The sequence below is a fragment of the Serratia sp. Tan611 genome (assembly GCF_905188235.1).
GTDB classification, from domain to species: domain Bacteria; phylum Pseudomonadota; class Gammaproteobacteria; order Enterobacterales; family Enterobacteriaceae; genus Serratia_B; species Serratia_B rhizosphaerae.
This window is the reverse complement of sequence record NZ_LR994655.1, coordinates 2,064,536-2,295,221: the sequence shown is the minus strand read 5'-3', so window position 1 is coordinate 2,295,221 and position 230,686 is coordinate 2,064,536. Positions and strand designations below refer to the sequence as shown.

209 protein-coding genes, 3 tRNA genes, 1 other RNA gene, 1 CRISPR repeat array and 1 other annotated feature (2 of these 215 cut by a window edge) are annotated in these 230,686 nt (G+C 58.7%); of the genes, 102 read left to right on the top strand and 111 right to left on the bottom strand.

What is annotated here, in order from left to right; translation table 11 throughout:
* The 3 genes from TAN611_RS10820 to rnt form a co-directional block, all read left to right on the top strand.
* On the top strand, window positions 1-88 hold the end of the coding sequence (locus TAN611_RS10820) for an alkene reductase (protein ID WP_203067689.1). Its footprint begins 1,016 nt before the window's first position; 88 of the gene's 1,104 nt are visible here — the last part of the coding sequence; the start codon falls outside the window, past its left edge; the stop codon is at window positions 86-88.
* A gap of 196 nt (window positions 89-284) precedes the next feature.
* Window positions 285-692, top strand: a complete 408-nt coding sequence (gene gloA, locus TAN611_RS10815; protein ID WP_105230993.1) for a lactoylglutathione lyase — start codon at window positions 285-287, stop codon at window positions 690-692.
* Between the two features lie 78 nt (window positions 693-770).
* Window positions 771-1,460 (top strand): ribonuclease T, encoded by a 690-nt coding sequence (rnt, locus tag TAN611_RS10810; protein WP_111737171.1) that lies wholly within the window; start codon window positions 771-773, stop codon window positions 1,458-1,460.
* 64 nt (window positions 1,461-1,524) lie between these two features.
* On the opposite strand, the gene TAN611_RS10805 is transcribed toward rnt, so the two are convergent.
* Entirely contained in the window at window positions 1,525-1,869 is a 345-nt protein-coding gene (locus tag TAN611_RS10805; protein ID WP_105230991.1) for a Grx4 family monothiol glutaredoxin, read from the bottom strand.
* 409 nt (window positions 1,870-2,278) lie between these two features.
* On the opposite strand from TAN611_RS10805, the gene TAN611_RS10800 reads away from it, so the two are divergent.
* Both TAN611_RS10800 and sodB read left to right on the top strand, forming a co-directional pair.
* Window positions 2,279-3,103, top strand: a complete 825-nt coding sequence (locus TAN611_RS10800; RefSeq protein ID WP_105230990.1) for a C40 family peptidase — start codon at window positions 2,279-2,281, stop codon at window positions 3,101-3,103.
* 280 nt (window positions 3,104-3,383) lie between these two features.
* A complete protein-coding gene (sodB, locus tag TAN611_RS10795; protein ID WP_105230989.1) occupies window positions 3,384-3,962 on the top strand; it encodes a superoxide dismutase [Fe] in 579 nt (192 codons plus the stop codon).
* 67 nt (window positions 3,963-4,029) lie between these two features.
* On the opposite strand, the gene TAN611_RS10790 is transcribed toward sodB, so the two are convergent.
* Complete coding sequence (locus TAN611_RS10790) at window positions 4,030-4,119, bottom strand: YnhF family membrane protein (RefSeq protein WP_105230988.1); 90 nt, start codon at window positions 4,117-4,119, stop codon at window positions 4,030-4,032.
* Between the two features lie 386 nt (window positions 4,120-4,505).
* Here TAN611_RS10790 and purR point away from each other — a divergent pair, with 386 nt between their 5' ends.
* Window positions 4,506-5,531, top strand: coding sequence for an HTH-type transcriptional repressor PurR (gene purR, locus TAN611_RS10785; protein WP_105230987.1), 1,026 nt, complete (start codon window positions 4,506-4,508; stop codon window positions 5,529-5,531).
* Between the two features lie 19 nt (window positions 5,532-5,550).
* On the opposite strand, the gene punR is transcribed toward purR, so the two are convergent.
* A complete protein-coding gene (gene punR / locus TAN611_RS10780) occupies window positions 5,551-6,483 on the bottom strand; it encodes a DNA-binding transcriptional activator PunR (protein WP_105230986.1) in 933 nt (310 codons plus the stop codon).
* 121 nt (window positions 6,484-6,604) lie between these two features.
* On the opposite strand from punR, the gene punC reads away from it, so the two are divergent.
* On the top strand, window positions 6,605-7,810 hold the full coding sequence (punC, locus tag TAN611_RS10775) for a purine nucleoside transporter PunC (protein ID WP_105230985.1): 1,206 nt from the start codon (window positions 6,605-6,607) through the stop codon (window positions 7,808-7,810).
* A gap of 339 nt (window positions 7,811-8,149) precedes the next feature.
* The gene (cfa, locus tag TAN611_RS10770; RefSeq protein WP_105230984.1) at window positions 8,150-9,301 is read left to right on the top strand and encodes a cyclopropane fatty acyl phospholipid synthase; all 1,152 of its coding nucleotides are present in this window, start codon (window positions 8,150-8,152) and stop codon (window positions 9,299-9,301) included.
* A gap of 65 nt (window positions 9,302-9,366) precedes the next feature.
* Here cfa and TAN611_RS10765 read toward each other — a convergent pair whose 3' ends face one another.
* Both TAN611_RS10765 and TAN611_RS10760 read right to left on the bottom strand, forming a co-directional pair.
* Window positions 9,367-9,663 (bottom strand): I78 family peptidase inhibitor, encoded by a 297-nt coding sequence (locus tag TAN611_RS10765; RefSeq protein ID WP_172606282.1) that lies wholly within the window; start codon window positions 9,661-9,663, stop codon window positions 9,367-9,369.
* A gap of 41 nt (window positions 9,664-9,704) precedes the next feature.
* Window positions 9,705-10,355, bottom strand: a complete 651-nt coding sequence (locus TAN611_RS10760; RefSeq protein ID WP_105230982.1) for a riboflavin synthase subunit alpha — start codon at window positions 10,353-10,355, stop codon at window positions 9,705-9,707.
* Window positions 10,356-10,626: 271 nt separating this feature from the next.
* Between TAN611_RS10760 and TAN611_RS10755 the strand changes: the two genes are divergently transcribed.
* The 4 genes from TAN611_RS10755 to TAN611_RS10740 all read left to right on the top strand — a co-directional run bounded on the left by TAN611_RS10755 (window position 10,627) and on the right by TAN611_RS10740 (window position 12,458).
* Entirely contained in the window at window positions 10,627-12,000 is a 1,374-nt protein-coding gene (locus TAN611_RS10755; protein ID WP_105230981.1) for an MATE family efflux transporter, read from the top strand.
* Window positions 12,001-12,187: 187 nt separating this feature from the next.
* Window positions 12,188-12,264, top strand: a tRNA-Val gene (locus TAN611_RS10750).
* Window positions 12,265-12,284: 20 nt separating this feature from the next.
* Window positions 12,285-12,361, top strand: a tRNA-Val gene (locus tag TAN611_RS10745).
* Between the two features lie 20 nt (window positions 12,362-12,381).
* A tRNA-Val gene (locus TAN611_RS10740) sits at window positions 12,382-12,458 on the top strand.
* Window positions 12,459-12,596: 138 nt separating this feature from the next.
* Here TAN611_RS10740 and TAN611_RS10735 read toward each other — a convergent pair.
* Window positions 12,597-13,814: an MFS transporter gene (locus TAN611_RS10735; RefSeq protein ID WP_203067688.1), complete on the bottom strand. Its 1,218-nt coding sequence runs from the start codon at window positions 13,812-13,814 to the stop codon at window positions 12,597-12,599.
* 178 nt (window positions 13,815-13,992) lie between these two features.
* Between TAN611_RS10735 and TAN611_RS10730 the strand changes: the two genes are divergently transcribed.
* Both TAN611_RS10730 and TAN611_RS10725 read left to right on the top strand, forming a co-directional pair.
* Window positions 13,993-14,874 carry a LysR family transcriptional regulator gene (locus TAN611_RS10730; protein WP_105230980.1) on the top strand — a complete coding sequence of 294 codons (882 nt, stop codon included), beginning with the start codon at window positions 13,993-13,995 and terminating at the stop codon, window positions 14,872-14,874.
* 110 nt (window positions 14,875-14,984) lie between these two features.
* Complete coding sequence (locus TAN611_RS10725; protein ID WP_105233313.1) at window positions 14,985-15,284, top strand: cupin; 300 nt, start codon at window positions 14,985-14,987, stop codon at window positions 15,282-15,284.
* Window positions 15,285-15,307: 23 nt separating this feature from the next.
* Here TAN611_RS10725 and TAN611_RS10720 read toward each other — a convergent pair whose 3' ends face one another.
* Window positions 15,308-15,580, bottom strand: a complete 273-nt coding sequence (locus TAN611_RS10720) for a hypothetical protein (protein ID WP_160031228.1) — start codon at window positions 15,578-15,580, stop codon at window positions 15,308-15,310.
* Window positions 15,581-15,692: 112 nt separating this feature from the next.
* Between TAN611_RS10720 and pykF the strand changes: the two genes are divergently transcribed.
* Window positions 15,693-17,105: a pyruvate kinase PykF gene (gene pykF, locus TAN611_RS10715; RefSeq protein ID WP_105230979.1), complete on the top strand. Its 1,413-nt coding sequence runs from the start codon at window positions 15,693-15,695 to the stop codon at window positions 17,103-17,105.
* A 307-nt stretch (window positions 17,106-17,412) separates the two neighbouring features.
* Complete coding sequence (locus TAN611_RS10710) at window positions 17,413-17,649, top strand: major outer membrane lipoprotein (RefSeq protein ID WP_015672157.1); 237 nt, start codon at window positions 17,413-17,415, stop codon at window positions 17,647-17,649.
* Window positions 17,650-17,801: 152 nt separating this feature from the next.
* Here the strand turns inward: TAN611_RS10710 and TAN611_RS10705 are convergent, their stop codons facing one another.
* The 7 genes from TAN611_RS10705 to sufA all read right to left on the bottom strand — a co-directional run bounded on the left by TAN611_RS10705 (window position 17,802) and on the right by sufA (window position 24,714).
* The gene (locus tag TAN611_RS10705) at window positions 17,802-18,818 is read right to left on the bottom strand and encodes a L,D-transpeptidase family protein (RefSeq protein WP_105230978.1); all 1,017 of its coding nucleotides are present in this window, start codon (window positions 18,816-18,818) and stop codon (window positions 17,802-17,804) included.
* A 285-nt stretch (window positions 18,819-19,103) separates the two neighbouring features.
* Window positions 19,104-19,517 (bottom strand): cysteine desulfuration protein SufE, encoded by a 414-nt coding sequence (gene sufE / locus TAN611_RS10700; protein WP_105230977.1) that lies wholly within the window; start codon window positions 19,515-19,517, stop codon window positions 19,104-19,106.
* Window positions 19,518-19,550: 33 nt separating this feature from the next.
* Window positions 19,551-20,768, bottom strand: a complete 1,218-nt coding sequence (sufS, locus tag TAN611_RS10695) for a cysteine desulfurase SufS (protein ID WP_105230976.1) — start codon at window positions 20,766-20,768, stop codon at window positions 19,551-19,553.
* Window positions 20,765-22,039, bottom strand: a complete 1,275-nt coding sequence (gene sufD, locus TAN611_RS10690; protein ID WP_203067687.1) for a Fe-S cluster assembly protein SufD — start codon at window positions 22,037-22,039, stop codon at window positions 20,765-20,767. The genes sufS and sufD overlap by 4 nt, the downstream gene beginning before the upstream one ends.
* Window positions 22,014-22,760 carry a Fe-S cluster assembly ATPase SufC gene (sufC, locus tag TAN611_RS10685; protein ID WP_203067686.1) on the bottom strand — a complete coding sequence of 249 codons (747 nt, stop codon included), beginning with the start codon at window positions 22,758-22,760 and terminating at the stop codon, window positions 22,014-22,016. Before sufC ends, sufD begins: the two co-directional genes overlap by 26 nt.
* Window positions 22,761-22,822: 62 nt before the next feature.
* Window positions 22,823-24,328, bottom strand: a complete 1,506-nt coding sequence (gene sufB / locus TAN611_RS10680) for a Fe-S cluster assembly protein SufB (protein ID WP_105233311.1) — start codon at window positions 24,326-24,328, stop codon at window positions 22,823-22,825.
* Window positions 24,329-24,342: 14 nt separating this feature from the next.
* Window positions 24,343-24,714: a Fe-S cluster assembly scaffold SufA gene (gene sufA, locus TAN611_RS10675; RefSeq protein ID WP_187043166.1), complete on the bottom strand. Its 372-nt coding sequence runs from the start codon at window positions 24,712-24,714 to the stop codon at window positions 24,343-24,345.
* Window positions 24,715-25,291: 577 nt separating this feature from the next.
* Here sufA and TAN611_RS10670 point away from each other — a divergent pair.
* Complete coding sequence (locus TAN611_RS10670) at window positions 25,292-25,696, top strand: hypothetical protein (protein WP_105230973.1); 405 nt, start codon at window positions 25,292-25,294, stop codon at window positions 25,694-25,696.
* Window positions 25,697-25,739: 43 nt separating this feature from the next.
* On the opposite strand, the gene menI is transcribed toward TAN611_RS10670, so the two are convergent.
* Both menI and TAN611_RS10660 read right to left on the bottom strand, forming a co-directional pair.
* Window positions 25,740-26,156, bottom strand: a complete 417-nt coding sequence (gene menI, locus TAN611_RS10665; protein WP_105230972.1) for a 1,4-dihydroxy-2-naphthoyl-CoA hydrolase — start codon at window positions 26,154-26,156, stop codon at window positions 25,740-25,742.
* Window positions 26,153-29,209, bottom strand: a complete 3,057-nt coding sequence (locus tag TAN611_RS10660) for an FAD-binding and (Fe-S)-binding domain-containing protein (protein WP_203067685.1) — start codon at window positions 29,207-29,209, stop codon at window positions 26,153-26,155. The genes menI and TAN611_RS10660 overlap by 4 nt, the downstream gene beginning before the upstream one ends.
* A 514-nt stretch (window positions 29,210-29,723) precedes the next feature.
* Between TAN611_RS10660 and ydiK the strand changes: the two genes are divergently transcribed.
* Both ydiK and rprA read left to right on the top strand, forming a co-directional pair.
* Window positions 29,724-30,824: an AI-2E family transporter YdiK gene (ydiK, locus tag TAN611_RS10655; protein WP_105230969.1), complete on the top strand. Its 1,101-nt coding sequence runs from the start codon at window positions 29,724-29,726 to the stop codon at window positions 30,822-30,824.
* 254 nt (window positions 30,825-31,078) lie between these two features.
* Window positions 31,079-31,188: antisense sRNA RprA (rprA, locus tag TAN611_RS10650), an RNA gene on the top strand.
* Window positions 31,189-31,297: 109 nt separating this feature from the next.
* Here rprA and ppsA read toward each other — a convergent pair.
* Entirely contained in the window at window positions 31,298-33,676 is a 2,379-nt protein-coding gene (gene ppsA / locus TAN611_RS10645; RefSeq protein WP_105230968.1) for a phosphoenolpyruvate synthase, read from the bottom strand.
* 628 nt (window positions 33,677-34,304) lie between these two features.
* Here ppsA and TAN611_RS10640 point away from each other — a divergent pair.
* The 3 genes from TAN611_RS10640 to TAN611_RS10630 all read left to right on the top strand — a co-directional run bounded on the left by TAN611_RS10640 (window position 34,305) and on the right by TAN611_RS10630 (window position 36,899).
* Window positions 34,305-35,126: a pyruvate, water dikinase regulatory protein gene (locus TAN611_RS10640; RefSeq protein WP_105233309.1), complete on the top strand. Its 822-nt coding sequence runs from the start codon at window positions 34,305-34,307 to the stop codon at window positions 35,124-35,126.
* Between the two features lie 177 nt (window positions 35,127-35,303).
* Window positions 35,304-36,350: a 3-deoxy-7-phosphoheptulonate synthase gene (locus TAN611_RS10635; protein WP_111737174.1), complete on the top strand. Its 1,047-nt coding sequence runs from the start codon at window positions 35,304-35,306 to the stop codon at window positions 36,348-36,350.
* A gap of 156 nt (window positions 36,351-36,506) precedes the next feature.
* Window positions 36,507-36,899, top strand: a complete 393-nt coding sequence (locus TAN611_RS10630) for a helix-turn-helix domain-containing protein (RefSeq protein ID WP_105230966.1) — start codon at window positions 36,507-36,509, stop codon at window positions 36,897-36,899.
* Window positions 36,900-37,052: 153 nt separating this feature from the next.
* On the opposite strand, the gene TAN611_RS10625 is transcribed toward TAN611_RS10630, so the two are convergent.
* On the bottom strand, window positions 37,053-38,045 hold the full coding sequence (locus TAN611_RS10625; protein WP_203067684.1) for a zinc-dependent alcohol dehydrogenase family protein: 993 nt from the start codon (window positions 38,043-38,045) through the stop codon (window positions 37,053-37,055).
* 121 nt (window positions 38,046-38,166) lie between these two features.
* Window positions 38,167-39,096 (bottom strand): LysR family transcriptional regulator, encoded by a 930-nt coding sequence (locus tag TAN611_RS10620; protein WP_203067683.1) that lies wholly within the window; start codon window positions 39,094-39,096, stop codon window positions 38,167-38,169.
* A 403-nt stretch (window positions 39,097-39,499) separates the two neighbouring features.
* On the opposite strand from TAN611_RS10620, the gene TAN611_RS10615 reads away from it, so the two are divergent.
* Window positions 39,500-41,764 carry an AAA family ATPase gene (locus TAN611_RS10615; RefSeq protein WP_203067682.1) on the top strand — a complete coding sequence of 755 codons (2,265 nt, stop codon included), beginning with the start codon at window positions 39,500-39,502 and terminating at the stop codon, window positions 41,762-41,764.
* Between the two features lie 591 nt (window positions 41,765-42,355).
* Here TAN611_RS10615 and TAN611_RS10610 read toward each other — a convergent pair.
* Both TAN611_RS10610 and fhuE read right to left on the bottom strand, forming a co-directional pair.
* Window positions 42,356-43,444, bottom strand: coding sequence for a YncE family protein (locus TAN611_RS10610; protein ID WP_111737176.1), 1,089 nt, complete (start codon window positions 43,442-43,444; stop codon window positions 42,356-42,358).
* Window positions 43,445-43,471: 27 nt separating this feature from the next.
* Window positions 43,472-45,664 carry a ferric-rhodotorulic acid/ferric-coprogen receptor FhuE gene (gene fhuE, locus TAN611_RS10605; RefSeq protein ID WP_105230932.1) on the bottom strand — a complete coding sequence of 731 codons (2,193 nt, stop codon included), beginning with the start codon at window positions 45,662-45,664 and terminating at the stop codon, window positions 43,472-43,474.
* Window positions 45,665-45,991: 327 nt separating this feature from the next.
* On the opposite strand from fhuE, the gene fepB reads away from it, so the two are divergent.
* Window positions 45,992-46,972 carry a Fe2+-enterobactin ABC transporter substrate-binding protein gene (gene fepB, locus TAN611_RS10600; RefSeq protein ID WP_160031242.1) on the top strand — a complete coding sequence of 327 codons (981 nt, stop codon included), beginning with the start codon at window positions 45,992-45,994 and terminating at the stop codon, window positions 46,970-46,972.
* Between the two features lie 15 nt (window positions 46,973-46,987).
* On the opposite strand, the gene entS is transcribed toward fepB, so the two are convergent.
* From entS to fes, 4 genes are all read right to left on the bottom strand, one after another.
* Entirely contained in the window at window positions 46,988-48,274 is a 1,287-nt protein-coding gene (gene entS / locus TAN611_RS10595) for an enterobactin transporter EntS (RefSeq protein ID WP_203067681.1), read from the bottom strand.
* 65 nt (window positions 48,275-48,339) lie between these two features.
* Window positions 48,340-56,868, bottom strand: coding sequence for an amino acid adenylation domain-containing protein (locus tag TAN611_RS10590; protein WP_203067680.1), 8,529 nt, complete (start codon window positions 56,866-56,868; stop codon window positions 48,340-48,342).
* A 51-nt stretch (window positions 56,869-56,919) separates the two neighbouring features.
* Window positions 56,920-57,147, bottom strand: coding sequence for an MbtH family protein (locus TAN611_RS10585; RefSeq protein ID WP_105230928.1), 228 nt, complete (start codon window positions 57,145-57,147; stop codon window positions 56,920-56,922).
* 12 nt (window positions 57,148-57,159) lie between these two features.
* Window positions 57,160-58,503 carry an enterochelin esterase gene (gene fes, locus TAN611_RS10580; protein WP_203067679.1) on the bottom strand — a complete coding sequence of 448 codons (1,344 nt, stop codon included), beginning with the start codon at window positions 58,501-58,503 and terminating at the stop codon, window positions 57,160-57,162.
* Between the two features lie 214 nt (window positions 58,504-58,717).
* Between fes and TAN611_RS10575 the strand changes: the two genes are divergently transcribed.
* Window positions 58,718-60,898, top strand: coding sequence for a TonB-dependent siderophore receptor (locus TAN611_RS10575; protein WP_203067678.1), 2,181 nt, complete (start codon window positions 58,718-58,720; stop codon window positions 60,896-60,898).
* Between the two features lie 859 nt (window positions 60,899-61,757).
* On the opposite strand, the gene TAN611_RS10570 is transcribed toward TAN611_RS10575, so the two are convergent.
* Window positions 61,758-62,321, bottom strand: a complete 564-nt coding sequence (locus tag TAN611_RS10570; protein ID WP_187043179.1) for a DUF1440 domain-containing protein — start codon at window positions 62,319-62,321, stop codon at window positions 61,758-61,760.
* A 533-nt stretch (window positions 62,322-62,854) separates the two neighbouring features.
* On the opposite strand from TAN611_RS10570, the gene katG reads away from it, so the two are divergent.
* The 10 genes from katG to TAN611_RS10520 all read left to right on the top strand — a co-directional run bounded on the left by katG (window position 62,855) and on the right by TAN611_RS10520 (window position 73,299).
* Window positions 62,855-65,035: a catalase/peroxidase HPI gene (gene katG, locus TAN611_RS10565; protein ID WP_203067677.1), complete on the top strand. Its 2,181-nt coding sequence runs from the start codon at window positions 62,855-62,857 to the stop codon at window positions 65,033-65,035.
* A gap of 111 nt (window positions 65,036-65,146) precedes the next feature.
* Window positions 65,147-65,746, top strand: a complete 600-nt coding sequence (locus TAN611_RS10560) for a hypothetical protein (RefSeq protein WP_203067676.1) — start codon at window positions 65,147-65,149, stop codon at window positions 65,744-65,746.
* Window positions 65,747-65,893: 147 nt separating this feature from the next.
* Window positions 65,894-66,517, top strand: coding sequence for an isochorismate family cysteine hydrolase YcaC (ycaC, locus tag TAN611_RS10555; RefSeq protein WP_105230886.1), 624 nt, complete (start codon window positions 65,894-65,896; stop codon window positions 66,515-66,517).
* A 108-nt stretch (window positions 66,518-66,625) separates the two neighbouring features.
* On the top strand, window positions 66,626-67,111 hold the full coding sequence (locus TAN611_RS10550; RefSeq protein WP_111737189.1) for a glutathione peroxidase: 486 nt from the start codon (window positions 66,626-66,628) through the stop codon (window positions 67,109-67,111).
* Window positions 67,112-67,300: 189 nt separating this feature from the next.
* Complete coding sequence (hemP, locus tag TAN611_RS10545; protein ID WP_160031255.1) at window positions 67,301-67,483, top strand: hemin uptake protein HemP; 183 nt, start codon at window positions 67,301-67,303, stop codon at window positions 67,481-67,483.
* 95 nt (window positions 67,484-67,578) lie between these two features.
* The gene (locus tag TAN611_RS10540; RefSeq protein ID WP_111737191.1) at window positions 67,579-69,642 is read left to right on the top strand and encodes a TonB-dependent hemoglobin/transferrin/lactoferrin family receptor; all 2,064 of its coding nucleotides are present in this window, start codon (window positions 67,579-67,581) and stop codon (window positions 69,640-69,642) included.
* Between the two features lie 16 nt (window positions 69,643-69,658).
* Window positions 69,659-70,693, top strand: a complete 1,035-nt coding sequence (locus TAN611_RS10535; protein WP_203067675.1) for a hemin-degrading factor — start codon at window positions 69,659-69,661, stop codon at window positions 70,691-70,693.
* A complete protein-coding gene (locus tag TAN611_RS10530; RefSeq protein WP_203067674.1) occupies window positions 70,690-71,517 on the top strand; it encodes a hemin ABC transporter substrate-binding protein in 828 nt (275 codons plus the stop codon). Before TAN611_RS10535 ends, TAN611_RS10530 begins: the two co-directional genes overlap by 4 nt.
* Window positions 71,517-72,521, top strand: coding sequence for an iron ABC transporter permease (locus TAN611_RS10525; RefSeq protein ID WP_238404532.1), 1,005 nt, complete (start codon window positions 71,517-71,519; stop codon window positions 72,519-72,521). Before TAN611_RS10530 ends, TAN611_RS10525 begins: the two co-directional genes overlap by 1 nt.
* Window positions 72,514-73,299 carry a heme ABC transporter ATP-binding protein gene (locus TAN611_RS10520; RefSeq protein WP_203067673.1) on the top strand — a complete coding sequence of 262 codons (786 nt, stop codon included), beginning with the start codon at window positions 72,514-72,516 and terminating at the stop codon, window positions 73,297-73,299. Before TAN611_RS10525 ends, TAN611_RS10520 begins: the two co-directional genes overlap by 8 nt.
* A gap of 7 nt (window positions 73,300-73,306) precedes the next feature.
* Here TAN611_RS10520 and TAN611_RS10515 read toward each other — a convergent pair whose 3' ends face one another.
* The 15 genes from TAN611_RS10515 to TAN611_RS10445 all read right to left on the bottom strand — a co-directional run bounded on the left by TAN611_RS10515 (window position 73,307) and on the right by TAN611_RS10445 (window position 88,718).
* Window positions 73,307-74,749, bottom strand: coding sequence for a protein adenylyltransferase SelO (locus tag TAN611_RS10515; protein WP_203067672.1), 1,443 nt, complete (start codon window positions 74,747-74,749; stop codon window positions 73,307-73,309).
* 243 nt (window positions 74,750-74,992) lie between these two features.
* Window positions 74,993-75,745, bottom strand: coding sequence for an EAL domain-containing protein (locus TAN611_RS10510; RefSeq protein WP_203067671.1), 753 nt, complete (start codon window positions 75,743-75,745; stop codon window positions 74,993-74,995).
* A gap of 494 nt (window positions 75,746-76,239) precedes the next feature.
* The gene (locus TAN611_RS10505) at window positions 76,240-77,253 is read right to left on the bottom strand and encodes a lipoate--protein ligase A (RefSeq protein WP_203067670.1); all 1,014 of its coding nucleotides are present in this window, start codon (window positions 77,251-77,253) and stop codon (window positions 76,240-76,242) included.
* A 76-nt stretch (window positions 77,254-77,329) separates the two neighbouring features.
* Window positions 77,330-77,788, bottom strand: a complete 459-nt coding sequence (locus TAN611_RS10500) for an NlpC/P60 family protein (RefSeq protein WP_105230875.1) — start codon at window positions 77,786-77,788, stop codon at window positions 77,330-77,332.
* A gap of 136 nt (window positions 77,789-77,924) precedes the next feature.
* Entirely contained in the window at window positions 77,925-78,311 is a 387-nt protein-coding gene (gene arnF / locus TAN611_RS10495; RefSeq protein ID WP_111737197.1) for a 4-amino-4-deoxy-L-arabinose-phosphoundecaprenol flippase subunit ArnF, read from the bottom strand.
* Complete coding sequence (arnE, locus tag TAN611_RS10490; protein ID WP_160031262.1) at window positions 78,308-78,652, bottom strand: 4-amino-4-deoxy-L-arabinose-phosphoundecaprenol flippase subunit ArnE; 345 nt, start codon at window positions 78,650-78,652, stop codon at window positions 78,308-78,310. The genes arnF and arnE overlap by 4 nt, the downstream gene beginning before the upstream one ends.
* The gene (arnT, locus tag TAN611_RS10485) at window positions 78,649-80,313 is read right to left on the bottom strand and encodes a lipid IV(A) 4-amino-4-deoxy-L-arabinosyltransferase (protein ID WP_203067669.1); all 1,665 of its coding nucleotides are present in this window, start codon (window positions 80,311-80,313) and stop codon (window positions 78,649-78,651) included. The genes arnE and arnT overlap by 4 nt, the downstream gene beginning before the upstream one ends.
* On the bottom strand, window positions 80,310-81,215 hold the full coding sequence (gene arnD / locus TAN611_RS10480) for a 4-deoxy-4-formamido-L-arabinose-phosphoundecaprenol deformylase (RefSeq protein ID WP_203067668.1): 906 nt from the start codon (window positions 81,213-81,215) through the stop codon (window positions 80,310-80,312). Before arnD ends, arnT begins: the two co-directional genes overlap by 4 nt.
* Window positions 81,212-83,194 carry a bifunctional UDP-4-amino-4-deoxy-L-arabinose formyltransferase/UDP-glucuronic acid oxidase ArnA gene (arnA, locus tag TAN611_RS10475; RefSeq protein WP_203067776.1) on the bottom strand — a complete coding sequence of 661 codons (1,983 nt, stop codon included), beginning with the start codon at window positions 83,192-83,194 and terminating at the stop codon, window positions 81,212-81,214. The genes arnD and arnA overlap by 4 nt, the downstream gene beginning before the upstream one ends.
* A complete protein-coding gene (gene arnC / locus TAN611_RS10470; protein WP_105230870.1) occupies window positions 83,194-84,174 on the bottom strand; it encodes an undecaprenyl-phosphate 4-deoxy-4-formamido-L-arabinose transferase in 981 nt (326 codons plus the stop codon). Before arnC ends, arnA begins: the two co-directional genes overlap by 1 nt.
* Window positions 84,161-85,315 carry a UDP-4-amino-4-deoxy-L-arabinose aminotransferase gene (gene arnB, locus TAN611_RS10465; RefSeq protein ID WP_105230869.1) on the bottom strand — a complete coding sequence of 385 codons (1,155 nt, stop codon included), beginning with the start codon at window positions 85,313-85,315 and terminating at the stop codon, window positions 84,161-84,163. Before arnB ends, arnC begins: the two co-directional genes overlap by 14 nt.
* A 401-nt stretch (window positions 85,316-85,716) precedes the next feature.
* Window positions 85,717-86,472, bottom strand: coding sequence for a vitamin B12 ABC transporter ATP-binding protein BtuD (btuD, locus tag TAN611_RS10460; protein ID WP_203067667.1), 756 nt, complete (start codon window positions 86,470-86,472; stop codon window positions 85,717-85,719).
* Window positions 86,473-86,486: 14 nt separating this feature from the next.
* Window positions 86,487-87,038 (bottom strand): glutathione peroxidase, encoded by a 552-nt coding sequence (locus TAN611_RS10455; protein WP_111737200.1) that lies wholly within the window; start codon window positions 87,036-87,038, stop codon window positions 86,487-86,489.
* A 76-nt stretch (window positions 87,039-87,114) separates the two neighbouring features.
* Window positions 87,115-88,116, bottom strand: a complete 1,002-nt coding sequence (btuC, locus tag TAN611_RS10450; RefSeq protein WP_105230867.1) for a vitamin B12 ABC transporter permease BtuC — start codon at window positions 88,114-88,116, stop codon at window positions 87,115-87,117.
* Between the two features lie 179 nt (window positions 88,117-88,295).
* Window positions 88,296-88,718, bottom strand: a complete 423-nt coding sequence (locus TAN611_RS10445; RefSeq protein ID WP_187043238.1) for a DUF2502 domain-containing protein — start codon at window positions 88,716-88,718, stop codon at window positions 88,296-88,298.
* Window positions 88,719-88,949: 231 nt separating this feature from the next.
* Here TAN611_RS10445 and TAN611_RS10440 point away from each other — a divergent pair, with 231 nt between their 5' ends.
* Complete coding sequence (locus TAN611_RS10440) at window positions 88,950-89,090, top strand: hypothetical protein (RefSeq protein ID WP_201282895.1); 141 nt, start codon at window positions 88,950-88,952, stop codon at window positions 89,088-89,090.
* A gap of 585 nt (window positions 89,091-89,675) precedes the next feature.
* Here TAN611_RS10440 and ihfA read toward each other — a convergent pair.
* From ihfA to TAN611_RS10350, 18 genes are all read right to left on the bottom strand, one after another.
* The gene (gene ihfA / locus TAN611_RS10435) at window positions 89,676-89,972 is read right to left on the bottom strand and encodes an integration host factor subunit alpha (RefSeq protein WP_054307187.1); all 297 of its coding nucleotides are present in this window, start codon (window positions 89,970-89,972) and stop codon (window positions 89,676-89,678) included.
* Window positions 89,973-89,976: 4 nt separating this feature from the next.
* Window positions 89,977-92,364 carry a phenylalanine--tRNA ligase subunit beta gene (gene pheT, locus TAN611_RS10430; protein WP_111737205.1) on the bottom strand — a complete coding sequence of 796 codons (2,388 nt, stop codon included), beginning with the start codon at window positions 92,362-92,364 and terminating at the stop codon, window positions 89,977-89,979.
* A 14-nt stretch (window positions 92,365-92,378) separates the two neighbouring features.
* Window positions 92,379-93,362 (bottom strand): phenylalanine--tRNA ligase subunit alpha, encoded by a 984-nt coding sequence (gene pheS, locus TAN611_RS10425; RefSeq protein ID WP_105230860.1) that lies wholly within the window; start codon window positions 93,360-93,362, stop codon window positions 92,379-92,381.
* Window positions 93,363-93,502: 140 nt separating this feature from the next.
* Window positions 93,503-93,626, bottom strand: a sequence feature (Phe leader region).
* On the bottom strand, window positions 93,577-93,621 hold the full coding sequence (pheM, locus tag TAN611_RS10420; RefSeq protein WP_121626058.1) for a pheST operon leader peptide PheM: 45 nt from the start codon (window positions 93,619-93,621) through the stop codon (window positions 93,577-93,579). It overlaps the preceding feature by 45 nt.
* 114 nt (window positions 93,627-93,740) lie before the next feature.
* Entirely contained in the window at window positions 93,741-94,097 is a 357-nt protein-coding gene (rplT, locus tag TAN611_RS10415; protein WP_004931417.1) for a 50S ribosomal protein L20, read from the bottom strand.
* Window positions 94,098-94,140: 43 nt separating this feature from the next.
* Window positions 94,141-94,338: a 50S ribosomal protein L35 gene (gene rpmI, locus TAN611_RS10410; RefSeq protein ID WP_004931418.1), complete on the bottom strand. Its 198-nt coding sequence runs from the start codon at window positions 94,336-94,338 to the stop codon at window positions 94,141-94,143.
* A 98-nt stretch (window positions 94,339-94,436) separates the two neighbouring features.
* On the bottom strand, window positions 94,437-94,988 hold the full coding sequence (gene infC, locus TAN611_RS10405; protein ID WP_015672100.1) for a translation initiation factor IF-3: 552 nt from the start codon (window positions 94,986-94,988) through the stop codon (window positions 94,437-94,439).
* Between the two features lie 3 nt (window positions 94,989-94,991).
* The gene (thrS, locus tag TAN611_RS10400) at window positions 94,992-96,920 is read right to left on the bottom strand and encodes a threonine--tRNA ligase (protein ID WP_105230858.1); all 1,929 of its coding nucleotides are present in this window, start codon (window positions 96,918-96,920) and stop codon (window positions 94,992-94,994) included.
* Window positions 96,921-97,194: 274 nt separating this feature from the next.
* Window positions 97,195-98,763: a right-handed parallel beta-helix repeat-containing protein gene (locus TAN611_RS10395; RefSeq protein ID WP_197951990.1), complete on the bottom strand. Its 1,569-nt coding sequence runs from the start codon at window positions 98,761-98,763 to the stop codon at window positions 97,195-97,197.
* Between the two features lie 157 nt (window positions 98,764-98,920).
* Entirely contained in the window at window positions 98,921-99,097 is a 177-nt protein-coding gene (locus TAN611_RS10390) for a hypothetical protein (protein WP_158684799.1), read from the bottom strand.
* Window positions 99,098-99,183: 86 nt separating this feature from the next.
* Window positions 99,184-100,317, bottom strand: a complete 1,134-nt coding sequence (locus tag TAN611_RS10385; protein ID WP_105230856.1) for an ABC transporter substrate-binding protein — start codon at window positions 100,315-100,317, stop codon at window positions 99,184-99,186.
* A gap of 151 nt (window positions 100,318-100,468) precedes the next feature.
* Entirely contained in the window at window positions 100,469-101,752 is a 1,284-nt protein-coding gene (locus tag TAN611_RS10380) for an HAAAP family serine/threonine permease (protein ID WP_105230855.1), read from the bottom strand.
* 439 nt (window positions 101,753-102,191) lie between these two features.
* Window positions 102,192-103,052, bottom strand: a complete 861-nt coding sequence (locus TAN611_RS10375; RefSeq protein ID WP_203067666.1) for a hypothetical protein — start codon at window positions 103,050-103,052, stop codon at window positions 102,192-102,194.
* A gap of 39 nt (window positions 103,053-103,091) precedes the next feature.
* Window positions 103,092-103,574, bottom strand: coding sequence for a type VI secretion system tube protein Hcp (locus tag TAN611_RS10370; RefSeq protein ID WP_105230853.1), 483 nt, complete (start codon window positions 103,572-103,574; stop codon window positions 103,092-103,094).
* A gap of 197 nt (window positions 103,575-103,771) precedes the next feature.
* A complete protein-coding gene (locus TAN611_RS10365) occupies window positions 103,772-105,109 on the bottom strand; it encodes a cytochrome c (protein WP_111738070.1) in 1,338 nt (445 codons plus the stop codon).
* Window positions 105,110-105,121: 12 nt separating this feature from the next.
* Window positions 105,122-106,906, bottom strand: coding sequence for a GMC family oxidoreductase (locus TAN611_RS10360; RefSeq protein WP_105230852.1), 1,785 nt, complete (start codon window positions 106,904-106,906; stop codon window positions 105,122-105,124).
* A 2-nt stretch (window positions 106,907-106,908) separates the two neighbouring features.
* On the bottom strand, window positions 106,909-107,634 hold the full coding sequence (locus tag TAN611_RS10355; protein ID WP_105230851.1) for a gluconate 2-dehydrogenase subunit 3 family protein: 726 nt from the start codon (window positions 107,632-107,634) through the stop codon (window positions 106,909-106,911).
* Window positions 107,635-107,943: 309 nt separating this feature from the next.
* Complete coding sequence (locus TAN611_RS10350) at window positions 107,944-108,612, bottom strand: transglycosylase SLT domain-containing protein (RefSeq protein WP_105230850.1); 669 nt, start codon at window positions 108,610-108,612, stop codon at window positions 107,944-107,946.
* 109 nt (window positions 108,613-108,721) lie between these two features.
* Here TAN611_RS10350 and ghoS point away from each other — a divergent pair, with 109 nt between their 5' ends.
* From ghoS to TAN611_RS10320, 6 genes are all read left to right on the top strand, one after another.
* Window positions 108,722-109,021: a type V toxin-antitoxin system endoribonuclease antitoxin GhoS gene (ghoS, locus tag TAN611_RS10345; RefSeq protein WP_105230849.1), complete on the top strand. Its 300-nt coding sequence runs from the start codon at window positions 108,722-108,724 to the stop codon at window positions 109,019-109,021.
* A 111-nt stretch (window positions 109,022-109,132) separates the two neighbouring features.
* A complete protein-coding gene (locus TAN611_RS10340; RefSeq protein ID WP_105230848.1) occupies window positions 109,133-110,071 on the top strand; it encodes a metal ABC transporter substrate-binding protein in 939 nt (312 codons plus the stop codon).
* A complete protein-coding gene (locus TAN611_RS10335; protein ID WP_105230847.1) occupies window positions 110,068-110,967 on the top strand; it encodes a manganese/iron ABC transporter ATP-binding protein in 900 nt (299 codons plus the stop codon). Before TAN611_RS10340 ends, TAN611_RS10335 begins: the two co-directional genes overlap by 4 nt.
* Window positions 110,967-111,836: an iron/manganese ABC transporter permease subunit YfeC gene (gene yfeC, locus TAN611_RS10330; protein ID WP_105230846.1), complete on the top strand. Its 870-nt coding sequence runs from the start codon at window positions 110,967-110,969 to the stop codon at window positions 111,834-111,836. The genes TAN611_RS10335 and yfeC overlap by 1 nt, the downstream gene beginning before the upstream one ends.
* Complete coding sequence (locus TAN611_RS10325) at window positions 111,836-112,705, top strand: metal ABC transporter permease (RefSeq protein WP_203067665.1); 870 nt, start codon at window positions 111,836-111,838, stop codon at window positions 112,703-112,705. The genes yfeC and TAN611_RS10325 overlap by 1 nt, the downstream gene beginning before the upstream one ends.
* 99 nt (window positions 112,706-112,804) lie before the next feature.
* A complete protein-coding gene (locus TAN611_RS10320; RefSeq protein WP_105230844.1) occupies window positions 112,805-113,695 on the top strand; it encodes a DMT family transporter in 891 nt (296 codons plus the stop codon).
* 10 nt (window positions 113,696-113,705) lie between these two features.
* On the opposite strand, the gene TAN611_RS10315 is transcribed toward TAN611_RS10320, so the two are convergent.
* Window positions 113,706-115,193: a PLP-dependent aminotransferase family protein gene (locus tag TAN611_RS10315; RefSeq protein ID WP_105233290.1), complete on the bottom strand. Its 1,488-nt coding sequence runs from the start codon at window positions 115,191-115,193 to the stop codon at window positions 113,706-113,708.
* A gap of 239 nt (window positions 115,194-115,432) precedes the next feature.
* On the opposite strand from TAN611_RS10315, the gene TAN611_RS10310 reads away from it, so the two are divergent.
* On the top strand, window positions 115,433-116,302 hold the full coding sequence (locus TAN611_RS10310; protein WP_203067664.1) for a fructosamine kinase family protein: 870 nt from the start codon (window positions 115,433-115,435) through the stop codon (window positions 116,300-116,302).
* A gap of 55 nt (window positions 116,303-116,357) precedes the next feature.
* Here TAN611_RS10310 and TAN611_RS10305 read toward each other — a convergent pair whose 3' ends face one another.
* A complete protein-coding gene (locus TAN611_RS10305) occupies window positions 116,358-116,918 on the bottom strand; it encodes a YniB family protein (RefSeq protein WP_111737210.1) in 561 nt (186 codons plus the stop codon).
* A gap of 226 nt (window positions 116,919-117,144) precedes the next feature.
* Between TAN611_RS10305 and hxpB the strand changes: the two genes are divergently transcribed.
* From hxpB to TAN611_RS10280, 5 genes are all read left to right on the top strand, one after another.
* Window positions 117,145-117,810, top strand: a complete 666-nt coding sequence (gene hxpB, locus TAN611_RS10300; RefSeq protein WP_203067663.1) for a hexitol phosphatase HxpB — start codon at window positions 117,145-117,147, stop codon at window positions 117,808-117,810.
* Between the two features lie 249 nt (window positions 117,811-118,059).
* On the top strand, window positions 118,060-118,896 hold the full coding sequence (kduI, locus tag TAN611_RS10295; protein ID WP_203067662.1) for a 5-dehydro-4-deoxy-D-glucuronate isomerase: 837 nt from the start codon (window positions 118,060-118,062) through the stop codon (window positions 118,894-118,896).
* An 81-nt stretch (window positions 118,897-118,977) separates the two neighbouring features.
* Window positions 118,978-119,739: a 2-dehydro-3-deoxy-D-gluconate 5-dehydrogenase KduD gene (gene kduD, locus TAN611_RS10290; RefSeq protein WP_105233288.1), complete on the top strand. Its 762-nt coding sequence runs from the start codon at window positions 118,978-118,980 to the stop codon at window positions 119,737-119,739.
* A gap of 203 nt (window positions 119,740-119,942) precedes the next feature.
* The gene (locus TAN611_RS10285; RefSeq protein WP_187043247.1) at window positions 119,943-120,491 is read left to right on the top strand and encodes a metal-dependent hydrolase; all 549 of its coding nucleotides are present in this window, start codon (window positions 119,943-119,945) and stop codon (window positions 120,489-120,491) included.
* 180 nt (window positions 120,492-120,671) lie between these two features.
* A complete protein-coding gene (locus tag TAN611_RS10280; protein ID WP_105230838.1) occupies window positions 120,672-122,063 on the top strand; it encodes an L-cystine transporter in 1,392 nt (463 codons plus the stop codon).
* 57 nt (window positions 122,064-122,120) lie between these two features.
* Here TAN611_RS10280 and phnX read toward each other — a convergent pair whose 3' ends face one another.
* Both phnX and phnW read right to left on the bottom strand, forming a co-directional pair.
* The gene (phnX, locus tag TAN611_RS10275; RefSeq protein ID WP_203067661.1) at window positions 122,121-122,930 is read right to left on the bottom strand and encodes a phosphonoacetaldehyde hydrolase; all 810 of its coding nucleotides are present in this window, start codon (window positions 122,928-122,930) and stop codon (window positions 122,121-122,123) included.
* Window positions 122,931-122,939: 9 nt separating this feature from the next.
* Window positions 122,940-124,043, bottom strand: a complete 1,104-nt coding sequence (gene phnW / locus TAN611_RS10270) for a 2-aminoethylphosphonate--pyruvate transaminase (RefSeq protein ID WP_203067660.1) — start codon at window positions 124,041-124,043, stop codon at window positions 122,940-122,942.
* A 145-nt stretch (window positions 124,044-124,188) separates the two neighbouring features.
* On the opposite strand from phnW, the gene phnR reads away from it, so the two are divergent.
* Window positions 124,189-124,908 carry a phosphonate utilization transcriptional regulator PhnR gene (phnR, locus tag TAN611_RS10265; RefSeq protein WP_111737214.1) on the top strand — a complete coding sequence of 240 codons (720 nt, stop codon included), beginning with the start codon at window positions 124,189-124,191 and terminating at the stop codon, window positions 124,906-124,908.
* A gap of 46 nt (window positions 124,909-124,954) precedes the next feature.
* Here the strand turns inward: phnR and TAN611_RS10260 are convergent, their stop codons facing one another.
* The 3 genes from TAN611_RS10260 to kdgR all read right to left on the bottom strand — a co-directional run bounded on the left by TAN611_RS10260 (window position 124,955) and on the right by kdgR (window position 126,722).
* Window positions 124,955-125,287: a DUF1493 family protein gene (locus TAN611_RS10260; RefSeq protein ID WP_105230834.1), complete on the bottom strand. Its 333-nt coding sequence runs from the start codon at window positions 125,285-125,287 to the stop codon at window positions 124,955-124,957.
* The gene (locus TAN611_RS10255) at window positions 125,281-125,739 is read right to left on the bottom strand and encodes an STM2901 family protein (protein ID WP_160031288.1); all 459 of its coding nucleotides are present in this window, start codon (window positions 125,737-125,739) and stop codon (window positions 125,281-125,283) included. Before TAN611_RS10255 ends, TAN611_RS10260 begins: the two co-directional genes overlap by 7 nt.
* Window positions 125,740-125,930: 191 nt before the next feature.
* Window positions 125,931-126,722: a DNA-binding transcriptional regulator KdgR gene (kdgR, locus tag TAN611_RS10250; RefSeq protein WP_160031289.1), complete on the bottom strand. Its 792-nt coding sequence runs from the start codon at window positions 126,720-126,722 to the stop codon at window positions 125,931-125,933.
* Window positions 126,723-126,924: 202 nt separating this feature from the next.
* On the opposite strand from kdgR, the gene TAN611_RS10245 reads away from it, so the two are divergent.
* Window positions 126,925-128,298 (top strand): MFS transporter, encoded by a 1,374-nt coding sequence (locus tag TAN611_RS10245; RefSeq protein ID WP_160031290.1) that lies wholly within the window; start codon window positions 126,925-126,927, stop codon window positions 128,296-128,298.
* 59 nt (window positions 128,299-128,357) lie between these two features.
* Here the strand turns inward: TAN611_RS10245 and htpX are convergent, their stop codons facing one another.
* Entirely contained in the window at window positions 128,358-129,236 is an 879-nt protein-coding gene (htpX, locus tag TAN611_RS10240) for a protease HtpX (RefSeq protein WP_105230831.1), read from the bottom strand.
* 353 nt (window positions 129,237-129,589) lie between these two features.
* Here htpX and TAN611_RS10235 point away from each other — a divergent pair, with 353 nt between their 5' ends.
* Complete coding sequence (locus TAN611_RS10235) at window positions 129,590-129,832, top strand: hypothetical protein (RefSeq protein WP_105230830.1); 243 nt, start codon at window positions 129,590-129,592, stop codon at window positions 129,830-129,832.
* A 194-nt stretch (window positions 129,833-130,026) separates the two neighbouring features.
* Here the strand turns inward: TAN611_RS10235 and TAN611_RS10230 are convergent, their stop codons facing one another.
* The 4 genes from TAN611_RS10230 to TAN611_RS10215 all read right to left on the bottom strand — a co-directional run bounded on the left by TAN611_RS10230 (window position 130,027) and on the right by TAN611_RS10215 (window position 133,992).
* Window positions 130,027-130,449 (bottom strand): lysozyme inhibitor LprI family protein, encoded by a 423-nt coding sequence (locus TAN611_RS10230; protein ID WP_105230829.1) that lies wholly within the window; start codon window positions 130,447-130,449, stop codon window positions 130,027-130,029.
* A gap of 191 nt (window positions 130,450-130,640) precedes the next feature.
* Window positions 130,641-132,689, bottom strand: coding sequence for a carboxy terminal-processing peptidase (gene prc / locus TAN611_RS10225; protein WP_105230828.1), 2,049 nt, complete (start codon window positions 132,687-132,689; stop codon window positions 130,641-130,643).
* Between the two features lie 19 nt (window positions 132,690-132,708).
* Complete coding sequence (gene proQ / locus TAN611_RS10220; RefSeq protein WP_105230827.1) at window positions 132,709-133,398, bottom strand: RNA chaperone ProQ; 690 nt, start codon at window positions 133,396-133,398, stop codon at window positions 132,709-132,711.
* Between the two features lie 96 nt (window positions 133,399-133,494).
* Complete coding sequence (locus tag TAN611_RS10215; protein WP_105230826.1) at window positions 133,495-133,992, bottom strand: GAF domain-containing protein; 498 nt, start codon at window positions 133,990-133,992, stop codon at window positions 133,495-133,497.
* A gap of 240 nt (window positions 133,993-134,232) precedes the next feature.
* Between TAN611_RS10215 and yebS the strand changes: the two genes are divergently transcribed.
* From yebS to TAN611_RS10195, 4 genes are all read left to right on the top strand, one after another.
* A complete protein-coding gene (yebS, locus tag TAN611_RS10210; RefSeq protein ID WP_111737217.1) occupies window positions 134,233-135,480 on the top strand; it encodes a membrane integrity lipid transport subunit YebS in 1,248 nt (415 codons plus the stop codon).
* Window positions 135,449-138,082 carry a PqiB family protein gene (locus tag TAN611_RS10205; RefSeq protein WP_111737218.1) on the top strand — a complete coding sequence of 878 codons (2,634 nt, stop codon included), beginning with the start codon at window positions 135,449-135,451 and terminating at the stop codon, window positions 138,080-138,082. The genes yebS and TAN611_RS10205 overlap by 32 nt, the downstream gene beginning before the upstream one ends.
* Before the next feature lie 91 nt (window positions 138,083-138,173).
* Complete coding sequence (rsmF, locus tag TAN611_RS10200) at window positions 138,174-139,613, top strand: 16S rRNA (cytosine(1407)-C(5))-methyltransferase RsmF (RefSeq protein WP_203067659.1); 1,440 nt, start codon at window positions 138,174-138,176, stop codon at window positions 139,611-139,613.
* Window positions 139,614-139,772: 159 nt separating this feature from the next.
* Window positions 139,773-140,021: a DUF1480 family protein gene (locus TAN611_RS10195; RefSeq protein WP_105230822.1), complete on the top strand. Its 249-nt coding sequence runs from the start codon at window positions 139,773-139,775 to the stop codon at window positions 140,019-140,021.
* A gap of 52 nt (window positions 140,022-140,073) precedes the next feature.
* Here TAN611_RS10195 and TAN611_RS10190 read toward each other — a convergent pair whose 3' ends face one another.
* Both TAN611_RS10190 and TAN611_RS10185 read right to left on the bottom strand, forming a co-directional pair.
* The gene (locus TAN611_RS10190) at window positions 140,074-140,676 is read right to left on the bottom strand and encodes a hypothetical protein (protein ID WP_203067658.1); all 603 of its coding nucleotides are present in this window, start codon (window positions 140,674-140,676) and stop codon (window positions 140,074-140,076) included.
* 4 nt (window positions 140,677-140,680) lie between these two features.
* Window positions 140,681-141,073 (bottom strand): ASCH domain-containing protein, encoded by a 393-nt coding sequence (locus TAN611_RS10185; RefSeq protein WP_197951966.1) that lies wholly within the window; start codon window positions 141,071-141,073, stop codon window positions 140,681-140,683.
* A gap of 336 nt (window positions 141,074-141,409) precedes the next feature.
* Between TAN611_RS10185 and yniD the strand changes: the two genes are divergently transcribed.
* On the top strand, window positions 141,410-141,502 hold the full coding sequence (gene yniD / locus TAN611_RS23500) for a small membrane protein YniD (protein WP_370447004.1): 93 nt from the start codon (window positions 141,410-141,412) through the stop codon (window positions 141,500-141,502).
* Between the two features lie 28 nt (window positions 141,503-141,530).
* Here yniD and TAN611_RS10180 read toward each other — a convergent pair whose 3' ends face one another.
* Window positions 141,531-141,695 (bottom strand): hypothetical protein, encoded by a 165-nt coding sequence (locus TAN611_RS10180; protein WP_203067807.1) that lies wholly within the window; start codon window positions 141,693-141,695, stop codon window positions 141,531-141,533.
* Window positions 141,696-141,860: 165 nt separating this feature from the next.
* On the opposite strand from TAN611_RS10180, the gene TAN611_RS10175 reads away from it, so the two are divergent.
* Window positions 141,861-142,070, top strand: coding sequence for a hypothetical protein (locus tag TAN611_RS10175; protein ID WP_105230819.1), 210 nt, complete (start codon window positions 141,861-141,863; stop codon window positions 142,068-142,070).
* Between the two features lie 148 nt (window positions 142,071-142,218).
* Here TAN611_RS10175 and TAN611_RS10170 read toward each other — a convergent pair whose 3' ends face one another.
* The gene (locus tag TAN611_RS10170; RefSeq protein WP_203067657.1) at window positions 142,219-143,565 is read right to left on the bottom strand and encodes a 2-hydroxycarboxylate transporter family protein; all 1,347 of its coding nucleotides are present in this window, start codon (window positions 143,563-143,565) and stop codon (window positions 142,219-142,221) included.
* Between the two features lie 493 nt (window positions 143,566-144,058).
* On the opposite strand from TAN611_RS10170, the gene pckA reads away from it, so the two are divergent.
* The 5 genes from pckA to aroQ all read left to right on the top strand — a co-directional run bounded on the left by pckA (window position 144,059) and on the right by aroQ (window position 149,908).
* Window positions 144,059-145,678, top strand: a complete 1,620-nt coding sequence (gene pckA, locus TAN611_RS10165; RefSeq protein WP_203067656.1) for a phosphoenolpyruvate carboxykinase (ATP) — start codon at window positions 144,059-144,061, stop codon at window positions 145,676-145,678.
* A gap of 291 nt (window positions 145,679-145,969) precedes the next feature.
* Window positions 145,970-147,349, top strand: a complete 1,380-nt coding sequence (locus TAN611_RS10160; RefSeq protein ID WP_187043254.1) for an aromatic acid/H+ symport family MFS transporter — start codon at window positions 145,970-145,972, stop codon at window positions 147,347-147,349.
* Between the two features lie 24 nt (window positions 147,350-147,373).
* The gene (locus TAN611_RS10155; protein WP_111737224.1) at window positions 147,374-148,636 is read left to right on the top strand and encodes a gallate dioxygenase; all 1,263 of its coding nucleotides are present in this window, start codon (window positions 147,374-147,376) and stop codon (window positions 148,634-148,636) included.
* Complete coding sequence (locus TAN611_RS10150) at window positions 148,633-149,466, top strand: amidohydrolase (RefSeq protein WP_111737225.1); 834 nt, start codon at window positions 148,633-148,635, stop codon at window positions 149,464-149,466. The genes TAN611_RS10155 and TAN611_RS10150 overlap by 4 nt, the downstream gene beginning before the upstream one ends.
* Window positions 149,467-149,476: 10 nt before the next feature.
* Entirely contained in the window at window positions 149,477-149,908 is a 432-nt protein-coding gene (gene aroQ, locus TAN611_RS10145; RefSeq protein WP_203067655.1) for a type II 3-dehydroquinate dehydratase, read from the top strand.
* Here aroQ and TAN611_RS10140 read toward each other — a convergent pair.
* Window positions 149,905-151,128: a LysR substrate-binding domain-containing protein gene (locus tag TAN611_RS10140; protein ID WP_111737227.1), complete on the bottom strand. Its 1,224-nt coding sequence runs from the start codon at window positions 151,126-151,128 to the stop codon at window positions 149,905-149,907. The genes aroQ and TAN611_RS10140 overlap by 4 nt on opposite strands.
* Before the next feature lie 128 nt (window positions 151,129-151,256).
* On the opposite strand from TAN611_RS10140, the gene galB reads away from it, so the two are divergent.
* The 8 genes from galB (at window position 151,257) to TAN611_RS10100 (ending at window position 158,765) form a co-directional block, all read left to right on the top strand.
* Window positions 151,257-151,997 (top strand): 4-oxalmesaconate hydratase, encoded by a 741-nt coding sequence (gene galB / locus TAN611_RS10135; RefSeq protein WP_111737228.1) that lies wholly within the window; start codon window positions 151,257-151,259, stop codon window positions 151,995-151,997.
* Window positions 151,994-152,707 carry a 4-carboxy-4-hydroxy-2-oxoadipate aldolase/oxaloacetate decarboxylase gene (locus tag TAN611_RS10130; protein WP_105230810.1) on the top strand — a complete coding sequence of 238 codons (714 nt, stop codon included), beginning with the start codon at window positions 151,994-151,996 and terminating at the stop codon, window positions 152,705-152,707. The genes galB and TAN611_RS10130 overlap by 4 nt, the downstream gene beginning before the upstream one ends.
* Window position 152,708: 1 nt before the next feature.
* Window positions 152,709-153,788 (top strand): 4-oxalomesaconate tautomerase, encoded by a 1,080-nt coding sequence (locus TAN611_RS10125; RefSeq protein ID WP_203067654.1) that lies wholly within the window; start codon window positions 152,709-152,711, stop codon window positions 153,786-153,788.
* A gap of 16 nt (window positions 153,789-153,804) precedes the next feature.
* Window positions 153,805-154,692 (top strand): DUF1932 domain-containing protein, encoded by an 888-nt coding sequence (locus tag TAN611_RS10120; protein WP_105230808.1) that lies wholly within the window; start codon window positions 153,805-153,807, stop codon window positions 154,690-154,692.
* A gap of 228 nt (window positions 154,693-154,920) precedes the next feature.
* A complete protein-coding gene (locus TAN611_RS10115) occupies window positions 154,921-155,325 on the top strand; it encodes a heme-binding protein (RefSeq protein ID WP_234008652.1) in 405 nt (134 codons plus the stop codon).
* A gap of 23 nt (window positions 155,326-155,348) precedes the next feature.
* Entirely contained in the window at window positions 155,349-155,870 is a 522-nt protein-coding gene (locus TAN611_RS10110; RefSeq protein ID WP_203067653.1) for a sugar dehydrogenase complex small subunit, read from the top strand.
* Window positions 155,863-157,479: a GMC family oxidoreductase gene (locus tag TAN611_RS10105; RefSeq protein ID WP_105230805.1), complete on the top strand. Its 1,617-nt coding sequence runs from the start codon at window positions 155,863-155,865 to the stop codon at window positions 157,477-157,479. The genes TAN611_RS10110 and TAN611_RS10105 overlap by 8 nt, the downstream gene beginning before the upstream one ends.
* On the top strand, window positions 157,476-158,765 hold the full coding sequence (locus TAN611_RS10100; protein ID WP_105230804.1) for a c-type cytochrome: 1,290 nt from the start codon (window positions 157,476-157,478) through the stop codon (window positions 158,763-158,765). The genes TAN611_RS10105 and TAN611_RS10100 overlap by 4 nt, the downstream gene beginning before the upstream one ends.
* 72 nt (window positions 158,766-158,837) lie before the next feature.
* Here TAN611_RS10100 and TAN611_RS10095 read toward each other — a convergent pair whose 3' ends face one another.
* Window positions 158,838-159,962, bottom strand: a complete 1,125-nt coding sequence (locus TAN611_RS10095; RefSeq protein ID WP_160026849.1) for a calcium-binding protein — start codon at window positions 159,960-159,962, stop codon at window positions 158,838-158,840.
* A 342-nt stretch (window positions 159,963-160,304) separates the two neighbouring features.
* Here TAN611_RS10095 and TAN611_RS10090 point away from each other — a divergent pair, with 342 nt between their 5' ends.
* The 3 genes from TAN611_RS10090 to TAN611_RS10080 all read left to right on the top strand — a co-directional run bounded on the left by TAN611_RS10090 (window position 160,305) and on the right by TAN611_RS10080 (window position 164,457).
* Complete coding sequence (locus TAN611_RS10090) at window positions 160,305-161,615, top strand: MFS transporter (protein ID WP_203067652.1); 1,311 nt, start codon at window positions 160,305-160,307, stop codon at window positions 161,613-161,615.
* A 152-nt stretch (window positions 161,616-161,767) separates the two neighbouring features.
* Window positions 161,768-163,018 (top strand): MFS transporter, encoded by a 1,251-nt coding sequence (locus tag TAN611_RS10085; RefSeq protein WP_187043260.1) that lies wholly within the window; start codon window positions 161,768-161,770, stop codon window positions 163,016-163,018.
* Entirely contained in the window at window positions 163,015-164,457 is a 1,443-nt protein-coding gene (locus tag TAN611_RS10080; RefSeq protein WP_203067651.1) for a glycoside hydrolase family 32 protein, read from the top strand. Before TAN611_RS10085 ends, TAN611_RS10080 begins: the two co-directional genes overlap by 4 nt.
* Before the next feature lie 36 nt (window positions 164,458-164,493).
* Here the strand turns inward: TAN611_RS10080 and TAN611_RS10075 are convergent, their stop codons facing one another.
* The 3 genes from TAN611_RS10075 to TAN611_RS10065 all read right to left on the bottom strand — a co-directional run bounded on the left by TAN611_RS10075 (window position 164,494) and on the right by TAN611_RS10065 (window position 167,505).
* Window positions 164,494-165,495, bottom strand: coding sequence for a LacI family DNA-binding transcriptional regulator (locus tag TAN611_RS10075; protein WP_111737234.1), 1,002 nt, complete (start codon window positions 165,493-165,495; stop codon window positions 164,494-164,496).
* A 79-nt stretch (window positions 165,496-165,574) separates the two neighbouring features.
* Entirely contained in the window at window positions 165,575-166,135 is a 561-nt protein-coding gene (locus TAN611_RS10070) for a HutD family protein (protein WP_203067650.1), read from the bottom strand.
* A complete protein-coding gene (locus tag TAN611_RS10065) occupies window positions 166,135-167,505 on the bottom strand; it encodes a formimidoylglutamate deiminase (RefSeq protein ID WP_111737236.1) in 1,371 nt (456 codons plus the stop codon). Before TAN611_RS10065 ends, TAN611_RS10070 begins: the two co-directional genes overlap by 1 nt.
* A gap of 174 nt (window positions 167,506-167,679) precedes the next feature.
* On the opposite strand from TAN611_RS10065, the gene hutC reads away from it, so the two are divergent.
* The 4 genes from hutC to TAN611_RS10045 all read left to right on the top strand — a co-directional run bounded on the left by hutC (window position 167,680) and on the right by TAN611_RS10045 (window position 172,540).
* The gene (gene hutC / locus TAN611_RS10060; protein ID WP_111737237.1) at window positions 167,680-168,429 is read left to right on the top strand and encodes a histidine utilization repressor; all 750 of its coding nucleotides are present in this window, start codon (window positions 167,680-167,682) and stop codon (window positions 168,427-168,429) included.
* 269 nt (window positions 168,430-168,698) lie between these two features.
* Window positions 168,699-169,919 carry an imidazolonepropionase gene (gene hutI / locus TAN611_RS10055; protein ID WP_203067649.1) on the top strand — a complete coding sequence of 407 codons (1,221 nt, stop codon included), beginning with the start codon at window positions 168,699-168,701 and terminating at the stop codon, window positions 169,917-169,919.
* Window positions 169,916-170,719 carry an N-formylglutamate deformylase gene (gene hutG / locus TAN611_RS10050; RefSeq protein ID WP_203067648.1) on the top strand — a complete coding sequence of 268 codons (804 nt, stop codon included), beginning with the start codon at window positions 169,916-169,918 and terminating at the stop codon, window positions 170,717-170,719. The genes hutI and hutG overlap by 4 nt, the downstream gene beginning before the upstream one ends.
* Window positions 170,720-171,001: 282 nt before the next feature.
* Window positions 171,002-172,540: a serine hydrolase gene (locus TAN611_RS10045; protein ID WP_203067647.1), complete on the top strand. Its 1,539-nt coding sequence runs from the start codon at window positions 171,002-171,004 to the stop codon at window positions 172,538-172,540.
* Window positions 172,541-172,543: 3 nt separating this feature from the next.
* Here the strand turns inward: TAN611_RS10045 and TAN611_RS10040 are convergent, their stop codons facing one another.
* A complete protein-coding gene (locus tag TAN611_RS10040; protein ID WP_203067646.1) occupies window positions 172,544-173,071 on the bottom strand; it encodes a chorismate mutase in 528 nt (175 codons plus the stop codon).
* A 121-nt stretch (window positions 173,072-173,192) separates the two neighbouring features.
* A complete protein-coding gene (locus TAN611_RS10035) occupies window positions 173,193-173,723 on the bottom strand; it encodes an anti-virulence regulator CigR family protein (RefSeq protein ID WP_203067645.1) in 531 nt (176 codons plus the stop codon).
* Between the two features lie 495 nt (window positions 173,724-174,218).
* Between TAN611_RS10035 and TAN611_RS10030 the strand changes: the two genes are divergently transcribed.
* Complete coding sequence (locus tag TAN611_RS10030; RefSeq protein ID WP_172606286.1) at window positions 174,219-174,395, top strand: hypothetical protein; 177 nt, start codon at window positions 174,219-174,221, stop codon at window positions 174,393-174,395.
* Window positions 174,396-174,445: 50 nt separating this feature from the next.
* Here the strand turns inward: TAN611_RS10030 and TAN611_RS10025 are convergent, their stop codons facing one another.
* The 4 genes from TAN611_RS10025 to TAN611_RS10010 form a co-directional block, all read right to left on the bottom strand.
* Window positions 174,446-175,321, bottom strand: coding sequence for a nucleoside-specific channel-forming protein Tsx (locus TAN611_RS10025; RefSeq protein WP_160026869.1), 876 nt, complete (start codon window positions 175,319-175,321; stop codon window positions 174,446-174,448).
* 407 nt (window positions 175,322-175,728) lie between these two features.
* On the bottom strand, window positions 175,729-176,001 hold the full coding sequence (locus TAN611_RS10020) for a hypothetical protein (RefSeq protein ID WP_105230790.1): 273 nt from the start codon (window positions 175,999-176,001) through the stop codon (window positions 175,729-175,731).
* A 122-nt stretch (window positions 176,002-176,123) separates the two neighbouring features.
* Complete coding sequence (locus TAN611_RS10015; protein ID WP_105230789.1) at window positions 176,124-177,494, bottom strand: APC family permease; 1,371 nt, start codon at window positions 177,492-177,494, stop codon at window positions 176,124-176,126.
* A 126-nt stretch (window positions 177,495-177,620) separates the two neighbouring features.
* Window positions 177,621-179,039 carry a glutamine synthetase family protein gene (locus TAN611_RS10010; RefSeq protein WP_203067644.1) on the bottom strand — a complete coding sequence of 473 codons (1,419 nt, stop codon included), beginning with the start codon at window positions 179,037-179,039 and terminating at the stop codon, window positions 177,621-177,623.
* A 218-nt stretch (window positions 179,040-179,257) separates the two neighbouring features.
* On the opposite strand from TAN611_RS10010, the gene puuD reads away from it, so the two are divergent.
* From puuD to TAN611_RS09990, 4 genes are read left to right on the top strand one after another with little or no spacing between them, the layout of a single operon-like run.
* Window positions 179,258-180,019 carry a gamma-glutamyl-gamma-aminobutyrate hydrolase gene (puuD, locus tag TAN611_RS10005; RefSeq protein WP_105230787.1) on the top strand — a complete coding sequence of 254 codons (762 nt, stop codon included), beginning with the start codon at window positions 179,258-179,260 and terminating at the stop codon, window positions 180,017-180,019.
* Window positions 180,016-180,573, top strand: a complete 558-nt coding sequence (gene puuR, locus TAN611_RS10000) for an HTH-type transcriptional regulator PuuR (protein WP_105230786.1) — start codon at window positions 180,016-180,018, stop codon at window positions 180,571-180,573. The genes puuD and puuR overlap by 4 nt, the downstream gene beginning before the upstream one ends.
* Before the next feature lie 15 nt (window positions 180,574-180,588).
* Window positions 180,589-182,079 (top strand): aldehyde dehydrogenase PuuC, encoded by a 1,491-nt coding sequence (gene puuC / locus TAN611_RS09995; RefSeq protein ID WP_203067643.1) that lies wholly within the window; start codon window positions 180,589-180,591, stop codon window positions 182,077-182,079.
* 11 nt (window positions 182,080-182,090) lie between these two features.
* A complete protein-coding gene (locus tag TAN611_RS09990) occupies window positions 182,091-183,371 on the top strand; it encodes an FAD-binding oxidoreductase (protein WP_105230784.1) in 1,281 nt (426 codons plus the stop codon).
* Between the two features lie 37 nt (window positions 183,372-183,408).
* Here the strand turns inward: TAN611_RS09990 and TAN611_RS09985 are convergent, their stop codons facing one another.
* Window positions 183,409-184,164, bottom strand: a complete 756-nt coding sequence (locus TAN611_RS09985) for an SDR family NAD(P)-dependent oxidoreductase (protein ID WP_105230783.1) — start codon at window positions 184,162-184,164, stop codon at window positions 183,409-183,411.
* Window positions 184,165-184,442: 278 nt separating this feature from the next.
* The gene (locus TAN611_RS09980; RefSeq protein ID WP_105230782.1) at window positions 184,443-184,868 is read right to left on the bottom strand and encodes a universal stress protein; all 426 of its coding nucleotides are present in this window, start codon (window positions 184,866-184,868) and stop codon (window positions 184,443-184,445) included.
* Between the two features lie 326 nt (window positions 184,869-185,194).
* Between TAN611_RS09980 and TAN611_RS09975 the strand changes: the two genes are divergently transcribed.
* From TAN611_RS09975 to TAN611_RS09955, 5 genes are all read left to right on the top strand, one after another.
* Window positions 185,195-185,809: a winged helix-turn-helix domain-containing protein gene (locus TAN611_RS09975; protein WP_197951932.1), complete on the top strand. Its 615-nt coding sequence runs from the start codon at window positions 185,195-185,197 to the stop codon at window positions 185,807-185,809.
* 406 nt (window positions 185,810-186,215) lie between these two features.
* On the top strand, window positions 186,216-186,464 hold the full coding sequence (locus TAN611_RS09970) for a CsbD family protein (protein ID WP_105230780.1): 249 nt from the start codon (window positions 186,216-186,218) through the stop codon (window positions 186,462-186,464).
* A 498-nt stretch (window positions 186,465-186,962) separates the two neighbouring features.
* Entirely contained in the window at window positions 186,963-187,541 is a 579-nt protein-coding gene (locus TAN611_RS09965) for a 2OG-Fe dioxygenase family protein (protein WP_232251658.1), read from the top strand.
* The gene (locus TAN611_RS09960; protein ID WP_203067642.1) at window positions 187,538-188,803 is read left to right on the top strand and encodes a cysteine desulfurase-like protein; all 1,266 of its coding nucleotides are present in this window, start codon (window positions 187,538-187,540) and stop codon (window positions 188,801-188,803) included. The genes TAN611_RS09965 and TAN611_RS09960 overlap by 4 nt, the downstream gene beginning before the upstream one ends.
* 414 nt (window positions 188,804-189,217) lie before the next feature.
* Window positions 189,218-190,327: a CRISPR direct-repeat array (repeat unit 28 nt; unit sequence TTTCTAAGCTGCCTGTACGGCAGTGAAC).
* Window positions 190,328-190,679: 352 nt separating this feature from the next.
* Window positions 190,680-190,970, top strand: a complete 291-nt coding sequence (locus tag TAN611_RS09955) for a Bor family protein (RefSeq protein ID WP_105230775.1) — start codon at window positions 190,680-190,682, stop codon at window positions 190,968-190,970.
* 70 nt (window positions 190,971-191,040) lie between these two features.
* On the opposite strand, the gene TAN611_RS09950 is transcribed toward TAN611_RS09955, so the two are convergent.
* The 7 genes from TAN611_RS09950 to TAN611_RS09920 all read right to left on the bottom strand — a co-directional run bounded on the left by TAN611_RS09950 (window position 191,041) and on the right by TAN611_RS09920 (window position 197,189).
* Window positions 191,041-191,763 carry a phosphatase PAP2 family protein gene (locus TAN611_RS09950; RefSeq protein WP_187043271.1) on the bottom strand — a complete coding sequence of 241 codons (723 nt, stop codon included), beginning with the start codon at window positions 191,761-191,763 and terminating at the stop codon, window positions 191,041-191,043.
* Between the two features lie 442 nt (window positions 191,764-192,205).
* Window positions 192,206-192,532 carry a hypothetical protein gene (locus tag TAN611_RS09945; protein WP_203067641.1) on the bottom strand — a complete coding sequence of 109 codons (327 nt, stop codon included), beginning with the start codon at window positions 192,530-192,532 and terminating at the stop codon, window positions 192,206-192,208.
* Window positions 192,533-192,985: 453 nt separating this feature from the next.
* A complete protein-coding gene (umuC, locus tag TAN611_RS09940; protein WP_203067640.1) occupies window positions 192,986-194,254 on the bottom strand; it encodes a translesion error-prone DNA polymerase V subunit UmuC in 1,269 nt (422 codons plus the stop codon).
* On the bottom strand, window positions 194,254-194,676 hold the full coding sequence (umuD, locus tag TAN611_RS09935; RefSeq protein WP_203067639.1) for a translesion error-prone DNA polymerase V autoproteolytic subunit: 423 nt from the start codon (window positions 194,674-194,676) through the stop codon (window positions 194,254-194,256). The genes umuC and umuD overlap by 1 nt, the downstream gene beginning before the upstream one ends.
* A gap of 149 nt (window positions 194,677-194,825) precedes the next feature.
* Window positions 194,826-195,937 (bottom strand): IS3 family transposase gene (locus tag TAN611_RS09930; protein WP_370576252.1). Its coding sequence is split into 2 segments (ribosomal slippage): window positions 194,826-195,676 and window positions 195,676-195,937, totalling 1,113 coding nucleotides; the frame shifts between segments, so codons are not numbered across the junction.
* A 218-nt stretch (window positions 195,938-196,155) separates the two neighbouring features.
* Window positions 196,156-196,941 carry a hypothetical protein gene (locus tag TAN611_RS09925; protein WP_203067637.1) on the bottom strand — a complete coding sequence of 262 codons (786 nt, stop codon included), beginning with the start codon at window positions 196,939-196,941 and terminating at the stop codon, window positions 196,156-196,158.
* A 53-nt stretch (window positions 196,942-196,994) separates the two neighbouring features.
* A complete protein-coding gene (locus tag TAN611_RS09920) occupies window positions 196,995-197,189 on the bottom strand; it encodes a VRR-NUC domain-containing protein (RefSeq protein WP_370576251.1) in 195 nt (64 codons plus the stop codon).
* A gap of 300 nt (window positions 197,190-197,489) precedes the next feature.
* Here TAN611_RS09920 and TAN611_RS09915 point away from each other — a divergent pair, with 300 nt between their 5' ends.
* Window positions 197,490-198,449 carry a tyrosine-type recombinase/integrase gene (locus TAN611_RS09915; RefSeq protein ID WP_238404531.1) on the top strand — a complete coding sequence of 320 codons (960 nt, stop codon included), beginning with the start codon at window positions 197,490-197,492 and terminating at the stop codon, window positions 198,447-198,449.
* 100 nt (window positions 198,450-198,549) lie between these two features.
* On the opposite strand, the gene icd is transcribed toward TAN611_RS09915, so the two are convergent.
* Window positions 198,550-199,803, bottom strand: a complete 1,254-nt coding sequence (icd, locus tag TAN611_RS09910) for an NADP-dependent isocitrate dehydrogenase (protein WP_105233282.1) — start codon at window positions 199,801-199,803, stop codon at window positions 198,550-198,552.
* A 132-nt stretch (window positions 199,804-199,935) separates the two neighbouring features.
* On the opposite strand from icd, the gene rluE reads away from it, so the two are divergent.
* The 9 genes from rluE to TAN611_RS09865 all read left to right on the top strand — a co-directional run bounded on the left by rluE (window position 199,936) and on the right by TAN611_RS09865 (window position 208,375).
* Window positions 199,936-200,562 carry a 23S rRNA pseudouridine(2457) synthase RluE gene (gene rluE, locus TAN611_RS09905; RefSeq protein WP_105233284.1) on the top strand — a complete coding sequence of 209 codons (627 nt, stop codon included), beginning with the start codon at window positions 199,936-199,938 and terminating at the stop codon, window positions 200,560-200,562.
* 19 nt (window positions 200,563-200,581) lie between these two features.
* Complete coding sequence (locus TAN611_RS09900; RefSeq protein ID WP_111737250.1) at window positions 200,582-200,917, top strand: lysozyme inhibitor LprI family protein; 336 nt, start codon at window positions 200,582-200,584, stop codon at window positions 200,915-200,917.
* Between the two features lie 9 nt (window positions 200,918-200,926).
* Window positions 200,927-201,373, top strand: a complete 447-nt coding sequence (locus tag TAN611_RS09895; protein WP_203067636.1) for an NUDIX hydrolase — start codon at window positions 200,927-200,929, stop codon at window positions 201,371-201,373.
* Window positions 201,374-201,469: 96 nt separating this feature from the next.
* Window positions 201,470-202,582, top strand: a complete 1,113-nt coding sequence (mnmA, locus tag TAN611_RS09890) for a tRNA 2-thiouridine(34) synthase MnmA (RefSeq protein ID WP_203067635.1) — start codon at window positions 201,470-201,472, stop codon at window positions 202,580-202,582.
* 179 nt (window positions 202,583-202,761) lie between these two features.
* Complete coding sequence (hflD, locus tag TAN611_RS09885; protein ID WP_105230768.1) at window positions 202,762-203,388, top strand: high frequency lysogenization protein HflD; 627 nt, start codon at window positions 202,762-202,764, stop codon at window positions 203,386-203,388.
* Window positions 203,389-203,409: 21 nt separating this feature from the next.
* Complete coding sequence (purB, locus tag TAN611_RS09880) at window positions 203,410-204,780, top strand: adenylosuccinate lyase (RefSeq protein WP_105230767.1); 1,371 nt, start codon at window positions 203,410-203,412, stop codon at window positions 204,778-204,780.
* 233 nt (window positions 204,781-205,013) lie between these two features.
* On the top strand, window positions 205,014-205,685 hold the full coding sequence (gene phoP / locus TAN611_RS09875; RefSeq protein WP_015671991.1) for a two-component system response regulator PhoP: 672 nt from the start codon (window positions 205,014-205,016) through the stop codon (window positions 205,683-205,685).
* A 5-nt stretch (window positions 205,686-205,690) separates the two neighbouring features.
* On the top strand, window positions 205,691-207,145 hold the full coding sequence (gene phoQ, locus TAN611_RS09870; RefSeq protein WP_105230766.1) for a two-component system sensor histidine kinase PhoQ: 1,455 nt from the start codon (window positions 205,691-205,693) through the stop codon (window positions 207,143-207,145).
* Between the two features lie 108 nt (window positions 207,146-207,253).
* Window positions 207,254-208,375: a cupin domain-containing protein gene (locus tag TAN611_RS09865; protein WP_203067634.1), complete on the top strand. Its 1,122-nt coding sequence runs from the start codon at window positions 207,254-207,256 to the stop codon at window positions 208,373-208,375.
* Between the two features lie 59 nt (window positions 208,376-208,434).
* Here TAN611_RS09865 and TAN611_RS09860 read toward each other — a convergent pair whose 3' ends face one another.
* The 3 genes from TAN611_RS09860 to pepT all read right to left on the bottom strand — a co-directional run bounded on the left by TAN611_RS09860 (window position 208,435) and on the right by pepT (window position 211,626).
* On the bottom strand, window positions 208,435-209,181 hold the full coding sequence (locus TAN611_RS09860) for a trans-aconitate 2-methyltransferase (protein ID WP_197951909.1): 747 nt from the start codon (window positions 209,179-209,181) through the stop codon (window positions 208,435-208,437).
* Between the two features lie 44 nt (window positions 209,182-209,225).
* Complete coding sequence (locus tag TAN611_RS09855; protein ID WP_203067633.1) at window positions 209,226-210,320, bottom strand: malate/lactate/ureidoglycolate dehydrogenase; 1,095 nt, start codon at window positions 210,318-210,320, stop codon at window positions 209,226-209,228.
* A gap of 73 nt (window positions 210,321-210,393) precedes the next feature.
* On the bottom strand, window positions 210,394-211,626 hold the full coding sequence (gene pepT / locus TAN611_RS09850) for a peptidase T (RefSeq protein ID WP_105233278.1): 1,233 nt from the start codon (window positions 211,624-211,626) through the stop codon (window positions 210,394-210,396).
* A 353-nt stretch (window positions 211,627-211,979) separates the two neighbouring features.
* Between pepT and potA the strand changes: the two genes are divergently transcribed.
* The 4 genes from potA to potD all read left to right on the top strand — a co-directional run bounded on the left by potA (window position 211,980) and on the right by potD (window position 215,966).
* The gene (gene potA, locus TAN611_RS09845; protein WP_203067632.1) at window positions 211,980-213,095 is read left to right on the top strand and encodes a spermidine/putrescine ABC transporter ATP-binding protein PotA; all 1,116 of its coding nucleotides are present in this window, start codon (window positions 211,980-211,982) and stop codon (window positions 213,093-213,095) included.
* On the top strand, window positions 213,079-213,939 hold the full coding sequence (gene potB, locus TAN611_RS09840) for a spermidine/putrescine ABC transporter permease PotB (protein WP_105230761.1): 861 nt from the start codon (window positions 213,079-213,081) through the stop codon (window positions 213,937-213,939). The genes potA and potB overlap by 17 nt, the downstream gene beginning before the upstream one ends.
* Entirely contained in the window at window positions 213,936-214,712 is a 777-nt protein-coding gene (potC, locus tag TAN611_RS09835) for a spermidine/putrescine ABC transporter permease PotC (protein WP_105230760.1), read from the top strand. The genes potB and potC overlap by 4 nt, the downstream gene beginning before the upstream one ends.
* Window positions 214,713-214,919: 207 nt before the next feature.
* A complete protein-coding gene (gene potD, locus TAN611_RS09830; protein ID WP_105230759.1) occupies window positions 214,920-215,966 on the top strand; it encodes a spermidine/putrescine ABC transporter substrate-binding protein PotD in 1,047 nt (348 codons plus the stop codon).
* A gap of 83 nt (window positions 215,967-216,049) precedes the next feature.
* Here the strand turns inward: potD and cobB are convergent, their stop codons facing one another.
* From cobB to lolC, 5 genes are read right to left on the bottom strand one after another with little or no spacing between them, the layout of a single operon-like run.
* Complete coding sequence (gene cobB, locus TAN611_RS09825; RefSeq protein WP_105230758.1) at window positions 216,050-216,886, bottom strand: Sir2 family NAD+-dependent deacetylase; 837 nt, start codon at window positions 216,884-216,886, stop codon at window positions 216,050-216,052.
* A gap of 13 nt (window positions 216,887-216,899) precedes the next feature.
* Window positions 216,900-217,814 carry an N-acetylglucosamine kinase gene (gene nagK / locus TAN611_RS09820; protein WP_203067631.1) on the bottom strand — a complete coding sequence of 305 codons (915 nt, stop codon included), beginning with the start codon at window positions 217,812-217,814 and terminating at the stop codon, window positions 216,900-216,902.
* A 56-nt stretch (window positions 217,815-217,870) separates the two neighbouring features.
* Window positions 217,871-219,118 (bottom strand): lipoprotein-releasing ABC transporter permease subunit LolE, encoded by a 1,248-nt coding sequence (gene lolE, locus TAN611_RS09815; protein ID WP_111737259.1) that lies wholly within the window; start codon window positions 219,116-219,118, stop codon window positions 217,871-217,873.
* Window positions 219,118-219,822 carry a lipoprotein-releasing ABC transporter ATP-binding protein LolD gene (lolD, locus tag TAN611_RS09810; protein ID WP_105230755.1) on the bottom strand — a complete coding sequence of 235 codons (705 nt, stop codon included), beginning with the start codon at window positions 219,820-219,822 and terminating at the stop codon, window positions 219,118-219,120. Before lolD ends, lolE begins: the two co-directional genes overlap by 1 nt.
* Window positions 219,815-221,017 (bottom strand): lipoprotein-releasing ABC transporter permease subunit LolC, encoded by a 1,203-nt coding sequence (gene lolC, locus TAN611_RS09805; RefSeq protein WP_105230754.1) that lies wholly within the window; start codon window positions 221,015-221,017, stop codon window positions 219,815-219,817. The genes lolD and lolC overlap by 8 nt, the downstream gene beginning before the upstream one ends.
* Window positions 221,018-221,256: 239 nt before the next feature.
* Here lolC and mfd point away from each other — a divergent pair, with 239 nt between their 5' ends.
* A complete protein-coding gene (gene mfd, locus TAN611_RS09800; RefSeq protein ID WP_111737260.1) occupies window positions 221,257-224,733 on the top strand; it encodes a transcription-repair coupling factor in 3,477 nt (1,158 codons plus the stop codon).
* Window positions 224,734-224,828: 95 nt separating this feature from the next.
* Here the strand turns inward: mfd and TAN611_RS09795 are convergent, their stop codons facing one another.
* The 7 genes from TAN611_RS09795 to TAN611_RS09765 all read right to left on the bottom strand — a co-directional run.
* Complete coding sequence (locus TAN611_RS09795; protein WP_172606288.1) at window positions 224,829-225,380, bottom strand: glycine zipper 2TM domain-containing protein; 552 nt, start codon at window positions 225,378-225,380, stop codon at window positions 224,829-224,831.
* A gap of 362 nt (window positions 225,381-225,742) precedes the next feature.
* A complete protein-coding gene (locus tag TAN611_RS09790; protein WP_105230751.1) occupies window positions 225,743-227,047 on the bottom strand; it encodes an NAD(P)/FAD-dependent oxidoreductase in 1,305 nt (434 codons plus the stop codon).
* A gap of 332 nt (window positions 227,048-227,379) precedes the next feature.
* Window positions 227,380-227,922: an alpha/beta hydrolase YcfP gene (gene ycfP / locus TAN611_RS09785; protein ID WP_105230750.1), complete on the bottom strand. Its 543-nt coding sequence runs from the start codon at window positions 227,920-227,922 to the stop codon at window positions 227,380-227,382.
* Window positions 227,923-227,987: 65 nt separating this feature from the next.
* On the bottom strand, window positions 227,988-229,013 hold the full coding sequence (gene nagZ, locus TAN611_RS09780; protein WP_203067630.1) for a beta-N-acetylhexosaminidase: 1,026 nt from the start codon (window positions 229,011-229,013) through the stop codon (window positions 227,988-227,990).
* Window positions 229,014-229,062: 49 nt separating this feature from the next.
* A complete protein-coding gene (gene thiK, locus TAN611_RS09775) occupies window positions 229,063-229,917 on the bottom strand; it encodes a thiamine kinase (RefSeq protein WP_203067629.1) in 855 nt (284 codons plus the stop codon).
* A complete protein-coding gene (lpoB, locus tag TAN611_RS09770; RefSeq protein ID WP_105230747.1) occupies window positions 229,898-230,491 on the bottom strand; it encodes a penicillin-binding protein activator LpoB in 594 nt (197 codons plus the stop codon). The genes thiK and lpoB overlap by 20 nt, the downstream gene beginning before the upstream one ends.
* 24 nt (window positions 230,492-230,515) lie before the next feature.
* Window positions 230,516-230,686: the final stretch of a YcfL family protein gene (locus TAN611_RS09765; protein ID WP_105230746.1), read on the bottom strand. It continues 219 nt past the right edge of the window; the window shows 171 of its 390 coding nt (coding positions 220-390); its start codon lies beyond the right edge, outside the window; it ends in the stop codon at window positions 230,516-230,518.

The following is a 230,686-nucleotide window of genomic DNA, read 5'->3' as shown; positions in this document are numbered from 1 at the left end:
AGGCGCAGAGCTCAACGAACCGCAGCCGGAAAGCTTCTACGGCGGCGGCGCTCAGGGCTATACCGACTACCCGTTCCTGGCGAAGTAACCCCCGCGTTTACGCTACGGGCCGGCCCTGCGCCGGCCTTTGGTGTTTTATTGGCCGGCGCGGTTTTTGTTACACCGTCACCTAAAGACATCCGCCGCCGCGCCATTTGAATTCCCTTCTGCGACAACGCTATACTGAACGACGTTTCAATAACTCAGCCGTTAACGACGGCAAACACCTGCAATTAGAGGAAATTATGCGCCTACTCCATACCATGCTCCGCGTCGGTGACCTGCAACGCTCTATCGACTTCTACACCAAGGTATTAGGCATGCGCTTGCTGCGTACCAGTGAAAACCCGGAATATAAATACTCGCTGGCATTCGTTGGCTATACCGAAGAGAGCGAAGGTGCAGTCATTGAACTGACCTATAACTGGGGCGTTGACAGCTACGAGATGGGCAGCGCCTTCGGCCATCTGGCGCTGGGCGTCGACGACGTCGCCGCCACCTGCGACGCCATCCGTCAGGCCGGCGGCAACGTCACCCGCGAAGCCGGCCCGGTCAAAGGCGGCACCACGGTGATCGCGTTTGTGGAAGATCCAGACGGCTATAAAATCGAGCTGATCGAGAATAAACACGCCGGCCACGGCCTCGGCAACTAAGTTTCCGTCGGGCGCGTTCTGCGCCCGTTTTATTATCCGCATGATAACCGCCTGCACGCCGCGGCAAAATTTGCCATAATGCGCGCTGCATTCGATGAAGATAAGAAACTGATGGCCGATAAAAGTGATCTTAACGCCCTGAGTGGTCGTTTTCGTGGGTTTTATCCCGTAGTAATAGATGTAGAAACCGCCGGCTTTAACGCCCAGAGCGACGCGCTGCTGGAAATTGCCGCCGTTACGCTGAAAATGGATGAGGACGGCTGGCTGCAGCAGGATGAAACGCTGCATTTCCACGTTGAGCCTTTTGAAGGCGCAAATCTGCAGCCGGAAGCCCTGGCATTTAACGGTATCGACCCGCACAATCCGCTGCGCGGCGCGGTGAGTGAATATGACGCGCTGCACGCCATTTTCAAGGCGGTGCGCAAAGGCCTGAAAGAGCAAGGCTGCAACCGGGCGATTATCGTGGCGCACAACGCCAACTTCGACCACAGTTTCCTGATGGCGGCCGCAGAACGCGCCGGCCTGAAGCGTAATCCTTTCCACCCGTTCGCCACCTTTGACACCGCCGCGCTCAGCGGTCTGGTGCTGGGGCAAACCGTGCTGGCCAAAGCCTGCATCGCCGCCGGCATGACCTTCGACAGCAGCCAGGCGCACTCCGCGCTGTACGATACCGAGCAGACCGCCCTGCTGTTCTGCGAGCTGGTTAACCGCTGGAAACGGCTCGGCGGATGGCCGCTGGCGATCGACGCCGCCGGCGACGACGAGTAATACAAAAAATGGGCGCAGCGGTATACACCGACTGCGCCCATTATCCTTCCGCTGAAAACCGTCGTTACGACTGCTGGTCTTCCTGCTTGTACTTTTCCGCCGTCTCTTTGATCAGCGACTGCAGTTCGCCGCGCTGATACATTTCGATGATGATATCGCAACCGCCGACCAGTTCGCCGTCAACCCACAGCTGTGGGAACGTCGGCCAGTTGGCGTATTTCGGCAGCTCGGCGCGAATGTCCGGGTTCTGCAGAATATCCACGTAGGCAAAACGCTCGCCACAGGCGGACAGCGCCTGTACGGCCTGCGCGGAGAAGCCGCAGTTCGGCAGCTTCGGTGAGCCTTTCATGTACAGCAGAATCGGGTTTTCTGCGATTTGTTGCTGAATTCTTTCAATCGTCGTCATCATTGCTTCCTCAAGCCATCGGATGGCTACAACATGCGTTACACCGGGCTATTGTAGCGGCTGCGGCCGTTGCAAAAAAACGCCATCTTTTGCAAGGACATTCCGCCCGCCGAACCAGCGGCGCCGGCAACGCCCTTACGCGCTAAACATGCTCTCAGAATAACATTTTTAATCTGACCATTTCACTAATATATTTTCAGCAGCGCCCTGCTGCGAAATATTAACCTGCGCGGTCAAAGCGGCGTTTTTTTCTCCGCCCGGCGATTAAATTTCAGCCAGGTGAAATCTTATTAACGTTTTCTCACAATATGGATTACGCTTTATTAAGTTCCGCGCTGTTTTATATCGCGGATTTGGGGAATACTGTGTTTAATTCAATCTCTGACTCGGGACCAAGGTTGGTAACGTCGACATGCGTCTAATAGTTACGCTTTTTGTGCTGCTGTTTACCCAGCTGTTCTTCAATCTGGCGCACGCTGCGCCACAATCGCGCGTTGCCGCTGAGCCGCGTAAAAGCCACGTCAGCGATGCGCGCCCGGACGAGCGTCGAAAAAAGAAAACGCTGAAGAGCAGTAAAAAAGCCCGCACCGCCACGGCGCCAAAAACCACCAAGGTAAAAGCGCATAAAAGCACGACGATTAAAACCGCCAAAAAAACGACCCGCATTAAATCTACGCGTAAAGTGACGCACCTGGCGAAAAATAAAGTCACCCCGCCGAAGAAAGGTTATAAAAAAGGCTACGGTCGTCACCGCACCCACGGCCTGGCAACCAGCAAACTGCTGAGCGACGATAAACCGCTCAAGCTCAGCGCGGCGCATAAAAAGCGCTATCAGCGGGCGAAGCAAACCGCAATGACCAAGCTGATGAATCAAATGGGCAAGCCCTATCGCTGGGGTGGCGCCTCGCCGCGTACCGGCTTTGACTGCAGCGGTTTAATTTATTACGCCTATAAAGACGTGATGAAAATTAAAATGCCGCGTACGGCGAATGAGATGTATCACCTGCGTGATGCCGCGCCGATTAAGAAAAGCGAATTGCAAAAAGGCGACCTGGTATTCTTCCGCATTAATAACCGCGGCGTGGCCGACCACGTTGGCGTTTACCTCGGCGACGGCAAGTTTATTCAGTCGCCGCGTACCGGCAAAGATATCCGCATCAGTCAGCTGGACAATAACTACTGGCAAAACCATTACATCGGCGCCCGCCGCGTGATGACGCCGAAAACCGTTCGCTAATCCCCGCATGGCTGAGCTTGCCTCAGCCATTCCCCCGTTCCCGCCATTGCCGACGCTTTAAGCAGTTGAACGCTCCGCACGTTTTAAACCTTCCCTTCCCTTTGAAAGTGGTTAGAATTAATAACCTTAAAAAAAACATAACAACTCGATGCCCGAATATGCCCTAAATATGCTGTATGACGGGTATAAATAGCGCGGCTTCGTCTGGGGGACCACCCGAACGATCGCATCCCACAGACGGCCATGGGCATTTTAGCGCTGTATCAATAAGGAGAAAGCAATGTCGTTTGAATTACCTGCATTACCGTACGCAAAAGACGCTCTCGAACCGCACATTTCCGCTGAAACGCTGGAATACCACTACGGCAAGCACCACAACACCTACGTGGTGAACCTGAACAACCTGGTGAAAGGCAGCGAGTTCGAAGGTAAAACCCTGGAAGAGATCGTGAAAACCTCTACCGGCGGCGTATTCAACAACGCGGCGCAGGTGTGGAACCACACCTTCTACTGGCACTGCCTGTCACCTCAGGGCGGCGGCGAACCAACCGGCGCGGTGGCGGACGCCATCAATCAGGCTTTCGGGTCTTTCGCCGCGTTTAAAGAAGCGTTCACCAAATCCGCTGTCGGCAACTTCGGCGCAGGCTGGACCTGGCTGGTGAAAAAAGCAGACGGCTCACTGGCGATCGTCAACACCTCCAACGCAGCTACCCCGCTGACCGGTGAAGACAAACCGCTGCTGACCGTGGACGTGTGGGAACACGCTTACTACATTGATTACCGCAATGCGCGTCCTAACTACCTGGAAAACTTCTGGGCGTTGGTAAACTGGGCGTTCGTGGCGGAAAATCTGGCATAAGCGCCGGTTCACCCGCAAACAGAAAAGGCGCAGTAATTACTGCGCCTTTTTATATTTCGCAGAACAATCAGTTCAGCGCGGCGGTAAAGCTAAAGGCGATAATCATCACCAACGCACATACGGTGGTGAACAATGACAATTTCAACTCGGTTTCCATCAGAAACTCCCTTATCTGTTTCGCGACGCCAGCATAAAGCCCCCAGCGTTAATGGGTCAAATGATTTTCCCACAGTTCACGGCCATTCCCAATTGATTTTGCGCAACGCCCGATCGTGTTGCGGCAAAAAAGAGGCCAATATAAAAATATTGCCCGCTTTCCTGGCGGATAATACCGATTTCCTCTTCCACTTTTGCGCAATATACGCCAAAATTCGCAGTTCACTGCTGCGTACCGGCCAATAAGCCCCTCCAAACCAAGCAAGCGGCTTACGACTTCCAAACTAAAAACTACGTTTTCGAGATTTTGGAGAAGGATCTGCGCAGGCAAACGATTAACAACATGCTTACATACTGCAAACATGTGAGTTCAGGAGTCATCTTTACATGGCAACGATTAAAGATGTGGCCAAACGCGCGGGCGTTTCCACCACCACCGTTTCGCACGTCATCAATAAGACCCGTTTCGTCGCCGAAGAGACTAAAGCGGCGGTCTGGGCCGCCATTAAAGAGCTGCACTATTCACCCAGCGCGGTTGCGCGCAGCCTGAAGGTCAACCACACCAAATCCATTGGCCTGCTGGCGACTTCCAGCGAAGCCCCCTATTTTGCCGAAGTGATTGAGGCAGTGGAAAACAGCTGCTACAGCAAAGGCTACACCCTGATTCTGTGCAACTCGCACAACAATCTGGACAAGCAGCGCGCCTATCTGGCGATGCTGGCGCAAAAGCGCGTCGATGGCCTGCTGGTGATGTGTTCCGAATACCCCGATCAGTTGCTCGGCATGCTGGAAGACCACCGTAATATTCCGATGGTGGTGATGGACTGGGGCGTGGCGCGCAGCGACTTTACCGACACCATTATCGATAACGCCTTCGAAGGCGGCTATCTGGCGGGTCGCTATCTGATCGAGCGCGGCCACCGTGAGATCGGCGCCATTCCCGGCCAGCTGTCACGCAACACCGGCGGCGGCCGCCATCAGGGTTTCCTGAAGGCTCTGCAGGAGGCCAATGTCGAGTTGCGCAACGAGTGGATCGTCCAGGGCGACTTCGAGCCGGAGTCCGGCTATAAGGCAATGCACCAGATCCTGTCGCAAAAACATCGCCCGACGGCGGTGTTCTGCGGCGGCGATATTATGGCGATGGGCGCCATTTGCGCCGCGGACGAGCTGGGCCTGCGCGTACCGCAGGATATTTCAGTGATCGGCTATGATAACGTGCGCAACGCGCGCTACTTCACCCCGGCCCTGACCACGGTGCACCAGCCGAAAGAGCGCCTGGGCGAAATGGCCTTCACCATGCTGCTGGACCGTATTATCAGCAAACGCGAGGAGTCGCAGGTGATCGAAGTCCATCCTAAACTGATCGAACGGCGCTCCGTGGCCGACGGTCCCTTTATCGATTACCGCCGCTAATTGCGACTGGCCGGTGCGCTTACTCCCGCACCGGCCCCGCTTCCTCTGCTTCGCTCAGCCACTCCTGATTCAACGTTTCGCTGTCCCCCAGATAATCCAGCAGCCAGGCGATGGCCGGCGACTGATTAGGTTGCTGCCAGGTCAGACAGCAGGCGCTGGGCGGAAACGGCTCGTGCAGCTGCAGCACCGCCAGCTCGCCGCGCGCCACCAGCGGCAACACCCGGTGCGCCGGCGCCATGCCGACGCATAAACCGCCACGCAGGCAATCCACCGCCGATACCCAGTCCGGCACCACCAGGCGGCGCTGGTTGTCCAGCGACCAGGTAACACGCTTGGGCAGATTGCGCGATGTGTCCTCCAGCAACAGCGCCGGATAGGGACGCAGCTGTTCATCACTGAGCGCGCCGTTCAGCCCGGCCAGCGGATGATCGGCGCTGACCACGCACAGCCAGTTCATAAAGCCCATATCGCGAAAGGCGAACCCGCCACCGGCGGGCACCGCGCGCGTGGCGCCGATGGCCATTTCGGCGCGGCCATCCACCAGCGCATCCCATACGCCGTTGAACACTTCCGGCTGCAGCAGCAGCTCAACGTCCGGAAAGTGGCGATAAAAATCCAGTACCAGCTGCCGACAGCGCTGCGGCTTGACGATCAGATCGACGGCGATCTTCACCTGCCCGCGCCAGCCGTTGGCGACCTGCTGGCACTGACGTCGCGTGTCGAGCATTTTTTTGATGACAGCGCGCGACTCCTGGACAAACAGCGCCCCCGCCGGCGTCAGCGTGACGTCGCGATGACGCCGCTCAAACAGCGGCACCGCCAGCCACTGCTCCAACTGACGCACGGTATAGCTGACCGCGGAAGGAACGCGGTGCAGCTCCTGCGCCGCCGCGCTGAAGCTGCCGGTACGCGCTACCGCATCGACCACATCCAGTGAATATTCAGACCACATACGTTTGCCTGCAAAAATTTTCAAACCAGTATGCAAATATTACCGTTTCACAACCAGAGATCCAGCCGGATACACTGCGCGGCGTGAAAACCTGCATCACAAATAACGATTGAGAACCACTATGCGAAACTTTGGATTTATGTTTTATCTGGCCGGCCTGAGTATGCTCGGCTTTCTGGCCACGGATATGTACCTGCCGGCCTTCGGCATGATGCAAAAAGATCTGCAAATCTCACCCGGCGCCATTAGCGCCAGCCTGAGCATCTTCCTGGCCGGCTTTGCCTTTGCGCAACTGCTGTGGGGACCGCTGTCCGATCGACTGGGACGCAAGCCGGTGCTGCTGATCGGTCTGGCGCTGTTTGGATTGGGCTGCCTTGGCATGATGTGGGCGGACAACGCGCAGCAGCTGTGGACGCTGCGCTTTATACAGGCGGTCGGCGTCTGTGCCGCCGCCGTGACCTGGCAGGCCATCGTGATCGACCGCTACCCGGGCAGCCGCGCCAACCAGGTGTTCGCCACCATTATGCCGCTGGTCGCCCTCTCGCCGGCGCTGGCGCCGCTGGTCGGCGCCTGGTTGCTGAACCACCTGAACTGGCGCGCCATTTTCGCCGTGCTGCTGGCCATTACGCTGTTGCTGCTGTTGCCGACGCTGCTGCTGCGCGACAAACCGCGTCCGCGAGCCGATGAAGGCGCTGCGCCTGGCATCGGTTTCCTGCAGTTGCTGAAATCGCCGCTGTACAGCGGCAACGTGCTGGTGTACGCCGCCTGCTCAGCCGGTTTCTTCGCCTGGCTGACCGGCTCGCCGTTTATTCTGGGCAATATGGGCTACAGCCCGAACGATATCGGCCTGAGCTATGTGCCGCAGACGCTGGCGTTTCTGCTCGGGGGGTTCGGCTGCCGCGCCGCATTGAACCGTACGAACGGCAATACGCTGCTGCCGTGGTTGCTCCTCATGTATGCCGTCAGCATGGTGGCGCTGTATCTGGTCGCCACCCTGACCACGCCGACGCTGACCACACTACTGATCCCATTCTGCCTGATGGCGCTGGTTAACGGCGCTACCTACCCGATCGTGGTGGCAAATGCGCTGACGCCGTTCCCGGAAAGCACCGGCAAAGCGGCGGCGCTGCAAAATACCCTGCAACTGGGCCTGTGTTTTGTCGCCAGTATGCTGGTCTCCGCCTATATTGCCCAGCCGCTGCTGGCGACGGTGACGGTGATGGTCGCCACGGTGGCGCTGGCCGCCGCCGGCTATCTGCTGCAGCGCGGCGACAGCGCACGGCAAAAGAACGCCGAACGCCGTCAGCATGCTAACTCTGCGTCATAATTACCAGCAATAATATTCACTTAAATGACATGTCTGCCGGATGCGATTTGCGGTTGAGGAAGCGCCCCGGCAGGCCTATACTCAAAAAAGCGCTAAAATAAGATAGTAAAATCTTGTAGTAATCCGTGGCGTTTCGTGGTCGCCAATGGCGTCACTTTTTTATTTTATTGATGAGTTTACCCTGCCAGCCGGTACGGGCTTCTCTTTGAATTTTCCTCTGTTCATGTCGGATATCGGACGCCGCGGTGCAATCCTCCGCAGGTATACGTATGTGCCTACCGAAATTGGCTAAGCTTTTTTTGGTGGCCATAAGTCAGAAGAAAGGTGATGGAGAAACTAATGAGTTCATCGTGTTTAGAAGATCTGAGCATCCAGGACAACCAATGGTATCGTATCGCCCATGAAATGCTCAGCATGGCCGATATAGAAATAAACGGCACCCGACCTTTCGATATTCAGGTAAAGAACCCCGAATTTTTTAAACGCGTGCTGCAGGAAGGCTCTCTCGGGCTGGGTGAAAGTTATATGGACGGCTGGTGGGAGTGCGAGCGGCTGGACTGTTTTTTTCATCGCGTGCTGGCCGCCGGCCTGGAAAGAAAACTCCCCCACCATTTTAAAGATACGCTGCGCATTGCCGCCGCGCGTTTAACCAATCTGCAGTCGAAGAAGCGCGCGTGGATCGTGGGGAAAGAACATTACGATCTCGGTAATGACTTATTTACCCTGATGCTGGATCCCTATATGCAATATTCCTGCGGCTACTGGAAAAGCGCCGAGACGCTGGAACAGGCGCAGGAAAATAAATTGCGTATGATCTGCGACAAGCTGCAATTACAGCCGGGCATGCGCCTGCTGGATATCGGTTGCGGCTGGGGCGGACTGTCAGCGTTTGCGGCAAAAAATTACGGCGTCTCGGTGGTGGGCGTGACCATCTCCGCAGAACAGCAGAAGCTGGCGCAAGCGCGCTGCGCCGGGCTGGACGTCGATATTCAACTGCAGGATTACCGCGATCTGCATCAGCAGTTTGACCGCATCGTCTCGGTCGGCATGTTTGAACACGTCGGGCCGAAAAACTACCGCACCTATTTCGACGTGGTGGAGCGCAATTTAAAACCCGACGGTTTATTCCTGCTGCACACCATCGGTTCAAACAGAACCGATATGAATGTCGATCCGTGGATTAATAAATATATCTTCCCGAACGGCTGCCTGCCCTCGGTGGCGCATATTGCCCAGACCAGCGAAGGCCATTTCGTGATGGAAGACTGGCATAATTTCGGCGCCGACTACGATCGCACCCTGATGGCCTGGTATGAACGCTTTAAACAGGCGTGGCCGCAGCTGGCCGAGCGCTATTCCGAGCGTTTCGAGCGGATGTTCAGCTACTACCTCAACGCCTGCGCCGGCGCCTTCCGTTCGCGCGATATTCAGCTGTGGCAGGTGCTGTTCAGCCCGAAAGGCGTTGAAGGCGGCATACGCGTACCGCGTTGAGTTTCATGCGTTCGCAATAAAAAACCCCGGCATTCAGTCCCGGGGTTTTTATTATCTGGCCACGATCAGCCGCAGTAAACGCGTGTGATTTTATCGTCCCGATCGCCGAGGAAGTTCAGGCGGGTCAGGTTGAAGTCCATGGTGACCGCAGAATTATAAGGAATGGTGCGCACCTGACGGGCGTCGATCTGCACGCCATCCAGTGAAGAGAGCGGCTTGCCCACGTAGTTTTGATACTGCGACGCGCCGCAGGTGTCATCCGCATCGACCGACGACGCTGAGGCGCCGTTCTCTGACGTACTGCTACAGGCAGCCAGCGTCATCAGCGCCGCCAACATCAATGTTTTCCGATAAAACTTCACGTTTAGCTCCTCTTTTTTGCCTTCAAACAGATCGTGCCCGTTCAGGGTTTCGGCGTCGGATCCGCAATCTGCGCCGTCGCCGCTTCACGGCTGGCCAATACGCGCTCGACGGTATCCACTACCGCCTGCGTTTGCGGATCGATTTCAATATTGACCTTGTCGCCCAGACGTTTTTTACCCAGCGTCGTGCGCTCCAGCGTTTCCGGGATCAGATGCACGCAGAAACGGTTGTTCACCACTTCGCCGATGGTCAGGCTGATGCCGTCAATACCGACAAACCCCTTATGCAGCACATACTTCATCAGATCGGCATTCGGCATACGCAGCCAGACCTGACGGTTGTTTTCCGAGGTGAATATCTTGGCGATTTCCGCAGTGCAGATAATATGGCCGGACATCAGATGGCCGCCGATTTCATCGTTAAATTTCGCCGCCCTTTCCACATTGACCTTGTCGCCGACCGTCAGACTGCCCAGGTTGGTCAGCCGCAGGGTCTCTTTAATCAGATCAAAACTGACGCGGTTGCCCTCCACCGCCGTAACGGTCAGGCAGCAGCCGTTATGCGCCACCGAAGCGCCCAGTTCCAGACCGGGCAGCAGCTCATCGGGCATTTCAATCACGTGGGTACGGAAATTGGGTTTTTCTTCTACTGCAACCAGCGGCGCAATGCCTTGTACGATACCGGTAAACATGGGTGCCTCTTTCTGAAAATAGATATACAGCGCTGGTAGGCAGTGTGCCCCAGATGGCGGAGAAAACCAAATCCGCAGCGGTAAAAATTCGTTGTCTGCGCACGAAATAAACCCGTTTTCCCATCGCCGAAGGCTATCCTGCATTAAACAACGCCAGTGGCTTAAATAAGTCCGAACGGTTACACTACGCTGGTTATCATTCCGCGATTAAATTGCTGTCCATTCGTGACAGCCGTTCTTTCATTGCTTAATACTCAAAAAGGTGTAATGCGTGCAGAAGTACCTTATTGAAGCGCGTAGTTTATTAGCCCTCGCTATTCCGGTCATTATCGCGCAAATCGCCCAGACGGCGATGGGCGTGGTGGATACCATTATGGCGGGTGCATACAGCGCCACGGACATGGCTGCAGTTGCAGTCGGCACATCCATCTGGCTACCGGCTATCCTGTTCGGCCACGGCCTGCTATTGGCGTTAACGCCGGTTATCGCCCAGCTTAACGGCTCCGGCCGCCGCGACCGCATCGCGCATCAAATCAGTCAGGGCTTCTGGCTGGCGAGCGGTGTTTCGTTGCTGATTATCGCCGTGCTGTATAACAGCAAATATATGATCGACATGATGCACAATGTCGATCCGCAACTGGCGGAAAAAGCCGTCGGCTACCTGCACGCCATTATGTGGGGCGCGCCGGGCTATTTATTCTTCCAGGTAATGCGTAACCAGTGTGAAGGATTATCCAAAACCAAACCGGGGATGGTGATCGGCTTTATTGGTCTGCTGGTGAATATTCCCATTAACTATATTTTCATTTACGGCAAATTCGGCATGCCGGAACTGGGTGGCGTCGGTTGCGGCGTTGCTACCGGCAGCGTCTATTGGGTGATGTTCCTGCTGATGCGCTGGTACGTGCGCCGCGCGCCGTCGCAGCGCGACATCAAACCAGAGCGCGCCTGGCCGCCGGTCGACTGGGCCACGCAGCGACGTCTGGTCGGCATCGGCCTGCCGGTCGCCCTGGCGCTGTTCTTTGAAGTGACGCTGTTCGCCGTGGTGGCGCTGCTGGTGTCGCCGCTCGGCATCGTCGCCGTCGCCGGCCACCAGATAGCCCTGAACTTCAGCTCACTGATGTTCGTGCTGCCGCTGTCGCTCGGCGTCGGTTCCACCATCCGCGTCGGCCACCGGCTGGGGGAAAGCAACGTCGACGGCGCGCGCGTCGCAGCCTACAGCGCCATTGGCGTCGGTATTGCCATGGCCTGCGGCACCGCGCTGTTTACCGCCCTGCTGCGCGAGCCGATCGCGCTGCTGTATAACGACACGCCGGCGGTGGTCGCCATGGCTTCGCACCTGATGCTGCTGGCCGCTGTCTACCAGATTTCAGACTCCATTCAGGTGATCGGCAGCGGCGTACTGCGCGGTTACAAAGATACGCGTTCGATCTTCTTCATCACCTTTATCGCTTACTGGGTGCTGGGGCTGCCGAGCGGCTATCTGCTGGCGCTGACCGACTACATCGTGCCGGCAATGGGGCCGAGCGGCTTCTGGATCGGCTTTATTATCGGCCTGACCTTCGCCGCCATCATGATGGTGCTGCGCATGCGCTGGCTGCAGCGTCAGCCCGCCGCGCTGATTTTGCAGCGTTCCACCCGCTGATTTTTCCGCCGGCTCCCCGCGGGCCGGCGACTTCCCACGCTGAATTTGCGGAAAAAACCGCCTCACTGCGCATAAGCGCAGCAGTCGCGCGAAATAGCGGATAAAATTACGTTTTTCCCCTTGCCAGCAGGCAGGTTGCTCGTTAATATTCGTCCCCGCTGTCAGCCATGACAGACAGGAAAATGATGCGTCCGTAGCTCAGTTGGTTAGAGCACCACCTTGACATGGTGGGGGTCGGTGGTTCGAGTCCACTCGGACGCACCAAATTCCTACAGCAGTTCAGTGCGTCCGTAGCTCAGTTGGTTAGAGCACCACCTTGACATGGTGGGGGTCGGTGGTTCGAGTCCACTCGGACGCACCAAATTACTGCAGCAGCTCAGTGCGTCCGTAGCTCAGTTGGTTAGAGCACCACCTTGACATGGTGGGGGTCGGTGGTTCGAGTCCACTCGGACGCACCATTTCATCGCAATCCGTAATATCCTTCCCTGCATAAATAGCTTTTAAATAGCCACTCTCTTTTGGTCGTATGGTGCCAGTTCGGATATACCACACGCCGCCCTCTCGGTTTATCCCTCCTAAACACCGTCACACTCCCATTAATGTTCCACCGCCGCCATATTGATCCTGACGCTGTTGATCATGGCAAACCAGGCAAACAGCGCCGACCCCAGCAGCAGCAACAGACCAAACGCCAAAGGGCTCCACCAGCCGAGCGCGTCAAACAACACGCCGCCCACACCTGCGCCCAGAGTAATCGCCCCCTGGATCACCGCCACCATCAGGCCGCCGCCCGTCTCGGCATCATCGGGCAACGCTTTGCTCAGCCACAGCCCCCAGGCCACCGGCGCCGGCGTCGCCACCAGTCCCCAGAGCGCCAACAGCGGCCCGACAAACATAAAAGATGCACCGGTTTCAATCAGCAGGCCTGCAATCAGCGCCATGGCTAACGGGATCGCCACCAGCCAGGCGAACAGACGGCGCTGCAGCAGATGACCAATCATCCAGGTGCCCAGCAGGCCGAAGGCCCCCAACGCCAGCAGCGTCAGAGAAAGCTGATTGACGGAAATCTGCGTCACCTCTTCCAAAAATGGCCGCAAATAGGTAAAGACCGCAAACTGCCCCATAAAGAACAGCATAATACCGGTCATTCCCAGCGCCACCTGCGGGTAACGCAACAGGCGAAACGGATTGGCCGAACCCTGCTGCCGCGACGCAGCGGGCAAATGCGGGATCGCTCGCCACTGCCAGACAAAGGCAACGATCGCCAGCGGCACGACGATAAAAAACGCCCCGCGCCAGCCGATATACTGCCCTAAAAAACTGCCCAGCGGCGCGGCGATGGTCGCCGCCAGCGCATTGCCGCCGTTAATCAGCGCCAGCCCCCTGGCTACCGCATGCACGGGTACCAGACGCATCACGGTCGCCGTGGACATTGACCAGAAGCCGCCGATGGCAACCCCCAGCAGAGCGCGGCCGGTCATAAACATCACGCCATTGGCGGCGAAGGTCACGATCAGTCCGGAAAAAGTCAGCAGCAAGGTGAAGCCGATCAGCACTTTTTTCCGATCGAAGCGGCCGGTCAGCGGAGTATTCAGCAGGCTGGTCAGTACCGCAAACAGGCCGGATACGGAGATGGCCTGCCCCGCCTGGCCCTGACTGATGACGAGATCCCGCGCAATCGGCGTCAGCAGACTGACCGGCATAAATTCGGAGGCGATAAGCACCACCACGCCCAGCGCCATAGAAAATACGGCGCCCCAGGCGGGATGCGGGCTGGCGATACGCGATGTTGAAACGGTATGAACTGACGGCATGCATTATTCCTGTTTTCTAACGATAGGCAGATCCTAATACGCCGGCAGTGTTATGATTAGAGGGCGTAATCTGTATGTACTTGTGAAAAAATCTCATCAATTTGCAGCGGCAACGGGTTTCCGCCGGCAACCGCCGGACACCATTGATATACCAGTTCAATAATCAGGATCGGCAGCCATGAATGACATCCTCGCTTTTCTTGCGGTGGCTAAAGCGCAAAGTTTTACCCGGGCGGCGAAACAGCTGGGCGTCAGCCCTTCGGCATTAAGCCATACCGTCCGTAACCTTGAAGAACGGTTAGGCGTACGTTTATTAACGCGCACCACCCGTAACGTGGCCCCCACCGAGGCCGGCGAGCGGCTGATGACCTCCACCGGCCCGCTGTTCGAGCAGATAACGGCGGAAATAGATAAAATCGGCGAACTGAGGGATAAGCCCGCCGGCACCATCCGCATCACCTGCTCTGACGATGCGGCGGAACAGATCTTACGCCCCGCGCTGCCGGCATTTCTTGCCAAATACCCGGATATCAACGTTGAAATCTGCATTGATTACGGCTTTACCAATATCGTCGAGCAGCGCTTTGACGCCGGGATCCGGCTGGGCGAGGCGATCAGCCAGGACATGATCGCCGTGCGGCTCGGCCCGGACTGGCGGCTATCGGTAGTCGGCGCGCCATCCTACTTTGCCGCTAGCCCGACGCCGCTGCACCCGCGCGATCTGACGGCCCACAACTGCATCAATATCCGTCACTCGCCGGGAGGAAGCCTCTATGCCTGGGAGTTTGAAAAAGACGGCCAGCCATTAACCGTGCGGGTTAAGGGCCAGATGACCGCCAACAGCAATATCCATATTCTCAACGCCGCGTTGGACGGCATCGGGCTGGCCTATCTCCCCGATTTTATGGTGCAGCCTTACCTGGACGACGGGCGGCTGGTTGAGGTGCTGGCCGACTGGAGCCCCTACTTCGCCGGTTTCCACCTGTATTACCCCAACCGGCGCAATGCTTCTCCGGCGTTTTCCGCACTGGTTGAGGCGATCCGCTACCGCCAGCCCTGACAGATGAAAATTGCGTCAAGAGTCAACGCGCCTTGGCCGACGGCGCAAAAACTTTGGCTCCGCCGTACCGATCGGCTATCATCGGCGGCCTGATTGACCAAGAGGGTGCTATGTTGAAATTTATTGCCGCATCGGCGTTTACCACGCCCGATAACGGCCAGTCCCGCCGTGAGGGACAATTAAGCGACGGCCGCGTCGCCGCAGAAGTCCGCTTTGAAGCCGGCGCCTTCGGCCAACTGAAAAAGCGTGCTGACGCCGTGCACATCCGGGTGATCGACGGCGACTTTGAATTTACCGTCGGCAGCGATATTCTCCTGCTGCAGGCCGGCGAAAGCGTGGCTGTTCCGGCGCAGGTGCCCAGCGGCTGCTTCTGCCTGAGCGCCGGTACGCTGCTGGAAATCAGCGCCTGACGTTAACGGCTGCGACGTTTTATTTACACTGCAGTAATTTGCGCAACAAACTCGCCGCACGGACGCATATTTGCGCCACATTTGCTCTCTTTTTGACTAAACCTGCGCCAGCCATCGGTTTTTTGTTTTGCTTCCCACCCTGATGGCCTTATAATGCGCGCGTCTTTCAGTTGAATGGTTTCAGCCCTTGATCTGTGAAAACGCAATAACAACAATCCTATTTTCCAATCGTTTTCGCCGTATCCCCGCACGCCGGCGCGGGCTGAATTTTTCCGCCCCATTTCAACCACGGTCACCTATTCTTAACTATGATTTGCCCTATCAGGTTCGACTCAAATTCCATACCGGCGGTCTGACCGTCGGTTTTATTCGTTTTATAATCCATCACAACTTGTAGAAAAAATCGTCATGAAAAAGACCAAAATTGTTTGCACCATCGGTCCAAAAACCGAATCGGAAGAGATGTTGACCCAACTGCTGAACGCCGGCATGAACGTAATGCGCCTGAATTTCTCGCACGGCGACTATGAAGAGCACGGCAACCGCATCAAAAACATGCGTGCGGTCATGGCCAAAACCGGCACCACCGCCGGCATCCTGCTGGACACCAAAGGCCCGGAAATCCGTACCATGAAGCTGGAAGGCGGTAAAGACGCGGCGCTGGTCGCCGGCCAGACCTTCACCTTCACCACCGATCAAAGCGTTATCGGCAACAACGAACGCGTCGCCGTAACCTACCCTGGCTTCGCCGACGATCTGAAAATCGGCAACACCGTGCTGGTTGACGACGGCCTGATCGGCATGGAAGTGACCGATATCAGCGAAAGCGAAGTCGTGTGCAAGGTGCTGAACAACGGCGACCTGGGTGAAAACAAAGGCGTTAACCTGCCGGGCGTCTCCATCCAACTGCCGGCGCTGGCGGAAAAAGACAAGCGCGACCTGATCTTCGGCTGCGAACAAGGCGTGGACTTCGTAGCCGCCTCCTTTATCCGTAAGCGTTCTGACGTGCTGGAAATCCGTGAGCACCTGAAAGCCCACGGCGGCGAGCAGATCCAGATCATCTCCAAGATCGAAAACCAGGAAGGCCTGAACAACTTCGACGAAATCCTCGAAGCCTCTGACGGCATCATGGTCGCCCGCGGCGATCTGGGCGTGGAAATCCCGGTGGAAGAAGTGATCTTCGCCCAGAAGATGATGATTGAAAAATGTAATCGCGCACGCAAAGTGGTGATCACCGCCACCCAGATGCTTGACTCGATGATCAAGAACCCGCGCCCTACCCGTGCGGAAGCCGGCGACGTCGCCAACGCTATTCTGGACGGCACCGACGCCGTTATGCTGTCCGGCGAGAGCGCCAAGGGCAAATACCCGCTGGAAGCGGTCAGCATCATGGCGACCATCTGCGAGCGCACCGATAAAGTGATGCCTAGCCGTATCGACAGCCTGAACGACACCCGCAAACTGCGCATCACCGAAGCAGTGTGCCGCGGCGCGGTGGAAACCGCCGAGAAACTGGCCGCACCGCTGATCGTGGTCGCCACCAGCGGCGGCAAGTCAGCCAAATCCGTGCGCAAGTACTTCCCGGACGCCAACATCCTGGCGCTGACCACCAATGAAGTCACCTGCCACCAGCTGGCGCTGAGCAAAGGCGTCATCCCGCAGATGGTCAAAGAAATCGCCTCTACCGACGACTTCTACCGCATTGGTAAGGAAGCGGCGCTGGCCAGCGGCCTGGCGCAGAAAGGCGATATCGTGGTGATGGTTTCCGGCGCGCTGGTGCCAAGCGGCACCACCAATACCGCCTCCGTTCACGTGCTGTAATTTAAAAAGTGACAAAAATCTGATCGACAAAACGCCGCTTTGCGGCGTTTTTTTTGCTCGGGTAAACGATATTTCCGAAAACGCAATAGCAGGCTCGCTATTATTAAGTGAATAATGAATAGGAGCAGTCTGATGGAATCCGGCTGTTTTGCTTCACTTTTTTAACTATTGCGTAAAACAAGATGCAAGTTTGAGCGAACGATCAAAATAAAGCCCTCCAACGCAAAAAATTTATTCTCTTTCGAAAAAAGTTTGTGTAATACTTGTAACGCTACATGGAGATTAACTCAATCTAGAGGGTGTTATAATGAATCGTACTAAACTGGTACTGGGCGCTGTAATCCTGGGTTCTACTCTGCTGGCTGGTTGCTCTAGCAACGCTAAAATCGATCAACTGTCTTCTGACGTTCAGACTCTGAACGCTAAAGTTGATCAACTGAGCAACGACGTGAACTCTATCCGTTCCGACGTTCAAGCAGCTAAAGACGACGCAGCACGTGCTAACCAGCGTCTGGACAACCAAGCTCATTCTTACAAAAAGTAAGAGAGTTTCGGTAATTAAAAACGGCGCACCCTGTGCGCCGTTTTTTTATGTCTGTCCGCCGTGTCAAACCGCCCTTTCTGAACCTACCCCACGACGCCATAAAAAAAGCCCAGCGCCTGGCTGAGCTTGATACCGCTTACGCGCGCTGTGCGCTACTGTGCCTGGCTGATCGGCGCTGCCTGTGTCTCGGCCTGCTTACTGCCGCCAAACAGCTGTACCGACGGCAGAGGGACGTCTGCAGGGTTCTGCCCGACGCTGACCAGCACCGGCATGCCGGAGCGGCGCGTTATGGCGCTGTCAAACACCGACTTATCCGTTTCTGCGCTATCGGCAAACTTCTGCTGCGACTTAGAGAGCGAAATCGGCATGGTCTGCGGATCGTCGCTTTCAACTTTCGACAGCGGCTGATGCACTTCCGCATAGCGTTTGCCGTCCGGCTCAACCGATACCTTCACCGGCTCGTTGATAATCTGCACGCGGGTGCCCTTCGGCACGCTGTTGAACAGCGCTTCGATATCGTCAGGGCGCAGGCGGATACAGCCGGAGCTGACGCGCATGCCGATGCCGAAGTTGGCGTTGGTGCCGTGGATCAGATACTCCCCATGCCCCATCGACAGGCGCATGGCGAACAGCCCCATCGGGTTATTCGGACCGGCCGGCACCACCGCCGGCAGCGTCTCGCCTTTCGCCGCATAACGTTTGCGGATATTGGCGGTCGGCGTCCAGGTCGGGTTAGGGATCTTCTGGCTGACCGAGGTAACTTTCAGCGGCGTGTGCATCCCGGTCTGACCGATGCCGATCGGGTAGACGATCACCTTGTCTTCGCCTTTCGGGTAATAATACAGACGCAGCTCCGCCAGATTGACCACAATGCCCTCGCGCTTGGTATCCGGCAGCAGCATCTGCGTCGGAATGGTCAGCACTTTGCCCGGCTTCGGCAGGTAAGGATCGGTGCCGGGGTTGGCCTCCAGCATGCCCAGCAGGCCAATCTGGTATTTGGCGGCAATCGCCTCCAGCGAAAGGCCGGCATCCGGTACGGTGTAGGTGGTATTCTCGCCGATCAGACGGCTGTTCGCCGGCGGCAATGGATATTCGGTCGCATTAGCGGCCTGACTGCCGGCCAACACGGAGGCGAATAGTACGCCCATTAAAGTCAACGCACGTTTCATGCTCTTCCCTATTTTCAGTACGGTTCGGCCACAAGGCTAGCTGTCGCCTGTTCACGGGTAAATCAGACAATAACCTGTTTAATACTAGCAACGTTGGGTGTAAAGGCAATAACTCGCCTAAAAATCAAAGTGTTATAAACTAGCTTCCTGCAGGAATTGTCAAGGTAACGTCAACAACTAAGCGGTTGAAAAAACATTGATTTGGCGTTAGCGGCATCGCTCGACGGCGTTTTGTAAAGGCTCATTGACATAATCAATGAGCCGGTATTACGGGCGGGAAAATGATTACAGCTGCGCGGCTTTTTGCCGGATGGCGCGGATCATCGCCTCCAGCCCCTGTGAACGCGACGGCGTCAGATGCTGGCTGAGCGCCAGATCGGCAAAGAAAGGACGGACGTCCAGCAGGGCGATCTGCTGCGGCGTCAGGTCACGATAGACAATAAACACCACGGTCAGCAGCCCTTTGACAATCGCGGCGTCGCTGTCGCCGCTGAACTCGACCTGGCCCTGCGCGTTTTTTCGCATCAGGATCCACACCTGGCTCTGGCAGCCCGAAATCAGGTTCTCCGGGCTGTGCGCCTCCTCCGCCAGCGGCGGCAGACGGCCGCCCAGCTCGATCACATATAGGTATTTCTCTTCCCAATTCAGGCAGCGTGAAAAATTACGCGCCAGTTTATCTTTGTCCGGCAAGTTGGCCATCAGGCTTCCTATCGTTGTTCCACCGCCGGGCGCTTAGCCCAGCAGTCGCTGAATTCTCTGCAGACCGGCCACCAGCCGATCCACCTCCTCGCGGGTATTGTACATCGCCAGCGAAGCGCGGCACATGCTCGGCACCTGATAAAACGCCATCAGCGGCATCGCGCAGTGGTGACCGGTGCGGATGGCGATGCCGTACTGGTCCAGGAAACTGCCGACGTCATAGGCATGGTGATCGCCCAGGTTAAAGGCGATCACCCCGGCGCGCTGCGCCGGCCCGTAGATGCGCAGCTGCGGCACCTGCTGCAGCGCCTCCTGCGCATACTGCATCAGCGCCTGCTCATACTGCTGTATCTGCGCCAGCCCCAGCTGCGACACATAGTTCAGCGCCGCGCCCAGCCCCATGATGCCGGCGGTATTGGGCGAGCCGGCCTCAAAGCGCCACGGCGCTTCGGCATAGGTGGTGCCCTGCGTCAGGCTGACCTGCTGAATCATCGAGCCGCCCCCTTCCCACGGCGGCATCTGCTGCAGCAACGCGGCTTTGCCATACAGAATACCTATGCCGGACGGCCCATACAGCTTATGGCCGGAGAACACATAAAAATCGCAGTCCAGCGCCTGTACGTCCACCTGCTGATGCATCACCGCCTGCGCGCCGTCCACCAGCACCTTCACCCCGGCGGCGTGCGCCTGAGTGATAATTTCCTGCAGCGGGTTGACGGTGCCCAGCACGTTGGAGACCTGGGTAATCGCCAGCAGCCGGGTGCGGTCATCGATAAGGCCGGGCAAATCAGCCACATCCAGCGTGCCGTCCGGCTGCAGCGGCCAGACGCGCAGCGTCACGCCGCGCGCCTGCGCCAGCATCTGCCACGGCACAATATTGGCGTGGTGCTCCATCTCGGTGATGATGACGCTGTCGCCCGGCTGCAGCAGGCTGCCGTAGCTGTTGGCCACCAGATTGATGCCTTCGGTGGTGCCTTTGACGAACACGATCTCTTCCGCCGATGCGGCGTTGATAAAGCGCGCCGCCTGTTCACGCACCGCCTCCATTTGCTGCGTCGCCTCCGCGCTCAGGCTGTGAATGCCGCGGTGCACCGCGGCGTAGCCATGGCGGTAAAATTCCATCTCGCGCTCAATCACCGCCTGCGGTTTTTGCGCGCTGGCGGCGCTGTCGAGGTAGGCCAGTGGCTGGCCGTTGACCTCACGCGTCAGCAGCGGAAAGTCCCGGCGCACCTGTTCGATCGGATAACTCATACGGCCTCCCGCGGCAGACGCTGTGCGATATGCGCCAGCACCCGCTCGCGAATTACGTCATTGCCGATGCCTTCGGTCAGTTCCGCGGCAAAGGCGAAGATGATCATCTGCTGCGCATCATGCTTGGCGATACCGCGCGACTGCAGGTAGAACAACTGCTCTTCGTCAATGCGGCCAACGGTGGCGCCGTGGCTGCACTTGACGTCATCGGCGTAAATTTCCAGCTGCGGCTTGGTGTCCACTTCCGCCACCTTGCCCAGCAGCAGGTTGTGGTTGGTCATCTGGCCGTCGGTCTTGATGGCGTGCTGCGCCACTTTGATCATGCCGTTAAACACCGCTCTGGCGCGGTCGCTGACCACGGTTTTATGCAGTTGGCGGCTTTCACAATACCCCTTGTTGTGCTCCAGATAGCTGCGGGTATCGCAAATTTCTTTCCCTACCGGCAGCACCAGGCTGTTGAGCTGCAGATTGGCGCCTTCGCCATTCAGCTGTGCGCTGGTGTTATGGCGAGTCAGACCGGCCCCCAGCAGGAAGCTGTCGCTTTTCACCCGCGCGTCGCGGCCAATCTTCAGATCGTTATGAGCAAAGTGATAACTCGGCTGATTCTCAAACGCCAGCTTGCAGTGATGCAGCTGGGCGTTGTCGCCCACCGTCGCGGTCAGGCGCGCGCCGGTAAAGTGCGCGTGCTCGTTCAGGCTGACGTAATGCTCAATCACCTCCGCCTGCGCACCGGCCGCCACCTCCAGATGATGGCGGTGGTGCACGCTGTTAATTTCGCTGGCGCCGCTGCGCCCGCTGCTGATATGCAGCAGGTAAAGCGGACGAGCGGCGACTTTGCCGGCAGGCAGGCGAATCAGGCTGCTTTCCAACGCCAGGCTCTCGGTCAGGTGCAGGAAGATCTCCGGCTGAATCGGCTCCGGCAGCTGATACCCTGCCATTTCCAGCTGGTAATCGCCGAGATCGGCGTCGCTCAGATCGGCGCGGTAACGGCCATCGACAAATACCAGCCGGTAGGCATCGAGGGGCAACGCCAGCTCAGCGCAGCGCTCGGCACTGACTGCCGCCGGCTGCGGCGCATGGAACTGATGCTCCAGCAGGCCGTCCAGCGGCGTGTATTTCCAGTTCTCATGTTTGCGCGTCGGCCAGCCCAGCCGCAGCGCCTGCTGCCAGTTCGCCAGCGCATGCGGGGAGTGCTCGCCGCCCTGCGCCTCGAACAGGCTGTAGAGCTGTTGCAGCGCGCGTGAATTACTGTTGGTCGGCAAGCCAGCCATAGCCCTGCTCCTCCAACTGTTTCACCAGAGAGAAATCACCGGATTTAACGATGCGCCCCTGGGAAAGTACGTGGACGTAATCTGGTTTGATGTAATCCAGAATACGCTGATAGTGGGTGACGATAATAAAGGCGCGCTTGCCGTCACGCAGCGAGTTCACGCCGTTGGCGACGATCTTCAGCGCATCGATGTCCAGCCCGGAATCAGTTTCATCCAGAATGCACAAGTCCGGCTCCAGCGCCGCCATCTGCAGAATATCGTTACGCTTTTTCTCACCGCCGGAGAAGCCGACGTTGACCGAACGGGTCAGCAGGTCGGCCGGCATATCCAGCAGCGCGATCTTCTCTTCGATAAAATCGGCGAAGTCGAAACGGTCCAGCGCCTCCTGACAGCGGTATTTACGCACCGCGTTGACCGAGGTCTGCAGGAAGAAATGGTTGCTGACGCCGGGGATCTCCACCGGATACTGGAAGGCCAGAAAGACCCCTTCGCCGGCGCGATCTTCCGGGTCCAGCTCCAGCAGCTCCTTGCCCTTAAACGTTACGCTGCCGCCGCTCACTTCATATTCTTCACGCCCGGCCAGCGTCGCGGACAACGTGCTCTTGCCGGAGCCGTTCGGCCCCATGATGGCATGCACTTCGCCCGGTTTAATCTCCAGACTCAGTCCTTTCAGGATCTCATTGTCTTCCGCGCTGACGCGTAAATCTTTAATACTTAACATGCTGTATCCTCAGGTGGCGTTGTCACGCCAAAAATCTTGTCGCTGCCGCCAAACCGGCAGGGTTAACCGACGCTGTGCTCCAGGCTGATGGCCAGCAGCTTTTGCGCTTCCACCGCGAATTCCAGCGGCAGTTCGGAGAAAACGTCCTTACAGAAACCGTTGACGATCATCGAGATGGCGTCATCTTCGCTGATACCGCGCTGCAGACAGTAGAACAGCTGGTCATCGCCGATTTTTGAGGTGGTGGCCTCGTGTTCCAGCTGCGCGCTGTTATTGCGCGCCTCGACGTACGGGAAGGTGTGCGCCCCGCTGTCCGGGCCGATCAGCATCGAATCGCACTGGGTAAAGTTACGCGCGTTTTCCGCCCCCGGCAGGATCTTCACCAGTCCGCGGTAGGTATTCTCGCTGTGGCCGGCGGAGATGCCCTTGGCAATAATGGTCGACTTGGTGTTTTTGCCGATATGGATCATCTTGGTGCCGGTATCCGCCTGCTGATGGCCGCTGGTCAGCGCCACCGAGAAGAATTCGCCGATCGAATTGTCCCCCTGCAGGATCACGCTGGGGTATTTCCAGGTGATCGCCGAACCGGTTTCCGACTGGGTCCAGGACATTTTCGAGTTCGCCCCTTCACACAGCGCGCGCTTGGTGACGAAGTTCAGGATGCCGCCTTTACTTTCCCCGCCGGCGAACCAGTTCTGCACCGTCGAGTATTTCACCTCGGCGTCTTTATGCAGGATCACTTCCACCACCGCCGCGTGCAGCTGGTAACTGTCGCGCACCGGCGCGGAGCAGCCTTCAATATAACTGACGTAGCTGCCCTCATCGGCAATCAGGATGGTGCGTTCGAACTGGCCGGTTTTCGCCGCGTTGATGCGGAAATAGGTGGACAGCTCCATCGGACAGCGAACGCCCTTCGGCACATAGACGAAGGTGCCGTCAGAAGCCACCGCGGCGTTCAGCGCCGCAAAGAAGTTATCGTTGGACGGCACCACCCGGCCGAGATACTGGCGCACCAGCTCCGGGTGCTCCTGAATCGCTTCGCCGAACGAGCAGAAAATCACCCCGCTTTCCGCCAGTTTCTCACGGTAAGTAGTGGCAACGGACACCGAGTCGAAAATGGCGTCCACCGCCACTTCGCTGCCCTCGCGTACCGGTACGCCCAGCTGTTCGAACGCCTGCTCCACTTCGCTGGTCAGGTAGCCGTTCTCATTCAGCGCGGCGCCCGTCTGCTGCTCGGCCCCCGGCTGAGAGCCGCAGGCGTCGTCGCAGCTGCCGCAGGACGGCGCCGAGTAATAGCTGTAATCCTGATAGTTCAGCTTGTCATAATTGGCCTTCAGCCAGTGCGGCTCTTCCATCTGCAGCCACGCGCGGTAAGCCTCGAGGCGGAATTCCAGCATCCACTCAGGCTCGTTGCGCTTGGCCGAGATCGCCCGCACCACCTCTTCGTTAATGCCTTTGGCGAGCTCATCGGTCTGCAGCTGGGTAAAGAAGCCTTCTTTATAGCGTCCCTCGCTGACCCAGGCCTGCACATTATCAGGAACTTCTACATTTACATTGCTTCGTGTCATGGCGATCACATCACTCAAACGCCAAAGCTCTCGCCGCACCCGCAGGCGTGCTGAGCTTTAGGGTTATTGAACTTAAATATCTGATTCAGCCCTTCGCGGACGAAATCCACCGTGGTGCCGTCGATAAACGGCATCGCTTTTAACGGCACATACAGCCTGGCGCCGTCGCGCTCAAACAGCAGATCGTCGTCGGCCGGCTCGCGGGTCAGATCCAGCACGTAGCCGAAGCCGGCGCAGCCGGACTGTTTCACACTCAGCTGCAGCCCTTTTACCTGCGGGTCCTGCTGCATCAGTTTAATGATTTGCTGCACGGCGCTGTCGCTGAGCGAAATCCCCTGCCAGGCCTGCTCATCCAGCGAAAAAGTGCCGACATTTTCTGTTTGCATATGACCTACCTCATACTGGTCTCTGACGAGACGCATCATCCTCTTCCCGTCGTGTTACACGCGACGCGCGCACGCTGCGCGGGATATCTGCCAGCCATGTTAGTGATAATGATTATCACTTCAACCGTTGATTTTGCAGGGGTATCGCCCCCGCGGCCCGATTTTCCATCTTCCGACCGGCAAGCTGCGCGGACACCCGGCGCGGCGATGGCCGCGTACCGACGGCCAGCATTTCCTACCAGACTGAATTTTAATGCTTTTACTTGCATTTTATCCGCGAACCGCCCTGTCCCGTATTGCTGCCGGCCGTGCCAATTCGTCGTTGCTTAAACATTCATAGAAAATACCTATTTCTGCCATGCTGTCTGGTTTAAAAATGCCCTTGCGCGCTAAAACCTCGCCGCCGTCACACCGGCGGTGAATTTTCCTTATAGGTTAAAGTTTAGTCGTTAGCGGGCAAATGGATCGCTGCAGCTTGAATACCGGATCAGGAAAAAAAATTTCGCCGTGATGATTGATCGCCGCAGCGGCTGCAAATATGATAATGATTATCATTTACTTTATCAGGCGTAGGCGAATGAACATTTCGATGAATGCATGGCTGCTGGGCAAGATTGATGAGTACAAATTCAGTATCCGCGACGCCACGGTGGATTTCTATATGGCGGAGGCGGCGCTCAAGCGGCCGACGTGCAACGTCGACCACCTGAAGCGTTACAACGGCGTCTGCCTGAATATGGCCAATCTGTGCCTGGAGAACGGCGATGACGACAGCTATCTGCACGCCCTCAGCAAGCTGCATAACCGGCTGATCGTCGAGATCAACAATCCGCAGCGCTGTCAGCTGTTTCGGGTACAGAGCTACCATTTTGCGCGCCACACCCTGACGCTGATCTGTCAGAAATACGCCATGGAGGGAACCTGGGAAAAGGCTAACGCCTATCAAAAGGACTTCGTCAAACGCGTGCCCTTTCAGCTGTAAGGGCAAAGAATAAGGCCCGGCGCGGACGCCGGGCCTCAGTGTGTTACTCAATCACCGCCGTGGTCAGGCGGGAGATGCAGCACAGCTTATCCCGCTTGTCGAAAATCTCGATCTGCCAGACCTGATTGCGCCGTCCGGCGTGCAGCGCCCGGCAGACGCCGCGCACCCGGCCGTCAAACGCCGGCCTCAGATGGTTGGCGTTGATCTCCACCCCCACCACCTGCTGGTCGCCGGTGGTGCACAGGTAGCCGGCCATCGACCCCATCGACTCCGCCAGCACCACCGACGCGCCGCCGTGCAGCAAGCCAAAAGGCTGCGTGGTGCGCGAGTCTACCGGCATGGTGGCTTCCAGAAAATCGTCGCCGATTTGGGTAAATTCAATCCCCACATGCCCCACCATGCAGCCCTCTCCGGAACGGTTTAACTGTTCCAGCGTTGTCTCTCGTTTCCACAGCTTCACGCAATCATCTCCAGCAGCGCCTGTAATGGATGCCGCACGCCGTTGCCCTCAATCCGTTTGACCTGGCTGCGGCAGGAATAGCCGGTGGCCAGGCAACGTTGACGCGGCAACCGCCGCAGCGCCTGATGCCATGATAACTCATAAATCCCGAGCGAATTTTGCAGGTTCTTGCTTTCATGACCATAGGTGCCGGCCATGCCGCAGCAGCCTACGCTGACGCTTTCCAGTTTGGCGCCGAAGCGGGCGAAGATCGACGCCCACTGCTGGCTGCTGGCCGGCAGCGCGGTGGTTTCGGTACAGTGGCCGAACAGATACCAGGCTTCGCCGGTGGCCGGCTGTTCTGCCCGCTCCGCCAGCAACGCCTGCAGCCATTCATGCACCAGCTGTACGCGGAAATCGCCGCGCGTCTCGCCGAGGATCTCCTGGTATTCATCGCGGTAGCACAGCACCAAGGCCGGATCGACCCCGACCATCGGCATCCCCAGCCGGGCGACGCGGTTAAGGAAATCGGCGGTCTTGCGCGCCGTTTTGGCAAAGCGCGTCAGGAAGCCCTTCACATGCTGCGCCTTGCCGTTTGGTGAGAACGGCAGCAGCACCGGCCGGTAGCCGAGTTTTTCCACCAGCCGGACAAAGTCCGCCACCACCACGGCGTCGTAGTAGCTGGTGAACGGATCCTGCACGATCAGCACATACTGCTCGCGCGCGGCATGCGGCAGCGCCTCCAGCTGTTCAAGCGTCATATTGATCGCCTGATGGCCGGACAGCTGCTGACGCAGCGTCGGGCTGGAGAGCAGCGGCACATCGACCATGCCGATGGCGTTGCGGTTCAGATCGCGCAGCCACGGCTGCTTCAGGAAGAAGTTGAACACCTTCGGCGCCTTGGCCATCAGCGGCGCATAGCTCTCCACGCCGGCCACCACGTAGTCACTGGCGGGACGCAGATAGCGCGTGTGGTACAGCTGCAGGAAACGCGAGCGGAATCCCGGCACGTCAATCTTGATCGGGCATTGGGTAGAACAGGCCTTACAGGCCAGGCAGCCGGACATCGCTTCTTTCACCTCATGCGAGAAGTCGTACTCGCCTTTATCGGCGTACCAGCTGTTGCGCGTTTTTTCGATCAGATTACGGAAGCTCATACGCTGCTGCGGCAGCTGTTGCTCCAGCTGCAGCGGGTCGACGCCCTGCTCGCTGAGCAGGCGCAGCCATTCGCGCACCAGCGCGGCGCGCCCTTTCGGCGAATGAATGCGGCTGCCGGTGATTTTCATCGACGGACACATCGGGCTGCGCGCGTCAAAATTGAAGCACAGGCCGTTGCCGTTGCACTCCATGGCGCCGCGGAAGGAACTACGTACGGCGATCGGAATGCGGCGATCCAGCGTGCCGCGTTTTACCGCGTCCACCTTCATCATCGGCGCATCGACGCCGAGCGGCGGGCAGATTTTGCCGGGGTTAAGGCGATTGTCCGGGTCGAACGCCGCCTTGATGCGGCGCAGCTCGTCATACAGCGTCTCACCGAAGAACGCCGGGCTGTATTCGGCGCGGAAGCCCTTGCCGTGCTCGCCCCACAGCAGGCCGCCGTATTTGGCGGTGAGCGCCACCACGTCGTCGGAGATCTGCTTCATCAGCATCTCCTGCTGCGGATCGCACATATCCAGCGCCGGACGCACATGCAGCACCCCGGCGTCAACGTGGCCGAACATGCCGTAGCTCAGGTTGTGTCCGTCGAGCAACTGGCGGAACTCGGCGATATAGTCCGCCAGGTGCTGCGGCGGCACGCAGGTATCTTCCGCGAACGGGATCGGCTTGGCCTGCCCTTTGGCGTTGCCCAACAGCCCGACCGCCTTTTTACGCATACCGTAGATCCGCTCGATGCCGGCCAGATCGCCGCACACCTGGTAGCCAATCACGCCGGCCTGCCGCTCCGCCATCAGCGAGTCCAGACGCTGGCACAAGTCGTCCAGCTGCTGTTCAATCAACGCTTCATCATCGCCGGCAAACTCGACGATATTCAGCCCCAGCATCTCTTTATCCGGCACGTCGGCGATCAGCTCGCTGACCGAATGCCAGACAATATCTTCCCGCGCCAGATTCAGCACCTTGGAGTCGATGGTCTCCACCGACAGCGCCTTGGCCTCCACCATAAACGGCGCGTTGCGCAACGCCGAATCAAACGAATCGTACTTGACGTTCACCAGCCGGCGCACCTTGGGCAGCGGTGTAATGTCCAGCCGCGCTTCGGTGATAAACGCCAGCGTGCCTTCGGCGCCGGTCAGAATGCGCGTCAGATCGAAGGTCTGCAGATCGTCGCTCAGCACGTGGCGCAAATCATAGCCGGTCAGGAAGCGGTTGAGCTGAGGGAATTTTTCCAGAATCAGCGCGCGCTGGTCGCGGCAGCGGTTCAGCACGGTGTGGTAAATGCGCCCTTCGGCGGTTTCTTCCTGGGCAATCGTTTCCGCCAGCGCCGTCGGCATGGCGCGGGTGTCGATCATATCGCCGCCCAGCAGCACCGCGCGCAGACCCAGTACGTGATCGGAGGTTTTGCCATACACCAGCGAGCCCTGCCCGGAGGCGTCGGTATTGATCATGCCGCCCAGCGTGGCGCGGTTGCTGGTGGAGAGTTCCGGTGAAAAGAAGTAGCCGAACGGCTTCAGGTACTGATTGAGCTGATCTTTGATGACCCCGGCCTCGACCCGCACCCAGCCCTGCTCCAGATTGATGTCCAGAATGCGGTTCATATGGCGCGACATATCCACCACGATACCGCTGTTGAGCGACTGGCCGTTGGTGCCGGTGCCGCCGCCGCGCGGGCTGAAAGTCAGCGTATTGAAACGTTCCTCGCCGGCCAGCCGCGCAATCAGCGCCACATCGGCGGTGGAGCGCGGAAACAGCACCGCCTCCGGCAGCAGTTGGTAAATGCTGTTATCGGTCGCCATCGTCAGGCGATCGGCATAGCTGGTGGCGATATCGCCGTTGAATCCGTTGTGCTTTAACGCTTCCAAAAAATCCAGCACCCGCTGAACCAACCCGGGCGCCTGAGCTATTTGTGGGATCATTGCTTTTGTAGACCCTGTCCGTCTCATTTTGATGCGCTGATAAACGCTGAATCAGGCCCGTCGCAGGCCTGCCCTAAATTTTTGTTATCGCTATATACCCTAAATAATTCAAGTTGTAGGAAGGCGGCAAGTGAAAAACTCCGATGAGCTTACTCAGGTAAGTGATTCGGGTGACTGAGCGCAGCCAACACGCCTGCAACTTGAAGTATGCCGGGTATAAACGACATATTGAAATGGATACCGGGGAAAAACAAGCGGAGCGGGCCACCTTTAAGCAAACGGCTGCCGTGCCAAGTCCATGCTTCCTGTAGGTTCAACGTCTTCTCCTTGGCAAAAATAACGCGGGCAGGACAAACCGTATCCGCCGGCGCGCTCGCACCCATCCATCAGTATTAATTACCTGTCACACTGTGAAATTTAGCCAAAATGCATCATGATTAACGGGAACAACGGAATTTATCCCCCGCCAATCGCTGGCGGGCGGGTACTGCAAACCATAGGATGAGAGCCCTTCATGACACTCCCACAACCTCGTTACGATTTACCAAGGCTAATTTTTGGCGTGCTGTTTATTGCCATTATGATCATCGCCTGCTTTTGGGTGGTGCAGCCCTTCATACTCGGCTTTGCCTGGGCCGGCATGGTGGTGATCGCCACCTGGCCGGTGCTGCTAAAACTGCAGAAGCTGCTCTGGGGACGGCGTTCGCTGGCGGTGCTGGCGATGACGCTGCTGCTGGTGCTGCTGTTCGTGATGCCGATTGCGCTGCTGGTGAACAGCGTGGTGGACAACAGCGCGCCGCTGGTCGCCTGGGCCAGCACGCCGGGTAAAGTGCATATTCCCGATCTGGCCTGGCTGCACGCGGTGCCGATGATCGGCGACAAACTGTATGACAGCTACCATACGCTGATTCAAAGCGGTGGCGGCGCGCTGATCGCCAAGGTTCAGCCCTACTTCGGCCGTACCGCGACCTGGTTCGCCTCGCAGGCGGCGCATATCGGCCGCTTCCTGATGCACTGTTCGCTGATGGTGCTGTTCAGCGCGCTGCTGTACGCCCGCGGCGAACAGGTGGCGCTGGGCATCCGCCACTTTGCCGTACGCCTCGGCGCCGAACGCGGCGACGCCGCCGTGCTACTGGGCGGCCAGGCGATCCGCGCCGTGGCTCTGGGCGTGGTGGTCACCGCGCTGGTGCAGTCGGTGCTGGGCGGCATCGGACTGGCGGTCGCCGGCATTCCGGCGGCGGTGCTGCTGGCGGTGCTGATGTTCATCTTCTGCGTCGCGCAGCTCGGGCCGTTACCGGTGCTGGTGCCCGCCATTATCTGGCTTTACTGGAGCGGCGACACCACCTGGGGTACCGTGCTGCTGGTATGGAGCTGCGTGGTCGGCACGCTGGACAACTTCCTGCGGCCGGTGCTGATCCGCATGGGCGCCGATTTGCCGATGGTGCTGATCCTGTCCGGCGTCATCGGCGGCCTGCTGGCCTTCGGCATGATCGGGCTGTTCATCGGTCCGGTAGTGCTGGCCGTCTCCTACCGCCTGCTCACCGCCTGGATGAATGAAACACCGGAGCCGACCGCCGATCTGGAAGAAGTCGCCAAGGATTTGGAAGAGATGTAATTTAATCCCGCCTGCCCGTAATGGGCAGGCGCGTTCACACAATACAATTAACAGCATTCCCCGCCGCACGACAATTCGCATTAATATAAAATCTATTTCGTCATGCCAAATGGCGCGTTAATAAACATGCCGTAAGGATACATGTTCTATTTTCTGTAAATACGAGGGGAAATAATCATTTAATGGTTTAAATTGCAATTATTAGGACAATTCTTAATGACTAAAACGCGCTAAGTGCCTAGTATTATTGCCATATCTTGCTTTAACTCGCTGAAGCCAAGCAAGTTTCCGAACAATGTAATGCCATACATATGAATTGCTGTGTGTAGTCTTTGCCCGTCTTCTTAGATGGGCTTTTTTTTATTCTATTTTTCTCCCCGCTTATTTTCCTTCATCACCAAGTTACATTCAGAAATAAAATAGCCGCAACATTGTTGCGGCTATGGCATTAATCTTAATTTAATTAAAACGGCTTATTTTTGTTGCGCCAAATTAATCCAGGTCTGCACCACGGTATCCGGGTTCAGCGACAGGCTGTCAATGCCCTGCTCCATTAACCACTCGGCAAAATCCTCATGGTCGGAAGGCCCCTGTCCGCAGATGCCGACATACTTGCCGTGGCGCTTGGCCGCCTGAATCGCCATCGCCAGCAGCGCTTTCACCGCTTCGTTGCGCTCATCAAACAGTTCCGATACCACGCCGGAATCGCGGTCCAGGCCCAGGGCCAGCTGCGTCATATCGTTGGAACCGATGGAGAAACCGTCGAAGTGCTCCAGGAACTGATCCGCCAGCAGGGCGTTGGACGGGATTTCGCACATCATGATCACTTTCAGACCATTTTCACCGCGCTTCAGCCCCTGCTGCGCCAGTTCGGCCACCACCGCTTCCGCCTGCGCCACGGTACGCACGAACGGCACCATGATTTCAACGTTGGTCAGCCCCATCACGTTGCGTACGCGTTTCACCGCTTCGCACTCCAGCGCAAAGCAGTCGCGGAAGCTGTCGGAAACATAGCGGCCCGCGCCGCGGAAGCCCAGCATCGGGTTCTCCTCGTGCGGTTCGTATTTATCGCCGCCGACCAGGTTGGCGTACTCGTTGGATTTGAAGTCGGACAGACGCACGATCACCCGCTTCGGCCAGAACGCGGCACCCAGCGTCGCGATGCCTTCCACCAGCCGGCCCACGTAAAACTCGACCGGATCGTCGTAGCCCTGCATCATGCCGCGGATTTCCGCCTGCAGTTCCGGCGTCTGCTGGTCAAATTCCAGCAGCGCGCGCGGGTGCACGCCAATCATGCGGTTGATGATAAACTCCAGACGCGCCAGGCCGACGCCTTCGTTCGGCAGGCAGGCGAAGTCGAACGCCCGATCCGGGTTGCCGACGTTCATCATGATTTTCAGCGGCAGCGACGGCAGTTCGTTGACTTCGGAGCTCTGCACGCTGAAGTCCAGCTCGTCCTGATAGACGTAGCCGGTGTCGCCTTCGGCGCAGGAAACGGTGACCTTCTGGCCGTCTTTCAGCAGGTCGGTGGCGTGGCCGCAGCCTACCACCGCCGGGATGCCCAGCTCACGCGCGATGATCGCCGCGTGGCAGGTGCGGCCGCCGCGGTTGGTGACGATCGCCGCCGCCTTTTTCATGATCGGCTCCCAGTCCGGGTCGGTCATGTCGGTGACCAGCACATCGCCCGGCAGAATGCGATCCATTTCGCTGATATCGTGGATCACTTTCACCGGGCCGGCGCCGATGCGGTGGCCGATCGCGCGCCCTTCCACCAGCACGTTGCCGCTGCCGTTCAGCTGATAGCGTTCCATCACCTGGCCGTTGGAGCGCACGGTTTCCGGACGCGCCTGCACAATCAGCAGCTTGCCGGTATGGCCGTCTTTGGCCCACTCGATATCCATCGGGCGGCCGTAATGTTTTTCAATCAGCATCGCCTGATGCGCCAGCGCCTGCACCTCGTCGTCGCTCAGCGAGAAACGATTGCGCTGCGCCTCCGGCACGTCTTCAATCTGCACCTGCTTGCCGTGATCCTGCGACGGCGCGTACACCATGCGGATTTTCTTCGAACCGAGGTTGCGGCGCACAATCGCCGGCTTGTTGTTCTGCAGCGTCGGTTTGTGCACGTAGAACTCATCCGGGTTGACCGCCCCCTGCACCACCATCTCGCCCAGACCGAAAGCGGAAGTAATAAACACCACCTGATCAAAACCGGATTCGGTATCGATGGTGAACATCACGCCGGAAGAGGCCAGATCCGAACGCACCATGCGCTGTACGCCGGCGGACAGCGCCACGCCGCGGTGATCGTAGCCCTGATGCACGCGGTAGGAGATGGCGCGGTCATTAAACAGCGAGGCGAACACGTGTTTAATCGCCACCATCACGGCGTCGATGCCCTGCACGTTAAGGAAGGTTTCCTGCTGGCCGGCAAACGAGGCGTCCGGCATATCTTCAGCGGTGGCGGACGAACGGACGGCAAACGAGGCCTCCGGTTCGCCGTCGGCCAGTTGCTGGTAAGCCAGGGTGATTTCGCGCTCAAATTCCGGGTGGAACGGCGTATCAATAATCCATTGGCGGATCTGCGCGCCGGCCTGCGCCAGCTGCGTGACGTCATCAACGTCGGTGTGATCCAGCAGCTGGTAAATGCGTTGGTTAACGCCGCTTTGTTCCAGGAAATCGTTAAACGCCTGTGCGGTGGTGGCAAAACCGTTTGGCACGGCCACGCCCAGATCGGAAAGATTGGTGATCATTTCACCGAGCGAGGCATTCTTGCCGCCAACGCGGTCAACGTCGTTCATGCCAAGCTGGTTATACCAAAGCACATTACGCAAGTCTGGGCCATTGTTGGGCATCGAGACAATCCTTATTGCTATCAGTAGGGTATAGACGGACTTTAGGCTGCGCATCGGCTGAGCACCCTGCCGGCGTATGCCGGGCCGGTTATTCGCGTTGCTCATCGCTTATTGGTGCCTGAGCGCAGCCTACTTCAATTGCGTTAACTGCTCGTTGGTTTGAGCGCAATCAGACTAGCACAATCATCCATGAGAAATGGAAAGGTGAATCGTTCAACCCAATGAAGAAAATGGATTTTAAGAGTATTACCTAAATGAAACTTTTATGATGGTATCGTTCCCTTTTTAGCTAACCGCTTTTTATTTCAATAAATTACATAATATTTAAACTTTAAATTGAAAAAAGCCGCCCGCCGGCGCGTCAAAGCGCCATTTCCCGCGTCAGTCCCCCCTCAGCGCCGGAATTGATATTTCATAAAAAAAGAAAAAGTGTTTCAGGCAACGATGGCAGCCGATTATTCCTATTTTGCCCCGTCTCTGCCCATTCCCTGAGCAAGCGTCTCTTGCCGTCACACTTTTTTTGTTAGCCTCTTTACCGCTGAATCATCTGGAGCCCATTATGCTTAACCTTCAGGCAGACCCATTGCCGCAGCAGCAGGATTACTGTTTCTCAATTAAGGAGTCACGGGTGGAAAGAAGCGTTTTCTATATTTCGGACGGCACCGCCATTACCGCAGAGGTATTAGGCCATGCGGTGCTGTCGCAGTTCCCGGTCACGGCGACCACCTATTCGCTCCCCTTTGTCGAAACCGAGGCGCGCGCGCGCGCCGTCTGCCAGCAAATCAACGATATTTACCAGCAGACCGGCGAACGCCCGCTGGTGTTTTATTCGATTATTTCGCCGGAAGTACGCCAGGTGATCGTGCAGAGCGAGGGCTTTTGTCAGGATATCGTACAGGCGCTGGTCGGTCCGCTGCAGCAGGAGCTGAACGTCGATCCGACGCCGGTGCCGAACCGCACCCACGGGCTGACCGCCAGCAACCTGGGCAAATATGACGCGCGCATCGCCGCCATCGACTACACCCTGGCGCACGACGACGGCATCTCGCTGCGCAATCTCGATCAGGCGCAGGTGATCCTGCTGGGCGTCTCCCGCTGTGGCAAAACCCCCACCAGCCTCTACCTGGCGATGCAGTTCGGCATCCGCGCCGCCAACTACCCGTTTATCGCCGACGATATGGATAACCTGCAGCTGCCGGCAGCGCTGAAGCCGTTCCAGCACAAGCTGTTCGGCCTGACCATCGACCCGGAGCGCCTGGCCGCTATTCGCGAAGAGCGGCGGGAAAACAGCCGCTACGCCTCGCTGCGCCAGTGCCGTATGGAGATTGCCGAAGTGGAGGCGCTGTTCCGTAAAAATCAGATCCGCTATCTGAACAGCACCAACTATTCGGTAGAGGAAATCTCCACCAAAATCCTCGATATTCTCGGCATGAGCCGCCGCATGTTCTGATCGCCCCGCATTTGTCACGCCGCACGGGCGGCGTGACGGTATGCAACGCCATTTTTTACCGCCTCAGGTCAATAAATCTCGTTTTGTACGGTTGAAATCAGCCGCTTTTGCGTTATTGTGATCGTCATCACTTCCCGGTACTCCTGCCGTAGAGAAGAAACAGATTCAGAGAACGTCATGCACAAAACAGATGAACTGCGGACCGCGCGCATCGACAGCCTGGTTACGCCGCAAGCGCTGGCGGACAAGCTGCCGATTTCTGCAGCGGTTGCCGATAACGTGACAGCGTCACGCAAACGTATTGAACGGATCCTGTCAGGCGAGGATAAACGCCTGCTGGTGGTGATCGGCCCCTGCTCGATTCACGACCTCGACGCCGCGCTGGACTACGCCGGCCGTCTGAACGCCCTGCGCGAACGCTATCAGGACCGGCTGGAAATCGTGATGCGCACCTACTTCGAGAAACCGCGCACCGTGGTGGGCTGGAAAGGCCTGATCTCCGATCCGGCGCTGGACGGCAGCTACCAGGTCAACCGCGGCATTGAAATGGCGCGCAAGCTGCTGCTGGACGTCAACCAGCTCGGCCTGCCGACCGCCACCGAATTTCTCGATATGGTGATCGGCCAGTATATTGCCGATCTGATCAGCTGGGGCGCCATCGGCGCGCGCACCACCGAAAGCCAGATCCACCGTGAGATGGCCTCGGCGCTCTCCTGCCCGGTCGGCTTCAAAAACGGCACCGACGGCAATACCCGTATCGCCATCGACGCCATCCGCGCCTCGCGCGCCGGTCATATGTTCCTCTCGCCGGATAAAAACGGCCAGATGACCATTTACCAGACCAGCGGCAACCCGTACGGCCATATCATTATGCGCGGCGGCAAAACGCCGAACTACCACGCTACGGATATCGTCGCCGCCTGCGACAGCCTGCGCGAGTTCGACCTGCCGGAGCACCTGGTGATCGATTTCAGCCACGGCAACTGCCAGAAGCTGCACCGCCGCCAGCTGGACGTGGCGGAGAACGTCTGCCAGCAGATCCGCGCCGGCTCCTCCGCCGTCGCCGGCGTCATGGCGGAAAGTTTCCTGGTGGAAGGCACGCAGAAAATCGTTGCCGGGCAACCGCTGACCTACGGCCAGTCCATCACCGACCCGTGCCTCAGCTGGTCAGACAGCGAACAGCTGCTGGCAATGCTGGCGGACGCGGTGGACACCCGCTTCTGACAGATTCCCGGCCGGGGTTGCCGCCCCGGCCTGCCCGCAACGCATCATGCTCCGTCTGTTCGCCAATGTTTTTACCCCAACCCCATTTTTACGATAAATCCCCGACGCAGGTTTAAGGCATACTGCAGGCTGTTTCAATCAGCCTTGACAGCCGACATGACCGAACAACTTCATATAACACTTGTCGTGGAGCTCAGCCGTTGGATAGAAAACCACCTTGGCCGGGCCATTCAGTTACCCGAACTCGCCGCCTACTCCGGCTATTCGTTATGGTATATGCAGAAGGTTTTTAAGGAGATTTCCGGCTATTCGCTGGGACGTTACATCCGCGAACGCCGGCTGATGGGTGCGCTGCGCAAGCTGCGCTTTTCCGAGCAGAGCCTGTTTGATATCGCCATCGATTTTGGCTTCGGCTCGCAGTCGCACTTTTGCTATATGTTTAAAAAGCGCTTCGGCTTCACCCCGTCCGAGCTGCGCAGCTCGCCGGCGCTGCCGGTCACGGTCACGCTGACGCCGCCGCTGCATGAGCAGCTGCCGCAGGCCGCCTAAACCGGTTATCACCCGCACACGATGTCTGTCAGTCGCGGGTAACCTGAATGGCCGTAAACGCCCGGCACTTCTCTGTCGCCTCAATGAACGGCAATTGCAGGAGCCGTTCACGCGCCCCTGCAATTGCGCTTATAAAAGCGTGGGAGAGCGGTTTTATCCCACGGTCACGATTATTTTACCGACCTGACCGTTTGCTTCCATATAGCGATGCGCATCTGCGATATCTTCAAGCCTGAAGGTTTTATCGATGACCGGTTTCAGTTTGCCAGAACGCAAACCTTCTGAAACGAAGGTTTTCGCTCGCTCCATTTTTTCCGCGTCGGTGGTGATTTCGAACAGCTCATAGCCGCGTAGCGTGAGATGTTTACCGAGAATATCGAATACAGGCACCAGCATGTCACGGCTGTCGAGCGCACCGTACTGGAAGTACATACCTTGTGGTGCCATGATTTGAGTCAACTTTGCCACGTCCGGGCCGCCCACAGGATCAAAAACAATGTGCACACCTTCGCCATGTGTCGCCCGGTTGATTTCAGCGACCATATCCTGCTCCGCAGTCGCGATCACAGCGGCCGCCCCTGCTTGCAGAAGCATGTCGCGTTTTTCGCTGGTTCGGGTCAGGGCAACAGGTTTGGCCCCCAACATGTTCGCGATCTGAATAGCTGCCAGGCCAACGCTGCTTGATGCTGCGCGGATAATAACATTCTGCCCGGCCTGCAGGTTACCGTATTCAACCAGTGCGCCATAAGCCGTGACGAACATCATCCAGCTTGCGGCCGCTTCTTCGAAAGACAAATTGCCAGGATGTTTCACCACCGCGTGTAGCGGCGCGTTAACACGCTCACCGTACATACCATATTCGTTAAACATGAATGAAGGGATCACGCTGACCACATCCCCTTTGGCGAACCCTTCGACATTCTCACCGACAACCTCAACCACGCCAGCCGCTTCATAACCCAGACGTGCCGGGAATTCGGGGGTAATCACATACTGACCATTTCGGTACATAATTTCAGCACGATTGAGGCCAATTGCATTTACGCGGATTTGGACTTCCCCTGCAGCAGGCGCCGGCACCTCTACATCAACAACCTCAAGAACTTCCGGACCGCCAGTGCGGTTAAACGTGACAACTTTAGACATATATAGACCTCGTCAGTTAGCGGTATACCTTATCGATAGCGTGAAAGGTGTTCTCGATTAATCTGCGAACAATCTACGTGGTTGTCACCCGGGTAAAAATAGCCGCTGAGGAACTTCAGTGTTATTCATTCAGTAACAATCTGTCGGTTTCTGCCGATTTGCTGGCAAAAACCTCGCTGAACCAGTCGATAAAGACGCGCACCTGAGGGGAAAGATAGCGCCGGTCCGGATACATCACCGACACGGGTTTGGCAACGGAGGGATACTGCGTCAGGATTTCTTCAAGCTTACCGGAAGCAATATGCGGGGCAAGGGCATCACTGGAGGCCTGGATAATCCCCAGACCGGCCAGGGCGCAGGACAACAGAATATCGGAGTTATCGACCAGCATGCTGCTGGCAGGGCGCAGTGAAACCACCTCCCCATTCTCGATAAACTTCCACTCCATCACGTCACGACTGTGTTCGCTGAAGAAGTTAACTGCCCGGTGCTGTTCCAGTTCTGCCAGTGTTGCCGGCCTCCCATACCGCTGCAAATAGGAGGGAGCGGCGCAGGTGGCCATCCTGATATCCCCGAGACGTCTGGAGATAAAGCTTGAATCCTGCAGTTCCCCCAGGCGTACCACACAGTCCACGCCTTCGGCGATCAGATCGTTTTTTTTATCCGATGAAACCAGCACCACGTCAATATCGGGATATAACGACTTGAACTGCGTCAGGTGGGGAATAAGGATGGTATGGGCCAGCGCCAGCGGAACATCAAGCTTGAGCCGCCCACGCGGTGGTAAAGTTGATGAAAAGTTGGCCATCATGCCATCGACTTCAGCCAGAACGTGTTTGGCATGCTGATAAAACTCGTCCCCTTTCGCCGTAATACTCAGCTTGCGGGTGGTACGATGTATGAGTTTTACGCCAAGTTCGTCCTCGAGCTGCTGTATCGCTTTACTCACTGCGGGGCGGTGCAGCTGCAGAATATCAGCAGCTTTGGTGAAACTGCCCTGCTCAACGACCTGTATAAAAATACTAATATATTCAATTATGTTAGAACGCATATCACTACCGGAGCACCCTCATCTACCGACCGAACCGAGCCGTTTTATCATTCAGATTGACCTACCGCGGCATCCGAACTCTTATGTCGGCAAGAAATTAATCGTTGATCCCACTACGTGAATTCTAACCTATATCCTTCAGAACTGATCCACAGGACAGACAAGAGCAAAGTGACCCAAGTATACCCCTGCTTCCGACCTGTTGTGCTTCGCGCTTCGGCACCAGGCAGCCGTAAGCGGGCAAGCTAACGGAGCTGAAGGTCCGCTGTGAGCGAGGTGCGGAAGTTCGCAATAATTTTTTGGGGATTTCCTCACATTAACGCGTGTAAATCATTGGAGAGCTCCAGACTTGTAAGGCATCATGCATGATGTTGCCATAAAGCTAGTCTCACGGGAGATAGAAATGATAAAAGGAATCACAAGGATTAAAGGGCTGGGAGTTTACGATAACTACACTAAGCCCGCCGGCACCTCCGAACTTGGCATTAAAAATCTAATTTATGGATGGAATTATTCTGGAAAAACGACCCTTTCAAGGCTATTTGCGCAACTGGAATCTAAAAAACCGAATTCTGATTTGGCTGGGTGTGAATTCAGCTTTGATACTGATAATCAACCAATTACAGAAAAGAATTTTGAGCAATCCGACCTAATGGTACGCGTTTTTAACTCTGACTTTATACGAGACAACTTGCATTTCGAGGGAAATAGCTTTAGCCCAATATTACTACTAGGTAAGGAATCTGAAGAAGCCCAGAAAAAAATAGATCATAAATCAAAAAGAATAATAAAATCCGATGAGGCACGAAAACGAATTGAAAGCCAAATCACCACATATACCCAAGCAGTATCAAGTGCTAAGACAGAAGCAGCGAAGAACATCCGTCAACTGCTGAAGATCGATCCCTACACTGCTACTCAGCTAAATAATGACATTACAGCTATAGGAGCTCTGGACTCCCAACTTCTTTCTGAAAATGACCTTGCTTATAACCTGGAGCTTGCCCTAACTCCTGACAGCAACAAACCAAGCCAAGTTGATCGGATATCGGCCTCCCCATCGATTGTGGATATACACAAAGAGGCGGTAACGATTCTTGCTGCCACTCCAACATTTTCAAATACTATAAAACATCTTGAAGAAAATTTGGATATTGAGCGTTGGATTGAAACTGGCCTCCACATTCATTCACAGGAAGGTACTTGTGAATTCTGCGGAAACGAAATTACTGAAATTAGACTTGCGCAGTTAAGAGCGCATTTTTCAAAAGACTTGGCTGATCATAAGAAAAAACTTGAAGACCTGCTACAGCGTGTAGAATCTACTAAAATAAAGTTTATTCTTCCTAATGTTGCAGAGCTAAATACGCAATTTCGGGACAGGTATTCGATCGCGGCTGAACCGTTATCCAGAGCAATAGATATTTTTAACCAAGCAGTAGCATCACTAGCTGAAGATGTACAACTTAAACTAGGCGCCCCCCGAAAACCAATGGTACCGAAACCTTTAGCTCAGGGACTGGCTGAAGCCATCATATCTAATGTCGAAGCCATCAACGCGGTTATTGATGATAACAACACTCTAGCGAATAACTTCACTACCGCAAAAAAAGAATCCCAGAATAGGGTAAAGTACCACTACGTTCAGCAGTTCATCGACTCACAAGCTAACTTAGGGTATGAGGGAAAAAAAACACGACTAAGAAACCGAGAGATCCGATTGCAGACATTTTCTACTGTGTTGAAGGATCAAGTTGCAGTACTTCAAGCTCAGATAAGCAAAGCACAGCTTGGTCGTGAAAAAATAAACGAACGACTCTCTTCTATCCTGGGAAGTGACGCAGTTCAGATTGCCGTTATTAACGATCCAATCAGTAATCAAGAACGCTTCAAGCTAGTCCGTAAAAGCGGAGAGATTGCAAAGAATTTAAGTGATGGAGAGCGCACTGCTATTGCATTCTCTTACTTTATTACAAAGCTACAAGAATTAAGACAAAGCGATTTTATAAGAACGGTAGTCTATATTGATGATCCAATTTCAAGTCTTGATGCCAATCATATATTCCAAGTTACCGCAGCAATTCGGGCCGTATTCTTCAAACAAGATAACGAGAACGCTCCGTGGACAACTACCTGCAAACAGATTTTCATTTCAACTCATAATTTTGAGTTTTTTAATTTGCTGCGAGAAATAAAGCCAGTAAGCGATAAACATGGTGCCCGCCTGTACATTATCAAACGTATTAGCGAGAAGTCTTCTACCTTCTGCGATATGCCTGTTTCGCTAGCACGATATCAATCTGAGTACCACTTTTTATTTGATGTGGTTTACCGATTCCATCAAGCGCCCGACAAAATGGATCACGCCATACTGATGCTACTCCCTAACGCAATTAGAAGATTCATTGAATTATATACTTACTCCAGACTTCCTGGTGCTATAAACCAAACTGTTGACCAACGAGCAGAAGTCTTATTCGGCGCTGAAAGGTCAAAACGAATCCTTAAGATATTTCATTATTTTAGTCACGCCAATACGATAGATAGGTTGACTGGGAATAATGAATTAATTTTCAACACTGAATACGCCGTTAGAGATTTAATTGATGCCATTACACAAACAGATAAACAACATATGGATGCGCTGATATCTTCCATTCAGAGATGACTTGCAAGTTAATTGAAGATGTCTATCTGACAAGCAATAATTAATGCCGTACGGGCTTTGCAACGTCCGCTTTTAGCACAGCGGACGTTTGTTTAGCTCAAGTAGCATACAACTTTAAGCAGCCAGCCCTCTGAATGACGCGTCAGCGTCATGAAGGCACAGAATGAACTCGCCGTCATACGCCCGGCGTAGCCGATTCCAGACCCGTAAATATGCCAGTCCATCCCCCCGCCCTGATTAGCCCAAATCCATGTCCAGCAAAAAATTCTTTAGCCTCATGGAGCGGGCTTTACGGCACTAACGGCGTAAAGGGCACGATTTCCGGCGGCAGCTTACTGCTGGCGCTTCGGGGGCACGATAACTTTCAGCGACAGGCGCGGAACTTAACACGGTAGCTGTCCGGTTGCCTCTGGCTCGGGTTCCTTGTTCGGCAGCTCGCGAGACGCGCTGAAGGTCAACACCCGAAGCTGAAATCACCGGGAAAATTAACCAACAACACTGACGTTACCCATTGCGTATATGTGGTGTTGTGCATGATATTTTCAGCAAAATAAGCAAAAAAATGGCCCGGGTGACCGGGCCTGATAAGCGTTATTGATTCAGCGGCACCCGCACAATGCTGTCCGGCCCCTGGGTCGAGCCGTCCTTGTTGAACGCCTGCTTCACCGTCACGTACAGGGTCTGTCCGTCAGCGGACAGCAGCAGACTGTTCGGGTGCGGCGGCAGGCTGACGCTGCGCTTGGTCGCATAGCTGTGCGCATCCAGGATCAGCAATTTGCCCGATTCGCGCTGGGTCAGGTACAGCTCCTGGCGCTGCGGGTTATACTTGACCGCCAGCGAGTCGCCGTTGTCCAACTGCTTGATCAGCTTGCCGCTGCGGATATCCAGCACCAGCGTGGTTTTGGCTTTGGAATTATCGGTGACGAACAGGCGGCCGCCTTGCTTATCTTCCGCCAGGTTCAGCAGCAGCGCCGGCTTCTCACCCAGCGGCTGCCAGCGTTGCTCGATCGCGTAGCTGCGCGGGTTGATCACCAGAATTTCACCGCCGCCGTTGGCGGCATACAGACGTTGGGTCTGCGCGGAATAGTGCAGACCGGTGACCCATTTCCCGGCGTTATTAATGCGTTTTTTCAGCTTCAGCGTTTTGGCATCCACCACCCAGATCACACCGGGATCCGCCACGCCGCCGATAAACAGCTGGCCGTCATGCCAGAGAATTTCCCGCGCGCCGTAGGGGAAGCCTTTCTCATTGCGCTCGCTGAACAGCAGACGGCCGGTAATCTTGCCGCTGGCGATATCCAGCGCGCTGACGCCGCCGTCAAGCGAGTTGGTGACGTACAGCGTCTTGCCCTGCGGATCCATCGCCACGCCGAAGTTTTTCAGATCGGTATGGGTGATCCCCAGCACCTTCAGCGTGGCGGGATCCAGCTTATAGATTGCTCCGCCCTGCACGTCCTTAAAGCCCTGCGCGCTGGCGACATACAGTGCCCGGCCGTCCGGCGTGAGGGCCATTTCATACAGCCCGTCCCCCAGCGCGTTCTTTTGCAGCTGCGCGCTCTGCGTGGCCGCCGCGGCCGGCGTGCCTGTCGCCGTCGCGGATGCGCCGCCGCCCTGCTGGGCGCTGCAACCGGCCAACGCCAACCCCACCAACAACATCAGCGCAGATTTTTTCTTATTCATCGCAAACCTCTTTTTTCAGCATAAAAATTAAAAACGGTAGTTGGCGGTCACGGACACGTTACGCGGTGCGCCGTAGACCACGTACTGACTCACACTGGTGTCGTAGCGTTTATCAAACAGGTTGTTCAGGTTAGCCTGCAGCGACAGCTGTTTGGTCAGCTGATAGCGGCCGAACAGGTTGACCAGCGCATAGCTGCCCTGCTCGGCGTGCAGGGTGCCGTTGCCCTCCGGGCCGGCAACGTCCTGCCAGGTGTGCGTCTGCCAGTTCACCCCGCCGCCGACGGTCAGCTCGCGCAGCGCCGGCGGGTTATAGGCGGCAAACAGCTTCACGCTGGTGCGCGGCAACATCGGATTGACCGCCTCACCCTTGCTGTCCTCCGCCACATAGCGGGTCGCGCCGAAGGTCATCTGCAGGTTGTCGGTCACCGCCCCGTTCACTTCAAACTCGATGCCTTTACTGACGGTGCCCTGCGCCGGGGAGTAAGCGGTTTCGGCGGTGCCGGGGATCACGTGGCCGGTGCTCTGCGCCACGTTGTCCTGCTCGATGCGGAAGATCGCCAGCGAGGTGGTAAGACGGCTGCTCAGCCAGTCGCTTTTCACACCGGCCTCGTAGTTTTTACCGGTGACCGGCGACAGATAGCTGCCGCTGCTGTCGCGGTAGGTTTGCGGCTTGAACACGGAGGTGTAGCTGGCATAGGCGGACCAGCTGTCGTTAATGTCGTACACCAGCCCGGCGTACGGGGTAACGTTGTTCTTCTCCATGTTCTGCGTCAGCGTGCTGGTGCTCCACTGGGTATAGCGCGCGCCGGCAATCAGGTGCAGCGAGTCGGCCAGCGAGAAACGCGTCGCGGCGTAGGCCGATTTTTGATGGATGGTGTCCTGCTGCGCCACGCTCATCTCGCCCCAGTCGGTTTCCGGGAACTGGCTGTTCCAGTGATTAAAGTTGCCGACATCGTCGGGCGACAGGTTGGCGAAAGCGTTCAGGTAGCGGTTGGTCTGCCGGCTGTAGCTGACCCCGGCCATCAGCTGGTGCTGGCGGCCGAACAGCTGATACGGCCCGCTGGCGAAGGCGTCGATGGCATGCACCTTGCGCGTGCCGGTGTTGTAGCCGGTGCCGCCGACCACCGGGTAGTTCGGATAGGAACTGACGCCGATACCGCTGTCGCGGTCAAAAAAGCCGTCGATATACAGCATCTTGCTGTCGAGCTTGGTTTCGGTGTGGGTGCCGTTCAGGGTGAACTGCCAGCCGTTGTCGAAGCGCTGTTTCAGCGTGGCGAACAGTTTGCGCGACTGCTTGTCGTTGTAGGCCCAGTCCGGCGCGGTATTGAACGAGCGTGAATAGTCGGTTTTGCCGCCGTCGCGATACCAGCGCGGCACGCCGCCCCAGGGCGGGTTGTCGGCGTTGGTTTCCTGATACTCGTAGCCCGCCGACAGCGTGGTGCTGTCGGTCAGATCGGCATCCACCACGCCGTAAATAAACTTCTTGTTGGCGCTGTAGCGGTCGATATAGCTGTCGTTATCCTGATAGCCGGCCACCATGCGCCCGCGCACATTGCCCGAGGCGGTCAGCGGCGCGGAAAGATCGAGCACATAGCGCTGCTTGTTCCAGCTGCCGTAGCTGGCAGACACATTGCCGGTAAACTCCCGGCTGTCCGCGTGCTTACGCACCATATTCACCGCGGCGGACGGGTTGCCCGCGCCGGTCATCAGGCCGGTTGCGCCGCGCACCACCTCGATCCGCTCATACAGCGCGGTATCCGACGCGGAATCCCCCAGATTCCAGCGCTCCTCAAACACCGTGGGGATATCATCCACCATGTAGTTATCGATCAGGAAGCCGCGCGAATAGAAGGTGCTGCGATCAAAGTCGGCCACTTTCTCCGTCACTCCGGTGGTGTTTTTCAGCACGTCCCCCAGCGTCTGCATCTGCTGGTCCTGCATGCGCGGCTGGCCGATAACGCTGACCGACTGCGGGATATCGCGCGCGGTCAGGTTCATCTTGGTGCCCGCCCGGGTGATCGGCACGCTGTAATCCTGCTGCGCCGCCTCATCGTCGCCTGCTGCTGCCTCCACCAGGATGTTGTCCTCCTGCTCCGTCTCCTGCGCGGCGGCATCCGGCAGGTGCAGCGCGGCGGCGACCAGAACGGCAATGCCTGACAGCGCCGGCATCATCCGGCCGCCAGAGGTCAGGAGACGGCCACGGCGTTTAGCCATAATCATTATTTTATCCTTCGGGGTTTTATTATTGTCAGTGAGCGGAATACGCCGGCGTGATTGCCGCCGCGCCGTTCCGCCGATATTCCCTGTGTCCGTGCTGAATCATCCGCAAAAACGGCGATTCCGGTGTTGATGTCTTTCCCTGAGGCATATTAATTGACGCGATAGCACAAACGCCCTCGCGAAGTAATACGAATGAGAACTATAATTATTTGTATTGTTGATGTAAAAACATATTGCAAAAAACCATTAGTCAGCTAGCCATTGCCCAGCAACCAGCCACCCTGACGTGATTTATTTTTCCGCCTCGATATCAAGGAGTGACCGGCCGTGCAGCCCTCGCGTTTATTTCCGCTGTTTTCCACCCTACTGACTTTTCTACTGCTGCTCGCCAGCCCGCCAGGCCGCGCCGCGGACGCCGGCTGGCCGCGCACCCTGCATACGCCACGGGGCGACGTGGTGCTGCAGCAGCCTCCGCAGCGCATCGTCTCCACCAGCGTAACGCTGACCGGTTCGCTGCTGGCGATTAACGCTCCGCTGGTCGGCTCCGGCGCTACCGCACGCAACTCGACGGTGGCCGACGCTCAGGGCTTTTTCACCCAGTGGAGCCAGGCCGCGCAGGCGCGCCGGCTGAAGCCGCTGTATATCAGCGAACCCAATGCCGAAGCGATCGCCGCCGAGGCGCCGGATTTAATCGTGATGTCCGCCACCGGCGGCGATTCCGCGCTGAAGCTGTACGAACAGCTGTCGAGCATCGCCCCGACGGTGGTGATTGATTACGGCAATATCAGTTGGCAAGGTCTGACGCAGCAACTGGGGGAAATAACCGGCCATGAGGCGGATGCGCAGGCCGCCGTCACGCGCTTCGAGCAGCGGGTGGCGGCGCTGAAGCAGCGTATCGCCCTGCCGCCGCAGCCCACCTCGGCGCTGGTGTATTACGAGGACGGTCGCGGGATGAATATCTGGACGCCGGCGTCGGCGCAGGGTCAGCTGCTGCAGGAGCTGGGCTTTACCCTCGCGCCGCTGCCGCCGGACATCAGCGGCAACCATACGCAGGGTAAACGCAACGATATTATTCAGCTCAGCGGGGAAAAAATGGCGCGCGCGGTCAGCGGCGCCACCATACTGCTGTTTTCCGCCGACGGGCGGACGGTGAAGAAGTTTACCGGCAACCCGTTCCTGTCGCAGCTGCCGGCGGTGCGCCAGCAGCGGGTTTACGCCATGGGGCTGGATACGTTTCGGCTGGATTATTACAGTGCCAACAACCTGCTGGACTATCTGGAACGGCAGTTCGCCAACGCGGCGTCGTAACCGCCGTTCCGCACGTCAAGAGCGGGAGTCGGCCGTCACCGGCTCCCCCTCCGCCGGCTCTTCTTCCTGCGGCGACGCAGGCAGCACACAGTGGCGCAGCGTACGCACGCTGCACGCCAGCAGCAGGCCGATCAGCGCCGCCGCGCCGCCAAAGGTGAGCACGCTGAGCAACGGCGTCAGCACCCGGCCGACCACCCCCAGCCCCAGCGCCCCCAACGAATCGCCGGTCACGTCCTGCGCGGTGCCGAGGCTGTTCACCCGCCCCAGCAGGTGGTCCGGCGTATTGCTCTGAATCAGCATAAACTGCAGCAGCGAGGCGATGGCGTTGGCATAGCCGTAACACACCAGCGCGATCAGCGCCGGCAGCAGGCTGCTGAACACTCCCAGCGAGGCGATGGCGGCAAAGGCGCAGATCGCAGCGCTCAGCATCAGCGCGCCCGGCCGCCGGAAGCGCGGCACCCAGCCGCTGGTAAAGGCGCCCAGCATCGCGCCCAGCGGCACCGCCGAATACATCAGGCCGATGGCCGAGGTGCCCACCCGATAGGTATCCTGCGCCAGCGCCGGAAACAGAATACGCACCGCGCCGACGATGCTCATCAGCATCCCCAGCACCACCACCGAGCCCACCACTTTGTGCCGCCAGACAAACTGCACGCCGCTGGCCAGCGCCCGCAGCGGATGTTCCGGCTCCTGCGCCTGCGGCCGCAGCGTCGGCAGGCGCGTCAGCGGGATCAGCGTGCCCAGGGTGCCGGCCGCCGCCACGGCGAACGCCGCCCCCACGCCGCCGGCGACGATAATCACGCCCCCCAGCGCCGGCGCCAGAATCGCCCCCAGACGCACGGTAATCATGCTGAGCGCCCCGGCGGCGGCCAGATTCTCCCGCCCCACCAACAGCGGGATCACCGCCATCAGCGCGGTCATGCCCAGCGCGCCGAAAAAGCCGTCCCAGGCGGCCAGCAGATACAGCGCCCACAGCGACGGCGCCGGGGCGAAGGCGTTCAGACTCAGCGCCACAAAGCCCAGGCCGCAGGTGCCGCGCGCAAACAGAATCAGCTTACGCCGGTCGAAGCGATCGGCCAGCACGCCGCCCAGCATCAGGCCGATAAACATGCCGACGCCGTCCAGCGCCACCGCCACCCCGACCTGCAGCGTCGAGCCGGTCATCGCCTGGATCTGAATCGGCACGCCGACCGCCAACATTCCCAGTGAAAAGACCGACAGCATGCGGGCGCAGAAAATCGCCCGGAAGTGCGCATTGGTTCTCAGTAAACTGAAATCAAGCAAAAAAGAGGGTTTAGCCATAATGTCTCACAATAAACTTTATCGTTATTACAGACCGGCAGCCGCGCTGGCCGCCGGCCTGTCGGTCAGGCCAGACGGTACTGGCGCGTTAACAGCGAATGCAGCAGCGGCCCGAGCGTTTCCAGCGACGCCGGCGACAGAATATCCGCATGCTCACAGGCCTGCGGATAGCAGGTCAGCCGCTGCAGATACGGCGCCCAGGTGGCGTTGACGTCCATCGCCGCCGGCAGGGTTTTGCTGGCGACAAACAGCGTCGCCGTGCCGTCGAAGCGCGCGCTGCGGGCGGTAGACAGCAGACGTACCGCGTCCTTATAGTTGGCGACAATGTCGTTGAACATCGCCGCCTTCTCCGCCCGCAGCGCCGGATCGCCGTCGTCCTCCGCCATAAACTCCGCCTGCTCCTGCGCTACCTCCTGCTGCGCCTGCTCCTCGCTCGGCCCGCTCCAGTCCTGTCCTTCCGGCGGGTAGGTGTCGAGCATACCGAGGAACGCCACCTCTTCCCCCTGCTGCTGCAGACGCGCCGCCATCGCATGGGCCAGCGTGCCGCCCAGCGAGTAGCCCAGCAGGTAGTACGGGCCGTGCGGCTGCAGGTCTCGCAGGTTCGCCAGATGGCGATCGACCATCTGATCCAGCGTGTCGCAGCGGGCAATAACGCCGTCCGGCCGCGGCGACTGCAGGCCGACGATCGGGAAGTCGCCCGGCAGATAGCGCATCAGGCCGGCGTACTGCCAGGCGAAGCCGGAAGCCGGATGCAGGCAGAACAGCGCCGGTCCGTCGCCGCCGCGCAGCCGCAGGATTTCGCCGGCGCCACGGCTTTCGGCGTTGCCGCCCGGCTGCGCCTCATCCAGCAGCGCCGCCATATTTTCCACGCTGCGGGCAAACATAATCTGCCCGACCGACAGCGAACGCCCCGACTGCTGACGCAGTTCCGCCGCCAGCCGCATGGCGAGCAGCGAATGCCCGCCCAGCGCGAAGAAATCGTCCCCGGCGCAGATGCCGTCGCGCTGCAGGATCCGGCTGAACAGCCCGGCCACCAGCAGTTCGCTGTCGCTGCGCGGCGCACGCCCCGCCGTCTGCTGATACTGCGGTTTCGGCAGGGCTTTGCGGTCCAGCTTGCCGTTGGCGCTGAGCGGGAAACTGTCGGTCAGCACGTAACTGACCGGCAGCATATGCGCCGGCAGACGCTGCGCCAGCGCCTGCGCCAGCACCTCGCTATCCAGCGCCATGCCCGGCTGCGGCACCAGCCAGGCCACCAGCTGACGCATATCGGCGCCGCCGGCGGCAGCGGCCTGCGGCGACAGCACGATGGCATGCGCCGCCGCCTGCGCCACGCCGGGCTGCGCCAGCAGCGCCTGCTCGATTTCCCCCAGTTCGATGCGCTGACCGCGGATCTTCAGCTGATCGTCACTGCGCCCCAGATATTCGACGCTGCCGTCCTCCAGCCAGCGGGCGATATCACCGGTGCGGTACATGCGCTGTCCATCCCCCGCCGGCGACGCCACAAAGCGCTGGGCGGTCAGGTCGGCGCGCCGCAGATAGCCCGCCGCCAGCTGTACGCCGCTGAGGTAAAGATCGCCGGCACAGCCGACCGGCACCGGACGCAGCAGCGCATCCAGAATGTGCAGCTGGGTATTCCACACCGGACGGCCAATCGGCACCCCGGCGCCGCTGACCGCCGCCAGCGCCGCGCCGGAGGCCGGCTGATAGGTGACGTCCACCGCCGCCTCGGTCGGGCCGTACAGGTTATGCAGCGGCGCGCCAACCTGCGTCTGATAGCGGGCCGCCAGCTCGCACGACAGCGCCTCGCCGCTGCAGAACACCTGCTTCAGGCTGCGGGCGCGCTGCGGCGACGCCTGCTCCGCCAGCGCCTCCACCCAGATGGCCAGCATCGACGGCACGAAGTGCAGCGTGGTGACGCGGTACTCATCAATCAGCGCCGTCAGCGCCTGCGGGTCGCGGTGCGCCTCCGGCGGCGCCATCACCAGACGCGCCCCCACCATCAGCGGCCAGAAGAATTCCCATACCGAGACGTCGAAACTGCACGGCGTTTTCTGCAGCACCACATCCTGCCCGTCGAGCGGGTAGGCGTGCTGCATCCAGTACAGCCGGTTGATAATCGCCCGGTGGCTGACCACCACCCCTTTCGGCCGTCCGGTTGAACCGGAGGTATACAGCACATAGGCCGGGGCATCGGGGTCGATCGCCGGCCACGCTTCCGCCGTTGGCGACGGCTCATGTGACAATGTCACCTCGTCAAACGTCAGCACCGGCGCCAGCGCGGCGAAACGCGCCTGCAGGGCACTGTCGCTGATAATCAGCCGCGGCTGCGCGTCCGCCACCATATAGGCCAGACGTTCGTCCGGGTAGCCGGTATCCAACGGCAGCCAGGCGGCGCCGAGCTGCACCACCGCGCTCAGGGCCAGGCTCAGGCGCACCGAACGCGGCAAGGCGACGGCGACGATATCCCCCGGCCGGATGCCGGCCTGACGCAGCCGCTGCGCCAACTGCTGCGTCTGCTGCTGCATCTCCCGGTAGCTGAGACAGTGCTGCGCATCCTGCAGCGCGACAGCGTCCGGCGTTCGCGCCGCCTGCTGCGCCACCGCCTGCGGCAGCGTGGTCGCCGTCAGCGGATGCGCGGTCTGGTTCACCGCCGCGATCAGCGCCTGCTCCTGCGGCGTTTGCAGCTGCCACTGCGCCAGCGGCCGATCGGGCTGTTCGATCCACTGCGTCAGCAGCAGCATCAGCCGTTCGGCGAAGCGCTGCGGCTGCGGCACCGACGCGCGGTACTCCATCAGCAGGCGCAGGCGCTCACCCGGCAGCACCAGCAACGTCAGCGGATAGTGGGTATAGCCTTTGTTGGCAATGGCGTCGCAGCGCAGCGGCCGGTCACCGCCCAGCAGCGCGCCGTTGTCGGGGTAGTTTTCCACCACCAGCAGCGTGTCGAACAGCGTGCCGGCCCCCGCCAGACGCTGGATCTCCCCCAGCCCCAGATCGTCATGCTCCAGCAGTGCGATCTGCTGCTGCTGCAGCTCCGCCATCTGTTCACACAGCGAGCGCTGACCGTCCAGCCGCACCCGCACCGGCAAGGTATTGCTGAACAGGCCGACATGTTCTTCCACCCCGTCAACCTGGCCGAAACGGCCGGACACCGGCGAACCGAACACCACGTCCTGCTGACCGCTGTGGCTGGCAAGCTGCAGCGCCCATATGCCCTGCATCACGCTGTTCAGCGTCAGGCCGCGCTCGCGGCACAGGTTCAGCAGCCGCTGTTCCAGCGCCGGCGGCAGCGTCATCTCCCGTTCATAGACCTGTTCATCATGCGAGCGCTCGCCGAACAACAGCGTCGGCCGCGCGTTCTGCAGCGTCTGCCGCCAGATCTGCCGCGACGCCTCGGCATCGCGCGCCGTCAGCTGCCGCACGATATCGCCGTAGCGTGAGCGCAGCGGCGGCAGCGCCGACGGCCCCTGATACAGCGCGGTCAACAGATCGCCGAGTACCACCGGCGTCGACCAGCCGTCGACAATCAGGTGGTGAGCGTTCAGGAACAGCGTATAGCGCGCTTCGTCGCCGTGCCTGACCAGCAGCGCATGCAGCATCGCTCCGCCCTGATTGAACAAATCGCGCGCCAGTTCCTCCTGCTCCAGCGTGCGCAGCGCCTGCGCCTCCTGCTGCGCCGACTGCGCCGGCAACGGCTGCACGTCCAGCGGCCACGGGCTGTCGCTCTCCGCCAACAGCGGCAGCAGCTGCAGCGGCTCGCCTTCACGGGTAAAGCGCGCCGCCAGCTGCGGATGACGGCGCACCACCGCATCCAGCGCCTGCTGCAGACGCTGCTCATCCAGCTCGCCGCTGAGGCTCAGACGGGTCAGCGAGTTATAACTGCCGCCGACGGCGGCGGTTTGCGCATGGAACAATAGACCGTGCTGCAGCGGCAGCAGCGGCAGCGCATCCGCCAATGGCCCATGGCGCTGTTGCCACTGTTGCAGTTGCTCATCGCGGACCGTCAGCGGCGCCAGTTCGGCAGCCACCAGCGTCGCCGCCGCCTGCGCCGGCTGACGTGCGGCAAACGCCGACAGCTCGGCCAGCGCCTGTTCGATACCGTCGTGCAGCGCCGCAATATCCTGCTCGCTGAAGATCGCCGGCAGCCAGCTCCAGTTCACCGCCAGACGCGGCTGCTCCCCTTCTTCGACAAAAATATTCACTTCCAACGGATGGCTCAGCGTCTGTTGCTCATCCTGCGCCACCGCAAAGACGTCGCGGAAGCGCTGCTGCGTGCGCTGCGGCGTCCACAGCGTCTGTTCCTGACCGAAACGTCCGAGATAATTGAACAGGATCTCCGGCGCATTGCGCGCCGCCAGGGCGCTCAGCGCATCGCGATGCTGCGGGTGCAGATAGCGCAGCTGGCCGTAGCCGATGCCGCGGTCACGCACCGCGCGCACCACCTGTTTCACCGCGCGTACCGCCTGATGCGCCGGTTCTGCTTCCAGCGCAATCAGCAGCGGATATTCCGCCGTCAGCCAGCCCAGGGTGCGCGCCAGGTCATTGGCGCCAACCTCGGCGCGGCCGTGCGACTCAACGCCGATGCGCAGCTGCAAGGCGCCGAAGCGCTGACGGCAGGCCAGCGCCAGCGCGCTGAGGATGATCTCTTCAACGTTGGCGCGGTATCTGTGCGGCAATGCGCCCAGCAGCGCGGCGGTCAGTTCACCGTTCAGCAGGGTGCGTCGCTCACACAGCGCCGCCGGACGATCCTGCGCCGGATCCAATGCCCGAGCGCCCAGCCGCGGTGCGCCGTCCGCCAGCATCGCCCGCCAGAACGGCAGCTCCGCCGCGCGTGCCGCGCTGTCTTCCCGCAGCCAGCACGACCATTCATACAGCGAGGTCTCTTCCGCCGGCAGCGCCGGCGTCTCGCCGCGCATCGCCGCTTCCGCCAGTTGACGCAGCTCCTCCAGCAGGATGCGCCAGGAGACGCCGTCGGTCGCCAGGTGGTGGATCACCAGCACCAGTCCCTGTGATTCGCCGCCGCATGGCAATAATACCGCCTGCATCATGACGCCGGCGGCGGGATCGAGCCGGCTCAACGCCTTGTCGAACGCCTGTTCGGCGGCCGCTTCCAGCCCGCCTTCCGTCGTCTGCACGCGCAGACAGTCGGCCCCGCCGCTTTCCCCGACCCACAGTTGCCCCTCACGGGTGCGTGCGTCCAATACCGGGTGTGCCGCGCGCAGCTGCGTCAGTACGCTGCGCAGCTGCCCGGCCTCCAGCGCCGCCGGCACGTGCAGGAACACCCCGTGGGCGAACAGGCGGTTGATATCGCCCTGTTCGCCGAACGCATGCAGGATCGGTAGGCCGTCGATCGGCCCGTGTTGTACTTCGCGCAGCGGCTGTCGCTGCGCCGTCAGCGGCTGCATCGCCTTCGCCATCCGCGCCGGCGTATGCTGCGCGAAGATATCGCGCGGCCGCAGCAGATAGCCGGCGCGCCGCAGCGCGGTGCCCAGCCCCATCGCCGAGATGCTGTCGCCCCCCAGCGCAAAGAAATCATCGTCGGCGCCGACGCGCTCCATGCCCAGCAACTGCGCCATCGCCTGACAGATCAGCCGCTCGGCGTCGTTGGCCGCGTCACGGCTGACGTTGCTCACCGCCTGCTGCGGCTGCGGCAGCGCCTGACGATCGATTTTGCCGTTGACGTTCAGCGGCAGCTCGTCCATCACCACCAGCAGCGCCGGCACCATATAGTCCGGCAGACGGCCCGCCAGCGCTGCCAACAGATCGCTTTGCAGCGTCGGCGACGCCCGCAGCGCCGCATCCTGCACCGAACAGTAGCCGATCAGCCGGTGGGTGGCGCCGATCGCTTCGGCGATCACCACCGCGCGCCCCACCTGCGGCAGCGCCGCCAGCGCGCTTTCCACCTCGCCCAGCTCCACGCGGAAGCCGCGCACTTTAATCTGGTGATCGGTGCGGCCGATAAATACCAGCTGCCCCTCGCTGCTCCAGCGCATCAGGTCGCCGCTGCGGTACATCACCTCGCCGCGGCTGAACGGGTTGGCGACAAAGCGCGCCGCGGTCAGATCCGGGCGGCGCAGGTAGCCGCGCGCAATACCTTTGCCGGCGATATACAGCTCGCCGGCGACGCCGATCGGCACCGGCTGCAGCTGTTTATCCAGCAGCCACACTTCGGTGTTGGCCACCGCGCGCCCCACCACCGGCTGTTCGGCGGCGTCAACCGGCGCGCCCAGCGTATCCACGGTGTATTCCGACGGCCCGTAATAGTTGTGGATTTCCACTTCCGGGTGCTGCTGCATCAGGTTCCACAGCGTCGGCGTTGCCGCCTCCCCGCCGATCATCACAAACGACGGCCGCGGGAAGTCGCCCTGCAGCAGCCCGCAGTCCACCATCTGCGAGAAGAAGGACGGCGTGATATCCAGCAGATCCACCGGCGTCTGGCGGGTCTGTTCCAGCAACGCCCAGGCATCGCGCCGCAGCTCTTCGTCGAAGATATACAGCTCGCAGCCCATGATCATGCAGAACAGCGGCTCCCAGGAGGAGTCGAACGAGAACGATGCGGTGTGTCCGGCGCGCATGCGCCGCCCGTGGCGGGCCTGATATTTCTCAATCGCCGGGCCGAACAGATACGCCTGATGGGACAGGAACAGGTTCAGCAGGCCGCGATGGGTCGACATCACGCCTTTCGGCCGTCCGGTCGAGCCGGAGGTGTAGATCATATAGGCCAGATGGGCCTCATGCAGCGGCTCGCGCCGTTCGGCATCCTCAATCGGATGCGACGCCGCCGCCGCGCACAGCGCCCGGCAGTGCGCATCATCCAGACACAATATCTGCGGCAGTTCCGGCATCTGCGGCAGCGTACCGCGCTGCGTCAGCAGCAGCGCCGGTTTGGCGTCGTCGCACATCAGCGCCAGACGCTCGCGTGGGTAGTCCAGATCGAGCGGCATATAGGCCGCGCCGCTGGCCAGCACCGCAAACAGCGCCACCAGTGTGTCCACCGAGCGCGGAATGCCGATCGCCACCACATCTTCAGCGCCGATGCCGTGATCAATCAGCACCCGCGCCAGCTGCATCACCCGTTCCGACAGCTGGCGGTAGCTGAGGCTCTGCCCGCCGCACGCCACCGCCGTTGCCTCCGGCTGCTGCGCCACCCGCTGCAGCAGCGCGTCGATGATCGAGGTCATGCCGGCAGGCGCCGTCAGTTCACGTCCGCGCCCCCAGGCGGCCAGCCGTTGCCGTTCCGCTTCGCCGATCAGCGGCAGTTCGCCGTTCGGCCGCTGCGGCTGATGCGCCAGCTGCTGCAGCAGATGGCCGATGCGTTCGGCATGCTGCCGCAGCGTGGCGGCGGAATATTTCTGCGGGTTGGCCACCAGCGAGACGTACAGCGCCTCGTTCTGGAAGCCCAGTTCAAACTCCAGATCGTCCACCGGCCCCATCGCCAGCGTATGCGTCACCGCCGGCTGGCCGTCAAAGGATAAGGCGCTGTGATACACCTTCACGTTAATCACCGGGCCGTACAGCTCCTGCTGCTGCCCCACCAGCCCTAAATCACGCCGGATTTGCTCCGCCTCATAACGCTGATGGCGGCGCACCTGTTTGATTTCCGCCACCACCGCCCGGCAGGTTTCCGCCAGCGACATCTGCGGCGTCACCGTCAGCTGCAACGGCAGCACATTCACCACCGGCCCGATCGCCGCCAGCGCCTGCGATCCCATGCGGCGCATAAACGGAAACCCTACCGACAGACGGCTTTCACCGCTGATGCGCGCCAGATACACCACCAACGCCGCAGTGACGATGTCGGCCGGCTGTGCCTGCTGCAACGCCTCCTCGCCCTGCAGCGCGTCGAACAGCGTCGCCGGCAACACCAGCGACTGTTTGAGCGGCCGCGCCTCCCCGGCAACGACGCAATTTTCGTGCGACAGCGACAGCGTCGGCGGCAGGTCGCGCAGCCGCTGCTGCCAGAACATCGCCGCCCGCTCCGCCGCCGGCGAACTCGCCCACTCACGGTACTCCGCCACCACCTCGCCGAACGGGGTGAACGGCGACGGCGACAGCGTCTCGCCCTGACGCAATGCGCGGTAAATATCGGCGATCCGGCGGGTAACGGCGTCAAAACTGAAGCCGTCCAGCATGATATGGTGGAAGCGCTGGTACCAGAACCAGCGCCCTTCGCCGACCTGCATCACCACCTGACGGTACAGCGGCCGTTCGCCGTCGGCGGGCAGCGGCTGCGCCAGATCGTCTTCCATCAGCGCCAGCGCGGCCTGCTCCCCGTCCGGTTGCCGGCTGAAGTCCAGCCACTCGGCGGGCGCGACCTGCGCCGCATCGGCCCGCAGCGGCAGACGCTGCAGCGGTACACCGTCCGCCGACTCATAGAAACGCGCCTGCACGGTGTCGGCCTCCGCCAGCCCCTGGCGAATGGCGCGCTCCAGGCACGGGCGGTCAATCTCGCCGCGCAGTTCGGTATAGTGCGCCACGGCGAAGCTGTTGCGCCGCAGCGCGATTTGATCGGCGATCCAGATGCCCGGTTGCGCCGCAACCAGCGGATATTCCTGGTAGTCGAGCCGGGTTTCAGGCAGTGAAAGGGTTTCTGACATGCTTTCTATCCTTTTCCTTAAACGGAACGTGTCGGAACTTGAGCGCGCGGATCACGGCGCCGGCGTTACGCTGTTTTTCAGCGCCGCGGGGCGCATGTCCTGCCAATGGGCTTCGATAAACGCGATGCACTCGGCGCGCGTCGCCGGCCCCATCACCTCATGCCAGCCTGCCGGCACGGCGGCAAACTGCGGCCACAGCGAATACTGCTGTTGCTGGTTGATCAGCACCAAAAACGGCAGGCTTTCATCATCAAAAGGGTTTTGTTGTTCCTGAGTCATTTCCATCACCTGTTAGTCGAAATGTATGTCGTCCATATCGGAAAGCAGCCAGTGCAGTCCGTCCAGCAGCCCACCGCGCCAGCACAGCGCGTCATGGCCGCCGGAAAATACCCGGTAGTTGACCCGATGCCCGGCGGCCTTCAGCGCCTGCTGCATCTGTTGATTCACAAATTCGATATCCGCTTCCCGGTCGCCGGCTTCCTGAAATACCGTCAGCGTGCCCGCGGCCACCCGGCCCTGACGCACCTGCTGCGTCAGCCAGCCTTCGTCAAACTCCGCGCGCCGGGCAAAATCGGTGACGTACTGCACCGTCGGCCACCAGAACGAACCGGACTGGCTCAGCACCCGGCCGAAGCGCTGCGGCCAGTGCAGCCCGGCGTACATCGCCGCCAGCCCGCCGTAGCTCTGCCCCGCCACCACGGTGCGCGCGCCGCTGTCGCTGAACGCCATGCGTTGGCGCACCAGCGGCAGCAATTCCGCCTGCAGCGCCAGCCAAAAGTCGGCATTGCAGGGCAGTTCCCGCTCGCGGTGCTGGCCGTCGATCACATCAATCAGCAGATAGCAGGCCGGCGGCAGCCGACCGGCAGCTGTTTCGCGCGCCAGCACCGGCAGCAGCGGCTGGCCGTCCACCCAGTTCTGACCGTCCAGCAGGATCACCAGCGGCCGCTCAGCCGCAGAGGCGCCCTCGCCGCTGGCGTACGCCCAGATGCGGCGCTGATTGCCCAGCGTTTCGCTGCGCCACAGGAAGTGGTGTAACCGCGACGCATCAAGCGGCGGCGGCGTGGTCAGCCAGGCGCGCTGATCGGCGGCGTCCGGCCCTTGCGCCAGCGACAGCGGCTGGCCGATGCGGGTCGACGCGGCGGGATAGGGATTGAGCGGATCGGCAATTGCCAGCGGGAACAGAGAGATCCACCAGGCGCGCTGCTGCTGGCGGCACTGCGCCCGATCGGCGCTGAAAACGGGGGGAAGCTGCGCATCCTGCACCGGGATCAGGCTGTAACTGCCGCGCCAGTCGCGCGGCAGCAGGGTTGACCAGTGCCAGATATCCGTGCCCGGCAGACGCTGCAGCGTACTTGGATCGGTGCTGTGGTGGTCGGTCACGCCGTTGATATCGACATACACCCGCCGGATCGGCGAACGCGGCTCATTCCCGTGCGGATCGCGCCACAGCCAGGTGAAGCGCGCCTGCTGCCGATCATGCTCTTCGACGATCGGCGTTCCCCGCTGCACGACCTGCTGCCACCACGCCGCCTGCCCGGCCTGTTCAGCCTGCAACCACCGGCTGACCGTCCCTGCCGCTACCGTGCTCTGTGCGCTTACTGCCGCTCCCTGTCGGGCGGCTGGCAAAATATGCATGTAATTCCTTACGGTAAAGTGAGGTACTTTTACGAAGATTTACAATCGTATTGATAATCATTCTTATTTTCAATATCATTTGCGAGCTTTTTTGCTACGGCGCGTTTCGGCAAATCAGCAACGGCCGACAGGTGGGATAAACAAGGCCGTCAGCAGGCCGCGTGAGGAGTAACGCACGCCTTCATACAGCACACGTTTTTATTCAGGGGTTACAATGAGATTGAAAAACAAAGGGATAATTAGAAAACAACCGGCAACGTCGGGGCAGCTGTTCTATTTGTTATTTTCACCTTCCCTCATCCTGTTGCCGGCGCTGCCGGGCTATGCGGCGGACGAAGAGAGCATGATCGTCACGGCGCAAAGCGTGACCGCGCCGCTGAAAGGCCCGGTGGCCAAAGACAGCGCCGCCGGCACCAAAACCGCCACCCCGCTGCGCAAAACGCCGCAGGCGATTTCCGTGATTACCCGCCAGCAGATGGACGACCAGGCCGCCCTCTCCGTGTCTGATGCGCTGAACTACACCAGCGGCCTGCTGACCAACTACCGCGGCGGCTCGAACCGCAACGATGAGGTGATCGCCCGCGGCTTCCGCTATATGCCCAAGTTTCTTGACGGCCTGAGCTACGGCCTGTCCGGCCAGGCCGGCGCGGCGGGCCAGATCGATCCCTGGCTGCTGGAGCGCGTCGAGGTGGTGCACGGCCCGGCTTCCGTGCTGTATGGGCAGGTCAACCCCGGGGGCATTATCAGCATGACCAGCAAGCGCCCCACCGCCGAGAGCATCCACAAAATCCGCCTCAGCAGCGGTAACCGCCACTACGGCGAGGCGGCGTTTGATTTCGGCGGCCGGCTCAACGACGACAACACGCTGTTCTACCGGCTGAACGGCGTCGCCAGCACCCAGCATCAGTCGATGAAAGACAACAAGCAGCAGCGTCTGGCCATCGCCCCGGCGCTCACCTGGCTGCCCAATGCCGACACCAGCTTTACGCTGCTGACCAGCTACCAGAACGAACCGAAAGCCGGTTTCCGCAACTTCCTGCCCGCCAACGGCACGGTGTTCAGCACCAGCGCGGGACGTATTCCCTACGACTTCAACGTCAGCGACCCGAGCTACAACCAGGCAAAGCGCGAGCAAACCTCAGTGGGCTATATTTTCGACCACAGCCTCAACGACGTGCTCACCTTCCAGCAGAACCTGCGCTACACCAATATGGACGAGTCCTACAAATATCTGGTGTACACCTTTGACGCCGACGACCGTAACGATCATTCCATCAACCGCCGGCCGCAGCACGATAAAATCGAGTCGCAGGAGCTTGGCATCGACAACCAGCTGAAGGCCGAATTCGCCACCGCCGACGTCAAGCACACGCTGCTGGGCGGGCTGGATTACAAATGGAGCGACGTGGACAGCAAGCTGTGGCGCGACAGCGGCGATCAATACATTCTCGACTGGGCGCACCCGACCCCGGTGCATATCGATGAAAGCACCTTCAGCCTGGCCACCAGCACCCGTAAAAAGCTGGACCAGATGGGGATCTACCTGCAGGATCAGCTGGAGTGGAACCGCTGGAACCTGCTGCTGTCCGGCCGTCAGGACTGGTCGGAAGTCCGCACGCAGGACCGCGTGGCGGACAGCGACGTGCAGCAGAACGACAGCAAGTTCAGCGGCCGCGCCGGCCTGCTGTATGCGTTCGATAACGGCCTGTCGCCGTATATCAGCTACAGCACCTCCTTCGAGCCTAACCTGAGCAGCGGTGCGCCGGGCAGCGATCCATTCAAACCCACCACCGGCGAGCAGACCGAAATCGGCCTGAAATATCAGCCGCCGGGCAGCAACACGCTGCTGACCCTGTCGGCCTTTGATATCACCCAGAAAAACATCACCGCCTATAACAGCGTAACCGGCTATAACGAGCAGGTCGGCAAGGTGCGTTCCAAAGGGATCGAGGCCGAAGCGCACGCGCAGCTGACGCCGGCGATCAACGTCATGGCCGCCTACAGCTATACCGATGCGGTCACCAAGGAGAGCGCCATCGGCGAGCAGGTCGGCCATACGCCCGCCAGCATTCCGCGCCACGCCGCCTCCGCCTGGGGCAGTTACCGCTTCCAGCACGGCGCGCTGCAGGGGCTGACGCTGGGCAGCGGCGTACGCTATACCGGCACCAGCTGGGGGGATTCCGAAGGCGGGTTTAAAATTCCGCACTACACCTTGTACGACCTGATGGCGAAGTATGAGCTGGGCCAGGCCAGTCCGGCGCTGCGCGGCGCCACGCTGCAACTGAACGTCAACAACGTGGCGGACAAGCACTATGTCGCCTCCTGCGGCAATACCTCGGCCTGCTTCTACGGCAGCGGCCGCAGCGTTATCGCCTCGGTGGCTTACAGCTGGTAAATATCCCGCCGGCGGCCGTCAGAGCGCGGCCGCCGGCTTTTTTCGTCACCGCATCTAGCTTATCCCGACGGCGCCGCCGCAACCCCCTGCCCTCTGAATGCCTCCGCCGTCACCAGCCCCAGTTCGGCGCCGACATCGGCAAAAAGAAGGGCGCGAAGCGGGCAGATAGCAATATTTAACCTGACGGATGGGGAAGCTCCATAAGTCATTAGTCATGGTTAAACCCCCTGCATCCGGCGCGTAGAAACCCCGACGGGTGCCAGAGCCGGGAATAAACGCCGGTCTTTTCCGACGGTCATTTCACATCAGCGAGGCACGCCCCCTGGTGGAGACGCAGCGTGTTAATCAAAACAAGGGGGCTTTTGGGAGGACGCTTCCCAGCCACTCCGGGCTATCCCATCATCGCAGGCTGAAAAGCGTGTATTATTCGGAGCAGAATATATTGTTCTACCCCCTTAAAAAGCAATGCTAAATAGAATTAATTAATCACCCAGAAAAAATAGCGCTATAGATACACCACGGACAATTCTATAGCGCTCAATTATAATAATTGAAACTCTAATGATTTTTATACAAAGCGCATTGAGGGACAAAGCTAATATATCGCGGATACACTCAACAGGACGTCAACAGCACATTTTTTGTATGGTTATTATTTTTTGCTTTTAAACTTCCTGATGAGAGTGATGGCTGGAGCATCGTAGCTAAGACCGCATCCCCGCACTCTTGGCCTAACTAAGGACTCTGATATCCCTGACGCATCGGCATGGCCAGCTTTATGAGGCGTCATTGCCTTTCGTAATAAATCCCTAAAAAAAACCCCGCCAACGCGAGGTTTTAACCTAAACAGTATTTTAAATTATCGGAATCTGGCATCCAGAGGCACTTCAGCATCAGGCTCATGAGTGATTCGATTCCGAAGATCCCGGCGAATCATTTCAATTGCCCAGAACCAGAAAACGTGACCTATCAACTCCGAAATATATTCATCTATCGGTAACATCGACAAAGGCGGCGTTAAACCCAATAGTGGGAATGAAATCCAGTGAACCGCTATGGTAGCAATGATACCCGCCATGACCCCTTGCCAGAGTTTAACCTTAGGAAAAACTTCTGCGACAACACAGTATCCGATAGCAAAAACAAGTGAAAAAATAATGTGGGTAATATGCACTGGATTTATTACATGTTCAGAGAAATGATAGACCGCCTGTGTAGGGTCAATCCCAAGGTAATCTCTAAGGAACAAGTAAGGCGGGTTGAATTCATCACGCCCGCCAGAAAACGTCCTAGGTGGTAATGGAACCTCTGCGCCCCACTTCACAAATGCCGACATAACGCCAGCAACTACGCCAACAAAAAAAGCAACGCCATACCGTCGCCGACCGGGATCTGTCTGCGCAAAAAAAGAACTCACGTCCATGGAATCCCCCATCAATTTAATGGATAGTTTGGCGATAGTTAACTAAACAGATGGTGAATGCTTTGATCAAGATCATATTTAAAACTAACCAGTCGAATCAACGCCTTGAACCTGAATTGCATGCCGTTGTTGCTACTGGACACCGTAACCAACGGGGAAATGTTCAATGGCGCGAACATTGACAGAAACAGGATTTGAAGCAATCCCGCCCCCGTTTAATGAAATTCGAGGACTCTCGAACCAACGATGCGAGGGGAAAAAAGAAAGCATTTGCATAGCAACAGCCAGATCACAAACCAGAGAGTATGTCAGGGAAATACCTTGATGCACGTCGCAAAAAATACGTTATGCTTTAGAAGGTTAACGTTAAAAATTCGAGTAAATCTCGAATGATTTCTGAGTGTTAAAAATAAATAAATGAAATCAAACGGTTGAAAAGTTAGGCCTATCAAATCCGTAGGCCAATTCAAATATCTCTTACTAAAACCAAAGGATATCGTAACGGTATTCATCGAGTGCAAAGGGAGTAAGAAATGAGCAATCCAACCGACAAATCAACGTCTTCAACGACCGCGAAATGCCCCTTCCATGCCGACGTACCTGAGCAATACGCCGGCGGAGGCACCACCAATCAGGACTGGTGGCCCGACCAACTGCGTGTGGATCTGCTAAATCAGCACTCCAACCGCTCTAACCCGTTGGGCGAGGATTTCAACTACCGCGAAGAATTCAACAAGCTGGATTACGCCGCGTTAAAAGCGGATATCCGTCACCTGCTGACCGACTCGCAGTCGTGGTGGCCGGCGGACTGGGGCAGCTATATCGGCCTGTTTATCCGCATGGCCTGGCACGGCGCCGGCACCTACCGCGCCGTTGACGGTCGCGGCGGCTCCGGGCGCGGGCAGCAGCGCTTCTCGCCGGTTAACTCCTGGCCGGACAACGTCAGCCTCGATAAGGCGCGCCGTCTGCTGTGGCCGATCAAGCAAAAATATGGCCAAAAAGTCTCCTGGGCGGATCTGTATATTCTAGCCGGCAACGTGGCGCTGGAAAACTCCGGCTTCCGCACCTTCGGTTTCGGCGGCGGTCGCGAAGACGTCTGGGAACCGGATCTCGACGTCGACTGGGGCAATGAGAAAACCTGGCTGGCGCACCGCCACCCGGAAAGTCTGGCCCATCAGGCGCTGGGCGCCACCGAAATGGGGCTGATCTACGTCAACCCGGAAGGGCCGGAAGCCAGCGGCGAACCGCTGTCGGCCGCTGCCGCCATCCGCGCCACCTTCGGCAATATGAGCATGGACGATGAAGAAACCGTCGCGCTGATCGCCGGCGGCCATACGCTGGGTAAAACCCACGGCGCAGCGTCCGGCGACCACCTCGGCCCGGAGCCGGCTGCGGCGCCGCTGGAGCGGCAGGGTCTCGGCTGGGCCAGCAACTACGGCAGCGGCTCCGGCCCCGACGCCATCACCTCCGGTCTGGAGGTTGTCTGGTCGCAAACGCCGACCCAGTGGAGCAATAATTTCTTCGAAAACCTGTTCAAATATGAGTGGGTACAAACGCGCAGCCCGGGCGGCGCCATCCAGTTCGAAGCCAAAGACGGGCCGGAAATTATTCCCGATCCGTTCAACCCGGGGGTGAAGCGTAAGCCGACCATGCTGGTAACCGACGTGACGCTGCGCCTCGACCCTGAGTTTGAGAAAATCTCGCGTCGCTTCCTGAACGACCCGCAGGCGTTTAACGAAGCCTTCGCCCGCGCCTGGTTCAAACTGACCCACCGCGATATGGGGCCGAAAGCGCGCTACCTGGGGCCGGAAGTGCCGGGCGAAGATCTGATCTGGCAGGATCCGCTGCCGCAGGCGGTGCAGCAGCCAAGCGCGGCCGATATCGACAGCCTGAAGACGGCGATCAAAGCCTCCGATCTCAGCGTCAGCGAGCTGGTCTCGGTCGCCTGGGCCTCGGCCGCCACCTTCCGCGGCGGCGATAAGCGTGGCGGCGCCAACGGCGCACGGCTGGCGCTGGCGCCGCAGCGGGACTGGGAAGTCAACGCCATTCCGGTCAGCGTGCTGCCGACCCTGAAGGCGATTCAGCAGGCCTCCGGCAAAGCGTCGCTGGCGGATGTGATCGTGCTGGCCGGCGTGGTGGGCATTGAGCAGGCCGCCGCCGCCGCGGGCGTACAGGTCAGAGTGCCGTTCACGCCAGGACGCGTCGATGCGCGTCAGGATCAGACCGACGTTGAAGCGTTTAACCTGCTTGAACCGCTGGCCGACGGCTTCCGCAACTATCGCCGTTCGCCGAACGGCCCGACCACCGAAGAGCTGCTGATTGACCGGGCGCAGCTGCTGACGCTGACCGCGCCGGAAATGACCGTACTGGTCGGCGGCCTGCGCGTATTGGGCGCCAACTTCGACGGCAGCCAGCACGGCGTGTTCACCGATCGCGTCGGCGTACTCAGTAACGACTTCTTCGTCAATCTGCTGGATATGCGCACCGAATGGCAGGCCACCGACGCCAGCGCGGAGCTGTACGAAGGTCGCGACCGTCAAAACGGCGAGGTGAAATACACCGGTACCCGCGCCGATCTGGTGTTCGGCTCCCACTCGGTGCTGCGCGCGCTGGCGGAAGTGTACGCCAGCAGCGACGGTCAGGAGAAGTTTGTCCGCGACTTCGTCGCCGCCTGGACCAAGGTGATGAACCTGGATCGCTTCGATCTGGCGTAACAGACCGGCTACGGCAACACTCAAGCCTCCGCATGCGGAGGCTTTTTTTATGCGCTGTCATTACGCCGCAACGCCGGCTATATTGCAGACAGACAATACGGAGAGCAGCTTATGGCATGGTTGGGATTTATCAGCGCACGGGCGTGCAGGCACTGGCAGGACGCATCGCCGTTTCTGCCGGCGTTCAGCTTTTACGAAAGGCACCAGTCAGCGCCGATCGACGCCGCGCCACAAGCCATTATTCACGCGGTGCAGGCGCTGGATATGCAGGAGGATCCGCTGATCCGTCGCCTGCTGGCGCTGCGACAACTGCCGGACAGGCTGCGTCGCCGCACGACGCCCGCCCGCCCCTTCGGCTTTGACAGCTTCACCCCGCTGCATCAGGACAGCCACGAACTCTCCCTCGGTCTGGCCGGCCGTTTCTGGCGGCCAACGCTGGTTCTGCCCAGGCCGGAGGACGCCCGGCAGTTTCTTCAGTTTGCCGACCCCGACGCCGCCAAACTGGTGCTGCGCTTTAAGGTCGTCGCAGATCAAATCGGCCAAACGCGGCTACGCACCGAAACCTTTGTCTACTGCCCTACGCCGCAGGTGAAAGCGCGCTTTGCCTGCTACTGGCTGCTGATCCGTCCGGCCAGCGGCTGGATCAGACGCCGCACCCTGAGCGCGGTGCGGCGTAAGCTGGCTGCTACCGCCTCATCGTTCCAGCCATAGAACGCTCTGGCTTAATTTTCCTGGCTACCTGCCGTTACTCGCCTACGCTAAGGTTGTCGACAGCGTGCGGCAGGCTGCGCACGCCCGATGCCGACGGCATTGCCGCCGGCGCCTTGTACGATCATCGTCTTAGTTAAGGAGTAAGTCATGGGCAAACCCTATGTCAGATTGGATAAAGACCAGGCGGCGGTACTGTTGGTTGACCATCAAACCGGGCTGCTATCTCTGGTGCGCGATATCGATCCGGATAAATTCAAGAACAACGTGCTGGCGCTGGCTGACCTGGCCAGCTACTTCAAGTTACCCACCATCCTGACCACCAGCTTTGAAACCGGCCCCAACGGCCCGCTGGTGCCTGAACTGAAGGCGCAGTTTGCCGACGCCCCCTATATCGCCCGCCCCGGCAATATCAACGCCTGGGATAATGAAGACTTTGTGAAAGCGGTGGAAGCCACCGGCAGAAAACAGCTGATCATCGCCGGCGTGGTGACCGAGGTGTGCGTAGCGTTCCCGGCGCTGTCGGCGATTGAAGCGGGCTATGAGGTGTTTGTGGTGACCGACGCCTCCGGCACCTTTAACCCCATCACCCGCGATGCCGCCTGGCAGCGCATGACCCAGGCCGGTGCGCAGCTGATGAACTGGTTCGGCGTCGCCTGCGAGCTGCACCGTGACTGGCGCAACGATGTCGAGGGTCTGGGCAAACTGTTCAGCGAACATATTCCCGACTACCGCAATCTGATGAGCAACTTTGACTATTTAATGCAGAAATAAGCCCAAACGGCAGGCGCCCGGCGTCTGCCGTTGCGCGGCAAATCCGTGACCTGATAACAGCGATTGCTCTACACTAGGGGTGTTATTTACCGAGACAGGATCCGCCGCATGCTCCCATCGCTATTATCCATTCCCTGCACTACGCTGCAGGGCGAAGCCAAAACGCTGGCCGACTTCCCGGCGCGCGCCTATCTGGTGGTGAATACCGCCAGCAAATGCGGTTTTACCCCGCAGTATCGCGGGCTGGAGAATCTGTGGCGCTATTATCGCGATCGCGGCCTGGTGGTGATGGGCTTTCCCTGCAATCAGTTCGGCGCACAGGAGCCGGGCAACGCACAGGACATCGCCAGCTTCTGCAGCCTGAACTACGGCGTCAGTTTTCCGCTGTTCGCCAAGATCATGGTCAACGGGCCGGATGCCCATCCGCTGTTTAACGAACTGAAGCGCCGTGCGCCGGGGCTGCTGGGCAGTCAGCGCATTAAATGGAACTTCACCAAATTCCTGCTCACCGCCGACGGCCAGCGCGTGACGCGCTTTGCGCCGCTGACTAAGCCGGAGCGCCTGTTCGAGCGTATCGAGACGCTGCTGAAATAACTCTCGTGCCGGGCGGAATCCCTTACCCACCGCCCGCGCCGTTCAGTCTCCCCGCTCCGGTTTCCCACGTTAAGAACCCGATCCCGCCGGTAAGCAAATTTTCCTTGCTGTAACCCAATGTTCACATGATAATGATTATCACTATGATAAACGTTATCAATTAACTCTTTTATTCTTCAGACAGCAATTATGGATAATAAACAGCACGCGGCGCCCGTCGCGCCTGCCGCTCCCGCGCAGGAAACGGCCCCCCCACCCAGCTATGACAGCCGGCAATTGCTCGGCCGTGACGGCGTCGCGATTATCACGCATCAGGGCCAACGCTATCAGCTGCGCCAGACCAAAGCGGGCAAGCTGATCCTGACCAAGTAATACCTTACAGCCCCAACGCCAGCCACCCCGATCGTCACGATCCAGGCAGCCAGCAAATCATTTGATATGTTGTAAAACATACGGAGAGTTGCACTATGCCTGCTATTTTTGCCACCCCGCGGCGTCTGTCCGCCCTGAGCCTGGCCATTGCCTGCGCCCTGCCTACGGTGGCTTTTGCCAACACCAGCCCCGTTTCTGACACCGGTTCGGAAAAAGCGACCGACGATACCCTGACGGTAGTCGCCACCGGCAACCAGCGCAGCAGTTTCAGCGCGCCGATGATGGTCACGGTGATCGACGGCACGTCGCCGCAGGCGCAGACCGCCGGCACCGCCGGCGACCTGTTGCGTCAGGTGCCGGGCATCACCGTCACCGGCACCGGCCGCAGCAACGGCCAGGATATTATGATGCGCGGCTATGACCGCCGCGGCGTGCTGACCTTGGTGGACGGCGTGCGTCAGGGCACCGATACCGGCCATCTTAACGGCACCTTCCTCGATCCGGCGCTGATCAAGCGGGTGGAAGTGGTGCGCGGCCCGTCGGCCCTGCTGTACGGCAGCGGCGCGCTGGGCGGCGTCATCTCCTATGAAACCGTCGACGCCGCCGACCTGCTGCTGCCGGGGCACAATACCGGCTTTCGGGTTTACGGCAGCGCCGCCAGCGGCGATCACAGCCTCGGCATGGGCGCCAGCGCCTACGGCAGAAGCGATAACCTGGACGGTCTGCTGTCGTTCGGCACCCGCGACGTCGGCAATCTGCGCCAGGGAAACGGCTTTGACGCGCCGAACGATGAAAACATCAATAACCTGCTGGCCAAAGGCACCTGGACCATCGATGAAAACCAGGCGCTGAGCGGTAGTTTCCGCTATTACAACAACCGCGCGCAGGAGCCGAAAAACCCGCAGACGCCGGCCGCTTCCGCCAGCAACCTGCAGACCGATCGCTCCACCATTCAGCGCGACGGACAGCTGACCTATAAGCTCAAACCGGTAGGACAAGGCTGGCTGGATGCACAGGCGCAGCTGTACTACTCCGAGGTGCAGATCAACGCCCACCGCGACGGCAGTGAAGACGAGGCGCGCAAGCAAACCACCCGCGGCGCCAAGCTGGAAAACCGCACCCGCCTGTTCAGCGACAGCGCGGCGGCGCACCTGTTCACCTACGGCACCGAAGCGTATAAGCAGGAGCAGACGCCGGGCGGCGCCACCGAGAGCTTCCCGCAGGCCAAGATCAACTTCGCCTCCGCCTGGCTGCAGGATGAGATCACCCTGCGCGATCTGCCGGTATCGATTCTGGCCGGAACGCGCTATGACAACTATAAAGGCAGCAGCGACGGCTACGACGACGTCAACGCGGACAAATGGTCATCACGCGGGGCGGTCAGCATAACCCCCACCGACTGGCTGATGCTGTTCGGCTCCTATTCGCAGGCGTTCCGCGCGCCGACCATGGGCGAAATGTACAACGATGACAAACACTTCTCGATTCCGATGGGCCCCACCACCATCACCAACAACTGGGTGCCGAACCCGAATCTGAAGCCGGAGACCAACGCCACCCAGGAGTATGGTTTCGGCCTGCGCTTCGACGACCTGCTGCTGGCCGACGACAGCCTGCAGTTCAAGGCCAGCTATTTCGATACCAAAGCCAAAGACTATATCTCCACCGCCGTCACCATGGATATCGGAGCCGGCCCGCGCGGGCCTTACTGCATCAGCTGCACCACCTATTCCACCAATATCGACCGCGCCAAAATCTGGGGCTGGGACGCCGCACTGAACTATAAAACCCGCTGGTTCGGCTGGGATCTGGCCTATAACCGCACCCGCGGCAAAGATGAAACCAGCGGCGACTGGATCGCCAGCATCAACCCGGACACCGTCACCAGCGTGCTGGACGTGCCGCTGGGCGCCAGCGGTTTCTCCACCGGCTGGGTCGCCACCTTGACCCAACGCTCGACCCACGTGCCCAGCGGCACTGCCGAGCAGGCCGGCTACGGCGTCAACGATTTCTACCTCAGCTACAAAGGCAGCGCCGAACTGCAGGGGCTGACCACCACCGTGGTGCTGGGCAACGCCTTCGATAAAGAATATTACTCGCCGCAGGGCATTCCGCAGGACGGACGTAACGCCAAACTGCTGGTCAGCTATCAGTGGTAACGACAGGAGAATAACCATGAACAACGACCTCTATGCACGCTATCTGCAGGCTAAACAGGATCACCCCGGTAAATACGCGCGCGATCTGGCGGCGCTGCTCGCCGTCAGCGAAGCGGAACTGACCCACGCCCGCGTGGGCCACGACGCCCGCCGTCTGCAGGCCGACGTCCGTACGCTGCTCGGCGAGCTGGAACAGGTCGGCGTCACCAAATCGCTCACCCGCAACGACTATGCGGTGCATGAACAAATGGGACGCTACCGCAATCAGCAGTTAAGCGGCCACGCGGGGCTGATCCTCAACCCGCGCGAACTGGACCTGCGGCTGTTTCTCGGCCAGTGGGCCAGCGCCTTCAGCCTGAGCGAAAGCAACCAGCGCGGCGTACGCCACAGCATCCAGTTTTTCGATCGTCAGGGCGATGCATTGCATAAGGTATACAGCAGCGATGAAACCGATCTGACCGCCTGGCTGGCGCTGGTCGAACGCCATGCCGCGTCGGACAACCCGCCGCTGGCGCTGCAGCCGGAGCCGGCCCGGGCGGAAAACCGCGACGCCGACGCCGCGCGCATCGACAGTGAATGGCGCGCCATGACCGACGTGCACCAGTTCTTCCAGCTGCTGAGTCGCCATCAGATCGGTCGTCAGCAGGCGTTTCGCGCCGTCGGCGACGATCTGGCCTACCGCGTCGATAACGGCGCGCTGGCGCAGTTGCTGAACGCCGCGCAACAGGCGCAGAACGAAATCATGATTTTCGTCAGCAACCGCGGCTGCGTGCAGATCTTTACCGGCCAGATTGAGCGCCTGCTGCCGCAAAACGGCTGGCTGAACGTGTTTAACCGGCGCTTTACCCTGCATCTGATCGAAGAGGCCATCGCCGAAAGCTGGATCACCCGTAAGCCGACCAAAGACGGCATCGTCACCAGTCTGGAGCTGTTCGCCGCCGACGGCACGCAGATCGCCCAGCTGTACGGCCAGCGCAGCGAGGGCCAGCCGGAACAAACCCTGTGGCGTGAGCAGATCGCCGCACTGCAGCCGCGGGGCATCGCCGCATGACGCGCTTATTCTCCCACGCGCTGGCGCTGTGCGCGGCGCTGATGACGCCGCTGGCCGGGGCGGCGGAACGCATCGTCTCCATCGGCGGCGACGTCAGTGAAATCGTCTATGCACTCGGCGCCGGCGATCGGCTGGTGGCGCGCGACAGCACCAGCCTCTCCCCCGCCGCGCTGCAGGCGCTGCCGGACGTCGGTTACATGCGCCAGCTGAACGCCGAGGGCATTCTGGCGCTGAAGCCGACGCTGGTGCTGACCAGCGATCTGGCGCAGCCGGCGCTGGTATTTCGCCAACTGGCCGACAGCGGCGTGCGCGTGGTGCATATCCCGGCCGACAGCGCGCCGGAAGCGGTCAGCGAAAAAATCACCGCCGTGGCCGCCGCACTGGATCGTCGGCAGCAGGGACAGCAGCTGATCGCGCACTATCGCCAGCAGTTGGCGGCGGTCAACACCCGGCCGCTGCCGGTAAAAGTGCTGTTTATCATGAGCCACGGCGGCATGACGCCAATGGCCGCCGGGCAGGACACCGCCGCCGACGCCGCCATTCGCGCCGCCGGCCTGCGCAATGCGATGCAGGGATTCAGCCACTACCGGCCGCTGTCGCAGGAAGGCGTAATCGCCAGCGCGCCGGACCTGTTGCTGGTGGGACGCGACGGCGTGAAAACCCTCGGCGGCGTGGAACAGCTGTGGAAACTGCCCGGCATCGCCCTGACGCCGGCGGGGAAAAAACGCCGCGTGCTGGTGGTCGACGATATGGCGCTGCTGGGGTTCGGCCTGCAAACGCCGGACGCCCTGATTAAGCTGCGCCGCGCCGCGGAGCAGCCGTAATGCCGTGCCGCCGTTCGCCACGGCTGGCGCTGGTGACGCTGCTGGCTCTGCTGACCATGCTGTCGCTGATTGCCGCCAACTACGGCGCGCTGACATTGTCATTCCGCACCCTGTGGCAGCAGCCGTTCGGCGATACCGCCTGGCATATCTGGCTGAATATCCGCCTGCCGCGGGTGCTGCTGGCGGTGCTGATCGGCTGCGCGCTGGCGGTGGCCGGCACGGTGATGCAGGGGCTGTTCCGCAACCCGCTGGCGGACCCCAGTCTGCTGGGGATCAGCAGCGGCGGCGCGCTGCTGGTGGCGCTGTCGATTGTGCTGCCGCTCGCGCTGCCGGCGATGTTGGCGCTGTACGGCCAGATGCTGGCGGCATTTCTCGGCAGCCTGCTGGTCTCGGCGCTGATTTACGCCATCAGCCGCGGCGGCCACGGTAGCCTGTCGCGGCTGCTGCTGGCCGGCATCGCCATTAACGCGCTGTGTATGGCGGCAATCGGCGTCTTGTCTTATCTCAGCAACGACCAGCAGCTGCGCCAGTTCTCCCTATGGATGATGGGCAGTCTGAACCAGTCGCAGTGGCCGACGCTGGCGGTGGCGGCCTCGCTGATTCTGCCCGCCTGCCTGCTGACGCTGCTGCAGGCGCGCCGTCTCAACCTGCTGCAGTTGGGGGATGAAGAAGCGCACTATCTGGGCGTTAACGTGGCGCGGGTTAAATTACAGCTGCTGCTGCTCAGCGCCCTGCTGACCGGCGCGGCGGTCGCCGTCAGCGGGGTGATCGGCTTTATCGGCCTGGTGGTGCCGCACCTGATGCGGCTGCGGCTCGGCGGCGATCACCGCTGGCTGCTGCCCGCCTCGGCGCTGGGAGGCGCTTGCCTGCTGCTGGTCAGCGATACCCTGGCGCGCACGCTGGTGGCGCCGGCGGAGATGCCGGTCGGCCTGATGACCAGCCTGCTGGGCGGCCCCTATTTTTTATGGCTGGTGATACGCCAGCAGGAGCGTAACCGTGGCTAAATCCGCCAGCCTGACGGCGCAGCAGTTGCGCTATCGCCTGGGCGAGCGCCGGCTGATTCATGATGTGTCGCTGAGCATCGCCAGCGGCGAAATGGTGGCGATTATCGGCCCCAATGGGGCCGGCAAATCCACCCTGCTGCGCCTGCTGACCGGCTATCTGCAGCCGGACTGCGGCGAGTGCCGGCTGCTGGAGCGACCGCTGGAACAGTGGACGCCCGACCGGCTGGCCAAAGTGCGCGCGGTGATGCGGCAGCACAGCGAGCTGGCCTTCCCGTTCAGCGTCGAAGACGTGGTGGCGATGGGACGTGCGCCGCACGGTATGCGCGACGCGGCACAGGCGGTGCATGAGGTGATGATGCAGACCGACTGCCTCAGTCTGGCGTCGCGGGATTACCGCCGGCTCTCCGGCGGCGAGCAGCAACGGGTGCAGCTGGCGCGGGTGCTGGCGCAGCTGTGGCAACCGCAGCCGTCGCCGCGTTGGCTGTTTCTTGACGAACCCACCTCGGCGCTTGATTTATACCACCAGCAACATACGTTGCGGCTACTGCATGACCTGACGCGGCGGCAGCCGCTGGCGGTGTGCTGCGTACTGCACGATCTCAATCTGGCGGCGCTGTATGCCGATCGCATCCTGCTGCTGCATCAGGGGCGGCTGGTGGCCGACGGTACGCCGGCCGAGGTGCTGCAGGCCGAAACCCTCACCCGCTGGTATCAGGCAGACCTCGGCGTGATGACTCATCCGGAATTCACGACGCCGCAGGTGTATCTGCGCCGCTGAGGCGGCGTCAGCTGGAACAGGAAATTTCCAGGTGCTTGCCCCACTCCGGCGGCAGCGCCGCCAGTGCGTCATAGCGCGCATCGTCGTCATACGGCTTCAGCAATGCCTGGTGCAGATGCGCCAGCTTGCTGACGTCGTCCTGTTCTGCCGCCGCGATCGCCTCCTGCGCCAGGTAGTTACGCAGGATCAGTTTCGGGTTCACCGCCTGCATGGCCTGCCGGCGCTGCGCATCGCTCACCTGTTCCTGCTGCAGCCGTTCGCGGTAGCGGCGGTACCAGCCGTCAAACGCCGCACGGTCGATAAACTCATCGCGCAGCGGCGAGTGCGCCTGCTGCTGCTCCACCTCGCTCAGCAGACGGAAGGTGCGGGTATAGTCGCGTCCCTCCTGCGCCATCAGGCTCAGCAACTCGGTGAGCAGATCGTTATCCTGCCGCTGCTGGCTGAAGAAGCCCAGCTTGGCGCGCATGCGTTCGCCATAGGCGCGCATCAGCGCCGGCTCATACGCCGCCAGCGCCTGCTGCAGCTGCTCTGGACTCATCAACCCCGACAGCGCCTGCGCCAGACGGTGCAGGTTCCACAGCGCCACCGCCGGCTGGTTGTCAAAGGCGTAACGCCCCTGATGATCCGAGTGGTTGCAGATATAACCCGGCTGATAATCGTCGAGGAAACCGTAAGGGCCGTAGTCGATGGTCAGACCGAGAATCGACATATTGTCGGTATTCATCACGCCGTGAGCAAAACCGACCGTCTGCCAGTCCGCCATCAGCCGCGCGGTGCGCTCCGCCACATCGGTGAACCAGAGCAGGTATTTATCCTGCCGTTCGGCCAGCTGCGGCCAGTGGCGTTCAATGACAAAATCGGCCAGTTGCCGCACCTGCTCCGGCTGCTGGCGGTAGTAGAAATGCTCGAAATGGCCGAAACGCACGTGGCTTTCCGCCACGCGCAGCAGCATCGCGCCGCGCTCGGCCTGCTCGCGGTAGACCGGCTGGTCGCTGGTTACCACCGTCAGCGCGCGCGTGGTGGCGATACCCAGATGATGCATCGCCTCCGACGCCAGAAACTCGCGGATTGCCGAGCGCAGCACCGCACGGCCGTCGCCCATGCGGGAATACGGCGTCAGGCCGGCCCCCTTCAGGTGCCAGTCGAGATGCGTACCGTCCGCCAGGCGCTGCTCCCCCAGCAAAATGCCGCGCCCGTCGCCCAGTTGCCCGGCCCAGACGCCAAACTGATGGCCGCTGTAGACCTGCGCCAGCGGCTGCATGCCCGGCAGCAGTCGCTCTCCGCTCCAGACCGGCGTATTTTCCGCCGTAAACCAGCTGTCATCCAGCCCCAGCTGCTGCGCCAGCGGCGCGCTGTGGTACAGCAGGCGCGCGCCTTCCAGCGGGGTGGGCGTCAAGGCGGTATAGAAACCGGGCAGTTGCCGGTAATAAGCGTTATCAAACTGCGGCATAGGATCTCCGTGAATACTGGGCGCGCCCCGCCGCCTCAGGCAACGGTGCGCGGGTCTCCGCCTACTCTACTGCCTGCGGCGGTCGATTAACACGGAGTAATTACAAGGAGAAATACATTCCGGCGAGCGGCAAGCGCCAGCGGGCAAATTACCGGCACCGCGAAAGTATCGGCGCCGTAAAATTAACGCCGCCTACACCCATTATTGATAAGGGTATATCTGCAGTATTAAATACGTTCAGGATTAATGATTATCCGGCGCATCAGCGTCGATAAATTCTGGCGGAACTTTGCACAAGGTATCCAACTGTTCTCCCCCGACGGCCGGCCATAAAAAACCCTGCAGTCCTAAAACACCGGCGCGATCGAGATGATTAAAGTAGGCTTTTTTTTCAATACCGCCAACGATAATACCCTGACACAGTAAATTGATATTTCTCAGCAGCGAATCCATCACCGTATCGGATCCCGGATGTGAAAACAGCCGCCAGTAAAAACGTTTGTCTATTTTTACATAGGTAAATAAACCGTCATACAACGGCGTCAGCGTAGCCTGACCGGAGCCGAAATCATCCAGCCAGAGCGTGAACAATTCGCTGAGCCGGCGGACGGTCGCATTGTTTTTTCCGGCCGACAACTGGGGAAAACTCTCGCTGATTTCAACTACGATAAACGGCTGCCGCCGCAGGCGTTGACACAGTTGATTATCCTGCAACAACAGCGCCGCCAGCGTGGCGTCAATATTAATACTTAATAATACCTGATGCTCAATAAACCAATCCGCATAGGCTTCTATCACCCCGAGTTGCTCATAAAATAACGCGTCTTTCTGCGCTGGCTGCAATAAATTAACGCCAATCTCCGCCGGCATCGCCAGGGCGCCGTCCGGACTATTGAAACGGCTTTGAATTTCTAACGCTAACAGCCGTCCGCTGAGGGTATAGACAGGCTGGAATACATGGCGAATGGTAAAGTCAGTTTCAAATTGGATTTTCATTTTAATGCCGGAATAAAAATGGCGAGCATCTCATCGTATATCAATAATTTTTATCGATCAATCACCGATAGATTAATCGGAAATAACGATGCAAATACCAATAAATAAGTATTAGATTGATAGCTTTAAACTATAAGAAAGTCACGCCCACGACTTAAAAATGAGATAAAACTGAGAGACAAAATAGTTTACAGCCAGCTACCGCACACCTTTTTCACTTAATGCATCGCAGTATGCTAACAATTTGACTTAATTATTTTAATTACGCAGAAACATGAATAAACACCAAGAAAAATCTTATCTTTTATTTTTTCACGCACGCCGATTTGCGTTACATCGGATTCAATATGATTAGACAGCAATTATCGGCGTTATTCCCGGCATTGAACGGCAGAAAAAATGCCTGCCCTCATTTGCCGATATTGAACGGGCAACAGGCGGGGAATACCGGACGGCGACGAAAAATATCCGCTGCCGTCCGCTCAGCGCGACGGTTATTTGATGGTTTCGCTGAGCCAGCGGCACAGTTCCGCCAGCTCCGTCCGCTGGGCCGGATATTCATCAATCAGTTGCCGGCAGCACGCCGCCACCGCATCGCTGCGGTAGGCGCAGCCCACCAGCAGCTCGGCCAGCCGCCGCAGCGCCGCCGGCTGCAGGCTGTCGGTAAAAATCTGCGACCGGCTGATAGCGCCCTGCTCAACGTCAAAAAAGATATCCACCCCGCCCCAGCTGAAACGCTCGTTCAGCAGGTGGCTGAAGGCCGGCGCCTTGCCGAAATTCCACGCCCAGCTGCTCTGTTTGGCAAACTGTTCGGCAAAGTTAGGCAGGTCGGGATACACGTCGGGCGAGATCACCTCCGCCACAGCGCTGCCGCCGTAGTAGGCGAAAAACGCCTGCACGATGGCGTCGCACACCTGCTGGTGGGTGATCGTCGGCAAAAACTCCGCCAGATTGGCCACCCGTGAACGCACTGAGGTAATGCCCTTGGCCTGCAGTTTTTTCTCATCGGGGTTCAGGTAGTCCGCCAGGCGGTTCAGATCGGCATTCAGCAGCAGCGTGCCGTGGTGAAAGCCGCGATCCGGTGTTTCACGGTAGGCGGAACCGGAGATTTTGCGCGTGCCCTCGGCGGTGTCGATCACCAGATCGTTGCGCCCGGAAGCCGTCGCCCGGATGCCCAGCGTCGCCAGCGCCTGCAGGATAATCTGCGTTGACACGCTTTTATCATAGCCCGGCTTGCCGGCCATAAAGGTAAAACAGGTATTGCCCAAATCGTGGAATACCGCCCCGCCGCCGCTGCTGCGGCGCGCCAGCCGGATGCCGTCCTGTTCCATACGGCGGGTGTTGCACTCTTTCCACGGGTTTTGCGATTGGCCTATCACCACCGTTTCCGCATTGCGCCACAGAAACAGGATTTTTTGCGTGCTCATCTCGCGGAAGATGCACTCTTCCACCGCCAGATTGAACCAGGGATCGTAAGAATCGGAAATCAATACGCGCAGGGCTGTCATCACAGTTACCGGTCAGAACATCATGCCGGTATGATAACGGAATACAACATTTTCGCTTACCGAAAAAAGCGGGCGCCTAGATGCGGCGCGCCTGCCAGTACACCTTTTTCCAGTAGACGTTATTCAGCGAGGAGCGGATCACCCCGCGGCTGGTGGAAGCATGGATAAACTGATCGTTGGTGTCATAAATCCCGACGTGCAGGCCGTTTTCCCCGTGGCCGGTTTTGAAGAACACCAGATCGCCCGGCATCAGTTCATCGCGCGAGACTTTACTGCCGAGCGAGGTTTGGTCTTCCGTCGAGCGCGGCAGCTGCATGTCAAAGCGGTCGCGGAAAGTGCGATAGACAAAGCCGGAGCAGTCAACGCCGCCGCGGTCCAGCCCGCCGTAACGGTAAGGCGTGCCGTGCCACTGACGCAGCTGTTCATTCAGCTGCGCCACCACCACGATGGAATCCGCCAGCCGGCCGCTCGGCGGCGGCGCATGGCTGCTGCAGCCGGCCAGCACCAGGCTGAGCAATAAGAACCAGGTACGCATTGTTATCATCCCTTGCTTGCATACGTTGCCGCATCGCCCGCGCGGCGGGAAGTCACGGCGCTATGCGGGTAATTTATCCTCGCCGATGGAAAAAAGGCAAGTTTCAACCGGGATAATTCTGATATGGCGCCAGTTTTTAGCGCTTCCGGGCATCCTGCCGCGCTATCAGCCACACCCCCAGCAGTATCAGCAGCGTACCCAGACTTTTTAACCAACCGGCGGATTCGTTAAACCACGGCAACGCCACCGCCGCCAGATACACCAGCACATAACTGACGCCCAGCAACGGATAGGCGCGGCTCAGCGCCAGGGTGCGCAGCGCCATCAGCCAGCACAGCATCGACAACCCGTAGCCGGCGATGCCGAATGCCACCGCCAGCAGCGCCGGCAGGCTTCCCGCCGCCGGCAGCGCCAGACTATGCAGCGACAGCGGCGGCAACTGCACCATGCCCCACTTCATCAGCAGCTGCGCGGCGCTGACCAGCAGCACGCTGGCGATGCCCCAGATGTAGCCCTTTCTCATAACGGCGCGCTCATCAGCAGGATCCCCACAACGATGGCGACGACGCCGCACCAGTGACGCGGCGCGATCGACTCCTTAAACAGCAGGCGGGACGCCAGCGTCACCAGCACGAAATTGAGGCTGAGCATCGGATAAGCCTGGCTGAGCGGCAGCCGCTGCAATACCGCCAGCCATACCGCCATCCCCGCCGCCAGCAGCGTCAGCGCCAGCCCCAGCCAGCGCAGCAGGTAGCGACGGCGCACCCTGGCAGGTAAGCGCCAGCCGCGCGCCGCCTGTTTCTGACACAGCTGCCCGCCGCAGGTCAGCAGACACGCCAGTAAGACCAGCAGGTAGCCGCTCATGGCTGCTGCTGATACCAGTACAAAACGTAGCGGTTCATGCGCTGCATCTTATCCGGCGGCGGCAGCCGATCGGACAGGCTCTCCCCGCGCGACAGCTGCAGCGCCAGCGCCACGTTGCCCTGCCGGCGCGCCTGCGCCAGCCATGACGCGAACTCGCCCTCGCTGATAAACCGGTCGTGCGCATCCGCATAGCCCAGCCCATACCCCACCTCACCCTGTTCGTTGTACATCAGCACGTCGCCGCGCTTTAACTGCCAGGAGAGGCCGGCGGCCAGCCCCACGCTGTCGCTCAGCACGTAGCGGCTGTGCGCCAGCAGCGTCTGATTGGCGCGGATAAAGTTCTGCGGCTGTTTGGCGTCAATCACCTGCTGCGGAATGGCATAACCGATCAGCAGGCACAGCAGCAGCGGACAGGCTGCCGCCCACGTCCAACGCCGGCCGCCCTCGCCCAGCGACAGCACGGCAAACAGCAGCCAACCGGCAAACGCCGTCGCCCCCAGCGCCAGCTTTATCCCCTCGTGTGGGCCGAACAGCGGCGTGCCCGGCAGCAGACCGCTGCCAAGCAGCAACAGCGCGAGCAGCCCCAGCGCGCCGAACAGACCGTTAAGCAGCGCATTAATCCTGAATACCTGGCTGCGCAGCGCGCTCAGCCGCGCTTCGGCATAGTCCGCGATCAGCAGCGCCAGCGGCGCCATGCAGGGCAGAATATAGGTCGGCAGTTTGCCTTTGGCGATGCTGAAAAACAGCAGCGGCATCAGTACCCAACTGAGCAGGAAGAACAGCTCCGGCCGCGCGGCGCGCTCGCGCCAGCCTTTGAACAACGCCCCCGGCAGCAGCGCCAGCCACGGCAGCACGCCGGCCATCAGCACCGGCAGGTAATACCAGAACGGCGCTTTATGTTGGGCATCATTCTCCGCAAAACGCTGGATATGCTCCACCCAGAAGAAATAGCGCCAGAAGTCCGGCTCGCGCTGAGCGATCGCCAGCGCCCACGGCAGGCTGAGCAATGCCGCCGTGACAATCGCCAGCGGGCCGTAGATCAACAGATCGCGCCAGCGCCGCTGAGTAATGGCGATCGGCAGCACGGCGATCACCGGCACCGCCAACGCCAGAAAGCCTTTGGTCATAAACCCCATGCCGCAGGCCAGACCGAGCAGCGCGTAAGCGCCCAGCCTGCCCCTGACCGAGACGGCCTGCAGGGCCAGGTAATAACTGACCATCGCCGCCGTCATCCATAACGCGATCATCGGGTCGAGCACGCTGTAGGTGCCGATGCTGAACACCAGCACCATCGACAGGAAAATCAGCGCCGCCAGCCCGGCGCGGCGCGCGTTGCGCCACATCAGCATCGCCAGAGCAAACACCAGCAGCGCGCTGACGCCGCTGCAAAATACCGCACCAAAACGCACGGCGAAGTTGCTGTCGCCAAACAGCCACTGACTGATGTTATTGATCCAGTAACCCGCTACCGGCTTTTCAAAATAGCGCAGGCCCAGCAGATGCGGCACGACCCAGTCGCCGCGCTGCAGCATCTCGCGGCTGATCTCCGCATAGCGGGTTTCATCCGGCTGCCACAGCAGGCGGCCGTTGAGCGGCAGCAGATACGCCAGCACAAAAAACAGCGATGCAACGATGGCCCAGGCGTTTTTTAACGACTTCATGCAACGTCCTTCACGTCGGTTTGGCGGCCCAGCCAGCCTTCACGGCCGGGAAAAGGCCCGCGTTCAATATCGCCCGGCGGCAGCGACGACAAATCAGCCGGCAACAGCGCGCTCAGCGGGCAGAATTCAATGCCCTGCTGCTGCGCCCGCTGCAGTAGCTGCTCAAACATCGCCGCCTGCGACATGCCTTCCACTTCGGTGTGGATGGTATAAACCGGCACGCCGGCGTCTTGCGCTATCGCCCGCAGAATATAGTCATTGAAATCCGTCATGCTGACTTCACGACCAATCACTTCATCAAAGGTCGGCAGCGTGACCGGAATCTGCACCGTGCCCAAACTGCCGTCATCAAGCCGCGGCCGGAACGGATGCGTACCGCGGCAGTCGCTGTTGTAGTCAAAAGCAAAACGCTCTTTCACCGCCAGCACGCGCCGATCGGCGCGCCAGCCGGCGACCGCCGAACAACGCACCGGCTGGCCGGCGGCAGCGCTCAGCGCATCGACGCCCAGTTGGATCTGCCGCGCCAGCTGCGCCTCGGACCAGCGCCCGGCGTTGGCCTGCCAGCCCTGATGATCCCAGGCGTGCAGCCCGACCTCATGGCCGGCATCAGCGGTCTGTTTCATCAGCGGCGCCAGCCGGCGCGCAATATGGCGGCCGGGCCAGGCGGTGCCCGCCAGTAAAATATCCCAGCCGTAGAGCGAGGCGGCGTTGGAGCGCAGCATCTTCCACAGAAACTGCGGCCGCAGCAGGCGCCACAGATGGCGCCCCATATTGTCCGGCCCGACGCTAAAGAAGAAGCTGGCGCGGATAGCGTACCTGTCGAACAGCGCCAGTAAGCGCGGCACGCCGTCCCGGGTGCCGCTGAAGGTGTCTACATCCACCCGCAGGCCGACTTTTCTCATGCCTCCTCACTTTCCTGCACGGTGGCGCGCAGGAAGTAGTCCAGCGTCTCGGCAACGGTCTGCTGCATGGCGATGGTCGGCTGCCAGTCCAGAAGGCGACGGGCGTTGCGGATGCTCGGCTTGCGGTGCTCCACATCCTGGTACCCCTGGCCGTAATAGCTGCTGCTCTCGACGTTTTTAAAGCCGGCAAACGGCGGGAAACGGTCGCGCAGCGGGTGGTCGTTAAAGCTGGCCAGCAGCATCTCCGCCAGTTCGCGAATGCTCGCCTCATTGGTAGGGTTGCCGATATTGACGATCTGGCCGTCGCACGCGCCGCCTCGGTTTTCAATAATGCGGTACAGCGCCTCAACCCCGTCGTTGATATCGGTAAAGCAGCGCTTCTGCGCCCCGCCGTCCATCAGTTTGATCGGCGAGCCTTCCACCAGGTTCAGGATCAGCTGGGTGATGGCGCGCGATGAGCCGATGCGCGCGGCGTCCAGGTTGTCCAGCCGTGGCCCCATCCAGTTGAACGGCCGGAACAGCGTGAACTTCAGCCCCTCTTTGGCGCCATAGGCCCAGATCACCCGATCCAGCAGCTGTTTGGATACCGAGTAAATCCAGCGCTGTTTGTTGATCGGCCCGACGATCAGGCGGGAATGATCTTCGTCGAACGCCTGGTCGTCGCACATGCCGTACACTTCCGACGTCGACGGGAAGATAATACGTTTGTTGTACTTCACGCAGTCGCGCACGATCTTCAGGTTTTCTTCAAAATCCAGTTCGAACACCCGCAGCGGGTTGCGGGTGTATTCGATCGGCGTGGCGATCGCCACCAGCGGCAGCACCACGTCGCATTTCTTGATGTGATACTCAATCCACTCGGAATGGATGCTGATATCGCCCTCGACAAAGTGGAAGCGCGGATTATCCAGAAAACGGCTGATGGCGTCGGAGCCGATATCCAGCCCGTAAATTTCATAGCGATCTTCCCGCAGCAGCCGTTCAGTCAGATGGTTGCCGATAAACCCGTTCACGCCCAGGATCAACACGCGGGTGCGGCGCTTCAGCGCCGACTGCGGCTTGGCCAGCAGGCGGACATCGGCCACGATGCCCATCTCCTGCGCCAGCCGGCTGCCCTGCACGTACAGACCGGTCTCATTCTGCCCGGCGATAATTTCCAGCGCGCCTTCGCCGCAGGCCACCACCAGCGGCGAAGCGCTGAGCACCGTGCCCGGCTGTTTGTCATGCGCAATCGCCAGCGGACGCGAGCGCCAGACAATCAGTTTTCGCTGCCCCAGATAGCTGAACGCGCCGGGATAAGGTTCGGTCACCGCCCGCACCAGGTTATGGATGGCGTCGGCGCTGCGGTGCCACTGAATTTCGCCGTCGGCGGCGCTGCGGCGGCCAAAATAGCTGGCCTGGGATTCATCCTGCGGGCTGAAGATTGCGCTGCCGTTTTTCAGCTTCGGCAGCTGTTCTTCCAGCAGCTGCGACGCCGCCGCCAGCACTTTCTTATGCAGCGTCAGCGCGGTGTCATCGCCGGCAATCGCCACGCGCTGTTGGCCGACGATATCGCCGGCGTCCGGCCGTTTAACCATTTTATGCAGCGTAACGCCGGTTTCGCTTTCACCGTTGACCAGCACCCAGTTCACCGGCGCGCGGCCGCGGTAGCGCGGCAGCAACGAACCGTGCAGGTTGAAACCGCCCAGCGGCGCCAGCGACAGCACGTCGTCACTCAGCAGGTTGCGGTAGTAGAACGAAAAAATAATCTCCGGCTGCAGTTCGCGGATGCGTTCGACCCACAGCGGGTGGTTCACGTCTTCCGGCGCGTATACCGGCAGGCCCATGTCGGCCCCCAGACGCGCTACCGAAGAGAAAAACTGGTTTTCACCGGGTTCATCGGTATGGGTAAATACCGCCTGGATGTCGTAACCCGCGTTGCTCAGCGCCTGCAGACCGGCGCAGCCAATATCATGGTAAGCAAATACAATCGCTTTCATCATTCTTCTTCCTGAGTCTCTTGGTCAGGCTGTTTGCCGACCACTTTCTGAACAAAATAACGTGGGCGAGCACGCACATCGGTGTAGATGCGCCCGATATACTCGCCGAGCAGTCCCATGCCGACGAACTGGGCACCAATAAAGCTGAACAGGACGGCAAATAACGTGAATACCCCGCCTTCGGCCCACTCCGGCCCCAATATCAAACGCAGGACGATCAGCAGCAGCGCCAGCACAAATCCGCACAGCGCCACCACGCTGCCGACCACGCTGAGCAGACGCAGCGGCGTGGTGGTCAGACAGGTGATCAGGTCATACATCAGATTGATCAGCTTCATCAGGCTGTACTTGGAGTCGCCGAATTCGCGCTCGGCGTGCCGGACGTCGATTTCAGTGGTGCGGCGGGCAAAGGTGTTCGCCAGAATCGGGATAAAGGTGCTGCGCTCGTGGCAGTGCAGCATCGCCTCGACGATATGGCGCCGATAGGCGCGCAGCATGCAGCCGTAATCGCCCATCGATTTACCGGTGGCGCGTTGGATCATCATATTGATCACTTTGGAGGCGCTTTTACGGAACCAGGAGTCCTGCCGGTTGGCGCGCACGGTGCCCACCACGTCGTACCCCTGCTCCGCGACGCTGACCAGCCGTGGGATCTCTTCCGGCGGGTTTTGCAGGTCGGCGTCCAGCGTGATCACCAGATCGCCGCTCACCTGATTAAAACCGGCCATAATCGCCGAATGCTGGCCGTAGTTGCGGTTCAGCAGCACGGCGATGACATGGCTGCCTGGCCGTTCGGCCGCCGCACTCAGCATATCGGCGGAGTCATCGCTGCTGCCGTCATCCACCAGAATGATTTCATACGCCTGCGTCAGCTGATGACAGGCCGCCATGGTGCGTTCCAGCAGCGCCGGCAGGCTTTCCTGCTCGTTATAGACCGGAATGACGATCGAGACTTTGTTGATCGGTTCAATCTGCGACACGTGACGCCTCCAGTACACTGAACAGCGCACCGACCACGCGGTCGACGTCCGCCTCGCTCATATCCGGGAACAGCGGCAGCGTGCACAGCCGCGCCGAGTTCCATTCGGTATGCGGCAGACTCAGCTGCGGATAACGCTCACGGTAGAATTTTTGCGTATGGGCGGCGCGGAAATGCAGCCCGCTGCCGATGCCCTGCGCCTTCAGACGCTCCATCAGCGTATCGCGGTCGCACCCACAGCGCTCGGCGTCCACCCGTACCATAAACAGGTGCCAGGCGTGATCGTGCGGATAATCCGGCAGCCCCAGCGGCTGGAACGGCGACCCCTGCAGCGCCTGCAGATAGCGTTCGGCCAGCGCCTTGCGGCGTGCGTTCAGCTGCGGCAGACGCGCCAGCTGCACCACGGCGATCGCCGCATGAATGTCGGACAGGTTGTATTTGTAGCCGGGCTCCACCACCTCCGCCTGCGGCGTGCGCCCCTGAGTCTGGCGGTCGAACGCATCCACGCCCAGGCCGTGAAACTTCAGACGCCGTACGCGCTCGGCCAGTTCCGCATCGTCGGTGGCGATCAGTCCGCCTTCGGCGCAGGTCAGGTTTTTTATCGCATGGAAGGAGAAAATCGCCGTGCCGCGCGCGCCGATCCACTCATCCTGATAGCGGGCGCCTACCGCGTGTGCGGCGTCTTCAATCAGCGGCAGCCGGTGACGGCGGGCAACGTCGCGCAGCGCATCCAGAGGCAGTGGCGCGCCGGCATAATGCACCGGAATAATGGCTTTGGTGCGGGAGGTTATCGCGGCTTCCACATCGGCAGCGCTGACCATCAGCGTCTCGCGGTCAACGTCAATCATGACCGGCGTCGCGCCCAGTAACTCGATCATATTAAGGGTGGACACCCAGGTTTGCGACGGAGTAATCACCTCGTCGCCCAGGCCGATACCCAGCGCCATTAACGTAATATGCATGCCTGCCGTAGCTGAACTGACCGCCACCGCGTGCCGGCAGCCAAAGGTGCGGCAAAAGTCCGCTTCCAGCTGCTGGTTTTGCGGCCCGGTAGTGATCCAACCGGATGTCAGCACCTTGCCTACCGCCGCAATTTCTTCATCGCCAATTGCCGGGCGAGAGAAAGGCAAGAATTGATCCATAGTAAACCTCAAAGATTGCGAACGTGATTTCAATTACAATGTAAGGCGCTTTTATTTAACGGATAGTAAACGCCGGAGAAAGTCGTTCCCGGTTGTTCCATGGTCAATGTACGGCGGCAAGCTTAACTAAACCTTAAGATGAAATTCATTTTCTGCAGAAGTTTTGACGGCGGAATCGCCGTGAGGAATAGAATAAATCCACCAAAAAGCAATAAGTTATAATTATTAACAATTATCTCTTAAAATAAGTGAACTTATATTAAGCCTAGCACTTGAAGTGTGTTTTTCAAGGGAGCGGTCGAATTTAACTCAAATATATCAGCACGAGATGCCGGTATTTAGCCGGCTATTTTATGAAGTTTGTTTATATTCCGTTTACTTATCCTGCGCGTATAAAACGCTTAGGCGGTGGTAGTCATAATCCAGCGCTGATTGCCCGTCGACTGCATATGAAAATCCACCTCATAAATCTGTGACAACAGAGCCGGCTCCATCACCTCATGGGTTACGCCCTGCCTGACCACCTGCCCGGCCTGCAGCAGCCAGACGCGATCTGCCTGCTGTAACGTATGGTTGAGGTCGTGCGCGCACACCAGCGCGCTGCGCCCGCTGTGGCAGAACTCATGCAACAGGCGATCCAGCGCCACTTTTTGCGCCACGTCGAGCGCGCTGGTCGGTTCATCCAGCAATAACAGCCGGCTGTGCGGATTAATGCTGGGCCATACCTGCAGCAGCGCCGCCGCCAGCCGCACCCGCTGCCACTCGCCGCCGGAAAGCTGCTGCAACATGCGCGACAGCTTATCGGTCAGCTTCAGACTCTGACACAGGTAAAGCATGGCGTTTTCCACCGCCTGCGCCGCTGCGCCCACCGGCTGGTGCAGAGCCAGGTACTGGAATACCGGCATCAGCGCCGCCGGCGGCTGTTGCTGGCTCAGATAGGCACGCCGCCGTGCCAGCTCACCGGCCTGATAGTCGTCCAGCGGCCGCCCGTCCAGCGCGATCGTTCCGTCCCCCGGCAACAGCCCCGCCAGGCGCGCCAGCAGGCTGCTCTTGCCGGCACCGTTCGGGCCGATCAGATGCACCTGCAGCCCTGCCGCGATCTGCGCGCTAAACGGGGCCAGGCGCCCCGTAACCCCGACCTGGCTAAGCTGCAGCATCGTCTCCATATCCCTTAACGGCTCAGCGCCTGCTCCACCGCCGCCGTCAGCAGCGGATCTTCCGGCGTCATATCCGGGGCAAAGCGCTGGATCACCTGGCCGTCACGGCCAATCAGGAACTTTTCGAAGTTCCACAGGATATCGCCGGGCTGTTTCGGCCCCTGATCCTTACTGATGCGTCGCGCCATAAATTCGCTGCCCTGCGGCGCCAGCGCAGCAGGCTGCGCGGCGATCAGCGCCTGATACAGCGGGTGACGGTTGGCGCCGTTCACCTCGATCTTGCTAAACAGCGGGAACTGCACGCCAAAATTGGTGCGGCAAAATGCCTGAATCTGCTCATTGCTGCCCGGCTCCTGCGCCAGGAACTGATTGCACGGGAAGCCCAGCACCGTCAGCCCCTGCTGACGATACGTTTCATACAGTTTTTCCAGACCTGCATACTGTTTGGTCAACCCGCATTCTGAAGCCACATTGACCACCAGCAGCACATCGCCCTGATACGCCTGCAGCGTGGTCTGGCGGTTGTCGATCGTGGTCAGCGGAATGTCATAAATAGCCTGTGTCATCATCGTTATCCTGTCAGTTTGAGAGTCGTCATCGGTAAAAGTCCGGCGCCTGCGCCGGATGCCTGCCACAGCCAGCTTACGCCTTCACCCGGGTCAGTAGCCAGATAAACAGCGGCGCGCCGAGGGTGGCGGTTACCACGCCGATCGGCAGCTCCGCCGACAGCAGCGTGATACGCGCCACCACATCGGCGGCCAACAGCACGCCGGCGCCGGCCAGCGCGCAGCCGGGCAGCAGGTAACGCTGATCGGTCAGGCCGCTCAGCCGCAGCATATGCGGGATCACCAGACCGACAAAGCCGATCACCCCCGCCAGCGCCACGCTGACGCCCACTAACCAGCCGACGGCCAATACCAGCAGGTTGCGCCACAGGTGCAGCGGCAGGCCCAGCTGACGCGCCTGAGTTTCCCCCAGCGTCATCAGGTTGAGCGCCTTACCCTGCCGGCACAGCCACAGCACCACCGGCAACAGCGCCACAATCAGCCATTTTTGCCGCCAGTCGACGCCGCCAAAACCGCCCATCATCCAGTACATCAGCTGGCGCAGATCCAGGCTGGAGCTGAAATAGACCGCCCAGGTCATAACGGCGCTGCAGACGATGCCCAAAGCCACCCCCACCAGCAGCAGGCGCGTATTGGTCAGACGTCGCCGGCGGGCAAACCCGAGCAGTAACAAGGTCATCGCCAGCGCGCCGATAATCGCGCTGAGGCTCATCCACGCCACCGGCAGCAGCCCGTGGCTCAGCAGAATCGTCAGCACCAGGGCCACGCCGGCACCGTTGGCGACGCCCAGCAGCCCCGGTTCCGCCAGCGGATTTTCAAACAGCGCCTGCATTACCGCACCGGCCACCGCCAGGCTGGCGCCTACCAGCATCACCGCCAGCGCGCGCGGCAGACGCAACTGCCAGACAAACAGCCGGCCGGCGTCGCCAAACCACTGGTTCGGCCACAGCCAAAGATCGCCGGCGCTCAGGCTGAACACCAGCGCCACCGCCACGCCCAATGCCAACAGTGACAGATAGCGCTTATCGCGCCGGCGCTGGTTTTTCAGTAAAAGCGTGAAGGTCTGGCTGGTTGGCATAAACGCGGCAATTCCCTGTGGGCCGAAGAAGCCGGCCGGATCGTTAACATCTGTAGTTAAATATTAGGGGGTTAACGACGTCAGGGAAAGCCTTTGTCGCATCGCGGAGGGGAAAATGGCAGCCAGCTCGCCCTGCCGTTCAAAGGGCGAGCACGGATAACTGCGTAAGCGGTAAGCGATCAGCGATGCTCATCGCCCCGTTTTGGGTACGGTTTACCGCTATCCTGCGCGCCGTGACCACCATCATGACGATCGTTGCTTTCATGCGATTGCTCGTGATCAGCATGCGGATGCCCGTCATGATGGCTGCGGTCGTCGTCAGCGTGGTGTGCATCGCCGCGGCGGCCTTCCCCATGCTGCGCCGGAGGCTGCCAGCGGCCGCCGTCCCAGTAATATCCACGGTCGTTACGTTCGCCGATGCCGCGCCCCTGATGCGCATGCCACCACTGCGGCGGACGCCAGTCGTAGCCATCCCAGTAGTAACCGCGATGATCCCGATCGCCCAGATGCAGCGACACGCCGGGCACATTGATATCGATAGACACCTCCGCCTGCGCCGCCACCGGCAGCAGCAGGCACATCAGCAACAACATTTTATTCATGTGATAGTCTCGGGTTATTTGAAGCAGGCGCCGTTATAGCAAGGTGACTATTTCCCGACTATCTCACCGATGCCTATTTGCAGATTGTTTTCGGCATCCTTACGCAATACTGACATTACGCTGCCAGAGTCAACGTAAATATGACTGCTAACAGCGCTTAACGATTTACTGACGGACGCTGCGGCCGGCTGTTATTTATAATCACTGCACCTTGTAACCAGGAAAATGATTATGACCAAACGTATTATCGCCCTGGCCGGCGTCGCCCTGCTCACCACGCTGCTGAGCGCCTGCTGTTTCGGCCCCCATGGCGACGGTGGCCCGCACGGCGGCGGACACGGCGGCCCGCAAGAGCACTATCGCCATCGTTAAGCTCAGGGGCTGCGGCCCCTTTGATATTTGGATTTTTTCTAGCAATTAATTAACACTCTGAATCGGTGTTAACTCCGCCACAATACGTCTTCAAGAATAAACTATCTGTGGAAAGATAGATAAATAGCAAAACCATTAGCTTTTACATCTAACAGTTAATCACCTATCCCTCTACATTCTCATTAATTACTCTCGTTTTACTGATAATGCCCCTTCCGTCTTGTAGAAAAACATTATTCACGGCTAATTTACCGGAAATATAATTCTGGATAGCCCTATTATGAGATTTTTTTGGCTATCGCCGCAGGCGCTACCAACATGAGAAGCAAAGCCCCTTTCCAGATCCTACTTCCCCAAGACTTCAGAGAGCTCATGATTGACTACCTCACAGAACATTTGCGAACGGCTCCAGATACTCCTCAGCAAGAAAATAGTTCATATCAAGGTTTCGCGGTGTCAGCTTATGATAAACGGGGGGATATTTGATCCACCAGCCCGACACGCCCCTCTTTTTAAATTAACAGTACCGCGATACAAGGCATGAAAAAGGCCGCATCAGCGGCCTTTTTAGTGTTACTACCCGTGTTAGTTTTTCGGGCTCGCGTTTTCCACCCGGCTTTTTAACTTCTGCCCCGGACGGAAGGTCACCACGCGGCGCGCCGTAATTGGGATGTCTTCGCCGGTTTTTGGGTTACGCCCCGGACGTTGATTCTTGTCACGCAGGTCGAAATTGCCGAAGCCGGACAGTTTGACCTGTTCACCGTTCTCCAGAGCCCGACGGACTTCTTCAAAAAACAGTTCTACCAAATCTTTCGCATCCCGTTTGCTAAGCCCCAGCTTTTCAAACAGGTGTTCAGACATTTCAGCTTTAGTAAGCGCCATAGGTTCAATCCCTCAAGGATGCTTGGAATCGCTGTTTTAGAGCCTCTACGCATTTTGCAACGGTAGCGGCGATCTCCTCTTCTTCCAGTGTACGGGCGGTATCCTGCAATACCAGGCTGATAGCCAGGCTCTTATAACCCTCTGCTACGCCCTTGCCACGGTACACATCAAACAAGTTTACGCCAACTATCTGATTTGCGCCAACTTTCTTACACTCCGCCAAAATATCTTCTGCCGGCACGTTTTCAGCCACCAAAACGGCGATATCACGACGGTTTGCCGGGAAGCGAGAAATCTCCCGCGCCTGAGGCACGACGCGGCTTGCGACCTTATCCCACTCCAGTTCAAACACCACGGTGCGACCGTTAAGATCCAGTTTACGCTCAAGTTCCGGATGCACCACACCGATGAAACCGATGCGCTCACCGTGTAAATAAATAGCCGCACTCTGCCCCGGGTGTAACGCCGGATTGGCCTCTGCCTTGAACTGAATCTCGGATAATTTACCGGTCAACTCCAGGACAGATTCCAGATCCCCTTTTAAATCATAGAAGTCCACCGGCTTTCTTGCCAGATCCCAGTGTTCATCGTGGGTATGGCCGGCAATTACGCCCGCCAGCATGACATCCTGACGGATACCCAGATCTGCTGAACTATCAGGCACAAAGCGCAGGCCGCTTTCGAACAGGCGCAGGCGCGTCTGCTGACGGTTCTGGTTGTACACCACCGCCGACAGCAGGCCGGTCCACAGCGACAGACGCATCGCCGACATCTCGACCGAGATCGGGCTTGGCAGGATCAGCGCCTCTTCGTTCGGGTGCAGCAGCGCCTGAACTTTAGGATCGACAAAGCTGTAGGTGATCGCTTCCTGGAAGCCGTGATCGACCAGCAGGGTTTTCACACGCTTCAGCGTCAGGTCGGCCTCGCGATGCTGGGTCATCACCAGATCGGCGCGCACCGGCACGTCAGGAATATTGTTGTAGCCGTAGACGCGGGCCACTTCTTCCACCAGATCTTCTTCGATTTCCATATCGAAACGCCAGCTCGGCGCCACCGCCTGCCAGTCATCGCCCTGCTCGGTCACTTCGCAGCCCAGACGGCGCAGAATATCGCTCACCTGTTCGCTCGGCACCACGTGGCCGATCAGGCGGTCCAGCTTCTCACGGCGCAGCGTGATGGTCGCGCGCTGCGGCAGTTCGCCTTCATGCGTCACATCAATCACCGGGCCGGCCTGACCGCCGCAGATATCCAGCAGCAGGCGGGTGGCGCGTTCCATCGCCTGGTACTGCATCGCCGGATCCACGCCGCGCTCGTAGCGGTGGGAAGCATCGGTATGCAAACCGTGACGACGCGCGCGACCGGTAATCGCCAGCGGGCTGAAGAATGCGCACTCCAGCAGCACGTCCTGCGTCTCTTCGTTCACGCCGGAATGTTCGCCGCCGAAGATACCGCCCATCGCCAGCGCCTGTTTGTCATCGGCGATCACCAGGGTATCGGCCTGCAGTTTGGCTTCGTTGCCATCCAGCAGCGTAATGGTTTCCCCTTCGTTCGCCATCCGCACGTTGATGCCGCCGTTGATGCGGTTCAGGTCGAAGGCGTGCATCGGCTGACCCAGCTCCATCAGCACGTAGTTGGTGATGTCCACCACTGCGTCAATGGAACGGATGCCGCAGCGACGCAGTTTTTCACGCAGCCACAGCGGGCTTGGCGCTTTGACGTTGATGCCTTTCACCACGCGGCCCAGGTAGCGCGGACACGCCTGTGGCGCACAAACGCGGATCGGCAGGGTATCGTCGATGGTGGCGGCAACCGGCGTCATATCCGGCACGTTCAGCGCCAGCTGGTTCAGAACGCCGACGTCGCGCGCCACGCCGATAATGCCCAGGCAGTCGGCACGGTTCGGCGTTACGCTGATTTCGATCGCGTTATCGTCCAGCTTCAGGTATTCGCGGATATTAGTGCCTACCGGCGCATCCGCCGGCAGTTCGATAATGCCGTCGTGATCGTCGGAAACGCCCAGCTCGGAGAAGGAGCACAGCATGCCTTCGGACGGTTCGCCGCGCAGCTTCGCCGCCTTGATTTTAAAATCGCCCGGCAGCACCGCGCCCACGGTCGCGACCGCCACTTTCAGGCCGGCACGGCAGTTCGGTGCGCCGCAAACGATGTCCAACAGACGCTCGCCGCCGACGTTAACCTTGGTGACGCGCAGTTTATCGGCATTAGGGTGCTGACCGCATTCGACCACCTCGCCCACCACCACGCCGGTAAACGCGCCGGCAACCGATTCCACGCCGTCCACTTCCAGGCCGGCCATGGTGATTTGTTCGGATAATGCTTCGCTGCTGATGGCCGGGTTTACCCACTCGCGCAACCAGAGTTCACTGAATTTCATGTGATATTCCCGCCTTACTTAAACTGTTTGAGGAAACGCAGATCGTTTTCGAAGAATGCGCGCAGATCGGTCACGCCGTAGCGCAGCATCGTCAGACGCTCCATGCCCATGCCGAAGGCGAAGCCGGAATACACTTCAGGATCGATGCCCACGTTACGCAATACGTTCGGGTGCACCATGCCGCAGCCCAGTACTTCCAGCCATTTGCCGTTTTTGCCCATCACGTCGACTTCGGCGGAAGGCTCGGTGAACGGGAAGTAAGACGGACGGAAACGCACCTGCAGATCTTCTTCAAAGAAGTTGTTCAGGAAGTCGTGCAGCGTGCCCTTCAGGTTGGTAAAGCTGATGTCTTTATCGACGATCAGGCCTTCCATCTGGTGGAACATCGGCGTATGGGTCTGATCGTAGTCGTTACGGTAGACACGGCCCGGCGCGATGATGCGGATCGGCGGCTGCTGGTTTTTCATGGTGCGGATCTGCACGCCGGAGGTCTGAGTGCGCAGCAGGCGCTTGGCATCGAACCAGAAGGTGTCATGGTCAGCGCGCGCCGGGTGGTGGCCCGGGATATTCAGCGCATCGAAGTTGTGGTAATCATCTTCGATTTCCGGGCCGGTCGCCACGGAGAAGCCCAGCTCGCCGAAGAAGGTTTCAATGCGGTCAATGGTGCGGGTAACCGGGTGCAGGCCGCCGTTTTCCATGCGACGGCCCGGCAGGGAAACGTCGATGGTTTCTGCCGCCAGACGCTCGTTCAGCGCCGCGGTTTCCAGCGCGTTTTTACGTGCGTTAAGCGCTTCCTGAACCTGCTGTTTCGCCTGGTTGATCACCGCCCCTGCGGCCGGACGTTCTTCCGCCGGCAGTTCGCGCAGCGACTGCATCTGCAGGGTGAAATGGCCTTTTTTGCCTAAATATTCGACGCGTACCAAATCCAACGCGGCAACATCCTGGGCATCTTCTACGGCTGCCTTGGCATTGGCAACCAGCTCTGCGAGATGTGGCATTGCTTTCCTCTTCCTCTGGCCGGTGTGGCCCGCTAAATAGTCGTTAAGGGATTACCGTTTAATAATACCTTGATAAATAAGTAGTTATCTATCTTTTCGTCCGCCTTTGGGGCAAAAAAATGCATTTCCCTTCGCCCCAAACAAAAAAAGCCTCCACAGGGGAGGCTTAGGCGCTACTTTCCGTTTCTTTTCTTACGCGCAAAGCCTCCTGAAGTCAGGCGCTAAAGTAAAAAAAGAAACGGAAAATAGCAGCGTGCATGCTTGCATTACCTTGTTGGTTGCGGTTTAACCACATTGATAAAACGGCGCTCAATAAAAGTCAACACCTGCCCGGCGGGCAAAGATTAAAAGAGGGAGCAAGCTCCCTCTTCCACTGACTTACGCCAGAGCTGCTTTCGCTTTTTCAACCAGTGCGCCGAAGGCCACTTTGTCGAATACTGCGATGTCAGCCAGGATCTTACGGTCAATTTCAATAGAGGCTTTTTTCAGGCCGTTAATGAACTTGCTGTAAGACAGACCGTTCTGACGAGCAGCTGCGTTGATACGTGCAATCCACAGCTGACGGAACTGACGCTTACGCTGACGACGGTCGCGGTAAGCATACTGACCTGCTTTGATTACTGCCTGGAAGGCAACACGATATACGCGCGAACGGGCACCGTAGTAGCCTTTCGCCTGCTTCATGATTTTCTTGTGACGTGCGCGTGCAATTACACCACGTTTTACGCGAGCCATATGCTCTCTCCTAAAGTCTTATTCTTGAATCAAAAAATGTGGCTTATGCGTACGGCAGGCACGCGGTAACCAGGACCAGATCGTTTTTAGACACCATGCCTTTCGGACGCAGGTGACGTTTACGCTTGGTTGCTTTTTTGGTCAGAATATGACGCAGGTTAGCATGTTTACGCTTAAAACCACCGCTGCCGGTTTTTTTGAAGCGCTTGGCTGCACCACGTACAGTTTTAATTTTTGGCATTTTAATTAAATCCACTTCGCATTGTTAAACAACGAATCAGTGAGGCGAATAAAACCCACACAACGCAAGCGCTGCGCGGGTTCGATTACTTGGAAGCCTTACTGTTTCTTCTTGGGTGCGAGCACCATGATCATCTGACGGCCTTCGATCTTCGTAGGGAAGGATTCGACCACTGCCAGATCCATATCTTCACACAGGTCTTTACGGACGCGGTTAAGCACTTCCATGCCGATCTGCTGGTGCGCCATTTCACGCCCGCGGAAACGCAGGGTGATTTTGGCTTTATCGCCGTCTTCCAGAAAGCGAATCAGGTTGCGTAGTTTGACCTGATAGTCGCCATCATCGGTACCAGGCCGGAATTTGATTTCCTTGACCTGAATAACTTTTTGCTTCTTCTTCTGCTCTTTCGTCGACTTGCTCTTCTCGTAGAGGAATTTGCCGTAATCCATGATTCGGCAAACCGGCGGTTCGGCATTAGGACTGATCTCGACTAGATCGACGCCAGCTTCCTCAGCCTTTTCAAGAGCTTCTCTCAGACTGACAATACCAATCTGCTCGCCATCCAAACCTGTCAAGCGAACCTCTTGGGCGCGAATCTCTCCGTTGATGCGATTAGGGCGCGCCGGTTGAACTCGTTTTCCGCCTTTAATACTTTATTCCTCCAGTTGATGAAGACTACGGCTGCGAATCTCGTGCAGCAGCTTGTCTACGACTTCACTTACGTCCAGGCTTCCCAGGTCTTTGCCACGGCGGGTACGAACGGCAACTTTGCCTGCTTCGACCTCTTTATCACCGCACACCAGCATATAGGGAACCCGACGTAAAGTATGTTCGCGAATTTTAAAGCCAATCTTCTCATTTCTCAAGTCCGCTTTAACACGAATGCCTGCATCTTGCAGTTTTTTGGTTAATTGCTGGACGTAATCAGACTGACCGTCGGTGATATTCATCACCACCACCTGCACAGGGGCGATCCAGGTTGGGTAGAACCCGGCGTACTCCTCGGTCAGAATACCGATGAAGCGCTCCATGGAGCCCAGAATTGCACGGTGAATCATTACCGGCACCACGCGTTCGTTGTTTTCGCCAACGTACGAAGCGCCTAAACGGCCCGGTAAGAAGAAATCGAGCTGCACGGTACCACATTGCCATGCACGATCCAAACAATCATGCAGAGTAAATTCAATTTTTGGTCCGTAGAATGCGCCCTCACCCGGCTGATATTCAAACGGAATGCCGTTTTCAGTCAGCGCGGCCGCCAGGTCATCTTCCGCTCGGGTCCACATTTCGTCGGTGCCGATGCGTTTCTCAGGGCGGGTGGATAATTTCACCGCAATCTTGTCGAAACCAAAGGTGCCGTACATATCGTAGACCATCTTGATGCAGTCGTTCACTTCGGCGCGCACCTGATCCTCGGTACAGAAGATGTGGGCGTCGTCCTGGGTGAAGCCGCGCACGCGCATCAGGCCGTGCAGCGAGCCGGACGGCTCATTGCGGTGGCAGCTGCCGAACTCGCCCATACGCAGCGGCAGGTCGCGGTAGGACTTCAGGCCCTGATTGAAGATCTGCACGTGGCCCGGGCAGTTCATCGGCTTGATGCAGTATTCACGGTTCTCCGAAGAGGTGGTGAACATTGCGTCCTTATAGTTATCCCAGTGGCCGGTTTTTTCCCACAGCACGCGGTCCATCATAAACGGACCTTTCACTTCCTGGTACTGGTACTCTTTGAGCTTCACGCGCACAAAGGCTTCCAGCTCGCGGAAAATCGTCCAGCCGTCGTTATGCCAGAACACCATGCCCGGCGCCTCTTCCTGCATGTGATACAGGTCGAGCTGCTTGCCGATTTTACGGTGGTCGCGCTTGGCCGCTTCTTCCAGACGCTTCAGGTAGGCGTTCAGCTGCTTTTTATCCGCCCAGGCGGTACCGTAGACGCGTTGCAGCATTTTATTCTTGCTGTCGCCGCGCCAGTAAGCGCCGGAGGTTTTCTGCAGTTTGAAGTGGTGGCAGAAACGCATGTTCGGCACGTGCGGACCGCGGCACATGTCGATGTATTCTTCGTGGTGATACAGGCCCGGATGGTCATCGCGGCTGATGTTCTCATCCAGAATCGCCACTTTGTAGCTTTCGCCGCGGGCGGCGAAGGTGTCGCGGGCTTCTTGCCAGCTGACCTTTTTCTTGATGACGTCATAATCCTTGTCGGCCAACTCATGCATCCGCTTTTCCAGCAGATCCAGGTCTTCCTGCGTCAGGGTATGGTCCAGATCAACGTCATAGTAGAAACCGTTGTCGATCACCGGGCCGATGGCCATTTTGGTGTCCGGCCACAGCTGTTTGATAGCATGACCCAGCAGGTGCGCGCAGGAGTGGCGCAGAATCTCCAGCCCCTCTTCGTCTTTGGCGGTAATAATCGCCAGTTGCGCATCGGACTCGATCAGATCGCAGGCATCGACCAGCTCGCCGTTCACACGGCCGGCAATACAGGCTTTCGCCAGGCCAGGGCCGATATCGCGGGCAACGTCCAGGGGGGATACGGCGTGGTCGTAATGACGCTGACTGCCGTCAGGAAGCGTAATAACAGGCATTAATAATTCCTTATCTACAGTGGTGACCCACACGACAGATCACATATAGAAAAACATTTTTGTTTAACATCGATGAGTTATTGGCGCTATTTAGCTTCACTCTGCCAAATATATACACGCACCGGCACAGAATTTGCGATGTGCCGCTGGTGTGACGCCATAACGCCGGACAGTGTATCACCTTGAGCGGGCGGACTTCTACCCGTGACTTCCCAGCCCCCGGATGAAAACGCAGCAATGCCCGGTCTCATACGCCGGGCATCATTAAGGGAAGTTAAAGCGTTCCCCACTCACGGCGTTTAATCTCGCCCTGATAATCCCGATCTAAATAGCTTCTCCAATCGCCATCCGCATAACGGCTGCCATCCCAGCGCTTCACTCTTCTTTGACTCGGAGTATGACCCGCATCCACCAGGTAGGTTTCGCCGTTAATCAGGAGATATTCGCCCGGCACGGCCGCCGTGGCCAAAATTTCCGTATAGCCGTCGCCGCGGTAATTATATAAGGCGTATCCTTTCCAATCTGGGTGATATTGCAACATCAGGCTGCCGCGCGCGAAGTTGATTTCTCCCGCCCCGTTTAAGTCAGAAAAATGCCCGCGATCGCAGGTACCTATCGAGAAACGGTTAGGGAAGTTCCCCGGGCTGCCCAGCGGCGACATCAATGCCGGAAAGCCGTTTTTCTGTCCGCCCATAATGAACTGCCGGGCAACCAGGCTTCTGAGGGCCGCAACTGGATAGTCCGTCGTTGCATCCAGCTGGACAATAAATCGCTCAATATCAGCATGGGTGTTCTCACCAATGAATACCCGCGTTGCCATGCCGTTGAGCCTGATCGCGCTCTGCAGGCTGGTGAAATAGTTGCTCTGAATCAAACAGTTGCCAGAACTATTAATCACCCTCAGACCGTAGGCCGTGTTACTGGCCGTACCTGCAATTCTGTTGCCGGTAATCACGTTATTAAATGAGCCGGAATTGATTCGGTTGCTGACAATGCCAATCCCCGCTACCTCAGCGATGTCATTCGCGTTGATAACGGCACCCGAGCAGGATTCGATAAAAATACCGTTCTTGTTATTTCTTAATATATTGCCGGTAATATTCATCTGGCGGGCGGTACCGGAAGCGCTTTCCGGCGTATTACCTTCAATATCAATGCCATTATCCCCCGTATTCATCACGTAGTTCCCCGAGATGATAATCCCGTCAGGGCGCTCTGCCTGAATACCGATATAGGCGACATCCTGTACATAGCACGCGGTAACCATGCTCTCCTGACAACCATATGCTGAGGTTGAGCTGCCGCTTCTACGTAAATAAATACCGCCGGCCCTACCGACGTTATTGTTATGAACCCGGACCTGATGAATGCGGACTCGTCGGGAATCGACGATATTGATCGCCACCATACTTAACGCGCTGACATGGGAGGCATTACCGTCAATGGTGATCCCTGCAATGCTGATATCGGTGCAAGCACCGCTCCAGTTGGTCACGATCGCGCCCGGGACGGTACCTGCCGTACCGGGCATCAATTTAATCGTCCCGCTGCCGCACAGCGTCACGCCCGAGCGCATATTCAGGCAGCCAAAACCAGCCGAGACCTCGCCGGCAATCGTGGTTGAGGCCGGGTTTTTCGATACGATATACGTTCTCGCTCCCAGCGTCACGAGACAGGGCGTCCCGTGCAACAAATAAGATTGATGTGCCGCATCAATCGCCGCTTGAATCGCTGTACGGTCGTCGGCCACACCGTCACCGGCGGCGCCGAACATTTCTGGGGTATAATTTCCCTCGCCCGCAACGGCATACCGTTCCTGGTTTCCCGTCTGAACATGTTCCATATTGACTCTCCTCGTCGATATTGCTCTGTATAAACGTCATGACTACGCTTGCCCGGCCAACGCGCCTGGAAGCCTCAGAGCATTTAAGAGGAAATACAGCAGAAAACCGAGCCAATCCGGTATGTTGTGACCCCACACAACAACGGCTATCGCGTCATTAACGCCCCCACCACAACAGTCCGCCCAGCATCGCCAAGAAAATCAGCAGGGAAATTAACAACCGCCGCCACAGCGGTCCTTTCAGGCAGGAAAATACCAGTTCGGTAATATCACAGAGGAACGTCAGCAACGTGCCGACAATATTAATGATGACGTTGGCAATTATTTCAGTCATTTTCTGGCTTATCGATTCGTGCCGGCAAAGACCGCCGGCCATGGCGCAACGGGAAAGCGCGGTGCCCTCCCGTTTTTCCGGTCAGGTTACTTGCCGCCCGGCGCCTGAGCGCCAAGTACGCCCTTGCCTTCAGGCACTTCGGTAAAGTTCTTCAGGATGTCGCTATAGGTCTGCGCCGGATCCAGCGTTTTGAACTGCGCCGGGTAAATAAATTTCGCCAGATACTCCAGCCCGACAATATTGTACGGATGGTTATAGAAGTTATGGTAGATACCGTAGAAGCGCCCCTGTTTAACCGCGTCAATCTGGGCAAAGCCCGGGCGCTGCTTCATCCGGGTAAAGGCGTCGTCCACCTGCTTTTGCGTGACACCGTAACCAAACGGCACTGCGGCGTTGGTTTTTGTCGCCCACTGCGAGCCGGACACGATATACACCTGCGGCTTCATGCTGATGACTTTCTCCAGCGAAACGTCGCCGGTGGCGCCGGGCAGCAGCTCAGAGCCGATATTACGCGCGCCGACCGCTTCCACCAGCCCGCCCCAGCCGACATGCGCATGGGTAAAGCAGCAGGACTCCAGGCCGTTCAGCCCGGCTTTCGCTTCGATAAACACCAGCGGCTTGGGTTCGATGGCCTTAGTTTTCGCTACGATATTCTGATAGTGCTGCTGATAGAAGTCGGTGTACTGCTTGGCTTCAGGTTCACGATCCAGCGCCTCGCCCAGTAAGGTCACGCTTTTCGGCGTATTCTCCACCGGTTTCAGCATGGTATCGATAAACAGCACCGGCACCCCCAGCGCTTTCAGCTGCTTGAGCACGCCGGTCTGTTCCAGCGAGGGTTTCGAACGCAGCTGGGCGATCATCAGGTCAGGCTGTTTGGCGATCACGCTTTCCAGATTGACCTCGCCATGGTCGCTAAAGCCCATATCGAGGATGTTATTGGCCGCCGGCCATTTGCTTTTCAGGATGTCCCAGGTTGCCCCGTCGCTCTTTTTCAGCAGGTTATTCCAGGCTACCAGCCGGCTGAACGGATCGGCGCGGTCCAGCAGCGCCAGCGTCAGAATATCACGGCCGTCCTGCACCACGACGCGCTTCGGCTCCTGCTTCAGCGTCACACGCTGGCCGGAGGTGTCGGTTAAGGTTAACGGATATTGGGTCGCCAGGGCCTGGGCGGAGAAAACGCTGGCGCAGGCTAACACCAGCGGAATAATTCGACGGGACACACGCTGCTCCTTAGTAAAATATCAACCAGGAAAGCATAATGAGAATTACTTTTATTATCAAAAATCAACGGCGTTTTTCAGCGGCTGAATTGCAAACAGGTGTTAACAACCATCAAAAGAAACCGGCGCATCCTGCGATGCGCCGGCGGTATTACATCAGGCCGTAAATCAGCGCCGACAGGGCAATCAATCCCATCACCAAGACGAAGATATTGCTCAGGGCGCGGTACTTATGCATCGACGGCACCGCACGCACCGCATACATCGGCAGGATAAACAGGATGACTGCGATCAGCGGGCCGCTGATGGTTTCGATAATATGCAGCGCGCTCGGGTTCCACACCGTCGCCGCCCAGGTGAGCAGGAACAGCACCACCGCCGAAATACGGTGCGTGGCACGTGAGCTCAGCGGCTTACCCAGCGCCCGGGTGACGCCGTCAATCAGGCTGGTCGCCCCTTCAGTAACGCCCAGCGAGGTGCCGAGGTAGGATTTCGCCATCGCCAGCATCGCCATGATCGGTCCCAGGTAGGCGATCAGCGGGTTGGAAAACTTGTTCGCCAGCGTGGTCAGCACGGTAATGTTCTGCGCTTTGGCCTGCTCCATATCCTGGTAAGACAGGCTCAACACGCAGCTGAAGACAAAGAACAGCACGGTGACGCAGATCAGCACATAGCTATAGCGCATAATGCGCGCGCAGCGGCGCTCCGCCTTATCGCCGTACAGGCTTTTCTGCGTCGAGGCGAAGGAAGAGATGATCGGCGCATGGCTGAAGGAGAACACCATTACCGGCACCGCCAGCCACAGCGAATGCCACAGCGACGGGCTATCAAACTGCGTGCTCATTAGCCCCTGGGTGAAATGCGCAGTATTCCAGCTCGGGATCAGATACAGCGAAATCCCCATCAGGAACACCAGCAGCGGGAAGACCAGCATCCCCATGGCGGCGACAATGCCGTCTTTACCGCGCAGCAGCACCAGGTTCAGCACCACCACTACCGCCAGGCTCAGCCACAGGCGCGGCGGCGGCGTGACGTGGAACTGGTGGATCAGGAAGCTGTTCAGCGCATTGGTGATCGAAATGCTGTACACCAGCACGATCGGGAAAAACGCCAGCAGATAGAGCACCATGATAATTTTACCGGCCAGCACGCCAAAGTGCTCCACCACCACATCATGGATATTGCCGTCGCGGCTGGAGCCGGACAACACAAACCGGCTCAGGGCGCGGTGCGGCAGATAGGTCAGCGGAAACGCGAACAGCGCCATCAGCAACAAAACCAGCGGGCCGTTCAGGCCGGCGTTAATCGGCAGAAACAGCGTGCCGGCGCCGACCGCCGTGGCATATAAACCGAACATCCATACGGTGTCCGTTTTGTTCCAACGCGACGATGGCGGGACCGCCAGAGCGCCGGAATCCGGAGAAATAGTACTCATGAGACAGCTTACCTTAATCTGTAACGACAACGATTGCGCTCAACGGAACTTCCTTCTCCGTGATATTTTATTTTATAATTCAATGATTTAATCAATGAAATCATATTATTGCCTGTTGAAAGGACGGCAAAGGATAATTAAAAATGCAGGATGGGTCTATGTTTATGCGGTTAACTGCGCGCTTCGTGAACGATTAATCCATAGTTCCCGTACGGGTTCAGCATAATCATGCACGGTTTACGCGAAAAACAGGGAAAGTATCAGGGAGAACCGGGCGAAGGCTGAGGCTGCTGATTTTTACGCCGGCGGTAACCCATTAGAACATCAGGAGAAAGAGCCGCGGTTTACTCACTGACGCGCGCGGCGCATCATCGGGTGGGCATATCCTTGACACGACGGCGCAGCGTCATACGCTCGCGTCGTCGTATGCAGGTAAGCATTAAGAGAATTTCAAATCTGCCAGGTGGCTATACGCAGTCTTGCTCACAGTCAGCGAGTCCCCACGCACGAACCTGAACTCGATAAAACGTACGCTGTCGCCGGTAATCTTCACGCTCTGGTAATCATTACCGACAAAGGCGCGCATCAAGGTATCCATCTCCGCTTTTTCGGCGGGGGTATAGATATCGTTATCCTGCATCACCTTATCTTCAAAACTCTGCGCATTGGCGCTATTGTCACGCGCATAGGCGATTTTTTTGCGCCGGATTTCCTTGTTGAACTCAAGCAGCGAGTTGTGCGTGGTGTTGTACATCTCCGCCAGGCTCTTCAGATAGCCCGCAATCTGGTTAACGGACTGGATCTTCTTGGTGACGAAGTGCGTCACCCAACCGGTGGCGCCTCCGGTGCCGGCCGTGAGCAAACTGCGGCCTAAAATACTGCCGGCGCCCCCCGCCCCCAGGCTAAACAGCATCGCGCCCGCAGCCACCAGCGTCGCGCCGCCGCCGGCTACCTTGCTGACGTTATCCAGATACTGGGCCTTGATCCCCCAGTTTGGCGGCATCATCGGCAACGAAATGCGGTTGTCGATATGTGAAATCGTGCCGCCCGGCCGGGTGCCGCCGCGCTCCCTGTCAGTGTTCTGCAGTTTATTAATCTTATCGCGGTAGTCATTCAGGGTGAAGGCGATCTGGCTTTCCGACACTTTGGTCAGTTTGGAAACCTGATCCGGCGTCATCGAACCGACGATTATCTGCGCTTCCCTCATGACCTCCGGGGTGAGGAAATTTGCATCTACGTTAAGTTCACCTGTAGGACTGACCGTTAACCCTGCTATTTCATGCGCTTTGAGAAATGCCATAACGACTCCGTTAAGCTGTCACAATCGACAGCCGGTTAATCAAACTTCTTTATTCTGTTTGATATCCCAGCCGGCAATGGAAGAAGGCCCTTTACCGCCGTCGGCGGTTTGCTCACTGTACTCCAGCGAAACCTTGCCCGCCTGGAACGAATACGCCATGCCCAGCGTGGCGCCGTAAGACTGGCCGATAAACTCGGTGGCGGTAAGCAGCACTTCTTCCAGCGTGATCTTGGTGTATTCGATTTCCTGGCCGCCTGATTTGCAGATGGATAATTGCAGTTTGGGAAGGTGTTTGCCGGTAGAACAGTATTTCAGCAGTGCGGGAGTGGATTTATCGATCAGCGCCTGGATGGTCAGGTCTTGGTAGTTGACTTTGCCGCTGCCTCCGCCGCCGCCTACGGCGACATTGCCCGGCTGCTTCGCGCCCCAGTTGAAGGAGACAACATCAATCCATTTGAGATGTTTGGCGTTTTTCGACTCGCCTTCAATACCTTCAACCTTTAAAAACATATCTATCGCCATAACATTTTCCACCAAAATAATGACAATTTTTTAATATATTAGCCTCATAATCGATATGCAACCCGGCAATTGGTCAAAATTTGACACGGGTATTCCCCGTGGCAATAGCGCGGGTGATTATCGGATTAACCTCAGCGGACAACGCCATAAAAAAGGCCCCTTACGGGGCCTGAACATTTATCGGTAAGCAATCGCCGTTACTTATGCGCGTCTGGATGATCCGGCACCGCAGCGCTGCCCATCTCTTTCTCATCGCGGATCATTGAGCGGTCCTTACGCACCGCGGCAACATCTGCAGCGCTGACCGCGCCGGCCTTGTTGCCCCAGCTGGTGCGGATAAAGTTCACCACGTCCGCCACCTGCTGGTCGTTCAGACGCCAGCCGAACGGCGGCATGGTGATGTTGGACACCGCGCCCTTCACCGCCGGCGTGGTGTTGCCGGTCAGCACGATATGGATCAGCGAGGTCGCGTCCTCAGTCTGCACCACCGGGTTGCCTTTCAGCGCCGGGAAGGCGCGCTTATAGCCCACGCCGTCGGTGCGGTGGCAGGCCGCGCAGTTATCCACATACAGCGCCGCTCCCGGCTTGCTGTCGTCGCCGCGCCACAGATCTTTGGCGACGCTGTCTTCCACCGGCGCAGCCTGCTGCTTACCGCCTTTCGGCGGCAGCGTTTTCAGGTAGCGGGCGATGGCAGTCAGGTCTTCGTCGCTGAGGTACTGCAGGCTGTGTTCAACCACATCGCTCATGCCGCCGAACACGATGGCCTTGTCGTTACGGCCGGTTTTCAGGAACTCGGTCAGCTCGGCTTCGCTCCAGCTGCCCAGGCCGTCCCTGTTCTCACCGCGCAGGCTGGAAGCCACCCAGCCGTCAATCGGCGCATTGCTGCCGGACAGGTAGTCGTCGCCCTCTTTCTCGTTCAGCGCCTTTTCCTGCATGGTAATGCTGCGCGGCGTGTGGCAGGCGCCGCAGTGGCCCAGCCCCTCAACCAGATAACGACCGCGCTCCACCACCGGATCGGCTTTCGTATCTTCGACAAAATCGGCCGGCGACGGCGCAAACATGCCGCGCCAGATGCTCAGCGGCCAGCGCATCGACAGCGGCCACGGAATGTCGGAATCTTTATTGGCCGCTTCCACCGGCTGCACGCCGTGCATAAAGTAGGCGTACATGGCGCGCATATCGTCTTCTTTGATCACCGCAAACGACGGGAACGGCATCGCCGGATACAGCGTACTGCCGTTTTTAGCGACGCCCTTGCGTACCGCGTTGTCGAAATCTTCGAAGCTGTAATCACCGATGCCGGTTTTCTTGTCCGGCGTAATGTTGGTGGAGTAAATGGTGCCGATCGGCGTCTCCATCGCCAGTCCGCCGGCAAACTCTTTGCCGCTCTTGCCGTTGGTGTGGCAGGCTACGCAGTCACCGGCGCGCGCCAGATACTCACCCCGCTTGATCAGCTCGCTGCTGACCGTGGCGTCCTGAGCGAACGCAGAGAAACTCAGAGCACTGGCGACCAGTGCGGGAATAATTGCTTTCATCATCAGCCGTCCTTATGCCTGCACCAGTGGGCCCGGGTTCTTCAGATACTGTTCGCGAATCGCGCGCGCAGACCAGTACGCCAGCGCCGCAACGGTGCCGGTCGGGTTGTAGCCCAGCCCCTGAGGGAAGGCCGACGCGCCGATAGAGAACACATTGTGTACATCCCAGCTTTGCAGGTAACGGTTAACCGCGCTGGTCTTCGGATCTTCCCCCATCACCGCGCCGCCGTTCATATGGGTGGTCTGGTAACTGGTGGTATCAAAGTGACTGTCGGCATTTTTCGGGCTGCCGATGATATGTTTCGGGTTCATCGCCTTGGCAATCGGTTCCATCTTGTTGAACATGAACTGCGCCATCTTGATGTCATTTTCCTGCCAGTCGAAGGTCATGCGCAGCAACGGCTGACCGAACACGTTTTTGTAGTTCGGATCCAGATCCAGATAGTTGTTGCGATAAGACTGGTGAGCACCGTGAGCATCCATCGATACGTGGTGGGTGTAAGAGTCCGCCACCGCCGCTTTCCACTCGCTGCCCCAGTTTGGCGTGCCGGCAGGCGTAGGGACGCCGGAGATCGGCTTGGTGCCCGCCTGGTTGACCCAGAACGGCGAGCCGCCGACAAAGCCTTCTTTCGCATGGTCGAAGTTGTCGGCGTTGAAGTCATCCACCCCGACGCCGTTGCCGCCCGCGCCGATAAACGGGTTGGTGTGCACATTCTTGTCGAAGAACGCCTTGATGGTGGTCATGTTCTGATAGGCGAAGTTACGCCCCACCACGCCTTCGCCGGTCACCGGATCGTACGGCTTGCCGATGCCGGACAACAGCATCAGATGCACGTTGTGGAACTGGAAGGCGCCCAGAATCACCAGATCGGCCGGCTGTTCCACTTCACGCCCCTGAGCGTCGACATAGGTCACGCCGGTGGCGCGCGATTTATCGTCGGTCAGGTTCACTTTCAGCACGTTGGCGTTAGTGCGCAGTTCAAAGCGTTTTTCCATCCGCAACGCCGGCAGGATATTCACGTTCGGCGAGGCTTTGGAGTACATATAGCAGGCATAACCGCTGCAGAAACCGCAGAAGTTGCATGGCCCCATCTGCGCGCCGTACGGGTTGGTATAGGAATCCGAGGTATTGGCGGACGGCAGGTTGTACGGGTGATACCCCACCTCGCGCGCGGCCTTTTCAAACAGCTGCGCGGAATAGGTGTTTTTCTGCGCCGGCAGCGGGAAGTCGTCGGAGCGATCCGGCGCAAAGCGGTTACCGCCCTTGCCTTCGCCGACCACTTTACCCTTGATTGACCAGGCGGTGCCGGAGGTGCCGAACACTTTCTCCGCCTTATCGAAGTACGGCTCCAGTTCGTCGTAGGTCACGCCGAAATCCTGGATGGTCATATCCTTCGGAATAAAGTTTTTGCCATAGCGTTCTTCATAGTGGCTGCGCATGCGCAGTTCGATCGGATCGATGCGGAAATGTACGCCCGACCAGTGCAGGCCGGCGCCGCCGACGCCGGTGCCCGGCAGGAACGCCGCCAGCTGGCGGTAAGGCACCGCGGTCTGGCTGCTGTTGTGGCGAATGGTGACCGTGCTTTTCGACAGATCCTGGAACAGCTTACGGCGAATATTGTAGGTCAGTTCGTCGATCACCTGCGGGTAAGAGCCGTCCGGATAGGTATCGCGCATCGGGCCGCGCTCCAGCGCCACCACATTCAACCCGGCTTCGGTCAGCTCTTTCGCCATAATGGCGCCGACCCAGCCAAACCCGACAATTACCACGTCCTTTTTCTTCATTAGCGTTGCCATTGTTATCCCCTTTCCCCACGAATTGATACCGGCGGGAAGGGATAACGTTCCCCTCGCTCAACCCAGTCCATAAAGTCGGCGCGAGCGCCCGGAAAATTAATCAGCTTCCAGCCGACCATGTCTTTATTACCGCCATGGATCGGATCGCTGAAGAAACCTTCACGAGTGTTTTGCAGCAGGTAAGAGAAAAACAGTTTGGACGGCAGCTGCTCGAACGCCGCTTTACCGGCTTCCATTTCTTGCAGCAGCGCATCTTTCTGCGCATCCGTCAGCTCGGCAAACACTTTACCGTGCTGTTTTTTACTGTAGGCGTCCGCCTCGGCGATGCCCAGGTTATAAATCTGCTTCGGCACCAGCGGCAGCTGGTAGCCCATCTCTTTCGGCACGTCAGGGTTGAATGGCCCCTGCATATACCAGATGGAGCCAGTAGCGTACGGCGTATTCATCTGACGATCGATAAACTCCGGCACGCCGGCTTCCAGCGCGCCCGGACCGCGATCGTCGGCCGGAATCAAACGCGCCACAGCGGCGTTGATAAAGGCCCACTCTTCAGGCGTGAAGAAGGTCGGTTGGTAGTCATTGTTTTTTGGTGCGTCATCAGCGGCAACGGCCGGTGCGGGAGCCGTCAGCGCGCCAACGCTGCTGCCACCGATCACCGCTGCAGGAATCAAGGTCACCGATTTCAATAAGAAATCGCGCCGAGAATTGTTAGTTTTATTGTCCGACATATCACATTCCATCCAAATATAATCACAACTATTTAACCTCAACCGTGCGGTTGATGCGGGTTTTAAAAATATTTTGTAACCTTTTTGTCTATTTATTGAAGGTCATAAAGTAAACTTTAGCAAAAATGTTACCGGTAACTTATTGAATGAGCGCAAAGAATTGCCTTATTGAACCGCATGAACTTTTCGTGCGGTTTTTTCATGATTCTCGGCAGGAATGATTAGAAATGGGAGCTTGGTCGCTTTTTTTAGCTACTAAAGGGAGAAAAACCGGTCACTTTGCAACCGGTTTGTAACATTTGACGCAGACTATTCCATCGCCTGATAGGCGGTGGTCACTTTCCACAGGTAACGCGGTGCCTGCGGCGCCGGATGTTTCTTTTGAATATGTTGGTAAAACTCGTCCGGAGTCAGTTGATTAATGCGGTTGACCGCCACACGCCGGTCCGAGGAAAACGTACGCAGCATGGCGCCAGCGCCGTTGGCGTAAGAGACGATGGTGGCGTACTGCCGGGTTTTCGGATCGTTGATCCCGGCCAACTGTGCCTGCAGGATATTGATATAGGCCGCGCCCAGATCGATATTCACCGCCGGATCTTTCAGCTCCCGCGAACTCGGCTGCCCGCGTCGCCCTTTCATCCGATAGGCGTCACGCCCGGCAGTCGACGCCTTAAGCTGCATCAGCCCTACCGCATTCGACTTGCTCACCGCCAGGGGATTAAAACCGGATTCCACCTGAATAATGGCTTTAATCAGGTTTTCATCAACGCCGTAATTGCTGGCGGCCTGGCGAATATAATCGCTGTACGCCACCGGCGTGCCGGTGTGGTTGCTCGCAGTCTGCTGCTGCGACGGCGGCTGCAGCCAGCCCCCGGAAGAAGTGCCGCCAACGCCCGTTGTGCTGTTGGTGGTCTGCGGGTCTTTCGCACAGCCCGCTAAAAGCGTAATTGCCATCAGGCAACCAATCTTGGTTCTCACGGAATCCTATACTCCTTTCAATGAGTTGCGTCGCATAAACAACGGGTAAGGACGCCTGCATCACTTTTTTGGTCTATTCTCAAGCTATCCATATACCAAGAGGTGATTTATGAGTCAATCGGCAACCACGTGTTTTGTGGTGACTTTTCACTATCAGGAAGCCGGATTAACCGATTTGGCGAAGCTGACCGGCCAGCTGACCCGGGAAGGTTTCACCACCACGGTGGTGGATGAAAACGGCGTTTCTCACGAGCTGGGCAGCAACAGCTATGCGATTATTACCGCGTTGAATCAACAGGATATCGAAAAACTGGCACAGGGGCTGGGGCAGGTTGCGTTGGGAAAAACGCCGCAGGTTAGGTTGCTCGTCTGGGATGAATATGTCAGACAGTTACATGAGGATACATAAAACCACCGCCGTTAATCCGATGAAAATAATCTGCCATCAGCGACACATGATGCTTGACTCGCGCCCAACTGATATTGATAATCATTTTCATTTAACTCACAGGGAGTCACCATGTCGCTGAAATATCACGTATCCCCCTTCTTGCGCCGGTTCGCCCGCGCCGCTACGCCGTTAACTCTGAGCGCCCTGCTGTGCGCCAGCGTCCTGCTCAGCCCCGCCGCGCTGGCGGAGAAAAAACTGCGCGTGGTGACCACCTTTACCATTATTCAGGATATCGCGCAAAACGTGGCGGGCGACGCCGCCGTGGTGGAGTCAATCACCAAACCCGGCGCGGAGATCCACGACTATCAGCCCACCCCGCGCGATATCGTCAAGGCGCAACACGCCGATTTAATCCTATGGAACGGTATGAACCTGGAGCGCTGGTTCCAGCGCTTCTTTGAAAATATCAAGCAGGTGCCCGCTGCCGTCGTCACCGAGGGCATCACCCCGCTGCCGATTCGTGAAGGACCATACAACGGTAACCCCAACCCGCACGCCTGGATGTCCCCCACCAACGCGCTGGTGTATATCGAAAACATCCGCAAGGCGCTGGTGAAATACGACCCGGCCAATGCGGAGACTTACAACCGCAATGCCAAAGCCTACAGTGAAAAGATCGCCGCGCTCGATGCGCCGCTGCGTGAACGCCTGGCGCGCATTCCCGCCGCCCAGCGCTGGCTGGTTACCAGTGAAGGCGCCTTCAGCTATCTGGCGAAAGATTATCAGCTGAAAGAGATCTATCTGTGGCCGATCAACGCCGATGAACAGGGCACGCCGCAGCAGGTGCGCCGGGTGATCGACGCGGTGCGCAGCCACCAGATCCCGGTGGTGTTCAGCGAAAGCACCATTTCCGATAAACCGGCCAAACAGGTCGCCAAAGAGACCGGCGCGCAGTATGGCGGCGTGCTGTATGTCGATTCACTCTCAGCAAGCAACGGGCCGGTGCCTACCTATATCGACCTGCTGAACGTCACCGTGCAAACCATCGCCAAAGGATTTAATCAATGAGCGCAGAGGCATTTATCCGACCAGCGCTGCGCGTCGACGATGTCACCGTGACCTATAACAACGGCCACACCGCCATTTACGACGCCAGCTTTACCCTTGACGGCGGCGCCATCTGCGCGCTGGTCGGCGTCAACGGCAGCGGCAAGTCGACGCTGTTTAAAACCATTATGGGGCTGGTGCGCCCCACCCGCGGCCAGGTATCGCTGAGCGACCAGCCGATCGCCGCAGCGCTGAAGAAAAACCTGATCGCCTATGTGCCGCAGACCGAAGACGTGGACTGGAACTTTCCGGTATTGGTCGAGGACGTAGTGATGATGGGGCGCTACGGCAAAATGAACTTCCTGCGTATCCCTACGCGGGAAGACCGGGAACGGGTTGCCAGCGCGCTGGAGCGCGTGGGGCTGACCGCCCTGCGCCACCGCCAGATCGGCGAACTGTCCGGCGGCCAGAAAAAACGGGTGTTTCTGGCGCGCGCGCTGGCGCAACAAGGCACGGTGCTGCTGCTGGACGAACCCTTTACCGGCGTCGACGTGAAAACCGAGAACGCCATTATCGACCTGCTGCGGGCGCTGCGTGACGAAGGGCACCTGATCCTGGTATCCACCCATAACCTCGGCAGCGTGCCCGAGTTCTGCGACCGGGTGATCCTGATCAACCGCACCGTACTGGCCGCCGGGCCGACGGCTACCACCTTCACCCAGAGCAATCTGGAACAGGCCTTTGGCGGCGTACTACGCCATATCAACCTCTCCGGCCCCGACCTGCACGACGACAACGATCCGCGCACCCTGACGGTACTGACCGACGACGAACGTCCGGCGGTGTTCTACGGCCACAGCAAAAGCGATCCGCCGGCCAAAAGCCAGCCGAAAGGGAAAGAGGAGCAACAGTCCTGATGTTGGAAATCCTGCTGCAACCTTTTAACTACAACTACATGGTGAAAGCCATCTGGGTCAGCGCTATCGTCGGCGCCGCCTGCGCCTTCCTGTCCGCCTATCTGATGCTGAAAGGCTGGTCGCTGATGGGGGATGCGCTGTCGCACTCGGTGGTGCCCGGCGTTGCCGGCGCCTACGCGCTGGGGCTGCCCTACGCTGCCGGCGCCTTCTTCACCGGCATGCTGGCGGCGCTGGCAATGACGCTGGTGCGCCATATCACCCGCCTGCGCGAAGACGCAATTATCGGCTTTATCTTCTCCACCTTTTTCGCCGCCGGCCTGCTGATCGTTTCTCTCAACCCAACCTCGGTCAACGTCCAGTCGATTATCTTCGGCAATATTCTCGGCATCGCCGATGAAGACGTGCTGCAGGTGGAAATTATCATCGGCGTATCGCTGCTGATCCTCTGTCTGCTGTGGAAAGATTTGCTGGCGGTGTTCTTCGACGAAAACCACGCCGTGTCCATCGGTCTGTCGCCGCTGCGGCTGAAAATTCTGTTTTTCACCCTGCTCAGCGCCTGCACCGTCGCGGCGCTGCAAACCGTCGGGGCGATACTGGTGATCGCCATGGTGATCACCCCCGGCGCCACCGCCTATCTGCTGACCGACCGCTTCAGCCGTCTGATCGTCATCGCCCTGTGCATCGGCGCGCTGACCAGCGCCGGCGGCGCCTACCTGAGCTTCTTCCTCGACGGCGCTACCGGCGGCGTGATCGTCACGCTGCAAACCCTGGTGTTTCTGCTGGCGTTCGTGCTGGCGCCCAAACATGGCCTGCTGGCGTCCAGACGCCGGGTCGCGCATGTCGACAACCATCAGGAGGAGGAGCCGTGATGGAAATACTCTATCAGTGGCTGAGCGAACCGTTCGCCTACCCGTTTATGCAACGGGCGATTATCGCCGCCATCGTCACCGGCGTCGTCTGCGCGGTGCTCTCCTGCTACCTGGTGCTCAAAGGCTGGTCGCTGATGGGCGACGCTATTTCACACGCGGTGCTGCCCGGCATTGTGCTGGCGTTCGTCACCGGTATTCCGCTGGCCATCGGCGCCTTTCTGTCCGGGATTTTCTGTGCGCTGGCTACCGGCTATCTGAAAGAGCACAGCCGGGTCAAAGAAGACACCGTAATGGGCATCGTGTTTTCCGGCATGTTCGCCTTCGGCCTGGTGCTGTTTTCACGGGTGGATACCGACCAGCACCTCAGTCATATTCTGTTCGGCAATATGCTCGGCATTACCGACGGCGAGCTGCGGCAAACGCTGTGGATTGCCGGCATCACGCTGGCGGTGGTGTTGCTGAAACGCAAAGACTTTATGCTGTACTGCTTCGATCCCAGCCACGCGCGCGCCGTCGGCCTGCCGGTCAAACTGCTGCACTATGGCCTGCTGTGCCTGCTGGCGCTGACCATCGTCGCCGCGCTGCAGGCGGTGGGGGTGATATTGGTGATCGCCATGCTGATTGCGCCGGGCATTATCGCCTTCCTGCTGTGCCGCAGTTTTGATCGCATGCTGTTGGTCGCCATCGTGGCGTCGGTCTTCTCCTGCGTACTCGGCACGCTGATCAGTTTTCAGATAGACGGCGCTACCGGCCCCTGCATCGTGCTGGTACAGGCGGTGCTGTTTGTGCTGGCGCTGCTGTACAGCCGCTGGCGTACGTTACGCCGTCACGCCTCCGCTACGTTGGAATCACCGCGCGCCGCGGAATAATGGTCTAATAAAAATGGTGATAACTGGCCCTTTCCCTGGGCCGGTTAAACCGCAAAATGGCGCTGTTCAGGTTTTGTTAACGTCGTGGAGCGCCATTGTATGAACAGCCAGACCAAACCGTTATCTGCCGCCGTCCCGCCTTCCGGCTGGGTTAACGGCTTTATCGGCATGCTGATTTTCAGCGGTTCGCTGCCCGCCACCCGGCTGGCGGTCTCCGCCTTTGATCCCCTGTTTCTCACCGCCATCCGCGCCGGCATTGCCGGCTGTCTGGCGCTGTGCGCCCTGCTGCTGACCAGGCAACAGCGCCCCGCACGCGCCGACCTGATCCCGCTGCTGTGGGTCGCCGTTGGCGTGGTCGCGGGGTTCCCCCTGCTCACCGCCCTGGCGCTGCAGCATATGACGTCGGCGCACTCGCTGGTTTATATCGGCCTGCTACCGCTGATGACCGCCTGCTTTGCCGTCTGGCGCGGCAGAGAACGCCCGAATATAAAATTTTGGGCCTTTTCCGTCGCCGGCGCCGCGCTGGTGGCGGCGTTTGCCCTGACCCACAGCAACGCAGGCTCCGGGTTCGGCGACCTGATGATGCTGGGGGCGGTCGCTCTGTGCGGACTGGGCTATGCCGAAGGCGCGGTGCTGTCGCGCCGCCTCGGCGGCTGGCAAACCATCTCATGGGCGTTGACGCTGGCGCTGCCGGCCACCATCCTGCTGACGCTGCTTTACGCTCCGGCCTCCTGGCCAAAAGCCGGCGCAGACGCCTGGCTGTCACTGGCCTATGTGTCTTTGTTCAGTATGTGGATCGGTTTTATTTTCTGGTATCGCGGGCTGGCGCAGGGCGGCATCGCCGCCGTCGGTCAGTTGCAACTGTTGCAGCCCTTTTTCGGCCTGCTGCTGGCGGCGCTGCTGCTGCATGAACAGGTACAACCGGCGATGATTGCCGTAATGGCCGGGGTGCTGCTGTGCGTCGTGGGCGCCAAACGCTTCGCCCGCTAGCGCCGCACACTCATCCGCACCGGCTGGCCGTCAGCAACAGGCTATTCAGCGTGATGACCGCTTGCTCCACCTGCCGGTCGCTGTAGCCGCCCAGGCCGAGAATCAACCCGGTACGTCCGCGGCCGGCGGCATACATCGACGACAGCGCCCGTACCGACACGCCGGCCTCCTGCGCCAACCGTTCGACATGCCGATCGTCCAGCCCGCGCCGCAGCCACAGCACCATATGCATGCCCTGATCGCAGGGCTGCAGCTCCGCCAGTTCGGCGTTAATATGCCGGCCGACGGCGTCGATCACCACCCGCCGTTTTTCCGCATACAGACTGCGCATCCGCCGCAGGTGGCGCGCCAGATGCCCCTCCGCCATAAACTGCGCCAGCACGTACTGGTCAGCATTCGGCGGATGCCTGTCCATCAAAATACGCGCGCCGCAAAATGCGCCGACCAGCAGCGGCGGCACGATGGCATAACCCAGTCGCAACGAAGGAAACAGCACCTTACTGAAGGTGCCCAGATAGATAACGCGCGCCGGATCCTGCCCTTGCAGCGCAGGAAAGGGATGGCCGTCATAGCGCATCTCGCTGTCGTAATCGTCCTCCACAATCCAGGCGTTAGTTTCACGGGCCCAGGCCAACAGCGCGCTGCGCTGCGCCATACTCATCGGCATTCCCAGCGGGTACTGGTGCGAAGGCGTGACAAACGCCGCCCTGGCATCGGGCGCCATCATCCTGCCGGTGGCGACGTCGATACCGTCTGCGCCGACCGGCACCCGCACCATCTGCCGGTCGCGCAGCGCCGTCGAGAACAACGCGGTCACACCGGGATAGGCAGGATCCTCGACCCAGGCGCGATCGCCGGCATCCAGTAAAATTTGCGCCGCCAGATACAAGCCCTGCTGGGTGCCGCAGGTCACCACAATCTGTTCCGGCGTACAAATTACCGAACGCGACTGACGCACATACTCACAGATTGCGCGACGCAGCGGCAGCGCCCCCAACGGATCGCCATAGCCATCCGGCGCGCCCGGCCCGCGCGCGCGCACCCGGTTGCCAAGTCGACGCCAGATATCCCCCGGCGCCGTATCACCGACAGGCAGCGACACGGTAAACGGAGCAGGCAACAGCGGTTTCAAACCACCGGCAAAGCGGGCGAACGCCTGCGCCTGCTCAGAAAGCGCCGGCTCGCCGCATTGGGCGCCAGGCAACACCGCCGATGCCGGCGGCGGCGAATCAATCGGCGCCACGCGCGTTCCCGACCCGGCCAGTGCCGTCAGTACGCCTTCGGCGATCAGCTGTTCATAGGCGACGGACACCGTACCGCGCGACAGACGCAGCGCCACGGCCAGCGCACGCGTAGAAGGCAGGGGATCGCCCGCCTGCAGCTTCCCCTGCCGCACCGCCGTCCTCAGCGCCTGCGACAGCTGGCGGCTAAGTGACCCGGCCTGCCGATCAAGGGGGCCGATAGCAGGGATTTCAATAAGTTTGGCTTTGCGTGGCATCGCGATAACCGTCTGAAAAAACACCGCGTCAGTATAGCCCAGCCGCCATACCCGACGCGGACAAAAATCCCACAGCGGCGAACTGTATTTAAATTAATCAATAGCGTATATACTTTGAGCTGATGGCGGGCGGTAAAAACCGGAGAAAGATTAATGCCGGCTGTGCGCCACATCGAGTTTTCACGCCGTTAAAGACGCTAAGCTATTCAAACAGCAGGCAACACAGAGGGGGGAATACCATGTGGCAAGCCGTTAGCCGTCTGTTAAGTGAACATCTTGGCAGCGCAGAAATCCGCGAAAGGACTGAACTGCCCGGTGGCGAAATCCACCCGGCATGGCGCGTGAGTTACGGTGACAGCGAGGTGTTCGTGAAAAACGACGCCCGTGAGTTACTGCCTGTTTTTACCGCCGAAGCCGATCAGCTGGCGCTGCTGGCCCGCAGTAAAACGGTGCGCGTACCGGAAGTGTATGGCGTGGGCAGCGATCGCGACTACAGCTTTCTCCTGCTGGAGCATCTGGAGCTCAAACCGCTGGAAGCGCACGGCGCCTACTGCCTGGGACAGCAGTTGGCAAACCTGCACCGCTGGAGCGAACAGCCGCAGTTCGGCCTCGACTTCGATAACCACCTGGCCACCTCACCCCAACCCAACGCCTGGCAGCGTCGCTGGGCGGAATTCTTCGCCGAACAGCGCATCGGCTGGCAGCTGCAGCTGGCGGCGGAGAAAGGCATGTCCTTCGGCGATATTGATGAGCTGGTGGATATCGTCTATCTGCGTCTGCAACACCACCAGCCGCAGCCCTCACTGCTGCACGGCGATCTCTGGCCGGCCAACTGCGCCATGACCCGCGACGGGCCGGTACTGTTTGACCCCGCCTGTTACTGGGGCGACCGGGAGTGCGATCTGGCGATGCTGCCGCTCTACCCGAATCTGCCGCCGCAGATCTACGACGGCTACCAAAGCGTCTGGCCGCTGCCGACGGACTTTATCAAGCGTCAGCCGCTGTACCAGCTCTACTACCTGCTCAACTGTAGCAACCTGTTCGGCGGGCAACATCTGGTGGCGGCGCAGCAGGCCATCGACGCACTGCTGCATCCGCAGGACGCCTGACGTAAAACGGGGCCTTCAGGCCCCGTTTATATCATCACTCTTCCGTCGCCGGGCGTTACGCGCCGGCGGCCAGTTTGCCCAGCAGGCTAATCACGAAATAAGCCACCACCGCAATCGTCACCGGCAACACATACAGCGGGAAATACTGCAGGAAAATGCTGTGATGCGGCAGCGAAATACGCGACTCCAGCTGTTCGCGCGTCAGTCCTTCCGTCCCTTTCGCCTGCTCCAGAATCAGCTGGTCCTCCAGCCGTTCGCGGATAAACTTCACCTGCCGCGTCATACGCGAGCCGGAAGCGCGCAGCGCCAAACCGACGAAAATCAGCAGGTAGATAATAATAAACATCAGGTTGCCGCCGCTGAACAGGCTCTTATCCAGCCCCGGCACCGGCGAGTTATACCAGAACAGATTAAGGAATGGCGTATTGAAACGCACCATATCGACGATGACGTGCACGAAGTCGATCACCACCGCATTGATGCCTTTAGTTTTTTCACTGTATTGGTAAACAAAATTCAGCAATGAAATCAGCGTCGACACTAACGCCAGGATAAACAGCACCCACCCCAGAATTTGTTTGATAATGCCAATACGCCCTGCCTGTTGATACGTCATGTGTTCCCCTTGTTAACGACGCAACGGTAATAAACCGCGAGTTTACCCGTAGTTGCCCGGCCAAGCCCACCGTTTTCTTTACACAGGCACCACGGCCGCGCCCACAAACAGCCGTTTGTCCAGCAGGCTGGCGCTGCGTCCGGAGCGGCGATTTTGGTCGCGGCGATGGCAATGGTAGAGTAGCGCAGAGATCCCATCCACCGTATCGGCAGGAGTTAACGCACTAATGGCTTATTCGCAACGCATTGAAAGCGCAATTTTTGATATGGACGGCTTACTAATTGATTCAGAACCCTTATGGTTGCAGGCCGAGCTGGATATTTTCGGTTCGCTCGGCTTGGATCTTTCCGACCGTGACAAACTGCCGGATACCCTGGGGCTGCGCATCGATCTGGTCGTAGAGATGTGGTATCAGGCCATGCCGTGGCAGGGGGCGTCGCGGGAGCAGGTTTCCGCCCGCATTATTGAGCGCGCCATTGAGCTGGTGCAGGAACGCCGCCCGCTGCTGCCGGGGGTTACGCAGGCGCTGGAGCTCTGCCGCAGCCTCGATCTGAATATCGGTCTGGCTTCCGCCTCGCCGCTGCATATGCAGCAACAGGTACTGAATATGTTCGGTCTGGAACACTATTTTGACCAGCTGGTTTCCGCAGAATATCTGCCGTACAGCAAGCCGCACCCGGAAGTATATCTGATTGCCGCCGAACGGCTGGGCAGCGATCCGCTGCGCTGCATTACGTTGGAGGACTCATTCAACGGCATGATCGCCACCAAGGCGGCGCGCATGCGCTCTATCGTGGTGCCGACCGCAGAGTATCGCCAGGATGCGCGCTGGGCACTGGCTGACTATCAGTTGACGTCGCTGGAGCAGTTGACGCCGTCTCACCTTTCCTGACGATTACCCTCTTTCTGCGACCGCCCCCGCACGCCGTTCTGCCGGCACGTGCGGGGGCGTTCAGTTTTAAAAACGTCGACCCACGTCAAAAAATAAATAAAACGTTATTTCATTTTTATTGAATTCGCATACCGACCGCTCTATGCTGTGAACACCACAGAAAACGCCGGGCGGTGGTTTTGCTGTCACTGCCACGCAGCACGCCAGCCGCCCGGCGTTTTCTCCCCCTCACCACAGCGAGGCCCTGAGATGGACGTCCGTCAAAGCATTCACAGCGATCACGCCAAACAGCTCGACACCGCCGGATTACGCCGCGAATTTCTGATTGAAAAGATTTTCGAGGACGACCAGTACACCATGACCTACAGCCATATTGACCGCATTATCATCGGCGGCATCCAGCCGCGCCGGCAAAGCGTCACCATCGGCGATGAGGTCGGTAAACGGCTGGGCGTCAGTTACTTTCTCGAACGGCGGGAAATGGGCATCATCAATATCGGCGGTGCCGGTCTGATCGAGGTCGACGGGCACAGTTACGAGATCGGCACGGAAGAAGCGCTGTATATCGGCCAGGGTGCCCGACAGCTGACGTTCCGCAGCGTTGACGCCGAACGACCGGCCAAGTTCTATTACAACAGTGCGCCGGCGCATACCCACTATCCCAACAAGAAAATCACCCTGGACGACGCCGCGCCGCAGACCCTGGGCGACGACGCCACCAGCAACCGGCGCACCATCAACAAATTTATCGTGCCCGACGTGTTGCCGACCTGCCAACTGACGATGGGGCTGACCAAGCTGGCCGCCGGCAGCCTGTGGAACACCATGCCGTGCCATACCCATGAACGGCGCATGGAGGTCTACTTTTACTTCGATATGGAAGATGAAACCGCGGTGTTCCATATGATGGGGCAGCCACAGGAGACCCGCCATCTGCTGGTGCACAACGAACAGGCGGTGATCTCCCCCAGTTGGTCGATCCACGCCGGCGTCGGCACCAAGCGCTACACCTTTGTCTGGGGCATGGTGGGCGAAAATCAGGTGTTCGGCGATATGGACCACCTGGCCGTCAGCGAGCTGCGCTAACCCCCGCCGCCGGCCTCTGCGCCGGCCGTCAAGCTGCAACCCTGTCCGTGCGGCCAGACCGCACGGCGAGAGAATATGTCTATGACCATCAATTCCTTTGATTTAACCGGCAAAGTCGCCATGGTAACCGGCTGCGACACCGGGCTCGGCCAAGGTATGGCAGTCGGGTTGGCACAGGCCGGCTGCGATATTATCGGCGTCAACCGCAGCGATCCCGAACACACCAGCGCACAGATCAGCGCGCTGGGCCGGCGCTTTCTCAAGCTGCATGCCGATCTCAGCCGTACCGACGTCATCCCCGCGCTGATTGACAGCGCCGTCGCCGAATTCGGCCATATCGATATTCTGGTGAATAACGCCGGAATTATCCGCCGGGAAGACGCACTCGATTTCAGCGAGCAAGACTGGGACGACGTGATGAATATCAATACCAAGACGCTGTTTTTCCTGTCGCAGGCGGTGGCCCGGCAGTTTATCCAGCAAGGCGGCGGCGGTAAAATTATCAACATCGCCTCCATGCTGTCGTACCAGGGCGGCATTCGCGTGCCTTCTTATACCGCCTCCAAAAGCGCGGTGATGGGTCTGACCCGCCTGCTGGCCAACGAGTGGGCCAAACACGGCATCAACGTTAACGCTCTGGCGCCCGGCTATATGGCCACCAACAACACGCAGCAGCTGCGGGCCGATGCGGGGCGTAATCAGGAGATACTGGAGCGTATTCCCGCCGGCCGCTGGGGCGTGCCGCAGGATATGATGGGGCCGGTGGTCTTTTTGGCGTCATCGGCGTCTGACTATGTCAATGGCTACACGCTGGCAGTGGACGGCGGCTGGCTGGCGCGCTAAAACGTGACGTTTACCGGCTGGCACACGGTTGCCGGCCGGCATATCGCTGACGAGAAAGCAGGATACTTCTCACACAAAAGCATTCAACCCTTTGTAAAGCAGAGTAAAACAAACAATTAGTTACAGCGTCACCTATTCCATTACTGGGAAAATCCCCATATACTGGATAAATTACCAGTTTACCAGTCGGAATAGCAACCAGCATGACCGCGGAAGGACACCTTATTTTTTCTGTCGCTTGCGCGATCTTCGCCAAGAAGGCGGAAGTGACGCCGGTACTCGCCGACGGCGACTGGTGGCATATCATCCCCGCCGCCCTGCTGACCTCACTGCTGCCTGATATCGATCATCCCAAATCGCTGCTCGGTCAGCGCCTCAGTTGGATCGCCAAGCCGATCGCCCGCGCCTTTGGCCACCGTGGCTTCACCCACAGTCTGCTGGCCATCGCCGGCGGCATGATGCTGTTCCAGCTGAACGTACCGCTCAGCTGGCCCATTCCCGCCGATGCGCTGCACGCCATGATTATCGGCTACTTCAGTCACCTGGTCGCCGATATGCTCACGCCGTCCGGCGTGCCGCTGCTCTGGCCCTGCCGCTGGCGCTTTCGTCTGCCTCTGCTCAATTCGCAGCAGGGTAATCAGTTGGAGCGCGTGTTGTGCCTCGCACTGGTCGCCTTTGCCATTTACTGGCCGGGCGGCTGCACCATTCCGGTGCAGTCATATTTTGAACAGTTGAAAAATATTAGATGGTGATCACAAAAAACCGACCGTTTTATCACCCATTTGCCGTAATTTTAATCAAATTAAAAACAAAAGTTATATAACATTCCATTTGGGTATAAGCCCGCACCCCGGCAAACTGTTACGATATTTACATCGCTACACACTGGTGCGTAGCCATTTTTATATAAGAAAAGATTTGGAGACACGGGGATGAATTTACCGCTCGTCATTAACGTGGTGGTTTTTGTCGCCCTCCTTTTGCTGTTGGCGCAATCCCGCCATAAGCAATGGAGCCTGGCGAAAAAAGTACTGGTAGGTCTGGTGCTCGGCGTAGTGTTTGGCCTGGCGCTGCAGCTGATCTACGGTGCGGAAAACCCACTGCTGAAAGAATCCATCAGCTGGTTCAACATTGTCGGCAACGGCTATGTGCAACTGCTGCAAATGGTTGTCATGCCACTGGTGTTCGTCTCGATCCTGAGTGCGGTCGCCAAGCTGCATAACGCCTCCTCACTCGGCAAGATCAGTTTCCTGTCGATCGGCACGCTGCTGTTCACCACGCTGATCGCCGCGCTGGTGGGGGTGTTGGTCACCAACCTGTTCGGCCTGAGCGCCGAAGGTCTGGTGCAGGGCACGCAGGAAAGCGCGCGTCTGGCCGCTATTCAGAGCAACTATGTCGGTAAAGTCGCCGACCTGACGGTGCCGCAGCTGGTGCTGTCGTTCGTGCCGAAAAACCCGTTTGCCGATCTGACCGGCGCCAGCCCGACCTCGATCATCAGCGTGGTGATTTTCGCCGCCTTCCTCGGCGTGGCCGCGCTGCAGCTGCTGAAGGACGATCAGGCGAAAGGCCAGCGCGTCCTGACCGCTATCGATACCCTGCAGTCCTGGGTGATGAAGCTGGTGCGCCTGGTGATGAAGCTGACGCCATACGGCGTGATGGCGCTGATGACCAAAGTGGTTGCCAGCTCCAACATTCATGAAATCATCAAGCTGGGTAGCTTTGTGGTCGCCTCCTACCTCGGCCTGGCGATTATGTTCGGCGTACATGCGCTGCTGCTGAGCTTTACCGGCGTTAATCCGGTGAAATTCTTCCGTAAAGTGTGGCCGGTGATCACCTTCGCCTTTACCAGCCGTTCCAGCGCCGCCAGCATTCCGCTGAATGTGGAAGCGCAGACCCGTCGCCTGGGCGTGCCGGAGTCAATCGCCAGCTTCTCGGCATCGTTCGGCGCCACCATCGGCCAGAACGGCTGTGCCGGCCTGTATCCGGCGATGCTGGCGGTTATGGTTGCGCCAACCGTTGGCATCAACCCGCTGGATCCGATGTGGATTGCCACGCTGGTTGGTATTGTCACCGTCAGTTCCGCAGGCGTTGCCGGCGTGGGCGGCGGCGCCACCTTCGCCGCGCTGATCGTACTGCCGGCGCTCGGCCTGCCGGTCACGCTGGTCGCCCTGCTGATCTCCGTTGAGCCGCTGATCGATATGGGCCGTACCGCGCTGAACGTCAGCGGTTCAATGACCGCCGGTACCGTCACCAGCCAGCTGATGAAGCAAACCGACAAGTCGGTGATGGACAGCGAAGACGACGTGGAACTGGCCCACCAGTAATTCCCCGTCACAACAAAAAAACCGGCGCCCTGAGCGCCGGTTTTTTTATGCCTGCCGCTACGGCCGCTCGCCGTTTGCCAGCCGCCGGTCGATCGCGTCCAATATGCCCGGCAACTCCGCCAGCGTGTCAATCACGTAATGGGCGCCGGCGGCATAGAGCTTCTCCGCCGCCAGCCCACGCCGCCGCGCTACCTCGGCGGCATCCATCCGTTGGTACTCCTGCCACTGAACACCGAACTCATTGCCGGACAGCGCCAGCCCCACGCTCCACATGCCGGCATTCAGCCCTTCGGCAATGCCCGGCACGGCATCATCCACCTTCACGCAGTGGCTGACGGCGTCGACGCCCAGCGCAATCACATTCTGCAGCGCCATCCACGGCCCCGGGCGGCCGCCGGCAGCCAGATCGTCCGTCGCCACCCAATAGTCCGGCGCATAGCCGCGTGCAGCGGCGGCCGGCGCCAGCACGTCCATCACCGCGCGCGGATAGCCGGAACAGGAGCCGATTTTTATACCCTGCCGCCGCAGTTCGGCAATCACCTCGGGCACGCCGGCAATCGGCTCGGCGAAATCCACCACCTTGGCAATCTGCAGCGGCATAAACGCCTGGTACAGCGCATCGATATCCTGAGGAGTCATTGAGCGCCCCAGCTTCGCCCGCCAGCGGGCGTCAATCCCGGGCAGTTTGCCCAGCGCCTCGATATGCTGCCATTTGCCCAACCCCATCGGAATACGCGCCTCCTCCAGAGTGATGTCGATACCAAAGGTCTGTTGGAAGGCCTCGACGAAAATCTGTGTCGGTGCAAAGGAGCCAAAATCCACCGTGGTGCCGGCCCAGTCGAGAATAACGGCGTTAACCTGTTGCATCACAACTCCTTATTGTTGCCAGTACATGGCGCGACCGACGGCGTCCAGCAGACGGTCGATATCCTGCGGATAGACCTCGCCGATGTTGCCGATACGGAAACAGTCGCTGTGCGACACTTTGCCGGGGTAGATAACAAACCCCTGGCGTTTTAAACGTTGGTAAAACTCGCCGAAGCGGTAATCTTCCGCCCGTGGGGAGTAAAACGCGGTGATAATCGGCGAGTGCAGCGCATCATCCAGCAGGGTTTCAAACCCCAGTACGCGCATCCCCGCCACCAACCGGCGCTGGTTTTCACCATAACGCGCATAGCGCGCGGCGATACCGCCTTCCAGATCCAGCTCACGCAGCGCCTGCGCAAAAGCCAGTACGCTGTGGGTCGGTGAGGTGAAGCGCCACTTTCCGGCGTGGTCTTCCATACAGCGCCACTGGGCATACAGATCCAACGACAGAGAACGCGAACGGCCGGCGCATTTTTCCAGTTCGCTGCGCCGGGCGATCACAAAGGCGAAACCCGGCACGCCCTGAATGCATTTGTTGGCCGAGCTGATCAGAAAATCGATCCCCAACTCCTCCACGTCCAGCGGAATGCCGCCGAAACTGCTCATCGCGTCAACGATAAAGGTCTTCCCCCGGCGTGCCGCCAGCGCCGCCACCTGCGCCAACGGATTAAGCATGCCGGTGGTGGTTTCACAATGCACCATTGCGATATGGCTGATGCGCGCATCGGCCAGCAGCAGCGCTTCCATCTCCGCCACGTCCGGTTCCGCCACTTCTCCGCAGTCATAACAGTGGTGATCGATGCCCATCAGCGCCGCCATCTCCGCCATTCGCGCGCCATAAGCGCCGTTGCTGACGATCAGCACCTTATCCTGCGCGCCGAGCGCCGTCCCCAGCACCGCTTCCACCGCATAGCTGCCGCTGCCCTGCAGCAGCACCGAGGTGTAGACGGACGAGGCGGTGGCCAATGTTTCCAGGCGGGCGCGAATCGTCTGGACTACGCCGATATTGTAATCCTCATCCCAGGTACAGCTGTCGAACAGCATTGCCTGCTTCACCGTATCAGAGGTGGTCAGCGGGCCGGGCGTCAACAGCAGGTAATCGCGATCGTTCATCTTTTTACCCTTCCGATTGGTCTATACCAGATGCGCGCATTGTGCCGGTTAAGCATTCCACAGGTCAAACGCCAACCGCCCCTGAAACAAAAAATTCATCCGGGCATGTATAATGGAGCCTGCCGACATGCCATAGCGAGATAACATGAAACACCCTCAGGGCGATCTCCCCCACTATCTGCAGATCAAAGCGCAGTTACAGTCACGGATTAGCAGCGGTGCGCTGAAGGCCGGGGATAAGCTGCCCTCCGAACGGGAGCTGTGCGCGGCCTTTTCCACTACGCGTATCACCATTCGAGAAAGCCTGGCGCAGTTGGAGGCCAGCGGCGCCATCTATCGTGCCGACCGCCGCGGCTGGTTTGTCACGCCCGAACGGCTGCGACTGGACCCGACGCAGAACACCAATTTTCACCGTTTATGTCAGGAACAGGGACGGCAGGCGCGCACTGCGCTGCTGGCGGGGGAACACGTCGGCGCATCGCCGGAGGTGGGACAGGCATTGGCGCTCGAGCCAGGCGCGCGGATCTACCTGCTGCGCCGGGTGCGCTATGCCGACGAACGGGCCATCTGTTATTGCGAGAACCACTGTTTACCGCAGCGGGTGCCGGGGCTGCTGCAGCACGATCTGAACGGCAGCCTGACCGAGATTTATCAGCAGCATTACCAACTGCTCTACAGCAGCATGCACCTGTCGTTTTACCCCACCGCGCTGCCGCCCGAGGCCGCCGCCGCGCTGGGGGCAATGGTCGGCCTGCCCGCCCTGCTGCTGCGCCGTCTGAATTACGATCGGCACGGGCACATTCTTGATTTTGATATTGAGTACTGGCGCCATGACAGCCTGCGTATTGAGGTCGATACACAGTAAACGTCTGCATGGAAGTGGAATCGGCGCATGATGGAGTCAGCGTCAGTTAATCATACAGCCAACGCCCGGCCTTGGCAGACTCGGCGAACATACGCACGGTTAAAGGCTTTCTGGTCTTTTCTACATCAGCTTTTTGGTATTTGGTCCAACGCTCCCAACGAGATAAATTTTCCCAAGGGTAGTAGTAGCGCATATCGATGGACGATACATCTACATCGAATTTTTCAGCGTAGTCCTCAATCGCATAGAAGAATTCGTCACCTACAGCGTAGTCCTGCAGCATAGTATCCAGTTCAAGCGGAACCATCTTCATCGTCCAGGTAAGAGGAACAGATAACTCATCGCGGAAAAAATCTAAAACCTCCTGCTCCGTTACCATAGCTTGTCACTCCCACGGGCAATAGTGTTGTACTTAACCACCGTCCGAAAAGAAATCTCGGTAATGTCTTTCGCCAAAATAATCCACCCAAGGACAGGTACAGCGCGCCCCACAAATGTTCCCAACTTACGCGTTAAAATAACTCTCATTGTAGAGGGAGGATATCCTCCAACAACAGACGGTAATTTTATATTACCGGGAAAAGTTTTGTTGCCGAATACCTTACGAGCCCCCCGGGAAACATAGGAGGTATCAGTAATATTTCCTCTAAATTTGCCCCGGGTTTTTGAAACATTGAATCCCCCCAAGATAGCGGCAACCGCCCCAACATCCTGAATGCCTAATTGGTTAGCTGTCTCTTCACAGAAGATCATGAAAAACAGCTCACCGATGCTTAGATGATATCTCTCCGCATAGAAATAGCGCCCACCTAATTCTTCAATCGTGTCCATTTACCGTGCTTTCCCTTTGTTGTTCTCCTGGTAAAAGATACTAACGCTCAGAAAACCGGCAGATAATCAGAGCGTTCTCGGGTTGGTGGTGATACTGAATTGGGCTCAGCAAGAAATATAAAAAAACCTGTCGTGAAGACAGGTTTTTCGGTCATCGGCAGGCGCTCATCATCGCCTTATACGGCACGCACTCAGAACGGGTAGTCGTGATAGCCCTGCTGTTCGGAAATAATACGCGCCGCATGGTGCAGCTGATGCACATAGCCGGCCTTCGCCTCTTCGGAGAAGCGGATGGTCGGGAACGAGATGCTCAGGCCGGCAATCACTACGCCGAAGCGGTCAAACACCGGCACCGCGATACAGCGCAGCCCTTCTTCCTGCTCCTCCACGTCTTCACCAAATCCTTGCTGGCGCACCTGCGTCAGCACCGGCAGCAGTTGCGCCGCGCTGGTGATGGTATGCGCCGTGCTGCGGGTGAACTCGATCTGCGACAAAATATCGCCCACTTCGGCCTCATCGCGCCACGCCAGCAGAACTTTGCCGATCGCCGTACTGTGCAGCGGGTTACGGCGACCGATACGGGAATACATGCGCAAATTGTATAAAGAATCAATTTTATGGATGTAAACGATACTGTCTTCATCCAGCGCGCCCAGATGGATTGTCTCGCGGGTCTGTTGCGACAGTTCGCGCATCTGGATATCCGCGCTGCGGATCAGATCCACATTCTGCAGCGATTTGGCGCCCAGTTCGAACAGCTTCAGCGTCAGGGAGTATTTTTCCGACTCCCCCTCCTGCGCCACGTAGCCCAATGATTTCATGGTTTGCAGAAAACGGTAAACGGTGCTTTTGGACATCATCACCCGCTGAGAAAGCTCGGTAATACCGATTTCGCGTTCCTCACCCAGCGCCTGCAAAATACCAAACACTTTCAGCACCGATGAAACCGCATCCGGTTGTTTATCTAGATCCGTATTCGCCATCAACAATCCCAGCCTATTTCCGTTTTAAGAAATTTAAACAAGGGTTTCAGTATAAGCGGAGCGCTTCATCCTGTGCAATGTAACCCGCAGAATAAGCGCTAGCCGCTCACCGCTGTTTACAATTAGCCGCCATCGGGCAGATACAATTAGCGTAAAAATTGTTAGCATGGTCACATTCCGCACGTTTATCTATGATTTCACTATGACACTCTCCAGCTCTGACGGGTTACCCGTGCCGCAGCGCTACGGCGCAATCCTGGCCATTGCCCTTGGCATCACCGTTTCCGTACTCGACGGGGCCATCGCCAATGTTGCGCTGCCCACTATCGCCCGCGACCTTAACGCCAGCGCGGCCAACTCTATCTGGGTTATCAATGCTTATCAGCTGGCCATTACCGTCTCGCTGCTGTCGCTGGCCTCGCTGGGAGACTTGCTCGGCTACCGCCGTATCTACCAATGGGGGCTGTTGGTTTTTAGCCTGACGTCGCTGTTTTGCGCCCTGTCCGACAGCCTGACTACCCTGACTATTGCTCGCGTGCTGCAAGGGTTTGGCGCCGCAGCCATCATGAGCGTCAATACCGCGCTGATCCGCATTATCTATCCGCAGCGTTACCTCGGCCGCGGCCTGGCGATTAACGCGTTGATCGTCGCCTTCTCGTCCGCCGCCGGGCCAACGGTTGCCGCTGGCATTTTATCGTTCGCCTCCTGGCCGTGGCTGTTCGCGATAAATCTGCCGATCGGTCTGGCAGCGTGGCTGCTGGGCATGCGCTATCTGCCGGCCAACAGCCAGAAAAGCCGCGGGCGCTTTGACCCGCTCAGCGCCGTGATGAATGCGCTGACCTTTGGTTTGCTGATCGCCGCCCTCAGCGGCTTCGCCCAAGGTCAGAGTCTGACGCTGGTGGTGGCGGAACTGGCCGCCCTGCTGGTGATTGGCTGGTTTTTCGTGCGCCGTCAGTTGCAGCAAAGCGCGCCGTTACTGCCGGTCGATTTGCTGCGTATCCCGATCTTTGCGCTGTCGATGGGCACCTCAATCTGCTCGTTCGCCGCCCAAATGCTGGCAATGGTGTCGCTGCCGTTCTTTCTTCAGCAGGTGTTAGGGCGTGACGAAGTCGCCACCGGTCTGCTGCTGACGCCTTGGCCGCTGGCGATCGTGGCAGTTGCGCCGCTTGCCGGCCGGCTGATTGAACATGTCCACGCCGGGCTGCTGGGCGCGCTGGGACTCGGCCTGTTCGCTCTTGGATTATTCCTGCTGGCGACGCTGCCGCAGAACCCGGCCGATCTGGACATCGTCTGGCGGATGGCGCTGTGCGGCATCGGTTTTGGCCTGTTTCAGTCGCCAAACAACCACACCATCATCTCTTCGGCGCCGCGTCACCGCAGCGGCGGGGCCAGCGGCATGCTGGGCACCGCACGCCTGCTGGGTCAGACCTCCGGCGCCGCACTGGTGGCGTTGATGTTCAACCTGTTTCCGGAGAACGGCACACATGCATCGCTGCTGCTGGCCGGCAGTTGCGCCACCTGTGCCGCGTTGGTCAGCGCTTTACGCATCCGTCAGCCGCGCGCCGCTGCGCACTAAATCGTCACCTTGTGACATAAAAAAACCCCGGCAAGCCGGGGTTTTTTAGTGATGCTGGATTACTTCAGATACTGACCGGAACGCAGCGCTTCAATACGCTTGTCCAACGGCGGGTGCGACATGAACAGCTCGCTGAAGGTTTTGGATTTACCGTTAATGCAGAACGCCATCATGCTGCCCGCTTCCTGCGGCTCGTAGCTGGTTTTCAGACGCTGCAGCGCAGCAATCATCTTCTCACGGCCCACCAGTTTGGCAGAGCCGGCATCCGCATGGAATTCACGGTGACGCGAGAACCACATGGTGATAATGCTCGCCAGAATACCGAACACCAGCTCCAGCACCATGGAAACCGCGAAGTAGATCATCGGATTGCCGTTGCCTTCCCCTTCACCGTCACGGTTACCCAGGAAGCCAGCGGCCACCTGCGCCAACAGACGCGAGATAAAGATCACGAAGGTGTTCACCACCCCTTGGATCAGGGTCATGGTCACCATATCGCCGTTGGCGACGTGGCTGATTTCATGGGCGATAACCGCTTCCGCCTCATCACGGCTCATGCTTTGCAGCAAACCGGTGCTGACCGCGACCAACGACGCGTCACGACGCGCGCCGGTGGCGAAGGCGTTGATGTCCGGCGCGTGGTAAATCGCCACCTGCGGCATAGCAATGCCTGCCTGCTGAGACTGACGACGTACGGTTTCCAACAGCCAGTTTTCGGTTTCATTACGCGGTTGTTCAATCACTTCCCCGCCGACGGAGCGCAGCGCCATCCATTTGGACATCAGCAGGGAGACAAACGCACCGCCGAAACCAAACAAACCGGCCATGATCATCAGGCCCTGAACGCTACTGGATTGAATTCCTGTCAGGCTGAGCACCAGCCCGAAAACCAACATCACCGCCAGGTTGGTGAGCAGGAACAGAGCTATACGCATCATAAAATGTTTACTTCCTCATAAAATGTTAACAAGACGCTGCTGTAGATACTTTAGCAAGTATGGGCATCCGGCACAGTTTCAAGCCAGAAAAGCCATTAACCCACTAAAAATACGAAACTTTACAAAAACGGCGTTTCCCGCCGGATTTACGAATTGTAAACGATTGTTGCGGCTGACGGGGAAGTTTTAGAGAAAACCCGCGGCAATTGCAGGTTTTTTATGCGGCCATGCCGCACTTGCCGCTTGATGGCAAGGCGGTATAACGTGATAAGGTAACGGCGGCAAACGTATGGCGGGGCTTTACCCTCTTCCGTGAAGCATAATCACGATGGAAGATTAAAAAGCAGCATAATATGCCCGACGATAACGATCGCCGCGCAGGTCAAACGAAAGAGACGCATATTGCTTCACTCAGTCTGGCAGATAAATCGATATTTACAGCTAAACACAAAGAAAACAACTGGAAAAAGTCTGATAAGACCCACGGTCACAACGGATTGGAAGAGTATATTTATGATGTTAAACAAAGGTTTTATACGATTAGCGGGCGTGATATCCGTTGTTTCTGTCGCCACTGGCTTCACCCGCTGGCCTGACGTGATGTTTATTTCCAGCTGTGCGATGATCGTTATCTGGGCTCATGCCGAATGGGACTGGCGCCGCAAGGACAAATCCTGATCTCTGCACGCTGATGACCGCCCGATGGATTGAAAACTTGGCTGCCGCAGTGCCGCCCTATGCGTCGGAAAGTCATAGCAGGCCATCCGGCAAGATTGCGCACCGACTATGATTAGCTAGCTGACGGCTCTCCTTCCAGCGTATCTAAGCGCCGGTAGTTCTCTGACGCGCTACAGAAGTCAGATTGATATTTAAAAGCGCTGCCGCGCCTGTCCATTCCCATAGTGATGTAAGCGCAATAATCGGTTCTATAACCCTCCCAGGATGTCTGCGCAGTTTCAAAAGCGGCGCGATACTCAACATCCCCGAGTACCGCCAGATCCTTTCTTATTTCCGCCAACCGCGCGTTAAGCCTCTGCTCAGAACGTGCAGATAAACGCGTGACGCACGCCAATAATGCCGGATAGTTTTTATTAACATTTATCTTCCGGCATGCCGCAGGATCCTTGGATATCAACCCTTCAATGTCGGAAACGGCCCCGGCACCGGAAAAAACCGGCATACAGGCCAAAATGATAATGCCATATCTTTTCATCCTTTCGCTCCCTCGTTAACCCTCACCGCACCGCCCTTCGCCGTTGAAGTCATACATTCCATGTCATACGCCGGTCATCCTCTATAGCCAATAATCGCTGGCTGGACTACAGCCCCTATCACAATTTGTTGAACTTACGCCCATAAAAAAACGCACCCTAAGGTGCGCTTTTTACGTTCATCGGCCAGAAACTATTTACCGGCGGCAACCTGCTGGGCCGGCTGCCCCTGTTCCAGATGCGCCAGGTCCAGCGCAATATGCACGCTTTCATCCAGATACGGATCCGGCTCTTTGTAGTCTTTCGGCAGGTTGTCGAGCGACTTCAGCGGCTTCTTGCCGGCGTGCTGCAGGCGTTCGTTAATCCGCTTCAGGCGCGTAGCGTCATCGTCATGGTTCTCTTTCTCACGCTGGGCCAGATTGAGCGAGACGATGTTACGTTTGTCTTTCAGCGCCTTGTAGTGAGCAATATCCTGCGCAATGTATTGGAACTCCGGATCCTTGGCGATGCGTTGCTCGTGATCCTTCAGCAGTGCCGGCTCAAACGGCTTCAGATCGCCAACCCGACCGTAGGTGGCAGCGTTAATGCTGTCCCACGGCATCGCATTGTCTTCGAAGCTTTCACCGGTTTCTGCCGGATCGACGCCGGTCGGCATCAGGATATCTGGCGTCACGCCCTTACGCTGGGTACTGCCGCCGTTCACCCGATAGAATTTCTGGATGGTGTACTGCACCGACCCCAACGCCGGCCACTCAGGGCGCAGCATCTGATCGTAGATACGGCTCAGCGAGCGGTATTGCTGCACGGTGCCTTTACCGAAGGTCGGCTCGCCGACGATCAGCGCACGGCCGTAATCCTGCATCGCTGCCGCGAAAATTTCCGACGCGGAAGCGCTGAAACGGTCAACCATCACCACCAGCGGCCCTTTGTAATAGGTTACGCCGTCGGTATCCGCATCTTCGCGGATTTTACCGTTGTTATCACGCACCTGCACTACCGGGCCGCTCGGGATAAACAGACCGGACAGCGACACCGCTTCGGTCAGCGCGCCGCCGCCGTTGGTGCGCAGATCGATAATCACGCTCTTGACGTGCTGCTTGGCCATCTTCTGCAACTGAACTTTGACGTCATCGGTCAGCCCGACGTAGAAGCCGGGAATATCCAGCACCGCGACTTTCTCTTTGCCGACGGTCTTGATGGTCATTTTCACCGCACGGTCTTCCAAGCGGATGCGTTCACGCGTCAGGGTTACCACGCGGGTTTTGCTGCCCTTGCCGGCCGGCAGAATTTCCAGCCGTACCTTGCTGCCCTTCGGCCCTTTGATCAGGGAAACCACATCGTCAAGACGCCAGCCGATCACATCGACAATCGGCTTGCCGGTCTGGCCGACGCCGACGATACGGTCACCAACGGTAATCGACTTGCTTTTCGCCGCCGGGCCGCCCGGCACCATCGAGTTGATCAGGGTATAATCGTCATCCATCTGCAATACCGCGCCGATGCCTTCCAGCGACAGGCTCATCTCGGTGTTGAACTGTTCGGTATTGCGCGGAGAGAGATAGTTGGTATGCGGGTCGATTTCATGCGCAAAGGCATTCATCGCCAGCTGGAACACGTCTTCGCTGTTGCTTTGCGTCAGACGCTTGATCGCGAACTGATAACGCTTGGTCAGCGTTTCGCGAATTTCCTTATCATTTTTGCCGGCCAGTTTCAGGCTCAGCTCATCGTACTTGACCTTGGCATCCCACAGACGGTCAAGTTCGGCTTTGTCTTTCGGCCACGGCGCTTTGCTGCGGTCGACGTCGATCGTATCGTTGCCGGTGAAATCCATCGGTTTTTTCAGCAACGACAGCGCATAGGTGTAACGTTCGAAGCGGCGCTTCTGCGCCAGGTTGAACAGCGCGTATGACGTGGTCAACTTACCGGTTTTCAGCTCTTCGCCGAAGGCGGTGCGCTTATCGGCAAACTGCGCGACATCGGAGGCCAGCAGAACGTTGTGGTTGTAGTCGAGCATATTCAGGTAGCGATCGAAAATCTTGCCTGAAAACTCCGCGTCCAACGCAAACTGACGATAATGAGAGCGAGTGAAGCGCGCCGTAACGCGCTCACTCACCGTAGCATGCTGCGGTTCCTGATGCAGCTGCGGCAGTTGGTCGATGCGGATGTTGGCGGTATCCGCACCGTAACTGACGCCAGCCCACATCAAGGCAGCGACTGCCGTTAATCTGACAAATTTGTTCATGCCTTAGTTGGCCTCCGTATCAGAACTGCAAGTGTTCTGCGCGCACAATCATCGCCAGACCGGAAGAGAGCTGTACACGTACGCCATCTTTAGCGATTTCGAGTACGGTAGCATCCATCGCGCTCTTGCCTGCTCTGACCTTGATTTCCTGGCCGATCTGCAGTGCGGAGATATCCGTGACGGGTACATGACGCTGCTGACTTTCTTCTTTGGCAGCGCGAGGCTTGCGGGCTTGCTGAGGACGCGGCTTGCGGTTTTCCACTGCGGCGCCTTCGCGGCGTGCAGCCGGTTTTTTACCTGCGGGACGCGGACGGCGCGGCGCTGCGGCATCGCCGGCGGCCTCACGCTTTTTGGCGTTCTGCTCGGCACGCTGGGCCTGAACGCGCGCTTTGGCTTCCTCAAGCTGCTGACGCGCGTGGTCGACGTGCTGCTGTTCCAGCTCGCCGCACGGGTTGCCGTCCAGGTCAACGCGCTGCGCGCCGACTTTAACGCCGTACAGGTAACGCCAGCTGGAGGTATACAGGCGCAGCGCAGAACGCAGTTGCGTCTTGCTCAGGTTTTCCTCCCCCTGCACGCGCTCCACCAAATCCTGAAAAATACCGATTTTGAGCGGACGTGCTTCGCCCTCGGCGCTAAAGCAGAGCGGAAAACGCTCGGCAAGAAAAGCAATAACTTCTTTACTAGAGTTCAACTTAGGTTGATTTTCCATGAAATTTCCTGATTACAACGGTGTTGCCAACAAGCCGCAGGCATGAACAGGCGTCATTATAATGACGCCATCGCTAAATGCCACGTTAACCGTAGATCAACTTGCCGCTACAGTGACGTATTTCGCACAATCGCACTGCTCCAGCTGTGCGCAAAGCCCCGCCACCACTGCTTTCAGGCCTTCTTCATCCTGTTCGTCGAAGCGTTGATAAACTGTGCTGTCGATATCGAGAACGCCGATAACCTGACCGCCGACTTCCAGCGGCAGCACGATTTCGGCGTTGCTGGCGGCATCACAGGCGATGTGTCCCGGGAAGGCATGGACATCACCGACGCGCTGCACGGCGTTTTCCGACACCGCAGTGCCGCACACGCCCTTACCCACGGGGATTCGCACGCAGGCGATCTTGCCCTGGAACGGCCCCAGCACCAGTTGCTGGCCGTCCATCAGGTAGAAACCGGCCCAGTTCACCGCGTCCAGGCGTTCGTTAATCAACGCGCTGGCGTTGGAGAGCGCAGCAATAAAGTTGGTTTCACCATCCAACAACGCACAGAGATCGCGTTTGAATTCCGCGTAGAATTGTTCTTTTGTCATGTAATAACCATTAAAACGCTGTAGATAACTTCAAGCCCGGGGCTTAACCCCTATAAAATAAGCATTAAATGCGTATAGTCACAAGGTTAATCATCTGTTACTTCACAAAACCCCGTCCGACAGGGTATGTTTGCCTCGCATAAACCGCGCTTTGCCGCGCTTTTTTCTCCCTTGGGCAAAGGCAGCGTAATTTTCCAGCTACGCTAAGTAAACCGGCGGGCTTCAGAGCTATTGTTGACGATGAAAATACAGGCAATCACCGCCCCCCTTTCCAAAGCGCGCTACCAGCGCTGTTGCGAATGCGATCTGCTGTTCAGGCTGCCGGCGCTGAACGGCGGTCAGGCGGCCTATTGTCCGCGCTGCAACGCCAAAGTGGTCAACGGCCGCGACTGGTCGATGGCGCGGCTGACGGCCATGGCCGTCACCATGCTGCTGCTGATGCCGTTTGCCTTTGCCGAACCGCTGATTAACATTCGCCTGCTTGGTACGCCGATTCACGCCAGCCTGCTGGAAGGCATCTGGCAGATGAGCCGTCAGGGCGATCCTATCACAGCCAGCATGGTAGCGTTTTGCACGATTGGCGCACCGCTGACATTAGCGCTGTCGCTGCTTTACCTGCGCATCGGCCATCGGCTGGGGATGAACCTGCGCCCGGTGCTGCTAATGCTGGAGCGGTTAAAAGAGTGGGTGATGCTGGATATTTACCTGATCGGCATGGCGGTAGCGGCGATTAAAGTCAAAGAGTACGCCGATATCGAAGCCGGCAACGCGCTGCTGGCCTACCTGGCGCTGACGCTGCTCAGCATCCTGACGCTGATTCATATGAATCTGGAACAGCTGTGGGAGCGTTACTACCCGCAGCACCAGCCGGAAGGTGCGCCAAACGCGCTGCACGTCTGCCTCTCCTGCCACTTTACCGGCTATCCGGACGCGCGCGGCCGCTGCCCACGCTGCCATATTCCGATGTGCCATCGCCAGCCCCACAGCCTGCAGAAAACCTGGGCGGCGCTGATCGCCGCGATGATTCTGCTGCTGCCGGCCAACCTGCTGCCGATCTCCATTATTTACGCCAACGGCGCGCGCATGGAAGACACTATCTTCTCCGGCGTAGTGTCGCTGGCCACCTCCGGCAATATGCCTATCGCCGCGATCGTCTTTATCGCCAGCGTCCTGGTGCCGTTTACCAAGGTTATCGTACTGATCACGCTGCTGTTCAGCATACACTTCAAGACCTGCCACAGCCTGAAAACCCGAATTCGCCTGCTGCGGCTGGTGAAATGGATCGGCCGCTGGTCAATGCTCGATCTGTTTGTTATCGCCTTGATGATGTCGCTGGTTAACCGCGAACAATTATTGTCATTTACTATGGGACCGGCAGCCTTTTACTTTGGCTCTGCGGTCATTTTAACTATTCTTGCCGTTGAGTGGCTGGATAGCCGACTGATTTGGGATGCACATGCAACAGGAAACGCCGAATACGCCGACTGAAGCGCGGGTTAAAAACAAACGCCGCATTTCACCTTTTTGGTTACTGCCGTTTATCGCCCTGCTGATCGCCGGCTGGCTGGTGTACAACAATTTTCAGGAGCGCGGCACCACTATCACCATCGATTTCCAATCGGCGGCGGGCATCGTCGCCGGCCGTACGCCGGTACGCTATCAGGGCGTGGATGTCGGCACCGTCCAGTCGATCCGGCTGAGCAAAGATTTGGGCAAGATTGTGGTGGAGGCCAGCATCAAAAGCGAGCTGGAAGATTCACTGCGCGACGGCACCCAGTTCTGGCTGGTGACGCCGAAGGCCTCGCTGGCCGGCGTTTCCGGGCTGGATGCGCTGGTCGGCGGCAACTATATCGGTATGATGCCGGGCAGCGGCAAGGCGCAGACCCACTTCTCCGCGCTCGATACTCAACCCAAATATCGGCTCAATACCGGCGAGCTGATGATTCACCTGCATGCGGAAGATCTCGGTTCGCTGAATACCGGCTCACTGGTGTATTACCGTAAAATTCCGGTCGGCAAGGTGTACGACTACACCATCGCCAACGGTAATAAAGGCGTCACCATCGACGTGCTGATCGACCGCCGCTTCGCCAATCTGGTGAAAACCGACAGCCGCTTCTGGAACGTCTCCGGCTTTAAGGGCGACTTCAACCTCTCGGGCGCCTCGGTGCAGATGGAGAGCCTGGCGGCGCTGGTCAACGGCGCCATCGCCTTCGACTCGCCGGAAAAGAGCCAGCAGGCCAAGGCCGACCAGAGCTATCAGCTGTACCCCGACCTGGCCCGCAGCCAGCGCGGCGTCAGTATCACGCTGGATCTGCCGAGCGGCAATAACCTGAGCGCCAACCATACGCCGCTGATCTATCAGGGACTGCAGGTCGGCACCCTGACCAAACTGACGCTGCAGCCGGACAACAAAGTGACCGGCGAACTGACCATCGACCCGTCGGTGGTGGATCTGATGCGCAGCGGCACGCGCATCGCCATGCGCAGCCCGAAAATCAGCCTGAATGACGCCAAGCTCAGCCAGTTGCTGACCGGCAACACGCTGGAGCTGATCCCGGGCGACGGCGAACCGCAGCACCACTTCAACGTGCTCGACAGCAGCGAAACGCTGCTGCAGCAGCCGGGCGTGCTCACCCTGTCGCTGAATGCGCCGCAGAGTTACGGCATTGACGTCGGCCAGCCGCTGATTATTCACGGTATCAAGGTCGGCCAGGTGCTGAACCGCACGTTGACCAACAGCGGCGTCACCTTCCGCATCGCCGTCGACGCGCAGTACCGCGCTCTGGTGCACAAAGACAGCAAGTTTGTGGTCAACAGCCGCCTGGACGTCAAGCTGGGGCTGGACGGGATGGAAGTGGTCGGCGCCAGCGCCCAGGAGTGGCTGGACGGCGGCATCCGCATTATTCCCGGCAGCCGTGGCGAACCGGCAACGCAGTATCCGCTGTACGCCAACAGCGACAAGGCCAAGGCGGGCATCACCGGCAATGCACCGGCGCCGACGCTGACGCTCACCGCCTCCAGCCTGCCGGACGTGCAATCCGGCTCGGTGGTGCTGTACCGCAAGTTCCAGGTGGGCGAAATTCTCGACATCCGCCCGAAAGCTAATGCGTTTGAGGTCGATGTGTATATCGACCCGCAATACCGCAAACTGCTGGGCAAGCAGACCGTCTTCTGGGCCGAAGGCGGCGCCAAAGTCCAGCTGAGCGGCAGCGGCCTGACGGTGCAGGCTTCACCGCTGAACCGGGCGCTGAAAGGCGCGATCAGCTTCGATAACCTGCAGGGCGTGGCGTTGGGCAAAGGCGACAAGCGGGTGCTGTACAGCAATGAAACCGCCGCCCGCGCGGTCGGCAGCCAAATCACCCTGCGCACCTATAACGCCAGCAAACTGGCCGCCGGTATGCCGATCCGCTATCTGGGCATCGATATCGGCCAGGTGGAGTCGATGCAGCTGTCGCCTGACCGCACCCAGGTGCTAGCGAAAGCCGTGCTGTATCCGGAATACGTGAACAACTTCGCCCGCTTCGGTACCCGCTTCTCCATCGTCTCGCCGGAGATTTCCGCCGCCGGGGTCAATAACCTTGATACCCTGCTGCAGCCGTATATTAACGTTGAGCCGGGCCGCAGCAGCCGTCCGCTGCGCAGCTTTGAGCTGCAGGAAGCCAGCATTACCGATTCGCGCTATCAGGACGGCCTGAGCGTGGTGCTTGACGCTGCCGAAACCGGCTCGCTGCAGATCGGCACGCCGGTGCTGTTCCGCGGCGTTGAGGTCGGCACCGTCACCGGCTTCTATCTGGGCGCGATGTCCGACCGGGTGCATGTCGCCCTGCGCATCAGCAAGAAATATCAGCATCTGGTGCGTAACAACAGCGTGTTCTGGCTGGCTTCCGGCTATAACCTGCAGTTCGGCCTGACCGGCGGCGTCATCAAGAGCGGCACCTTCCAGCAGTTTATCCGTGGCGGTATCGCCTTCGCCACGCCGCCGACCATCCCGCTGGCGCCAAAAGCCGCCGCCGGCAAGCACTTCATGCTTAATGCGGAAGAGCCGAAGGGGTGGCAAGCATGGGGAACCGCCATCCCACGCGATTAACCTTAACGGGGCCTGTAACAACAGGCCCCGTTTTTTTGCGGCTCTGTGCTACAATTTCTCCTTCCTTCTTATTTTCTCGCAAGAGTTTTCTGTGGTTAAAACTGCTTCCGTATTTCTTCCGCCGGCGTTTCTCGACGCCACACGCGCTATCATGCCCGCCGATCTGTCAATGGACGATTTTATCGCCGCCTGTCAACGCCCGTTACGCCGCAGCCTGCGCGTAAATACGCTGAAAATCAGCGTCGCCGACTTTCTGGCGCGGGTAAAAGAGTACGACTGGCAATTAGAGCCTATTCCCTGGTGCGCCGAGGGCTTCTGGATCGCCCGCGACGATGAAAGTCTGCGGCTGGGCAGCGCGGCCGAACACCTCAGCGGCCTGTTTTACATCCAGGAAGCCAGCTCCATGCTGCCGGTCAGCGCGCTGTTTGCCGGCGGTGAGACGCCGACCCGGGTGCTGGACGTCGCCGCCGCTCCGGGTTCAAAAACCACCCAGATTGCCGCGCTGATGCATAATCAGGGCGGCATCGTCGCCAATGAATACGCCGCCAGCCGGGTCAAAGTGCTGCATGCTAATGTCAGCCGCTGCGGGGTCAGCAACTGCGCGCTGACCCATTTTGACGGCCGGGTGTTCGGCGCCGCCCTGCCGGAAGCCTTTGACGCCATCCTGCTGGACGCGCCCTGCTCTGGCGAAGGCGTAGTGCGTAAAGACCCCGACGCCATGAGCAACTGGTCGCCGGAGAGCGTCGCCGACATCGCCGAAACGCAGCGCGAACTGATTGACAGCGCGTTCCACGCGCTGGCGCCGGGCGGCGTACTGGTCTACTCCACCTGCACCTTGAATGCGCAGGAGAACCAGGCGGTGATCCTGAGCCTGCTGGCCAGCTATGGCGATGCGGTCAGCATCGAGCCGCTGGGCGATCTGTTCCCCGGCGCGCCACAGGCGCTGACGGAGGAAGGTTTCCTGCACGTGTTCCCGCAAATCTACGACAGCGAAGGCTTTTTTGTCGCCCGCCTGCGCAAGCACCGCTCGGTGCCGGCGCTGGCGAAACCGACCTATAAGGTGGGTAAATTCCCCTTCACGCCGATGTCGCGCAAAGACGGCGAGCTGGTGCGCCAGGCTGCCAACGCCGCCGGCCTGGCCTGGGATGACGCCGCCCATGCCCTGTGGACGCGCGACAAAGAGATCTGGCTGTTCCCAAGGGCGCTGGAAGCGCTGATCGGCAAAGTGCGCTTCTCACGCATCGGCCTGAAGCTGGCCGAGCGCTTCCCCAAAGGTTACCGCTGGCAGCATGAGGCGGCGATCGCGCTGGCGGACGGCCAGGGGCCGCAGGCGTTCGAGCTGGACGCCGCGCTGGCGCAGGAGTGGTACCACGGCCGCGATCTGTATCCAGATGCGCCGCCGCAGGGCGATGAGTGTATCGTCACCTACCAGCAACAGCCGCTGGGCATCGCCAAACGCATCGGCAGCCGGATTAAAAACAACCTGCCCCGGGAACTGGTACGCGACGGCGCGCTCGATTTCCACCAGTAATCTCCTTTCGTTCACGCTTACGATGGCGGCAAACCGGCCGCCATCGCCACCCTCGCGGCAGATAAAATTTTTCGGTGACATTTTGTGCACCTTTGTCTATGCTCATTGATGACGGGCCAACTGGTCATACCTCCTGCATCTGGCTGAAAAGGAGTATTCATGAGCGTATCCGTAGTGAAAATAGGCAGTTTTGAGGTCGATGATGCCATTCATTCCGCTGCCGCCGAACAGGCGGAGAGCAATGGCCTGCTGACCATTCCATGCAAATCGGACCCGGATTTGTGCATGCAACTGGATGGCTGGGACGAGCACACCAGCATTCCCGCCACGCTGAACGGTAAGCAGTTGTTGCTGTATAAACAGCATTATGATCGTCAGCAGGACGCCTGGATTATGCGTATCGGCTGAACGGCGATAAGGAGAGTCACAGACGCGCTGCGCGGCGAACGCAGCGCGTTTTTTATTTCACCGTGATAACGCGCCCGGCGAAAAATCGGCCGAACGCTTCAGGTGACATGGTCACGTTCTCCTGCGTTTCCGGACGATCGCCAGACGGGTTATGGAACTGCAGCCGCCCCGCCGGCGCCGCGGTGATCAGCACCAGATGCCCGCCCCGCTGCGGTGGCGTCTGCAGCGGCTGCCGGATGGAGGGATGCACCGAGGCGATGATGTAGCGCCACTCGGCAAGCAGCGCCGGCAGTTGTGCGGCCGTCATATCGACCTGCACCGCCGCCTGCAGCGCAAACTGTTCGCCCACGTAACGAACAAAAGGCGCATAAATCAGCCCCTTTATCCGTTCGTCGTCCTGCCGCACATAGGCGCCGTACGGCAGGCTGCGCCGCGCCAATGCCAGCAGCGGCGGCGCGCTGCCGTCCCGGTGAATCAGAATCATCCGCAGACAGGCCATGCCGCACACATGGTTGGCCCATTCCAGGTATTCCGCCTGCTCCAGCGCGCCGCTGGCCGCCCAGTTCGGGTCATCCGCCAGCGTGGCGCGGCCGGCAATCAGATCGGCCGCCAGTTCCGGCGTCGCCCACTGGCAACAATACGGCACCGCGCACATCGGTCTAAAACGCCTCAACCACGGTAAAATGCATCAGGATCAGCGTCATATCCGGCGCAAACATATCGTACGCCTCAAAGAAGCGCCGGTGCTCGCGGCGCCAGTAGGCCAGCGTGCGGTCGCCTTCCCCTTCGGCGAAGGCGTGCGCTTCATCAACCTGATCGTAACTGCGCACATCGACCGAGGTCAGTTTGATCGCGCAGGCCGGTTCCCCCCGGCCGTCCACCACCACGAAAATATCGCCGGCCTGTGGAATGCCGTCCTCATCCAGATTGGAACAGGTGGCGGTCTTGCTGCCGTTCAGGATCAGCTGCACCAGCTCATCCGCTAATGCTTCGTTATCGCCGAACGCCCAGCGTTCCGCCTGCTCATAGTGTGCCGGTATTACCTTGGCCATGGTTGTCTGCCTGTCAGAAAGCGTATTGATACCGCGAGCATACTACAAACCCGACGGGGCGTCGCAGCTTCGCTCAAGCGCCGCCGACCAATCTTTACCTGATATTTACGGAAATGCCCTGTGCCCGCCGCGTTATGGCAGGCATACTGGGGACTCATTCACGGCTGGCGAATAGCCTTAGGCGAGTAGTATTATGAAAGAGTGCGGCAAAGACCCCGACGATACCTTCAGCGACTTATTGCAAGCCGTCACGCTGGTTGTTCTGGTTGTCATCGGGCTGAGCATCGGTTTTCTCAGCGTCTGAAGCACGAGGAGGCACTGTTGGTCACCAAACGTATGCGCGCCAAGCATGGCAAAATGCTGCTGGTGCTGCTCGGCATCTGTCTGGCCCTGCTGTTACTGCGCTGGGCGGCGATTGCCTTCGGCTAAGCGACCGGCAGGCCGACCGCTTAGCGGTTTAGTGCCGGGCGACAGGCTTTCTGGCCGTCGGCTCCAGCAATTCACGTAAATAGGCTACGCGTTCTTCTCCCTGCGGCAGCCACCAGCGACAAAGCGGATGCTGAACTTCCGCCGAACGCGATGCGCGGTAATAGGCCGCCAGTTGCTCTACCAGACTCATCATTTTCTCTCCCGCTGTACGACGCTTTAAGTATTGAACGGTAAAAGCAGAAGAAATACTGACGGTTTGATTTTTATACTTCCGGTTTTATGGTTAGCCGCGTGCGGCGCTGGCGCTGGTGTCGGCCAACTGCTACATTGAGCAAAAAATCACCGACCGAGGTTAACGATGAAGTTCTCGGAGCAGGAGATAAAACCCGTTTGGGACGAAGTCGCCCGCCTGATCGGCGACGGCGTGATGCAGCTGCGCCATCGCGGCGAAGCGCTGTCGGTGGAAACCTTGGCCAGGCAGCTGGCGCGCCAGTCGGCGGCCTGTCAGGATATTGAGCAGCGTATTCTGCTGGGCGCGGCAATTAATATGCTCAAAGGGGGAGAATGAATCGCCAACCGTATGGCTGGCGACTCGGCAGACATCCAAGGTATGCAAGCCCAGACGTCTGGAAAAAATTATCTCACGAACAATCTGAAAATTTAATCAGAATTATCGGCATTACGTAGAAAAAACTGATTTTTTTCCTGAGATTATCTCAGCGTGACAGCCAGCCCAGCAACAGCGTCGCACCAATTACCGTCGATGCCCCGCCGATACGCGTGGCGATCTGCGCAAACGGCATCAGCCCCATACGGTTTGATGCCGACAGAATCGCCACATCGCCGGTGCCGCCCAGCCCGCTATGGCAACAGGTGACAATCGCCGCCTCCACCGGGAACATCTTCAGCCGCGGCGCAATCAGAAAACTCACCAACCCCATCGACAGCACCACCGAACCACAAACGATGACATAGCCGACGGAGAATACCGCCACCACGTTCTCCAGCGGCACATACAGCATGCCCAGGCCAATCATCAGCGGCCACACCAGCGCGGCGGAAACGAATTTATAGAAACTGTGCGCGCCGCTCTCCATATTGGCGGGAATAATCCGACAGTATTTGCACAATACCGCAAACAGAATCATCAGCACCGGGCCGGGAATATGCACTAGATGTTCAAACAGTCCGCCGACGATAAAAAAGGCGCAAATCACCAGTAAACCGCCGCCCATCCAGTGGAAATTAACCGCGCTGCCGCTCTCCTGCTGCGTGAACAACGCGTTATCCTGTGCAGAGCGAATCAGCATCCCGTCGCCGCTCAGCGTGCGACGTTTTATGCCGATACGCGCCAGCACGCCGGCGGTGACGATGGCGAAGATATTGCCCAGCACCGCCGCCGGCGCCAACTGCGCGACATACACGTCCGGCGTGGCGCCGAGGATCGCCGAGTAGGCCAGCGACAGCGGCAAAATCCCCTCGCCGATGCCCCCGCCGATAATCGGCACGATAATAAAAAAGAAGGTGTGATAAACGCTGTAGCCAAACAGCTGCCCCACCAGCAGCCCGGTCGCCACCGCAGCCAGCGTCCCCGCCAGCAGCGGCACGAACATGCGGATCATCCCCTGAATCAGGATCGTCCGGTTCATGCCGAGGATACTGCCGACCACCAGGCTGGCGATCACAAAGTACAGCAGGTTGGCCTCTTTCATCAGCAGATTAACGGTCGCCAGCACATTGGGTTGAAAGACGTTAAAATAGACCAGCACCGACGGCACCATCAGGCATAAAATCGCCGGGCCGCCAATTTCCCGCAATAGCGGAATAGATTTTCCCAACTGCGCCAGGGCAAAACCCAGCGTCATGATGATCGCCAATCCGCCGATCATGTTTTTCGGTAAAAAGTTGGCGTAGGCCGAAGTACCGACGATGGCGCAAATAGTGACAAACAGCGCAATCGGCACCGTGCCGATATCCATCCTCCGTATTTTCCATATTATTCCGGACGAGTCTGATTGCGGCGTGACTTTGTCACGACCGAGTTCAACATTTATCTGTTTCATTATTCACCTTACCCGCAAGTGTCTGATAAATCATGGGCCGAACTCGCCCAAATGAAAATAATTAATAAATAAAAAACATGAGGTTACTGACCAGCACATCGATATGCGCCGGGTTATTAGAGGTAGATAAAACAGTAGACAAGGCCGAAGATATGATAAAAAATAAAAAAGCAGAACAAAATTAATCCGTCGAAATTAAATAGTGTGACACTCCGCCAAGCTTGGCGTTAATTAATTATCGTCAGCATTTTGTAATTAAATTAAGCGGGATTATTTTTGCTCCCATGTTATAGGAGTCGGCAAATAACTGCTGATTTGCAGAAATAAGAACCGGAAATAGCACGGCTGAATCCGGTCAGCAAAATAAAACGTCCGATGCCGTTACGCCTTGTCGTTAGCCCGTCGGACACACGATAACGGTACCTCAGGTAGCTGACCCGGCGGTTTACGCAACGACGGCGTCACACCGAAAGGTATGATAAGGAAGTAGACTATGTCTTCAACCGCTGTAACCCCACAAACCCTCGCCCGCTACGGTATCCATCAGGTTAGCGATATCGTTTACAACCCTGATTACGAACTGCTGTTCAACGAGGAAACCCGCGCCGATCTGCCGGCGCTGGAGCGCGGCACCCCGACCAACCTCGGCGCGGTCGCCGTTGATACCGGCGAATTTACCGGTCGTTCACCAAAGGATAAATATATTGTGCGTGATGACGTCACGCGCGACACCGTCTGGTGGTCGGACAGCGGCACCGGCAAAAATGATAATCAGCCGATGTCGCCGGAAGTCTGGCAGCAGTTGAAATCCCGCGTAGGCGATCAGCTGTCCGGCAAGCGCCTGTTTGTAGTTGACGCCTTCTGTGGTGCCAACGCCGATACGCGTCTGAAAGTGCGCTTTATCACCGAGGTCGCCTGGCAGGCACACTTTGTGAAGAACATGTTTATCCGGCCAAGCGATGCCGAACTGGCGGACTTTGAGCCGGATTTTGTGGTGCTGAACGGCGCCAAATGCACCAATCCGGACTGGCAGCAGCAGGGGCTGCACTCGGAAAACTTCGTCGCCTTCAACCTGACGGAGCGCATGCAGCTGATCGGCGGCACCTGGTACGGCGGCGAAATGAAAAAGGGTATGTTCTCCATCATGAACTACCTGCTGCCGCTGAAAGGCATTGCCTCCATGCACTGCTCGGCCAACGTCGGCGAACAGGGTGACGTGGCGGTATTCTTCGGCCTGTCCGGCACCGGCAAAACCACCCTGTCCACCGATCCGAAGCGCCAGTTGATCGGTGATGACGAACACGGCTGGGACGACGACGGCGTGTTTAACTTCGAAGGCGGCTGCTACGCCAAAACCATCAAACTGTCGCCGCAGGCCGAACCGGAAATTTATCAGGCGATCCGCCGCGACGCGCTGCTGGAAAACGTCACGGTGCGTGCCGACGGCAGCATCGATTTTGACGACGGTTCAAAAACCGAGAACACCCGCGTCTCCTACCCGATTAACCATATCGACAACATCGTCGCACCGGTGTCCAAGGCCGGCCACGCGCAGAAAATCATCTTCCTGACTGCCGATGCCTTCGGCGTGCTGCCGCCGGTCTCCCGCCTGACGCCGGAGCAGACGCAGTATCACTTCCTGTCCGGCTTCACCGCCAAACTGGCGGGCACCGAACGCGGCATCACCGCGCCGACGCCGACCTTCTCCGCCTGCTTCGGCGCCGCCTTCCTGACGCTGCACCCGACGCAGTACGCCGAGGTGCTGGTAAAACGCATGGAGGCCGCCGGCGCGCAGGCCTATCTGGTCAATACCGGCTGGAACGGCAGCGGCAAACGCATTTCAATCAAGGACACGCGCGGCATTATCGACGCCATCCTCAACGGCGAAATTGAGCAGGCGGACACCATCACCCTGCCGATCTTCGGCCTGGCGGTGCCAACCGCGCTGCCGGGGGTCGACCCGGCGATTCTCGACCCGCGCAAAACCTACGCCGACGAATCATTGTGGCAGGAAAAAGCGCAGGATCTGGCGCAGCGCTTTATCGATAACTTCGCCAAATACACCGTCACTCCGGCGGGAGAACGCCTGCTGGCCGCCGGCCCGCAGCGCTAACCCGCAGACCTCGACAGGGCGCAATCACTGCGCCCTTTTTTATTTCCGTCGCCCAGACAAATAAATAAAACTCATACCTCGTTAATCATTTTCCGGCAGACAACCTGCGGCGCACTCCCTAACGTGGTTAGCGAGGCGTCAGCAACAATTAAGATAATTCATTGATACAAATCAATTTAATGCTATAAACATTTAAAACACATCGGCTGACGCTCATCCAATACGTTTCCGGCCTGCGGCCAAAGTTTTAATCCGATCACATATTAATAAAAAAAACAGAGAGCGTACCCGATGAGCAACCACAACATTGTTGACGTCAAAGCGTGGATCGATTCGCGCCCCATCTCCGGCTATCAGTGGCTGGTATTAATCCTGTGCTTCATCATCATTATGTTCGACGGTTACGACGCCGCGGTGATGGGCTTTATCGCCCCGGCGCTGATCGAAGACTGGGGCATTTCACGGGGCGAAATGGGGCCGATCCTCGGCGCGGCGATGCTCGGCGTCGCTCTCGGCGCGCTGATCGCCGGCCCCTACTCCGACCGCTTCGGCCGCAAGAAAGTGCTGCTGCTGTCAATCCTCTGTTTCTCGCTGTTCAGCCTGCTCAGCACCTTCGCCCGCACCCCGCTGGAAATGGCCGTGCTGCGCTTTCTTACCGGCCTCGGGCTGGGGGCGGTGATGCCCAACTGCGTGACGCTGGTGTCCGAATATATGCCGGAGCGCCGCCGCAGCCTGATGATCACCCTGATGTACAGCGGCTTTAATATCGGCTCCGGCGCCGGCGGTTTTATCGCCGCCGGCATGCTGCCGAGCCTGGGGTGGAAATCGGTGCTGTTCCTCGGCGGCCTGCTGCCGCTGCTGATGCTGCCGCTGCTGATGTGGATCCTGCCGGAATCCACCCTGTATATGGTGGTGCGCAACCAACATAAAGACAAAATCGCCCGCATCCTGCGGCGCGCCGGCGGCGTATTCAGCGCCGGCACCACCTTCGTGCTGAAAACGCCGGCGATCGCCAAGAAGGCCCGGGTGCTGCAACTGTTCAGCAACGGCTACGCCAGAGGCACGCTGGTACTGTGGCTCACCTATTTTATGGGGCTGTTTGTGATTTATCTGCTCAACGGCTGGCTGCCGACCATCGTGCGCGGCGCCGGTTTTTCGCTGGAGCGCGCGGCGATTATCGCCGGCTTATTTCAGCTGGGCGGCACCATCGGCGGGCTGCTGGTGGGTAACCTGATGGATCGCTTCGTCGCCAAACGGGTGATCGCCCTGTTCTACCTGATGGGCATGTGCTGCCTGCTGGCGCAGGGCATCTGGGGCTTTGGCCCGACGGCGCTGGCGGTGCTGGTGTTTATCAGCGGGGTATGCATCAACGGCGCGCAAACCGGCCTGCAGGCGTTCTCCCCGGCGTTCTACCCGACGGAGATGCGCGCCACCGGCGTCAGTTGGATGCACGGCATCGGCCGCAGCGGCGCAATTATCAGTTCATCGCTCGGCGGCGTGCTGCTGGGGATGTTCCCCGGCGCCACCAGCATTTTCATTATCCTCGCCACCCCGGCTCTGCTGGCGGCGATCACCATTATCAATCATCAGCACGCGCGTCCGGCGGAAAGGGTAAAAGGCATTGGCCTTAACGACCTGCCAGCGCTGTCGCGCACCATGAATAACCGGTAAACACTTTCAGACAGAGGTAACAGGATGGCAACGATCATTGGCGGACTGGCCGTGTCCCACACCCCCACCATCGGCTTTGCGGTGGATCACAATAAACAGCAGGAGAGCGCCTGGGCACCGATTTTCGACGGTTTCGCCCCGATGCAGCAATGGCTGGCGGAGAAAAAACCCGACGTGCTGCTGTACGTATTCAACGACCACGTCACGTCATTTTTCTTCGACCACTATTCGGCATTTGCGCTGGGGATTGACGACAGCTACGCCGTCGCTGACGAAGGCGGCGGGCCGCGCGATCTGCCGCCCGTCGCCGGCCATGCGGCGCTGTCCCAGCATATCGGCGCCAGCCTGATGGCTGACGAATTCGATATGGCGTTCTTCCAGGACAAACCGCTGGACCACGGCCTGTTCTCACCGCTGTCCGCCCTGCTGCCCTGGCAGGATAGCGGCTGGCCGACCCGGGTAGTCCCGCTGCAGGTCGGCGTGCTGCAGTTCCCAATCCCGTCAGCCCGTCGCTGCTACAAACTGGGCCAGGCGCTACGGCGGGCGATCGAAAGTTTCCCGGAAGATCTGAAGGTGGCGGTGGTCGCCACCGGCGGCGTCTCGCATCAGGTGCACGGCGAACGCTGCGGCTTCAATAACCCGGAATGGGACGCTCAGTTTGTCGATATGCTGGTGAACGATCCGCAGCGCCTGACCGACATCACCCTGGCGGAATACGCCACCCTCGGCGGCCTGGAAGGGGCGGAGGTGATTATGTGGCTGATTATGCGCGGCGCGCTCTCCGCCAACGTGGAAAAACTGCATGAGGCCTACTACCTGCCCTCGATGACCGGCATCTCCACGCTGATTCTGGAAAACCGCGCGCGCGAAGCGCCGGTCGACGTGCAGCAGCGCCAGCGCGACAAAATCAATCAGCAGTTAGCCGGCGTGGAAAAACTGCCGGGCACCTACCCGTTCACCCATGCCCGCAGCCTGAAGGCGCTGCGCATCAACCGCTTTCTGCACCGGCTGATCCAGCCGGACTGGCGCGCCCGTTTCCTTCAACAGCAGCAGGCGCTGTTTGATCAGGCGGCGCTGAGCGACGAAGAACAGCGCATGCTGCGCGAACTCGACTGGCGGGCGATGATCCACTACGGCGTCAGCTTCTTCCTGCTGGAGAAGCTGGGCGCGGTGGTCGGCAGCTCCAACCTGCATATTTACGCCGCCATGCGCGGCGAAACGTTGGAGGAGTTCCAGAAAACGCGTAACCAACAGGTGCTGTATTCGGTCGCGGGGAAAGACGCATGACAACACTATTTAGCCAGCCGAAGATCGACTGCCACCACCACCTGTTCGACCCGGGCCATTTCCCCTATGCGCCGGACAGCGCCTATAACCCGGCCGGCCATGAGCTGGCGACGTTGGCCCACTACCGCGCGGTGATGCAGGCCTACGGCATTCGCCATTCGCTGATTGTCGGCCCCACTTCGGGCTATAACACCGACAACCGCTGCCTGCTGGCGGCGCTGGCCGGCGGTGAAGGCCGCCATAAGGGCATCGCGGTGGTACCGTTCGACAGCAGCAGCGAATCACTGGCGCAACTGCAGACACAGGGCGTGGTCGGCATCGCCCTCAACGTCGCCATGCTCGGCGTCGCGCCGTTTCTGCAGCTTGACCGGCTGATGGCGCAATTGGCGGAACTGGGGCTGTACGCGCAGATTCAGGTACAGGATGACCAGTTGCCGGCACTGCTGCCGCTGCTGCGGCGCAGCCGCGCCAGACTGCTGTTCGACCACAGCGGCCGCCCCGACGCCGCCGCCGGGCTGGAGCAGCCGGCCTTTCAGGCGCTGCTGCAGCTGGCGGAGCGTGAACATGTGTATATGAAACTGTCCGGGCTGGCGAAGTTTTCCCGTCAGCACTACCCGTTCGCCGACGCGCAGCCCTATGTGCAGGCGCTGCTGGCCGCCTACGGCGCGGAGAAGTGCATGTGGGGCTCCGACTGGCCGTTCCTGCGCGCCACCGAACGGATGGACATGGGCACGCTGCTGATGCTGTGCGAAAACCTGTTCCCCGACGCGCAGACGCGTCAACAGATTCTGTGGCACACGCCGCAGCGCCTGTTTGGTTTTACTGACTAACGGAGAGACGATGAAAACCATTTACGTGCTTAACGGCCCCAACCTCAACCTGCTGGGCAACCGCGAACCGGAAACCTACGGCCATGACACGCTGGCCACTATCGAAGCGCTATGCCGCCGGACGGCCGCCGAGCTGAATGTGGAACTGGTATTTCTGCAGACCAACCACGAGGGGCAGATGATCGACTGGATCCAGGAGACGCGCGGCAAGGCGCAGGCGCTGGTGATCAATCCGGCTGCCTGGACCCACACCTCGGTGGCGATTCGTGACGCCGTCACCGCTGTCGCCCTGCCGCTGTTTGAAGTGCATATCACCAATGTGCACAAGCGCGAACCGTTCCGCCACCACTCCTACCTGTCCGATGTGGCGCACGGCGTGATCTGCGGCTTTGGCATTCAAGGCTACCGCTACGCGCTGATGCAGGCCGCCAGCCTGCTTTAACCGATACCGGCACACTGCGCGCGCAGGCTGTCGATCAGCGCCTGCGCCGCCGGCGAATGCAGGCTGCCGGTACGGAACGTCAGGCCGATGGCGCGGCCGGTGTTGGGCAGCGCCATCGGCAGCTGCACCAACTCCCCCGACGCCAGTTCATGCTCCAGCTGGTGCGCCGACACCGCCGCCAGCATATCTGAATTGAGCAACAGCCCGCGCACCAGCGCCAGATCGCCGGTTTCCACCACCGGCGACGGCGGCGGCATCGCCATCGCCAGAAAGCAGTCGTCCAACAGACGCCGCGCCGGGGTGGCCGAGCGCGGCAGCACCCAGCGCGCGCCCTTCAGCTGCGCCGGCTGCAGCCCGGCCTGCGCCAGCGGATGACCACGACGCGCCAGCAGCACCATCTCTTCGGTAAACAGCGTTTCGCTGTACACATCCGCCGCATAATCGCTGGCGCGTAACGCGCCAAAAATAAAATCGATATCGCCGGAGCGTAATTCAGACGCCAGCGCGGAAAACGCGCTCTCGTTGGTCACCACGCTGACGCCAGGATAGCGCGAGGTCAGCTGGACAATCGCCTGCGGCAGCAGCCGGGTACGCCCCAGCGGCAGCGCGCCGACCCGCACCGCGCCGGTCAGCACCCCGCGCCGGGCGGCGATATCCGCCGGAATATGGTGCAGCTCATTGAGCGCACGCCGGATGTTGGCCTCAATTTCCCGTCCGGCCAGCGAAGGCACCATGCCGTGCGGCGTCCGCTCCAGCAGCGGCGTGCCGACGCCGTTTTCCAGCACCTTCAGCGCAGCACTGATCGCCGGCTGGCTCAGGCCCAGCAGCGTCGCCACGGTCTGCATATGCCGCGTTTCACACAGGCAGACGAAAATCTGCAGCCGGCGTACGTTAAACAGGTACAGCGGTTCGCTGTCGGTACGCGCCGCCCCTTTACCCAGCAGACGCGCCAGCAGCGCCGGCACCTGATGCAGTTCCGCAATCGCCCGCCGCGCGCGCGGCAGCACGCACTTGCCGAAATCGGTCAGCAGCATGCCGCTGGCATGACGCTCAAACAGCGGCACCGCCAGTTTTTGCTCCAGATCGCGAATCGACCGGGTGATGGCCGACTGTGTTCTGAATAACTCATCGGCGGCGCGCGAAACGCTGCCCTGCGTGACAACCTGGCTGAATGCTCTGATTTGCATCAGGTTTGTCAGCGCGTCTTCTTCATAGTCCATGCTCAACCTCCCGGACGGCGATGCAGGCAATATAAATAAAACGCATACCTGCTGCAATCAAATGAATTATCCGCCGACGCGGGAAACTGACAGCATGAGCTCACTCCAATCAGCCAAGGAATCCGAACATGAGTGAGATAACCGCAAACAAAACCGCCCTGGTGGTCAGCGCCCATTCCGCCGACTTTGTCTGGCGCGCCGGCGGCGCCATTGCGCTGCACGGTCAGCAGGGTTATCAGGTGCATATCGTCTGTCTGTCGTTCGGCGAGCGTGGCGAATCGGCCAAGCTGTGGCGCAAAGGCGAGATGACCGAGCAAAAAGTGAAGGCCGCCCGCCGGGAAGAAGCCTGCGCCGCCGCCGAAATCCTCGGCGCCAGCATCGAATTCTTCGATATGGGCGACTACCCGCTGCGCGCCGATAAAGAGCATCTGTTCCGCCTGGCGGACGTGTTCCGCCGGGTGCAGCCGCACTTTGTGCTGACCCACTCGCAAAAAGATCCGTACAACTACGATCACCCGCTGGCCTGCAACCTGACGCAGGAAGCGCGCATTATCGCGCAGGCGGAAGGCTACCGGCCGGGCGAGCCGATCGTCGCCGCGCCGCCGGTGTACCTGTTTGAACCCCACCAGCCGGAGCAGTGTGAATGGAAACCGGACGTGCTGCTGGATATCACCTCGGTATGGGATAAAAAATATCAGGCAATTCAGTGCATGGCCGGCCAGGAACACCTGTGGGAGTACTACACCCGCGTCGCCCAGCAGCGCGGCGTACAGGCCAAGCGCAACGTCGGCATCGCCAGCGGCAAAAACATCGTGTATGGCGAAGGCTATCAGAGCATTTTCCCGCGGGTGACGGAGGATCTGGCATGAGCATCATCGGTAAAAAAGGCGTGGTGGTGCGTTCTGTCCCGCGCAGCAGCGACGCCACGCTGGCGGCGCTGGCGGCGTTCGGCGTCGCCACGGTGCATGAGGCGCAGGGTCGCAAAGGGCTGCTCGATCCGGCCATCCGGCCGATTCAGCAGGATCGCGGGATCGCCGGCAATGCGGTCACCGTGCTGGCGGCGCCGGGCGATAACTGGATGTTCCACGTGGCGGTCGAGCAGTGCCGGCCGGGCGATATTCTGGTGGTGGCGCCGACCTCCCCCTGTATCGACGGCTACTTCGGCGATCTGTTGGCCACCTCGCTGCAGGCGCACGGCGTGCGCGGGCTGGTGGCCGATCTGGGAGTGCGCGACACCCGCACGCTGCGTGAAATGGGCTTCCCGGTCTGGTCGCGGGCGGTGTATGCGCAGGGCACGGTGAAAGAGACGCTGGGGTCGGTCAATGTGCCGCTGGTGTGCGCCGGGCAGCTGATTTATCCGGGCGATGCGGTGGTCGCCGACGATGACGGCGTGGTGGTGGTGCGCCATGCCGAGGCCGAAGCGACGCTGGCGGCCAGCCGCCGCCGCGCCGAGCTGGAGGAGAGCAAGCGCCTGCGGATGGCCAACGGCGAGCTGGGGCTGGATATTTACCAGATGCGACCGCGTCTGGCGGAAAAAGGCCTGACCTACTACGACTCACTGGACCAGTTGGAGGAGTAACATGCGCCAACGTCGGATCCCCTGCCTGCTGATGCGCGGCGGCACCTCAAAAGGCGCATTCTTTCTGGCGGACGACCTGCCGTCACAGCCGGCGGCGCGCGACCGCGTACTGCTGGCGGCGATGGGCTCGCCGGATATCCGTCAGATCGACGGCCTCGGCGGCGGCGATCCGCTGACCAGCAAAGTGGCGATCGTCAGCCGCTCGCAGCGCGCAGACGCCGACGTCGACTATCTGTTCGCTCAGGTCAACGTCGACCGCCCGGTGGTGGATTACGGCCAGAACTGCGGCAATATTTTGGCGGCGGTCGGGCCGTTCGCCATCGAGCGCGGCCTGGTGGCCACCGACGCGGCGTTCACCGAAGTGCGCATCTTTATGCAGAACACCGGCCAGGTGGCGGTGGCGCGCATCCCCACGCCGGACGGCGAGGTGCGCTACGACGGCGATCTGTCCATCGACGGCGTGCCCGGCAGCGCCGCCGAAATTGTGCTGACCTTCCGCGATATCGCCGGCTCCAGCTGCGGCGCTCTGCTGCCGACCGGCCGGGCCTGCGACCAGATTGACGGCGTGGCGGTCACCTGTATCGACAACGGCATGCCGGTGGTACTGCTGCGCGCAGCGGATCTCGGCCGCAGCGGCTACGAAAGCCGCGACCAGCTGGATGCCGACCAACAGCTCAAACAGCGGCTGGAGCACATTCGCCTGCAGGCCGGCCCGCTGATGAACCTGGGCGACGTCAGCCAGCGCAGCGTGCCGAAAATGACCCTGCTGGCCGCGCCGCACGCCGGCGGCGCCGTCAGCAGCCGCACCTTTATTCCCCACCGCTGCCACGCCTCGATCGGCGTACTGGGCGCGGTCAGCGTCGCCAGCGCCTGTCTGCTGGCGGGCAGCGTGGCGCAGCCGCTGGCTCAGGCAGGCGACGATGAACAGCAGCGCGTCAGCGTGGAGCATCCCAGCGGCGAATTCAGCGTCTTGCTGACCCGCACGCCCGCCGGCGAACTGACACAGGCCGGCCTGCTGCGTACCGCCCGGCTGATTTTCGCCGGTGAGGTGTGCATTCCCGGCGCGATCTGGCCGGCCTAACCATAGGGAGAAACTGATGACCACCTTTACCCCACGGGTCACGCTGATCGGCTTCGGTGAAGTCGGCAGCATTCTGGCTCAGGCACTGAGCGCTCAGGGCGCATGCGTTACCGCCTATGACCAGCACATTACGCCGGCGATGCTCGCCACCGCCGAGCGCTGCGGCTGCACGCTGACCGAACAACTGCCGGCGGCGCTGGCCGACGCCGAGCTGATTTTTTCCGTCGTCACCGCCGCCAATACGCTGGCGGTCGCCACGCAGTGTGCTCCGCTGCTGCGCGCCGGCCAGTACTTTTTCGACCTGAACTCCGCCGCCCCCCATACCAAACGCGCCGCCGCCGCGGCGATTGAGCAAGCCAGCGACGCGCGCTATGTCGAGGTTGCGGTAATGGCGCCGGTGCCGCCCAAGCGGCTGCAAACGCCGCTGCTGCTGGGCGGCCCGGCGGCGGCCGAGGGCGGCGCACGGCTGCAGCCGTTAGGATTTAACGCCAGGATTCACAGCGATCGCATCGGCGAGGCCTCGGCGATCAAAATGTGCCGCAGCGTGATGATCAAGGGGCTGGAGGCGCTGACCGTCGAATGCCTGCACGCCGCCCGCCGCTACGGCGTCGAACGGCCGGTGCTCGATTCGCTGCACGCCAGTTTCCCGTCGCTGGGCTGGGACGAGCGACTGCCCCACTACCTGATTAGCCGGGTAGCGGAGCACGGGCAACGCCGCGCCGAGGAGATGGGGGAAGTGGTGAAAACGCTGCAGGACGTTGGCGTGGAACCGCACCAAAGCCGCGCGACGGTGTTATCGCAGCAGGGGCTGGTCGACGCGATGAAAGCGCAAAATATCCGCTATTCGCAACTGGAACCTTTCGTTTGGCAACAAGCACTTGAGGCGATCTACGGCAAATTGTGATCGGCATCAAATAACGATTTATTTTCGTTAAATTCACATTGTTAACAAACTAACAACAAAGTATTTTGAACCAAAAGGTACATAAAAACAGGACGCGCGGGCAAGCCGCAGCATGGTGACCCCGCCCGCACGCTCCGATGACTTCTCTCTTGGCACTGGAAAAACACCGTAATGAAAAAAATGCTCCTGTTAACCGGCGCGCTGCTCTCTGCCAGCGCCGGCCACGCCATGGCGGCGCCCGTCGCGCCGCTGACCAATCAGCAGGCCAATCAAGTGATCGACAACGTGCGCCACAGCCTGCAAACGCAGCATAGCGTCGGCTGCGTCGCCGTGGTGGATCGCGCCGGCCTGCTGCTGGCGTTCCAACGCTTTGACGGCGCGCCGCTCGGCTGTGTGGACGCCGCGCTCGGCAAGGCGCGCACCTCCGCTCTCTACCGCACGCCTTCACTGACGTTTATGCAACGGCTGCAAAACGGCGAAACCACCGTGCTCGCCATCCCGCATGCGGTGGCGCTCGGCGGCGGCTACCCGCTGACGCTTGGCGGCGACGTGGTCGGCGCGGTCGGCGTCAGCACGCCAAAACAAGAGCTGGATAATCAGGCTTCGCAAACCGCCGCCTCCGCGCTGCAGTAACCCCTGCCAAAAGGAACCTTTCTATGATCGCTCTTTCACGCCGCCGGCTGGTGCTCGGCTCGGCGGGGTTGCTGGCGGCCGGCGTCCTGGCGCAAAACCTGTTGGGACGTGCCGCGCTGGCGGTGCCTGACGCCGCATCGCTGCCGGACGCTTTTCTCACCGTCTCTCGTTCGCTGACCGGTATGCCGCTGCCCGACCCGCAGCTGGCGCAGCGGCTGTATCAGGCGCTGCTGCCGCGCTTCCCGCAGCTGAATCCGCTGCTCGACGCGCTGGCAACGCTGCTGCAGCAACACGGCACCCAGGACGGCGCAGCCCTGCAACAACAGCTGAAACAGCATGCCGCACCGCTGACGCGCCTGTATCACGCGTTGATCGGCGGCTGGTATCTCGGCGTTATCGGCGATGCCGCCCAGCCTGAATGCATCGCCTTCGAAAACATCGTCAGCTATCAACTGGTGCGCGACTCATTAACGCCCCCCAGTTACTGCCCGGGCGAGCCAAATTTCTGGATCCGACCGCCGCATAAGGAGAATAATCATGCCTGATTCATTAAGTGCCGACGTGGTGGTCATCGGCGCCGGTATTGCCGGCTCGCTGGCGGCATTAAAGATGGCGCAGGCCGGCGCCTCGGTGCTGATGCTGGAGTCCGGCCCGGAGATTAAACGTGACAACGCGGTGGAGCTGTTCCGCAACTCGCCGTTCAAGGGCGACTTTACCGAGCCGTTTCCGCCGCAGCCCTGGGCGCCGCAGCCCAAATTCGTACCGAGCGATAACAACTACCTGATCCAAAAAGGGCCGGACCCCTACCGCGCCCAGTATCTGCGCGGTATCGGCGGCACCACCTGGCACTGGGCCGGGCAGGCGTTCCGCCTGCTGCCGAACGATATGCGCCTGCAGAGCCTGTACGGCGTAGGCCGCGACTGGCCGATCGGTTACGCCGATCTGGAGCCTTACTATTGCGAGGCCGAATACCAGATGGGGGTTTCCGGCGACAGCGATCTGGACTCGCCGCGCTCGCGCCCTTACCCGCTGCCGGGGATCCCGCTGCCTTACGGATTTGAACGGATTAAACAGCGCGTCGCCGGGCTGGGTTATGAGGTCGGCATCGGCCCGCAGGCGCGCAACAGCGTTCCCTACGACGGTCGCCCGGCCTGCTGCGGTAATAACAACTGTATGCCGGTCTGCCCGATCGACGCCCAGTATCACGGCGGCATCTCCGCCCGCAAGGCGCTGGAGGCCGGCGTGCGCATCGTCGCCAATGCGGTGGTGTACCGTATTGAGGCCGACGACAAGGGTAATATCGTGGCGGTGCACTATCTGGATCGCAATAAACACAGCCACCGGGTCAGCGGCAAACGCTTCGTACTGACCGCCAACGGTATTGAAAGCCCGAAAATCCTGCTGCTGTCCAGCAGCGAGCGTTATCGCCACGGCATCGCCAACAGTTCCGGCATGGTCGGCCGTAATCTGATGGATCATCCGGGCAGTTCGGTAGAATTTTACGCCGACGAACCGGTATGGTTCGGCCGCGGGCCGATGCGGCCCGGCAGCATCAACAACCTGCGCGACGGCGCGTTCCGGGCGCAGCGTTCAGCCCTGCGGGTCGATCTGGCCAACACCTCGCCGGTGCGCTACCTCACCGAGCGCCTGATCCGTCAGGGCTATTACGGCAAGGCGCTGAATGAAAAGCTGGCGTTCCAGTCCGAACGCTACGTACAGCTGAAATGCCTGCTGGAGATGCTGCCCGAGCCGGAAAACCGCGTGCAGCTGAGCAAAACCGAGAAAGACGCCTGGGGCATCCCCAAACTGGAAGTCTACTACCGCTTTCCGGAGTATGTGCACCGCGGCTACGACCAGTCGATGGTCGACTTCCGGCGTATCGTCAAACAGATGGGCGGCAGCGAGGCGCTGTACAGCCGGCGCGGCGTTTATGACAACAACCAGCACATCACCGGCACCATGATGATGGGGCGCGATCCGCGCGATTCGGTGGTTGACGGCGACTGCCGCAGCCACGACCACCCCAACCTGTTTATCGCCGGCACCGGCATCATGCCTTCCGCCTCCACGGTCAACTCGACGCTGACCGGCGTGGCACTGGCGCTGCGCATGGCGGACAGCGTGCTGAGCAGTCTGCAGGGAGGCATGGCATGAAGAAGACGCTACTGGCGCTGTTTCTCAGCGCCGCGCCGCTGTGGGCGCACGGTGACGATGCGCTGATCAAGCGCGGCGAGTATCTGGCGCGCGCCGCCGACTGCACCGCCTGCCATACCGCGCCGGGCGGCCCGGCGTTTGGCGGCGGCTATCCGGTCAGCACGCCGTTCGGCGTGATTTACGGCAGCAATATCTCCGCCGACAAGCAGTTCGGCATCGGTAACTGGAGCGATGACGAATTCGTCGCGGCAGTGCGCGACGGCGTGGGTAAAAACGGCCAGCAGCTCTACCCGGCGATGCCGTACGACGCCTTCACCAAAATGAAGCGCGACGACGTGCTGGCGATCAAAGCCTACCTGCTGGCGCAACCGGCGGTGCATCAGGCAACGCCGCGCACCGATCTGGCCTTCCCGTTCAACCAGCGCTGGGGCATGCGGTTATGGAAGCTGTTTAACTTCAGCGCCGGCGAACTGCGGCCGGACCCGGCCAAAAGCGACGAATGGAACCACGGCCGCTATCTGGTGGAAGCGCTGGCGCACTGCGGCACCTGCCATACGCCGCGCACTCTCACCATGGGGATGGACGAGGACAACGCCTTTGCCGGCGGCGACCTCGGCGGCTGGACGGCGTATAACATCACGCCGGATAAACGCGCCGGCATCGGCAGTTGGTCGCAGCAGGAGCTGGTCGACTACCTGAAAACCGGCAACGTCGCCGGGCGCGCCTCGGCCGCCGGGCCGATGGCGGAGGCCATCGAGCACAGTCTGCAATACCTGCCGGACAGCGATCTGCACGCCATGGCGACCTATCTGCGCAGCGTAAAGCCCATCGCCGATGATGCACAGCGCAAGGCCCGCGACGCCTGGGGACAGCCGACGCAGGACTACCTGACGCTGCGCGGCGGCAATGGCGGCGAGGCCTCCGGCGCGGCGCTGTTCAACCGCCACTGCGCCAGCTGTCACGGTGCCGACGGCGCCGGCAAGGGGAGCGGTTTCCACGCCTATCCATCGCTGCTGCATCACGGCAGCACCGGCGCCGCGGACAATAAAAACCTGGTGGCGGTGATCCTCGGTGGCGTACAGCGGCATATGCAGCAGGGGGAAATCCTGATGCCGGCCTTCGCCGGCGAGCTGAGGGATGACGAGGTGGCGACGCTGAGCAACTACGTCAACCGCCAGTTCGGCAACCCTGCGGCGGCCAACGCCAGCGCCGAACAGGTGGCGCGCCAGCGGCAGGATGCCAATCTGCCGCAGCCGCCGACGGTGCTGCAGGGCGACCGGCCGTAAGCACGGCATTTTTGCGCCCCCTCAACCGGAGGGGGCCAGAACCAGCCATGCCATGTTGCATGCCCTACACATTCAAAGTATGAAGGCCTCTTGCGTCAGTTCTTGCGTCACGCCGACCAGCTGAATTTGGAACAGCTCCGCACTCGGTTCAACGAAGGGATCCACTTCAACGTTGGTGCCTTCTGCCGTATGCTCCAGCCGCACTTCCTTGCCATTGCCGCTGAACGGCTGATAGCCGATAAAGGTCAGGTCGCTGTCTACCTCCCAGCCGATCAAGTTATCATAGTATTCATAGCCGCTCTCATTGAGCTCACTGAGGTCAATCTTATCTTGTTCCTGCTCGTTGAAGGTGAAATCGGTGATAATGTCGGGATCTTTAGCGCTGGTAGCGCCAACCCACTCATATAAAAAGACATCATTACCGCTGCCGCCGGTCAGCGTATCACCACCGGACGAGGAAGAGAGCAGCAAATCATTGCCGGCCCCGCCGTCGAGGTTAAAATGGGTGCCTAACTGGCCAATGTTATAGCCGGGAAACGGCTCATTCACGATATAAATTTTATCGTCCCCGTCATCACCGTATAAACGCCCATTATCCGTGGGCGTCTGCAGCAACAGTTCGACGCTAATCAGATCGTTGCCCTCATCGCCATGCACCAGATTGTTCTCACCCATCGGCGTTATCCAATCATCGCCGGCGCCGCCGTAGATGACATCGTCTTCCGGCATAATCTCTCTTGGGGGATCGTCGATGCCATAATGAATACCCCAGTATATGCCGTAGTTAAAATCGATGCGGTCATTGCCATCGCCGCCAAACACCGTGTTGTGCCCATGCACATCCAGCCCGGCGTCAACCCGGTCATCCCCGTCGCCCATAAAGATCGTGCTGCTCTCGGTCATGCGCAGAGAATCGTTGCCCGCGCCGGCAAAAACCGTTGCGTTATCGCCGGTGTAAATTTCATCATCGCCGCTGCCGGAAAATACCGTATCGGCATCATTTTCCGGCGTACCAAGCTTGATAATGTCATTGCCAGCAAAACCAAACACCCAATCCTTACCGTTGCTCCCTTTCAGGAGGTCATCTCCCTCGCTGCCCAGGATAATATTGGGTATTTGTGGCAATAATGCGCCGATACCCTCGCGTATCGTATTGTCTTCCAGCCAAGGCAACGTTGTTAATTTCATATTATTCATGACGATACCCTTATTTCTCGTATAACGTTATGAGGCATTCCCCTACATGGCGTACTGGCCCAAGCACGCCTTACAGCATGCGGGGGGCATCCTCTGCTCAATGGTTCTCCATAGAGAGAGGGTATAGACCAAGCTGTACACAAAATAAACTATTCGCCATGCCGGTTTGTTAAGCCGGACACGTAATCATCCTTAACTGCGACTTTTCCTATACTTTTTGTCGGCTGCCCCGGTCAATCGTTCCCTCGATCACAATCGAGACAGCCCATTGTTAACTCATCGACAAAACGTGCAATCATTGAGCCATCACGTCTCCCCCGATGACTGAGGTTAAGGATCAGCATGACAGCAAACTCCGCAGTGATGGACAGCCGCCGCTCACGTCAGGCGCTGTTGGCCGGTTCGGTCGGCAACTTTATTGAGTGGTACGAATTTGGCGTGTACGGCTTTCTGGCCACGGTGATCGCCGCCAACTTCTTCACCCTGCAAGGCGAAAATGCCGTTACCAGCCTGATCCTCGCCTATGCCGCCTTTGCGCTGGCGTTTTTCTGCCGTCCCATCGGCGCGGTGATTTTTGGCCGCATCGGCGATCGTATCGGCCGGCGGCCGACGCTGATCGTGGTGGTGCTGCTGATGACGCTGACCACCGCGCTGATCGGCGTGATGCCGACTTATGCGTCAATCGGCGTCGCCGCCCCGCTGCTGCTGACGCTGCTGCGTATGCTGCAGGGGCTGTCCGCCGGCGGTGAGTTCGGCGGTGCGGTCGCACTGCTGACCGAGTTCGCCCCGCCCGGCAAACGTGGCCGCTTCGGCGCCTGGCAGTCGCTGACCGTGGCGCTCGGGCTGCTGGCGGGCGCCGGGCTGGTGGCGTTGCTCAGCGCGCTGCTCAGCCACGAGCAGCTGCACGATTGGGGCTGGCGCATCCCGTTCCTGCTGGCGCTGCCGCTCGGCGTGCTGGCGCTGTGGCTGCGGCTAAAACTGGAGGAGACGCCCAGCTTCACCCGGGCGCAGCAACAGCCCGCCGCCGCCGAGCGCCCGGCGTCCGCCGCGCCGCTGGTCGTGGTCAAAACCATAACCGTCGGCATTGGCCGGATGATGGGCTGGTCGGCCGCCGGCTACACCTTTCTGGTGGTGATGCCCACCTATCTGCAAACTTCGCTGCACGCCACGCTGCAACAGGCGTTGGCGGCCACCGTGCTGGCCAACGTCGGTTTTGCCCTGACCATTCTGCCGGCCGGTATCCTCAGCGATCGGCTGGGGCGTAAAACGGTGATGATCGGCGCCATCAGCGCGGTGATCCTGTTTACCTTTCCGCTGCTGCATCTGCTGCAGGACGTCGGCGCGGCGCTGTGGCAAAAAGGTGCGGCGGTGCTGGTGGCCGGCGCGGTGGTCGGGCTACTGGCCGGCCCCGGCCCGGCGATGCTGGCAGAGATGTTCCCTACCCGAGTGCGCTATACCGGACTCGGGCTGGCTTATTCGCTGTCCAACGCGGTGTTCTCCGGCTCCGCCGGGCTGATTATCACCGGTCTGATTCGTGAAACCGGCAATATCGATATTCCGGCCTATTACGTGGTGGCTACCTCACTGATCAGCCTGCTGGCGCTGATGACGCTGCGGCGCGACGACCACCTGCGCCCGCTCGACGCGGCCTAACCCCTCAGCCGACCAGACGTGATAGCGATCACAACGCCAAAATGTTAACGTTAACTTTTGTGATTAACATCGCAATCATCGCGTAAGATGACTTCCAGCCAAACAAAGTTAACGTTAACAATCAGGCTATCTTCCTCCACCGGGGCATCATCGTGAACCGCAAAACAAAAAAATATTACTTTCTGTTGAGTGGCCTGCTGTTCTTCTTTTTCTTTACCTGGTCATCCAGCTTTTCGCTGATTTCACTGTGGCTGAGCCAAAAAATCGGCCTGAAAGGCGCGGAAACCGGACTCATCTTCTCTGCCATCTCGCTGGTGGCGCTGTGCGCCCAGCCGCTGTACGGTTTTATTCAGGACAAACTCGGCCTGCGCAAATACCTGCTGCAGTACCTCGGCGTAATGCTGCTGCTGACCGGCCCGTTTTTTATCTATGTCTACGCCCCGCTGCTGGCAAGCAACCTGCTGCTGGGCGCGCTGGTCGGCGGCGTGTTTATCGGCGCTACCTTCTATGCCGGCATCGGCGCGCTGGAGTCCTATACCGAGCGCGTCAGCCGCATCGTCGGCTTTGAATTCGGCCGCGCCCGCATGTGGGGCTCGCTCGGCTGGGCCAGCGCCACCTTTCTGGCCGGCTTTATCTTTAATATCGACCCGGACATCAATTTCTGGCTGGCGTCGGCGTCCGCAGTGGTATTCCTGCTGCTGCTCAGCCAGGTGCGCGAGCTGAAGGCCAACGCCATGGCCGAGCTGGAGTACGGCAAAGCGGAAAATCTGCGACTGCAGGACGCCGTGGCGCTGCTGCGCCTGCCCGGCTTCTGGGCGCTGGCAATCTTTGTACTCGGCATCAGCGTGTATAGCGTGTTCGACCAGCAGTTTTCGGTCTATTTCGCCGCCCAGTTCGCCACGCCGCAGCAGGGCAACGAGATGTACGGCTTTCTTAATTCACTGCAGGTATTTCTGGAGGCCGGCGGCATGTTCCTGGCGCCGTTGCTGGTTAACCGCATTGGCGCCAAGCAAGGGCTGTTGCTGGCAGGCGCCGTGATGACGCTGCGTATGCTCGGCTCCGGCCTGGTCAGCGGCGCGCTGCTGATTTCCCTGATGAAGCTGCTGCACGCCGTTGAACTGCCGATCCTGCTGATCGCCATTTTCAAATATATCGCCACGCGCTTCGACAGCCGCCTCTCCTCCACGCTGTATCTGGTGGGATTCCAGTTTATTACTCAGGTGATGGCCAGCTTTCTGTCACCGCTGGCCGGTTACGGCTATGACCGTATCGGCTTTGCCGACACCTACCTGCTGATGGGCGGCGTGGTCGCCGCCACCACCCTGCTCTCCTGCTGGCTGCTGCGCGGCGAAACCGCCGGCGGTAAGCACAACATTCATCCCTTAAGCGAGCCAAGCCAATGAAAGAACTCTTAGCCCAGGCCGATCACGCCGTAGAAAAACTGCGCGCCGCGCGTCAGGACGACCTGTATCCGCGTTTCCACCTGGCCGCCCAGGCCGGCTGGATTAACGACCCCAACGGACTGATTTTCATCAACGGGGTATACCATGCGTTTTATCAGCATCACCCCTTCGATGAAAATTGGGGGCCGATGCACTGGGGACACGCCACCAGCCGCGATCTGGTGCACTGGCAGCATCAGCCGATCGCACTGGCGCCCGGCGACGCCGACGACCGCGACGGCTGTTTCTCCGGCTGCGCAGTCGATGACCACGGCGTACTGACGCTGCTGTATACCGGCCATGTCTGGCTCGGCGAGCCGGGTGACGACTCGCAGCTGCGCGAGGTGCAGTGCCTGGCCACCAGCGAGGACGGCATCCATTTCACCAAGCACGGCGCGGTGCTGACGCCGCCGGCGGGCATCATGCACTTTCGCGATCCGAAAGTGTGGCGGCAAGATGAGCAGTGGTGGATGGTGGTGGGCGTCAAAGACAGCGATCTGGGCCAGGTATGGCTGTACCGTTCCGACGATCTGCGCGACTGGCGCTTTGAACGGGTGCTGGCCGCCGCCGAGCATGCCCGGCAGGGCTATATGTGGGAGTGCCCGGATTTCTTCCCGCTGGGGGAGCGCCAGCTGATGATTTTTTCCCCGCAGGGACTGGCGGCGCAGGGCTACCGCTATCGCAACCTCTTCCAGAGCGGCTACCTGCTCGGTAACTGGCAGCCGGGCGAGGCCTTTGAAGTGACCCAGCCGTTCAGCGAGCTGGATGCCGGGCACGACTTCTATGCGCCGCAGACCTTCACCGCCGCCGACGGCCGTCGCCTGCTGTTCGGCTGGATGGATATGTGGGAATCGCCGATGCCCAGCAAGGCGCACGGCTGGGCCGGCGCGCTGACGCTGCCGCGCGAACTGTCGCTCAGCGCCGCCGGGCAGGTGCGCATGCAGCCGGCGCGCGAACTGACGGCGCTGCGCCGCGAAGCACGGCAGTTTGACGCCGTGCGCTGCCGCAACCAGCGTCTGCCGCTGGGGGATGCGCTGCACGAACTGCTGCTGACGCTGGATCTGGCCGGCAGCGATGCCGAACGCTACGGCGTAAGCCTGGGCGACGCGGCGCGGCTGTATGTGGATAATCAGGCGCACCGGCTGGTGCTTGAGCGGTTCAGCGACGATCCGGCGCTGTGCGGCTGCCGCAGCGTGCCGCTGCCGGCCGGCGACCGTCTGCAGCTGCGGCTGTTTATCGATCGCTCTTCGCTGGAAGTGTTTGTCAATGACGGCGAAACCTGTCTGACCAGCCGCATCTATCCGCAGGACGGCGATTGCCGGCCCGGCCTGTTTGCCGAAAGCGGCGAGGCGCATTTCCCCGCGATCGCCGGCTGGACGTTGGACAGCATCTGGCAATAATCTGTGCGGCCCGCGCTGCCGGGCCATGCAGAAAAGCTACAGCGACGCGCGCAGCAACAGCGGGCACGGTACCTTGACGCTGTCGCGGTGCTCACGCTGCTCGATCAGGTGCAGCGCCGCCTGGCGGCCCAGTTCATAGTGCGGCAGTTGAACGGTGGTGAGCGGCGGCTGAAACAGTTCGCCAATCCCCACCATGTTGTCATAGCCCAGCACCGCCACCTGCTGGGGTATGCGCCAGCCCTGCGCCAGCAGCGTCTGGTACACCAGGAACGCCACCCGGTCGTTGCCGCACACCACCACGTCGCACTCCTGCCGCCCGGGGGCGAAATGGCGCGCCAACAGTTCGACGCAGTCACGGTAATGCTCATCGCCGCCGCTCAGGTTGAGGTGGTACTGCCGCAGCTGCGCCATATCGCCGCCGCCCTCCCGCCAGGCGCGCTCCAGCCCGCGTCGGCGCAGCGTCGCCGCCGGCACGTCTTCCGGCAGATAAATACACAGCGGCGCGCGGTAGCCTTTGTCGAGCAGCGCGCGCGCCGCGTCATACTGCCCTTGTTCATCATCCGGGATATAGCTGGCGATACGCTGCGTACGGCTGAAACAGTTTGCCAGCACCAGCCGCTTATCCAGCAGCTTGGCTGGCAGCGTCACCTGGCGCAGTCCCATGGTGGTGAAAATCACGCCGTCCGGCCGGTGCGCCAGCAGCAGATCCACCGTATGCTCCGCCGATTCATCGTCAAACAGGTTGACGACAAAGCTGTTCCAGCCATGTTCGCGCGCGGTTTTTTCTATCGACAGGATCATTTCGACCGAGAACGGCGTGGTGGCGGTATCCAGCGCCAGTACGCCGATGGTCTGCACCCGGCCGCCGTCGCCGCGGATGCGGCGGGCGGCCAGATCCGGCACATAGTCCAGTTGATCGATGGCCTGCTTCACCCGGCGGTAGGTTTCCGCCCGCAGTTTATCAGGCTCGTTGATGGCGCGAGATACCGTCATCAACGAAACCCCGGCCAGTTTTGCAACGTCTTTCAGCGAAGCCATGTACCCTTCTCTGCCTTGACTGGGAAATGAAACGAGACCTCGCATAATCCCATAACTCAGCCGCAGAGACTACCGCCGTTTACACCCGGCTGAGATCGGCCCACAGCGCCAGCGCATCCGCGCTCAACGGTGCGGCCTGCCCGCCATGTGCCGCCTCCGGCCACCAACCGCCCTGCCTGGCGCCGAGCCGGGTTTCTGCCGGCAACAGCCATTCGCCGCGCAGCACATACCAGACGCCGGCGTGGGCGGCCGGCAGCTCACACGCCGCCGTCATCCGCCGCACCGTGGCGCGCCAGCGTCCGCGCCGGGTCATGATATTAAAATCCTGGCTGACGCCCCCCAGCAGGCGCGCCTGCAGCGCCGCATCGCCGGAGAAGGCGAAGGGTTCGCCCGCCGTCTCCAGCCGGTGGTCAATGCCGTCGCCGAACAGGTGGACGCCGTCGCCCTCCAGCAGGGTAATCGAACGGTCGATACCGTCGAAGGCGGAAAACGGCCCGTCCTGTGCGATGGTGGCGATACTCGCCCGCCAGTCGAAATCGACGCCGTCTGCCGGCTGGCAGACAATTTCACGCGTTTCTCCGCCGCCGTTGCGCCACGGGCTGACCGGCAGGTCGGCAAAATCAAACCGGTTAATCAGCATCACGCCTCCTGCTGGAAAGTTTTGAGCACCTGCATAAACTCGGCGCGGCTCTGCTGCTGCAGCGCATGGCGCCCCTGCTCAATCACCTGCGCTCCGGCAACAAACACGTCGCGGATCTGCGCCTTGCCGCCGGCAAACAGCCAGCGGTTGAGGATCGCCGCGTCCGCCGCCGCCGCCAGGTACGGGTCGTCGCCGTCCAGCACCAGCCAGTCGGCGCGGTAGCCGCTCTGCAGCCGGCCGATCGGCGCGCCGCAGGCCTGCGCCCCCCCTTGCAGCGCCTGCTGATACAGCACATCGCCCACCGACGGCTGCTCCGCCGTCGTCAGACGGTTGCGGCGCCGGTCGCGCAGGCGCTGGCCATATTCGAACCAGCGCAACTCCTCCACCACATTCAACGAGACGTGGCTGTCCGAACCGATGCCCCAGCGTCCCTGACGCTGCAGATAGGCGTCGCCGGGGAAGATGCCGTCGCCCAGATTGGCCTCGGTGGTCAGACACAACCCCGCCACCGCCCGGCTGTGTGCCAGCTGCTCCAGCTCGGCGTTATCCAGATGGGTGGCGTGCACCAGACACCAGCGGCTGTCGACCGGCAGATGCTCATACAACCACGCCACCGGGCGCTGGCCGCTCCACTGCAGACAGTCGTTCACCTCTTTTTGCTGTTCGGCGATATGGATATGCACCGGCAGCGTGCTATCGGCCTGCGCCAGCACCTGCTCCATCTGCGACAGTTCCACCGCGCGCAGCGAATGGAAGCACAGCCCCTGATTCTGCAGCGGCTGCCCCGCCAGCTGACGGGTGATAACCTGCTGCTGCGTCAGATAGCTGTCCACATCCTGGATAAAGCGCCGCTGCCCCGCCTGCGCCGGCTGTGCGCCAAAGCCGGCATAGCTGTACAACACCGGCAGCAGCGTCATGCCGATCCCCGCCTGCTGCGCGGCGCGGCTGAGGCGGCCGGTCATTTCGCCACGGTCGGCGTATGGCTTGCCGTCGGCGTCATGATGCAGATAATGAAACTCTGCCACCTGGGTATAGCCGCCCTGTAACATTTCGATATACAGTTGGCGGGCAATGATTTCGACCTGCTCCGGCGTCAGGCGCTGCACCAGGCGGTACATCAGATCGCGCCAGGTCCAGAAACTGTCCTGCGGATCGCCCGCCACCTCGGCCAGCCCCGCCATCACCCGCTGAAACGCGTGCGAGTGCAGGTTCGGCATCCCGGGCACCACGTCGCCATGCAGCAACGCACAGCCTTCCGGGCTGGCATCCGGGGTAACCTGGGTAAGAAAACCGTGAGCGTCGACGTCCAGCCGGACGGCATGCGCCCAGCCGGTGGGAAGCAGTGCGCGTTTAGCGTAGTAAGCAGGCATAGCAATATTCCAACGTTGGTGTAACGGCGAAAGCGCGCAGCGCGCGCACAGGTAAATGTTTCAAGCCGGTAACATTAATCTGGAGAATCGGCTATTACTTGTATATACATATACAGATGCCCTAATCAACAGTAAACTGATGTTATTATTTTTTTATTTGACGAGGTTAACGTCGTGGTTGATCAACAGAGCGTGTTACAACTGGCTACGGCCATGAGCGATACCCCCGCCCCCATCTACCAGCGGGTGAAACAGGCGATCGTGGATCAGATCCGCGCCGGCCACTGGCAGCCGCACCAGCGCGTGCCCTCGGAAAGCGAAATGGTGGCGGAGCTGGGCGTCAGCCGTATGACCATCAACCGTGCGCTGCGTGAGCTGACCAGCGAAGGCTTTCTGGTGCGTATGCAGGGCGTCGGCACCTTTGTCGCCGAGGCCAAAGCGCACACCGCGCTGTTGGAAGTGCATAACATCGCCGATGAAATCGCCGCCCGCGGTCACCGCCACAGCAGCAAGATACTGCAGATGACGGCGCGCACCGCCAGCGATGAAGAGGCCGCCGCGCTGGGCATAGCGCCGGGACAGCAGCTGTTCTATTCGCAGATCGTCCACTATGAAAACGAGATGCCGGTGCAGTTGGAAAACCGCTGCGTCAACCCGCTGGCCGCACCCGACTATCTTCAGCAGGATTTCGATCGGGTGACGCCTTATATCTACCTGACGCAGGCCGCGCCCCTGACCGCCGGCGAGCATATCGTCGAAGCGGTGGTCGCCAGCAAGCAGGAGCGCGAGCTGCTGCAGTTGGAAGAGCGCGAACCCTGCCTGCTGATCCATCGCCGCACCTGGTCAGGCAAAACCGTGGTCACCTCGGCGCGGCTGCTGTATCCCGGCAGCCGTTATCAGCTGTTTGGACGCTTCGACGTTTAATCCCTCCGCGCGGGGCGCCACGCCGCCCCGCCGTTTATCCCCGCCATACTGCAAATTGCAGGTGCGTTGGCTGCATTCAGTCACCCGAATCACTGACCGGTGTAAGCGCATCGGGATTCCTTCATTCGCCGCCCTCCTGCCATTTGAATTATTTAGGGTATAGCGATCACATTTCCGTAACAAATTATCCCTGCTACCTCTTGTCGACCGTTGATGAATGCGCTAGCTTGTGTTTAATTGTATATACAACCAAGCAAGGCGGGACAACGATGACCAGCGAGATTCACTGCGACAGCCTGTGGCACGGGGCGGATATCGTCACCATGCGCGAGGGCAAATACCATATTCTGCACGACGGCGCGATAGCGGTGCGCGACGGTAAAATCGTCTGGATTGGCGAATACGCTGCACGCCCGGCGATTACCGCAGATGAGACGGTGAAGTTCGAAGGCGGCATCATTACCCCCGGCCTGGTGGATTGCCATACCCATCTGGTGTTCGGCGGCGACCGCAGCGCGGAATTTGAACAGCGGCTGAACGGCGTCAGCTATGCCGAGATCGCCGCGCAGGGCGGCGGAATCATTTCCACCGTCAACGCCACCCGCGACACCTCGGAACAGCAACTGCTGGAGCAGGCGCAGTTCCGCCTGCGCCCGCTGCTGGCGGAAGGCGTGACCTGCGTGGAGGTCAAGTCCGGCTATGGGCTGACGCCGCAAAGCGAGCTGAAAATGCTGCGGGTGGCGCGCCGGCTGGCCGACACGCTGCCGGTAGAAGTGAAGACCACCTGTCTGGCCGCCCACGCGCTGCCGCCGGAATATGCCGGCCGCGCCGATGACTATATCGATCTGGTATGCGACACCATTATTCCACAAGCCGCCGGCGCCGGCCTGGCCGATGCGGTCGACGCCTTCTGCGAACATCTGGCCTTTTCGCCGCAGCAGGTGGAAAAAGTGTTTGCCGCCGCCGAACGCGCCGGGCTGCCGGTGAAGCTGCATGCCGAGCAGCTGTCCGCACTGGGCGGCAGCGCTCTGGCAGCGCGTCATCATGCGCTGTCCGCCGACCATCTTGAATACGCCACCGAGCAGGACGCGCAGGCGATGGGCGCCGCCGGCACCGTCGCGGTGCTGCTGCCGGGGGCTTACTACCTGCTGCGTGAAACCCAGTGTCCGCCGATCGAACTGTTCCGCAAACACCGGGTGGCGATGGCGATCGCCAGCGATGCCAACCCCGGCACCTCGCCGGCGCTGTCGCTGCGGCTGATGATGAACATGGCCTGCACCCTGTTCCGCCTGACGCCGGAAGAGGCGCTGGCCGGCGTCACGCTGCACGCCGCCCGGGCGCTGGAGCTGCAGGAGAGCCACGGCTCGCTGGAAAGCGGCAAGGTGGCGGACTTCGTCCACTGGCCGCTGTCCCGGCCGGCTGAACTGACTTATTGGCTGGGCGGACAGCTGCCCTGCACGGTGATTTTCCGAGGAGAAATACGTCAATGACCATTCGCGATCCGTTCCATTTCCAAACCGGCAGCCTGCCGCTGTTAATCAGTATTCCTCACGCCGGCACACAGCTGACGCCGGCCGTTGAGGCCGGGCTGACGCCAGACGCGCGCGCGCTGCCGGACACCGACTGGCATATTCCTCAGCTGTATGACTTTGCCCGCGACCTTGGCGCCAGCATTCTGGTAGGTAATTACTCGCGTTTTGTTATCGACCTCAACCGCCCGGCGGACGATAAACCGCTCTACAGCACCGCCACCACCGGGCTGTATCCGGACGTACTGTTTAACGGCGAACCCAGCTTTCTGCCCGGCAAAGCGCCGGATGACCAGGAGCGCGCCGGCTATCTGCAACAGATTTGGCAGCCGTATCACCAGCAGTTGCAGGATGAGCTGGCCAGGCTGAAGGCGCAGCACGGCTATGCGCTGCTGTTTGACGCCCATTCCATTGCCTCGGTGATTCCGCGCCTGTTCGACGGCAAGCTGCCGGATCTCAACCTGGGCACCAACGATGGCGCCAGCTGCGCCGTTGCGCTCAGCGACCGGCTGGTGAGCTGCTGCGAGCGGCAGCAACAGTTCAGCCATGTGCTGAACGGACGCTTTAAAGGCGGCTATATCACCCGCGCCTACGGCAAACCGGCGGAAAACCAGCATGCGGTGCAGCTGGAACTGGCGCAGGTCAATTATATGTCCGAGCAGTATCCGTTCGCCTTCGACGCCGCGCGCGCCGCGCCGCTGCAGCAACTGCTGAGCCGGATGATCGACAGCATGATCGACTGGGGCACGCAGCAACGCTGAGCCGCCCGATCGGCCCGGAGAATCTTTGCCGGGCTGCAACTCCCCCGCCTAAACGGCGTAATCTGCGCTCTGTATCGCAAATTTCAACAAACTTCTCCGATCTGCCGCCAACACCGCACAAAACAGCGGATGCCGGCCGCTCTGCTGCGCCACAATCGAGCCAAAAGCACCGTTTAGACGGTGATATAACAGACCGGATGGCGTCCTTTATCTGCATCTGCGCGTACAGACCGGCGGTAGCGGCGTTCTGCGCCCCGTATCATTGAACTCTGGAGGCTAACTATGTCTGACACCCAGCTACGCTGGCGTGAAGCCCGGGCCACGGCCGAGCGCTTACTGGCCGGCTGGCGCCTGCCGGGCGACCCCGGCGGCGCTATTACCCTGTTTGATGCACAACACACACAGGCGGTGGCGTGCGCCGGTCTGGCCGATCTGGCGCGCGGCGAACCCTTTAGCGCCGACAGCGTGGTGCGCTACGCGTCGCTGACCAAGCATATCTTCGCCGCGCTGGCGCTGAATGCGACCGAGGGTTCGCTGCGCCTCGACCAGACGCTGGGAGAACTGCTGCCGCAGCTGCGCGGCGAGCCGGCCGCGGTCAGCGTCGGCCAGGCGCTGGATATGACCGGCGGCCTGCCCGACGTGCGTGAAACGCTCGGGCTGCTCGGCATCTCCGGCTACAGCGTCAGCCACGCGGAGCCGGTAATGACGTTCATCCAGGGGCTGAAGCGCCTGAACTTCCCGGCGGGCAGCGAAATCAGCTACAGCAACACCGGTTACCGTCTGGTGGAGGCGGCGCTGCAGGAGCGGGGCTACCGCTTTGAGCAGTTGGTTCAGCAGTATATTGCGCAGCCGCTGCAACTGCGCTGGCAGGCGCCGGAAAGCTGGTTCGATATCGTCCCCGGCCTGGCGCCCGGCTACTGGCGCACGCCGCAGGGTTGGCAACAGAGCAGCGCCGGCCTGCACCTCTCCGCCTCGGGCAGCCTGGCCGGTAGCCTCGGCGATCTGACCCGCTGGCTGCAGGCGCTGCTTGGCGACCGCGGCCCGGCCAGCGGCGTGCTGCAGCAGCTGAGCGCGCCGCGCTATCTGACAAACGGCCAGCCCAGCGCCTACGGGCTGGGACTGGCGCGCACCCCGCTCGGTCCGCATGTGTTACTGGGCCACGGCGGCTCTCATGCCGGCTATAAAACCTATTTCCTGCTGGCGCCGGAACGACAGGCCGGTATGGCGCTGGTGGCCAACCGCGAAGACTGCGACAGCGCCAGCATCGCCCTGCAGGTGATGGCCGCCCTGTTGGGTGAACCACTGCCGCCGCGCAGCCGCGCCATTCCTGACGGCATCTACGCGACGCTGGCAGAACCGTACTGGCTGGAGGTCAACAACGGTAATGTCGCCTATCTTGGCTGCCCGGAGACGCTGTATCAGGCGGGGGACGGCTATGCGGTTTCGCTCAGCGCCCAGCGGCCGATGCGGCTGAAATGGAACGGCGAAAATATTGAAGGAGAAGTGGGCCACGTCGCCCGCACCTTCTGGCCGGTGCAGACCAGCGGCCGCTGTTTGTCGCATGTGCAGGGCACCTGGTACCACCCGCACTACCGCACCGCTTTTGAGATCCGCGGCGACCAGGTGCATATCGGCGTCGGCCCGGCGGCGCATACCGGCACCCTCAGCCCGCTGGGCGACGGCCGCATGCTGGTTGAAAGCCGCGACGGGCCGTGGTTAAAGCGTTTTTGTCTCTACTTCCGCGGTTACAGCGTTGACCTGATCGCCGAGCGCAGCCGGGTGCTGACCTTCAGACGCGGCACCGGACGCCATACGGAATAATGCTCACTGCCCGTTGAGTTTGACCATTAACAGCGCGTCAAACAGCCGCTGCTTATCCGCAGCGGTCAAATTAACCTGTTGGATGGTTTGGATAAATTCCTGGCGCTCGCTCTCGGCGATCGGCCCTTGCCGCAGGCGCTGCACTAGCCGCTGCAGGATTTTGTCGCTCAGGCGGGCGATCTCCGGCCGGACTTTATCCAGCGGCTGCGGCTGCCAGCCCGTCTCCGGCTGCGCCAGCCAGTCAGCCCGGTAGCGGTACTGGATAGCCTTGGCCGCATCCATCTGTGCAACGATAAACGGCTTCACGGACTGCGGCTCCAGCCCCAGCTTTTCTGCCTGCGCCTGCGTGTTGGCCAGTACTTTGCTCTCCTGCGCCAGATCCTCAATCGGCAAATGCTGCTGCGCCTTATAGCCGGCCACGTCTTTCATCAGCGCCAGACGCTGGTTCACCACGTCGGCGATCGACGCGCTATTATCGGCAAGCGCGGAAAAGCTGCACAGCAGCCCCGCCATCAGACAGAGTTTCAGCATAGTTCCTCAGTTATCCCATTAAGTATCCGGCAAATATAGTTCACCGCTTTCGGCAGGTCACATAATTTTACCCCACATAAAAAAGCCCCGCATAAGCGGGGCCTGATCAGGGTAAAACGGCTTAGTCAAACACGCCGTTAATCACCGATGCAACCAGCGCAGTGCTCAGGGCGATCAGCACCAGGTCATCGCCCACCACGCGCCACTCATAGCCCGGATAGTGCGGCAGCTGGCCCAGCAGCGATGCCGGTACGGTTTTCTTGGCAATGCCCGGGGGCAGCGGCTTGCCGCGCGCCAGATTTTTCGCAATCCCCGGAGGCAGCGACTGGTAACCAGTCAGGCCGTAATTCAGCGCCAGCGAGCGGGCGCGGTCATAGGACAGGTCGACCCGCACCAGGCCATGGTCGTCCGCGCTATTACCGCGCTTGCCTTTGTTGCCATGCCCGTCGCTAACGCCTTTGCCGTTACCGTTGCCTTTACCATTGCCATTGCCATGTTTGCCATCGTAACCCTTATTGCCGTGGTTACCGCTGTTGCCATGGCCGTTACCGCCGTTGCCGTTACCGCCTTTGTCGGCGAAGACCGGCGCGCTGCTGACGCCCAGAGAAGCGATCAGCGCCAGTGCCGTGATGGTCATACGACGTTTTTTCATGTTGATACATCCTCGGTTGGGGAATTGTGCTGACTATAAGTATAATTTACCCCATAAAGAATGAGGAAAATTCTTATATTTCGGCGTTGCTGTCCTAATCGTCCATACGCAGGCGCTTATCATCGGTCTGCTGGCAGATTATCCCGTTGTCCGGCGATAAAAGCGTATCAACGCATAATTATTCAGCTTCCGCGCCATCATAACCAAAATGTACTTGCGACGCCGCCGGTGTTCCAGTAGTTTTGAACTACGCGCCATTGTCAGGAGCCTTTCCGGCAACCATGACGCGCCTCACGCAGTTTTATTTCATCCATACAGTCTATGAATCATCCGTTTCCCGCGCGGTATGCGGGACCTTTTTTCTATTGCTATCAATACCCTTAACAAAACTAAGTGTTGAGATTTTGTTGTCAATATCTTAAATTTGTTCCCGGAGAAACCTTACCTCCCGTGACGAGCCAGCAGGCCGTGCGCGGGCGCTCAGGAGCAAAAGCAATGCAAATGACACTCATGGAATACATCACGCGGCATTTCAATGGCGACCTTAGCCGTTATGCACAAGCGGAAGGCGTAAGCTGTGAACAAATCATCAAGTGGATCGACAATGAATGCTATGTCATTAAAGGGCGGTTATTTATGCCGGTCAAACACTTGCCCAGCCAGGACGCCTAAGTGATGAAACAAAAAACCCCGCAATGCGGGGTTTTTTGTTTTACGCGGGATCAGAAGTTGTAACCCACCACCAGGTAGTAACCCCAGCCGGTTGACTTGATCGGCCCCTGCGGCGTGCCGATATCCACACCATCCTGCCACTGGCCGCCGTTATGGAAGTAACGCGCCACTACCGAGTAGTGCCAGTGGTCGTAGTTCAGCGCCAGGATATGGCTGGAGGCGATGGAGTTGCTGGTACGCGCCTGACGGCCGTTCACCGTAAAATCATCCTTGCCCAGATCGGAACCGAAGTCGAAGTTGGTGAAGCCGATATAGCTCAGGTTGCCGCCCCACACCTGGGTCAGCGGCACGAAGTACTTAATTTTGAAACGGTAGCCGTCCCAGCTGTTTTCATTAGCCGCGCCGTAGTTCTGCCACTGATACTTGGCATAGATGTTCATCGACAGGCTCATCGGCAGGCCGGTATCGATATCGGTGCCCAGACCCATATACCAAGTGTTCTGACGCGACGCCTTGTTACGGCCCATATCGTAAATATAGTTGTTGGCGAAGTACCACTCTTTAAACGGTCCGAACGCCAGGCTGGTGCCGGTCAGCTTATCGATGGAGAAACGCGGCTCGATCTCCATAAACATCGGCGAACCTTTATCCCAGATGCCACGGTCCGGCGTATTGCCAACGCCGAAGAATTTCGGCACGTCGATGTAGCCGTAGAAATCGAACCATTCGTGCTTGGCGAAGGCTTCATATTCCAGATAGACGTCGTTGTTAAGCTGTGGCCCGAAGCGAGTATGGTAACTGCCCACCACGTTCACACTTTGATGCCACCAATCCGAGACAAACTCGCTGTCTTTGCTATCCGCCACTGATGCTGCACTGTAAGACGCCGCAAGAAGTACGCCTGCTGCGAGAGCTATTTTTTTCATTTTATTACCACATGCTTAAAGGGCTATTCGCTGCCCGTTAGAAAAAGATGACAAATAAGTCTGAACCCTACAGGGTGTAAACAAGCGTTACCCACTCAGCTCACCGGCGCATTATAGAAACCTCCGATGGTAGGAATCTGTGATCTAACCACCTGTTTTGCGAATAGGTAATCGATTGCGTTCACATTTGTCAAATTATGTTTCACGAAAATTCATAATCAATGTGATTTTTATCATCAGTGGTGTTTTTTCAGGCAATAGCATGGCGCACGACGGCCAGCCGGACGGAGAGCACATCAAGGATAAGCAACGGTGATGGAGAGGCGGCGATGTTTCGTCGGCAAGCCAGTGCCGCCGACGAACTGAGATGTGTGATACAGGATGCCGCACGCGCTGAGCCAACGGCCTCAGCGTGCGCCCGGCACCGCCTTGGCGATATTTTCCTCACGGAAGACCACCTCGTCGCCGCGTGCAATCTCCCACTCCTGCGGCGGGATGTCTGTTTTCGGCGCGGCGGCGACCACTGCGCCATATATCTGCCGGCCTGCGCGGCGCAGGATGTTTACATCAAGTTGATATTCATGCCGTAAATTAGCCGTCGTCAGCCGTACGGTATCGCCGTACATAAACGTCTGATCGTCAATCGCCGGCTGGGGAAGAAACTGGATATCACTGCGCATAGTTCACGTTCCTTCAGCAAGAAGACGTTATATGATCTTAGTCTAATTTCCCCGCCAGGGCGCTGTTTACGCACGAAAACCGCGCGCCTTGCGCGCCGGAATACGGCGCGCAAGGCGAACAATTACGGCAACGGCTGGCGCTCAAACTGCGGCGGCGGCTGGCGAAAACGCCGGGTCAGGTACGCCAGATAAATCACGCCCGCCCCGGCCCAGCACAGCCCCATGGTCAGCGAACTTTTCTCCAGGTTCAGCCACAGCACGCCGACGGTCAACGCCCCCACCAGCGGCAGGAACAGGAATTGGAAACGATCTTTCCAGGTTTTATTGCGCCCTTCGCGGATAAAGAAGTGGCTGATCACCGACAGATTGACGAAGGTAAAGGCCACCAGCGCACCAAAATTGATCAGCGCGGTGGCGGTGACCAGATCGAACGACAGCGCGGACAGCGCCACGGCGCCAACCAGCAGCACATTCAGCGCCGGCGTACGCCATTTCGGATGCACATAGCCAAACAGTTTTTCCGGGAAGACGTTATCGCGCCCCATCACGTACAGCAGACGCGAAACGCTGGCATGCGACGCCAGACCGGAGGCCAGGGTGTTGATAAAGGTGGTGCAGAGGAAAATGGACTGGAACAGCTTGCCGCCCACGTACAGCGCTATCTCCGGCAGCGCCGCGTCCGGCTCCTTGAAGCGTTCAATGGTGGGGAAGAACAGCTGGATAAAGAACGACACGCTGATAAAGATCACGCCGCCGTACAGCGCGGTGAGGAAAATGGCGCGCGGGATCACCCGGGCAGCGTCAGGCGTTTCTTCGCTCAGGGTAGTGACCGCATCAAAGCCCAGGAATGAAAAACAGAGGATGGTGGCGCCGGTAATAATCGGCAGCAAGTGTGCGTTTTCGCTGATAAAGGGCTGCAGGCTCCAGACGGTGCCGACCCCTTCCCCCTTATGCAGCCCGTGTATCACCAGAACAATAAACACCACGATGATCATCACCTGCGCCAGCACGAACAGCGTATTAAAGTTCGCCACGATGTTGACGCTCTTCAGATTGATGGCGGTCATAATCAACACAAAGCCGACCACCCACACCCACGGAGGAACTTCGGGGAACAGCGCGGTCAGATAGATTTTTGCCAGTAGGGTATTAATCATCGGCAAAAACAGGTAATCCAGCAGCGACGACCAGCCGACCAAAAAGCCGACGTGCGGGTTGATCGCCTTTTGCGCGTAGGTGTAGGCCGAGCCAGCGGTAGGAAACTGGCGCACCAGTTTGCCATAGCTGATGGCGGTAAACAGCACGCCGGCCAACGCAAACAGATACGACGCCGGCACGTGGCCGTCGGTCACGCCGGACACAATGCCGAAGGTATCAAACACCGTCATCGGCGTCAGATATGCCAACCCCATCATTACCACTTGCCATAGCTTCAGCGATTTACGCAGTTGCGGTTTCGCCGCGCCGTTACAGTCGATGGCCTCTGCCGTCATGGGTCGTTCCTCGTCGGCGTCCTGTACGCCTGATTAGGAATAGCAGTTACCGGGCGCGCGGCCTCGCCGGCCACAGGAGAGCCGGCGAAATGCGCCAGACGCGCGCGGTGCGTGACATTAAGCAGATCAGGCGTTTTTCAACATCCACTCAATCTCGGTTTCGGTGATCAGACGCTCAAACTGCAGCAGCTCATCGTTTTTACAGGCCAGATACACATGGCTGAAGCGCTCGCCAAGCAACGTTTTCCACAGCGGCTGCTGCGCAAAGGCGGCCAGGGCGTCGCTCTGGCGGATCGGGAACGGCAGCCCTTCCTGCTCCAGACCGTTGCCGGTGACCGGTTCAGGCAGCGGCAGCGGGTTTTCCAGGCCGTGCACAATGCCCGCCAGCAGCGCCGCCATCACCAGATACGGGTTGGCATCCGCGCCGGCCACGCGGTATTCCACCCGGTGGCTGTCGCGATCGCCGCAGGGAATACGCAGCGCCACGGTGCGGTTGTTATGCCCCCAGGAAGCCTGGGTCGGGACGTACATCCCCGGCTGGAAGCGACGATAGGCGTTGACGTTCGGCGCCAGCAGCGCCATCGAGGACGGCATCAGCGCGATCATCCCCGCCAGCGCCTGCTTCAGCAACGCGGAATCTTCGCCCTGCTCATCGGCGAACACATTCTCGCCGTCGGCGTCCAGCATGCTGATATGGATATGCATCCCGCTGCCGGCATGCTCTTCATAGGGCTTCGCCATAAAGGTGGCCTGCATATGATGCTTTTCCGCCACCGTGCGGATCAGGCGCTTGAGCGCCAGCGCATGGTCGCAGGCCTGCAGGACGTCGCCGGTATGATGAAGATTCACCTCAAACTGGCCGGGTGAGGCTTCCGCCACCGCGCCGTCGGCCGGGATGCCCTGCAGCCGCGCCAGCTCATCGATTTCACTCAGCACCTCGGCAAAATGGTTCAGGTTATCGACCGAATAAACCTGGCTCTGGGTGTTGCGCTCCTGAGTACCCGGCGCACACGGCGGCTGCAGATAGCCTTCCGCATCGCGCTGGCGATCAATGAGATAGAACTCCAACTCTACCGCTACCACGGGCGCCAGCCCGCGCTGCCGCAAACGCTGCCAAATCCGGTTCAGCACATTGCGTGGTTCAACGTCAAAGGGAGTGCCATCTTCATCCAACATGGTGAGCTGTACCTGGGCGATATACTGCGGGTCGCTCGCGGAGGGCGTCAGTGTGCCCGGCACCGGCACGCATACCCGGTCCGGCTCCCCCAGTTCCTGCCCCAGCCCGGTTTCTTCCACCACATTACCCAGAATATCCATGGCGAATACCGAAGCCGGAAAATAGCACCCCTTCTCCAATTTGTTCAAGCCCGCCACCGGAATGCGTTTGCCGCGGAAACCACCGTTCAGATCGGTCAGCAGGACATCAATATGCTGGGTTAAGGGATAACGTTCCAGATAATGATTCACCTCCCGCTGGAAGGTGGTACTTCGCCGTTCTTCATTGTGCTGCACAAAGTTTTCCACTGTTACGATATTGGTCTGCATGAGTCACCCGCCGTTGTTGAGGTTGCTATTGATGATTACGACCGTACTGCTCAATATAATTTCCACTCAATGAAACATAGATGCAACAAAAATGTTTTTCAAGTGTTAATTATGGTTTGAATATTGCCCACCCCGCTGCTAGATTTAGTTAATATTGAACAAAAAGGCTACTTTTACGCCATCTCGTTCATAATTTCGAACAGGCCAAGGGGAAGACAATGGGCAATATATTTAACAGACCAGTTATCGGCGTGGTGATGTGTCGCCACAGGTTAAAGCAGCATCCAACGCAGACCTTGCAAGAAAAGTACCTGAATGCGGTATTGGCCGCCGGCGGTTTGCCGGTCGCCCTGCCGCACGCCCTGGCGGAGCCGGAAATTCTGGCGGATCTGCTGCCGCGCCTCGACGGCATTATGCTGCCGGGCAGCCCCAGTAATGTGCAGCCGCACCTTTATGGTGAAAACGGCGATGAGCCTGACGCCGATCCCGGCCGTGACGCATTGAGCCTGGCGTTGATTCGTCTGGCGCTCGACAGGCGCATTCCCCTTTTCGCCATCTGCCGCGGTATGCAGGAAATGGTGGTGGCGACCGGCGGTACGCTGCACCGCCGGCTGTATGAACTGCCGGAACTGCAGGAGCACCGCGAAGATCATGAACTGCCGCTGGAGCAGCAGTACGCCCCCGCCCATGAAGTCATCGTGCGCGAAGGCGGGCTGCTGTCGCAGCTGATTCCGGACTGCAACCGCTTCTGGGTCAACTCGCTGCACGGTCAGGGCGCCAAAACCCTCGGCCCCAGCGTGCGCGTCGAAGCGCACGCCGCCGACGGGCTAGTCGAGGCCATCAGCATTCGTGACCAGCCGTTTGCTCTGGGAGTGCAGTGGCACCCGGAGTGGAACAGCGACGAATACGCCCTCTCGCGTCTGCTGTTTGCCGGGTTTATCGACGCCTGCCGGGCGTATCGCAAGGAACCACGCCCATGAGCGAAATCAGTCTGGCGCCGGGAAAACGGCTGGCACAAATCCGTCAGCAACTCGGCCTGTCGCAGCGCCGCGTGGCGGAGCTGTCCGGACTGACGCACAGCGCGATCAGCACCATCGAACAGGACAAGGTCAGCCCGGCCATCAGCACATTGCAGAAACTGCTGACGGTCTACGGGCTGTCGCTGTCGGCATTTTTTGCCGAACCGGAAAAGCCGGCTGAACCGCAAATTGTGATCGACCAAGAAAATCTGATTGAAATCGGCAGCCAGGGCGTCTCGATGAAACTGATCCATAACGGCGACCCCAACCGCACGCTGGCGATGATGATAGAGACCTACGAGCCGGGCACCACCACCGGTGAACGCATTAAACACCAAGGGGAAGAGATCGGTACGCTGCTGGAAGGCGAAGTGGTGCTGCAGGTCAACGGGCAGAACTACGCGCTGAACGCCGGCCAGAGCTACGCCATCAACACCGGTATTCCCCACAGCTTCAGCAACACTTCAACGCGCATTTGCCGCATCGTCAGCGCGCATACGCCGACGACATTCTGATTAACGGAGCAAGGTATGGATTTCCACCACTTGCAGTACTGGCAGCAACGGGCACAGGCCCTGACTATTGAGAACCGACTGTTTATTAATGGCCGCTATCAGCCGGCCGCTGAAGGGGGCACCTTTACGGTGGAGGATCCTGCCGGGCAGCGCGAACTGACGCAGGCTGCCCGCGCCGGCAGCGCCGATGTCGGGCTGGCGGTCAGCGCCGCACGCGCCGCCTTTGAGCGCGGCGACTGGTCGCGCGCCGCGCCGTCCCGGCGCAAAGCCGTGCTGCTGGCGCTGGCGGAGCAGATAGAGCAGCATGCGGAAACCCTGGCGCTGCTGGAGACGCTGGACACCGGCAAGCCAATCCGCCACAGCCTGCGGGATGATATACCGGGCGCCGCCCGCTGCCTGCGCTGGTACGCCGAAGCCATTGATAAGGTGTACGGCGAGATCGCCCCGACGGGTGCCGATGCGCTGGCCCTGATTGAACGTGAACCGGTCGGCGTCGTCGGCGCCATTACGCCATGGAACTTTCCGCTGCTGCTGGCCTGCTGGAAGCTCGGCCCGGCGCTGGCGACGGGCAACAGCGTAGTGCTGAAGCCATCGGAAAAATCGCCGCTGAGCGCGATTTATCTCGGCCAGCTGGCTCAGCAGGCCGGGCTGCCGGACGGCGTCCTCAATATCATCAGCGGCTTTGGCCATGACGCCGGCAAGGCGCTGGCGCTGCATCCTGATGTCGATGCCCTGACCTTTACCGGTTCGACGCTGGTGGCCAAACAGCTGATGGTTTACGCCGGCGAATCGAATATGAAGCGCGTCTGGCTGGAGGCCGGCGGCAAAAGCGCCAATATCATTTTCGCCGACTGCCCGGATATTGATAAAGCGGCGCGCGCCGCCGCCGCGGGCATTTTCTACAATCAGGGGCAAGTCTGCATCGCCGGCACGCGTCTGCTGGTGGAAGAGAGCATTCAACAGCCGTTCCTGCAGGCGCTGCACAAACACGCCGCCGCCTTTGCGCCCGGCAACCCGCTGGATCCCGACACGCAGATGGGCACGCTGATTGACAGCGGGCACAGCGCCAAAGTCGCCGACTTTATTAAACAAGGGCTCGATCAGGGGGCAACGCTGTTTCTTGACGGGCGCGGCAGCGGCCCGCATGACGCCTATCTCGGCCCGACCGTGCTGACCCAGGTGGATAACGCCATGCAGGTGGCGCGCGAAGAGATCTTCGGCCCGGTGCTGGCCGTCACCCCGTTCAACGGCGAGCAGCAGGCCATCGAACTGGCCAACGACAGCGACTATGGCCTCGGCGCTGCGCTGTGGACGCGCGATCTGTCACGCGCTCATCGCCTGGCTCGCCAGCTGCGGGCCGGCTCGGTATTTATCAATAACTACAACGACGGCGATATGACGGTGCCCTTCGGCGGCTACAAGCAGAGCGGTAATGGCCGCGACAAATCGTTACATGCGCTGGACAAATTTACCGAACTGAAAACCACTTGGATTTCGCTGGAATAAGGATTGAAAAGATGACCGAACACGTAAAAAGTTACTATGCGGCCAGCGCCAACCCGCATCAGCCCTATCCGCAGCTGAATGAATCCATCGAGTGCGACGTCTGCATCGTCGGCGGCGGCTATACCGGCCTCTCATCGGCGCTGTTTCTGGTGGAGGCCGGCTACGACGTGGTGGTGCTGGAATCGGCGCGCATCGGCTTTGGCGCCAGCGGCCGCAACGGCGGCCAACTGGTCAACTCCTACAGCCGCGATATCGACGTGATTGAACAGCGCTACGGCGCCGACAGCGCCCGGCTGCTGGGCAGCATGATGTTTGAAGGGGCGGAGATTATCCGCAGCCGCATCAAACGCTACGCCATCGAGTGCGATTACCGTCCCGGCGGGATTTTCGCCGCGCTGAACAACAAGCAGTACCACATGCTGATCGAGCAGAAAGGCCACTGGGAGCGTTATGGCAATACCCAGCTGGAGCTGCTGGACGCCGACCGCATCCGCCAGGAGGTGGCCAGCGATCGCTACGTCGGCGCGCTGCTCGACCACAGCGGCGGGCATATTCATCCGCTGAATCTGGCGCTGGGGGAAGCGGAAGCCATCCGCCTGCAAGGCGGGCGGATCTTTGAGCAGTCGGCGGTCACCAATATCCGCCACGGCGATCCGGCACTGGTCAGCACCGCCCACGGCCAGGTCAGCGCCCGCTATGTAATCGTCGCCGGCAACGCCTACCTCGGCGATAAGCTGGAGCCGCGGCTGGCCAAGCGCAGCATGCCCTGCGGCACCCAGGTGGTCACCACCGAGCCGCTGGCGCCGGAGGTGGCCCAGTCGCTGATCCCGCAAAATTACTGCGTGGAGGACTGTAACTACCTGCTGGATTATTACCGTATTACTGCCGATCACCGGTTGCTGTACGGCGGCGGCGTGGTCTACGGCGCGCGCGACCCGGACGATATCGACAACCTGATCCGCCCCAAACTGCTGAAAACCTTCCCGCAGCTCAAAGGCGTACGCATCGACTATCGCTGGACCGGCAACTTCCTGCTGACGCTGTCGCGCATGCCGCAGTTTGGCCGTCTGGAGAATAATGTGTATTACATGCAGGGCTACAGCGGCCACGGCGTGACCTGTACCCATCTGGCGGGCAAGCTGATCGCCGAGCTGCTGCGCGGCGATGCGGAACGGTTCGACGCCTTCGCCAAGCTGCCGCACCTGCCGTTCTTCGGTGGCCGCAACCTGCAAATTCCGTTTACCGCCATCGGCGCGGCTTACTACACGCTGCGCGATCGGATCGGCGTTTAACAGAAACAGGCCCGGCAAGCCGGGCCGTTATTACACTTCAGACAATTTTCGGCTGACCGTCGGAAGCCGTCGCCCCGCCGTCGACCGGAATATTGGCGCCGTTGATAAAACTGGCGTCCTCACTGGCGAGAAACGCCATCACCGCCGCCACTTCTTCCGGCTCCGCCGCGCGTCCCAGCGCAATCCGCTCATTAAACTTATCGCGGATTTCCTGCGGCCAGCCGTTGGTCATATTGGTTTTCACCAGGCTTGGGCAAACGGCATTCACCCGCACGCCTTCGCCGCCATGATCCAGCGCCATGGCGCGCGTCAGATTAACCACCGCGCCCTTCGCCGCGCAGTAGTAAGCCGCGCCCCAGTCGCCGCCCAGGCCGGAGACCGATGCGGTATTCACAATGCAGCCTTTGCTTTTCAGCAAATACGGCAGCGCGAATTTAGAGCAGAACACCACGCCGTCGATATCCACCCCGGCGATGCGCCGCCAGTCGGCGACGCTGGTTTCCAGCACGCTGCCGGCCACATGCACCCCGGCATTGTTCAGCAGTACGTCGATATGGCCGAAGCGCGCGGCGATCTCATTCATCATGGTTTCTACCGCCTCGGCGTCGGAGACATCGATATGCACCGCATGGGCCTTACCGGCCGGCAGCGAGGCCGCCACCGCATCCACCGCATCAATGGCCCAGTCCGCCAGCACTACCGTGGCCCCTTCTGCGGCAAAACGGCGCGCTGCCGCTTCCCCCATGCCATTCCCCGCCCCGGTAATGATCACCACTTTATTGTCAAAGCGCATAACACCTCCTCCGTGTGAATTAACTTCGCATTAATCATAAAAATTAATAATCATTCACAGGGTAATTCCGCACATCACGACGGGAAAGACAAAATGTGCGATTTTATAACCCAAAAGAGGTAATAAAGATTTTCTATGATCTCGCTAAACAAAACCGCTTATTTGGCCGCTATCGTCTTGATATTATTATCCCTGGATGAAATTAAAAGCAGGCGTTTAATTGCTTAGAGGAATAAATGGCATCACCGCCGGCGCTTCCCTGGCGGCGGCGATGGCAATCAGTTATCGATAGGGATCACTAATACGTCTATCTGCAGCGTATTGATCGCCTGGCGCGTCGCGGAAAATAGACGGCTCCAGAGATCGTGGTGGTGGCCAAAAATAATCAGATCAAATCCCTTGGCCTGCGCCGCATTGTTTAACTCCTCGCTTAATTCGCCGCGGCCGATGATCACTTCTGCAATGGGATGCGGCGTCTGATTTCTGAACGACTCCAGAATGCTCGCCGCCCGCTCAGAGAATTTTTGATCGGTATAATTGTAAGCGCCGATCCCCAGCTCCGCGTAGTAGCCGGTGTGATGGATGTCGATGTAGATCAGAGAGAGCTTGGCGCGCAACGCGCTGGCCAATTCGGCGCCTTTTTGCAGCAACTGCGTCGCGTTTTCTCCCAGATCCGTCGCTACCACAATATGTTGATATGCCATGATTGCTTGCCCTCCGTATTACCCTGACAAACAGCTGCGGACCTCCGCGTTCAGCATGCCATGCCGATACATTAAGTGTAGGCCAGCCCTACCCGGCATTCCTGTTTTATCCGCGCAGGGAAAATACACGGATAAAAACTAGCGCTGGTTTTATAATAATTTAATTATTAACACCGGGTGTTATTATCACACACTAAATTATATAACTTATTTCGCGACATAAATTAGCTATTGCGTTTTTGCTCACGATCAAGAAACAGCCCAAAGAAATCACATAAGATTATTCTTATTGAAATACCGATACGTTTTCCAGGAGAGCACATGAGATGAGTCAGGTGATTTATCGCATTGAAGGGAGCATTATCTTTAGTCCGGAAGATACAGGACTTTACCGACATAACCAGGCTGATAGCATTGTCGCCATTTCCAGCGCCGCAGCCAGACTGTTTACCTTACTGATCAAAAATAAAGGACATATCGTCGAGCGGGAGACCATTCTGGAAAAAGTCTGGGATGAATACGGTCTGCAGGCCAGTAATAATAATCTCAATCAATGCTTGAGTATATTGCGTCGCATTATAAAAAATATGGGCATCGATAAAAATATTATTGAAACCATTCCCAAAGTAGGACTGAGGATCTCTCACGTCATCCAGATAGAAGAAATTAATCTACACCCGCCGGTGCCTGGCGATCCGCCCGCGCCCGACAGACGCAGCAGGAAAAAAATCAAAAAAAAACTGTTTTACTCCGCGCTACTCGTTGGTTTACTGCTGATGTTTTCTCTCTTTTTTAATATTTTTCATTTATATAACAGCTACCAGAGCAGGCCGGCATCGCTTTCATTATTGAATTCCACACGGGGACAGGCCGCGCTGTGCGCCGTCCCGCCAGCGGAGACACCGCGGCTGTCGACGGTATCTCTTCGCACACCCCACTAGCTTCCCCGGCCCGGCATATGCCGGGCCATCCGCAGGCAATCTGCCAGACCACCCGTTACTCTATTCCTGCACCAACCTCATTCGCCTACTGACCTATATAAATTCATCATAGTGATGCATTTATGCATCAATTAAAATATTGAAACTCATGTCTCAAAAAACCTATACTTTCTGAAGGTAATCTAATTACCTTTTCCCTGGTGTTGTTGTATTTTTGCCCTTCTATTTGAAGGGCTTTTTTCTTTTCTGGCACTGATACCCCTCCCCGAACAATTTCTGCGCAGCAGCGCCCGCCCAGCGTTACCACTACCCGACGTCATTCATCATCCCCCGGCCATTTGCCAGCGAGCAATCTTAGCACGCTCTGCTATCCTCAGTGTTGGGCCTACAATCACAAGGAGCGAATATGTTTGGTAAAGCTGAAGATAAAGCAAAAGAAGTTGCCGGTGCTGCGCAAGAAGCGTTTGGTGAAGCCACGGGTTCACCGGAGCATGAGATAAAAGGTGCGGCCCGTAAATATGCCTCGCAGGCCAGTTATGCGGTCCGCGACGGCGCCGATGTCGTCAGACACCGGGTGGAATCAAACCCGCTGGCCGGCGTGGCGGTGGCCGCTGCCGTCGGCGTCGTTTTTGGCTACCTGCTTGGGCGCAAATAACAACGACGACATCTAATAACAAGGCCTGCGGGCCTTTTTTATCGGAGGTGGGCAATGGAATCACTGGACTATCTGGCATATTTACCGGTCGCCATCGCGCTTAACCTGGTGGCGATTGTCGCCGTCGCCGGCATTTCCCTGTGGAAAATCTGGCGCAGAAAACTCCGCGCCTGACCACGCCTGCATCGCTGCCGTTTCCCCCGTTATTGCGCCATAACGCCACCGCTGCTGCGACCGTCGATGTCACTGCGGCTGGCGTTTAATGCCGCGCCATATCTGCATCGTTCATCCTCGTTTACAGTTTCCGCCCCCCTTCGCTGCCCAGCCCGGATCCGTCACATCGGCGCAAAATTGATATCGCCGCAGGGTCGTCTACAATTTAATCGGAATTCCTCCCTATAACGTCAGTATTAATTCATATTAGAGGTGATTATGTTACCTGGACACGAGAATGTAGTAAGTATGACTAGCCTAAGCCGTCAAGCTACGCAGCAATTAATGCCGTCGTTTTCTGATTTACCCCATACCCAGCATGCGGATGGTAAATACCGCTTACGCCGCTACTCTGTCATAACCTTCCGTAATAATCAGGTTGAGGATATCGGGCAACGTAACTTCGTACAGTCGGATGAATTCAACCACTTTCAGGGCAACGTAGTCCGCCACTTCGAGCCGATTGACAGCGCCGTATTGCAAAGCGAAGGCATGGCGGAGATGTGTGCCCTGTTTGCAGACGTTAACGGCCTGCCCGACGGCGCAAAAATAGAGATCCATCAGATGCGCGTGGTGGCGATTTACAATGAGACCCCGGTGGCGCCGGAAGGGATCCATCAGGACGGCTTCGAGCATATCGCCATGGCCTCCATCAACCGGCACAATATTGTCGGCGGTGAAGTTATGCTGTACGACGATAATCGCAGCATGCCGTTCTTTAGGCGCGTACTGGCGGACAGTGAAACCGTGCTGTTGGCGGACAATAAGCTCTGGCATTACTTCGCGCCGATCACCGCCGTGGCGCCGGGAGAAGAAGGACATCTGGATCTGCTGATTCTGACCGCACGGAGAGAGCACGCATGACGTTTACCCCCGAGCGAGCGCGCTCGCAGTTCGGCGCGCTGTCGCAGCACTATCAGGATAAGCCGGCGATCTTTTTCGATGGCCCCGGCGGTTCCCAGGTTTCCCACAGCGTACTGGAAAAAATGACCGGCTACCTCGGCAGCTATAACGCCAACCTGGGCGGACACTACTTTTCCAGCCAGATGACGGAACAGGTGATGCATAACGCGCGCGCATCGGTACGCGCGCTACTAAACGCCCCCTCGCCCGATAATATCGTCTTCGGCATGAATATGACGTCGCTGACCTTCCACCTTAGCCGCATCATCAGCCGCGACTGGCAGCCCGGCGATGAGATTATCGTCACTGCGCTGGATCACTACGCCAACGTCTCCAGCTGGCAGCAGGCGGCGGAGGATAAACAGGCTATCGTTCATCATATTCCGCTGCGCCCTGAGGACTGTACGCTGGACACCGAGCGCCTGTGCGCGCAGATCAACGACAAAACCCGGCTGGTGGCGGTAACGCACGCATCCAACGTGACCGGCAGCGTGGTGGATATCCGGGCCATTACCGCCGCCGCGCAGCGGGTCGGCGCACAGGTCTACGTTGATGCCGTGCACTATGCGCCGCATAACCTGATCGACGTACAGGCGCTGGGCTGCGACTTCCTGGTCTGTTCCGCCTATAAATTTTTCGGCCCGCATATCGGCATGGCCTATATTGCCCCGCAGTGGTTACAACGCCTGCGCCCGTATAAAGTGGAGCCAGCAACCGATATCGGCCCGGGACGCTTTGAAACCGGCACCCAGAGCTTTGAGGGACTGGCCGGCGTCACCGCGGCCATTGACTATCTGGCACAGTGGGGCACGCCGGGCGCGCCGTTAAGGCAGCGTCTGCAGGAGAGTTTCGCCGCTTACCACCGGCATGAAGAAGATCTGTGCCGCTATTTTCTGCAGCGCTTACAACAGCTGGAGGGCGCCCGGCTTTACGGCTACCCCGAACCAGACAGCACGCGCCGCACGCCGACCTTTGCCTTAACCTTTAAGAACTTCTCGCCGGAGCAGATTGCCATGTTGTTAGGCCGGCATAATATCTGCGCCGGCAGCGGGCATTTTTACGCGCAGGGACTGATACGGCAGCTCAACCTGCAGGAACACGGCGGCGTGTTGCGCATCGGCATGATGCATTACAACACCCGCCAGGAGATCGACCGCCTGTTCGAGGTGCTGGAGGATGCGCTGGCCGAGGCGGACAGCCCGGCAGCCGTGGATGGGCGTTAATCCCCTTTCGCCACGCGATAATGACCAATAAATAACGGGAACCCTAGGGTTCCCGTTATTTATCTGACCGGCAGAAATAGCAGAGGCTCGCTTCATGTCTATGCCTGGTTAGCGTTCCCATTAAACCAGGCGATCAACTTTCCTGCTATCCGGAATAGATTAAGAAAACCAAAAAAAACAATCACCGACAGGAAAACATCAACCAGCGAGTTGTGTTCCCCCATAATTGTCAGCGAGGAGAATGAAACACACAGTATGGTTAACGGCAAGCTGAGCACAGCGGATGTTCTGTTTAACACTTCCATATTTCATTCAATCCCATAGCAAACCAGCGTTTTGAATAAAAATATTTTATACCACCAATAAGGCTGCTGTGAATAAAGATGGTCAGTGAAATATCTAAGCGCGGGGCGTTTTCTAAGCTGCCTGTACGGCAGTGAACTCGTGCCGAGAAAATGAGATTCGGCGCCGTTCTTTCTAAGCTGCCTGTACGGCAGTGAACAGCTCGCAGCGGAGACAGCTAAAGCCCTGCGCTTTCTAAACTGCCTGTACGGCAGTGAACGTATTCGTTGAGGATTGAGTTAACTTCATCGCTTTCTAAGCTGCCTGTACGGCAGTGAACCTTCTTGATGGATAATGATGTGGATGCGATCGTTTCTAAGCTGCCTGTACGGCAGTGACCCCCCGTCCAAGTACCACGCTATGCACAACAGCTTTCTAAGCTGCCTGTACGGCAGTGAACGGGCTTTTCATGCGGCCGCGCACCTCGACTCTTTTCTAAGCTGCCTGTACGGCAGTGAACCTGGACGTGCCGCCGTACCTGCTGGTCCCCGATTTCTAAGCTGCCTGTACGGCAGTGAACTGGAGCTGGCCTATCTGTGCTGCGCGCGGCAATTTCTAAGCTGCCTGTACGGCAGTGAACGAATTTTGCCGCAATTCAGATACATCGCTGATTTTCTAAGCTGCCTGTACGGCAGTGAACTATGTCTCCGAAAGGGAAGCCTAAGGCGTCCTTTTCTAAGCTGCCTGTACGGCAGTGAACTGTTCTTCCACCATGGCGGAATACTTCACCATTTTCTAAGCTGCCTGTACGGCAGTGAACCGTAGCAGGAACCCGCCATACCGGTTTGACCATTTCTAAGCTGCCTGTACGGCAGTGAACCGGGATGGTGGCTTAAAGTCGAGTTACCGTCTTTTCTAAGCTGCCTGTACGGCAGTGAACCCAGCCCGATAACGTGGATCTCCGAACCGTTCTTTCTAAGCTGCCTGTACGGCAGTGAACGACACACCACATCCTCTGGCTTCGGGGATAAATTTCTAAGCTGCCTGTACGGCAGTGAACAAAAGGAAAGGAATTTACGCAGAAGCTATTAGGTTTCTAAGCTGCCTGTACGGCAGTGAACATCGACATCACGGACAAAAGAGGCGTTAAAGATTTCTAAGCTGCCTGTACGGCAGTGAACAATCACTGTTCCAGCTCATCATTGAAATAGCAGTTTCTAAGCTGCCTGTACGGCAGTGAACTGTTAGAGTTTAAGCTCAGCAGCTTAATAATTAAAGCCTTTTCCCCCTTTCTGCCGCCGATACCCTTTTTTTTCACCTGCCAAGCCGAGCATTAAATATCAATGGGTTACAAACAGAGTAAAAAAAAGGGTTCTAAGCCAGCCATACATTACCGTGCACTGCGGCCGCATCTTGCCCTCTGGCGCACCGCCATGCTGCCGCGTTGAAAGCCCGAGAACTATCGCCTGTGTTCTGCGGCATTTTTCTCCGCCCCGCCCGCTATTTATTGTCACCCACACTTGTAAATTTCTGTAAGCGTGGCATTATCCCCGCGCTTTATATTGATTGATTAATTAAAAAGGAATTGAAAATAATGAAAAAATTACTCGCCGCCGTAGTGCTTGCCATGACGGTTACCGGCTGTGCACAGCAAACGTTCACCATGAAACACGAGACTGTCGCTGTACCTAAGCAGACGACCACTCACCACTTCTTTGTCTCCGGCATTGGCCAGAAGAAAGCCATTGATGCAGCTGCGGTATGCGGCGGCGCAGACAAAGTGGTACGCACCGAAGTGCAGCAAACCTTCCCGAATATCCTGCTGGGCATTGTGACCTTCGGCATCTATACCCCGCGCGAAGCCCGTATTTATTGCGCTCAATAAAACGCGGCGGCAAATTAACAACAGCCCGCTCTAAGCGGGCTGTCATTCTCAGTAGCAAATAATCCCTACCTCACCGTTTACCAAACTCCGCCTTGGCTTTGGCCAACGCATCGGTAAAACCTTGATTACTGTGCAGCGCAGCCACCACTGCCGCGCCCATCAAACGTCCGTTATCTACATCGCTTTGCCAATGGGCGCCGCACACCACGCGGCTCTGACCAAAGTCATAACCCCGCTTCAGTATCTCGGTTTCGCGAGCCGGATTGATCTCCGCTAGCACCAGCGCCGTCGCCCAGCCGAATGAGGCGTGTCCGGAAGGATAGGACCCCGTTTTCGCCATCGATTTATCCTTCTCCGGCGTACAGGTGCTGTCCTTGTACACCACAAAAGGCCGCACGCGCATATAGTGATCCTTGGCGGCTCTCATCGCATAGTCGTGACTATCCTGCAGGACGCCCTGAAGCAGTGCATAGAGAGCCGGCGTTTTCTCTTGCGAAATCTCTTCGCCAAAGGCGGCGGAAAAAGCGGCGGAGATATTTTTATAGTCCGCATCGCTGGCCGCCAACGCCTGACGCTGCGCATCTTTTAGCGTCTTGCCCGTCTCATAGGCGGCCTTATCGTTTAAAAACGCCGTGGTATTCTCCGCCGGCGGCGGCGGTAATATCTGCAGGCTGTCAGGTGCGGTTTCAGGCGTTAAAAACCCATGACTTTCCGCAGCAAATGCGCCGGAAGCGGAGAACAACAGAGCAGCCATTGAGCATACGGCAACGCGTTTTTTAAAATGTAATTGCATCGTTTTATCCTTTTTAACAAGTCCCGCTGCAAACGTTAGGGGTACGCCAGCGCTGGCGCTTAACAAAATATGCTATTAGCACTTACAGCAAGACATTGTTACTTAACAGATAAATATTGATATAACCGTTTACAGAGTGCAGGCAGATGGCATGAAAAATCCTATTGCCAGACGCATACAGTATTTCCCCGTAGCCACACAGGCCAAGAAAATCAGTACCAGAATAAAAACAAGGAATATCGTGAAGAGTCAAACGGGTATATTTATGATGGGTTGCACAGTTTTCCCCGGAAGGGATTATTCACAAAAGTGACCATAACGCTTAATTTACCAAAACACTACCGCATCAGAATGACAACAGAGACCAGACCGGTAACTTCCAAGGCTGATCCTTGCCTTAGAAGAAGGTTAATAATTGTCACAGTATCAGCCAGAATATTTATCAGCTTACGGACTTACGCCTATAAACCGAAATCAGCGCCCATAACAAGGCAAATATCGTTGAGTACAAAGCAGAAAAATCCAGCCAGGTGTTGAAACCGTAGGTAATAATATTAAAAAGTATCTTTTTAAAATGAAAATAATCTTCATGACGGAAAACGGTATGTGATGCAATTACCCATACAATAAACAGCCATAAAAATGCAAATGCGTATGCCAGATTTGCCGTGCCCCACCCGATTATAAATTTGTAAAAAGCCAATTTTTTCATGCAGTAACAATCCACTTTGTATACTTTTGCAACCAAAACAGGCTTGCTGTTATTCACGCATCCATGGAGTCACATTCCTATATCCACATTGGAGTCCGGCACTCGCTATTAGTTCATTGATATGCGCCGACTTTGCCTTCATTTAGGGATGGTTGAGGATCCGGTAGGCTGCCAACGTTAATCAGCAGTACCCACATGGCAAAAGGCTTTATCTAGCGAGCCAGAAATAAAGGCCTGATTTATGCATGGCTATAATCATCAAAAACAGACTAACCGCTATCACGGCAATCGTGATAAAAACTGGAAACTCTAACGGTGTGAACGAGAGTTTTTGGAAGACGCTTTGATTGATAATGTTTTGACAAAAATTGCAGATTGAATTGTCCATTGGACGCTAAAGCTCTTTCCCTACCGTGTCTTAAAACAATACTTTGGCATCCAGGTAATAGCCGTAACTCACTGAGTTTAAAACACCTGCTATGGTTTTTTGATAACCGATAATCGCGCATTTTAGCACACTCTTGCCTGTGGCAAATCACTCACACGCGTCGTGTACGCCGGCGACAGCATTTCACGTTTCATCGACCACTGCTGATACATTCCCTGCCCTGCAAACCACAGTTTTGCCCGACCCGAGTTATTGATACGATCCAGAACGCTCATCAACCGTTCGCTGTTATGCTGCGGTTGGTACTCATCAAACAACCCCAGCTGCGCTACGCCGTGGCTGAAGAAGTCCTGCAGCATGACGCCCGCTTTTTGATAGCGATGTCCGGGCTGCCAGATAGCGTCAAAGCAGCGCATGGCTGCAGCAATAATGTCGCGGGTATCTTGCGTTGGTGTGCTCAGTTTTATGCTTGCCGAGTTACCGTAATATTGCTCATTGGTGGCGAACGGACTGCTTTTGAGCCAGGCGCTGATGTGCATGCAGTACTGATGCTCCCCACGTAGTTTCTCCGCCGCGCGCGTCGCGTACATGCAGATCGCCTGGCGCATATCGTCATATTCAGTGATACGCTCGCCGAACGAACGCGAGCAGAGAATCTGCTGCTTCGTTGGCGCAAACTCTTCAAGCTCCAGGCACGGTTCGCCGCGCAGCTCACGCACCGTTTTTTCTATCACCACGCTAAAATTCTTTCGTATCATTACCGTGCTGGCATCGGCTAACTGCAGCGCCGTATCGATCCCCATGACCTGCAGCTTTTTCGCTATCCGCCGGCCGATGCCCCAAACCTCTGCGACAGGCACCAGCCCCATCAGTTTGCGCTGGCGTCCGACGCTGGACAGATCCACCACGCCTCCGGTCCCCGGCCACTTTTTTGCCGCATGGTTGGCAAGTTTTGCCAGCGTCTTGGTTTGGGCAATGCCTATACCTACCGTCAGGCCGGTATCGCGCAGCACTTTCGCCCTCACCTGGCGGCCGAAGGTTGCCAGATCAACGCAGTGACGCACACCGGTCAGATCCATAAAGCTCTCATCGATCGAGTAAATTTCAACGCGCGGCGCCACCCCTTCAAGTACAGACATCACGCGCATCGACATATCCGCGTACAGCTCATAATTGCTGCTGAAGGCAATGCCTCCGGCACGCTCAAAAGGGTGCTTAACCTTAAAGTAAGGCACGCCCATTTTAATGCCGAGAGCCTTTGCTTCTTCGCTTCTGGCCACCACGCAGCCGTCATTATTTGAGAGAACGACGACCGGACGGCCGCGCAGGTCCGGGCGCCACAGCGTTTCGCAACTCGCGTAAAAGCTGTTCACATCCGCGAGCGCATACATTATTTGAGCCTCGTAATCGAAGACACGACAACACCCACCACTTCCAGGCTATCCCCATCATCATGTAGAACGATCGGGTCATACTTTGCATTCATTGGCTCCAACTGGGCGCGCGGATGCAAACAGAGACGCTTTATCGTGAACTCCCCGGCAATACACGCGATGACGATATCGCCATGTGCCGGGGCAATGCTGCGATCGACAACCAGCATCGAGCCTTCGGTGATCCCAGCCTCAAGCATCGAGTCGCCGGTCGCATAGAGAAAATATGTCGCATTGGGATGGCTGATACAGTATTCGTTCAGATCGATTCGCGAGCTGACGTAATCCGCTGCAGGGCTGGGAAAACCAGCGGGCACCTTGTCAGAGAACAGCGGAAGTTCAAGTTTTACCGGGTTTGGCGTTGGAAAAAAGAGAGTCATAATGTCGCCTTTACACTGTGTTTTTATACAGTATAAGCGCAAGATTTTAGCGAAGGGAAGTTCGGATATTACTTAGAAATGTAGGGTACTGATCGGTAAAGAAAGATAGATTTTATGGATGGAAATGAGGCTCTGTAAATAGACCCACTTTAGTTCCATGCACTTTTTGAGATCTCGGCCTGGTAATGCTGTTGGCGATACTCCTCCGGTGTCATATTATTCAGCGATTCATGCGGGCGTTCACAGTTATATTCTGACAACCATTTCTCCGTGAGCTCACGCACTTCATTCAGTGTTCGGAACAGATAAAAATCGAGTACTTCTGTACGGTATGTCCGGTTAAAACGTTCAATAAAAGCATTCTGTGTTGGTTTCCCTAGCTTGATAAATTCCAGCTTTACTGCATGCTTTTCTGCCCATTCAGCCAGTGTCAGAGAGATAAATTCCGGGCCATTATCCATGCGAAGCATTATCGGATAGCCACGGTTTGCCGCTATCCTGTCGAGAACACGAACCACTCGCTGGGCGGGTAGGTTCAGGTCTATTTCAATCGTCAGTGCCTCTCGATTAAAGTCATCGACGACATTGAACGTGCGAAAACGACGACCGCAGATCAGGGCGTCATGCATGAAGTCAACAGACCACCTCTGGTTCAACGCTTCAGGCGTAGCGAGCGGTGATGGATTACGTACCGGCAGACGCTGCTTGCCTTTGCGACGAAAATTCAGCTTCAGTAGACAGTAAATACGGTGGACCCTTTTGTGATTCCACGGATATCCCTGCCGTCGCAGGACCTGAAACAACTTTGGAAAACCATAGCGTGGATACCGTTCGGCGGCAGCCAGTAAGGCGGAAATAACAGGCTCGTCACGCGTAGTATTCGGGCGGTAATGGTAAACCGTTCTGCTCAGGTTTAGGCTCCGGCAGGCCTGACGGATACTCAGTCCAAACGTCGTTATCAGATGTGTGACCAGCTCACGCTTAAAGGCTGGTTTCAAAGCTTTTTTTCGATAACGTCTTTCAATGCCCGGTTCTCAAGGCTGATGTCGGCAAACATCTGCTTGAGACGCTGGTTCTCGTCCTCAAGATCTTTTATTTTTTTAATATCAGAAGCTTCCATGCCACCGTATTTAGACTTCCAATTGTAGTAAGTCGCTTCAGAGATACCTGTCTCGCGGCAAACATCCTTAACAGTTCGTCCGGCTTCAACGGACTTAATCACGGCGATGACCTGATGCTCAGTAAAACGGGCTTTACGCATAGCGATCTCCTTCGTTGACAGAGTGAGTATGCCGGAAGATCTCTAAATGTGAATGGTTCGATTATGCGGGGTACTTACAAACCCACTCATCGAGAAGATCAGCCACTAACTTACTGCGTTCCCCCGACCAACTTAAAAAAGTCTAGTTGACATTTAACCATCCATTAAATTAATTTAAGAAATCACAATAATAAATGAATTCGTAACAAGAAAATAACTTAAGCCCTCTTTCCTTCCAATATGCCTTTCGCTTCCTCAATTACAACCTGATAGAACTTAGTACGAATCCTTTCGCCTGAAGGACATGGTTGTTGAGGTTTTCCATCCTGAATACTTAATTTTTCACACCATGCAACAACAGACAGCTCATCTTCAGATGACAAGTCTAAATTGTTCTTTTCAAACCATTGCCTAACTGTTGAAATAAATTCAGAATCTGATTCACCTTCAAGTTTTTGCACTCTACTCGCAACATCTTTGATTTCAATTTTTACACCAGAAACAACCTGCTCCAATTCATCTTGACGACGAATTGTATCTGCCAATACTCGAGCATTTTGCGCCATAATTTCCGCAGTTTGCGATAAGGCAGAACCTTGAGGAGCTTGTGGCGGCGGATAGAAACCATGCTTCGTCAATGATGGAACAACTTCATGATATAACCAACGTTGGAATTTTCTCCCCGCCTTGGATTTATCATTCCCCATTATTCTGTTTAAACCTGGCTGAGTAACGAAAAGCTCCCTATCTTCATCAAATGCCGCTTTATCCGCAGACATGGGGGTGTACTCATCCGTATCAAGATCTACTATCAGAGATTTTATTAAAGTAGGTATGTGTCTTGTTGGATTACTATCACCCAACTCTCTATTCTCTTTATTTAAAACTATGAGAATATCCTTAAGAGAGAAGTGCAAAATCCCTTCAATATAACAAGTTCTAATATCGCTAGAGCCGGAAGTCCCCTCATAGCATATATTGACTAAATTGTTGCTTTCGCTCATGTAAGCCTTCTGTTGTTATTTTAATGCTTCTGTTATTATTTCACAGCTAAGTATCACTCAACTAAATAATCTGTAATACACTGCACTGCCATATCATACCCAAAACATACCGATGATTTGTACCCTGCACTGCACAAATTATTTCGCCAACCTTTTTGCTCTTTCGTTTCAGTCCCTTCAGTTGACTTCATCTCCACCCAAAGCCCCGCATAACCACCTCGAGGCAATGCGAGAAAAAGGTCAGGCACTCCAGCTTTCAGCCCAAGCCGTTTCGCATCTCTAGCCGCCTTCGGCCCGCGCTTCCCCTCATTGGGAATATGGATCAGGTAATCATCAGACGAAAGAAGCGGAGGGATGCGTGAGCAGTAAATCCATCATCAAACGCCGGGATATGTATGCTCAACGCTGCCAGCGGCGCGGGGAGCGCGGAAAGCACAAACACATGCCGAGTAGACGATTAATCAGAGAAGTTATTGCAGGAAAAATCATTGATAAAATCCTGCGCGAAGAAAGAGAACGGAAGGCCGCAGGCGGGATAAGGGGGAAGCATGACAATCACTGCCGAATATGCCAGAAGCGTGCTGGAATATAATCCAGACACAGAGATACTGACGTGGCTAGTAGATTCATCAAGAAACGTAAAGGCCGGTAGTGTCGCTGGCTCAAGACGTGGGTTGGGATATATAGCAGTAACCATCAATAAAAAACCATATCTCGCCCACAGGTTGGCGTGGCTCATGTACTACGGATCGTGGCCGCTGAATGTGATTGACCATACCCGTGATATTGCAGACATTCTGGATGATTACAAAAGGCAGGGCCACTCCAGAATGGCCCAAGTGGTCAGAACAACACTGATCGATGTTTTTAAAGAAGCCCAGCATGCCGGTGAAGTTCCCCCAGGTTACAACCCCGCTGGGGCTACAAAGAACCCATATAACCGTATAGGTCGTGAACGTATGATTTTAGATGAATTCAATACTATGCTTAGCGTGACGCCACCGCCGTTTGAGTACATGAAAAATGCTATGTTATTGGGCCTGGTTACAGCCCAACGACAAGGTGACATCAGCAAGATGCAGTTTTCCGACGTGTGGGACGGCCATCTTCACGTTGAACAGATAAAAACCGGGGCTAAGGTCGCAATACCGCTTTCCCTTCGCTGTGATGCCATTGGCATGACTTTGGAGCAGGTAATCGCTCAGTGCCGGGATCATATCGTCAGCCCTTACCTCGTCCACTATACGCACAATACGGCGATGGCCAGGCGTGGAGGCATGGTTAAGCCCAATACGATCAGTACCAGCTTTAAAAAAATTCGCGAACTATCGGGGTTATCTTGGAGCAAGGGCACACCACCCAGTTTTCACGAAATTCGTTCGCTAGCAGAACGCTTATACCGGGAACAAAAAATCAATACTCGGGATTTGCTTGGGCATAAAAGCCAGCGTCAAACCGATCGATACAACGATGACCGAGGCAAAGAATGGAGAGTTGTTGGGGCTTGAAATACGGTCATTTTTCATACCGTTTTGCAGAAAGGATTTTGAAGGGGGAGAACATAACGGGAACTCTTAAGCTCCCGTTATTAATTACGCAATCACATAATTACATGTGTTCGACGATGGCGTCGCCAAACTCTGAACATTTCAGCAGTTTAGCGCCTTCCATCAGGCGTTCGAAGTCATAGGTCACGGTCTTGGCGGCGATAGCGCCTTCCATGCCTTTAACGATCAGGTCGGCTGCTTCGAACCAGCCCAGGTGACGCAGCATCATTTCTGCAGACAGGATAACGGAACCTGGGTTCACTTTGTCCTGGCCGGCATATTTTGGCGCGGTGCCGTGGGTAGCTTCAAACAGCGCGCACTCGTCGCCGATGTTGGCGCCCGGCGCGATGCCGATGCCGCCAACCTGCGCAGCCAGTGCGTCAGAGATGTAGTCGCCGTTCAGGTTCATACAGGCGATCACGTCGTACTCCGCCGGACGCAGCAGGATCTGCTGCAGGAAGGCGTCGGCGATCACGTCTTTAACCACGATCTCTTTGCCGGTGTTCGGGTTCTTGATTTTCAGCCACGGGCCGCCGTCAATCAGTTCGCCGCCGAACTCTTCGCGCGCCAGTTCGTAGCCCCAGTCTTTGAAGGCACCTTCGGTGAACTTCATGATGTTGCCTTTGTGAACCAGAGTCACAGAGTCACGGTCGTTGGTGATCGCGTATTCGATCGCCGCACGCACCAGACGTTTGGTGCCTTCTTCTGAACATGGCTTCACGCCGATGCCGCACTGCTCTGGGAAACGGATTTTCTGCACGCCCATTTCGTCGCGCAGGAATTTGATCACTTTATCCGCTTCGGCAGAACCGGCTTTCCATTCGATACCGGCGTAGATGTCTTCGGCGTTTTCACGGAAGATCACCATATCGGTCAATTCTGGGTGTTTAACCGGGCTAGGGGTGCCCTGATAGTAGCGCACCGGGCGCAGGCAGACATACAGATCCAGCTGCTGACGCAGGGCAACGTTCAGAGAACGGATACCGCCGCCGACCGGGGTGGTCAGTGGGCCTTTAATGGCAACGCGGTAATCACGGATCAGGTCCAGAGTTTCGTCCGGCAGCCACACGTCTTTCCCGTAAACGTGGGTAGATTTTTCGCCGGTGTAGATTTCCATCCAGGAGATTTTACGCTCGCCGTGGTAAGCCTTATCAACTGCAGCATTAACCACATTAATCATGGCAGGGGTCACGTCAACGCCGATACCGTCGCCTTCAATGAACGGAATGATCGGGTTATGCGGAACAACCAGTTTACCCTGGGCATCGACCGTAATTTTTTTACCTTCTGCCGGAACAACTACTTTGCTTTCCATCAACCTCTCCTTCAAGCGCAATTTTTGTTAATGCTTTGTAAGATGCATGTCAATACTACTCGAATATTCAATCCGCGCCAATCCGAAACGGATTCAGTTATAATGCGCCTATCATCCGCAAGTACAATAGATATGAATAAATTCCCTGTTAAAAAACACCAAGTTAAACGATTCAGCCGACCGAATAGCGCCAAACGCCCCGTCCCGCCGGGGCCGCGCCGGGTTGTGTTATTCAACAAACCTTTCGATGTGCTGCCACAGTTCACCGATGAGGCCGGCCGCAGCACGCTGAAGGAATTTATTCCCTTTAATGACGTCTACGCCGCCGGGCGCCTGGACCGCGACAGCGAAGGGCTGCTGGTGCTGACCAACGACGGCAAACTGCAGGCGCAGCTCACCCAACCGGGCAAGCGCACCGGTAAAGTCTATTACGTCCAGGTAGAAGGCTCTCCGCAGGAGAGCGATCTGGCGCAGTTGCGCAGCGGCGTAACGCTGAAGGACGGCCCCACCCTGCCCGCCGGCGTCGAGCGGGTGGCGGAGCCCGCGTGGCTGTGGCCGCGTACGCCGCCGATCCGCGAACGCAAAAGCATCCCCACCAGCTGGTTGAAAATTACGCTGTATGAAGGGCGAAATCGTCAGGTGCGTCGCATGACGGCGCATATCGGGTTCCCTACCCTGCGTCTGATTCGCTACAGTATGGGGAATCTTTCATTAGGCGATTTACAACCTGGTGAATGGAAAACCACGGATTCACCGTAGCCAATCGGAGAGTTGCGCCATGAAAACGTTAGGTACCCTGCTATTAACCACGCTGCTGTGCGCCGCCGGCGCGCAGGCCGCCAGTTTTGATTGCCGCAAGGCGGCCTCAAAGGATGAACAGGCGATTTGCGCCAGCCGTTCGCTGAGCGATAAAGACGTTGAAATGGCCACCAAATATCAGTTTCTGCGCGGCCTGTTCGCCATGGGTTTTCGCGGCGAAATGCAGGATCGGCAAAACAGCTGGCTGGCAAAACGTAAACAGTGCGGCAGCGACGTCAGCTGTCTGAGCAACAGCTACCGGCAGCGCATCGGCGAGCTGGACGCGATTTACAACAAAATCGACCGACCGCTGTAAGGAGACACCATGTTCAAACCGCACGTTACCGTCGCCAACGTGGTGCACGCCGCCGGCAAGTTTTTAATCGTTGAAGAGACTGTGAACCACAAGGCGCTGTGGAACCAGCCCGCCGGCCACCTGGAGGCCGACGAGACGCTGCTGCAGGCCGCCGAACGCGAACTGTGGGAAGAGACCGGCATCCGCGCCGCGCCGCAGTCGTTTCTGAAAATGCACCAGTGGATCGCGCCGGACGGCACGCCGTTCCTGCGCTTTTGCTTCGTCGTCGAACTGCCGGCCATCGTGCCTACCGCGCCGCAGGACAGCGATATCGACCGCTGCCTATGGCTCAGCGCCGACGAGATTCTGCACGCCTCCAACCTGCGCTCACCGCTGGTGGCGGAGAGCCTGCGCTGCTACCGGCAGCCCGAGCGCTACCCGCTTTCGTTGATCGGCAGTTTTAACTGGCCGTACTGAAGCACAATAAGTGCCGTGCGCGCAGGCCGCCATCGTGTTAAAATCCTGCGCCTGTTTTTTATCAGCACGGTTCGTGTTCAAGTTCGTGAGATCCCCATGTCAGACAACAGCCAGAAAAAAGTAATCGTCGGAATGTCCGGCGGCGTCGACTCTTCCGTTACCGCCTATCTGTTACAGCAACAGGGCTATCAGGTCGCTGGGCTGTTTATGAAGAACTGGGAGGAAGACGACGACGAAGAGTATTGCTCCGCAGCGACCGATCTGGCCGATGCTCAGGCGGTATGCGACAAACTCGGCATTGAGCTGCATACGGTCAACTTCGCGGCGGAATACTGGGACAACGTATTCGAGCTGTTCCTGGAAGAGTACAAGGCCGGCCGCACGCCGAACCCGGACATCCTGTGCAATAAAGAAATCAAGTTTAAAGCCTTCCTGGAGTTCGCCGCCGAAGATCTGGGCGCCGACTATATCGCTACCGGCCACTATGTGCGTCGCCAGGACGTTGACGGTAAGAGCCGTCTGCTGCGCGGCGTCGACGGCAACAAAGACCAGAGCTATTTCCTGTATACCCTGAGCCACGAGCAGGTGGCGCAAAGCCTGTTCCCGGTCGGCGAGCTGGAAAAGCCGGAGGTGCGCCGCATCGCCGAACAGCTGGAGCTGGTCACTGCCAAGAAAAAAGACTCCACCGGCATCTGCTTTATCGGCGAACGTAAGTTCCGCGACTTCCTCGGCCGCTATCTGCCGGCGCAGCCCGGCCCGATTATGACCGTCGACGGTCATACCATCGGCCAGCATCAGGGGCTGATGTACCACACGCTGGGCCAGCGTAAAGGGCTCGGCATCGGCGGCATGAAAGACAGCAGCGAAGATCCGTGGTACGTGGTCGACAAAGACGTCGCCAACAACGTACTGATCGTCGCCCAGGGTCACGACCATCCGCGCCTGATGTCGCTTGGTCTGATCGCCCAACAGCTGCACTGGGTCGATCGCCAGCCGCTGACCGCCCCGCTGCGCTGTACGGTGAAAACCCGCTACCGCCAGCAGGATCTGCCGTGCACCATCACGCCGATCGACGATCAACGCATCGAAGTGCGCTTTGACGAACCGGTCGCGGCGGTGACGCCCGGCCAGTCGGCGGTGTTCTACCAGGGTGAAATCTGCCTGGGCGGCGGCATTATCGAACAACGCCTGCCGCTCGAGGAAGGTTAAGCCGCGGTATAGCCGGCACCCGGCCCGGCGCGCCGGTAATGCGCGCTGGGTTTAGCCCGCGTTTTATGGCATGATTTGCAACATTCACGATCATTATCGTTACCGGCGCGGGCAAAGGTTATCGTTTTGCCGTCACGCAGCCTGTCACCGTAAGCCATGTACCGTATACAGGAGTATTCGTGGCGAAGAATTATTATGACATCACGTTGGCCATGGCCGGAATCAGCCAGTCAGCGCGTTTGGTTCAGCAGCTCGCGCATGAAGGGCAATGCGACCGCGACGCGTTGCACACCTCGCTCAGCAGCCTGCTGCAGATGAACCCCTCCTCTACGCTGGCGGTATTCGGCGGTGAAGAACGTAATCTGAAAGTCGGTCTGGAAACGCTGATGGGCGTACTGAACGCCAATAATAAAGGCCCCGGCGCCGAACTGACCCGCTACACCATCAGCCTGATGGTGCTGGAACGCAAGCTCAACGCCAACAAACAGGCGATGAATACCCTCGGCGAACGCCTTGAACAGCTGGAGCGTCAGCTGGCGCATTTCGAGCTGGAATCCGACACCATTATCAGCGCGCTGGCCGGCATCTATGTCGACGTGGTCAGCCCGCTGGGGCCGCGCATTCAGGTCACCGGTTCACCGGCCATTTTACAAAACAGCCAGGTGCAGGCCAAAGTGCGCGCCACGCTGCTGGCCGGCATCCGCGCCGCCGTGCTGTGGCAACAGGTCGGCGGCAGCCGCCTGCAGTTAATGTTTTCCCGTAATCGTCTGTTCACACAGGCGCAAAATATCGTTGCTCATTGTTAATTTTCCCAGGAGTTGCTACCGATGGAATTATCCTCACTGACCGCCGTTTCCCCCGTTGACGGACGCTACGGTGATAAAGTCAGCGCACTGCGCACCATTTTCAGCGAATTCGGCCTGCTGAAATTCCGCGTACAGGTTGAAGTACGTTGGCTGCAAAAACTGGCGGCCTGCGCAGAAATCAAGGAAGTTCCTGCTTTTGACGCCGACGCAAACGCTTTCCTCGACAAGATCGTTGCAGAATTCAGCGAAGAAGACGCTCAGCGCATCAAAACCATCGAACGCACCACCAACCACGATGTGAAGGCGGTCGAATATTTTCTCAAGGAAAAAGTGGCGGCGGTGCCGGCCCTGCATGCGGTGTCCGAGTTTATCCACTTCGCCTGTACCTCCGAAGATATCAATAACCTGTCCCACGCGCTGATGCTGAGCACCGCCCGCCAGGACGTGGTGCTGCCTTACTGGCGTCAGACTATCGACGCCATCGCCAAGCTGGCGCAGGAATACCGCGATATTCCGCTGCTGTCCCGCACCCACGGCCAGCCGGCCACGCCGTCTACCGTGGGCAAAGAGCTGGCCAACGTGGCTTACCGCATGGAGCGTCAGTACCGCCAGCTGGAGCGCGTCGAGATCCTCGGTAAAATCAACGGCGCCGTCGGCAACTATAACGCCCACATCGTCGCCTACCCGGAAGTGGACTGGCACCGCTTCAGCGAAGAGTTCGTCACCTCGCTGGGCATTACCTGGAACCCGTACACCACCCAGATCGAACCGCACGACTACATCGCCGAACTGTTCGACTGCATCGCCCGCTTCAACACTATCCTGATCGACTTCGATCGCGATATCTGGGGCTACATCGCGCTGAACCACTTCAAGCAGAAGACCATCGCCGGCGAGATCGGCTCATCTACCATGCCGCACAAGGTCAACCCGATTGACTTCGAAAACTCCGAAGGCAACCTGGGCCTGGCTAACGCCGTGCTGGGCCATCTGGCGAGCAAACTGCCGGTGTCCCGCTGGCAGCGCGACCTGACCGACTCCACCGTACTGCGCAACCTGGGCGTGGGCATCGGCTATGCGCTAATCGCCTATCAGTCCACCCTGAAGGGCATCAGCAAGCTGGAAGTGAACCAGGCGCACCTGCTGGATGAGCTGGACCACAACTGGGAAGTGCTGGCCGAGCCGATCCAGACCGTGATGCGCCGCTACGGTATTGAAAAACCGTATGAGAAGCTGAAAGAGCTGACCCGCGGCAAACGCGTGGACGCCGCCGGTATGCAGGCGTTTATCGACGGCCTGGCGCTGCCGGAAGACGAGAAAACCCGTCTGAAAGCAATGACGCCGGCCAACTATATCGGCCGCGCCACCACCATGGTGGACGAACTGAAATAATCCTGCGCCCGTACGCAACCAGGCGGCCTCCGGGCCGCCTTTTTTATCGCCCCGCCGTCGCCACGTTCTATCCGTTTAAGTTTGGTTAAGCTTCACCCCACCGTCGTTGAGTCAACGTTTACCGGTCGCTGCCGATAATTAAGCCGCAATCCGGGAAAACCGTGCTTAATTGCGTGATACCTATATAATTTGGGTGATTGGAGCCGCACCCGCGCGAAAACAGGAGATTATCGATGCGAATACTGGTGGTTGAAGATAATGGTCTGCTGCGTCATCACCTTTCGGTACAGATGCGCGAGATGGGACATCAGGTCGACGCGGCGGAAGACAGCAAAGAAGCAGATTATTTTCTGCAGGAACACGCGCCGGATATCGCCATTGTCGACCTCGGCCTGCCGGGTGAGGACGGACTGGCGCTGATCCGCCGCTGGCGCGCCCATCAGGTCAAACTGCCGATTCTGGTGCTGACCGCCCGCGAAAGCTGGCAGGACAAAGTGGCGGTGCTGGAAGCCGGCGCCGACGACTATGTCACCAAACCTTTCCATCTGGAAGAGGTGATCGCCCGCATGCAGGCCTTGATGCGCCGCAACAGCGGCCTTGCCTCACAGGTCATCGTGCTGCCGCCCTTCCAGATCGATCTGTCGCGCCGCGAACTGTGCGTTAACGAGCAGCAGATCAAATTGACGGCGTTCGAATACACCATTATCGAAACGCTGATCCGCAACGCCGGCAAGGTGGTCAGTAAAGATCTGCTGATGCTGCAGCTCTATCCCGACGCCGAGCTGCGCGAAAGCCACACTATCGACGTGCTGATGGGCCGTCTGCGTAAAAAGCTCCAGGCCGAGCATCCGCAGGAAGTGATCACCACGGTGCGTGGCCAGGGATACCGCTTCGACATTAAGTGAGTGTTATGTTCAACAGGGATAAAAAGCCGTTCTCGCTGCGCGCCCGCTTTCTGATGGCGACCGCCGGCGTCATTTTGGCGCTGTCGCTCTCCTACGGGCTGGTGGCGGTAGTCGGCTACATTGTCAGTTTCGACAAAACCGCCTTCCGTCTGCTGCGCAGCGAAAGCAATCTGTTTTTCAGCCTGGCCCAGTGGAAGGACCAAAAACTCACCATCGCCATTCCGCCCGATATCGATCTTAACTCCCCGACGCTGGTGTTTATCTATGATGAGCACGGCCATCTGCTGTGGAGCCAGCGCAAGATGCCCGAGCTGGAAAGGCTGATCGATAAAAAATGGCTGAAAGATGCCGGGTTTTATGAAATCGACACCGACACCCGCATCAGCAGCGAAGTACTGGGCGACAACCCCAAAGCGCAGGATCAGCTGAAAGACTATGACGCGTCCGACCAAAATGCGCTAACCCACTCAGTGGCGGTCAATACCTATGCCGCCACCGCGCGCCTGCCGGCGCTGACCATTGTGGTGGTCGACTCCATTCCGCAGGAACTGCAGCGCTCGGACGTGGTGTGGGAGTGGTTCAGCTATGTGCTGCTGGCCAATCTGCTGTTGGTGGTGCCGCTGCTGTGGCTGGCCGCCTACTGGAGCTTGCGGCCGATAAAAACGCTGATCCATCAGGTCGGCGATCTGGAAAACGGCGAACGCGATCAACTGGATGAAAATCCCCCCAGTGAACTGCGCGGCCTGGTGCGCAACCTGAACATTCTGTTACGCAACGAACGCCAGCGTTACACCAAGTACCGCACCACGCTGTCCGATTTGACCCACAGCCTGAAGACGCCGCTGGCGGTGCTGCAGACCACGCTGCGCTCGCTGCGTTCCGGCAAGCAGACCACCATTGAAGAAGCGGAGCCGATCATGCTCGAACAGATCGGCCGCATCTCGCAGCAGATTGGTTATTACCTGCACCGCGCCAGTATCAACTCCGGGCAGACGGTGCTGACGCGGGAGATCCACTCGGTGCCGGCGCTGCTCGACAGCCTGAGCCTGGCGCTGAACAAGGTGTACCAGCGTAAGGGCGTGGTGATTACGCTGGATATTTCGCCGGAGGTCACCTTTATCGGCGAGAAGAACGACTTTATGGAAGTAATGGGCAACGTGCTGGAAAACGCCTGTAAATACTGCCTGGAGTTTGTTGAGGTCACCACCCTGCACTCCGATGAACACCTGACCCTTATGGTGGATGATGACGGCCCCGGCATCCCGCAGAGCAAGCGCACGCTGATTTTTCAACGCGGCCAGCGCGTCGACACCCTGAGCCCCGGCCAGGGGCTGGGCCTGTCGGTGGCGGCGGAAATTATCGAACAGTACGACGGGGAGATCACTATTGCCGACAGCCCGCTCGGCGGCGCGCGCATGATGGTTACTTTTGCCCGCCAATACGATACGCACGGCGAATAATCCCGCACACCGGCGCGCCACGCGCCGGATCTCTGCCGACAATGCTGCAGCTTCAGCGGCGAAGAGTATATAATCCTCTACAGGCACACTCCTCTCCTGGAATACAACATGGATTATCAATTAGATCTGGACTGGCGCGATTTTCTGCAGCGTTATTGGCAAAAGCGTCCGGTGATTCTCAAGCGCGGCTTTAAAAACTTTATCGATCCGATCTCTCCGGACGAACTGGCCGGGCTGGCAATGGAAAATGAGGTAGACAGCCGAGTCGTCAGCCATCAGGACGGGCGCTGGCAGGTGGCGCACGGGCCTTTCGAAAGCTATGACCACCTGGGTGAAAACAACTGGTCGCTGCTGGTGCAGGCGGTGGACCACTGGCACGAGCCATCCTCCGCGCTGATGCGCCCGTTCCGCCAACTGCCGGACTGGCGCATGGACGATCTGATGATCTCCTTCTCGGTGCCGGGCGGCGGCGTAGGGCCGCACCTTGACCAATATGACGTATTTATCATTCAGGGCACCGGCCGCCGCCGCTGGCGCGTCGGGGAAAAAGTGCCGATGAAGCAACACTGTCCGCATCCGGACCTGCTGCAGGTGGAGCCGTTCGACGCCATTATCGACGAGGAGATGGAGCCGGGCGATATTCTCTATATTCCGCCGGGCTTCCCGCATGAAGGCTACGCGTTGGAAAACGCGCTTAACTATTCGGTTGGTTTCCGTGCGCCCAACGGCCGGGAGCTGATCAGCGGCTTCGCCGATTACGTACTGGCGCGCGAACTGGGCAGCAAACGCTATGGCGACCCCGATATTCAGCTGCGCGAGCACCCGGCCGAGGTACTGCCGCAGGAAGTGGACGCGCTGCGCGCGATGATGCTGGATCTGGTACAGCAGCCGGAGCACTTCCAGCACTGGTTCGGCGAGTTTATTTCTCAGTCACGCCACGAGCTCGACGTCGCACCGCCGGAGCCGCCATATCAGGCCGGTGAAATCTACGAGCTGCTGCAACAGGGTGAAGCGTTGCAGCGTCTGGGCGGCCTGCGCGTATTACGCGTCGGCGATCGGTGTTTCGTCAACGGGGAGCCGATCGATACCGAACACCTGCAGGCTGCCGATGCTCTGTGCCAGCACTTCAGCGTCGATGCCGAGCTGCTGGGCGATGCGGTCGACGATCCGTCCTTCCTCGCCCTGCTGACCGCGCTGATCAACAACGGCTATTGGTATTTTAACGACTGACGCCGCCTGTAGGCTCATTTATCAGCCCCCGATTCCGGGGGCTTTTTTTCGCCGGCAGCCTAGCCCAGCACGGCGGTAAACACATGAATATCAAAGTTCATCGCCACGCTCTCCGAGCGCGCAATCTCCCGCACCGCAGCGCTGAACCGTTCGATATACGCCTGCCCGCCCTCTTCTTCGATATAGCGCGTCACGTAGCTGGTGGATAAAAAGAACAGCGCCACCTCTTCCGGCGTCAGGAAAATGATATTGGCGAACACCTCGCGTCGGGCCTGCAGCAGGTGGCGGCAGCCCTGCATGATTTCCAGCGTGTCATCGTACTGCGTCAGCCGGGGATCGCGGTAACGCGCCCAGTTGGTCACCAGTTCCCGTTCGATAAAATCACGCAGCGGCCCGTACGCCAGCGGAAAATCATATTTGTACGCGCAGAACAGCCCGCCGGGATTCAGCCACGCCGGCAATTTCATCAGCACCGCCTTGCGATCCATCCAATAAAACGACGTGGCGCTGGTGATAAGGTCAAAACGGTGGGCAGGCGCAAAATCTTCCGCTGCGCAGACGCTGAAGGCCAGCGCCGGGTAATTCTGCCGCGCCTTTTCGATCAGCGCCGCACCGATATCGCAGCCTTCCACCTGCTGAAACAGCCCCTGCAGACGTACCGTAGAGACACCGTTGCCGCAGCCGATATCAAGCGCAGCGTTATGCGCCGGCGCTCTGGCCGCCAGCGACGCATACAACGCATCGGGATAGCTAATCTTGCTGCGCACCGCGTTATAAGCCTGCGCATGGGTATTAAACTGCTGCATTCCGTGTTCCCCTATATTTTTCCGAACAGTCGACGTCAGCCGTATTACACGGAGTCAGCCCGTGCCAGCGCGCGATAGCCTTCCAGCTCGGCCTGCGGCATGCCGGCCGTCTGCGCCGCGGCGCAAATCTGCTGCCAGGTATTGGCATCAATCGGGATGCCGTCCTGCAGACGCAGCGCACGGTTCATCTCTTCCCACTCGCCCGGCACCTGAATCGGCTCGTCGCCGCTTTCCGGCGAGGCCTTCACCCAGTCAACAAAGGCTTCAGCCTCAGCCTGCATTGCCGGCGCTTCAAAGGCGTCCGGGTTGAGAATAATAGTGGTCATACCGTTGATGATCGCGTCGTTGGTCACCTGCAGCGTATCATCATGGGTGGTTTGTCCGCCGGACAGCGCGCCGCCCAGAATTTCGCACAGCGTCGCCAACGCATAGCCCTTATGAGCGCCGAACGGCAGCAGAGAACCAAACGGCGCTTCATGCATTACCTTTGGTTCGTTGGTCGGCCGGCCCTGCTCATCGATCAGATAGCCGGGCGCTACCGTCAGGCCTTTGTTGTACGCAACGCGCGTTTTGCCGTAAGCAATGCCGCTGGTGGCAAAGTCCAGCAACAGCGGCGCCTGGCCAGGACGAGGAAAAATCATGCAGAAAGGGTTGGTGCCGAAGCGGCGGTCGCTGCCGCCAAACGGCGCCACCATAGGATCGCCCATCACATTGACGAAATGGATAGAAACAAAGCCGGCACGCGCGCACTGCTCCGCCCAGTGGCCGATGCGGCCGATATGGTGGGCATTGTGCAGCGCCACGGCGGCAATCCCCAGCTGGCGCGCCCGTTCAATACCGCGATCCATCGCTTCGCTGGCGACCACCTGACCAAATCCTTTGCCGCCGTCCAGCGTCAGCACCGCGCCGGCATCCTTCACCACCCTGACATGGGTATTCAGCTGCAGATGCCCCTGCGCCAGCGATGACATATAGCGCGGGATCATGCCGACGCCGTGCGAATCATGCCCAGCCAGATTGGCCTGCACCAGGTGTTCCGCCACCAGCTCAGCCTCACGGGCGGAACTGCCGGTATGGCGCCAGATCGCCTGAACAAACCGCCCTAATCCCTGGCTGCCGATACGATACTCAGAACTCATGCCGCAAATCTCCTTGTGCAAAATGTTACTCAACCCTAGGCACAAAAATTAATTGCGGCAAGTTAACAACTCATCAACCTTTGGCGCGTTCCGCCGTCAGGGTCGCGATACGCATAATCACCGCCACCGCCTGCTCCATCCCCTCCAGCGTAATAAATTCGTGTTTGCTGTGGAAATTGTAGCCGCCGGTAAACAGATTGGGGCATGGCAGCCCTTTGAAAGAGAGCTGCGCGCCGTCGGTACCGCCGCGGATCGGCTTAATGATGGGCTCAATTCCGCAGTCGCGCATCGCCTGCTGCGCCAGTTCCACCACGTGCGGATGCTCAGCCACCAGCTCGCGCATGTTGTAGTAGCTGTCCTCAATGGTGACGTCGATGTGGCACTCACGCGGCAGCCCTTTGCCCACCAGCTCTGCCGCCGCCATCAGTTGACGTTTGCGGGCGGCAAAGCCGTCGCGCTCAAAGTCGCGCAGGATATAGTGCATCTCGGCGCGGTCGACCTGCCCCTTGATGCTGCTCAGATGATAGAAGCCCTGATAATCCGCGGTGTTTTCCGGCGTCTCATCCGCCGGCAGACACTGGTGGAAACGGGTCGCCAGCGTCAGCGCGTTGACCATCACGCCCTTGGCGCTGCCGGGATGCGCATTGTTGCCAACAATCTTCACCAACGCCGAGGCAGCGTTGAAGTTCTCACACTCCAGCTCCCCCACGCCACCGCCGTCAATGGTATAGGCCCAGGCGGCGTCAAAGCTCTCGACGTCAAAATAGCGGGCCCCTTTGCCGACTTCTTCATCGGGCGTAAAGGCGATGCGGATATCCCCGTGCGGAATCTGCTGCTGCCGCAGACGCACCATGGCGGTAATGATTTCCGCAATGCCGGCCTTATCATCCGCCCCGAGCAGCGTTTTGCCGTCGGTGGTGATCAGCGTCTGCCCCAGCAGTTGATGCAACACCGGGAAGCGCACCGGCGACAGCACCTCATCGCCGATGCCCAGCGCAATATCACCACCGCGATAATTCTCCACAATTTGCGGATTCACCTGTTTGCCGCTGACGTCCGGCGAGGTATCAAGATGGGAGATAAATCCGATGGCGGGCACCGGCCAGGCGACATTGGCTGGCAGCGTCGCCGTGACGCAGCCGTGTTCGCTGAGCATCACCTGCGCAAAACCCAGCGCCAGCAGCTCCTGCTGTAACGCGCGCGCCAGTTTCAGCTGCCCGTCCGTACTTGGCACATGTTTAACGTTCGCTTTGGATTGCGTATCAAAGGTGACGTAGTTAAAAAAACGATCGAGTAGTTTATCCATGATGGCGCCCTTCAGATTATCGCAAGTCATTATGCTAAAGCGCCTGGCGGGAAATATTGCGTCAGGTCATTTTTAACCAGAATTAGTGAGAATCATTACCGTCGGTAATGATTTATTGGCGTAATGAATACGTTAAATTGTCGTATAGTGCGGCTATAATGGTAAAAATCAGCGCGTTGCCGGCGGTTCGGCTTTCAATTCACTGCCACAGCGTCTATCATGCGCGCTCTAAAAATTTCGAGCGGCGCCACTGGTTTTGAGCTTTTGTACGGCGGGGTATTTCGCCAGCTCTCGCAGTCTTTTCCAGCGGCGGTTCTATCTGCAAGAGTTCACGGGATAGAGTGACACCATAAATGACTGAGAAATCCTCTCTGAAGCCACTTGTTGAATTGAAAGCGTTAAGCAAAGGATTCGACGGCAAAACCATCATCAGCGATCTTGACCTCACCATTAATCACGGCGAGTTTTTGACGATCCTCGGCCCCTCCGGCTGCGGTAAAACCACCGTGTTGCGCCTGATCGCCGGCCTGGAAGATGTCGACAGCGGCCAGATCGTGCTCGACGGTCTGGATATTACCGACATTCCGGCCGAACACCGCCACGTCAATACCGTCTTCCAGAGCTACGCGCTGTTCCCGCACATGACGGTGTTTGACAACGTCGCCTTCGGCCTGCGGATGCAGAAAACGCCGGCGGCGGAGATTACCCCGCGGGTGGAAGAAGCGCTGCGCATGGTGCAGTTGGAGGCCTTTGCACAGCGGCGTCCCAGCCAGCTGTCCGGCGGCCAGCAGCAGCGCGTCGCCATCGCCCGCGCGGTGGTGAATAAACCCAAGGTTCTGCTGCTGGATGAGTCGCTGTCGGCGCTGGACTATAAGCTGCGCAAACAGATGCAGAACGAGCTGAAGGCGCTGCAGCGCAAGCTCGGCATCACCTTTGTCTTCGTCACCCACGATCAGGAAGAGGCGCTGACCATGTCGGACCGCATCGTGGTGATGCGCGAAGGCCGCATTGAGCAGGACGGCACGCCGCGCGAGATCTACGAAGAGCCGCGCAACCTGTTTGTCGCCAGCTTTATCGGCGAGATTAATATCTTTGACGCCACTGTGCTGCAACGCATCGACGCGCAGCGGGTGCGCGCCAACGTCGAAGGGCGCGAATGCGATATCTACGCCAGTCTGCCGGTCAGCGCCGGCCAGCGCCTGAAAGTGCTGCTGCGGCCGGAGGATCTGCGCGTTGAGGAGATCAACGGCGCCGAGCAGGTCGACGGCCTGATCGGCTATGTGCGCGAACGTAACTACAAGGGAATGACGCTGGACTCGGTCGTCGAGCTGGAAAACGGCAAGATAGTCATGGTCAGCGAATTCTTTAACGAAGACGATCCGGACGTCGACCACTCGCTGAATCAGAAAATGGCGGTGACCTGGGTTGAAAGCTGGGAGGTGGTGCTGGCCGATGAAGACCTCGCGTAAACTGTTCCAGAATGTGGTGATTACCGGGGTAGTCGCCTGGCTGGTGCTGTTCGTGTTTATGCCGAACCTGATGATTATCGGCACCAGCTTCCTGACCCGCGACGACGCCAATCTGATTCAGATGGTGTTCACGCTGGATAACTACACCCGGCTGTTCGATCCGCTGTACGCCGAAGTGCTGCTGCACTCGCTGAATATGGCGGTGATCGCCACCCTGTGCTGCCTGGTGATCGGCTATCCGTTCGCCTTTATTCTGGCGCGCCTGCCGCAGAAGGTGCGGCCGCTGCTGCTGTTTCTGCTGATCGTCCCCTTCTGGACCAACTCGCTGATCCGTATCTACGGCCTGAAGCTGTTCCTCAGCACCCGCGGCTATCTGAACGATTTCCTGCTGTGGCTGGGGGTGATCGACAAACCGTTTCGCATCATGTACACCTCCGAAGCGGTGGTGCTGGGCCTGATTTATATTCTGCTGCCGTTTATGGTGATGCCGCTCTATTCCAGCATTGAGAAGCTGGATAAATCCTGTCTGGAAGCGGCGCGCGATCTCGGCGCCAGCAAGCTGCAGACCTTTATCCGCATCATCGTGCCGCTGACCATGCCCGGCATTATCGCCGGCTGCCTGCTGGTGATCCTGCCGGCAATGGGGCTGTTCTTCGTTGCGGACCTGATGGGCGGCGCGAAAAACCTGCTGATCGGCAACGTGATCAAGAGCCAGTTCCTGAATATTCGCGACTGGCCGTTTGGCGCCGCCACCAGCATCTGCCTGACGCTGGTCATGGGCCTGATGCTGCTGGTGTACTACCGCGCGGCGAAGCTGCTGAACAAGAAGGTGGAACTGGAATGATCGGACGCCTGCTACGCGGTGGTTTTATGACCATCATTTACGCCTATTTATATATTCCGATCGTGATTCTGATCGTCAACTCGTTCAACGCATCGCGCTTTGGCATCAACTGGCAAGGGTTTACCGTCGACTGGTACTCGACCCTGCTCAACAACGACAGTCTGCTGCAGGCGGCGGGCCACTCGCTGACCATGGCGGTGCTGTCGGCCACCTTCGCCACGCTGATCGGCTCGCTGACCGCGGTGGCGCTGTACCGCTACCGCTTCCGCGGCAAACCGTTCGTCAGCGGTATGCTGTTTGTGGTGATGATGTCGCCGGATATCGTGATGGCGATCTCCCTGCTGGTGCTGTTTATGCTACTGGGCATCTCGCTGGGCTTCTGGTCGCTGCTGTTTTCGCACATCACTTTCTGCCTGCCGTTTGTGGTGGTGACCGTCTACTCGCGGCTGAAAGGCTTCGACGTCAAAATGCTGGAAGCGGCGCGCGACCTCGGTGCCGGCGAGGTGACGATCCTGCGCAAAATCATCCTGCCGCTGGCGATGCCGGCCGTCGCCGCCGGCTGGCTGCTGAGCTTTACCCTGTCGATGGATGATGTGGTGGTGTCTTCGTTCGTCACCGGGCCGAGCTATGAGATCCTGCCGCTGAAGATCTATTCGATGGTCAAGGTCGGCGTCTCGCCGGAGGTCAACGCCCTCGCCACCATTCTGCTGCTGATGTCGCTGGTGCTGGTGCTCGCCAGCCAGCTGATCCTGCGCGATCGCAACGTCAAATAATCGAACGGACACATTCCAATTGTGAATGTGTCCGTTTCTCACCTGCCGTCCCGTTTTCCAGACTAAAAGCCGCTATTTACCAAGGGGATAACCGCCTTTACCCCGCGCCGCCCGCCGCCTATAATGGCCGCTCTCTGGGGTATAGGACCGCCGCGCCGCTATTCGGCCTATACTGTTAAACGCGATAACTGCTGAAGGATACGCTGCATGAAAAAGTGGTCACACCTGCTCGCAGCCGGGATGATGGCACTGAGCATCGGCTCTGCAACCGCCGCCGATGACGGCAAAACCCTCTATTTCTATAACTGGACTGAATATGTGCCGCCGGGCTTGCTCGATCAGTTCACCAAAGAAACGGGGATTAAGGTGATCTATTCCACCTATGAATCCAATGAAAGCATGTACGCCAAGCTGAAGACTTATAAAGACGGCGCGTACGATCTGGTGGTGCCTTCCACCTATTTCATCGCCAAGATGAGTAAGGAAGGCATGCTGCAGAAGATCGACAAGAGCAAGCTCAGCAACTTTAAGGATCTGGATCCCAACCTGCTGAACAAACCGTTCGATCCGAATAACGATTATTCCATCCCGTATATCTGGGGTGCCACCGCCATCGGCGTCAACAGCGACGAGATCGACCCGAAAACCATTACCTCATGGGCCGACCTGTGGAAGCCGGAGTACAAAAGCAGCCTGCTGCTGACCGATGACGCGCGCGAAGTGTTCCAGATGGCGCTGCGGAAACTGGGCTATTCCGGCAACACCACCAATCCGCAAGAGATTGAAGCCGCCTATAACGAGCTGAAAAAGCTGATGCCGAACGTGCTGGCCTTTAACTCCGACAACCCGGGCAACCCGTTTATGGAAGGGGAAGTCAACCTGGGCATGGTGTGGAACGGCTCGGCCTTTGTCGCCCGTCAGGCCGGCACGCCGCTGGAGATTGTCTGGCCGAAGGAAGGCGGTATTTTCTGGATGGACAGCCTGGCGATCCCGGCTAACGCCAAAAACGTCGACGGCGCGCTGAAGCTGATCAACTTCCTGCTGCGGCCGGAAATTGCCGTGCAGGTGGCGAAAACCATCGGTTACCCAACGCCGAATCTGGCCGCGAAAAAACTGCTGCCGCCGGACATTGCCAACGATAAGTCACTGTATCCGGACGAAGCAGTGATCAAAAACGGCGAATGGCAGAACGACGTCGGCGACGCCAGCACGCTGTACGAAACCCAGTTCCAGAAGCTGAAGGCCGGCCGCTAACGCCAGCCTCTGGCTGATTCAGGCCGGGCGCAATGCCCGGTCTTGTTTCCTCCGCTGCCAGCGCTGCAGCGACGCCAACAGGGTTACGGCCGATCGGCGCGTTCAATCTTCCCCATCAGAAATTTATGCACAAAGCGCGGCACCACTTCACTGGCCGGCCCGTAATGCTTCTCGGCAAACTGGCTTTCCACCTGGCTCGGCTCCAGATTCAGTTCCATGGTATGCGCACCGCTCAGCCGCGCCTCATGCACAAACCCGGCCGCCGGATACACATGCCCGGAGGTGCCGATAGCGACGAAGAAATCCGCCCTCTCCAGAGCCTGATAGATATCGTCCATACCGATCGGCATTTCGCCGAACCACACCACGTGCGGGCGCAGCGGCGCCGGGAACTGGCAGCAGTGGCAGCGGTCGTCGACGCTCAGATCGCCGGGCCAGTCAACCACCTGGCCGGACTGCGTGCAGCGCACCTTCAGCAGTTCTCCATGCATATGCACCACCCGGTGGTTGCCGGCGCGCTCGTGCAGATTGTCGATATTTTGCGTAACCAGCAGAAAGTTATCCCCCAGCCACTCTTCCAGACTGGCCAGCGCACGGTGCGCGGCGTTCGGCGCAATATCATCCTGCTGCAGCTGGCGGCGGCGCGCATTGTAAAACGCCTGCACCAGCTCCGGATCGCGTTGGAAACCTTCCGGCGTCGCCACGTCCTCCACCTTGTGCTCTTCCCACAAACCGTCCGCTGCGCGGAAGGTGCGAATGCCGGATTCCGCAGAAATACCTGCCCCGGTCAACACCACCACAAACGGCTTTTTCAACTCCGCCGCCGCCATGGTATCGCGGTGAAAAATCCGCGAACGAAAACGTTGGTGCAGCACATGTTTGCTCTTGCGAAACTGATGCAGCCGATGGCGCGTACGCATAACTACTCCTTATTCAATGATCCGCCAGGTTGAGAAACGCCGCCCCGCGCACGCCGCCGGCGTCGCCATAGCGCGCCGGTTCGATCCGCGGCATCTTCGCCACGCGCAACAGGCTGCGCGGCAGACGTGACGGCAGCGCCTGGTAGATCGCTGCAAAATTCGATAATCCTCCGCCAATCACCACCAGATGCGGATCGATGACGGTCAGTAAATTGCCCAGACAAATCGCCAGCAGATCGAGAAAACGCTCAACGTGAGCCTGCGCCTGCGGCTCACCGGCCTGATAATGCGCAATAATTTGCGGCGCAGACAAGCGCTGCTGATAAAAATGCGCGTACAGCCACTCAAATCCGCGGCCTGATATGTAATTTTCAATGCAACCATGATGACCGCAGCCGCAGGCAACGCGAGGTATATCACGCCCCAGCACTTCCAGCGCATCAACCGGCAGACGCAAATGCCCGAATTCGCCGGCGATATGATTACGGCCGGACACCACCTTGCCGTCGACGATCAGGCCGCCGCCCACGCCGGTGCCGAGGATCAGCCCGAACACCACCGGATAGCGACGGAACTCCTTATCCCACGCCTCCGACAGCGCGAAGCAGTTGGCGTCGTTTTCCACCCGCACTTCCCGGCCAATCAGAGCCGCCAAATCGCGCGGCAGCGCCTGCCCCATCGCCGCCGGCACGTTGGCGGTAAACAGCGTGCCGTCATCATCGTTAGGCAAACCGGGAATGCCGATGCCCACCTGCCCGGCAGCGCCGCAGACGGCGTCCGCCTCCAGCGTCATATCACGCAGCGTCGCCAGCAGTTGGCGATAGTCGTCCCGCGGGGTCGCCACGCGCTTTTGCCAGACGCGTTGCAGGTCGGCGTCGAACACCCCCAGCTCAATTTTGCTGCCGCCCATATCAAAACCGTAGAACATCCGTTACCTCACGTAAAAAAATGGGGCTGCATCACTGCGCCCCATTTTTAACCCGATCACTGACCGCTTAGCACCCGCGCCGGATCGATACGGCTGGCGCGTCGCGCCGGATACCAGCTGGCCAGCAGGCTGAGTACGATAGCGGTCGCCAGCACGATGACGACATCCAGCCAGTGCAGCTCCGACGGTAAGAAGTCGATAAAATAGATATCGCCGGACAAGAATGAATGACCGACCATCTTTTCAATCAGCTTGATGATATTCGTCAGCTGCAGCGAGGCAAAGATGCCGACCACCACGCCGCTCAGGCTGCCCACCAGCCCCGCCAGCAGGCCATACCAGACGAATATCGCCCGGATAAAGCCGTCTTTGGCGCCCAGCGTACGCAACACGGCGATATCGCCGCTCTTGTCCTTCACCGCCATCACCAGCGTGGAAACGATGTTGAAGCAGGCCACGCCGATCACCAGTACCATAGCCAGATACATGATGGCGCGGATCATCTGAATATCGCGGTACATATAGCCGTACTTGCCGATCCAGCTCTTGATATAAACGTAGGCGTTGGTCACCTCGCCGGCGTCGCGCACCAGCTTATTGGCGGCGAACACGTCGTTAACCTTGATGGCGATGCCGGTGACGCTGTCACCCATGTCCAGATAGCGCTGCGCATCGGCCAGCGGCACCATCGCCAGGCTGTGATCCAGCTGGCCGCTGAGCTGCAAAATACCGCTGACATGCAGGCGAATACGCTTCGGCTGCAGCAATTTCATCTGCGGATCGCTGTTGGGGATCATCACCGTAACAGAGGAGCCCTGCTTGACGCCCAGCGCGTCGGCGACGCCTTTACCCAGAATCACCTGCTGTTCGCCGCCCTTGAAGTTGGCCCAGGCATCGCCCTGCACATACTTCGGCAACGCGCTGAGCTTCGCTTCCTGCGCCGGGTCGACCCCTTTCAGCTGCACCGCGCGCAGCTGGGCGCCGTTTTCCATCAGGCCGGTGAAATTAATATACGGCGCGGCGGCCAGAATGCCCGGCACCTTTTCCACCCGCTGCATCATCGCCGGCCAGCCGTTAAACGGCTGATTCACCGGCTCGATTTCCCCGTGCGGCACCACCGACAACACGCGGTTCTGCAGCTCGCGCTCAAAGCCATTCATCGCGCTCAGGCCGACGATCAGCACCGCCACGCCCAACGCAATACCGATGGTGGAGATCACCGAAATCAGCGACACCATGCCGCCGCGCCGCCGACCGCGGCTAAAACGCAGCGCCGTCAGCAGTGAGAGAGGCAATGCGCGCATTACTCGGCCCCCAGCAGCGTCAGCTGCGCCTGCAAATGACCGTCGCGCATTTCCAACTGGCGGTTAAGGCGTTTAGCCAGCTGCAGATCGTGGGTCACCACCAGAAACGCAGTGCCCTGACGCACGTTCAGCTCCCCCAGCAGGTCAAAAATGCTGTCGGCGGTGCGGTGATCCAGGTTGCCGGTCGGCTCATCCGCCAGCACCAGCGACGGATTATTCACCAGCGCACGGGCGATCGCCACCCGCTGGCGTTCACCGCCGGACAGTTCTGACGGACGGTGTTTGCTGCGTTTATCCAGCCCGACCGCCGCCAGCATTTCCATCGCTTTCTCCTGCGCCTGCGCCGGCTTAACGCCGCCGATCAGCAGCGGCATCGCCGCGTTTTCCAGCGCGGAAAAGTCCGGCAGCAGGTGGTGAAACTGATAGATAAAGCCCAGCTCGCGGTTACGCAGTTCGGCCTTGGCGGCGGATGACAGTGAATTCATCGCCTGCCCCTTGAACACCACGCTGCCGGAGGTCGGTGAATCCAGCCCGCCCAGCAGGTGCAACAGCGTACTTTTCCCCGAGCCAGAGCTGCCGACAATCGCCATCATCTCGCCGGGCTGCATGGCAAAACTGACATTTCGCAGCACGTCGGTATGCAGATTGCCTTCCTGATAGGTCTTGCACAGGTTGTCACACTGCAACAAAGGATGGTTACTCATAACGTAAAGCCTCAGCGGGTTGAACGGCGGCGGCGCGCCATGAAGGGTACAGCGTGGACAGCAGTGACACCGCCATCGCCGCGACGGCGATGATCGTCACCTGCAGCGGTTCAACCGCCACCGGCAGCGACGCGCCGTCAATCAGCGCGCCAAGCGCCGGCATAATGGTATTCAGGTTCAGCGCCAACACCACGCCCAGCAGCGTACCGAGCAGCGAGCCGATAATCCCGGCGCTGGCGCCCTGGGTCATAAACACCGCCATAATCTGGCGGCGCGTCAGCCCCTGGGTTTGCAAGATGGCCACTTCGCCCTGCTTTTCCATCACCAGCAGGCCGAGGGAGGTAATGATATTAAAGGCGGCAACCGCCACGATCAGGCTCAGCAGCAGCCCCATCATGTTCTTTTCCATGCGCACCGCCTGGAACAGCTCGCCTTTGCGATCGCGCCAGTCTTTCCAGCTCGCGCCCTGCGGCAACGCCTGCTGGCTCAGGCTGTCGACCGCCAGCGGCTGCTGCAGGAACAGGCGCCAGCCGGTGATATTGCCTGCCGGGTAGCGCATCACACGCGAAGCGTCCTGCTGATTGACCAGCAGTTGGTATTCGTCCACATCGCTGTTGGCATGGAAGGTGCCGGCCACGGTAAACACGCGCTGGCTGGGAATGCGCCCCATCGGGGTAAACTGGCTGGCGCTCGGCACCATCAGACGCAGCCTGTCGCCGCGTTTGACGCCCAATTTGCCGGCCAGCACTTCGCCCAGAATGACGTTGTACCCGCCAGGCTGCAGCGCCTGCTGTTTGACATTAACCAGAAACGGCGTCAACGGATCGGCTTCGTCCGGGTTGACGCCAAGCATCACCCCGACCGCCACGTTGCGCGGGCTTTGCAGCACCACGTCGCCGGTGGTCAGCGGCGCCACGCGAGTCACGCCGCGCAGCCCCTGCACCGCAGAAGCCGGCAGATGTTGAGGATTGACCGACCCGCTCGGGGTGGTGACCAGCGCTTGCGGCATCAGGCCCAGAATGTTGTTTTCCAGGTCTCTTTCAAAGCCGTTCATCACCGATAACACGGTGACCAGCGCCATCACCCCCAGCGTAATGCCGATCGTGGAAAGCCAGGAGACAAACCGGCCAAAGCGGTCTGAAGCCCGCCCGCGCATGTAGCGCAGGCCAATGAATAACGCGACAGGTTGATACATGAAATCCGTTTTGTGGCCGTAGCTTAAGCAAAGTGATCATGGATAATAAAGGCTCCGCGCCGATTAGGGAACCGTTCGGCGGCTTTTATTCTGCCAGAGCGGCCGCATGCGGGTTAATTAACCGTCACTAAGCCCATTTGCCTATGTCAGTTTGCCGGCCAGTGGGCTAGTATAAAGCAAACAAAAGCGCCGCCTGTCGACGCCGGATCACCGTCAATTTACAGATCAAAAGATACCTGATGAGCATTTCCGATAACCGTAGTCGTTCCGCAGCACTTACCTCCCGCTATGACCTGCCGAACCGCGCAGGGGATTTACGCCAGCTGGGTCAGCTGACCGGTTCGGCCTGCGCCGTTGAGTGCGCCGAAATCGCCGAACGCCACGACGGACCTATCATGCTGATCGCGCCGGATATGCAAAATGCCCTGCGTCTGCGCGATGAGATCCAGCAGTTTACCGATCAGATGGTCACCACGCTGTCGGACTGGGAAACGCTGCCTTACGACAGCTTCTCGCCGCATCAGGAGATTATCTCCGCCCGTCTCTCCAGCCTATACCATCTGCCGACCATGGCGCGCGGCATTATTATTCTGCCGGTCAACACGCTGATGCAGCGCGTCTGCCCGCATGAGTTCCTGCACGGCCATGCGCTGGTGATGAATAAGGGTCAGCGGCTGTCGCGGGATAAACTGCGCGCCCAGCTGGAGCAGGCCGGCTACCGCAGCGTCGATCAGGTGATGGAGCACGGCGAGTTTGCCACCCGCGGCGCCCTGCTCGATCTGTACCCGATGGGCAGCGACGAACCGTACCGTATCGATTTCTTTGATGACGAAATCGACAGCCTGCGCATTTTCGACGTCGACACTCAGCGCACGCTGAGCGAGGTCGAGTCGATCAACCTGCTGCCGGCGCACGAATTCCCGACCGATAAAAACGCTATCGAACTGTTCCGCAGCCAGTGGCGTGAACAGTTTGAAGTACGCCGCGACGCCGAACATATTTACCAGCAGGTCAGCAAAAGCAGCTGGCCCGCCGGTATCGAATACTGGCAGCCGCTGTTCTTCAGCCAGCCGCTGCCGTCGCTGTTCAGCTATCTGCCGGCGAATACCCTGCTGGTTAATACCGGCAACCTGGAGAGCGCTGCCGAGCGCTTCTGGCTGGATGTCAATCAGCGCTATGAGAGCCGCCGCGTCGACCCGATGCGCCCGCTGCTGGCGCCGGACACCCTGTGGCTGCGCGTCGACGCCCTGTTCGCCGAGCTGAAGGCCTGGCCGCGCGTGGCGCTGAAAACCGAGGCACTGCCAGCCAAAGCGGGCAACACCAATCTCGACTACCAAAGCCTGCCCGACCTGGCGGTACAGGCGCAGCAAAAAGCGCCGCTGGATAACCTGCGCCGCTTTATCGAAAGTTTTGACGGCAGCGTGATCTTCTCGGTGGAGAGCGAGGGCCGGCGTGAGACGCTGCAGGATCTGCTCGGCCGCATCAAGCTGGGCACCAGCCTGATTCAGCGGCTGGATCAGGCCGACGACAACGGCCGTTATATGATGGTCGGCGCCGCCGAACGCGGCTTCCTCGATGCGATGCGCCAGCGGGCGCTGATTTGCGAAAGCGACCTGCTGGGCGAACGCGTCAGCCGACGTCGGCAGGATAATCGCCGCACCATCAATACCGATACCCTGATCCGCAACCTGGCGGAGTTGCATCCCGGCCAGCCGGTGGTGCACCTTGAGCACGGCGTCGGCCGCTATGTCGGCCTGACCACGCTGGAAGCCGGCGGCATCAAAGCGGAATACCTGATTTTGTCCTACGCCGGTGAGGACAAGCTATACGTGCCGGTTTCCTCGCTGCATCTGATTAGCCGCTATGCCGGCGGCGCCGATGAAAATGCCCCGCTGCATAAACTCGGCGGTGACGCCTGGTCGCGGGCGCGGCAGAAAGCGGCAGAGAAAGTGCGCGACGTCGCCGCCGAACTGCTGGATATCTACGCGCAGCGCGCGGCCAAAGCCGGTTTCGCCTTTAAACACGACCGCGAACAGTATCAGCTGTTCTGCCAGACGTTCCCGTTTGAAACCACGCCCGATCAGGAACAGGCGATCAATGCGGTGCTGAGCGATATGTGCCAGCCACTGGCGATGGACCGTCTGGTGTGCGGCGACGTGGGCTTCGGCAAAACCGAAGTGGCGATGCGCGCCGCCTTCCTGGCGGTGGAGAACGGCAAGCAGGTGGCGGTACTGGTGCCCACCACCCTGCTGGCGCAACAGCACTTCGACAACTTCCGCGACCGTTTCGCCACCTGGCCAATCCGTATTGAGATGATGTCGCGCTTCCGCAGTGCTAAAGAGCAACAGCAGGTGCTGGACGACGCGGCGGACGGCAAGGTTGATATCGTTATCGGCACCCACAAGCTGCTGCAGAGCGATCTGCGCTGGAAAGATTTGGGGCTGCTGATCGTCGACGAAGAACACCGCTTCGGCGTACGCCACAAAGAGCGCATCAAAGCGATGCGTGCCGACGTAGATATTCTGACGCTGACCGCGACGCCGATCCCACGTACGCTGAATATGGCAATGAGCGGCATGCGCGATCTGTCGATTATCGCCACCCCGCCGGCGCGCCGTCTGGCGGTAAAAACCTTTGTGCGCGAATACGACAGCCTGGTGGTGCGCGAAGCGATTCTGCGTGAGACGCTGCGCGGCGGCCAGGTCTACTACCTGTACAACGACGTGGAAAACATCGAGAAAGCAGCCGAACGGCTGGCGGAGCTGGTGCCGGAAGCGCGCATCGCCATTGGCCACGGCCAGATGCGCGAGCGCGATCTGGAGCGGGTGATGAATGATTTCCACCACCAGCGCTTTAACGTACTGGTCTGCACCACCATTATTGAGACCGGCATCGATATTCCCAGCGCCAACACCATCATCATCGAACGGGCCGACCGCTTCGGTCTGGCGCAGCTGCACCAGCTGCGCGGCCGCGTCGGTCGTTCGCACCATCAGGCTTACGCCTACCTGCTGACGCCGAATCCGAAAGCGATGAGCAGCGACGCCCATAAACGCCTGGAAGCCATCGCCACGCTGGAAGATCTGGGCGCCGGCTTCGCCCTGGCCACGCACGATCTGGAAATCCGCGGCGCCGGCGAACTGCTGGGAGAAGACCAGAGCGGGCAGATGACCACCATCGGCTTCTCGCTGTATATGGAGCTGCTGGAAAGCGCGGTGGATGCGCTGAAACAGGGACGGGAGCCGTCGCTGGAGGACCTGACCAGCAGCCAGACCGAGGTGGAACTGCGTATGCCGGCGCTGCTGCCGGACGATTTCATTCCGGACGTCAACACCCGTCTGTCGCTGTACAAACGCATCGCCAGCGCCAAGCATGACGGCGAGTTGGAAGAACTGAAGGTGGAACTGATCGACCGCTTCGGCAAACTGCCGGATGCCACGCGCAACCTGCTGCACAGCGCCGCGCTGCGTCAGCATGCGCAGACGCTGGGCATCAAGCGAATTGAGGTTAACGAACGCGGCGGCTTTGTCGAGTTCGGCGAAAAGAACCGCGTCGATCCCGGTTACCTGATCGGCCTGCTGCAGAGCCAGCCGCAGATCTACCGGCTGGACGGCCCCACCAAGCTGAAGTTTATGCTCGATCTGACCGACCGGGCCAAACGGCTGAAGTTTATCGAGGATCTGCTGAACGCCTGCCGCGAACATACGCTGGCGTAAAACAGCCGCAGCCCGCAGCGCGGGCAAACAAAAACCCGCAGCCGACGGTGACGTTGGCTGCGGGTTTTTTTTGACGCCGAAGTGGCGTCAAAGCATCAGGCCTGCGTGGTATCGGTGCGGTTCAGGATCAGCTGACCGCTCTTATCCAGCGGGATCTGAGTGCCCGGATCGTGATCCATGCGGATTTTGCCCTGCTGATCGCCGATCTTGTAGGTCACATCATAGCCCAGCAGCTTCTGCGATTTGTCGTACACCGTTTTGCAGCGCTGCTGCACGCTGGTGGTGGTGTCGTTGTTCTGCATCGACCCTTGGATCTGGTTGCCGGCATAGCCGCCCCCCAGCGCGCCGACCACCGTCGCTACGTCGCGGCCGCGACCGCCGCCGAACTGGTGGCCGATAACCCCGCCGGCTACGGCGCCCAGCACGGAACCGGCAATGCGGTTCTCATCCTGCACCGGCGCACGGTGGGTGACCGTCACGTTGCGGCATTCACGCCGCGGCGTTTTGATGGTTTCATTAATCGGCTTGGCGTTGAGAACCTGCGCGTATTGTGGGCCGGAAGAAAATACATCCAGGCTGGCAACGGCAGCAATACCCAGAGCAGCTGCGATACCGATACCTACACCGGCTAACATTGACTTGTTCACAGGAAATCCTCCTGAAATTGTTACCACGCATTTTGCACCGGGTGTGTTACCAACGTTGCACCGCGCTTATTATTTTGCGCATTGGCGGCACGGGCCTCCCGGTTTACGGCGTGCGTGCTGCGCCGTCTGTAAACACGTCAAAGTCTGCACAATCCTTATTGTTGCTGCAATAAGACGAAGTAACCAAAGATGCGGGAAAATGTGTGATTGTGGCTTGTTTAGGAAGAATCCTAAGGTTGTGGCGGGAAACCGCCCGATTTTATGCTGCCTCTGTACCAGCATGGCAAACATCGGCCTGACGCGAAAATAAAAAAACCCACGCGGTCGCAACGGCGTGGGTTGGATAGCGCAATATGGTGAAATCAGTGCATTTTCAAACGCGGACGAATCACGCGGTTGATGCCGCCCACCAGCATCATCAGGCCGGTTTTGATATAACCGTGCAACGCCACCTGATGCATACGATACAGTGAGATATAAACAAAGCGCGCAATACGTCCTTCCACCATCATCGAACCGCGCATCAGGTTGCCCATCAGGCTGCCGACGGTGCTGAAGCGAGAGAGTGAAACCAGCGAGCCGTGGTCTTTATAGACATAGGGCTTCAGCGTCTGGCCGTTAATCAGCGCCAGAATATTGCTGCCGCAGCGTGACGCCATCTGGTGCGCCGACTGGGCGCGCGGCGGTACAAAGCCACCGCCCTCTTTCGGGCAAGAAGCACAGTCGCCGATAGCAAAGATGTTCGGATCGCGCGTGGTCTGCAGCGTCGGCTCAACCACCAGCTGATTAATACGGTTGGTTTCCAGCCCGCCGATCTCTTTCATAAAGTCCGGTGCTTTAATGCCCGCCGCCCATACCATCAGATCGGCCTGAATAAATTCGCCGCCTTTGGTATTGAGGCCGTTGTGCTCCGCGCTGGTGACCATGGTGTTGGTCAATACCCGCACGCCCAGCTTGTTCAGCTCCTGATGCGCGGCGGCAGAGATACGCGGCGGCAGCGCCGGCAGAATGCGCTCGCCGGCTTCCACCAGCGTGACATTCAGCGCGCTGTTGTCCAGGCCCTCAAAGCCGTAGCTATGCAGCTGTTTCACCGCGTTGTGCAGCTCCGCCGACAGTTCAACCCCGGTGGCGCCGCCGCCGACGATGGCGATATTGACGCTCTCCTGCTGCCCCGGCTGCGCCGAGAACTTCAGGAACAGGTTGAGCATTTCGTTATGGAAGCGCCGCGCCTGGTGCGGGTTGTCCAGGAAGATGCAGTTATCCTTCACGCCCGGCGTGCCGAAATCATTCGAGGTACTGCCCAGGGCCATCACCAGGATGTCGTAAGACAGCTCACGTTCAGGCACCAGCTCGTCGCCCTGCTCATCACAAATTTGCGCCAGCTGGACGGTTTTGTTGTCCCGGTCAATATTGGTCAGCGAGCCAAGTTGGAAGCTGAAGTGGTGATTACGGGCGTGGGCCAGGTAGCTCAGCGCATCGACGCCGTCATCCAGAGAACCGGTCGCCACTTCGTGCAGCAACGGTTTCCACAGGTGGCTGTGATTACGGTCGATCAGAGTAACCTCGGCCTTGTTTTTACGGCCGAGCTTATGCCCCAGGCTGGTCGCCAGCTCCAGGCCTCCGGCACCGCCGCCCACAATGACGATTTTCTTGATTGGCATTGTCAAAATAACCCTCTAAATGTGAACCATTTGTTATCCAAGGGTAAACAAATAATATCCTTAGAATACATGGGGTTCGCGTAAAATAAACCTGCAATCTGCGGCCAGAATAGCATGGGAGGTTATTTGGTCATACCATAATTGATGCATATCAAACTTTTTTGCTTAAAGGCTGGACGCGGAGCTTTTTTGACGATTGCGATTCAAATAGTTAGCGTCAGGTCACATTTTTTTGCGCCGCCGTTGGCCACTGACATATTTGCCAGAACAATAATAAAAGCCGCGCATTATCCTTCGTCTGGATAATAATCGCGGCCGGGCAGTGCGTTATGGAACTGTTACGCGAGGGTCTTGAAGGCTTTGATGCGTTGCAGGTGCGGGGAGATATTTTTGAACTTGTGCGTCTGCTGCTCGTCCCAGACGATTTCGTAGTATTTGTGCAGCAGATCGGCGCTGCGCTGGCTATCCAGCACCTCGTCATGGCGCGATAGCACCACCAGACAGCGATCGCGGTTCTTTTCACGAAAGTCCGCCACGCATTTGGTGGCGATATCCAGGTACTCTTCCGGCCGGTCGATTTTGCCGTGCATATGCTCTTGCGGAAACAGGTTCGGGTTAAACGCCACCTGACGGATGCCGCACAGAAAGCCGATGCGTTCCGCCCAGAATCCGCCCAGCCCGACGCCGCAGATCAACGCCTGCCGGTCTCCTTCCTGCTGCACCGCCTTGTCGACCTCTTTCAGCAGATGCTGCATATCATGGCGCGGGTGCAGGGTGCTGTAACTGATAAAGCGTACGTCCGGATCGATAAACTGCAGCTGCAGCACCTTCTCATGATTGCCGGGACTGGTGGAATCAAAACCATGCAAATAGATAATCATGTGGATCCTCGCAATAAACGGAGGGCCAGGTCGGCCCTCGCCGGCAGCGCCGTATTACGACGCCCTTACGGGTTAACCTCGCCGCGCTGTTTGTAAGTTTCCCAGCGGTCGCTCAACGCGCTCAGCTGCTGATGCGCCTGCTTCCAGCGTTCGGAGTCGCGCAGCGTCTGACGGGTAAACTGTCCCTGATGATACAGCCGCTTGAGCTTATCAACTTTGACCGGGGACAGGTTATCCAGCACGCTGACCGCGCCGGCGCGGTTGTTGCACACCAGAATCATATCGCAGCCGGCATCCAGCGCCGCCTGGCCGCGTTCGGCATAGCTGCCCATGATCGCCGCGCCTTCCATCGACAGATCGTCAGAGAAGATAATGCCGTCAAAGCCCAGCTCCTGACGCAGGATTTGTTTCAGCCAGTACGGCGAACCGCTGGCCGGACGCGGATCGGCCTCAGTATAGATGACGTGGGCCGGCATCACCGCATCCAGCAGCCGTCGCTCAATCAGCGCGCGGAAAATCGACATGTCGTGATTGCGGATGGTCGCCAGCGGGCGCGGATCGCGTGGGGTTTCTTTGTGCGAGTCGGCGCTGACCGCGCCATGCCCCGGAAAATGCTTGCCGGTAGTGCGCATGCCGGCGCTGTGCATCCCCTGAATAAAGCGCTCCGCCATCGCCAACGCCTGCGTCGGATCCTGATGGAAAGAGCGCTCGCCAATCGCCGCACTGACGTGGCCGATATCCAACACCGGCGCAAAGCTGATATCGATATCCTGCGCGATCATCTCCGCCGCCATCAGCCAACCGGCTTCCTGCGCCAGCCGCCCCGCTTCCGCCGCGTTATTGAGGGCGGCAAAGGACTGCGCTGCCGGCAGAGGGGTAAAACCGTCGCGAAAACGCTGTACGCGACCGCCTTCCTGATCGACCGCCACCACCAGCCGATCGTGGGACGCCGCGCGGATTTGCCGCACCAGCTCGCGCAGCTGCTGCGCATCGTGGTAGTTGCGGGTAAACAGAATCAGGCCGCCCACCAGCGGATGCTGTAAAATTTCGCGCTCTTCGGCATCCAGCTCATAGCCGGCGACGTCTAACATTACTGGGCCCACGGCCACCTCACTTCATTAATTCATACAGAAACAGGGATCATAAACAAAAACGCTGGCGCAGCGCTGCGGCGCAACGCAAAAATTGCGCATCGCCGCTCTGCTGCCAGCGGACTTCAAACCACATCAGCATCAGGTAATCAACCCATGGCAGCCAGCGTTGCACCTGGCGGCCCAGCGCCGTCAGGTCGTGATAGCCCTGGCGAGCGTACTGCTGCAAAAACTCACGCTGCGCGGCGGCAGACCACTGATTGAAACGGAACAGGGCCGCCAGTTCGAGCGCCACATCGCCGTCGCCGGCGTATTCCCAGTCAATCAGCCGCAGCCGCGTCTGCTGTTTTATTAAGTTTTCCGGGTGAATATCCATATGCAGCGGCGCCAGCTTCAGCGGCCGCGGCGGCTTCGCCTGCAAAAAATGGCGTTGCCAGCGCAGCCAGGCCGGAGTAATGCGTCGCCGGTCAAGCTGCTGCCAATAGCGTCGGTATTGGGCCGGCAGATTCAGCCGATAACCGCTGCGCGGCCGGCGATGCAGCGTGGCAATCAGCGCCGCCAGTTCGCCCCCTTGCCGATAATGCTCAAAACCGTCGCTAGTGACAACGTCACCAGCAAGCCATTCCACCACCAGCCAGCGCTGATCTTGCGCTAGCGGCTGTGGCCCCAACGCCCCGGCGCTGCGCCGCAGCACGCGCGCTTCGCGCCGGCGGTTGACCCCCAGCGCCGCTTTTTCCGTCCCCTGCTGACGCGCCAGCAGCACTGCGCCATCGGCGGTCTGGATACGCCAGCTTTCACCGGTCAGGCCGGCTACCGGGCTGAAACGACTACCGGCGGTTTTCACCGCCGGCAGTTTGTGTTGCAAGAGTTGCTGCAGCTCGGCCTCAGCGTTTAACCGCGCCATTGCCCGACCAGATGATTTCGCCGGTCTGCACCAGCATCAGCTGCATATCCAATTGCGGTGACTTCACATCGCCGCTGGCGTCGCTGTACAGTACGTATTGCGCGTTGACAATACGCGCCAGGCCAATCGCCTTGCTGCGTGAACCCAGGCTGTCTTCCGCCGACAGCCCCAGCGTCTGCTTGGCGCTGGTCAGCTGCGCCTGCGGCACCACGGTAAAGGTCTGGTTGGCGCCCAGCGCCTTGTGCAGCGCCGCGGTCGCCTTGCCGGTCTGCAAAGAACCGTTGGTATTATTTTTCACGCTATCGAGCAGCAACACGCTGCCCGGCGTCACGCCATCGGCTTTCAGCATCTGCGCAATCAGCGGCTGTACGCTGCCCAGCCAGTTAAAACTCTGAATCTTCGGCGGCTGCGGCACCGGTTCCGAGGTTGGCGGCTCCGGCTGCTCCGGTACCGGCGTCGTCTCCTCCGGCGTCACCGGCGTGATCGTCGCCGGCGGTTCCGGCTGTTCAGGCGGACGCTGTGGACAACCGGTCAATACCAACGCGGCCGCTGCCACAAACAGATACTTTTTCATTATTTTCTCCAACTGGCCCGAGGATTATAAAAATAGATACAGGCGCGCACGCTTGGCATCAAAGTTGCCATTAATCGAATAAACCTGCGCCGTCGCATTCGGCGCGATGGTAATGGCGCGCGGTTTTTCAAACGGACGAATATCCAGCCCCTGGTCGTCATACCAATAGAAACGGTAGCGCAGAGTGACCGAGGT

Excerpts from the sequence above, each read along its gene's own strand:
- TAN611_RS10610 (WP_111737176.1), bottom strand. The coding sequence starts at position 43,444 with ATGAATAAGAAAAAATCTGCGCTGATGTTGTTGGTGGGGTTGGCGTTG.
- purR (WP_105230987.1), top strand. The coding sequence starts at position 4,506 with ATGGCAACGATTAAAGATGTGGCCAAACGCGCGGGCGTTTCCACCACC.
- TAN611_RS10115 (WP_234008652.1), top strand. The coding sequence starts at position 154,921 with ATGGCGGCGCCCGTCGCGCCGCTGACCAATCAGCAGGCCAATCAAGTG.
- TAN611_RS10315 (WP_105233290.1), bottom strand. The coding sequence starts at position 115,193 with ATGCCACGCAAAGCCAAACTTATTGAAATCCCTGCTATCGGCCCCCTT.
- umuC (WP_203067640.1), bottom strand. The coding sequence starts at position 194,254 with ATGTATGCGCTCGCGGATGTGAACAGCTTTTACGCGAGTTGCGAAACG.
- TAN611_RS10105 (WP_105230805.1), top strand. The coding sequence starts at position 155,863 with ATGCCTGATTCATTAAGTGCCGACGTGGTGGTCATCGGCGCCGGTATT.
- TAN611_RS10195 (WP_105230822.1), top strand. The coding sequence starts at position 139,773 with ATGAGCGTATCCGTAGTGAAAATAGGCAGTTTTGAGGTCGATGATGCC.
- pheT (WP_111737205.1), bottom strand. The coding sequence starts at position 92,364 with ATGAAATTCAGTGAACTCTGGTTGCGCGAGTGGGTAAACCCGGCCATC.
- btuD (WP_203067667.1), bottom strand. The coding sequence starts at position 86,472 with ATGCTGCAGCTTAGCCAGGTCGGGGTTACGGGGCGCCTGGCCCCGTTT.
- ppsA (WP_105230968.1), bottom strand. The coding sequence starts at position 33,676 with ATGCCCAACAATGGCCCAGACTTGCGTAATGTGCTTTGGTATAACCAG.
- TAN611_RS10090 (WP_203067652.1), top strand. The coding sequence starts at position 160,305 with ATGACAGCAAACTCCGCAGTGATGGACAGCCGCCGCTCACGTCAGGCG.
- TAN611_RS10155 (WP_111737224.1), top strand. The coding sequence starts at position 147,374 with ATGGCAACGATCATTGGCGGACTGGCCGTGTCCCACACCCCCACCATC.
- potD (WP_105230759.1), top strand. The coding sequence starts at position 214,920 with ATGAAAAAGTGGTCACACCTGCTCGCAGCCGGGATGATGGCACTGAGC.
- sodB (WP_105230989.1), top strand. The coding sequence starts at position 3,384 with ATGTCGTTTGAATTACCTGCATTACCGTACGCAAAAGACGCTCTCGAA.
- TAN611_RS10020 (WP_105230790.1), bottom strand. The coding sequence starts at position 176,001 with ATGCGCAGTGATATCCAGTTTCTTCCCCAGCCGGCGATTGACGATCAG.
- TAN611_RS10040 (WP_203067646.1), bottom strand. The coding sequence starts at position 173,071 with ATGCTGAAACTCTGTCTGATGGCGGGGCTGCTGTGCAGCTTTTCCGCG.
- TAN611_RS09855 (WP_203067633.1), bottom strand. The coding sequence starts at position 210,320 with ATGAGTTCTGAGTATCGTATCGGCAGCCAGGGATTAGGGCGGTTTGTT.
- TAN611_RS10255 (WP_160031288.1), bottom strand. The coding sequence starts at position 125,739 with ATGGACACGATTGAAGAATTAGGTGGGCGCTATTTCTATGCGGAGAGA.
- TAN611_RS10125 (WP_203067654.1), top strand. The coding sequence starts at position 152,709 with ATGCGCCAACGTCGGATCCCCTGCCTGCTGATGCGCGGCGGCACCTCA.
- TAN611_RS09975 (WP_197951932.1), top strand. The coding sequence starts at position 185,195 with ATGAGTCAGGTGATTTATCGCATTGAAGGGAGCATTATCTTTAGTCCG.
- TAN611_RS10615 (WP_203067682.1), top strand. The coding sequence starts at position 39,500 with ATGATAAAAGGAATCACAAGGATTAAAGGGCTGGGAGTTTACGATAAC.
- gloA (WP_105230993.1), top strand. The coding sequence starts at position 285 with ATGCGCCTACTCCATACCATGCTCCGCGTCGGTGACCTGCAACGCTCT.
- TAN611_RS09865 (WP_203067634.1), top strand. The coding sequence starts at position 207,254 with ATGGATTATCAATTAGATCTGGACTGGCGCGATTTTCTGCAGCGTTAT.
- puuR (WP_105230786.1), top strand. The coding sequence starts at position 180,016 with ATGAGCGAAATCAGTCTGGCGCCGGGAAAACGGCTGGCACAAATCCGT.
- hemP (WP_160031255.1), top strand. The coding sequence starts at position 67,301 with ATGGATAATAAACAGCACGCGGCGCCCGTCGCGCCTGCCGCTCCCGCG.
- TAN611_RS10540 (WP_111737191.1), top strand. The coding sequence starts at position 67,579 with ATGCCTGCTATTTTTGCCACCCCGCGGCGTCTGTCCGCCCTGAGCCTG.
- TAN611_RS10535 (WP_203067675.1), top strand. The coding sequence starts at position 69,659 with ATGAACAACGACCTCTATGCACGCTATCTGCAGGCTAAACAGGATCAC.
- htpX (WP_105230831.1), bottom strand. The coding sequence starts at position 129,236 with ATGATGCGTATAGCTCTGTTCCTGCTCACCAACCTGGCGGTGATGTTG.
- arnT (WP_203067669.1), bottom strand. The coding sequence starts at position 80,313 with ATGAAGTCGTTAAAAAACGCCTGGGCCATCGTTGCATCGCTGTTTTTT.
- TAN611_RS10170 (WP_203067657.1), bottom strand. The coding sequence starts at position 143,565 with ATGAAACAGATAAATGTTGAACTCGGTCGTGACAAAGTCACGCCGCAA.
- potB (WP_105230761.1), top strand. The coding sequence starts at position 213,079 with ATGAAGACCTCGCGTAAACTGTTCCAGAATGTGGTGATTACCGGGGTA.
- umuD (WP_203067639.1), bottom strand. The coding sequence starts at position 194,676 with ATGACTCTCTTTTTTCCAACGCCAAACCCGGTAAAACTTGAACTTCCG.
- yebS (WP_111737217.1), top strand. The coding sequence starts at position 134,233 with ATGAAAATACAGGCAATCACCGCCCCCCTTTCCAAAGCGCGCTACCAG.
- potA (WP_203067632.1), top strand. The coding sequence starts at position 211,980 with ATGACTGAGAAATCCTCTCTGAAGCCACTTGTTGAATTGAAAGCGTTA.
- mfd (WP_111737260.1), top strand. The coding sequence starts at position 221,257 with ATGAGCATTTCCGATAACCGTAGTCGTTCCGCAGCACTTACCTCCCGC.
- arnF (WP_111737197.1), bottom strand. The coding sequence starts at position 78,311 with ATGAGAAAGGGCTACATCTGGGGCATCGCCAGCGTGCTGCTGGTCAGC.
- kduI (WP_203067662.1), top strand. The coding sequence starts at position 118,060 with ATGGACGTCCGTCAAAGCATTCACAGCGATCACGCCAAACAGCTCGAC.
- TAN611_RS10285 (WP_187043247.1), top strand. The coding sequence starts at position 119,943 with ATGACCGCGGAAGGACACCTTATTTTTTCTGTCGCTTGCGCGATCTTC.
- cfa (WP_105230984.1), top strand. The coding sequence starts at position 8,150 with ATGAGTTCATCGTGTTTAGAAGATCTGAGCATCCAGGACAACCAATGG.
- TAN611_RS10215 (WP_105230826.1), bottom strand. The coding sequence starts at position 133,992 with ATGACAAAAGAACAATTCTACGCGGAATTCAAACGCGATCTCTGTGCG.
- TAN611_RS10730 (WP_105230980.1), top strand. The coding sequence starts at position 13,993 with ATGAATGACATCCTCGCTTTTCTTGCGGTGGCTAAAGCGCAAAGTTTT.
- TAN611_RS10070 (WP_203067650.1), bottom strand. The coding sequence starts at position 166,135 with ATGCTGATTAACCGGTTTGATTTTGCCGACCTGCCGGTCAGCCCGTGG.
- TAN611_RS10575 (WP_203067678.1), top strand. The coding sequence starts at position 58,718 with ATGAGATTGAAAAACAAAGGGATAATTAGAAAACAACCGGCAACGTCG.
- TAN611_RS10445 (WP_187043238.1), bottom strand. The coding sequence starts at position 88,718 with ATGAATAAAATGTTGTTGCTGATGTGCCTGCTGCTGCCGGTGGCGGCG.
- TAN611_RS10260 (WP_105230834.1), bottom strand. The coding sequence starts at position 125,287 with ATGGTAACGGAGCAGGAGGTTTTAGATTTTTTCCGCGATGAGTTATCT.
- TAN611_RS10010 (WP_203067644.1), bottom strand. The coding sequence starts at position 179,039 with ATGCAGACCAATATCGTAACAGTGGAAAACTTTGTGCAGCACAATGAA.
- TAN611_RS10455 (WP_111737200.1), bottom strand. The coding sequence starts at position 87,038 with ATGACACAGGCTATTTATGACATTCCGCTGACCACGATCGACAACCGC.
- lpoB (WP_105230747.1), bottom strand. The coding sequence starts at position 230,491 with ATGAAAAAGTATCTGTTTGTGGCAGCGGCCGCGTTGGTATTGACCGGT.
- TAN611_RS10160 (WP_187043254.1), top strand. The coding sequence starts at position 145,970 with ATGAGCAACCACAACATTGTTGACGTCAAAGCGTGGATCGATTCGCGC.
- TAN611_RS10065 (WP_111737236.1), bottom strand. The coding sequence starts at position 167,505 with ATGCCTGCTTACTACGCTAAACGCGCACTGCTTCCCACCGGCTGGGCG.
- TAN611_RS10365 (WP_111738070.1), bottom strand. The coding sequence starts at position 105,109 with ATGAAAGCAATTATTCCCGCACTGGTCGCCAGTGCTCTGAGTTTCTCT.
- TAN611_RS10120 (WP_105230808.1), top strand. The coding sequence starts at position 153,805 with ATGACCACCTTTACCCCACGGGTCACGCTGATCGGCTTCGGTGAAGTC.
- rpmI (WP_004931418.1), bottom strand. The coding sequence starts at position 94,338 with ATGCCAAAAATTAAAACTGTACGTGGTGCAGCCAAGCGCTTCAAAAAA.
- nagZ (WP_203067630.1), bottom strand. The coding sequence starts at position 229,013 with ATGTTAGACGTCGCCGGCTATGAGCTGGATGCCGAAGAGCGCGAAATT.
- TAN611_RS10705 (WP_105230978.1), bottom strand. The coding sequence starts at position 18,818 with ATGAAACGTGCGTTGACTTTAATGGGCGTACTATTCGCCTCCGTGTTG.
- TAN611_RS10175 (WP_105230819.1), top strand. The coding sequence starts at position 141,861 with ATGAAGTTCTCGGAGCAGGAGATAAAACCCGTTTGGGACGAAGTCGCC.
- pckA (WP_203067656.1), top strand. The coding sequence starts at position 144,059 with ATGTCTTCAACCGCTGTAACCCCACAAACCCTCGCCCGCTACGGTATC.
- arnB (WP_105230869.1), bottom strand. The coding sequence starts at position 85,315 with ATGGATCAATTCTTGCCTTTCTCTCGCCCGGCAATTGGCGATGAAGAA.
- TAN611_RS09900 (WP_111737250.1), top strand. The coding sequence starts at position 200,582 with ATGAAAACGTTAGGTACCCTGCTATTAACCACGCTGCTGTGCGCCGCC.
- TAN611_RS09990 (WP_105230784.1), top strand. The coding sequence starts at position 182,091 with ATGACCGAACACGTAAAAAGTTACTATGCGGCCAGCGCCAACCCGCAT.
- TAN611_RS09950 (WP_187043271.1), bottom strand. The coding sequence starts at position 191,763 with ATGCAATTACATTTTAAAAAACGCGTTGCCGTATGCTCAATGGCTGCT.
- TAN611_RS10500 (WP_105230875.1), bottom strand. The coding sequence starts at position 77,788 with ATGCGTACCTGGTTCTTATTGCTCAGCCTGGTGCTGGCCGGCTGCAGC.
- phoP (WP_015671991.1), top strand. The coding sequence starts at position 205,014 with ATGCGAATACTGGTGGTTGAAGATAATGGTCTGCTGCGTCATCACCTT.
- TAN611_RS10670 (WP_105230973.1), top strand. The coding sequence starts at position 25,292 with ATGAACATTTCGATGAATGCATGGCTGCTGGGCAAGATTGATGAGTAC.
- rplT (WP_004931417.1), bottom strand. The coding sequence starts at position 94,097 with ATGGCTCGCGTAAAACGTGGTGTAATTGCACGCGCACGTCACAAGAAA.
- TAN611_RS10205 (WP_111737218.1), top strand. The coding sequence starts at position 135,449 with ATGCAACAGGAAACGCCGAATACGCCGACTGAAGCGCGGGTTAAAAAC.
- TAN611_RS10725 (WP_105233313.1), top strand. The coding sequence starts at position 14,985 with ATGTTGAAATTTATTGCCGCATCGGCGTTTACCACGCCCGATAACGGC.
- TAN611_RS10390 (WP_158684799.1), bottom strand. The coding sequence starts at position 99,097 with ATGACTGAAATAATTGCCAACGTCATCATTAATATTGTCGGCACGTTG.
- sufS (WP_105230976.1), bottom strand. The coding sequence starts at position 20,768 with ATGAGTTATCCGATCGAACAGGTGCGCCGGGACTTTCCGCTGCTGACG.
- TAN611_RS10075 (WP_111737234.1), bottom strand. The coding sequence starts at position 165,495 with ATGGCTTCGCTGAAAGACGTTGCAAAACTGGCCGGGGTTTCGTTGATG.
- TAN611_RS10440 (WP_201282895.1), top strand. The coding sequence starts at position 88,950 with ATGACCAAACGTATTATCGCCCTGGCCGGCGTCGCCCTGCTCACCACG.
- TAN611_RS10235 (WP_105230830.1), top strand. The coding sequence starts at position 129,590 with ATGCCCGACGATAACGATCGCCGCGCAGGTCAAACGAAAGAGACGCAT.
- pheS (WP_105230860.1), bottom strand. The coding sequence starts at position 93,362 with ATGCCACATCTCGCAGAGCTGGTTGCCAATGCCAAGGCAGCCGTAGAA.
- TAN611_RS10340 (WP_105230848.1), top strand. The coding sequence starts at position 109,133 with ATGTCGCTGAAATATCACGTATCCCCCTTCTTGCGCCGGTTCGCCCGC.
- TAN611_RS10310 (WP_203067664.1), top strand. The coding sequence starts at position 115,433 with ATGTGGCAAGCCGTTAGCCGTCTGTTAAGTGAACATCTTGGCAGCGCA.
- proQ (WP_105230827.1), bottom strand. The coding sequence starts at position 133,398 with ATGGAAAATCAACCTAAGTTGAACTCTAGTAAAGAAGTTATTGCTTTT.
- ycaC (WP_105230886.1), top strand. The coding sequence starts at position 65,894 with ATGGGCAAACCCTATGTCAGATTGGATAAAGACCAGGCGGCGGTACTG.
- TAN611_RS10515 (WP_203067672.1), bottom strand. The coding sequence starts at position 74,749 with ATGCCGCAGTTTGATAACGCTTATTACCGGCAACTGCCCGGTTTCTAT.
- TAN611_RS10710 (WP_015672157.1), top strand. The coding sequence starts at position 17,413 with ATGAATCGTACTAAACTGGTACTGGGCGCTGTAATCCTGGGTTCTACT.
- yniD (WP_370447004.1), top strand. The coding sequence starts at position 141,410 with ATGCGCGCCAAGCATGGCAAAATGCTGCTGGTGCTGCTCGGCATCTGT.
- aroQ (WP_203067655.1), top strand. The coding sequence starts at position 149,477 with ATGAAAACCATTTACGTGCTTAACGGCCCCAACCTCAACCTGCTGGGC.
- TAN611_RS10760 (WP_105230982.1), bottom strand. The coding sequence starts at position 10,355 with ATGTTTACCGGTATCGTACAAGGCATTGCGCCGCTGGTTGCAGTAGAA.
- ydiK (WP_105230969.1), top strand. The coding sequence starts at position 29,724 with ATGACACTCCCACAACCTCGTTACGATTTACCAAGGCTAATTTTTGGC.
- TAN611_RS10510 (WP_203067671.1), bottom strand. The coding sequence starts at position 75,745 with ATGAAAATCCAATTTGAAACTGACTTTACCATTCGCCATGTATTCCAG.
- TAN611_RS09925 (WP_203067637.1), bottom strand. The coding sequence starts at position 196,941 with ATGAGCGAAAGCAACAATTTAGTCAATATATGCTATGAGGGGACTTCC.
- TAN611_RS10280 (WP_105230838.1), top strand. The coding sequence starts at position 120,672 with ATGAATTTACCGCTCGTCATTAACGTGGTGGTTTTTGTCGCCCTCCTT.
- yfeC (WP_105230846.1), top strand. The coding sequence starts at position 110,967 with ATGTTGGAAATCCTGCTGCAACCTTTTAACTACAACTACATGGTGAAA.
- ghoS (WP_105230849.1), top strand. The coding sequence starts at position 108,722 with ATGAGTCAATCGGCAACCACGTGTTTTGTGGTGACTTTTCACTATCAG.
- TAN611_RS09965 (WP_232251658.1), top strand. The coding sequence starts at position 186,963 with ATGCCGTCGTTTTCTGATTTACCCCATACCCAGCATGCGGATGGTAAA.
- purB (WP_105230767.1), top strand. The coding sequence starts at position 203,410 with ATGGAATTATCCTCACTGACCGCCGTTTCCCCCGTTGACGGACGCTAC.
- TAN611_RS09895 (WP_203067636.1), top strand. The coding sequence starts at position 200,927 with ATGTTCAAACCGCACGTTACCGTCGCCAACGTGGTGCACGCCGCCGGC.
- fhuE (WP_105230932.1), bottom strand. The coding sequence starts at position 45,664 with ATGATTATGGCTAAACGCCGTGGCCGTCTCCTGACCTCTGGCGGCCGG.
- phoQ (WP_105230766.1), top strand. The coding sequence starts at position 205,691 with ATGTTCAACAGGGATAAAAAGCCGTTCTCGCTGCGCGCCCGCTTTCTG.
- TAN611_RS09955 (WP_105230775.1), top strand. The coding sequence starts at position 190,680 with ATGAAAAAATTACTCGCCGCCGTAGTGCTTGCCATGACGGTTACCGGC.
- TAN611_RS10660 (WP_203067685.1), bottom strand. The coding sequence starts at position 29,209 with ATGATCCCACAAATAGCTCAGGCGCCCGGGTTGGTTCAGCGGGTGCTG.
- entS (WP_203067681.1), bottom strand. The coding sequence starts at position 48,274 with ATGGCTAAACCCTCTTTTTTGCTTGATTTCAGTTTACTGAGAACCAAT.
- arnE (WP_160031262.1), bottom strand. The coding sequence starts at position 78,652 with ATGAGCGGCTACCTGCTGGTCTTACTGGCGTGTCTGCTGACCTGCGGC.
- katG (WP_203067677.1), top strand. The coding sequence starts at position 62,855 with ATGAGCAATCCAACCGACAAATCAACGTCTTCAACGACCGCGAAATGC.
- TAN611_RS10360 (WP_105230852.1), bottom strand. The coding sequence starts at position 106,906 with ATGGCAACGCTAATGAAGAAAAAGGACGTGGTAATTGTCGGGTTTGGC.
- TAN611_RS10525 (WP_238404532.1), top strand. The coding sequence starts at position 71,517 with ATGCCGTGCCGCCGTTCGCCACGGCTGGCGCTGGTGACGCTGCTGGCT.
- TAN611_RS10245 (WP_160031290.1), top strand. The coding sequence starts at position 126,925 with ATGACACTCTCCAGCTCTGACGGGTTACCCGTGCCGCAGCGCTACGGC.
- TAN611_RS10230 (WP_105230829.1), bottom strand. The coding sequence starts at position 130,449 with ATGAAAAGATATGGCATTATCATTTTGGCCTGTATGCCGGTTTTTTCC.
- rluE (WP_105233284.1), top strand. The coding sequence starts at position 199,936 with ATGAATAAATTCCCTGTTAAAAAACACCAAGTTAAACGATTCAGCCGA.
- TAN611_RS10635 (WP_111737174.1), top strand. The coding sequence starts at position 35,304 with ATGCACAAAACAGATGAACTGCGGACCGCGCGCATCGACAGCCTGGTT.
- prc (WP_105230828.1), bottom strand. The coding sequence starts at position 132,689 with ATGAACAAATTTGTCAGATTAACGGCAGTCGCTGCCTTGATGTGGGCT.
- icd (WP_105233282.1), bottom strand. The coding sequence starts at position 199,803 with ATGGAAAGCAAAGTAGTTGTTCCGGCAGAAGGTAAAAAAATTACGGTC.
- TAN611_RS10570 (WP_187043179.1), bottom strand. The coding sequence starts at position 62,321 with ATGGACGTGAGTTCTTTTTTTGCGCAGACAGATCCCGGTCGGCGACGG.
- sufE (WP_105230977.1), bottom strand. The coding sequence starts at position 19,517 with ATGGCCAACTTGCCGGACAAAGATAAACTGGCGCGTAATTTTTCACGC.
- thrS (WP_105230858.1), bottom strand. The coding sequence starts at position 96,920 with ATGCCTGTTATTACGCTTCCTGACGGCAGTCAGCGTCATTACGACCAC.
- TAN611_RS10370 (WP_105230853.1), bottom strand. The coding sequence starts at position 103,574 with ATGGCGATAGATATGTTTTTAAAGGTTGAAGGTATTGAAGGCGAGTCG.
- punC (WP_105230985.1), top strand. The coding sequence starts at position 6,605 with ATGCGAAACTTTGGATTTATGTTTTATCTGGCCGGCCTGAGTATGCTC.
- lolE (WP_111737259.1), bottom strand. The coding sequence starts at position 219,118 with ATGCGCGCATTGCCTCTCTCACTGCTGACGGCGCTGCGTTTTAGCCGC.
- TAN611_RS10375 (WP_203067666.1), bottom strand. The coding sequence starts at position 103,052 with ATGGCATTTCTCAAAGCGCATGAAATAGCAGGGTTAACGGTCAGTCCT.
- hutG (WP_203067648.1), top strand. The coding sequence starts at position 169,916 with ATGACCATTCGCGATCCGTTCCATTTCCAAACCGGCAGCCTGCCGCTG.
- sufA (WP_187043166.1), bottom strand. The coding sequence starts at position 24,714 with ATGCAAACAGAAAATGTCGGCACTTTTTCGCTGGATGAGCAGGCCTGG.
- TAN611_RS10015 (WP_105230789.1), bottom strand. The coding sequence starts at position 177,494 with ATGACGGCAGAGGCCATCGACTGTAACGGCGCGGCGAAACCGCAACTG.
- nagK (WP_203067631.1), bottom strand. The coding sequence starts at position 217,814 with ATGTTCTACGGTTTTGATATGGGCGGCAGCAAAATTGAGCTGGGGGTG.
- TAN611_RS10380 (WP_105230855.1), bottom strand. The coding sequence starts at position 101,752 with ATGAGTACTATTTCTCCGGATTCCGGCGCTCTGGCGGTCCCGCCATCG.
- TAN611_RS10190 (WP_203067658.1), bottom strand. The coding sequence starts at position 140,676 with ATGTGCGCGGTGCCGTATTGTTGCCAGTGGGCGACGCCGGAACTGGCG.
- TAN611_RS10625 (WP_203067684.1), bottom strand. The coding sequence starts at position 38,045 with ATGTCTAAAGTTGTCACGTTTAACCGCACTGGCGGTCCGGAAGTTCTT.
- ycfP (WP_105230750.1), bottom strand. The coding sequence starts at position 227,922 with ATGATTATCTATTTGCATGGTTTTGATTCCACCAGTCCCGGCAATCAT.
- TAN611_RS10530 (WP_203067674.1), top strand. The coding sequence starts at position 70,690 with ATGACGCGCTTATTCTCCCACGCGCTGGCGCTGTGCGCGGCGCTGATG.
- TAN611_RS10395 (WP_197951990.1), bottom strand. The coding sequence starts at position 98,763 with ATGGAACATGTTCAGACGGGAAACCAGGAACGGTATGCCGTTGCGGGC.
- fes (WP_203067679.1), bottom strand. The coding sequence starts at position 58,503 with ATGCATATTTTGCCAGCCGCCCGACAGGGAGCGGCAGTAAGCGCACAG.
- TAN611_RS10805 (WP_105230991.1), bottom strand. The coding sequence starts at position 1,869 with ATGATGACGACGATTGAAAGAATTCAGCAACAAATCGCAGAAAACCCG.
- TAN611_RS10045 (WP_203067647.1), top strand. The coding sequence starts at position 171,002 with ATGTCTGACACCCAGCTACGCTGGCGTGAAGCCCGGGCCACGGCCGAG.
- punR (WP_105230986.1), bottom strand. The coding sequence starts at position 6,483 with ATGTGGTCTGAATATTCACTGGATGTGGTCGATGCGGTAGCGCGTACC.
- TAN611_RS10080 (WP_203067651.1), top strand. The coding sequence starts at position 163,015 with ATGAAAGAACTCTTAGCCCAGGCCGATCACGCCGTAGAAAAACTGCGC.
- TAN611_RS10180 (WP_203067807.1), bottom strand. The coding sequence starts at position 141,695 with ATGATGAGTCTGGTAGAGCAACTGGCGGCCTATTACCGCGCATCGCGT.
- TAN611_RS10630 (WP_105230966.1), top strand. The coding sequence starts at position 36,507 with ATGACCGAACAACTTCATATAACACTTGTCGTGGAGCTCAGCCGTTGG.
- TAN611_RS10590 (WP_203067680.1), bottom strand. The coding sequence starts at position 56,868 with ATGTCAGAAACCCTTTCACTGCCTGAAACCCGGCTCGACTACCAGGAA.
- phnW (WP_203067660.1), bottom strand. The coding sequence starts at position 124,043 with ATGAACGATCGCGATTACCTGCTGTTGACGCCCGGCCCGCTGACCACC.
- lolD (WP_105230755.1), bottom strand. The coding sequence starts at position 219,822 with ATGAGTAACCATCCTTTGTTGCAGTGTGACAACCTGTGCAAGACCTAT.
- TAN611_RS10320 (WP_105230844.1), top strand. The coding sequence starts at position 112,805 with ATGAACAGCCAGACCAAACCGTTATCTGCCGCCGTCCCGCCTTCCGGC.
- mnmA (WP_203067635.1), top strand. The coding sequence starts at position 201,470 with ATGTCAGACAACAGCCAGAAAAAAGTAATCGTCGGAATGTCCGGCGGC.
- TAN611_RS09970 (WP_105230780.1), top strand. The coding sequence starts at position 186,216 with ATGTTTGGTAAAGCTGAAGATAAAGCAAAAGAAGTTGCCGGTGCTGCG.
- kduD (WP_105233288.1), top strand. The coding sequence starts at position 118,978 with ATGACCATCAATTCCTTTGATTTAACCGGCAAAGTCGCCATGGTAACC.
- TAN611_RS10030 (WP_172606286.1), top strand. The coding sequence starts at position 174,219 with ATGCAAATGACACTCATGGAATACATCACGCGGCATTTCAATGGCGAC.
- pykF (WP_105230979.1), top strand. The coding sequence starts at position 15,693 with ATGAAAAAGACCAAAATTGTTTGCACCATCGGTCCAAAAACCGAATCG.
- sufD (WP_203067687.1), bottom strand. The coding sequence starts at position 22,039 with ATGGCTGGCTTGCCGACCAACAGTAATTCACGCGCGCTGCAACAGCTC.
- TAN611_RS10550 (WP_111737189.1), top strand. The coding sequence starts at position 66,626 with ATGCTCCCATCGCTATTATCCATTCCCTGCACTACGCTGCAGGGCGAA.
- TAN611_RS10560 (WP_203067676.1), top strand. The coding sequence starts at position 65,147 with ATGGCATGGTTGGGATTTATCAGCGCACGGGCGTGCAGGCACTGGCAG.
- puuC (WP_203067643.1), top strand. The coding sequence starts at position 180,589 with ATGGATTTCCACCACTTGCAGTACTGGCAGCAACGGGCACAGGCCCTG.
- TAN611_RS10325 (WP_203067665.1), top strand. The coding sequence starts at position 111,836 with ATGGAAATACTCTATCAGTGGCTGAGCGAACCGTTCGCCTACCCGTTT.
- pepT (WP_105233278.1), bottom strand. The coding sequence starts at position 211,626 with ATGGATAAACTACTCGATCGTTTTTTTAACTACGTCACCTTTGATACG.
- hutI (WP_203067649.1), top strand. The coding sequence starts at position 168,699 with ATGACCAGCGAGATTCACTGCGACAGCCTGTGGCACGGGGCGGATATC.
- lolC (WP_105230754.1), bottom strand. The coding sequence starts at position 221,017 with ATGTATCAACCTGTCGCGTTATTCATTGGCCTGCGCTACATGCGCGGG.
- cobB (WP_105230758.1), bottom strand. The coding sequence starts at position 216,886 with ATGCGTACGCGCCATCGGCTGCATCAGTTTCGCAAGAGCAAACATGTG.
- TAN611_RS10585 (WP_105230928.1), bottom strand. The coding sequence starts at position 57,147 with ATGACTCAGGAACAACAAAACCCTTTTGATGATGAAAGCCTGCCGTTT.
- puuD (WP_105230787.1), top strand. The coding sequence starts at position 179,258 with ATGGGCAATATATTTAACAGACCAGTTATCGGCGTGGTGATGTGTCGC.
- TAN611_RS10735 (WP_203067688.1), bottom strand. The coding sequence starts at position 13,814 with ATGCCGTCAGTTCATACCGTTTCAACATCGCGTATCGCCAGCCCGCAT.
- TAN611_RS10130 (WP_105230810.1), top strand. The coding sequence starts at position 151,994 with ATGAGCATCATCGGTAAAAAAGGCGTGGTGGTGCGTTCTGTCCCGCGC.
- rnt (WP_111737171.1), top strand. The coding sequence starts at position 771 with ATGCGCGCTGCATTCGATGAAGATAAGAAACTGATGGCCGATAAAAGT.
- sufB (WP_105233311.1), bottom strand. The coding sequence starts at position 24,328 with ATGACACGAAGCAATGTAAATGTAGAAGTTCCTGATAATGTGCAGGCC.
- TAN611_RS10100 (WP_105230804.1), top strand. The coding sequence starts at position 157,476 with ATGAAGAAGACGCTACTGGCGCTGTTTCTCAGCGCCGCGCCGCTGTGG.
- TAN611_RS10355 (WP_105230851.1), bottom strand. The coding sequence starts at position 107,634 with ATGTCGGACAATAAAACTAACAATTCTCGGCGCGATTTCTTATTGAAA.
- TAN611_RS09915 (WP_238404531.1), top strand. The coding sequence starts at position 197,490 with ATGACAATCACTGCCGAATATGCCAGAAGCGTGCTGGAATATAATCCA.
- TAN611_RS10305 (WP_111737210.1), bottom strand. The coding sequence starts at position 116,918 with ATGACGTATCAACAGGCAGGGCGTATTGGCATTATCAAACAAATTCTG.
- TAN611_RS10790 (WP_105230988.1), bottom strand. The coding sequence starts at position 4,119 with ATGGAAACCGAGTTGAAATTGTCATTGTTCACCACCGTATGTGCGTTG.
- arnA (WP_203067776.1), bottom strand. The coding sequence starts at position 83,194 with ATGAAAGCGATTGTATTTGCTTACCATGATATTGGCTGCGCCGGTCTG.
- TAN611_RS10025 (WP_160026869.1), bottom strand. The coding sequence starts at position 175,321 with ATGAAAAAAATAGCTCTCGCAGCAGGCGTACTTCTTGCGGCGTCTTAC.
- arnD (WP_203067668.1), bottom strand. The coding sequence starts at position 81,215 with ATGAGAAAAGTCGGCCTGCGGGTGGATGTAGACACCTTCAGCGGCACC.
- TAN611_RS10800 (WP_105230990.1), top strand. The coding sequence starts at position 2,279 with ATGCGTCTAATAGTTACGCTTTTTGTGCTGCTGTTTACCCAGCTGTTC.
- TAN611_RS09985 (WP_105230783.1), bottom strand. The coding sequence starts at position 184,164 with ATGCGCTTTGACAATAAAGTGGTGATCATTACCGGGGCGGGGAATGGC.
- btuC (WP_105230867.1), bottom strand. The coding sequence starts at position 88,116 with ATGCCAACCAGCCAGACCTTCACGCTTTTACTGAAAAACCAGCGCCGG.
- TAN611_RS10505 (WP_203067670.1), bottom strand. The coding sequence starts at position 77,253 with ATGACAGCCCTGCGCGTATTGATTTCCGATTCTTACGATCCCTGGTTC.
- hxpB (WP_203067663.1), top strand. The coding sequence starts at position 117,145 with ATGGCTTATTCGCAACGCATTGAAAGCGCAATTTTTGATATGGACGGC.
- sufC (WP_203067686.1), bottom strand. The coding sequence starts at position 22,760 with ATGTTAAGTATTAAAGATTTACGCGTCAGCGCGGAAGACAATGAGATC.
- TAN611_RS10035 (WP_203067645.1), bottom strand. The coding sequence starts at position 173,723 with ATGAAAAAACGTCGTATGACCATCACGGCACTGGCGCTGATCGCTTCT.
- TAN611_RS09860 (WP_197951909.1), bottom strand. The coding sequence starts at position 209,181 with ATGCAGCAGTTTAATACCCATGCGCAGGCTTATAACGCGGTGCGCAGC.
- thiK (WP_203067629.1), bottom strand. The coding sequence starts at position 229,917 with ATGGCGCGGTTAAACGCTGAGGCCGAGCTGCAGCAACTCTTGCAACAC.
- TAN611_RS10140 (WP_111737227.1), bottom strand. The coding sequence starts at position 151,128 with ATGGACTATGAAGAAGACGCGCTGACAAACCTGATGCAAATCAGAGCA.
- TAN611_RS10185 (WP_197951966.1), bottom strand. The coding sequence starts at position 141,073 with ATGGCCAAGGTAATACCGGCACACTATGAGCAGGCGGAACGCTGGGCG.
- kdgR (WP_160031289.1), bottom strand. The coding sequence starts at position 126,722 with ATGGCGAATACGGATCTAGATAAACAACCGGATGCGGTTTCATCGGTG.
- phnX (WP_203067661.1), bottom strand. The coding sequence starts at position 122,930 with ATGCAACAGGTTAACGCCGTTATTCTCGACTGGGCCGGCACCACGGTG.
- TAN611_RS09960 (WP_203067642.1), top strand. The coding sequence starts at position 187,538 with ATGACGTTTACCCCCGAGCGAGCGCGCTCGCAGTTCGGCGCGCTGTCG.
- TAN611_RS10150 (WP_111737225.1), top strand. The coding sequence starts at position 148,633 with ATGACAACACTATTTAGCCAGCCGAAGATCGACTGCCACCACCACCTG.
- galB (WP_111737228.1), top strand. The coding sequence starts at position 151,257 with ATGAGTGAGATAACCGCAAACAAAACCGCCCTGGTGGTCAGCGCCCAT.
- TAN611_RS10110 (WP_203067653.1), top strand. The coding sequence starts at position 155,349 with ATGATCGCTCTTTCACGCCGCCGGCTGGTGCTCGGCTCGGCGGGGTTG.
- ihfA (WP_054307187.1), bottom strand. The coding sequence starts at position 89,972 with ATGGCGCTTACTAAAGCTGAAATGTCTGAACACCTGTTTGAAAAGCTG.
- TAN611_RS10335 (WP_105230847.1), top strand. The coding sequence starts at position 110,068 with ATGAGCGCAGAGGCATTTATCCGACCAGCGCTGCGCGTCGACGATGTC.
- TAN611_RS10620 (WP_203067683.1), bottom strand. The coding sequence starts at position 39,096 with ATGCGTTCTAACATAATTGAATATATTAGTATTTTTATACAGGTCGTT.
- TAN611_RS09980 (WP_105230782.1), bottom strand. The coding sequence starts at position 184,868 with ATGGCATATCAACATATTGTGGTAGCGACGGATCTGGGAGAAAACGCG.
- phnR (WP_111737214.1), top strand. The coding sequence starts at position 124,189 with ATGAAACACCCTCAGGGCGATCTCCCCCACTATCTGCAGATCAAAGCG.
- TAN611_RS10095 (WP_160026849.1), bottom strand. The coding sequence starts at position 159,962 with ATGAATAATATGAAATTAACAACGTTGCCTTGGCTGGAAGACAATACG.
- potC (WP_105230760.1), top strand. The coding sequence starts at position 213,936 with ATGATCGGACGCCTGCTACGCGGTGGTTTTATGACCATCATTTACGCC.